General features: G+C 72.6%; 189 protein-coding genes and 4 pseudogenes (1 of these 193 cut by a window edge). 95 read left to right on the forward strand and 98 right to left on the reverse strand.

Annotated features, from left to right (window positions below):
• The 24 genes from ACFYYF_RS18295 to ACFYYF_RS18410 form a co-directional block, all read right to left on the reverse strand.
• On the reverse strand, positions 1–554 hold a 554-nt coding region (locus ACFYYF_RS18295), incomplete at its 3' end, for a carboxyl transferase domain-containing protein (RefSeq protein WP_388777565.1).
• Positions 555–559: 5 nt separating this feature from the next.
• Positions 560–1,363 (reverse strand): 4'-phosphopantetheinyl transferase family protein, encoded by an 804-nt coding sequence (locus tag ACFYYF_RS18300; RefSeq protein WP_388776795.1) that lies wholly within the window; start codon positions 1,361–1,363, stop codon positions 560–562.
• A 41-nt stretch (positions 1,364–1,404) separates the two neighbouring features.
• The gene (locus ACFYYF_RS18305; RefSeq protein ID WP_388776797.1) at positions 1,405–2,364 is read right to left on the reverse strand and encodes a Gfo/Idh/MocA family protein; all 960 of its coding nucleotides are present in this window, start codon (positions 2,362–2,364) and stop codon (positions 1,405–1,407) included.
• Positions 2,361–3,761, reverse strand: coding sequence for an NDP-hexose 2,3-dehydratase family protein (locus tag ACFYYF_RS18310; protein WP_388776800.1), 1,401 nt, complete (start codon positions 3,759–3,761; stop codon positions 2,361–2,363). The genes ACFYYF_RS18305 and ACFYYF_RS18310 overlap by 4 nt, the downstream gene beginning before the upstream one ends.
• Before the next feature lie 94 nt (positions 3,762–3,855).
• Entirely contained in the window at positions 3,856–4,602 is a 747-nt protein-coding gene (locus ACFYYF_RS18315) for an NAD-dependent epimerase/dehydratase family protein (RefSeq protein WP_388776802.1), read from the reverse strand.
• Positions 4,603–4,643: 41 nt separating this feature from the next.
• Entirely contained in the window at positions 4,644–5,948 is a 1,305-nt protein-coding gene (gene rfbH / locus ACFYYF_RS18320; RefSeq protein ID WP_361693991.1) for a lipopolysaccharide biosynthesis protein RfbH, read from the reverse strand.
• Complete coding sequence (locus ACFYYF_RS18325) at positions 5,945–6,985, reverse strand: NAD-dependent epimerase/dehydratase family protein (RefSeq protein ID WP_388776806.1); 1,041 nt, start codon at positions 6,983–6,985, stop codon at positions 5,945–5,947. Before ACFYYF_RS18325 ends, rfbH begins: the two co-directional genes overlap by 4 nt.
• A gap of 10 nt (positions 6,986–6,995) precedes the next feature.
• Positions 6,996–7,979 carry a dTDP-glucose 4,6-dehydratase gene (gene rfbB, locus ACFYYF_RS18330; RefSeq protein ID WP_388776809.1) on the reverse strand — a complete coding sequence of 328 codons (984 nt, stop codon included), beginning with the start codon at positions 7,977–7,979 and terminating at the stop codon, positions 6,996–6,998.
• On the reverse strand, positions 7,976–9,043 hold the full coding sequence (locus tag ACFYYF_RS18335; protein ID WP_388776811.1) for a glucose-1-phosphate thymidylyltransferase: 1,068 nt from the start codon (positions 9,041–9,043) through the stop codon (positions 7,976–7,978). Before ACFYYF_RS18335 ends, rfbB begins: the two co-directional genes overlap by 4 nt.
• 25 nt (positions 9,044–9,068) lie before the next feature.
• Positions 9,069–10,196 carry a nucleotide disphospho-sugar-binding domain-containing protein gene (locus ACFYYF_RS18340; protein WP_388776813.1) on the reverse strand — a complete coding sequence of 376 codons (1,128 nt, stop codon included), beginning with the start codon at positions 10,194–10,196 and terminating at the stop codon, positions 9,069–9,071.
• A gap of 2 nt (positions 10,197–10,198) precedes the next feature.
• Positions 10,199–10,780, reverse strand: coding sequence for a dTDP-4-dehydrorhamnose 3,5-epimerase family protein (locus ACFYYF_RS18345; RefSeq protein ID WP_388776816.1), 582 nt, complete (start codon positions 10,778–10,780; stop codon positions 10,199–10,201).
• Complete coding sequence (locus ACFYYF_RS18350; protein ID WP_388776818.1) at positions 10,762–12,012, reverse strand: nucleotide disphospho-sugar-binding domain-containing protein; 1,251 nt, start codon at positions 12,010–12,012, stop codon at positions 10,762–10,764. The genes ACFYYF_RS18345 and ACFYYF_RS18350 overlap by 19 nt, the downstream gene beginning before the upstream one ends.
• A 52-nt stretch (positions 12,013–12,064) precedes the next feature.
• A complete protein-coding gene (locus tag ACFYYF_RS18355; RefSeq protein ID WP_388776821.1) occupies positions 12,065–13,357 on the reverse strand; it encodes an activator-dependent family glycosyltransferase in 1,293 nt (430 codons plus the stop codon).
• A 78-nt stretch (positions 13,358–13,435) separates the two neighbouring features.
• Positions 13,436–14,647 (reverse strand): MFS transporter, encoded by a 1,212-nt coding sequence (locus ACFYYF_RS18360; protein ID WP_388776824.1) that lies wholly within the window; start codon positions 14,645–14,647, stop codon positions 13,436–13,438.
• 20 nt (positions 14,648–14,667) lie between these two features.
• Positions 14,668–16,701, reverse strand: a complete 2,034-nt coding sequence (locus ACFYYF_RS18365) for an SDR family oxidoreductase (RefSeq protein WP_388776827.1) — start codon at positions 16,699–16,701, stop codon at positions 14,668–14,670.
• A 2-nt stretch (positions 16,702–16,703) separates the two neighbouring features.
• Complete coding sequence (locus ACFYYF_RS18370; RefSeq protein ID WP_388776830.1) at positions 16,704–17,639, reverse strand: aromatase/cyclase; 936 nt, start codon at positions 17,637–17,639, stop codon at positions 16,704–16,706.
• A gap of 20 nt (positions 17,640–17,659) precedes the next feature.
• Positions 17,660–18,445, reverse strand: a complete 786-nt coding sequence (locus tag ACFYYF_RS18375) for a 3-oxoacyl-ACP reductase (protein WP_388776833.1) — start codon at positions 18,443–18,445, stop codon at positions 17,660–17,662.
• A 129-nt stretch (positions 18,446–18,574) separates the two neighbouring features.
• Positions 18,575–18,844, reverse strand: a complete 270-nt coding sequence (locus ACFYYF_RS18380; protein WP_361693969.1) for an acyl carrier protein — start codon at positions 18,842–18,844, stop codon at positions 18,575–18,577.
• Between the two features lie 174 nt (positions 18,845–19,018).
• Positions 19,019–20,242 carry a ketosynthase chain-length factor gene (locus ACFYYF_RS18385; protein WP_388776836.1) on the reverse strand — a complete coding sequence of 408 codons (1,224 nt, stop codon included), beginning with the start codon at positions 20,240–20,242 and terminating at the stop codon, positions 19,019–19,021.
• On the reverse strand, positions 20,239–21,519 hold the full coding sequence (locus tag ACFYYF_RS18390; protein ID WP_361693965.1) for a beta-ketoacyl-[acyl-carrier-protein] synthase family protein: 1,281 nt from the start codon (positions 21,517–21,519) through the stop codon (positions 20,239–20,241). The genes ACFYYF_RS18385 and ACFYYF_RS18390 overlap by 4 nt, the downstream gene beginning before the upstream one ends.
• Positions 21,516–21,842, reverse strand: coding sequence for a TcmI family type II polyketide cyclase (locus ACFYYF_RS18395; protein ID WP_388776839.1), 327 nt, complete (start codon positions 21,840–21,842; stop codon positions 21,516–21,518). Before ACFYYF_RS18395 ends, ACFYYF_RS18390 begins: the two co-directional genes overlap by 4 nt.
• A gap of 13 nt (positions 21,843–21,855) precedes the next feature.
• Positions 21,856–23,343 carry an FAD-dependent monooxygenase gene (locus ACFYYF_RS18400; RefSeq protein ID WP_388776842.1) on the reverse strand — a complete coding sequence of 496 codons (1,488 nt, stop codon included), beginning with the start codon at positions 23,341–23,343 and terminating at the stop codon, positions 21,856–21,858.
• A 337-nt stretch (positions 23,344–23,680) separates the two neighbouring features.
• Positions 23,681–24,541, reverse strand: a complete 861-nt coding sequence (locus ACFYYF_RS18405; RefSeq protein WP_388776845.1) for a hypothetical protein — start codon at positions 24,539–24,541, stop codon at positions 23,681–23,683.
• Positions 24,542–24,671: 130 nt separating this feature from the next.
• Positions 24,672–25,409, reverse strand: coding sequence for a TetR/AcrR family transcriptional regulator (locus ACFYYF_RS18410; protein ID WP_388776847.1), 738 nt, complete (start codon positions 25,407–25,409; stop codon positions 24,672–24,674).
• 121 nt (positions 25,410–25,530) lie between these two features.
• Here ACFYYF_RS18410 and ACFYYF_RS18415 point away from each other — a divergent pair, with 121 nt between their 5' ends.
• The 3 genes from ACFYYF_RS18415 (at position 25,531) to ACFYYF_RS18425 (ending at position 28,959) form a co-directional block, all read left to right on the forward strand.
• Positions 25,531–26,130, forward strand: a complete 600-nt coding sequence (locus ACFYYF_RS18415) for an NADPH-dependent FMN reductase (protein WP_388776850.1) — start codon at positions 25,531–25,533, stop codon at positions 26,128–26,130.
• A gap of 31 nt (positions 26,131–26,161) precedes the next feature.
• Positions 26,162–27,736, forward strand: a complete 1,575-nt coding sequence (locus tag ACFYYF_RS18420) for an MDR family MFS transporter (RefSeq protein ID WP_388776852.1) — start codon at positions 26,162–26,164, stop codon at positions 27,734–27,736.
• A 104-nt stretch (positions 27,737–27,840) separates the two neighbouring features.
• Positions 27,841–28,959: an NADH:flavin oxidoreductase gene (locus tag ACFYYF_RS18425; protein ID WP_388776854.1), complete on the forward strand. Its 1,119-nt coding sequence runs from the start codon at positions 27,841–27,843 to the stop codon at positions 28,957–28,959.
• A gap of 26 nt (positions 28,960–28,985) precedes the next feature.
• On the opposite strand, the gene ACFYYF_RS18430 is transcribed toward ACFYYF_RS18425, so the two are convergent.
• Positions 28,986–30,524, reverse strand: a complete 1,539-nt coding sequence (locus tag ACFYYF_RS18430) for an IucA/IucC family protein (RefSeq protein WP_388777567.1) — start codon at positions 30,522–30,524, stop codon at positions 28,986–28,988.
• An 84-nt stretch (positions 30,525–30,608) separates the two neighbouring features.
• Between ACFYYF_RS18430 and ACFYYF_RS18435 the strand changes: the two genes are divergently transcribed.
• The 3 genes from ACFYYF_RS18435 to ACFYYF_RS18445 are packed head-to-tail and all read left to right on the forward strand — an operon-like array spanning position 30,609 to position 34,279.
• Positions 30,609–32,120 carry an IucA/IucC family protein gene (locus tag ACFYYF_RS18435; protein ID WP_388776857.1) on the forward strand — a complete coding sequence of 504 codons (1,512 nt, stop codon included), beginning with the start codon at positions 30,609–30,611 and terminating at the stop codon, positions 32,118–32,120.
• A gap of 54 nt (positions 32,121–32,174) precedes the next feature.
• Positions 32,175–33,437, forward strand: a complete 1,263-nt coding sequence (locus ACFYYF_RS18440) for a VWA domain-containing protein (protein ID WP_361693947.1) — start codon at positions 32,175–32,177, stop codon at positions 33,435–33,437.
• On the forward strand, positions 33,437–34,279 hold the full coding sequence (locus ACFYYF_RS18445) for a hypothetical protein (RefSeq protein WP_388776860.1): 843 nt from the start codon (positions 33,437–33,439) through the stop codon (positions 34,277–34,279). Before ACFYYF_RS18440 ends, ACFYYF_RS18445 begins: the two co-directional genes overlap by 1 nt.
• Before the next feature lie 84 nt (positions 34,280–34,363).
• Here ACFYYF_RS18445 and ACFYYF_RS18450 read toward each other — a convergent pair whose 3' ends face one another.
• Positions 34,364–35,002 carry a winged helix-turn-helix transcriptional regulator gene (locus ACFYYF_RS18450; protein WP_388776862.1) on the reverse strand — a complete coding sequence of 213 codons (639 nt, stop codon included), beginning with the start codon at positions 35,000–35,002 and terminating at the stop codon, positions 34,364–34,366.
• 84 nt (positions 35,003–35,086) lie between these two features.
• Between ACFYYF_RS18450 and ACFYYF_RS18455 the strand changes: the two genes are divergently transcribed.
• The 4 genes from ACFYYF_RS18455 (at position 35,087) to ACFYYF_RS18470 (ending at position 38,360) form a co-directional block, all read left to right on the forward strand.
• Positions 35,087–36,304: a pyridoxal phosphate-dependent aminotransferase gene (locus ACFYYF_RS18455; RefSeq protein ID WP_388776865.1), complete on the forward strand. Its 1,218-nt coding sequence runs from the start codon at positions 35,087–35,089 to the stop codon at positions 36,302–36,304.
• A gap of 139 nt (positions 36,305–36,443) precedes the next feature.
• Positions 36,444–37,103 carry a histidine phosphatase family protein gene (locus tag ACFYYF_RS18460; RefSeq protein ID WP_361689570.1) on the forward strand — a complete coding sequence of 220 codons (660 nt, stop codon included), beginning with the start codon at positions 36,444–36,446 and terminating at the stop codon, positions 37,101–37,103.
• A gap of 54 nt (positions 37,104–37,157) precedes the next feature.
• Positions 37,158–37,793: a hypothetical protein gene (locus ACFYYF_RS18465; RefSeq protein WP_388776868.1), complete on the forward strand. Its 636-nt coding sequence runs from the start codon at positions 37,158–37,160 to the stop codon at positions 37,791–37,793.
• Positions 37,794–37,937: 144 nt separating this feature from the next.
• A complete protein-coding gene (locus ACFYYF_RS18470) occupies positions 37,938–38,360 on the forward strand; it encodes an acyl-CoA thioesterase (protein WP_361689563.1) in 423 nt (140 codons plus the stop codon).
• 52 nt (positions 38,361–38,412) lie between these two features.
• Here ACFYYF_RS18470 and ACFYYF_RS18475 read toward each other — a convergent pair whose 3' ends face one another.
• Positions 38,413–38,814 carry a helix-turn-helix domain-containing protein gene (locus ACFYYF_RS18475; RefSeq protein WP_361689585.1) on the reverse strand — a complete coding sequence of 134 codons (402 nt, stop codon included), beginning with the start codon at positions 38,812–38,814 and terminating at the stop codon, positions 38,413–38,415.
• A 122-nt stretch (positions 38,815–38,936) separates the two neighbouring features.
• On the opposite strand from ACFYYF_RS18475, the gene ACFYYF_RS18480 reads away from it, so the two are divergent.
• Both ACFYYF_RS18480 and ACFYYF_RS18485 read left to right on the forward strand, forming a co-directional pair.
• Entirely contained in the window at positions 38,937–40,466 is a 1,530-nt protein-coding gene (locus ACFYYF_RS18480) for an MFS transporter (RefSeq protein WP_388777570.1), read from the forward strand.
• Positions 40,467–40,504: 38 nt separating this feature from the next.
• A complete protein-coding gene (locus tag ACFYYF_RS18485) occupies positions 40,505–41,320 on the forward strand; it encodes a chitosanase (RefSeq protein ID WP_388776871.1) in 816 nt (271 codons plus the stop codon).
• A 143-nt stretch (positions 41,321–41,463) separates the two neighbouring features.
• Here the strand turns inward: ACFYYF_RS18485 and ACFYYF_RS18490 are convergent, their stop codons facing one another.
• The 7 genes from ACFYYF_RS18490 to ACFYYF_RS18520 form a co-directional block, all read right to left on the reverse strand.
• A complete protein-coding gene (locus ACFYYF_RS18490; RefSeq protein WP_388776873.1) occupies positions 41,464–42,891 on the reverse strand; it encodes a nucleobase:cation symporter-2 family protein in 1,428 nt (475 codons plus the stop codon).
• A 229-nt stretch (positions 42,892–43,120) separates the two neighbouring features.
• Positions 43,121–44,497, reverse strand: coding sequence for an 8-oxoguanine deaminase (locus tag ACFYYF_RS18495; protein WP_388776877.1), 1,377 nt, complete (start codon positions 44,495–44,497; stop codon positions 43,121–43,123).
• 77 nt (positions 44,498–44,574) lie between these two features.
• A complete protein-coding gene (gene pucL, locus ACFYYF_RS18500; RefSeq protein WP_388776879.1) occupies positions 44,575–45,522 on the reverse strand; it encodes a factor-independent urate hydroxylase in 948 nt (315 codons plus the stop codon).
• A 5-nt stretch (positions 45,523–45,527) separates the two neighbouring features.
• A complete protein-coding gene (gene uraH, locus ACFYYF_RS18505) occupies positions 45,528–45,935 on the reverse strand; it encodes a hydroxyisourate hydrolase (RefSeq protein ID WP_388776881.1) in 408 nt (135 codons plus the stop codon).
• 66 nt (positions 45,936–46,001) lie between these two features.
• Positions 46,002–46,532: a 2-oxo-4-hydroxy-4-carboxy-5-ureidoimidazoline decarboxylase gene (uraD, locus tag ACFYYF_RS18510; protein ID WP_388776883.1), complete on the reverse strand. Its 531-nt coding sequence runs from the start codon at positions 46,530–46,532 to the stop codon at positions 46,002–46,004.
• Positions 46,533–46,715: 183 nt separating this feature from the next.
• Positions 46,716–47,084: a helix-turn-helix domain-containing protein gene (locus ACFYYF_RS18515; RefSeq protein ID WP_361689542.1), complete on the reverse strand. Its 369-nt coding sequence runs from the start codon at positions 47,082–47,084 to the stop codon at positions 46,716–46,718.
• Complete coding sequence (locus tag ACFYYF_RS18520) at positions 47,081–47,341, reverse strand: hypothetical protein (protein ID WP_361689539.1); 261 nt, start codon at positions 47,339–47,341, stop codon at positions 47,081–47,083. The genes ACFYYF_RS18515 and ACFYYF_RS18520 overlap by 4 nt, the downstream gene beginning before the upstream one ends.
• A gap of 170 nt (positions 47,342–47,511) precedes the next feature.
• Here ACFYYF_RS18520 and ACFYYF_RS18525 point away from each other — a divergent pair, with 170 nt between their 5' ends.
• From ACFYYF_RS18525 to ACFYYF_RS18540, 4 genes are all read left to right on the forward strand, one after another.
• The gene (locus ACFYYF_RS18525) at positions 47,512–48,351 is read left to right on the forward strand and encodes a TIM barrel protein (RefSeq protein WP_388777572.1); all 840 of its coding nucleotides are present in this window, start codon (positions 47,512–47,514) and stop codon (positions 48,349–48,351) included.
• A 110-nt stretch (positions 48,352–48,461) separates the two neighbouring features.
• The gene (locus ACFYYF_RS18530) at positions 48,462–49,355 is read left to right on the forward strand and encodes a 2-hydroxy-3-oxopropionate reductase (protein WP_361689533.1); all 894 of its coding nucleotides are present in this window, start codon (positions 48,462–48,464) and stop codon (positions 49,353–49,355) included.
• Positions 49,356–49,854: 499 nt separating this feature from the next.
• On the forward strand, positions 49,855–50,100 hold the full coding sequence (locus ACFYYF_RS18535) for a hypothetical protein (protein ID WP_355773867.1): 246 nt from the start codon (positions 49,855–49,857) through the stop codon (positions 50,098–50,100).
• Positions 50,101–50,340: 240 nt separating this feature from the next.
• Positions 50,341–50,928: a TIGR04222 domain-containing membrane protein gene (locus tag ACFYYF_RS18540; protein ID WP_388776887.1), complete on the forward strand. Its 588-nt coding sequence runs from the start codon at positions 50,341–50,343 to the stop codon at positions 50,926–50,928.
• Here the strand turns inward: ACFYYF_RS18540 and ACFYYF_RS18545 are convergent.
• Together ACFYYF_RS18545 and gcl are read right to left on the reverse strand one after the other, a co-directional pair.
• Positions 50,897–51,805, reverse strand: a complete 909-nt coding sequence (locus tag ACFYYF_RS18545) for an alpha/beta fold hydrolase (RefSeq protein WP_388776889.1) — start codon at positions 51,803–51,805, stop codon at positions 50,897–50,899. The genes ACFYYF_RS18540 and ACFYYF_RS18545 overlap by 32 nt on opposite strands.
• A gap of 269 nt (positions 51,806–52,074) precedes the next feature.
• Positions 52,075–53,859, reverse strand: a complete 1,785-nt coding sequence (gene gcl, locus ACFYYF_RS18550) for a glyoxylate carboligase (RefSeq protein WP_388776891.1) — start codon at positions 53,857–53,859, stop codon at positions 52,075–52,077.
• A gap of 967 nt (positions 53,860–54,826) precedes the next feature.
• Here gcl and ACFYYF_RS18555 point away from each other — a divergent pair.
• Positions 54,827–55,204: pseudogene (locus tag ACFYYF_RS18555) on the forward strand (hypothetical protein); the annotation flags it as partial.
• Between the two features lie 66 nt (positions 55,205–55,270).
• On the opposite strand, the gene ACFYYF_RS18560 reads toward ACFYYF_RS18555, so the two are convergent.
• Both ACFYYF_RS18560 and ACFYYF_RS18565 read right to left on the reverse strand, forming a co-directional pair.
• Entirely contained in the window at positions 55,271–56,878 is a 1,608-nt protein-coding gene (locus tag ACFYYF_RS18560; RefSeq protein ID WP_388776894.1) for an AMP-binding protein, read from the reverse strand.
• Complete coding sequence (locus tag ACFYYF_RS18565; RefSeq protein WP_388776896.1) at positions 56,875–58,554, reverse strand: AMP-binding protein; 1,680 nt, start codon at positions 58,552–58,554, stop codon at positions 56,875–56,877. The genes ACFYYF_RS18560 and ACFYYF_RS18565 overlap by 4 nt, the downstream gene beginning before the upstream one ends.
• A gap of 101 nt (positions 58,555–58,655) precedes the next feature.
• On the opposite strand from ACFYYF_RS18565, the gene ACFYYF_RS18570 reads away from it, so the two are divergent.
• From ACFYYF_RS18570 to ACFYYF_RS18580, 3 genes are all read left to right on the forward strand, one after another.
• Positions 58,656–59,507, forward strand: a complete 852-nt coding sequence (locus ACFYYF_RS18570) for a helix-turn-helix transcriptional regulator (RefSeq protein WP_361689512.1) — start codon at positions 58,656–58,658, stop codon at positions 59,505–59,507.
• A gap of 151 nt (positions 59,508–59,658) precedes the next feature.
• Entirely contained in the window at positions 59,659–62,508 is a 2,850-nt protein-coding gene (locus ACFYYF_RS18575) for an AAA family ATPase (RefSeq protein WP_388776899.1), read from the forward strand.
• A gap of 485 nt (positions 62,509–62,993) precedes the next feature.
• Entirely contained in the window at positions 62,994–63,785 is a 792-nt protein-coding gene (locus tag ACFYYF_RS18580; protein ID WP_388776901.1) for a S1 family peptidase, read from the forward strand.
• Positions 63,786–63,934: 149 nt separating this feature from the next.
• Here ACFYYF_RS18580 and ACFYYF_RS18585 read toward each other — a convergent pair whose 3' ends face one another.
• The gene (locus ACFYYF_RS18585; RefSeq protein WP_388776904.1) at positions 63,935–65,041 is read right to left on the reverse strand and encodes a winged helix DNA-binding domain-containing protein; all 1,107 of its coding nucleotides are present in this window, start codon (positions 65,039–65,041) and stop codon (positions 63,935–63,937) included.
• Positions 65,042–65,212: 171 nt separating this feature from the next.
• On the opposite strand from ACFYYF_RS18585, the gene ACFYYF_RS18590 reads away from it, so the two are divergent.
• The 22 genes and pseudogenes from ACFYYF_RS18590 (at position 65,213) to ACFYYF_RS18695 (ending at position 94,493) form a co-directional block, all read left to right on the forward strand.
• Complete coding sequence (locus ACFYYF_RS18590; protein ID WP_388776906.1) at positions 65,213–66,454, forward strand: magnesium and cobalt transport protein CorA; 1,242 nt, start codon at positions 65,213–65,215, stop codon at positions 66,452–66,454.
• A gap of 530 nt (positions 66,455–66,984) precedes the next feature.
• The gene (locus ACFYYF_RS18595) at positions 66,985–68,463 is read left to right on the forward strand and encodes a sugar transferase (protein WP_361689497.1); all 1,479 of its coding nucleotides are present in this window, start codon (positions 66,985–66,987) and stop codon (positions 68,461–68,463) included.
• Positions 68,464–68,536: 73 nt separating this feature from the next.
• Positions 68,537–69,853 (forward strand): nucleotide sugar dehydrogenase, encoded by a 1,317-nt coding sequence (locus ACFYYF_RS18600; RefSeq protein WP_388776909.1) that lies wholly within the window; start codon positions 68,537–68,539, stop codon positions 69,851–69,853.
• Positions 69,843–71,104 (forward strand): annotated as a pseudogene (locus tag ACFYYF_RS18605) (glycosyltransferase family 4 protein). The gene ACFYYF_RS18600 and the pseudogene ACFYYF_RS18605 overlap by 11 nt, the downstream one beginning before the upstream one ends.
• Positions 71,101–72,468: a Wzz/FepE/Etk N-terminal domain-containing protein gene (locus ACFYYF_RS18610; protein ID WP_388776912.1), complete on the forward strand. Its 1,368-nt coding sequence runs from the start codon at positions 71,101–71,103 to the stop codon at positions 72,466–72,468. The pseudogene ACFYYF_RS18605 and the gene ACFYYF_RS18610 overlap by 4 nt, the downstream one beginning before the upstream one ends.
• Positions 72,465–73,982, forward strand: a complete 1,518-nt coding sequence (locus ACFYYF_RS18615) for a Wzz/FepE/Etk N-terminal domain-containing protein (protein ID WP_388776915.1) — start codon at positions 72,465–72,467, stop codon at positions 73,980–73,982. Before ACFYYF_RS18610 ends, ACFYYF_RS18615 begins: the two co-directional genes overlap by 4 nt.
• Positions 73,983–73,985: 3 nt before the next feature.
• On the forward strand, positions 73,986–75,920 hold the full coding sequence (gene asnB / locus ACFYYF_RS18620) for an asparagine synthase (glutamine-hydrolyzing) (RefSeq protein ID WP_388776918.1): 1,935 nt from the start codon (positions 73,986–73,988) through the stop codon (positions 75,918–75,920).
• Positions 75,921–75,945: 25 nt separating this feature from the next.
• A complete protein-coding gene (locus ACFYYF_RS18625; RefSeq protein WP_388776920.1) occupies positions 75,946–78,150 on the forward strand; it encodes a bi-domain-containing oxidoreductase in 2,205 nt (734 codons plus the stop codon).
• Positions 78,147–80,114 (forward strand): alginate lyase family protein, encoded by a 1,968-nt coding sequence (locus ACFYYF_RS18630; protein WP_388776923.1) that lies wholly within the window; start codon positions 78,147–78,149, stop codon positions 80,112–80,114. The genes ACFYYF_RS18625 and ACFYYF_RS18630 overlap by 4 nt, the downstream gene beginning before the upstream one ends.
• Before the next feature lie 13 nt (positions 80,115–80,127).
• Positions 80,128–81,648, forward strand: a complete 1,521-nt coding sequence (locus ACFYYF_RS18635) for a right-handed parallel beta-helix repeat-containing protein (protein ID WP_388776926.1) — start codon at positions 80,128–80,130, stop codon at positions 81,646–81,648.
• A gap of 1 nt (position 81,649) precedes the next feature.
• Positions 81,650–82,882, forward strand: coding sequence for an O-antigen ligase domain-containing protein (locus ACFYYF_RS18640; protein ID WP_388776929.1), 1,233 nt, complete (start codon positions 81,650–81,652; stop codon positions 82,880–82,882).
• A gap of 2 nt (positions 82,883–82,884) precedes the next feature.
• A complete protein-coding gene (locus ACFYYF_RS18645) occupies positions 82,885–84,126 on the forward strand; it encodes a glycosyltransferase (RefSeq protein ID WP_388777575.1) in 1,242 nt (413 codons plus the stop codon).
• Positions 84,123–85,358 (forward strand): class I SAM-dependent methyltransferase, encoded by a 1,236-nt coding sequence (locus ACFYYF_RS18650; protein WP_361689467.1) that lies wholly within the window; start codon positions 84,123–84,125, stop codon positions 85,356–85,358. Before ACFYYF_RS18645 ends, ACFYYF_RS18650 begins: the two co-directional genes overlap by 4 nt.
• Positions 85,355–86,185 carry a sugar phosphate nucleotidyltransferase gene (locus ACFYYF_RS18655; RefSeq protein ID WP_388776931.1) on the forward strand — a complete coding sequence of 277 codons (831 nt, stop codon included), beginning with the start codon at positions 85,355–85,357 and terminating at the stop codon, positions 86,183–86,185. Before ACFYYF_RS18650 ends, ACFYYF_RS18655 begins: the two co-directional genes overlap by 4 nt.
• Complete coding sequence (locus ACFYYF_RS18660) at positions 86,182–86,829, forward strand: PIG-L family deacetylase (protein ID WP_361689461.1); 648 nt, start codon at positions 86,182–86,184, stop codon at positions 86,827–86,829. The genes ACFYYF_RS18655 and ACFYYF_RS18660 overlap by 4 nt, the downstream gene beginning before the upstream one ends.
• A gap of 3 nt (positions 86,830–86,832) precedes the next feature.
• Positions 86,833–87,858: an NAD-dependent epimerase/dehydratase family protein gene (locus tag ACFYYF_RS18665; RefSeq protein WP_388776935.1), complete on the forward strand. Its 1,026-nt coding sequence runs from the start codon at positions 86,833–86,835 to the stop codon at positions 87,856–87,858.
• Positions 87,855–89,129, forward strand: a complete 1,275-nt coding sequence (locus ACFYYF_RS18670) for a DUF4910 domain-containing protein (RefSeq protein ID WP_388776937.1) — start codon at positions 87,855–87,857, stop codon at positions 89,127–89,129. Before ACFYYF_RS18665 ends, ACFYYF_RS18670 begins: the two co-directional genes overlap by 4 nt.
• A 5-nt stretch (positions 89,130–89,134) precedes the next feature.
• Positions 89,135–90,433: a hypothetical protein gene (locus ACFYYF_RS18675; RefSeq protein ID WP_388776939.1), complete on the forward strand. Its 1,299-nt coding sequence runs from the start codon at positions 89,135–89,137 to the stop codon at positions 90,431–90,433.
• Positions 90,430–91,377: a glycosyltransferase family 2 protein gene (locus tag ACFYYF_RS18680; protein ID WP_388776942.1), complete on the forward strand. Its 948-nt coding sequence runs from the start codon at positions 90,430–90,432 to the stop codon at positions 91,375–91,377. The genes ACFYYF_RS18675 and ACFYYF_RS18680 overlap by 4 nt, the downstream gene beginning before the upstream one ends.
• Positions 91,374–92,603: a polysaccharide pyruvyl transferase family protein gene (locus ACFYYF_RS18685; protein WP_388776944.1), complete on the forward strand. Its 1,230-nt coding sequence runs from the start codon at positions 91,374–91,376 to the stop codon at positions 92,601–92,603. The genes ACFYYF_RS18680 and ACFYYF_RS18685 overlap by 4 nt, the downstream gene beginning before the upstream one ends.
• Positions 92,600–93,151: a dTDP-4-dehydrorhamnose 3,5-epimerase gene (gene rfbC, locus ACFYYF_RS18690; protein WP_388776947.1), complete on the forward strand. Its 552-nt coding sequence runs from the start codon at positions 92,600–92,602 to the stop codon at positions 93,149–93,151. Before ACFYYF_RS18685 ends, rfbC begins: the two co-directional genes overlap by 4 nt.
• Positions 93,152–93,158: 7 nt before the next feature.
• The gene (locus ACFYYF_RS18695; RefSeq protein ID WP_388776950.1) at positions 93,159–94,493 is read left to right on the forward strand and encodes a glutamate-1-semialdehyde 2,1-aminomutase; all 1,335 of its coding nucleotides are present in this window, start codon (positions 93,159–93,161) and stop codon (positions 94,491–94,493) included.
• A 220-nt stretch (positions 94,494–94,713) separates the two neighbouring features.
• Here ACFYYF_RS18695 and ACFYYF_RS18700 read toward each other — a convergent pair.
• The 3 genes and pseudogenes from ACFYYF_RS18700 to ACFYYF_RS18710 all read right to left on the reverse strand — a co-directional run.
• Positions 94,714–95,373: pseudogene (locus ACFYYF_RS18700) on the reverse strand (phosphatase PAP2 family protein); the annotation flags it as partial.
• 99 nt (positions 95,374–95,472) lie between these two features.
• Positions 95,473–97,803, reverse strand: coding sequence for an FdhF/YdeP family oxidoreductase (locus tag ACFYYF_RS18705; protein WP_388776952.1), 2,331 nt, complete (start codon positions 97,801–97,803; stop codon positions 95,473–95,475).
• Between the two features lie 13 nt (positions 97,804–97,816).
• Positions 97,817–97,894: a 50S ribosomal protein bL37 gene (locus ACFYYF_RS18710; RefSeq protein WP_382788762.1), complete on the reverse strand. Its 78-nt coding sequence runs from the start codon at positions 97,892–97,894 to the stop codon at positions 97,817–97,819.
• A gap of 206 nt (positions 97,895–98,100) precedes the next feature.
• Between ACFYYF_RS18710 and ACFYYF_RS18715 the strand changes: the two genes are divergently transcribed.
• Positions 98,101–98,565: a GreA/GreB family elongation factor gene (locus tag ACFYYF_RS18715; protein ID WP_388776954.1), complete on the forward strand. Its 465-nt coding sequence runs from the start codon at positions 98,101–98,103 to the stop codon at positions 98,563–98,565.
• Between the two features lie 69 nt (positions 98,566–98,634).
• Here ACFYYF_RS18715 and ACFYYF_RS18720 read toward each other — a convergent pair whose 3' ends face one another.
• The 6 genes from ACFYYF_RS18720 to ACFYYF_RS18745 form a co-directional block, all read right to left on the reverse strand.
• A complete protein-coding gene (locus tag ACFYYF_RS18720) occupies positions 98,635–98,913 on the reverse strand; it encodes a hypothetical protein (RefSeq protein WP_361689431.1) in 279 nt (92 codons plus the stop codon).
• A gap of 113 nt (positions 98,914–99,026) precedes the next feature.
• Complete coding sequence (locus ACFYYF_RS18725) at positions 99,027–101,540, reverse strand: ATP-dependent Clp protease ATP-binding subunit (RefSeq protein WP_388776956.1); 2,514 nt, start codon at positions 101,538–101,540, stop codon at positions 99,027–99,029.
• A gap of 235 nt (positions 101,541–101,775) precedes the next feature.
• The gene (locus ACFYYF_RS18730; RefSeq protein ID WP_388776959.1) at positions 101,776–102,672 is read right to left on the reverse strand and encodes a family 1 encapsulin nanocompartment shell protein; all 897 of its coding nucleotides are present in this window, start codon (positions 102,670–102,672) and stop codon (positions 101,776–101,778) included.
• Positions 102,669–103,739, reverse strand: a complete 1,071-nt coding sequence (locus ACFYYF_RS18735) for a Dyp-type peroxidase (RefSeq protein WP_388776962.1) — start codon at positions 103,737–103,739, stop codon at positions 102,669–102,671. Before ACFYYF_RS18735 ends, ACFYYF_RS18730 begins: the two co-directional genes overlap by 4 nt.
• 119 nt (positions 103,740–103,858) lie before the next feature.
• On the reverse strand, positions 103,859–104,503 hold the full coding sequence (locus tag ACFYYF_RS18740) for a DUF1345 domain-containing protein (protein WP_365482092.1): 645 nt from the start codon (positions 104,501–104,503) through the stop codon (positions 103,859–103,861).
• A 77-nt stretch (positions 104,504–104,580) separates the two neighbouring features.
• The gene (locus ACFYYF_RS18745; RefSeq protein WP_388776965.1) at positions 104,581–105,066 is read right to left on the reverse strand and encodes a PaaI family thioesterase; all 486 of its coding nucleotides are present in this window, start codon (positions 105,064–105,066) and stop codon (positions 104,581–104,583) included.
• Between the two features lie 121 nt (positions 105,067–105,187).
• Here ACFYYF_RS18745 and ACFYYF_RS18750 point away from each other — a divergent pair, with 121 nt between their 5' ends.
• From ACFYYF_RS18750 to ACFYYF_RS18760, 3 genes are all read left to right on the forward strand, one after another.
• On the forward strand, positions 105,188–105,685 hold the full coding sequence (locus tag ACFYYF_RS18750; RefSeq protein WP_388776968.1) for a winged helix-turn-helix transcriptional regulator: 498 nt from the start codon (positions 105,188–105,190) through the stop codon (positions 105,683–105,685).
• Between the two features lie 257 nt (positions 105,686–105,942).
• The gene (locus tag ACFYYF_RS18755) at positions 105,943–107,310 is read left to right on the forward strand and encodes a diacylglycerol kinase family protein (RefSeq protein ID WP_361689411.1); all 1,368 of its coding nucleotides are present in this window, start codon (positions 105,943–105,945) and stop codon (positions 107,308–107,310) included.
• Positions 107,311–107,379: 69 nt separating this feature from the next.
• Positions 107,380–107,820 (forward strand): SRPBCC family protein, encoded by a 441-nt coding sequence (locus ACFYYF_RS18760; RefSeq protein WP_388776971.1) that lies wholly within the window; start codon positions 107,380–107,382, stop codon positions 107,818–107,820.
• 60 nt (positions 107,821–107,880) lie between these two features.
• Here ACFYYF_RS18760 and ACFYYF_RS18765 read toward each other — a convergent pair whose 3' ends face one another.
• From ACFYYF_RS18765 to ACFYYF_RS18790, 6 genes are all read right to left on the reverse strand, one after another.
• Positions 107,881–109,056: a glycoside hydrolase family 6 protein gene (locus ACFYYF_RS18765; protein WP_388776974.1), complete on the reverse strand. Its 1,176-nt coding sequence runs from the start codon at positions 109,054–109,056 to the stop codon at positions 107,881–107,883.
• A gap of 379 nt (positions 109,057–109,435) precedes the next feature.
• Positions 109,436–110,590 carry an XdhC family protein gene (locus ACFYYF_RS18770; protein ID WP_388776976.1) on the reverse strand — a complete coding sequence of 385 codons (1,155 nt, stop codon included), beginning with the start codon at positions 110,588–110,590 and terminating at the stop codon, positions 109,436–109,438.
• Positions 110,591–110,633: 43 nt separating this feature from the next.
• Entirely contained in the window at positions 110,634–112,091 is a 1,458-nt protein-coding gene (locus ACFYYF_RS18775) for an NCS2 family permease (protein WP_388776978.1), read from the reverse strand.
• Positions 112,092–112,332: 241 nt separating this feature from the next.
• The gene (locus tag ACFYYF_RS18780) at positions 112,333–114,720 is read right to left on the reverse strand and encodes a xanthine dehydrogenase family protein molybdopterin-binding subunit (RefSeq protein ID WP_388776980.1); all 2,388 of its coding nucleotides are present in this window, start codon (positions 114,718–114,720) and stop codon (positions 112,333–112,335) included.
• 2 nt (positions 114,721–114,722) lie between these two features.
• Entirely contained in the window at positions 114,723–115,325 is a 603-nt protein-coding gene (locus tag ACFYYF_RS18785; protein WP_388776983.1) for a (2Fe-2S)-binding protein, read from the reverse strand.
• On the reverse strand, positions 115,325–116,215 hold the full coding sequence (locus tag ACFYYF_RS18790) for an FAD binding domain-containing protein (RefSeq protein ID WP_388776986.1): 891 nt from the start codon (positions 116,213–116,215) through the stop codon (positions 115,325–115,327). Before ACFYYF_RS18790 ends, ACFYYF_RS18785 begins: the two co-directional genes overlap by 1 nt.
• Before the next feature lie 422 nt (positions 116,216–116,637).
• Here ACFYYF_RS18790 and ACFYYF_RS18795 point away from each other — a divergent pair, with 422 nt between their 5' ends.
• Together ACFYYF_RS18795 and ACFYYF_RS18800 are read left to right on the forward strand one after the other, a co-directional pair.
• Positions 116,638–118,311, forward strand: a complete 1,674-nt coding sequence (locus tag ACFYYF_RS18795) for a PucR family transcriptional regulator ligand-binding domain-containing protein (RefSeq protein ID WP_361689387.1) — start codon at positions 116,638–116,640, stop codon at positions 118,309–118,311.
• A 136-nt stretch (positions 118,312–118,447) separates the two neighbouring features.
• Complete coding sequence (locus ACFYYF_RS18800) at positions 118,448–119,227, forward strand: hypothetical protein (protein WP_388776989.1); 780 nt, start codon at positions 118,448–118,450, stop codon at positions 119,225–119,227.
• 141 nt (positions 119,228–119,368) lie between these two features.
• Here ACFYYF_RS18800 and ACFYYF_RS18805 read toward each other — a convergent pair whose 3' ends face one another.
• On the reverse strand, positions 119,369–120,187 hold the full coding sequence (locus ACFYYF_RS18805; RefSeq protein ID WP_388777579.1) for a GntR family transcriptional regulator: 819 nt from the start codon (positions 120,185–120,187) through the stop codon (positions 119,369–119,371).
• A gap of 746 nt (positions 120,188–120,933) precedes the next feature.
• On the opposite strand from ACFYYF_RS18805, the gene ACFYYF_RS18810 reads away from it, so the two are divergent.
• Together ACFYYF_RS18810 and ACFYYF_RS18815 are read left to right on the forward strand one after the other, a co-directional pair.
• Positions 120,934–121,845, forward strand: a complete 912-nt coding sequence (locus tag ACFYYF_RS18810; RefSeq protein ID WP_388776992.1) for a (2Fe-2S)-binding protein — start codon at positions 120,934–120,936, stop codon at positions 121,843–121,845.
• 333 nt (positions 121,846–122,178) lie between these two features.
• Positions 122,179–123,219 (forward strand): DUF2637 domain-containing protein, encoded by a 1,041-nt coding sequence (locus ACFYYF_RS18815; RefSeq protein ID WP_361689378.1) that lies wholly within the window; start codon positions 122,179–122,181, stop codon positions 123,217–123,219.
• A 75-nt stretch (positions 123,220–123,294) separates the two neighbouring features.
• Here ACFYYF_RS18815 and ACFYYF_RS18820 read toward each other — a convergent pair whose 3' ends face one another.
• Entirely contained in the window at positions 123,295–123,747 is a 453-nt protein-coding gene (locus tag ACFYYF_RS18820) for an ATP-binding protein (protein ID WP_388776995.1), read from the reverse strand.
• A 215-nt stretch (positions 123,748–123,962) separates the two neighbouring features.
• Here ACFYYF_RS18820 and ACFYYF_RS18825 point away from each other — a divergent pair, with 215 nt between their 5' ends.
• Together ACFYYF_RS18825 and ACFYYF_RS18830 are read left to right on the forward strand one after the other, a co-directional pair.
• Positions 123,963–126,995 (forward strand): alpha-mannosidase, encoded by a 3,033-nt coding sequence (locus ACFYYF_RS18825; RefSeq protein ID WP_388776998.1) that lies wholly within the window; start codon positions 123,963–123,965, stop codon positions 126,993–126,995.
• Positions 126,996–127,095: 100 nt separating this feature from the next.
• Positions 127,096–128,598, forward strand: coding sequence for a helix-turn-helix domain-containing protein (locus ACFYYF_RS18830; protein WP_388777001.1), 1,503 nt, complete (start codon positions 127,096–127,098; stop codon positions 128,596–128,598).
• A gap of 70 nt (positions 128,599–128,668) precedes the next feature.
• Here ACFYYF_RS18830 and ACFYYF_RS18835 read toward each other — a convergent pair whose 3' ends face one another.
• Positions 128,669–130,411: a pyruvate dehydrogenase gene (locus ACFYYF_RS18835; RefSeq protein WP_388777004.1), complete on the reverse strand. Its 1,743-nt coding sequence runs from the start codon at positions 130,409–130,411 to the stop codon at positions 128,669–128,671.
• A 99-nt stretch (positions 130,412–130,510) separates the two neighbouring features.
• On the reverse strand, positions 130,511–131,656 hold the full coding sequence (locus ACFYYF_RS18840; protein WP_388777007.1) for a protein phosphatase 2C domain-containing protein: 1,146 nt from the start codon (positions 131,654–131,656) through the stop codon (positions 130,511–130,513).
• Between the two features lie 1,646 nt (positions 131,657–133,302).
• Between ACFYYF_RS18840 and ACFYYF_RS18845 the strand changes: the two genes are divergently transcribed.
• Positions 133,303–134,283, forward strand: coding sequence for a helix-turn-helix domain-containing protein (locus ACFYYF_RS18845; RefSeq protein ID WP_388777011.1), 981 nt, complete (start codon positions 133,303–133,305; stop codon positions 134,281–134,283).
• A 36-nt stretch (positions 134,284–134,319) separates the two neighbouring features.
• Positions 134,320–134,802, forward strand: a complete 483-nt coding sequence (locus ACFYYF_RS18850) for a DUF456 domain-containing protein (RefSeq protein WP_361682255.1) — start codon at positions 134,320–134,322, stop codon at positions 134,800–134,802.
• Here ACFYYF_RS18850 and ACFYYF_RS18855 read toward each other — a convergent pair.
• Positions 134,789–136,069, reverse strand: coding sequence for an SGNH/GDSL hydrolase family protein (locus tag ACFYYF_RS18855; RefSeq protein ID WP_388777014.1), 1,281 nt, complete (start codon positions 136,067–136,069; stop codon positions 134,789–134,791). The genes ACFYYF_RS18850 and ACFYYF_RS18855 overlap by 14 nt on opposite strands.
• A 141-nt stretch (positions 136,070–136,210) precedes the next feature.
• Between ACFYYF_RS18855 and ACFYYF_RS18860 the strand changes: the two genes are divergently transcribed.
• Positions 136,211–136,579, forward strand: coding sequence for a PPOX class F420-dependent oxidoreductase (locus tag ACFYYF_RS18860; RefSeq protein ID WP_388777017.1), 369 nt, complete (start codon positions 136,211–136,213; stop codon positions 136,577–136,579).
• On the opposite strand, the gene ACFYYF_RS18865 is transcribed toward ACFYYF_RS18860, so the two are convergent.
• The 4 genes from ACFYYF_RS18865 to ACFYYF_RS18880 all read right to left on the reverse strand — a co-directional run bounded on the left by ACFYYF_RS18865 (position 136,518) and on the right by ACFYYF_RS18880 (position 143,241).
• On the reverse strand, positions 136,518–138,074 hold the full coding sequence (locus ACFYYF_RS18865; RefSeq protein ID WP_388777019.1) for a DNA-3-methyladenine glycosylase 2 family protein: 1,557 nt from the start codon (positions 138,072–138,074) through the stop codon (positions 136,518–136,520). The two genes, ACFYYF_RS18860 and ACFYYF_RS18865, sit on opposite strands and share 62 nt — an antisense overlap.
• A 433-nt stretch (positions 138,075–138,507) precedes the next feature.
• Positions 138,508–139,623 carry a ribosome small subunit-dependent GTPase A gene (gene rsgA / locus ACFYYF_RS18870; protein WP_388777022.1) on the reverse strand — a complete coding sequence of 372 codons (1,116 nt, stop codon included), beginning with the start codon at positions 139,621–139,623 and terminating at the stop codon, positions 138,508–138,510.
• A gap of 290 nt (positions 139,624–139,913) precedes the next feature.
• Complete coding sequence (locus tag ACFYYF_RS18875) at positions 139,914–141,428, reverse strand: cellulose binding domain-containing protein (RefSeq protein WP_388777024.1); 1,515 nt, start codon at positions 141,426–141,428, stop codon at positions 139,914–139,916.
• Positions 141,429–141,915: 487 nt separating this feature from the next.
• Positions 141,916–143,241 (reverse strand): radical SAM protein, encoded by a 1,326-nt coding sequence (locus ACFYYF_RS18880; protein WP_388777027.1) that lies wholly within the window; start codon positions 143,239–143,241, stop codon positions 141,916–141,918.
• Between the two features lie 163 nt (positions 143,242–143,404).
• Here ACFYYF_RS18880 and ACFYYF_RS18885 point away from each other — a divergent pair, with 163 nt between their 5' ends.
• Positions 143,405–144,253: an alpha/beta fold hydrolase gene (locus tag ACFYYF_RS18885; RefSeq protein ID WP_388777029.1), complete on the forward strand. Its 849-nt coding sequence runs from the start codon at positions 143,405–143,407 to the stop codon at positions 144,251–144,253.
• Between the two features lie 29 nt (positions 144,254–144,282).
• Here ACFYYF_RS18885 and ACFYYF_RS18890 read toward each other — a convergent pair whose 3' ends face one another.
• Positions 144,283–145,296, reverse strand: coding sequence for a hydroxyacid dehydrogenase (locus tag ACFYYF_RS18890; RefSeq protein WP_388777582.1), 1,014 nt, complete (start codon positions 145,294–145,296; stop codon positions 144,283–144,285).
• Positions 145,297–145,494: 198 nt separating this feature from the next.
• Between ACFYYF_RS18890 and ACFYYF_RS18895 the strand changes: the two genes are divergently transcribed.
• From ACFYYF_RS18895 to ACFYYF_RS18920, 6 genes are all read left to right on the forward strand, one after another.
• Complete coding sequence (locus ACFYYF_RS18895; RefSeq protein ID WP_388777031.1) at positions 145,495–146,745, forward strand: FAD-binding protein; 1,251 nt, start codon at positions 145,495–145,497, stop codon at positions 146,743–146,745.
• A gap of 117 nt (positions 146,746–146,862) precedes the next feature.
• The gene (locus tag ACFYYF_RS18900; RefSeq protein ID WP_388777034.1) at positions 146,863–148,110 is read left to right on the forward strand and encodes an ROK family transcriptional regulator; all 1,248 of its coding nucleotides are present in this window, start codon (positions 146,863–146,865) and stop codon (positions 148,108–148,110) included.
• 270 nt (positions 148,111–148,380) lie between these two features.
• Entirely contained in the window at positions 148,381–149,643 is a 1,263-nt protein-coding gene (locus ACFYYF_RS18905; protein ID WP_388777037.1) for an ABC transporter substrate-binding protein, read from the forward strand.
• Positions 149,644–149,664: 21 nt separating this feature from the next.
• Positions 149,665–150,630 (forward strand): carbohydrate ABC transporter permease, encoded by a 966-nt coding sequence (locus ACFYYF_RS18910; RefSeq protein ID WP_388777040.1) that lies wholly within the window; start codon positions 149,665–149,667, stop codon positions 150,628–150,630.
• On the forward strand, positions 150,627–151,520 hold the full coding sequence (locus ACFYYF_RS18915) for a carbohydrate ABC transporter permease (protein WP_388777042.1): 894 nt from the start codon (positions 150,627–150,629) through the stop codon (positions 151,518–151,520). The genes ACFYYF_RS18910 and ACFYYF_RS18915 overlap by 4 nt, the downstream gene beginning before the upstream one ends.
• A gap of 12 nt (positions 151,521–151,532) precedes the next feature.
• A complete protein-coding gene (locus ACFYYF_RS18920; RefSeq protein WP_388777044.1) occupies positions 151,533–154,466 on the forward strand; it encodes a glycoside hydrolase family 2 TIM barrel-domain containing protein in 2,934 nt (977 codons plus the stop codon).
• Between the two features lie 54 nt (positions 154,467–154,520).
• Here the strand turns inward: ACFYYF_RS18920 and ACFYYF_RS18925 are convergent, their stop codons facing one another.
• Positions 154,521–155,123 (reverse strand): hypothetical protein, encoded by a 603-nt coding sequence (locus ACFYYF_RS18925; RefSeq protein ID WP_388777047.1) that lies wholly within the window; start codon positions 155,121–155,123, stop codon positions 154,521–154,523.
• Entirely contained in the window at positions 155,120–156,829 is a 1,710-nt protein-coding gene (locus ACFYYF_RS18930; RefSeq protein ID WP_388777049.1) for a PHP domain-containing protein, read from the reverse strand. The genes ACFYYF_RS18925 and ACFYYF_RS18930 overlap by 4 nt, the downstream gene beginning before the upstream one ends.
• Positions 156,830–157,075: 246 nt before the next feature.
• Here ACFYYF_RS18930 and ACFYYF_RS18935 point away from each other — a divergent pair, with 246 nt between their 5' ends.
• On the forward strand, positions 157,076–157,681 hold the full coding sequence (locus ACFYYF_RS18935; RefSeq protein WP_388777051.1) for a TetR/AcrR family transcriptional regulator: 606 nt from the start codon (positions 157,076–157,078) through the stop codon (positions 157,679–157,681).
• 19 nt (positions 157,682–157,700) lie between these two features.
• On the opposite strand, the gene ACFYYF_RS18940 is transcribed toward ACFYYF_RS18935, so the two are convergent.
• Both ACFYYF_RS18940 and ACFYYF_RS18945 read right to left on the reverse strand, forming a co-directional pair.
• Complete coding sequence (locus ACFYYF_RS18940) at positions 157,701–158,438, reverse strand: rhomboid family intramembrane serine protease (protein WP_388777054.1); 738 nt, start codon at positions 158,436–158,438, stop codon at positions 157,701–157,703.
• A 48-nt stretch (positions 158,439–158,486) separates the two neighbouring features.
• Entirely contained in the window at positions 158,487–160,223 is a 1,737-nt protein-coding gene (locus tag ACFYYF_RS18945; RefSeq protein ID WP_388777056.1) for a DUF2264 domain-containing protein, read from the reverse strand.
• 369 nt (positions 160,224–160,592) lie between these two features.
• Here ACFYYF_RS18945 and ACFYYF_RS18950 point away from each other — a divergent pair, with 369 nt between their 5' ends.
• Positions 160,593–160,991 carry a hypothetical protein gene (locus ACFYYF_RS18950; RefSeq protein WP_388777059.1) on the forward strand — a complete coding sequence of 133 codons (399 nt, stop codon included), beginning with the start codon at positions 160,593–160,595 and terminating at the stop codon, positions 160,989–160,991.
• Positions 160,984–163,530, forward strand: coding sequence for an Hsp70 family protein (locus tag ACFYYF_RS18955; protein WP_388777061.1), 2,547 nt, complete (start codon positions 160,984–160,986; stop codon positions 163,528–163,530). Before ACFYYF_RS18950 ends, ACFYYF_RS18955 begins: the two co-directional genes overlap by 8 nt.
• Positions 163,531–163,549: 19 nt before the next feature.
• On the opposite strand, the gene ACFYYF_RS18960 is transcribed toward ACFYYF_RS18955, so the two are convergent.
• Together ACFYYF_RS18960 and ACFYYF_RS18965 are read right to left on the reverse strand one after the other, a co-directional pair.
• Positions 163,550–165,055: an RICIN domain-containing protein gene (locus ACFYYF_RS18960; RefSeq protein ID WP_388777063.1), complete on the reverse strand. Its 1,506-nt coding sequence runs from the start codon at positions 165,053–165,055 to the stop codon at positions 163,550–163,552.
• A 200-nt stretch (positions 165,056–165,255) separates the two neighbouring features.
• Positions 165,256–165,858: a nitroreductase family protein gene (locus ACFYYF_RS18965; protein WP_388777065.1), complete on the reverse strand. Its 603-nt coding sequence runs from the start codon at positions 165,856–165,858 to the stop codon at positions 165,256–165,258.
• Positions 165,859–166,014: 156 nt separating this feature from the next.
• On the opposite strand from ACFYYF_RS18965, the gene mmuM reads away from it, so the two are divergent.
• Complete coding sequence (mmuM, locus tag ACFYYF_RS18970; RefSeq protein WP_388777068.1) at positions 166,015–166,941, forward strand: homocysteine S-methyltransferase; 927 nt, start codon at positions 166,015–166,017, stop codon at positions 166,939–166,941.
• A gap of 616 nt (positions 166,942–167,557) precedes the next feature.
• Here the strand turns inward: mmuM and ACFYYF_RS18975 are convergent.
• Both ACFYYF_RS18975 and ACFYYF_RS18980 read right to left on the reverse strand, forming a co-directional pair.
• Positions 167,558–169,129: pseudogene (locus ACFYYF_RS18975) on the reverse strand (carboxylesterase/lipase family protein); the annotation flags it as partial.
• A gap of 488 nt (positions 169,130–169,617) precedes the next feature.
• Positions 169,618–170,307 (reverse strand): ThuA domain-containing protein, encoded by a 690-nt coding sequence (locus tag ACFYYF_RS18980; protein ID WP_388777069.1) that lies wholly within the window; start codon positions 170,305–170,307, stop codon positions 169,618–169,620.
• Between the two features lie 82 nt (positions 170,308–170,389).
• On the opposite strand from ACFYYF_RS18980, the gene ACFYYF_RS18985 reads away from it, so the two are divergent.
• A complete protein-coding gene (locus ACFYYF_RS18985) occupies positions 170,390–170,803 on the forward strand; it encodes a VOC family protein (RefSeq protein WP_388777071.1) in 414 nt (137 codons plus the stop codon).
• A 9-nt stretch (positions 170,804–170,812) separates the two neighbouring features.
• Here ACFYYF_RS18985 and ACFYYF_RS18990 read toward each other — a convergent pair whose 3' ends face one another.
• A complete protein-coding gene (locus tag ACFYYF_RS18990; protein ID WP_388777073.1) occupies positions 170,813–171,640 on the reverse strand; it encodes a helix-turn-helix domain-containing protein in 828 nt (275 codons plus the stop codon).
• A gap of 10 nt (positions 171,641–171,650) precedes the next feature.
• Positions 171,651–172,622: an AraC family transcriptional regulator gene (locus ACFYYF_RS18995; RefSeq protein ID WP_388777075.1), complete on the reverse strand. Its 972-nt coding sequence runs from the start codon at positions 172,620–172,622 to the stop codon at positions 171,651–171,653.
• Positions 172,623–172,735: 113 nt separating this feature from the next.
• Here ACFYYF_RS18995 and ACFYYF_RS19000 point away from each other — a divergent pair, with 113 nt between their 5' ends.
• Positions 172,736–173,569 (forward strand): NAD(P)H-binding protein, encoded by an 834-nt coding sequence (locus tag ACFYYF_RS19000; RefSeq protein ID WP_388777078.1) that lies wholly within the window; start codon positions 172,736–172,738, stop codon positions 173,567–173,569.
• Between the two features lie 217 nt (positions 173,570–173,786).
• Here the strand turns inward: ACFYYF_RS19000 and ACFYYF_RS19005 are convergent, their stop codons facing one another.
• Positions 173,787–174,956 (reverse strand): YihY/virulence factor BrkB family protein, encoded by a 1,170-nt coding sequence (locus tag ACFYYF_RS19005; RefSeq protein WP_361682169.1) that lies wholly within the window; start codon positions 174,954–174,956, stop codon positions 173,787–173,789.
• 17 nt (positions 174,957–174,973) lie between these two features.
• Here ACFYYF_RS19005 and ACFYYF_RS19010 point away from each other — a divergent pair, with 17 nt between their 5' ends.
• The 15 genes from ACFYYF_RS19010 to ACFYYF_RS19080 all read left to right on the forward strand — a co-directional run bounded on the left by ACFYYF_RS19010 (position 174,974) and on the right by ACFYYF_RS19080 (position 189,988).
• Positions 174,974–176,608, forward strand: coding sequence for an acyl-CoA dehydrogenase family protein (locus tag ACFYYF_RS19010; protein WP_388777081.1), 1,635 nt, complete (start codon positions 174,974–174,976; stop codon positions 176,606–176,608).
• A 259-nt stretch (positions 176,609–176,867) separates the two neighbouring features.
• Positions 176,868–178,163 carry a GAF domain-containing protein gene (locus tag ACFYYF_RS19015; protein ID WP_388777083.1) on the forward strand — a complete coding sequence of 432 codons (1,296 nt, stop codon included), beginning with the start codon at positions 176,868–176,870 and terminating at the stop codon, positions 178,161–178,163.
• Positions 178,164–178,323: 160 nt separating this feature from the next.
• A complete protein-coding gene (locus tag ACFYYF_RS19020; protein ID WP_388777085.1) occupies positions 178,324–179,670 on the forward strand; it encodes a hypothetical protein in 1,347 nt (448 codons plus the stop codon).
• A gap of 78 nt (positions 179,671–179,748) precedes the next feature.
• Positions 179,749–180,321: a GNAT family N-acetyltransferase gene (locus ACFYYF_RS19025; protein WP_388777088.1), complete on the forward strand. Its 573-nt coding sequence runs from the start codon at positions 179,749–179,751 to the stop codon at positions 180,319–180,321.
• A 163-nt stretch (positions 180,322–180,484) separates the two neighbouring features.
• Positions 180,485–180,568, forward strand: a complete 84-nt coding sequence (locus ACFYYF_RS19030; protein WP_309486338.1) for a putative leader peptide — start codon at positions 180,485–180,487, stop codon at positions 180,566–180,568.
• A gap of 135 nt (positions 180,569–180,703) precedes the next feature.
• The gene (locus ACFYYF_RS19035) at positions 180,704–182,398 is read left to right on the forward strand and encodes a nitrite/sulfite reductase (protein ID WP_388777091.1); all 1,695 of its coding nucleotides are present in this window, start codon (positions 180,704–180,706) and stop codon (positions 182,396–182,398) included.
• Entirely contained in the window at positions 182,395–182,574 is a 180-nt protein-coding gene (locus ACFYYF_RS19040; RefSeq protein WP_261704338.1) for a hypothetical protein, read from the forward strand. Before ACFYYF_RS19035 ends, ACFYYF_RS19040 begins: the two co-directional genes overlap by 4 nt.
• Positions 182,571–183,278 (forward strand): phosphoadenylyl-sulfate reductase, encoded by a 708-nt coding sequence (locus ACFYYF_RS19045; protein WP_365481982.1) that lies wholly within the window; start codon positions 182,571–182,573, stop codon positions 183,276–183,278. The genes ACFYYF_RS19040 and ACFYYF_RS19045 overlap by 4 nt, the downstream gene beginning before the upstream one ends.
• A complete protein-coding gene (gene cysC / locus ACFYYF_RS19050) occupies positions 183,278–183,874 on the forward strand; it encodes an adenylyl-sulfate kinase (protein WP_388777095.1) in 597 nt (198 codons plus the stop codon). Before ACFYYF_RS19045 ends, cysC begins: the two co-directional genes overlap by 1 nt.
• Complete coding sequence (gene cysD / locus ACFYYF_RS19055; protein WP_388777097.1) at positions 183,871–184,809, forward strand: sulfate adenylyltransferase subunit CysD; 939 nt, start codon at positions 183,871–183,873, stop codon at positions 184,807–184,809. The genes cysC and cysD overlap by 4 nt, the downstream gene beginning before the upstream one ends.
• Positions 184,810–184,811: 2 nt before the next feature.
• On the forward strand, positions 184,812–186,167 hold the full coding sequence (locus tag ACFYYF_RS19060) for a sulfate adenylyltransferase subunit 1 (RefSeq protein WP_388777100.1): 1,356 nt from the start codon (positions 184,812–184,814) through the stop codon (positions 186,165–186,167).
• Between the two features lie 231 nt (positions 186,168–186,398).
• Positions 186,399–187,520 (forward strand): aliphatic sulfonate ABC transporter substrate-binding protein, encoded by a 1,122-nt coding sequence (locus ACFYYF_RS19065; RefSeq protein WP_388777102.1) that lies wholly within the window; start codon positions 186,399–186,401, stop codon positions 187,518–187,520.
• Positions 187,521–187,556: 36 nt separating this feature from the next.
• Positions 187,557–188,345: an ABC transporter ATP-binding protein gene (locus ACFYYF_RS19070; RefSeq protein WP_388777105.1), complete on the forward strand. Its 789-nt coding sequence runs from the start codon at positions 187,557–187,559 to the stop codon at positions 188,343–188,345.
• Entirely contained in the window at positions 188,332–189,234 is a 903-nt protein-coding gene (locus ACFYYF_RS19075; RefSeq protein WP_361682134.1) for an ABC transporter permease, read from the forward strand. The genes ACFYYF_RS19070 and ACFYYF_RS19075 overlap by 14 nt, the downstream gene beginning before the upstream one ends.
• A gap of 7 nt (positions 189,235–189,241) precedes the next feature.
• On the forward strand, positions 189,242–189,988 hold the full coding sequence (locus ACFYYF_RS19080; protein ID WP_388777108.1) for a sirohydrochlorin chelatase: 747 nt from the start codon (positions 189,242–189,244) through the stop codon (positions 189,986–189,988).
• A 41-nt stretch (positions 189,989–190,029) separates the two neighbouring features.
• Here ACFYYF_RS19080 and ACFYYF_RS19085 read toward each other — a convergent pair whose 3' ends face one another.
• The 3 genes from ACFYYF_RS19085 to ACFYYF_RS19095 form a co-directional block, all read right to left on the reverse strand.
• The gene (locus ACFYYF_RS19085; RefSeq protein ID WP_388777111.1) at positions 190,030–190,647 is read right to left on the reverse strand and encodes a DsbA family protein; all 618 of its coding nucleotides are present in this window, start codon (positions 190,645–190,647) and stop codon (positions 190,030–190,032) included.
• Positions 190,648–190,723: 76 nt separating this feature from the next.
• Entirely contained in the window at positions 190,724–191,119 is a 396-nt protein-coding gene (locus ACFYYF_RS19090; RefSeq protein ID WP_388777113.1) for a DUF4440 domain-containing protein, read from the reverse strand.
• Positions 191,112–191,660 (reverse strand): DUF1697 domain-containing protein, encoded by a 549-nt coding sequence (locus tag ACFYYF_RS19095; protein WP_388777116.1) that lies wholly within the window; start codon positions 191,658–191,660, stop codon positions 191,112–191,114. Before ACFYYF_RS19095 ends, ACFYYF_RS19090 begins: the two co-directional genes overlap by 8 nt.
• A gap of 236 nt (positions 191,661–191,896) precedes the next feature.
• On the opposite strand from ACFYYF_RS19095, the gene ACFYYF_RS19100 reads away from it, so the two are divergent.
• The gene (locus ACFYYF_RS19100; RefSeq protein WP_388777118.1) at positions 191,897–194,152 is read left to right on the forward strand and encodes an MMPL family transporter; all 2,256 of its coding nucleotides are present in this window, start codon (positions 191,897–191,899) and stop codon (positions 194,150–194,152) included.
• A gap of 181 nt (positions 194,153–194,333) precedes the next feature.
• Complete coding sequence (locus ACFYYF_RS19105) at positions 194,334–195,197, forward strand: phosphotransferase enzyme family protein (protein WP_388777120.1); 864 nt, start codon at positions 194,334–194,336, stop codon at positions 195,195–195,197.
• 18 nt (positions 195,198–195,215) lie between these two features.
• Here ACFYYF_RS19105 and ACFYYF_RS19110 read toward each other — a convergent pair whose 3' ends face one another.
• From ACFYYF_RS19110 to ACFYYF_RS19125, 4 genes are all read right to left on the reverse strand, one after another.
• Complete coding sequence (locus ACFYYF_RS19110) at positions 195,216–195,938, reverse strand: 3'-5' exonuclease (protein ID WP_388777123.1); 723 nt, start codon at positions 195,936–195,938, stop codon at positions 195,216–195,218.
• A 171-nt stretch (positions 195,939–196,109) separates the two neighbouring features.
• Positions 196,110–197,348, reverse strand: a complete 1,239-nt coding sequence (locus ACFYYF_RS19115; protein ID WP_388777126.1) for an SAV2148 family HEPN domain-containing protein — start codon at positions 197,346–197,348, stop codon at positions 196,110–196,112.
• 118 nt (positions 197,349–197,466) lie between these two features.
• The gene (locus ACFYYF_RS19120; RefSeq protein WP_361682103.1) at positions 197,467–198,783 is read right to left on the reverse strand and encodes a copper amine oxidase; all 1,317 of its coding nucleotides are present in this window, start codon (positions 198,781–198,783) and stop codon (positions 197,467–197,469) included.
• Positions 198,784–198,839: 56 nt separating this feature from the next.
• Positions 198,840–199,661: a Tat pathway signal sequence domain protein gene (locus ACFYYF_RS19125; protein ID WP_388777129.1), complete on the reverse strand. Its 822-nt coding sequence runs from the start codon at positions 199,659–199,661 to the stop codon at positions 198,840–198,842.
• Between the two features lie 178 nt (positions 199,662–199,839).
• Between ACFYYF_RS19125 and glgX the strand changes: the two genes are divergently transcribed.
• Entirely contained in the window at positions 199,840–201,948 is a 2,109-nt protein-coding gene (gene glgX / locus ACFYYF_RS19130) for a glycogen debranching protein GlgX (RefSeq protein ID WP_388777131.1), read from the forward strand.
• A gap of 139 nt (positions 201,949–202,087) precedes the next feature.
• Positions 202,088–204,535 (forward strand): malto-oligosyltrehalose synthase, encoded by a 2,448-nt coding sequence (gene treY, locus ACFYYF_RS19135; protein WP_388777134.1) that lies wholly within the window; start codon positions 202,088–202,090, stop codon positions 204,533–204,535.
• Here the strand turns inward: treY and ACFYYF_RS19140 are convergent.
• Entirely contained in the window at positions 204,495–205,763 is a 1,269-nt protein-coding gene (locus tag ACFYYF_RS19140; protein WP_388777136.1) for a cytochrome P450, read from the reverse strand. The genes treY and ACFYYF_RS19140 overlap by 41 nt on opposite strands.
• Positions 205,764–206,136: 373 nt before the next feature.
• Here ACFYYF_RS19140 and ACFYYF_RS19145 point away from each other — a divergent pair, with 373 nt between their 5' ends.
• Entirely contained in the window at positions 206,137–207,387 is a 1,251-nt protein-coding gene (locus ACFYYF_RS19145) for a M14 family zinc carboxypeptidase (protein WP_388777139.1), read from the forward strand.
• 1 nt (position 207,388) lies between these two features.
• Here ACFYYF_RS19145 and ACFYYF_RS19150 read toward each other — a convergent pair whose 3' ends face one another.
• The 3 genes from ACFYYF_RS19150 to ACFYYF_RS19160 all read right to left on the reverse strand — a co-directional run bounded on the left by ACFYYF_RS19150 (position 207,389) and on the right by ACFYYF_RS19160 (position 209,885).
• On the reverse strand, positions 207,389–207,808 hold the full coding sequence (locus tag ACFYYF_RS19150) for a subtilase-type protease inhibitor (RefSeq protein WP_388777141.1): 420 nt from the start codon (positions 207,806–207,808) through the stop codon (positions 207,389–207,391).
• On the reverse strand, positions 207,805–209,157 hold the full coding sequence (locus ACFYYF_RS19155; RefSeq protein WP_388777585.1) for a M14 family zinc carboxypeptidase: 1,353 nt from the start codon (positions 209,155–209,157) through the stop codon (positions 207,805–207,807). Before ACFYYF_RS19155 ends, ACFYYF_RS19150 begins: the two co-directional genes overlap by 4 nt.
• A 161-nt stretch (positions 209,158–209,318) precedes the next feature.
• Positions 209,319–209,885, reverse strand: coding sequence for an FHA domain-containing protein (locus ACFYYF_RS19160; RefSeq protein WP_361682081.1), 567 nt, complete (start codon positions 209,883–209,885; stop codon positions 209,319–209,321).
• Between the two features lie 194 nt (positions 209,886–210,079).
• Here ACFYYF_RS19160 and treZ point away from each other — a divergent pair, with 194 nt between their 5' ends.
• On the forward strand, positions 210,080–211,825 hold the full coding sequence (treZ, locus tag ACFYYF_RS19165) for a malto-oligosyltrehalose trehalohydrolase (RefSeq protein WP_388777143.1): 1,746 nt from the start codon (positions 210,080–210,082) through the stop codon (positions 211,823–211,825).
• A gap of 22 nt (positions 211,826–211,847) precedes the next feature.
• Here treZ and ACFYYF_RS19170 read toward each other — a convergent pair whose 3' ends face one another.
• From ACFYYF_RS19170 to ACFYYF_RS19195, 6 genes are all read right to left on the reverse strand, one after another.
• Positions 211,848–212,810, reverse strand: coding sequence for an aminoglycoside phosphotransferase family protein (locus ACFYYF_RS19170; protein ID WP_388777145.1), 963 nt, complete (start codon positions 212,808–212,810; stop codon positions 211,848–211,850).
• 63 nt (positions 212,811–212,873) lie between these two features.
• Complete coding sequence (locus ACFYYF_RS19175) at positions 212,874–213,998, reverse strand: aminopeptidase P family protein (RefSeq protein WP_388777147.1); 1,125 nt, start codon at positions 213,996–213,998, stop codon at positions 212,874–212,876.
• A gap of 95 nt (positions 213,999–214,093) precedes the next feature.
• Entirely contained in the window at positions 214,094–214,714 is a 621-nt protein-coding gene (locus ACFYYF_RS19180) for a LysE family translocator (protein WP_388777150.1), read from the reverse strand.
• A gap of 232 nt (positions 214,715–214,946) precedes the next feature.
• On the reverse strand, positions 214,947–215,438 hold the full coding sequence (locus tag ACFYYF_RS19185; protein WP_388777152.1) for a PDZ domain-containing protein: 492 nt from the start codon (positions 215,436–215,438) through the stop codon (positions 214,947–214,949).
• A 295-nt stretch (positions 215,439–215,733) separates the two neighbouring features.
• Positions 215,734–217,911: a germacradienol/geosmin synthase Cyc2 gene (gene cyc2 / locus ACFYYF_RS19190; protein ID WP_388777154.1), complete on the reverse strand. Its 2,178-nt coding sequence runs from the start codon at positions 217,909–217,911 to the stop codon at positions 215,734–215,736.
• Between the two features lie 176 nt (positions 217,912–218,087).
• Positions 218,088–219,287 (reverse strand): damage-control phosphatase ARMT1 family protein, encoded by a 1,200-nt coding sequence (locus tag ACFYYF_RS19195; RefSeq protein ID WP_388777156.1) that lies wholly within the window; start codon positions 219,285–219,287, stop codon positions 218,088–218,090.
• 367 nt (positions 219,288–219,654) lie between these two features.
• On the opposite strand from ACFYYF_RS19195, the gene ACFYYF_RS19200 reads away from it, so the two are divergent.
• Complete coding sequence (locus tag ACFYYF_RS19200; RefSeq protein WP_388777159.1) at positions 219,655–220,611, forward strand: lytic polysaccharide monooxygenase; 957 nt, start codon at positions 219,655–219,657, stop codon at positions 220,609–220,611.
• An 18-nt stretch (positions 220,612–220,629) separates the two neighbouring features.
• Here ACFYYF_RS19200 and ACFYYF_RS19205 read toward each other — a convergent pair whose 3' ends face one another.
• Positions 220,630–221,295, reverse strand: a complete 666-nt coding sequence (locus tag ACFYYF_RS19205) for a Tat pathway signal sequence domain protein (RefSeq protein WP_388777164.1) — start codon at positions 221,293–221,295, stop codon at positions 220,630–220,632.
• Between the two features lie 718 nt (positions 221,296–222,013).
• Between ACFYYF_RS19205 and ACFYYF_RS19210 the strand changes: the two genes are divergently transcribed.
• From ACFYYF_RS19210 to ACFYYF_RS19220, 3 genes are all read left to right on the forward strand, one after another.
• A complete protein-coding gene (locus ACFYYF_RS19210; RefSeq protein ID WP_388777166.1) occupies positions 222,014–222,685 on the forward strand; it encodes a DUF6230 family protein in 672 nt (223 codons plus the stop codon).
• Positions 222,685–223,098, forward strand: coding sequence for a DUF6114 domain-containing protein (locus ACFYYF_RS19215; protein ID WP_388777168.1), 414 nt, complete (start codon positions 222,685–222,687; stop codon positions 223,096–223,098). The genes ACFYYF_RS19210 and ACFYYF_RS19215 overlap by 1 nt, the downstream gene beginning before the upstream one ends.
• Positions 223,099–223,288: 190 nt before the next feature.
• On the forward strand, positions 223,289–224,533 hold the full coding sequence (locus tag ACFYYF_RS19220; protein ID WP_388777171.1) for a cytochrome P450: 1,245 nt from the start codon (positions 223,289–223,291) through the stop codon (positions 224,531–224,533).
• Positions 224,534–224,647: 114 nt separating this feature from the next.
• Here the strand turns inward: ACFYYF_RS19220 and ACFYYF_RS19225 are convergent, their stop codons facing one another.
• From ACFYYF_RS19225 to ACFYYF_RS19245, 5 genes are read right to left on the reverse strand one after another with little or no spacing between them, the layout of a single operon-like run.
• Entirely contained in the window at positions 224,648–225,988 is a 1,341-nt protein-coding gene (locus ACFYYF_RS19225; protein WP_388777174.1) for a cytochrome P450, read from the reverse strand.
• Positions 225,985–226,587 (reverse strand): ATP/GTP-binding protein, encoded by a 603-nt coding sequence (locus tag ACFYYF_RS19230; protein WP_388777177.1) that lies wholly within the window; start codon positions 226,585–226,587, stop codon positions 225,985–225,987. The genes ACFYYF_RS19225 and ACFYYF_RS19230 overlap by 4 nt, the downstream gene beginning before the upstream one ends.
• Positions 226,565–226,894, reverse strand: a complete 330-nt coding sequence (locus ACFYYF_RS19235) for a DUF742 domain-containing protein (protein WP_388777179.1) — start codon at positions 226,892–226,894, stop codon at positions 226,565–226,567. The genes ACFYYF_RS19230 and ACFYYF_RS19235 overlap by 23 nt, the downstream gene beginning before the upstream one ends.
• Positions 226,895–226,926: 32 nt before the next feature.
• Positions 226,927–227,340, reverse strand: a complete 414-nt coding sequence (locus ACFYYF_RS19240; RefSeq protein ID WP_361682033.1) for a roadblock/LC7 domain-containing protein — start codon at positions 227,338–227,340, stop codon at positions 226,927–226,929.
• Positions 227,337–229,025, reverse strand: a complete 1,689-nt coding sequence (locus ACFYYF_RS19245; protein WP_388777183.1) for an ATP-binding protein — start codon at positions 229,023–229,025, stop codon at positions 227,337–227,339. Before ACFYYF_RS19245 ends, ACFYYF_RS19240 begins: the two co-directional genes overlap by 4 nt.
• A gap of 214 nt (positions 229,026–229,239) precedes the next feature.
• Between ACFYYF_RS19245 and ACFYYF_RS19250 the strand changes: the two genes are divergently transcribed.
• Entirely contained in the window at positions 229,240–230,202 is a 963-nt protein-coding gene (locus tag ACFYYF_RS19250; protein WP_388777185.1) for a helix-turn-helix domain-containing protein, read from the forward strand.
• A 101-nt stretch (positions 230,203–230,303) separates the two neighbouring features.
• On the forward strand, positions 230,304–230,686 hold the beginning of the coding sequence (locus ACFYYF_RS19255) for a LysR family transcriptional regulator (protein WP_388777188.1). The gene runs 487 nt beyond the window's last position; the window shows 383 of its 870 coding nt (coding positions 1–383); it begins with the start codon at positions 230,304–230,306; its stop codon lies off the right edge, out of view.

Below are 230,686 nucleotides of genomic sequence, written 5' to 3' on the forward strand. Positions count from 1 at the left end.
GCCGCACCGCCCGCACACGGACCCAGCATCACCGAGATCTGCGGGATGACACCCGAAGCCTTCGTGTTGCGCTGGAAGATGCCGCCGTAACCGGCGAGCGCGGAAACGCCCTCCTGGATACGGGCGCCCGCGCCGTCGTTCAGGGAGACCAGCGGCGCACCGGCCGCGATGGCCATGTCCATGATCTTGTGGATCTTCGTCGCGTGGGCCTCACCCAGCGCACCGCCGAAGATCCGGAAATCGTGCGCGTACACGAACACCGTGCGGCCCTCGACCGTGCCCCAACCGGTGATCACACCATCCGTGTACGGCTTCTTGGCCTCCAGGCCGAACCCGGTCGCCCGGTGCCGCCGCAGCTGCTCGACCTCCTGGAACGAACCCGCGTCCAGCAGCAGCCCGATCCGCTCCCGGGCGGTCAGCTTGCCCTTCGCGTGCTGCGCCTCGGTCGCCGCCGCACTCGGCCCGCGCAGCGCCTCCGCACGGATCGCGTGCAGCTCGGCCACCCGGCCACGCGCGTCCGTCGGCTCGATCACCGTCAGGGACCTGTCGTCCACCTCGGTCAAGGGAGTTCCTCCTCGCGTGCGTCGGGAACGTCACGCGCGTCGAGGTCGTCGCGCGCGTGATCGGCGTCGGGGTCATGACGGACTTCCACCGGCCGCGGCCGGTGGAAGCCGGGGACGCGGCCGCCGACGAGCACCGCCTCGGGCGGGAGCCGGCGCACCCTGGCGCGCGCCGCCGGTCCCCTCGTCGCCACGGCCGCGGCGTGGCCCGGACCGCAGGGCACGTCCAGGACGCTCCAGCCCTCCGGTGGCGGCGGGGCTCCCGGACTCCGCTCGCCGAGATACACCTGGGACGTCCAGCCGCCGACGCCCACGCCCGTCCCCTTCAGGAAGGCCTCCTTGCGGGCCCAGAGCCGGGCGAATCGAGCGGGCTGGTCCGGGGCCCGCAGTGCGGCCAACTCCCGCTGTTCCAAGGGGTGGAGAGCCGACCTGCAGACGTCGACCCGTTCCGGGCGCGGCACCCGTTCCACGTCGACGCCCACCGGAGCGTGCGCCACGCCGACGAGGACCGCGCCCCGGCTGTGCGACAGCGAGAAGTGCGGGGTGCCCGGCCCGGCTCCCCGCAGGACCGGGCGGCCGTGCGGACCGCCGCAGCGGGGACAGGCGGCCCGGGCGAACTCCAGCTCCCGCGCCGAGGCGCGCAGGTACCCGGCCAGCAGCCGGCGCAGCGCGATGTGCGCGGCCACGTACAGAGCACGGTCGCGCGGCAGCCGGAAGGCGTCCGCACGGCGCCGTTCGGCCGCGTCGAGTTCCCCGTACGCGAGCGGCGCGTCCTCGGGCGGTGTCAGGAGCCAGACCGCCACGTCACCCTTCTCCGGGGACGGTCCGAACCGCTGGGCGGGCTTCACGCGGAGCCGCGCCGCACGTCGTCCAGCAAAGCGGCCTGCCGCAGGGTGTCCGCGCGCGGGGCACTGCCCTCGTGGACCGCGTCGACGAAGGCGGCGACCGTGGCCGCGACCTGGTCGGCGGGCTCCAGCCGGATCTCCCGCGTCCCGTCCCCCCGGTGCAGACCGATCACCGGCACGAGGTCCGCCGGCGGCGTGAAGGCCCGGTCGACGGTGATCCGGCCCTCGCTGCCCCAGAGTTCGTAGCGCGAGGCGTAGGCGTGCTCCATGCCGAAGGTGAGGTGCGCGGTGACCCCGTCGGGGGTGGCCAGCAGCGCGGCCCCCGCGGTCTCGACCTCTCGACCACCGCGTCGGACGAGACGTGCGCCGACCACGTCGAGTTCGTGCCCGAGGAAGTGCAGGGCCGCCCGCAGCGGGTACAGGCCGACGTCCGCGAGCGCGCCACCGCCGAGTTCGGCTGAGTAGCGGATGTCGTCACCGGCGAGCGGAGGGATGGCGAACTCCGCCCGGAACGAGCGGAGTTCACCGATCCGCCCCTCGGCGACCAGGCGCCGCACCGCCTCGTGCCGAGGGTGATGGACGAACATGACGTTCTCCATGAGGGCCAGTCCCCGCTTCGCCGCGAGGTCCAGCAGCCGCTCGGTGCTCTCCGGATCCGTGGTCAGGGGCTTCTCGGCCAGCACGTGCTTGCCCGCGTCGAGCGCCGCCTCCACCCATGGGGCGTGCAGCGCGGCCGGCAACGGCACGTACACGGCCTGGACGTCGTCGGCCCGGAGCAGTTCGGCGTACCCCTGGACCGGACGGCAGCCGAAGCGCCGGGCGGCCTGTTCGGCCCTCGCCGGGTCGCGGCTGGCGACCGCGGCGAGTTCCAGGTCCGGGGAGGCGCCGAACGCGGGCAGCATCCGCCGCAGGGCGATGTCGGCGCAGCCGAGCACCCCGATCCGCACCGGCCCGCTCATCGGGCGAACGCCGCGTCGGCGTTCAGGCAGGCCAGGAGCGTACGGGCCTGGACGTTGAGGTAGTGGCCGTGGCGCACCAGCCAGGTGAGCTGGTCCGGGGTGACCCAGGCGTAGCCGGCGGGAGGATCCGACGGCACGTCCGCCTCGTCCGCGTCGACGAGGAGATACCGGCTCTCGGCGTTGAGGAACCGGCCGCCCTCCTCGGAGTGCACGGCCTCGTACCGGACGCGCTCCCGCGAGGCGCCCAGCACGGTGTCGAGGTACAACGGGCGCTCCTCGTCGGGCAGATGGGCGTAGTTCCCCGGGGTGTACTGCACCGTGGGACCCAGTTCGACGGTGTCCAGGAACCCGCCCTCGACCCGGGCGTGCACCAGGACGTGGGTGATGCCCTCGAACGCGCGGGTGAGGAAGGCGGTGACGCCGAGGCCCACCGGCTCGAACAGCGGCTGGGTCCAGCCGGTGACCTCGCGGTTGCCGGCCTGCACGTCGACCGCCACCACCTTGAAGTAGCGGCCCTCCTCGTGCTCGACGGTCATCTCGTCGCGCCGCCAGCCGGGCAGTCCGGCCAGGGGGACGCGTTCGGCGTGCACGTCGTGCCGGGAGCGCTCACCGGTGATCCAGGACAGCAGCTGGACGTCGGACAGCAGCGCGTCGGGGGTCGCCTCCGGGACGGGCAGGCAGGACAGGACGGTGCGGGAGTCCATGTTGACGACATTGTCCTGGTGCAGGAGCTCCGCGATCTGCCCGAGGGTGAGCCAGCAGAAGTCGTCGAGGAGCGGTACGTCGTCGTCCGTCAGCACGATCATGTTGCGGTTCGACTTGCGGAGGAACCACGAGCCGTGTTCGGACTGCAGGACGTCCGCGACGACGCGGCCGCGGCCCGGACCGACGAAGTGCTCGATGTACTTCACGTCCGCGCCCTGGTGGACCTTGGTGTAGTTGCTGCGCGTGGCCTGCACGGTCGGGGACAGCTGGAGCAGGTTCGGGTTGCCGGGCTCCATCTTCGCCTGCATCAGGAAGTGCAGGACCCCGTCGAACTCCTTGCCCAGGATGCCGAGGATGCCGACCTCGGGCTGTTTGATGACGGGCTGGTGCCATTCGGCGTACGGCCCGTCGCCGTAGGGGCCGCCCCGCTCGGTGACGTGCAGGCCCTCGACGGTGAAGAACCGGCCGCTGCGGTGCACGAGGTTGCCGGTGGTGTCGTGGAACGACCAGCCGTTCAGCCGGGCGAAGGGGATGCGGTCCACGCGGAAGGCGTTGGCACGGCCCCGCTCGGCGAGCCAGTCGGCGAAGCCGGCGGTCGTCACGTGCGCGCCCCCGGTGGTGGCGGCCGAGAGCGCGAGCCGGTCCGCCAGCAGCTTCGCGTCGTTGCGCGGTTGAGGGACGAGAGGCAGCATCAGGGGACTCCCCGTGTTCGATGTGTTCGATGGGTCCGATGGATCCGAGCGTGTGATGTGCGGCTCCCGCGGCGGGGCTTTCGGCCTTCGCTCGTCAGACGTACACGGATGCCGTGAAGTCGGCGAGGATCCGCTGGTGGTAGCCGTCGCCGAAGCCCATCTCCGCGACCTGCGGGACCAGGGCACGCAGCTTCTCGGTCGAGATCACGTGCTGACGGGCGCCCGTGTCGAGGTACTCCCTGCGTGCCTGAAGGCCGAGGCCCTTTTCGAGCAGGTCGACGATGCCCTCCACCGGTACCGCGAAGCCCGATGCCACGTTCACCGTCTCGGCCCGGGGGTCCGCGGCGAGCAGACGGTCGACGACGGTGACGACGTCGCCCACGTCGATGAGGTCGCGGGCCGCGCCGCGGTGCACGCGGACCACGCCCTCGCTCAACTGCCGTACCAGCGTGGGCAGCAGCTGGTGCTCCGGCTGGTCGGGGCCGACCAGATGGGCCAGCCGGAGGATGAGGTGATCGGCGCCGGTGCCGCGCAGCCGTTCCTCCAGGGCGAGTTTGTGCTCGCCGTAGGGGGTGCAGGGCGTCACCGGGACGTCCTCCCGGCCGGGTCCCTCGGCGAGTCCGTACATCCCGGTCGCCGCGGTGGAGAAGAAGAGCACCCGCCGTCCCTCGGCCGCGCACCGCGCGGCGACCTCGTCCAGCAGCGCGGCCTCGCGGGCGAAGTCGGCGTCCGAGGTGCCGCTCGCCCAGGACACCCCCGCCGCCAGGGCCACGGTGTCCGGATGCCGGCCGGCCAGCGGACGCAGGTTCCGCGCCAGGAAACCGTTTCCCACAATGTCCATACGTCGTCGTCCCGATCTGTAGGGGTGAGGGGCCGTCCGGCTCAGCCGCGCGCGGCCACGAACTCCTTGATCGAGGCGGTGACGTAGTCCAGCATCTCGTCGGTGAGCGCCGGGTAGACCCCGATCCAGAAGGTGTGCTCGGTGATGAGGTCGCTGTTGGTCAGCTCGCCCACGATCCGGTGCGGCTGGTCGGTGTAGGCCGGGTGGCGGGTCAGGTTGCCCGCGAACAGCCGGCGGGTGCCGATCTTGCGGTCCTCCAGGAAGTCCACCAGTTCGGCGCGGCTGAACGGCGCCTCGGGGTCCACGGTGATCACGAAGCCGAACCAGCTGGGCTCGGAGCGCGGGGTGGGCTCGGGCAGCAGCAGCCCCGGGACCCCGTCCAGACCCTCGCGCAGCCGCCGCCAGTTGCGCTGCCGCGCCTCGATGAAGGAGTCCAGCTTGGCCAGTTGGGTGAGGCCGAGCGCGGCCTGGATGTCGGTGGCCTTCAGGTTGTAACCGACGTGCGAGAAGATGTACTTGTGGTCGTATCCGGCCGGCAGCGTGCCCATCTGGTACTTGAACCGCTTCAGGCACCGGTCGTTCTCGCCCGGCTCGCACCAGCAGTCCCGGCCCCAGTCCCGCAGCGACTCCACGATCCGGGCCAGGGCGAGGTTGGCGGTCAGGACGCAGCCGCCCTCGCCCATGGTGAGGTGGTGCGCCGGGTAGAAGCTGACGGTCGTCAGGTCGCCGAAGGTACCGGTGAGTTTCCCGTCGTACAGCGAGCCGACCGCGTCGCAGTTGTCCTCGATGAGGAACAGGTCGTGCTGTTCGGCGAGTTGGGCGATCTCGGTGACCGGGAAGGGGTTGCCGAGTGCGTGGGCGATGATGATGGCCCGGGTCCTTGGGCCGATCGCCGCCGCGACCCGGTCGGCGGTGGCGTTGCAGGTGGTGAGGTCCACGTCCACGAACACCGGGACGAGGCCGTTCTGCAGGATCGGGTTGACCGTGGTCGGGAAGCCCGCCGCGACGGTGATGACCTCGTCGCCCGGCTTCAGCCGCCGGTCCTCCAGTGTGTGGGAGGTGAGGGCCGAGACGGCCAGCAGATTGGCCGACGAACCGGAGTTCGTGAGGTGGGCCTTGCGGCGCTTGAGGCGTCGGGCGAAGGCCGACTCGAACTTGCGGGAGCTGGGTCCGGCGGCGATGCGCATGTCCAGCGCGGCCTCCACCAGGGCCGCCCGGTCGTTCTCGTCCAGGACGGCGCCCGACGGCCAGATCTCGGTGGTGCCGGGGATGAACTCCCGGGCCGGGGACGCCTCCCGGTGGTACTCGCGGACGCCGTCGAGCAGCAGGTCCTTGCGGTCGCTCATGGTCGTTTCCCTTCTTCGGCCGGTGCGCCGGCCGTGATGCCGAGTGGTGTGCCGGGCCGGGGATGCTCCGGCGGCAGTACGGAGGCGAGCAGTTCGCGCAGGGAGTCGTCGAGGCCGCGCAGCGGGCGCCAGCCGAGCAGGCGCCGCGCCCGGGAGACGTCCAGGCACTGCCACGCGACGTCGGTGCGCGAGCCCGGTCCCCCGGCCGCCTCGGTCACCGGGACCTCCAGCCCGCTGAGCGCGATCATCCGGTCGACCAGGTCGCGCATCGGGACCGCCGTGCCGCGGCCCACGTTGATCACCTGACCGGCGACGTCCGCCGTCGGCGCGGTGGCCGCGGCCAGCACCGCCTTGACGACGTCCTCGGCGTCCACCAGGTCACGGGCCGCGCGCAGTGGCGGAAGGCTCAGTGCGGCGGGCTTCTCGCCGCGCGCGTCGGCACGGGCGGCGGCGCCGAGGTGCGCCGCGACCCGGCCGAAGAGGCTGCCCTCGGGGACCCCGGCGCCGACCACGTTGGCGAGCCGCAGCACCACGCCGTCCACCCCCTGCTCGCGGCCGGCGCGCAGCACGGCCCGGGTGCCCCGGAGCTTGGTGCGTCCGTACGGGGTGACCGGGGCGGGCTCGTGGTCCTCGCCGGTGGCGGCGTCCGGGGCGCCCGCGCCGTACTCGTGGACGGTGCCGAGCTGGACCAGCCGTACCGGAGGACCGGGCAGTGCCGTGAGCGCCGCCACGACCCGCTCGACGAGTGCGGCGTTGCCCGCGGCCATCTGCGCCTCGTCGGCCTGCCAGGCCCGGCCGGCCGCGTTGACCACGACGTCGGCGCCGGCCGCCCCGAGGACGTCGGCGATCTCCCGCGGCGAGGCGGTCACCAGGTCCAGGCCGACGGCCCGCGCACCGGGCCCGGCGGCCGGGGCCCCGGCCGCCGGGGCGCCGCGGGAGACCAGGTGCACCCGGGCGCCCTCGGCGGCGCACGCCGCGCCGATTCGGCGGCCGAGGAAACCGGTGCCGCCGAGGACCAGGACGGAGAGCCCGGTCACGGGCCGGCGGTCAGGCCGCACGGCTCGTTCCGTGCTTGACGGCCTTCCACCAGTCAGGGTTGTCCCGGTACCAGGCGACCGTGTCGGCCAGGCCCTGCTCGAAGCCGGTCAGCGGCGCGTAGCCGAGCTCCTCGCGGATCTTCGACTCGTCGATCGAGTAACGCAGGTCGTGCGCCTTGCGGTCCGCGACGCGGCGGATCATCTCCTCGCCCGCGCCGGTCAGTTCCAGCAGCCGCTCGGTCAGCGCGAGGTTGCTGTACTCGTTGCCGCCGCCGATGTTGTAGATCTCGCCCGCCCGGCCGCCGCCCAGCACAAGGTGGATGCCTCGGCAGTGGTCGTCGACGTGCAGCCACTCGCGGACGTTGCGCCCATCGCCGTACAGCGGGACCTGGCGGCCCTCCAGCAGGTTGGTGACGAACAGCGGGATGACCTTCTCGGGGTGCTGGTAGGGCCCGTAGTTGTTGGAGCAGCGGGTGATCGAGAGGTCCAGGCCGTGGGTGCGCCAGTAGGCCCGGGCGACCAGGTCCGAGCCCGCCTTCGAGGCGGCGTAGGGGGAGTTGGGCGCGAGCGGCCACTCCTCCGTCCAGGAGCCCTGGTCGATCGAGCCGTACACCTCGTCCGTGGAGACGTGCACGACCCGCTCGACCCCGCTCGCCAGCACGGCGTCGAGCAGGGTCTGGGTGCCCAGGACGTTCGTACGGAAGAACTCGCCGGCGCCCTCCAGGGAGCGGTCGACGTGCGACTCGGCGGCGAAGTGGACGACGGCGTCGTGGCCGGGCACCAGTTCGCGCAGCAGGCTCCGGTCGCACACGTCGCCGCGGACGAACACCAGCCGCTCGTGCGAGGCGGGCAGGTTCTCGCGGTTGCCCGCGTAGGTCAGCTTGTCCAGGGCGGTGATCTGGGCGCCCTCCCAGCCGGCGTACCGGTCGGCCAGCAGGCTGCGCACGAAGTGCGAGCCGATGAATCCGGCCGCCCCGGTGACGAGGATCCTCATGCCGCGACCTCCACTCGGGTGTGGTCTCCGACGACCAGGCAGTGATGGCCCGTGCCCGGGCCGGTGGTGGCGACGGACGCGGCGCGTCCGATCAGCGAGTCGCGCAGCCCCTGCACACCGGTGACGGACGCCTCGTCCAGGGCGATGGAGCCCTCCAGCCGGCTGTGTGTCACCGTGCAGTCCCGGCCTATGGAGGTGTGCGGGCCCACATGGCTGTCCTGCAGGACCGTGCCGGCCCCGATGATCGCCGGTCCCTCGATCCGGGACCGCACGACGGTGGCCCCCGCCTCGACGACGACCCGGCCGACGAGCACGCTGTCGGCGTCGACCAGTCCGTCGACGCGCCGGCTCAGCCCGTCCAGGAGGTGGCTGTTGCACTCCAGGACGTCCTCGACCTTCCCGGTGTCCTTCCAGTAGCCGTCGTAGATCCTGGCGCGCACGTCCGCTCCGGAGGAGACGAGCCACTGGATGGCGTCGGTGATCTCCAGTTCGCCGCGGGCGCTGGGCCCGATCGCGGCGACGGCCTCGTGGATGGCGGCGGTGAAGAAGTACACGCCGATCAGAGCCATGTCGCTGCGCGGATGGTGCGGCTTCTCCACCAGGCGCAGCACCTCCCCGTCGGGGCCGAGTTCGGCGACGCCGAAGGAGCGCGGGTCGGCGACCTTGTACACGACGACCTGGGCGGCCGGCCGCTGCCGGGTGAAGTCCTCGGCGATCCCGACGACCCCGTCGGGCAGCATGTTGTCGCCGAGGTACATCACGAAGTCGTCGTCGCCGAGGAATCCGCGGGCGATGGACACGGTGTGGGCCAGTCCGCGCGGCGCGTCCTGGGGGATGTAGACGATCCGCAGGCCGAACCGTGCGCCGTCGCCGAGCACGGCCTCGATCTCGGGGCCGCGGTTGCCGACGATGACGCCGACCTCGGTCACTCCGAGATCCCGCACGGTGTTCAGCACATGCACCAGCACGGGCGTGTTGGCGATGGGGATGAGTTGTTTGGGCATCGAATAGCTGAAAGGCCGCAGGCGGGTTCCAGATCCGCCGGCGAGCACCAGAGCCTTCATCGAGAGGTCCTCTCGGTTCGTGTATTCATGCCGGTTCGAGCGTGTCGAGCACGCTCGCGGGCGAGGGCATGGCGGCGATCTCCCGGGAGAGTCCGCGGGCCCGTTCGCCGTATGTGTCCTCGGACAGGAGTTCCTGGCAGGCGTCCGCGATCGCGTCGGCCGAGTCCTCGCCGGGCAGCAGCGTGACCGCGGCCCCGAGGTCGGCGACGCGGCGGGCCGGCTTCTCCAGCACGGCGCCCTTGGGAATGAGCAGTTGGGGCACGCCGGCGTTCAGCCCGGTCAGGGTGCTGACACCGCCCCCGTGGTGCACGAGCAGATCGCAGGTGGGCGCCACCACGTCGAGCGGCGTCCAGCCGGCCCGGACGCCGGGCAGTTCGTCCCGCAGGGCGTCGGCGACAGCGTCGGGCGCGGCCACGATCAGCTCGACGTCCCAGGCGGCGACGTCCTTGGCGAGGCCGCGCAGGAATTCGAAGTTCTTGTCGTAGCTCTCCCTGGCGACCCGGCTGCCGGACGTCACCAGGACGCGGCGGCGCTCGCCGCGGCGGTACATCCACGGCTCCAGGCGCCGCTGGCCGTTCGCCGGGACGTAGCGCATGGGCCTGGCCGGGGCGGCGTCCGGCGGCCGCAGACTGGGCGGGCAGATGTCGACGAACACGTCGGGCGGGGGCAGCCGGTCCAGGCCGAACCGTGCCAGTTCAGGGGCGAGTTCGGCGTCCGCGCCGGGGTGGATGCCGTCGGCCTCGATGGCGTCCCAGGTCTGGCGCACATGCGGGACGCCCAGATGCAGGGCGAGCAGCGGGGCGACGTAGCTCATCGTGCCGCCGACGATCAGGTCGGGCCGCCAGGACCGGCCGAACTCCAGCATCCGCGGCAGGCTGGAGGCGGCCATCCGCGCGAACCAGCGCCCGGTGAAGCGGGCCTGCTCGACCGGATCGACGGGGATCTCCTCGGGTTCGCCCGCGCGGTCCCTGGTGATGAAGTGGCGGATGGGCAGATCGGTCGTCGCGATGCCCGGCAGGCCCGAGGAGGTGATGACCGGCACCATGTCGTCGTTCGCGGCCATGACCACCTGGTGGCCCGCGTTGCGGGCGGCGGTGGCGAGCGGGGCCAGGGCGAAGACCGTCGCCGGGCTGCCCGCGGCCACGAAGAGCATCCTCACGGTGTCCCTGCCTTGCTGAATTGGGGCAGGAGACCTGCCCGTACGGCCTCGGCCACGGTCGGCGCCTTCGCGTCCTTGTCCGAGATGAGGGGGGTCCGGGGGCAGTTCCAGGGCAGATCGAGGTCCGGATCGAGCGGGTTGACGTCGATCTGGGTGCCCGGAACGTACGTGGTGGAGACGACGTAGCAGATGCAGGCGTCGTCGCTGAGCGCGAGGAACCCGTGGCCCACGCCCTCCGGGACGTAGACGGATCTCCCGGAGTCCGCGGTCAGTTCGTTGACGTGGTGCTCGCCGAAGGACGGGGAGCCGATGCGCAGGTCCACGACGATGTCGCGCAGCGCGCCGCGGACGCAGGTGACGACCTTGGCCTGGCCGGGCGGGATGAGCACGCTGTGGATGCCCCGCAGCGTGTGCCGCTTCGACACGGAGTAGTTGATCTGCCGGGGCCGGAAGACGACGCCGGCGGCGCTCTCCAGCACGTCGCTGCGCAGGGACTCGTAGAACGTCCCGCGTTCGTCCGGGATCTGGTCGGGCGTGATCAGGAAGGTCCCGGGCAGGGTCAGTTCCTCGATGTGCACGGCAGGCTCGCCTCTCTCGGTTCCGTGTGGGCTCCCGCGAGCCGTTCCAGACCGCCGGCCACGGCGGCCGGGGACGGCATCGCGGCCATCTCCGCGGCCAGGCGGCGGGCCGAGCGGGCGTGGCGCGGGTCGGACAGCAGTTGGTCCAGGGCGTGGCCGACGATCCGCGGGTCGTCCTGCTCTGCCGCCGTGTCGAAGGACAGTCCCGCCCCGGTCGCGGTGAGCCGGTCGGCCAGCGGGAAGTGGTCGGCCAGCTGGGGCAGCACCAGTTGGGGCAGCCCGAAGGCGGTGGCGGTCATCGCCGTGCCCGCGCCGCCGTGGTGGACCATCGCGTCGCAGGTCCGCAGGAAAAGGTGCAGGGGCAGCGGGTCGACCGCGGTCACGTTCCCGGGCAGCGGCCCGACCGCCGAACGGTACGGTTCGGGCAGCGTGACCAGGATCTCGGTGTCGGACCGGGCCGCGAGAGCGTGCAGCAGCCCGCGGACGAACCCCTCGCCGTGCAGGGCCGGTGTGTTGCCCAGCGAGACGGCGACCCGTCGCCGTCCGGCGCCCGGGCCGGGATCCGTCCGCACCCAGGCCGGTGTCACCGCTCCCCCGCTGTAGGGCACGTACCTGATCGGCACGCCCGCTTCGCCGTCCGGCAGCCGCAGCGACGGCGGGCACGGGTCGAGCAGCACGGTCGGGTCCGGCAGCCCGGCCGCCGCGGCACGGCCGTCCGTCCCGGGTCGCCCGGGCGGATCGGGTGGCCCGGCCGGATCGGGGACGTCGGCGCGTACGAAGCGCCGGGCGGGGCCGGAGATGGCGTCCACCGTCCACCGGTGGTGCGCCACCGGCACGCCCAGCCGGGCGCCGATGATCAGGGAGCAGTACTCCAGCGGGTCGGCCAGGATCAGCCCGGGTGCGTACTCCTCGGCCAGGGCGGTGTAGCGGTCGAGCAGCGCGGAGGCATGGGCCCACCACAACCTGCCGTATCCGCCGAGCAGTTCGGGTGCCGGTCGGGGCCGGGCCTGGAGGGGCCGTTGTTCCCGGGGCAGATTCCTCAGCAGCATGGTGTCGACGTCGAACGGCTCGCCCACCCCGATGCCGGTGAGTCCGCCGGCCCGGACCGCGCCCAGCACATCGGGCTGGCCGAGGACCGTCACCTCGTGGCCCGCCGAACGCAGCGCCCACAACAGGGGCACCAGCGGCAGGAAATGGCTCGGTACGGGGGTGGCGATCACCAGTACGCGCATCTGGCGGGCAGTCCTCTCCGGTCTCGCCGGCCTCGCCGGTCTCTTCGGGCGGTCAGCGGCGCTCGGCGGTCAGGCGCTCCAGCAGCGGGACGATGTCCTTCGGCGCGGGCGCGGCGAGCATCTCGTCGTACAGGCGGCGCGCGCCGAGGGCGAACGACGGGTCCTCCAGGAGCCGCACGAGCTGTTTGTGCAAGCCCTGGACGTCCAGGGCCTCGGGGTCGGCGATCAGTCCCGCGCCCATGTCCGCGACGTACCGGGCCGTGACCATCTCGTCCCACATCGGCAGCGGCACCACGAGCTGGGGCACCTGGTAGGCGACCGCGGCGGAGAAGGTCCCGCCCCCGCCGTGGTGGATGACCGCCGAACTGGTCGGCAGGAGCTGGTTGAGCGGCACGTACTCGACCGTGCGGACGTTGTCGGGCAGGGCGCCGACCGCGGCGAGCTGCTCGCCGTTGAGGGTGGCGACGACGTCGATGTCCAGGGCCGACACCGAGTCGAAGAACTCGCGCAGGGGGAACCCGCTGTACTTGCCGAAGATCTTGCGGCGGCTCACCCCCAGGGTCAGCACCACGCGCGGGCGTTCGGGCCGGCCGTGCAGCCAGGCCGGGAGCGGGGCCGCGCCGTTGTAGGGGACCCGCCGCATCGGGACGTGCGTCAGGTCGGTCGGCAGGCGCATCCTGGACTGGGTCAGGTCGACGGTCCACTGGCCGAGCAGCATCTCGTCGCCGAACTCCAGCCCGTACCGCTCCAGTATCGGGCCGTACCAGCCCAGCCAGGGGTGCTCGGTCAGCTCCGTGTCCGGGTCGGCCAGTTCCCGCTTGGTCCGTTCGTGGATCACCGCGATGTTGTCCATGCCCCAGACCAGGCGGGCGTGCGCGGCGCCGCTGACGCGCGCGGCGATGGGCGCGGGGAACATCAGCGGGTCCCACAGCACGAGATCGGGCCGCCAGGCGCGGGCGAAGTCGACCAGGTTGTCCAGCACGGGCCTGCGGCCGCCCGGCTCCGCGGGCTCGGGGTAGTGCATCCTGAACATGCCGGCGAGGACCGAGCGGGCCGTGCGCCAGCCCTGCGACTCCTCCGGTTCGCACGCGTCGAAGGCGAGCGTCGGGCGGTCCGGCTTGGCGTCCCCCGTGTTCTTGCTCAGGGCTTCCGGCAGTTCCTCCGGCGTTCCGAGCGGTACGGCCGTGAGCCCGGCCGCGCCGATGTTCGCGACGACCCCCGGATCCACGACGCCCGCGTGGCTGGCCACGACGACCTCGTGCCCGGCGCTCTGCAGCGCCCAGGCCAGCGGCACGATGGGATACAGGTGCGCCGTCGCCGGAAAGACGGTGAACAGGACACGCATCGTTGGACTCCGTTCGTGTTCGGGAGGGGACGTGACGGGCGAGGGGCCCGCAAGGACGTACGCGACGGACCGGGAGTGTCAGCGCGCGGCGCCGGCCCCGGGGGTGCGGACGGCGCAGGCGACGAGCGCGCCCGTCGCCGACAGAGCGGTGAGGAACGCGAGCGCGCCGCGCGGGCCGGCGTCGAGGGCCACGGCCGTGACGGGCAGCGCGAGTACCGCGCCCAGCTGGACGGCGGTCTGGTAGACCGGCACGGCGAAGGCTCGGTGCCCGGCCGGGACGCCGGCCGTGGCCTGGAGGTTGAGGGCGGCGAAGGACAGGACGAATCCCGCCTCGACGAGCAGCAGCGCGGGCAGCACTCCGGTGGCGTACGTCCCGGGCCTTCCGGTCAGCAGCGCGGTCGCGCAGCCGAGCGCCGCGGCGCAGCTCCCGGCCCTGATCAGCCGTTCGGTGCCGAAGCGCGCCACCATCCGGCCGGCGAGGGGCAGCGCGAGCGCCAGGGGCAGACAGGCGGGCAGGAGCGCGAGCGCGGTGCGCCGGGAGTCCCACCCCCACTGGTCGTGCAGGAGGTGGACGAACAGCATCATCAGGCCCAGGTACGTGCCGTTGAGGGTGGCCGCGCACACCGCCGAGCGCCGGAACGGACCGTTGCGCACGAGTCGCGCCACGGTGGCTGCGAGGGGTGCGGCGGGCGTGGGCGCGGTGTCGCGGGGGATGAGCCGGAACCCGGCGGCCAGCAGCAGCAGGGCGACCGGAGCGGGGAAGACCGGGATCCAGCGCCAGCTCAGTTCGGTGAGCGCCCCCGAGCAGAGGAGTCCCGCGGTGAACCCGGCCGCCCCGAACAGCGAGTACACCGACACCGCCCGGCGCTGCTCGGCTCCCGGGCGGTACGCGGTGCTGATGATGGCGAGCCCGGTGGGCGCGGTCAGCGCGGCGCACATGCCCTTCACGACCCGGGTGGCGATCAGCACGCCGGCCTGGTCGGTGAGACCGCCGGCCACCGAGGCGGCGACGAACACCGGCAGCGCGGCCAGGTACACCGTCCGCCTGCCCCACCGGGCGACGAGCCGGGGACCGAGCAGCAGCAGCGCCGCGAAGCCGGCGGCGAAGCCGCTCATCACCCACTGGCCGCCCTGCGTCGACAGACCGAGGTCCCGCTCCATGGCCGGCAGGGCGACCAGGACGACGGACACCTCCAGGGCGTCGATGAGCATGTTGCCGGCGAGGACGAGGAGCAGGGCGCGGCGTCCGGCGCCGGTGCGGGGCGCGGGGTGCGAGGAGAGCGTCGTCATGTGCTCGGCCGTCCGCCCGCTCAGCCGAGCAGTGTGCCGCCGCTGGCGTCCAGATAGGAGCCGGTGATCCAGCGGGAGTCGTCGCTCGCCAGGAAGGCCACCACGTCGGCGACGTCCCGGGTGTCGCCGACCCGGCCGAACACCGAGAAGCTCGCCATGGCCGCCACCGCGTCCTTGTCGTCGAAGACCGGTGTGCCGTTGTCGGTGATGCCCGGACCCACGCTGTTCACGGTGATGCCGCGGGGGCCGAGGTGTTTGGCGAAGTGCAGGGTGAGCTGGTCGATCGCGCCCTTGGTCATCGCGTACGCGACCTCCTGCGGGTTGGCGACCCGGGTCAGCCCCGAGGAGATGTTGATGACCCGGCCGCCGTCGGGGAGGTTCCGCAGGGCGCGCTGGAGGAGGAAGTACGGCGCCTTGGCGTTGACGGCGAAGAGCCGGTCGAACGCCTCGGGCGTGAGGTCCTCGGGGGCCACGCCGCCCATGACGCCGGCGTTGTTCACCAGGATGTCGACCGTGGTGGCGCCGGTGCGTTCCTTCAGTTCGCGCTCCAGCTTCAGGAACAGCTCGTGCACGTCGCCGGGGACGCCGAGCTCGGCCACCAGCGGGAAGGCCCGGCCGCCCTCCTTCTCGATGGCCGCGACGGTCTCGTCGGCGGCCGCGCCGTTGCTCGCGCAGTGCACCGCGACGAGCGCCCCCTCGCGGGCCAGCCGGATCGCCGTGGCCCGGCCGATGCCACGGCTGGAGCCGGTGACGAGCGCGGTCTTTCCGGTCAGCTTGCCCATGGTGTTCCTCCTGTGCGTGGTGTGCCGACGATTCGTTCCGGGAGCTCCGTGCACGTCCGTGCCGCCGGGCGGCGTCATGGCCGGCGCTCCCGGCCCGGTCACGGCCGGGACGCCGGGCCGTGTCGGGGCGGGGCCGCCGCCGTCCAGGCCGCTGATCATCGCGGCGAGGTGGCGGCGCGCCGCGGCGATCCCCAGCAGTTCGCGGAAGACCGTCCGGACGCCGTCCACTTCGGGCCCTCCGAACAGCAGTTGGGCCTGCGCCTCGATGTTGCCGAGCACGCGCGAGCCCACCGGGTGGCGGACGGCGTGGTAGGTGTCGAGCAGTTCCTCGCCGGCCCGCCCGGCGAGGTGCGCGGCGAGTCTGCCCCCGAGGTCCGCCGCGTCCTGCAGCCCGAGGTTGAGTGCCTGGCCGCCGACCGGCAGCTGGACATGGGCGGCGTCCCCGGCGAGGAACACCCGGCCGCTGCGGTAACACGCCGCCTGCCGACGGGCGTTGTGGAACGCATTGAGCCAGAGAGGCTCGGCGCCGCCGAGGTCCTCGCCGGTGACGTGGGCCCACACCGCGCGCACCTCCTCGAAGGAGGGGGTCTTCGGCCCGCCGGGGACGCGGTCGAAGGCGTGCACCATGACGCGGGTGACGCCGTCGGGTCCGCGGCGGGCGTTGGCCACGCCGTCCGGGTGCCGCTCGAAGCGCCGGTCCCGCAGGTCGACGCCCCTCAGGTCGGCGCGCAGCAGTTCCCTGGTGGGCCCGGTCCCGGGGAACGCGAAGCCGGCCAGCCGCCGTACGGTGCTCTCCTCGCCGTCGCAGCCGACGACGTACGCGGCGCTCAGCCGCACCCGCTCCCCCGTCGGACCGACCGCGAGGACGTTCACCCGGCCGGGCTCCTGGGTCAGCCCGGTCACCGTGTGGCCGCGCCGCACCTCCGCCCCGAGTCCGGTCGCCCAGTCCGCGAGAACGGCCTCCACGAGGGTCTGCAGCGCCTTCCACTGGCCGGCGTACGGGCTGTCGCCGGCCTCGGTCAGATCGAGGGGGATCCCGCCGAAGTGGCCGGGCGCGGCGTCGGGCGGCGGCCCGAGCCGCCCCACCAGGCCCCGCGCGTGCAGCAGTTCCATGGTCCGGGCGTGCAGGATCGACGCCCGCGATTCCGTGGTGGGCTCGGTCAGCCGCTCCAGCACGGTCACCCGTGCCCCGCCGCCGCGCAGGTCACCGGCGAGCAGCAGGCCGACCGGTCCGGCGCCGACGACGACCACATCGGTGTCCAGGGCGGCCATGGTCAGCGCTTGTTCTCGGCGTGGTCCTTGGCGTGGCCCAGGGTGGCGCGGCTGTTGGCGCTGAGCGCGCCGCGGACGTACTCCCGGGCGTCGGCGGCGCTCGCGTCGGGGCCCAGGACCGCGGTGATGTTCGCCGTGTTGAGGACCACCGTGTGCTGCGAGGTCACGGCGACTCCGCCGTCGTTCTCGGTGAACGTCCAGCGGCCGGTGTGCAGGGTCATCAGCGCGGGCAGGGTGACCTGCTTGTAGGCGATCGTGTGGTGGGGGAAGACCACCCGGTACGACTTCGTGGTGTGCGTCGAGCCGTCCTTGGCGCGCGTGTCCATCTCCAGCACCTGCAGTCCCGGGGTGTCCTCGGAGAAGCGGACGGAGGCCACGTGGGGCAGCCGCTCCGCCCACAGCCCGGCCTCGTTCACGAAGTCGTAGGCGTCCTTGGCGGCGCCGGCGATCTGCACGGTGTCCTCGAAGGAGAAGGTGATCTCCTCGGAGGCGTGGGCCAGTTCGACGTTGGTCTTCAAAGCGGCCAGCTCAGAGCGGGAGTTGCGGTCGACGGCTTCGTCGATCCACTTCAGGCCCTCGGGATCGTCGTCGACGGCCCGGTAGTCGTGCAGCAGCCGCACGCGTGAGGACGTCCCGGACAGCGGCTCGATGATCCAGGTGCCGCCCATGGCGGCGACCGGCGGGGTGGAGACCTCCTGGCGGAACGTGATCCGCAGGTTGTCGGGGTCCAGGGTGCGGCGCGAGGTCCAGTTCTTCGCCTCGCCGTTGGCGGTGGCCCAGATGCGGATGCGCTCCTCGCCCGCGCCGCGCTCTACGTGGTCCACGTAGAGGGTGGGCGGGAAGATCCTCGGCCAGTTCTCCACCTCGGCGATCAGCCGGTAGACGGCGGCGGCCGGGGCGTCGACGGTGATGGCGTGCTCGACCTGACGGGTCGTCATCGTGTGCTCTCCTCCGAGTCTCAGAAGTTGCCCAGGCCGCCGCAGACGTTCAGCGCCTGGGAGGTGATGGAGGCGGCGGTGTCGGAGGCCAGATAGCCGACCAGGCCCGCCACCTCGTCGGGCGTCGAGTAGCGGCCGAGCGGGATCTTCGCCGTGAACCTCTGGAGAATGGCGTCCTCGCTGGTGTCGTACGCGTCGGCGTAGCCCTGGCGCACCCGCTGCGCCATCGGCGTCTCGACGTAGCCGGGGCAGACCGCGTTGACGGTGATGCCGGTGGGTGCCAGCTCGTTGCCGAGCGCCTTGGTGAAGCCGACCACGCCGTGCTTGGAGGCCGAGTAGGGGGCGCCGAGCACCACGCCCTGCTTGCCCGCGGTGGAGGCGATGTTGATGATCCGGCCGCGGTCCTTGTCGCGCATGCCGCCCGTGGTCAGCACCTCGCGCGTCATCCGGAAAACACTGTTGAGGTTGGTGTCGACGACGTCGTACCAGAGGTCGTCGGTGATGTCGGCGGTGACTCCGCCGCCGGAGCGGCCCGCGTTGTTGACGAGTACGTCGATCGTGCCGAAGCGCTCGACCGCCTGGCGCACGAAGCGCCCGACGTCGTCCGACGAGCGGACGTCGCACGGGACACCGTCGACCTCCAGACCCTCGTCGAGGAGTTCCTTGACCGTACGGGTCACGCCGTCCTCGGTGCGGGCGCAGAGGAACACCCGGTGGCCTTGTCCGGCCAGCAGCCTGGTCACCGCCAGGCCTATGCCGCTGGTCGCGCCCGTCACGAGGGCGACCTTCGGGTTCTGCTGCGTCATGTCTGTCTCCTGGAGAGGGAAGGGGAAGGCGCAAGAGGGCCGAGCGGGTGGGGGAAAGCGCGCCGCCGGTTCCCGTCGGAGGCATCGACGGGAACCGGCGGGAACCGGCGGCGCGGTCCTGTGCCGGGCTCAGCCGATCTCGGCGGGCACCAGCAGGGCGTTGACGGCCTCGATCAGCTCGCGCGGGGTCCTGGCCTCGGTCAGCGCGTCGTCGTCCAGCGTGATGCCGAACTCGCGCTCGATGCGCCCGCCGGTCTCCAGCATCGCCAGGGACTCGTAGCCCAGTGACTCGAAGTCGGTGTCGGCGATGTCCCCGTCGAGGTCGGCGGCTTCGTCGGCGCCGGCTCCGTCGCGCAGGATGCGCCTGAGGTCGTCGAGGGTGAACTCGTGGGAGGGCATGGGTGAGTGTCCTTTCGTCGCTGGGGTGGGGATGCGGGGCCACGCCGGTCCTCCGCGAGCCGGGTGACCTTGTCGGGGTGGGGATGTGGGCCACGCCGGTCCCCCGCGGACCGGCCTGCGCCTGCCGTTCGCCGGCAGTCCCGGGCCGCGGACACGGCCTGGGGTGGATGCGCCCTAGACGGCGCGCACCACGACGGCGGAGTTGAAGCCGCCGTGACCGCGGGCGATCACCAGGGCGGAGCGCACCGTCGCGGTCCGTTCCCGGCCGACGACCAGGTCGAGCTCGTGCTCCGGGGAAGGGGTGACACCGATGGACGGCGGGATCACCCCGTCCCGCATGGCGAGGAACGCGGCGGCCAGATCCAGGGGCGCCGCTCCCGAGTAGAGCCGTCCGGTCATCGTCTTGGGCGCCGTGACCGGCACCGCCCGCGCCCCGAACACCTCGGTGATCGCCGTCGCCTCGATCCGGTCCAGCTCGGGGATCGCGGCCGCGTCGGCGAACACCACGTCGATGTCGCCGGGCGCTGTCCCGGCGTCGGCCAGGGCCAGCTCGACGGCCTTGCGCAGCCCGGCGGGCCGCCCGCTGCCCGGCCGGGGGTCGAGTGTGGAGCCGTACCCGGCGATCTCTCCGTAGATCCGTCGCGCGCCCCTGGCCCTGGCCTGCTCCAGCTCCTCCAGGACCAGCAGGGCGCCGCCCTCGCCGGCCACGTGGCCGGCGGCCGTGGCGTCGAACGGCAGGTACGCCCGCCGCGGGTCGCCGCTCGTGCTGAGCCGGTTGCTCGTCATCTGGGCGACCCAGCCCCAGGGGCAGATGGAGGCGTCGACGGCACCCGACATCACGAGCCGGGTGCCCTTGCGGATCTGCCGCCGCGCCTGGGCGACCGCGTCGAGCCCGCCCGCCTGGTCGCTGACGACCACACCGCTCGGACCGCGCATGCCGTTGCGGATCGATATCTGGCCGCTGTTGACGGCGTAGAACCAGGCGAACGACTGGTAGGCGCTGACGTACCGGCTGCCCTTGCTCCACAGGGCCTGCAACTCCCGCTGGCCGAACTCGAAGCCGCCCGACGAGCTGGCCGTGATCACACCCATCTCGAACTCGGGCAGTTCCCCGGGGCGCACCTCGGCGTCCTCGAACGCCCAGTCGGCCGCCACCAGGGCGAGCTGGGTCATCCGGTCGGTCTGCGGCAGCAGCCGGCCCGGCAGATGCTCCGCCGCGTCGAATTCCTTTATCTCACCGGCGAGTCGGCTCGGGTACCGGTCGGGCACGAAACGCGAGATCCGGGCGATGCCGCTGCTTCCCTCCCGGGTCGCGGCCCAATAGGCCTCGGCACCCAGGCCGTTGGGCGCGACCACGCCCAGCCCGGTGACGGCGACCCGGACGCCGGACGCGCTCATGCCGCCCTCCGATCGGGGCGGGCGAGCACCATGGCGCTCTGGAACCCGCCGAAGCCGCTGCCCACGGACAGCACGGTGTCGGTCCTCCAGTCCCGGGCCGTGAGCGGCACGTAGTCGAGATCGCACTCGGGGTCGGGGGTGTGCAGGTTGGCGGTGGGCGGCACGACGTCGTTCTCCATCGCCAGGACGCTCGCCGCGATCTCGATCGACCCGATCGCGCCCAGCGAGTGCCCCACCATCGACTTGATGGAACTGACGGGCACGGCGTAGGCGTGCTCGCCGAGGCTGCGCTTGAACGCGGCCGTCTCGTGCCGGTCGTTCTGCTTGGTGCCCGAACCGTGCGCGTTGATGTAGTCGACCGCCTGCGGGGCGAGCCTCGCCTCGTCCAGGGCGATCCGGATCGCCTCCGCCATCTCGCGTCCGTCGGGGCGCAGACCCGTCATGTGGAAGGCGTTGCTGCGCGTGGCGTACCCGGCTATCTCCGCGTACACATGGGCGCCGCGCCGCCGCGCGCTGTCCAGTTCCTCCAGGACGAACACGGCCGAACCCTCGCCGAGGACGAAGCCGTTGCGGGTCCCGTCGAACGGGCGGGAGGCGTGCTGGGGGTCGTCGTTGCGCGAGGTGGTGGCCTTGATCGCGTCGAAGCAGGCCACGGTGATGGGCGAGATCGGGGCGTCCGCCGCACCGGCCACCATGACGTCGGCCGATCCCTCGCGGATCAGCTCGGCGGCGTAGCCCACGGCGTCGAGACCGGAGGTGCAGCCCGTGGAGACCACGGTGGCCGGGCCCTCGGCGCCCACCGCCCAGGCCACCTCGGCGGCGAAGGAGCTGGGCACCAGGTAGTTGTACAGGTGCGGCACCGCGTACTCGTGGTCGACCAGATCGAGCCGTCCGCTGTCGCTGACGGTCCGGTACTCCTCGTCGAGCCCCATGGTCGCGCCGACCGCGCTGCCGATGGTCACGCCGGTGCGGTGGGGGTCGAGGGAGCCGAACTCGAGTCCGCTGTCCGCCACCGCCTCCCGTGCGGTGACCACCGCGAACTGCGCCGCGCGGTCCATCCGCCGTACCTCCTGGGCACCGAGGCCCAGCAGTTCGCTGTCGAAGTCGACCTCGGCGGCGACCTGCGAGCGGAACGGGGACGGGTCGAAGAAGCTGATGCGCCGGGTCGCGGTGCGCCCGTCGGACAGCAGGCTCCAGAAGTTCTTGGCCCCCACACCGCCGGGCGCGGTGACGCCGATGCCGGTGATCACGACCCGTCGGCCGTACGGGCCACTCACAGCGCGGTCCAGTGGTAGAAGCGCCGCGCCATGGCGTCGGCGGGTGAGCGCCAGGTGGCGGGGTCGTAGGCGGTGATGAACGGCTTGAGGTCCTGGCTGATGCCGACGAACCGCGGGTCCTCCTTCGCCGCCTCGATCCGTTCGCCGCCGTCCTCGGAGTCGAAGTCCTGGAGGTGGAAGTAGAGGCCCCGGTACGTGAAGAGCTGCCGGCGCCGGGTGCCCATTCTGTCCGGCATGTTCGTGCCGTCGAACTCGCCGAAGAGGCGGGCGACGTCCTCGGCCGAACGGGGTTCCATCCGGGCCACGATCAACGTGCTGTGCATGAGTCTCTCCTTGTCAGGACTGCTGGATGCGGGACGGGCCGAACCAGCGCTCCAGGGCCATGGGCAGGTCGTGGTGGCTGCCTGGCGCGGCCCAGGCCACATGCCCGTCGGGGCGCACCAGCACCGCCGAGGTGCCGGCGAGCGGAGCGTCCGCCGGAACGCCGTGCGGCTCCGCGGTCACGAGGTCCACCCGGTCCGACCATCCGGCGGCGCGGTCGCGGAGCACGGCGTTGTCCGCCAGGTCGAGCAGCAGACCCCGCCCGGCGCGCAGCAGTTCGGTGCTGCTGGTCTTGCGCCGGTCGCCGACCAGTTCCAGGTGCGGCATCCGCAGCCCCAGCAGCGGGTGGCCGCCCCGGCCGACGTCGTAGCGGATCTCCAGCCCGCTCACCATGCCGGCGAGATGGCGGCTGACCTCCTCGTACCGGATCAGTTCCGCCAGCACGTCGCGCAACGGCTGGACCTCCTCGCCGCTGAGGAAGAGCAGCCCCTGGGCCTTGGTGTTCATCATCAGCCGCTCGCCGACCGCGTGCCGTTCGCCGTGGTAGGTGTCCAGCAGTTCCTCGGGAGCGGTGCCGCGGACCACGGCGGCCAGCTTCCAGCCGAGGTTCACGGCGTCCTGGATGCCGGTGTTCATGCCCTGGCCGCCGGCCGGGAGGTGGATGTGCGCGGCGTCCCCGGCGAGCAGCACCCGGCCCCGCCGGTACTCGGTGGCGAGCCGGGTGGCGTCGCCGAACGCGCTGACCCACTCGTGTTCGGCGTGCGAGATGTCGATGCCGGTGATCCGCTGCCAGGCCGCGGCCACCTCGGCGTACGCGGGCGGCTCGGTGCGCCGCCGGGGCGGCGTGCCGCGCTCGCACACGATGATGCGGGTGACGCCGCGGTCGCCGAGCGGGCCGCACATGACCATGCCGCCGGCGAACGTCTCACCGATCAGACGCGGCGCCAGGTCCACGCCCTTGATGTCGGCCAGGTACATCTCCATGGTCGCCGCCGTGCCCGGGAAGTCGAACCCGGCGGCCTTGCGGACGGTGCTGCGGCCGCCGTCGCACCCCACCAGGTAGGACGCCGTCAGCCGGCTCTCCTCGCCCCCGGGGCCGCGCACCTCGACCTCGACGTGGTCGCCGCGGTCGTGCAGGGCGGCCAGTTCGTGGCCGCGCCGCAGGTCGGTGCCCAGTTCGCGCACCCAGGCCTCGAGCATCGTCTCGGTGTCCGACTGGGGCACGGTCTTGGCCGCCTGGTGGATGCTGTCGAGGATGCCGAAGTCGACCGGCAGACCGCCGAAGTGGCCCGCGTTGCTGGTGCCCATGTCGCCGAGGCGGTGCAGCAGTCCGCGCTGGTCGAAGACCTCCATCGTCCGGGTCGTGAAGCCCAGCCCGCGGGATTCGCCGGTGCGCTCCCGAAGCCGGTCCAGCACGATGACATCGACTCCCGCAAGCCGTAGTTCACCGGCGAGCATGAGTCCGGTGGGACCCGCGCCGGCGACGATGACGGAAGCGTCCATGGGTGTGTCCTCCGGGGCGTCGGAATGGCCGATACGACGAAGCGGCGCACCGGAATGGGACATCGGTGCGCCGCTTGATGCTTTTCCGCGCCGACTGTGTCCGGCGAGTGCGTGCGACGAGTGCGTTTTCGCCGGATCGACACAGTGCCGCGGAAGCTAATAAAGAGCTTCTTCGGAATCCCCGCGGATGTCAACACCGTTTTTCCAGTGCAACGACACGTTTGAGTCAGGGATTTGTCAAGCGCGCTTTTCCGGGCGCGTGCGGACACGACGAGAAAGGCTCCACCGGGGGTGGTTCACCCCGGTGGAGCCTTCGGCGGCGGCCGGCGCCGCCTCGTCAGGCGCGGGCGCCGAGCGAGGCGTGCACGTCGTGCTCGTGGTAGTAGGTACGGCCCTTGACGGCGCGGCGGCGCCACCGGGCCTCGCTGGCGTGGCGGTAGACGCTGCCCGGCGCGGTGCCCCACAGCGCGGCGATGTCCCGGGCCGTCATCCAGCGCACGGCCGGCTCGGTGCGCCGCGTGCCCGTCCGGCCGTGCCGCCGCACCCAGTCCTGCCCGCTCCAGCGGTGGGCCGGCTCGGCGTCGCAGCCGACCTCGACGGCCTGGCCGGCGCCGCCGTGGCGGACCGCCGCGGTCAGGGCTCCCCCGCAGTCCGGGACCACGCACTCGCCGACCGGGACCCGGCGCCGCGGCGTCGGGTCGATGACCCGGCCGGCCCGGCGCACACACCGTGCCACCTCGTCGGACAGTTCACCGGCGGCCTCGTGCCCGGCGAGCCAGGCCGAGTGCAGGAGCAGGAAGTCGGTGATCCCGGCCGGGGTGTCGGGCGGGGCGCCGAGGCCGCGCTCCTGGACCACGAGCGCACCCCAGGACCGCAGGGTGCCCACGATCCCCGAACGGGCTTCGGCGGCGGCAGTGTTGAACGGCAGACCGGTTGCGGAACCGCCGCCGGAGGTGCGGTCGCGCGGCCGGTCGGCGCCCGTGAGCAGTTGTCCGCACGCGTCGTGCAGGCGCGGGAGCCGCTCGAGGTCGTGGGTGAGCCGGAGCCGGCAGTCCGGGCAGAGCCGGCTGCCGGAGGCGGCCCGCTGCCGGGCGTGCCCGCCTCTTTCGAGGCGCCGGCACGCGGCGCCGTCGCACTGCCCGGGTTCCGAGGTCGTCGTACGGGTGGTCCCTGTCGTGTCCGTGAATCCGTAAGTCATTTCCCCCACCGCTCAGATGTGGGGCGAATCTATTTCCGCAATTCCCGGAGAGACAAGCGAAGGCCCGCTCCATGTAATTTCTCTGTAGCGGGCCTACGGTTTTCCGTACCGACCTGTCCTGGCAATGTCCTCAGATCGACAGGCGCGCCGCGATGCCGTCGAGGACGGAGTCCAGACCGGCCTCGAACTGCCACTGCTGGTCGTCCTTGCGCCGGGCCTCGGAGATGTAGCGCGCGTACATCGGGAAGCGGCCGGTGCTCATGAGCCAGGCCATCTGCGAGGCCAGTCCCGCGCGGGCCTCCTCCCGGGTGGACCAGCCCCGGACGCGCAGCATCTGCGTCAGCCCGACCTCCGAGTCCACCGCGCCGTGCACATAGGCGGTGAGGGTGCTGTAGACCGCCATGGCGGTGTCCGTGTCGAGCCCGAGGCCGTCGAGCACGGCGAGGACGGCCTCGGGCACGGCCAGTTGGTTGGGGGTCGGCGCGCACCACGTCGCCCGGGTCACCCAGGAGTGCCGCAGCAGGACCTCCCGCGTCCGCAGGGCGACGGACCGCATGGACGCGCGCCAGCCCTCCGTGCCGTCGGGGAGCTCCAGCTCCGCGTACACGAAGTCGACCATCAGCTCGAGGAGTTCGTCCTTGCCGGTGACATAGCGGTACGCGGCCATGGGCGCGACGCCGAGTTCGCCTGCGAGACGGCGCATGGTGACCGCGTCGAGCCCCTCCGCGTCGGCGATGCCGACGGCGGCCCTGGCGATCCGCTGGGGGGTGAGGGTGGTACGCGGGGCGGGCGCCGGCCGTTCGAGGCGCTCCCACACCGAGACGTGGTCCTTGTCCTCGTTCGCTGCCTGTCTCTCCTGGGCGGCCATGACTTCGGTTCCCTTCCGACGAACGCTGCTGTGTACACCGTATCAGGAGTAGACAACGTACACTCGGCTGTGTACGTTGTATCTGAACGATACGCCGTACACAGCAGCGAGGAGTCCTCCCATGACCGACGTGACTGACGACACCCTGAGGACCGCGGTGATCATCGGCAGCACACGGGACGGACGGTTCGGCCCGGTCGTCGCCGACTGGATCGCCGGACACATCGCCCAGCGCGAGGACACGGAGGCCGACCTGATCGACCTTGTCGAGACGCCCGTGCCCACCGTCTTCCCGGCGTTCGGGCAGGCCCCCTCCGACGAGGCCGTGGCCCAGCTGGGCGCGGTGACGCCACGGCTGGCCCGGGCCGACGCCTTCGTGATCGTCACCCCCGAGTACAACCACAGCTTCCCGGCACCGCTGAAGAACGCGGTCGACTGGCACAACGAGCAGTGGCACGCCAAGCCGGTCGGATTCGTCTCCTACGGCGGCCTCTCGGGCGGCCTGCGGGCGGTCGAACAGCTCCGGGTCGTGCTCGCGGAGCTGCACGCGGTCACGATCCGCAACACCGTCAGCTTCCACAACTACGCCGAGGTCTTCGGCTCCGACGGCAGGCCGTCCGACCCCGGGTGCGACGTCGCGGCCAAGGCGATGCTCGATCAGCTCACCTGGTGGGGACAGTCGCTGCGCGCGGCCCGGGACGTCCGCCCGTACACCGTCTGACGTCCCGCCACCTGCGCCCCGGGAGGCAGCGATGAACGACCACCCGACCGACACTTCCGCTCCCGACCGGCCCGGTCTGCCCCGCCTGGGGGTCTTCGGGCTGATGCTCGGCATCCTGCTGGCGACGCTCGACGGACAGATCGTCAGCACCGCGCTCCCCACCATCGTGGGCGACCTCGGCGGCCTCGACCTCTTCGCGTGGTCGGTGACGGCGTATCTGCTCACCATGGCCGCCTCCACGCCCATCTGGGGCAAGCTGGGGGACCTCTACGGCCGCAAGGGCGCCTTCATGAACTCGGTGGCGCTCTTCCTGGCCGGGACGGTGCTGTGCGGCCTGGCGCAGGACATGGGCCAGCTCATCGCCTTCCGCGGTCTCCAGGGCCTCGGCGCGGGCGGTCTGATGGTCGGCGCGCTCTCGATCATCGGCGTGCTGGTGCCCGCGCAGGACCGCGGCCGCATCCAGTCGACGGTGGGCGTCATGATGCCCCTCGCCTTCGTCGGAGGCCCCCTGCTCGGCGGGTTCATCACCGACAGCATGAACTGGCGCTGGGCGTTCTACGTGAACGTGCCCGTCGGCCTCGTCGCGCTGCTGGCGGTGGCCAGGGGCGTACGGCTGCCGGCCGGCCGCGTCCCGGGACGGATCGACTACCTCGGCACGGCCCTGCTGACCACCGGCATCCTGGCCCTCACCCTGCTGGCCGGCTGGGCGGGCACGACGTACGCCTGGACGTCCTGGCAGATCACCGGGCTCGCCGTGGTCGTCGTGCTGAGCCTCGTCTGGTTCGTCCGGGCGGAACTGCGCGCGGCCGATCCGATCACACCGCCCCGGCTCTTCGCCGACCGGGACTTCACCCTCGCCCAGATCCTCAGTTTCCTGGTCGGCGCCGTCCTCTTCTCCGTCGTCAACTACCTTCCGCAGTACATGCAGTTCGTCCAGGGCGCCTCGTCCACGGCGAGCGGCCTGCTCATCCTGCCGCTGATGCTCGGCATGCTGGCGGCCCAGCTGGTCACCGGCCGGCTGATGGACGGCGGCGGTCTCGGCCGCCTCGTGCCGCTCGCGGGCGGCGCCGCCACCTTCGCCGGGACGCTGCTGCTCCTCCTGCTCGGCACGGACACCCCGCTCGTCGCCGCCTCCGCGCTCACCCTGGTCACCGGGCTGGGAGTCGGGGCCCTCCTGCAGAGCACCCTGCTGACCACCATGAGCAGCGCCGCCCCGCGGGACATGGGCGCGGCCACGGGCACCGTCACGCTGGTGCGCACCATCGGCGGCTCCCTCGGGGTCGCCGTGCTCGGCGCCGTGCAGAGCAGCCGCATGAACGAGGTGCTGGCCGACCGGCTCGGCTCCGGCACGCAGGAGCGGCTGACCGCCGGCGGCGGACTGACCCCGGCGCTGCTGAAGGACATGCCGGGCGCGATGCGCGACGCCGTCCGGGACGCCGTCAGCAGCGGTCTGCACGGGGTCGTGACCGGCGCGGCCGTGCTGTCCGCGATCGCGTTCGGCACCGCCTGGTTCGTCCGCGCGGACCCGGCCCCGCAGACCGCCGTGAAACCGACCGCGGGGGCCGGGGCCGGGAAGGGCTCCGGCCGCACCGTTCTCGAGGACTGAGCGCGCCCCCGGGCCGCCCCGTCCCCACACCCACCCGAGCTGCCGGCCGCACGGTCGAATCCCCCGTCGCCGTGCGGTCGGCTCCCCATCGAAAGCGAACGCCCATGCCCACGCATTCCGTCGAACGAGTCAGGGACATCCTGGTCCGCCCCTTCTCCCTGGGAGGTCTCACCCTGCCCAACCGCGTCGTGATGGCCCCGATGACGCGCGAGTTCTCCCCCGGCGGCGTGCCGGGCGAGGACGTGGCGCGCTACTACGCCCGGCGGGCGGCGGCCGGTGTCGGCCTGATCATCACCGAAGGCACCTACGTCGGCCACCCGTCGGCGGGCGGCAGCGCCCGGGTCCCGCACTTCCACGGCACCGAAGCGCTCGCCGGCTGGTCGGCCGTGGCCGAGGCGGTCCACGGGGCGGGCGGCCGGATCATGCCGCAGCTGTGGCACGTCGGCATGGAGCGTGCCGCCGGCAGTCCGCCGGTCCCCGACGCGCCCCGGATCGGCCCCTCGGGCATCGCCCTGGACGGCACGAAGTCGGGCGAGGAGATGACCTTGGCCGACATCGACGACGTCGTCGCCTCCTACGCGACCGCAGCGGCGTCGGCCGAGGAGCTGGGCTTCGACGGCGTCGAGATCCACGGCGGCCACGGCTATCTGATCGACCAGTTCCTGTGGGCCCACACCAACCGGCGCACCGACGAGTACGGCGGCGACATCACCGGCCGCACCCGCTTCGCCGCCCGGATCGTGGCCGCCTGCAGGGCGAACGTCTCCGCCGGCTTCCCGATCTCCTTCCGTTTCTCCCAGTGGAAGCTGAACCACTACGGGGCGCGGGTCGCCGAGACGCCGCAGGAACTGCAGACGATGCTCGGCCTGCTGGCGGACGCGGGCGCCGACGCCTTCCACTGCTCCACCCGGCGCTTCCACCTCCCCGAGTTCGAGGGTTCCGACCTCAATCTGGCGGGCTGGGCCAAGAAGCTCTCCGGCAAACCCGCCGTCAGCGTCGGCTCGGTGGGCCTCAGCAACGAGTTCCTCGAGGTGTTCCAGGGCGAGCAGGCCACGGTCACCGGCATCGGCGAGCTGCTCGACCGCATGGAACGCGAGGAGTTCGACCTCGTGGCGGTCGGCCGGGCCCTGCTCGGAGACCCCGAGTGGCTGGAGAAGATCCTCGCCGGACGCGTCGGCGAACTGACCCCCTTCCACGCGGGCCTCGTCCGCACCCTCGACTGAGCCGTACGCCGCCCGCCCGAAGGTCGTCAGATCCCGGCCGCCGGGTTCGGCAGCGGCACATAGCGTGCGTCGGCGCCGTCCGCCGACGTCCAGCGGAGCAGCAGGTTGGTCTTGCCCGGGAGCGTGGGTGAGGAGAGGAGGGCGGCGATCTCGGGAAGGCCGAGGTCGCCGCCGCAGCGGCGGAGTTCGCGTCGTACCGCCGGCCAGGGATCGGTGCCGGGGAAGCGTTCGGTGAGGAGATCGGCCAGCTCGGCCAGGTGGTTGACGACCAGACAGTAGACGAGCCGTTCCCAGCCGGCCTCGCGGGTCACGCCCGGCAGCAGTTTCACGCCTTCCGCGTCCCGGAACAGGACCTGGACGGGCATGCCGTCGGCGTCCACGGCCACCAGCGTGTTCTGCAGATGGGCCTCGACGACGACGCCGTGGCGGGCGAACGCCTCCAGCACCGGGGGCACGGTGAGGCGGAGGTAGGCGGCCCACCAGTCGGCGGGGTCGGTGAGCCGGTCGAGCGGGCTGCCGTCGAAGCCCTCCACGAGGGCGGCGGCGAGGAGCGGGGTGGCGCCGGGCAGGAGGTGCGGGCGCAGTCCGTCGCGGACCAGGACGGCCAGTTCCTCGAAGGCGAAGTCGGCGGTGCGGTAGCCGCGGTCGCTCAGCCAGGCGGCGGAAGCGTCCTGCGCGGCGAACGCGGCGGCGCAGGCCGCGTCGGTGGCCCGCAGTTTCAGCAGGTCGTGCCTCCACAGCCGGCGGATGTCGTTGGTGATGCGGACGTCGAGGCTGAACTTGAGGAACAGGTCGTCCCCGGGGGCGTAGAGGGTGCGGACGGCGGCCGTCGGCCGGAGCGGGCGGCCGGTCGGCCCGAGGCGCAGGAGACGGCCGTCGTCGAGGGCGTCCTGGATCGCCGGGACGGCCGCGGTCAGCGTCAGCTGCCAGGGGTGGGCGGGCAGCAGCCGGTATCCGGCGGGGGCCCGGCCCAGGGTGTCGAGTGCCCTCGTGTCGCCCTCCTCGACGACCGAGTCCTCCCGCACGGCGAGCAGTTCCAGCGGGAAGCGGGTGTACGCCTCGGGCGCGTACGGCAGCCAGCCCGGGACGGGGCCGCCGCCGCGCGTCTTGGGTGCCGGGTGGTGCGGGTGCCCCATGACCAGTGACTGCTCGGAGCGCAGATAGGGATCCTCCGGGGGGGCCGTGCAGGCGCGGGCGTGCAGGAGGGCCGCGACCACGTCCCGGCTGTCGGTCATCTCCGCGGGCAGGGCGGTGTTGTCCACGCCGGTGACGAGGCGCAGTTCCCCGGCGGCGAGGGCGACCAGGTCCGGGTGGCCGAGGCGCCGCCAGGCCCCGTCGGCGCGCAGTTCGGGTGCGAAGGGGCGTCGCGTGCCCCGTACGCGCAGCTCGCGGCCGCTCGCGCGCAGCCGGTGGACACCCGGCCGCCCCGTGGGCTCCGCCAGTTCGCGAAGGAGACAATTGAGCAACGGCGCGGCGGCGTACGCGTCGGCGACCTCGCCCATGCCACCCGCGGTGAGCTGGGGGAACACGGTCGGCTTGAAGTCCACGCGATCCACCCGGTCCATTCGATTCATGCGGTGCACTGGTGATCAGTATGTCCGCCGCGGCGGACGCCGACGACACAGTCCCCGTACGCAAGGAGCCCGCCTGTGCCCCGTCCCTCCACGCCCGACACCGAGGCCGCGTTCGCCGAGGAGCTGAGCGTCGTACGTCCCGGGCTGTCGGCCCCGTACGCGGAGGCTCTGCCCGGTGCCCGGGCCGCCGTGCTGACCCGGCTGTGGCGTGCCCTGGCCCACGAGCCGCTGCCGTGGATCGCCCGCCGTGACAGGGACGGTGAGGGCCTGACCCTGTCCCTGACGGACGGCCGCCGGCTGCGCGGACCCCTCTCCGACCCGTACGCCACCGCCGCCCGCGTGAGCGAAGTGCGGCTCGACGGGCAGGCGTACGACCGTCCGGACGCGCTCGTCGGCGCCCTGGACGTGCCGCACGGTGGGGCCTTCTCGGCCGAACTCGGCGACAGCGTGGCCTCCTTGGCCCTGTCGCGGGCCGGCCGGGAGCCGGCCGGGGCGCCGGGGCCGTCCGAGGAGAGCTGGGCGTGGGAGCAGCGGATCGTCGACGGGCATCCGTATCACCCCAACTGCCGTACGCGGCCGGGGTTCTCGGTGGCCGAGCAGCTGGCGTACGGGCCCGAGCACCGGACGACGGTGCGGCTGGGGCTGGTTGCCGTGGAGGACGCCCTCGTCACGGGCGAGTGGCCGAAGTGGCTTCGCGACGGGGAGCGCGTGCTGATCCCGGTGCACCCCTGGCAGGTCGCCCATGTGCTGGACGCACCGGTCCAGGAGGGCTTCGCCGGGCGCCCGTTGATGTCCCTGCGCACGCTCGCCGTACCGGACGGGCCGCATGTGAAGACGGCGCTGAGCGCCCGGCTGACCTCGTCGGTGCGGGACATCTCGGTGTACTCGGTGCGGACGGCGGACACCGTCTCGGCGTTCATGGAGGAGATGACGGCCCGCCTCGGCGCGCCGCTGCACATCACCCGCACCCTCGGAGCGGCCACCGCCGGCTCCCCCGAACTCGCCGCGGTGGTGCGGGAGTCGCCGGATCAGTACGCGGGCGAGGGCGAGCGGTGCGTCCCGGTGGCCGCGCTTCCACTGACCCGGCTGCCCGAGAAGCCGTCCTGGCTGGCCGACTTCACCCGTCTCGTCCTCACGGTGGGACTGCGGCTGCTGGAACTCGGAGTGGCCCTGGAGGCGCACGGCCAGAACCTGCTGGTGATCCTCGACCCCGCGGGCTCCCCCGTGCGGCTCGTGTACCGCGACCTGGCCGACATCCGGGTGAGCCCGGCCCGGCTGGGCCGGCACGGCATCCCGGTCCCGCCGCTGTCCGGGCGCCTCGTGACCGACGACGAGAGCGCCCTGCGCCGCAAGCTCTTCGGGTCCCTCGTCGGGGGCGCGCTGGGCGCGACGGCGGGTTCGACGGCCGCGCTGCGCACGGCGCTCGAAAGCGTGGCGGCGGATCTCCCGCGCACCGCGGACCTCCCGGCGCTCCTCGGCGAGCCGCTCCCCGCCAAGGCGCTGACACTGATGCGGCTCTCCCCCGAGACCCCCGGTGACCTGTGGACACGGCTCCCCAACCCGCTCCGCGGGCCCGCCTCGTCCTGACGCGGGACACCTCTCGTTTTTACGAGCGGCACCTTTGATCAATAGGATCCGCCGATGATCACAAGACAACGGCTGGCGGCGGGCGTCTGCGCCCTGCTCGCCTTCCTGGCCGCCGGGATCGCCTACCCGGCCGGGGCGGTCGCCGACGAGACGACGGCGACCGCGCCCAAGGTCGAACTCCTGCTGGACGTCAGCGGTTCGATGCGGGCCCGGGACATCGACGGCGAGTCGCGGATGTCCGCGGCGAAGCAGGCGTTCAACGAAGTGCTCGACGCGACGCCGGAGGAGGTACAGCTCGGCATCCGCACCCTCGGCGCCAACTACCCCGGCGACGACCGCAAGACCGGCTGCAAGGACACCGCGCAGCTCTACCCGGTCGGGACCCTGGACCGCACCGAGGCCAAGACCGCGGTCGCGACCCTCAGTCCGACCGGCTGGACCCCGATAGGCCCGGCCCTGCTCAAGGCGGCCGACGACCTCCAGGGCGGTGAGGGCACCCGTCGCATCGTGCTGATCAGCGACGGTGAGGACACCTGCCAGCCGCTCGACCCGTGCCAGGTGGCCCGCGAGATCGCGGCCAAGGGCATCGACCTGACCATCGACACCCTGGGCCTGGTCCCCAACCTCAAGGTGAGCAGGCAGCTGAGCTGCATCGCCGAGGCCACCGGAGGCACGTACACCTCGGTGGAGCACAAGGAGCAGCTCAGCGACCGCGTCAACCAGTTGGTGGACCGCGCCGCCGATCCGGTGGTGAAGCCGGTGGCCGTGAAGGGTGCCGACTCGTGCACCGCGGCGCCCGCCGTCAAGTCGGGCATCTACACCGACCGCGAGGAGTTCGCCCAGCACCGCTGGTACCGCGTGGAGGTCGCGCCCGGCAAGGAGCTGCGCGCCTCGGTGAGCATCGCGGCCGACCGCCGGGTCAACCCCGACTACGGGGTGCTGCTGCGTGCCGTCACCGTGCACGGCCGGGAGATCGTGCGAGGCGAGTCGGCCGGGAACGGCCGCACGGACGTCGTCTCGACCGGTCTGCGCTATCCCAAGGCGGAGAGCGACGACGAGAACGCGCCCGCCGAGGTCGTGTGTCTTCAGATCTCCAACTCCTTCTCGGCCGCCGCCGGTGTGAAGACCACCCCGGGCCTGCCGCTGGAACTCACGGTCGACGTCGTCGACGGCCCGGACCAGGCGAGCGACGTGGCCTCCTTCGGCCTCGGCCGCGGCTGGTGGCTGCTCGGCGCCCTCGTGCTCACCGGCTTCCTCGCCGGTCTGTTGTGGGGCTGGATCTCCCGCTGGCGGTTCTCGGTCTGGAGGACCAACTGATGCGTATCCGACGTGTACTGAGCACCACCGCCCTCCTCGCGGGGATCGCCGCGGCGCCCGTGCTGCTCGGCGCGGCCACCCCGGCGCTCGCCGACTCCTCACCGTCCGCGAGCCCTTCGGGCGACGATGCCGCGCCCACCGAGGCCGGTACGTCCTTCCGCACGGCGACCGAGGTCGAGCAGGGCCGGCAGGCCACCGCCGGCGCCTCCACGGGCGACTACCTGTACTGGCAGTTCCCCGCGGACGCCGGGCAGCGGCCCACCGTGAAGGCGACGGTGAAGCTGCCCGAGGCGTCCAGGCGCGGCGCCTCGGAGACCTGGCAGATCGACGTGTACGACGGTCTGCGGCGCCGTCAGGCCTGCCAGTACGGGGCGCAGACGCGGACGGCGGGGGCGGACGCCGGCTCCGTCGAGCTGTCCTGCACCCTGCGCACCGTGCGCGCCTGGTCGGAGACCTGGGCCAACGACCCGCTGCCGGGCACCTATTACGTCCGGCTCACCGCCACGGGACTCGGCACCGCCGATCTGGGTCTGCCGATGAACGCGGAACTCCGGGTGGACTCCAAGGACATCGGGGGTTCCGCGGCGGTCGACGGCTCGCTGTCCAAGCCGTTGGTCCCGGGTATCGCCGTGACGTCGGAGCAGTCCGACGACGGCTCGGACGAGGGTTCGGACTCGAAGACGGCGACGCTGTCCTCGCTGCGGCCCGACACCTCCGGCTGGTGGTCGGACCGCTGGGTGTGGACCGGCATCGGCGGGGTCCTCGCGGCCCTCGCCGGCATCTGGGGATACTCGCTGACGCGGGGCAGGGGACGCCCGTCCCGGATTCCGCCGGGCGCCTGATCCCGAGGCCGTGAACCGGGGCCCGCGCCGCTCTCCGTCAGGGAGCGGCGCGGGCCCCTTCGCCGTGGTGCACCCCGGGACGCGTCACGCCTCGCGGAGGGCCTTGGCGAGGGGACCGTCGCCCGTCACGGTGACGCTCCGCTCGCGCAGCGCGTCGAGCAGCGTCAAGGTCCCGCGGCTCATGGCCTCGCCGGCGCGCGCGTCCGGCGTCAGGCGGGCGTCCGGCTCGCGCGGGGCGGGCCCGTCGCCGTAGAGCGGCCCCTCCACGGAGCCGAGCCACACATGGAACAGGCCCTCCTCCAGGCGGACTTCGACCAGTCCCTCGCCCGCCCCGGCGGCGCCCAGACCGCGCAGCAGCGGCAGCGCGAACCAGTGGGCCCGTACGGCGTCGGTCGGCAGGCGCTCACCCAGGGCCGGTCCGCCCCACTCCCCGAGTGCCTGCAGGACGGGCAGCAACTCCCTTCCACGGGAAGTGAGTTCGTACACGTGAGCCGCGCCCGGGGGCGGCAGGCGGCGCCTGGTGGTCAGTCCGTCGCGTTCCATGTCCTTGAGCCGGGAGGCGAGGACGTCGGTGCTGACTCCCGGCAGATCCGCGTGCAGATCGGTGTACCGGCGCGGTCCGCCGAGCAGTTCGCGGACGATCAGGAGGGTCCACCGGTCCCCGACGGCGTCGAGGGCACGGGCGGCGGAACAGTACTGGTCGTAGCTTCGGCGCGGTGACATGCGACGCAGTCTAGCTATTCTGTTGGACTTTCCAAGCTGCTACTTGGTAAAACCAAGCAACACCACAACCGGAGGGCGCAGCGCATGGAGTTCCGGCAGTCGAGCAAGCTCAGCGAGGTCTGTTACGAGATCCGCGGCCCGGTGATCGAGCAGGCCGACGCACTGGAGGCGGCGGGCCACAGCGTACTGCGGCTGAACACCGGCAACCCCGCCCTCTTCGGCTTCGAGGCGCCGGAGGAGATCCTCCAGGACATGATCCGGATGCTGCCCCGGGCGCACGGCTACACCGACTCGCGCGGCGTCCTGTCCGCCCGGCGGGCCGTCGCCCAGCGCTACCAGGACCGCGGGCTCGACGTCGGCGTGGACGACGTCTTCCTCGGCAACGGCGTCTCGGAGCTGGTCTCCATGGCCGTACAGGCGCTGGTCGAGGACGGCGACGAAGTCCTCATCCCCGCGCCGGACTTCCCGCTCTGGACGGCGGTCACCACCCTCGCCGGAGGCAAGGCGGTGCACTACCTCTGCGACGAACAGTCCGACTGGTACCCGGACCTGGACGACATGGCGGCGAAGATCACCGACCGGACCCGCGCGGTCGTCATCATCAACCCCAACAACCCGACGGGCGCGGTCTATCCGAAGGAGATCGTCGAGGGCATCCTCGATCTCGCCCGCCGGCACGGCCTCATGGTGTTCGCCGACGAGATCTACGACCAGATCCTCTACGACGACGCCGTGCACCACTCGGCCGCCGCCCTCGCCCCCGACCTGGTGGTCCTCACCTTCTGCGGGCTGTCCAAGACCTACCGCGTCGCCGGTTTCCGGTCCGGCTGGCTGGTCGTCACGGGCCCCCGGCAGCACGCGCGCAACTACCTGGAGGGGCTGACGATGCTGGCCTCGATGCGGCTGTGCGCCAACGCCCCCGCGCAGTACGCCATCCAGGCCGCGCTCGGCGGACGTCAGTCGATCCACGAACTGACCGGTCCCGGCGGGCGGCTCCGGGAGCAGCGCGACCGGGCCTGGGAGAAGCTCAACGAGATCCCCGGCATCTCCTGCGTCAAGCCCAAGGGCGCGTTGTACGCGTTCCCGCGCATCGACCCCGCCGTGCATCCGATCCACGACGACGAGCGGTTCGTCCTGGACCTGCTGCTGCGCGAGAAGATCCAGGTCGTCCAGGGGACCGGCTTCAACTGGCCGCGCCCCGACCACTTCCGCATCCTCACCCTCCCGCACGCCGACGACCTCGACGCGGCGATCAGCCGGATCGGACGGTTCCTGAGCGGCTACCGGCAGGAGAAGGGCTGAGACCCGGGGCGGGCCCGCCGGAGGGCCCGGAGCCGGGGGCCCCGGTGGGCCGACCGGAGGATCCGGGGCTGCGGCCGGGCCCGGCCGGTGTCACCGTACGAGGGACGGCAGCGGAAGCGGGGACGGAAAGGGCGCGGCGATGGGTGACCTGCTCCTCGTACGGCACGGTGAGACCGAATGGTCGATGTCCGGGCGGCACACGGGCTCGACCGACGTTCCGCTGACCGACAACGGCCGCGAGCAGGCGCGGCGGCTCGGTCCGCTGATCGCCCGGCACCACATCGCGGCCGCGTTCGTCAGTCCGCTGCGCCGGGCACAGGAGACGGCCGAGCTGGCCGGGATCGGACGGGCCCGGGTCGACGCGGACCTGCGCGAGTGGGACTACGGCGGGTACGAGGGGGTCACGACCGTCGAGATCCACCGGGAGCGGCCCGACTGGTTCCTGTTCACCGACGGCGTCACCCCCGGGCCGCCCGAGCATCCGGGGGAGAGCCCGGAGGAGGTCGGGGTGCGCGCCGAGCGGGTGCTGGCCCGGATCGACGCGGCGCTCGCCGAGTCGGAGGGCAGCGTCGTCGTCGTCTCGCACGGCCACTTCCTGCGGGTGCTGACCGCGCGGCGGCTCGGTCTGCCGGCCCGGTCCGGCGCGTTGTTCCAGCTCGCCACCGGGACGATGAGCCGGCTCAGCACGGAGCACCGCCGTCACGTGGTGGCGGGCTGGAATGTCAGACCCGACGCGTACTGTTCCCATGACTCCTTCTCCTCGTCGCCCTCGGCGGGAGAGGGGACGGAGGAACACTGAGCCGCGGCCGTGCCGGAGCGCCGTGGCACCACCGGACGGTGGAGGGAGCGCGCCGTGACACGACCGCCGACCGCCGCGCAGCGGCGCCTCGTCGACGCGGCCGACCCCGTGACCGGGCGGCTGAAGGGCACGGAGGCCCAGCTCGCCGCCCTGGTGAAGCACGGGCTCGCCTTCCGCCACCCCCGTCCCCCGCGGGACCATTTCCTGACGCCCGCAGGGCACCGGCTGCGCGAGACCCCCGAGGACCCCGGGCCGGCCGCAGCCGCCGAGGCGCCCGCTCCGGCGGCGTCCGGGGTGTTCGCGGCACGGACCGGCGGCGAGGAGGGCGCCAAGGACGGTCCCGCACGGCTGCGCGAGGTGCGCGGTGCCTGGCAGGGGCTCCTGGAGCTGCGCCGGATGACCCGTCCGGACGGGGCGACGGACCTTCCGTGCGCCTGGGAGCGTACGCATCTGGTGCAGGCCGCGGCGCTCGCGCTGGAGGCGGCGGGGCACCGGCCCGCGCGGGCCGAGGGCGGCGGGTACCGCATACGGGCGACACCGCAGCCGGAGGCGGTCGCCGTGCACGAGCCGGACCCCGAGGCGCTGCGGGCCTGCGCGGCCACCCTGGAGGAGGCCGGCTGGCAGGCCGGCGAGCACACCGAGCCGCGCACGGGCACCCGGTACGTTCTGGCCTCGCCCCGGCGGGCGTGAACCACGGGCGTGAACCGCAGGCGTGAACCGCGGGCGCCGAGGGACCGGGCGGCCGCACGGCCGAGGCACTCCGCGCCGCGATGCCGGGGCGCCCGGGGCGGGCAGGAAACAGCAGTCGCAGTGGCAGTCGTCGAAGGGAAAGCCGTGGCAGAGCCGTTCTTCGTCCCCGTGACCGTGCGCGGGTACGAGACCGATGTACAGGGGCACCTCAACCAGAGCGTGTACCTGCAGTACGCCGAGCACGCCCGCTGGTCGGTGCTCCAGGCGGCCGGGATCGGCCAGGCCGAACTGCTGGCCCGCGGTGTGGGCCCGGTCGCGCTGGAGACGACGATCCGCTACCGCCGCGAACTGCGGGCCGGAGACGAGGTCGAGGTGACGTGCGTCTTCCTCTGGGGTGAGGGCAAGACGTTCCGCATCGAGCAGACCATCAGGAAGACCGACGGCACGGTGGCCGCCGAGATCACGGCGGTCGGCGGACTGATGGACCTCACCGAGCGGCGCCTGGTGGCCGGCGCCCGGGACGCCTTCACCTCACTGGCCAAGGACCCGGGCCCGCTGGGCCTCTGACGCCGCGGGCCGCCGGGACGTCGGGCGGGGCGCCGCCGCGACGCCGGGCGGTCTACGCGTCGACCAACTCCGGCCGGTGCACGGCGTCGTAGGCCGCCCGGGACTCGGCGATCGTGACGCGGTGGCGTTCGGCCCAGTCGGTCAGGGAGAGCAGCGTCGCGTGCAACTCCCGGGCCACGGGCGTCAGTTCGTACTCGACCTTCGGCGGGACCGTCGGGTGCACGGTCCGGGTGACGAGGCCGTCGCGCTCCAGATTGCGCAGGGTCAGCGTCAGCATGCGCCGGCTGATCCCCTCGATGCTGCGCTCCAGTTCGGTGAAGCGGATCGGGCCGTGCGCCGCGGCCACGATGATCAGCACGCTCCATTTCCCGGCGACCCTGTCAAGAACCTCGCGGACCGGGCACGCCTGCGCGAGCACGGCCTGCGCGGTAACACCGGTGTTCCCCTGGGACATCGAAGTTCCTCCTTATGCCGGTCTCCCATGGTCACTCACGATGTCCCCCGTTACAAGTCGTGCACCAAGGGAGAACACCCGTGGATCCGGAGCGGTCCGCGGAGAACGCGGAGGTCACCGTCATGCCGTCCCGGACCCAACCGGCCAGGCCGTCGACGCCACGAACGTACTCGCGGTGGGCCTCGCTCGTCGTCCTGTGCGCGGGCACCCTGATGACCGTCCTGGACGGGAACATCGTCACCGTCGCGCTGCCCGCCGTCCAGAGCGACCTCGGCTTCTCCGCGCCCGGACTCGCCTGGGTCGTGAACGCCTATCTGATCCCGTTCGGCGGACTGCTGCTGCTCGCCGGCAGGCTCGGTGATCTGCTGGGCCGCAAGCGGATGTTCACCGCCGGGCTCGCCGTGTTCACCGTCGCCTCCGTGCTGTGCGGGGTCGCCGACGGCCCGGGCGTGCTGGTCGCGGCCCGCGCCCTCCAGGGGGTCGGCGGGGCGATGACCTCGGCCGTGGTCCTCGGCATGCTGGTGGCGCTCTTCCCGGAACCGCGTGAACAGGGCCGCGCCATCGCGGTGTTCAGCGCGGTCGGCGCCGCGGGCGGGGCCCTCGGCACGTTCCTCGGCGGCGCGCTGACGCAGGCCCTGAACTGGCACTGGATCTTCCTGATCAACCTCCCGATCGGCGCGGCGGCCCTGATCGCCGCCCTGCGGATCCTCACCCCGGACAGGGGATCGGGCCTCGGCGGCGGCGCGGACTATCCCGGCGCCGCCCTGGTCACCGGCGCGCTGATGCTGACGGTGTACACGATCGTCGGCACCGGGGAGCGGGGCCTCGGCTCCACCCTCGCGCTCGGCGCCCTCGCCCTCGCCCTCTTCGCCGGCTTCACCCTCCGCCAGGCACGGGCCGCCCGCCCCCTGCTGCGGCTGCGGCTGTTCCGCTCACGGACCCTGACGAGCGCGAACGGGGTACAGATCCTGATGATCGCCGGGATGTTCGGCTTCCAGTACCTCGGCGCCCTCTACCTCCAACGCGTGCTCGGCTACGGCGAGTTGCTCACCGGAGCGGCGTTCCTGCCGGCACCCGTCACCATCGGCGCGCTGATGCTGACCCTGTCGGCTCCGGCGATCGCCCGCTACGGCCCGTACAGGGTCCTGCTCGCCGGACTCGCGCTCATCACGGCGGGCCTGGCCCTGCTCGGCCGGGTCCCGGCCGAGGGCGCGTACGTCACCCACGTGCTGCCCCCGCTGCTGCTGCTCTCCGTCGGGTTCGCGGCCGCGATGCCCGCGGTGACGGGACTCGCCATGGCGGACACCGGCGCGCAGGACGCCGGCCTGGCCTCCGGGCTCTTCAACACCACGCAGGTGGTGGGCGGTTCACTGGGGCTGGCGGTACTGACCACGCTGGCGGCGAGCCGCACCGGACGGCTGACCGGCGCGGGCGAGCCCGCCGTCGCCGCGACGGCGGACGGCTACCGGCTGGCCTTCACGGTCGCCGCGGCCGTCACGGCCACCGCCCTGGCCCTGACCGCCGCCCTGCTGCGCCCCCGCCGCGATCCCTCGACGCACCCGCACGGCTCGGCGCCGGACCACCGAAACGTCAACTCGCCTTCCCCTGAAGGGTGTACGCCGCCCCCCAACTCTGGTAGGAAACTTTCCTAACAGTACGCGGCCACACCACTCCCCCCTTCGGAGGTACCGTGCACACCCCCCACCCCCGCACTTCGCGTCGCACCCTGCTCGCCCTGATCGGAGCCTCACTGGTGGCAGGCCCCCTGATCGCCGGCGAGAGCGCGACCGCGGCGCCGGCAGGTCTCGACGACCCGGCGAAGAAGGAGATAGCCATGAAGCTGGTCTCCAGCGCGGAGAACTCCTCGCTGGACTGGAAGGCGCAGTACAAGTACATCGAGGACATCGGCGACGGACGCGGCTACACCGCCGGGATCATCGGCTTCTGTTCGGGCACCCACGACATGCTCGACCTCGTCGAGCTGTACACGCGCCGCAAGCCCGGCAACGTCCTGGCCAAGTACCTGCCCGCGCTGCGCGAGGTCGACGGCAGCGACTCGCACGACGGCCTGGACCCCGGCTTCCCGGCCGACTGGCGCCGGGCGGCCCAGGACTCCGCCTTCCAGCAAGCCCAGAACGACGAACGGGACCGCGTCTACTTCAACCCCGCCGTCCAGCAGGGCAAGACCGACGGCATCGGCACCCTGGGCCAGTTCACGTACTACGACGCCATCGTGATGCACGGCAACGGTGACGACAGCACCAGCTTCGGCAGCATCCGGCGGCGCGCGCTCGGCAGGGCCAGGCCGCCGGCCCAGGGCGGTGACGAGGTGACGTACCTGAACGCCTTCCTCGACGCCCGGGTGTGGGCCATGAAGCAGGAGGAGGCCCACTCCGACACCAGCCGCGTCGACACCGCGCAGCGGGTCTTCGTACGCAACCGGAACCTGAACCTGAACACGCCGCTGGACTGGAAGGTCTACGGCGACAGTTATCACATCGGCTGACGCGGGCGACCGGGCGCGGGGCGCCGCACGAGACATCGTGCGGCGCCCCGCGTGTTCCCCTCCGGCTCCGCGGGTGCGCGGCTCCCTGTGCCCGCCCGGCGGGCGGGCGCCGCAGCCGGCGGGCGGCCGCCGCGGCCGGTCCCTCAGCGGGCCGGCAGCGCCGTGAGGTCCTCGCCCGCCTCCATCGGGTGGGTGACCTCGCCCGCGTTCCGCCGTCCGCCGCCGAGGTGGTTGAAGACGAGGTTGAGGACGACGGCCGTGACACAGCCCGTCGAGATGCCGGAGTCGAGGACGATCCGGGCCGTCTCGGGGAACGCGTGGTAGAACCCGGGCGCGGCGATCGGGATGATGCCGACCGCGAGGGACACGGCCACGATCAGCACGTTGTTGTCCTTCTCCAGGCCCGCCCTGGCCAGCGTCTGGATGCCGCTGGCCGCGACCGACCCGAAGAGGACGACACCCGCCCCGCCGAGCACCGGTCGCGGTACGACGGCGATCAGCGACGCGGCCACCGGGCACAGCCCCATCAGCACGAGGAAGCCGCCGCCGGTGGCGACGACGTACCGGCTGCGGATCCTCGTCATCGCGACGAGCCCGATGTTCTGGGCGAAGGCGCTGCACATGAAGCCGTTGAACAGCGGGCTCAGTGCCGAGCCGAGGGTGTCGGCGCGCAGTCCGGCCGCGATGGTCCTCTCGTCGGCCGGACGCTCGACGATCTCCCCCAACGCCAGCATGTCCGCGGTCGATTCGGTCATCGAGACGACCATGACCACGCACAGGGAGAGGATCGCGGCGAGGTGGAACTGCGGAGCGCCGAAGTGGAACGGTGTGGGGAAGCCGACCACGTCGGCGGTGGCCACCGGCCCGAAGTCCGTGACGCCGAAGGGGATCGCCACGAGCGTGCCGACGACCAGGCCGAGCAGGACCGCGATCTGCTTGACGAATCCCCGGGTGAAGCGGCGCAGCAGGAGGACGACGACGAGCGTCGTCGCCGCGAGTCCGAGGAAGGTGCGCGAGCCGTAGTCGCCCGCCGAGGGGTCCGGGCCCTGGGCCCAGCCGAAGGCGACCGGCAGCAGGGAGACACCGATGAGGGTGATGACGCTGCCGGTGACCACGGGCGGGAAGAAGCGGACGGCCCTGCTGAAGTAGGGGGCCGCGAAAAATCCGAGGACGCCGGCGACGACGACCGCGCCGTAGATGACGGGCAGTGCGTCGCTCTTGTCCTCGACGGAGGCGGCGACCGCGGTCATGGGGGCGACACCGGCGAAGGTGACGCCGTTGACGAAGGGCAGCCGGGCTCCGATCTTCCAGAAGCCGATGGTCTGCAGGAAGGTGGCGAGACCGGCGGTGAACAGGCAGGCGCAGGTGAGGAAGGTGAGCTCTCCGGCGGAGAGACCGACCGCGGCGCCGACGATCAGGGGCGGGGCCACGACTCCCGCGTACATGGCGGCGACGTGCTGCAGGCCGGCGGCCGCCGTCTTGAGGGCGGGCAGTCTCTCGTCGACCGGATGGACCGGTCGGCCGGCGGAGCGGGCGGGTCGTGCATCGGTGCTGGGCTCGGACTGGGCCACGGCGGCTCCTCCGGTCGGGTACACGTCGCGTCGACGTGGGTGTCAGGGAGGTGATGCGCGGTCGTGCGGGACCGGGACGACGGCCGTCGCGCGGCCGTCGCGTCGTGCGACGGGGACCGCTCCGGGGCGCGCACGTCCATGCGCGCCCCGGGGGCGGCCGCCGTGGACCCGAGCCGGGTCCACGGCCACCGGCCGAGGGCCGTCCCCCTCGACCGGAGTTCTGCGGCGGTCAGTCCTGTCCGGCGATCCGCGCGAGGCGCCGTGCCTCGTCCCGGGTGGAACGGGCCACGGCGTCCTCGTCGACGTGCAGCAGGTGGCTGTCCTCGACGACCGGGCGGCCGTTCACGAGCGAGAGGGTGACCGGCGCGGCGGCGCCGAAGACGAGCGCCGTCACCGGGTCGGCGATCGAGGCGTGTGCCAGGGTGTCCAGTCTCCACAGCACGAGGTCGGCGAGCTTGCCTGCCTCCAGGGAGCCGATCTGGCTTGCCCGGCCCAGGACTTGAGCCCCTCCGTAGGTGCCGAGCCGCAGTGCCTGACGGGCGTTCAGGGCCGCCTCTCGGTGGGCGCCCAGCCGGTTGACCAGCAGGGCGTTGCGCAGTTCGGTGTGGAGTTCGCCGGACTCGTTCGACGCGGTGCCGTCGACGCCGAGGCCGACCGGGACGCCGGCCGCGAGCATGTCGGGGACCCGGGCGATGCCCGCGGCCAGCCGGGCGTTGGAGGAGGGGCAGTGGGCCACGCCCGTCCGCGTCCGGGCGAAGGCGGCGATGTCGGAGTCGTTCATGTGGACGCAGTGCGCCATCCACACGTCCTCGCCGAGCCAGCCGGTCGACTCGAAGTACTCGGTCGGGCCCATGCCGAACAGTTCCTTGCAGAACTGCTCCTCCTCCACCGTCTCCGAGCCGTGCGTGTGCAGCCGCACCCCCTTGCGGCGGGCCAACTCGGCGCCCTGTTTCATGAGTTCGGTGGAGACGGAGAAGGGCGAGCAGGGCGCGACGGCGATCTGGGTCATGCTGTCGAAGGAGTCGTCGTGGTGCTCGTCGACGGTCGCCTCGGTGGCGGCGAGCGCCCCGTCGAGGGTCTCGACGGCGAAGTCCGGCGGCAGTCCGCCGTCCTTGCGGCTGCGGTCCATGGAGCCGCGGGCGAGGGTGAAGCGGACGCCGGTCTCGCGGGCGGCCCGGATGATCGCGCCGGACAGGTCCCCGGTGCCCTTCGGGAACACGTAGTGGTGGTCCATGGCGGTGGTGACACCGCCGCGGGCCATCATGGCGAGGGAGCCCTGGGCGGCCGCGTAGACCATCGGCTCGTCGATGCGCGCCCAGGTCGGGTAGAGCGCGACGAGCCAGTCGAAGAGGTTGTGGTCGGTGGCGAGACCGCGGGTGATCCACTGGTAGAAGTGGTGATGGGTGTTGACCAGGCCCGGGGTGGCCAGATGCCCGGTGCCGTCGATGCGGCGGACCACGTTCTCCAGGTTCGCGGGGGCCTTTCCGGCGCCCACGGACTCGATCCTGTTGTCGGCGACGACGATGTGCCCCGAGGCGTACTCGGTGTCGCCCGCGTCCACGGTCGCGATGGCGCAGTTCTCGATGACGATGCGCTGGACTGGCACTGCGGTTCCTCGTTCTTCCGGGTCGGCGGACGGACCCGGTGGCCGAGCGGGGCGACGACCGGGTCCGTGAGGCGGTTCTAGAGGTTGGTGAGGTCCACCGGGATGCGCGGCTCGCGGCCCTCGCGCAGGACGGTGGCCTCGATGAGCCCGTACGGGCGGTCGGCCGCGAAGTAGACCTCGTTGTCGTTCTCCAGGCCGAACGGCGCGAGGTCGACCAGGAAGTGGTGCTTGTTCGGGAGCGAGAAGCGGACCTCGTCGATCTCGTCGCGGTGGTCGATGATCCGCGCGCCCATCTCGTACAGGGTCTGCTGGAGCGAGAGGGAGTAGGTGTCCGCGAAGGCCTGGAGCAGGTGCTTCCTGACCTCGTCGTAGGACTTGTCCCAGTCGGGCATCCGCTGTTCGTCGCCGGTCCAGCCGAAGCGCCAGCGGCTGGAGACCTGGGTGGCGAGGATGCGGTCGTGGGCCTCCGGGAGCGTCGTGTACCGGTCCTTGACGAAGCCCCAGAACTCGGAGTTCGTCGAGTTCATCACGACGAGGTCCTTCAGTCCGGAGACGACCTCCCACGCCTCGCCGTCGTAGGTGATCTGGGTGACGCGCGTCTCCTGGCCCTTGCGGACGAAGGAGTGCCTCGGCCCGTCCGCGCCGGCGGCCCGGGAGGCGGCGTCCGGGGCCTCGATGCGCTCCCAGGTGTACTCCTCGATCCGGATGCGCGCCCGCTCGATCGGCTCCTGGCTGGTCACGAAGTGCCGGGCGAGGTGGATGCCGAACTGCTCGGCGGACTCGATGCCGTGCTCCTTGGCGAAGGCGTACACGGTGTTCTTGGTGGTGTCCGTCGGCAGGACGTTGGCGTTGGAGCCGGAGAGGTGGACCTCGTCCATGTCGCCGCTCAGCGCGACGGACACGTTCAGGTCCTTGATGTGGTGCGTGGCGCCGTCGCGGGTGATCCGCACGACGCGGTTCTCGGCCTTGCCGTACTGGTTCTGGCCCAGGAGCACCGGGCGGCCCTGGCGGGAAGGTTCGGTCATGTCTGCTAGCTCCCTCGGTAAACGGAGTAGCCGAACGGGTTGAGCAGCAGCGGTACGTGGTAGTGCTCGCCCGGCCTGACGGCGAAGGTGATCGTCACCTCGGGGAAGAACGTCTCGCTGTCCCGATTCGCGGGGGCGTCCTGCTGCGCATCGGCTCGCTGTGTCGTTGTCGCCGGATCCTGCTCGAAGTAGCGCTCGACCTCGAAGTCGAGCCGTACGTGGGTCGTGCCCTCCGGCAGCGCCGGAAGGTCCCTGCACCGGCCGTCCGCGTCGGTCGCGGAACCGCCGAGCGCCCGCCAGTCGCCCTCGCGTCCCGCACGGGCCGCGAGCCGGACCGCGACACCGCGGGCGGGCCGGCCCACGCTGGTGTCCAGGATGTGGGTGGACACGGAAGCCGTGGTGTCGGTGCTCATGCCTCTTCTTCCTGTACGGGCTGTACGTCCTCCGGGGGGCCGGCGGGCGTGTCCTTCGGGTGGGCGTCAGCCTCCCGCCGTGCCGGGCGGTTCGTCTGCCACGAGACGGCCGAGCCGGATGCGGTTGATCTTTCCCAGTTCGGTGCGGACGATCTCGCGCTCCCGCTCGGCCGGGTTGCCGATCCGCTCCCTGACCGCGTCACGCATCTGCTCCCCGGTCCGGCCGGTGGCGCAGACGAGGAAGACATGGCCGAACTTCTCCTGGTAGGCCAGGTTCAGTTCGAGCATCTCCGCCCTGAGTTCCGCGGAGGCCCCGGCCATCCCGCGCTGTTCGCGCGAGGAGGTCGCGTCTCCGGGCTTCGGCCGTCCGATGGGCGGGTGCCCCGCCATCGCCTCCGTCAGGTCGGCGGTGGTGAGGGCCGCGGTGGCGGCGTCGCTCTCGGCGTACAGGTCACCGTCCCCGGCGTAGGGGCGGGCGGCGACCAGCCGTTCGGCCCACGCCCGGGAGGCGCACACCTCGTGGAGGACGGCGAGGGCCGCCGACTCGTCGAGGGTGTTGAAGCGGGCGAGGCCGCCGGATGCCGTACTCGACTCCATGGGAAGCCTCCGTGGCCGTGTGCTGGACGGGCTGCGGACAGCTAACGCCCTCGGCGAACCGACGTCAACACTTTGTTGAAAACTTCGGGTTACGGAAGGTTACGGAAACCGCCGCCCGGTCGTCCGGGCGGCGGCGAGGTGACGGCCGGTGAAACCTGCCGCCCAGAGGCGCGTTCGCGCCGGTCAGGCACCCTTCTCGCGGTTCAGGTAGTTGTAGACGGTGAACCGGCTCACGCCGAGCGCGCTCGCCACGGTCTCCACTCCGTGCCGCACGGAGAAGGCCCCGCGGGCTTCCAGTATGCGCACGATCTCCTGCTTGGCCTTGCGGTCGAGCTCGGCGAGCGGCATGCCCCGCTTGCGCTCCAGGGCGGCGAGGATGTGGTCGAGCGAGTCGGCCAGCTGCGGCAGGCGCACGGCGACGACGTCCGCGCCCTCCCAGGACAGGACGACGTCGTCGACGCCGGCCTCCGAGGGCGGCAGCATCTCCCCGCCCATGGCGTCGACCAGCGGTTTGACCGCCGCGACGAAGGGGTCGTCCGCGATTCCGGTCACTTATCGCCCTCCCCCGCCGCCCCGAGGACGTTGACCTGGAGCGAGACCCGGGTGGCGCCCGCGTCCAGGACCTGGCGCAGCAGCGCCTCGACGGCGGTGAGCACGGCGTCCGCGCCGCCTTCCGCGGTGTTGCCGAACGGGCCGACGTCCACGGCGTCCAGGTCGGCCGCCTCGATGACCTCGCGGGCGACCAGGGCGTGCCGGGGGGCCTCGTCGAGATCGAAGGGCTCGGTCGTGAACTCCACTCTCAATCGCACGGGCTCAACCTACTGCCCGGCGCGGACGCCGCGGCAAGCCCCCTGCGGCCGGAGCGGGCCGCACCCCGCGGGCTTTCCGCCGGCACCCCCTTGACAACGCTCGCAGCCCGACGGCAATCTTCCATTGAGCAGAAACAAGTTTCCACGATACGGAAGTGAGTGTCGGCCCCATGGGATTCGCGGACCAGCGCTTCACCGTCAATCTGTCGATCCTCTTCACGGAACTCCCGCTCCTGGAGCGCCCGGCGGCCGCCGCGGCGGCCGGCTTCACCGCGGTCGAGCTGTGGTGGCCCTGGGTCGACTCACCCACCCCCGAGCGGTCCGAGCTCGACGCCCTGAGGACGGCGATCGAGGCCGCCGGTGTCCAACTGACCGGGCTGAACCTCTACGCCGGACAGCTCCCCGGCCCGGACCGGGGCGCCCTGTCCCTGCCCGGGGAGGAGTCGGCGCGGTTCCGGGCCAACATCGACGTGGCCGCCGGCTTCGCCGGCTCGCTGGGCTGCACGGCGCTCAACGCCCTGTACGGCAACCGCGTCGCCGGTGTGGACCCGGACGAGCAGGACGCGCTGGCATTGGAGAACCTGGTCCTCGCGGCACGGGCCGCGGACCGGATCGGCGCGATCCTCCTCGTCGAGGCCCTCAACGAGCGGGAGTCACCGCACTATCCGCTGGTGAGCGCCCCGGCGGCCGTCGCCGTCGTCGACAAGGTCAACGCGGCGACCGGCCTCGGCAACACCAGGTTCCTCATGGACCTCTACCACCTCGCCATGAACGGCGAGGACCTGCCGCGGGTGATCGCCTCCCGCGCCGACCGGACCGGCCATGTGCAGATCGCCGACAGCCCCGGCCGCGGCGCCCCGGGCACGGGCACGCTCCCCCTCGAAGCGCTGCTCGACCAGCTTTCCGGGGCCGGATACGCGGGCCGGGTCGGCCTGGAGTACAAGCCGGGCGACCTGCCGAGCGCGGGGGCCTTCGACTGGCTGCCCGCCGCGGCCCGCGCCGCCCGCTGAGCGGCACCCCGATGAGCGGCACCCCGATGACGCGGCACCCCGATGACGCGGCACGGACCGGGTCGACACGGATCGCCAAGACGCAGCACGGATCGCAGAGAGGCACCCTCATGAGCGACAACCTCCCCAAGGTGGCATGGATCGGTCTCGGCATCATGGGCTCCCCCATGTCGGAGAACCTGATCAAGGCCGGGTACGACGTCACGGGCCACACGCTGGAACGGGACAAGCTGGAGCGCCTGGCCGCGGCGGGCGGCACCGCCGCCGATTCGATCGCCGAGGCCGTGCGGGACGCCGACGTGGTGATCACGATGGTGCCCGCCTCCCCGCAGGTCGAGGCCGTCGCGTACGGCCCCGGGGGCGTCCTGGAGAACGTGCGGCCCGGCGCGCTGCTGATCGACATGTCCTCGATCACCCCGCAGACCTCGGTGGACCTCGCGAAGGCCGGCGCCGAGAAGGGCGTCCGCGTCCTGGACGCCCCGGTGTCCGGAGGCGAGGCCGGAGCGATCGAGGCGGTGCTGTCGATCATGGTCGGCGGTGACCGGGCGGACTTCGACGAGGCGGAGCCCCTGTTCGAGGCGCTGGGCAGGACCATCGTGCTGTGCGGTCCGCACGGCTCGGGCCAGACCGTGAAGGCGGCCAACCAGCTGATCGTCGCCGTGAACATCCAGGCGTGCGCCGAGGCGGTGGTCTTCCTGGAACGCTCCGGCGTGGACCTGCGGGCCGCGCTCGACGTCCTCGGCGGCGGTCTCGCGGGCTCCACGGTGCTGGCCCGCAAGAAGGACAACTTCCTGAACCGCGACTTCAAGCCGGGCTTCCGCGTCGACCTGCACCACAAGGACATGGGCATCGTCACGGACGCCGCCCGCACCGTGGGCGCCGCGCTGCCGGTGGGAGCCGTGGTCGCCCAGCTCGTCGCCAGCCTGCGCGCGCAGGGCGACGGCGGCCTGGACCACTCCGCGCTGCTGCGCGCGGTGGAACGCCTCTCCGGCGCCCGGGTCTGACCGGGCACCTCGAACGTCCGGGCCGCGGCGGTGCCGACATCTGTCATGTCGCGCCCAGGCACCGCCGCGACCCGGATCCACGTCCGGAGCCACGAGCTCCCGGACCGCGTCACGAACGGCCCGGATGAGGGGTGGCCGTCGCGGACGCGGTCCGGGCGGACGAGGACCGCGGCGGCCCGCGAGCCGGTGCGGTGGTCAAGGACCGGTTCCCCTTCTCGACGTGAGGGAAGGGAGACTCCGGTCCGTCGCGGCCGCCGCGGTCCCGTCCACACATCGGCTCCGGCCACTGCTCCCCGGCTTCGGCCACTCTCTTGCTTCGGCCACTCCCTTGCCTCGGCCACTCCCCGGCTTCGGCCGTACCGCACAGACCCCGTCCGGCGGCGCGAACGTACCGTCGCGCCCGGCCTCGCGCCGTCGGACGGCAACGACTCCATGGCAGCCGGGGAGCCCGCGCCGGGCTCCGGGTGCGGATTGCGGCCGCGAGCAGCAGCCTTGGACCATGGACGCTGACGGCAAGGAACTCCCCAGGATCGTGGTGCACACACCGGGTCTGGACGGGTCGCGGCGGGTCACCGAGGGCGACCGGGTGCTCGGCATCGCGTACCACCTCGACGACGTGGTCGAGATCCTGCGCCAGGCGGACGTCGACCTCGACGTGATCGAGGTCGAGGAGAGCGACATCATCGACTGGCAGGGCGGCGGGCCGGACGACTGGCCCGGCCTCTCCGAGCACACGGAGGTCTGAGGACCGTACGGCCGTGCGCGCCGGACCACGCGCCGCGCCCCTTGATCCACGAGCCGAAACGGGCGCCGTACGGACTCCTTCCGTACGCAAGCGGGCGTAGGACGCCTACGGAACCCTCAAATCAACCTCTGAACACCGCCCCAGGGACTTCTCCTGCCGCCGGATAAGGCACATCCTCGGCACACGGGGCCCGCCGGCACGGGGGCGGCGGGTCCCGAACGGGGGCACGGGGGAAGCACCATGAGCGGAAGCGCGGCGGTCGGGCCTGGGCCCTTGACCGTCGCGCTGCTGCGTGGCGGGCCCCGCGCGGCCGTGAAGGTCGCCGTGGTCGCCCTGCATCTGCGCGGCGCGGTGGCCCCGGGCCCGCCGGGCACGATACGGACCTCGAACCCGTCCCCGGGGACGTCCTTCGCCCCGGGGCTCGCCCTGGAGAAGGCCGTACGCGGATCGCTCTACCTCCCAGCGGGAATGCGGGAGCTGATGGACCGGCCGCGCGTACGACGGGCGCTGGCGGAGCTGCGGAGCGAGGCCGTCGCGGCCGGGCTGCTGCGCCGCCTTCCTCCGCGGCGGACACGCGCCGCCCGGCGTGTCCTGCGGGAGCTGCGCACCGCGGTCCCGCGTCCCGCCGGGCCGGAGGGCCTGGCCCCGGCCGATGTCCTGCTGGCCGTCGCCCTGTACGGCGATGCCGCCCTGACCGTCCTGGTGCCCCGCTTCACCGAGGCGGCGGGCCTGACCGGCCGGGGCGGCCGGCCCGAGAGCGGACCGTCCTGGAGCAGCGGAGGGGACGGCGGCGGATTCAGCGGCTGCGCGGGCGGCTGGGGGGCCTGAGGCGGCGCGCGGCGACCGCCCGCGGATTCTCCAGGAACGGCAGGACGTGCCGCAGGAAGAGGCCCGGGCGTTCGTTGTACGGCTCGTGGGCCGTGGGCAGCCGCACGCTCAGCGTCCCCGCGGGCAGGATGCGCCGGGCGCGGCGGCCGTCGAGGAACGCGGGGACGACGGGATCGCGGCTCCCCCACAGCAGCAGGATCGGCGGCCGGAGGGCGCCGGGGGCCGTGAGGCCGAAGTCGGGGGCGGCGAGGCCGCGCCAGAGCGCGCAGTGCACCGCGAGTCTTCGCTCGTCGCGCGGCAGCCGGCGCACCCGCGCGTACGTCTCGCGCGCGCTCGGGGTGCCCAGCCGGCCCAGATAGGCGCGGGCCAGCGGGACGACAAGCCTTCGCGCACGGGCGGGACGGCCCATCACCTCGCGGCAGAACCAGCGGGTGAGCGCGGTGTGGCGGGTGAAGCCCGCCGGGTCGACCAGGACGAGCGCGCTGATCGACGCGGCACGGGGGCCCTCCGCGAGACGGCAGGCCACGTAGCCGCCGACGCTGTTGCCGAGCACGGCGACCTCCCGGACGCCGTGCCCGTCGGCGAGCGCGTCGATCACCCGCTCCGCGACCCGCACCAGCCCCTCGGGCGTGACCAGCCCGGGTTCCGGGGCGGTCGAGTCGCCGTAGCCCGGCCAGTCCACGACGAACGTGCGGTACCGGTCGGCGAGGGCGGGCAGCACGGCGTCGAAGTCGCGCCCGTCTCCCGGATTGGCGTGCAGGAGCAGGAGGGCGGGTGTCTCGGACGGGGCCGGGGCTCCCTCCGGCCGGGCGCCGGGGAGGGGGTCGAGGCAGCGCACGGCGATGTCGCCGAGGGGGGTGGGGACGGTCATCCGCATGGGGCGAGCATGCCGGACCGGCCCGCTCCTGGGAACAACGCACCTGGACGGCAGGTCACTTGGGGCGGGCCGCCTGGTGACAACACGCCCGGTCGGCCCGCCACTCGGAGCAGGCCGCCCCTGGCGACAACGCGCCCGGGCGGCCCGCTACTTGAGGCGGGCCACCCGGGCACGGGAAGGAGGTCCCGACGGGGGCAAGGGACGTCCCGGCCGGTGGAGGGCATCGACCGGCGACGGGGAGGTCCCGGCCGGCGAGGGGAAGGTCCGGGTCAGACCTTCAGTGTCCTGATCGCGGTGGGCGCGTGGCCCGGCTCGGTGGCGATCTCCTCGAACTCGGTCACGTTCCCGATGTCGTTCGTCCTGCTCATGGCGATGTTGGTGACGCGCTCCAGGATCGCCTCGACGACGACGGGGACCTGGAACTCGGCGGCGAGCTTCTTGGCCCGTTCGAAGGCAGCGCCGAGCTCGCCCGGGTCGGTGACCCGGATCGCCTTGCAGCCGAGGCCCTCGACGACCTTGACGTGGTCGACGCCGTAGACGCCGAGCTCCGGGGAGTTGATGTTCTCGAACTCCAGGTTGACCTGGAAGTCGATGTCGAGGCCGAGCTGCGCCTGCCGGATCAGGCCCAGGTAGGCGTTGTTCACGAGGACATGGACGTACGGGATCCGGTGCTGGGCCCCGACGGCCAGTTCCTCGATCATGAACTGGAAGTCGTAGTCGCCGGAGAGGGCGACGACCTGCGCGCCGGGGTCGGCCTTGGCGACGCCGAGCGCGGCCGGGACGGTCCAGCCGAGCGGGCCCGCCTGACCGCAGTTGATCCAGTGGCGCGGCCGGTAGACGTGCAGCATCTGGGCGCCCGCGATCTGCGAGAGGCCGATGGTGGAGACGTACCGGGTCTCCGGGCCGAAGGCCTTGTTCATCTCCTCGTAGACGCGCTGCGGTTTGATCGGGATGTCGTCGAAGTGCGTCCGGCGCTGGAGGGTGGCCCGCTTCTCCTGTGCCGATGCGGCCCACGCGGAGCGGTCGGGCAGCCTCCCCGCCGCCTTCAGCTCCCTTGCCACCTCGACGAAGAGTTCCAGGGCGGCCCGGGCGTCGGAGGCGACACCGAAGTCCGGGGCGAAGATCCGTCCGAGCTGGGTGGGTTCGATGTCGACGTGCACGAACGTCCGGCCGGCCGTGTAGACGCCGAGGTCTCCGGTGTGGCGGTTGGCCCAGCGGTTGCCGATGCCGAGGACGAAGTCGGACTCCAGGAAGGTGGCGTTGCCGTAGCGGTGCGAGGTCTGCAGGCCCACCATGCCCGCGTTGAGCTCGTGGTCGTCGGGCAGGACGCCCCAGCCCATGAGCGTCGGGACGACCGGGGTGCCCGTCAACTCGGCGAACTCGACGAGGAGTTCGGCGGCGTCCGCGTTGATGACCCCGCCGCCGGCCACGATCAGCGGGCGCTCGGAGGCGTTCAGCAGCCCGAGCGCCTTCTCGACCTGGGCTCGGGTCGCGGCGGGCTTGTACGTCCGCAGGGGCTCGTACGTCTCGGGGTCGAACTCGATCTCGGTGAGCTGGACGTCGATGGGCAGGTCGACCAGGACGGGCCCGGGGCGCCCGGAGCGCATGAGGTGGAAGGCCTGCTGGAGGACGCCGGGAACCTGTGCCGCCTCCAGGACGGTGACGGCCATCTTGGTCACCGGGCGCGCGATCGAGGCGATGTCGACGGCCTGGAAGTCCTCCTTGTGGATCACCGCGGTCGGGGCCTGGCCGGTGATGCACAGGATCGGGATCGAGTCGCCGCTCGCGGAGTACAGGCCGGTGATCATGTCGGTTCCCGCCGGGCCCGAAGTGCCCACGCAGACACCGATGTTGCCCGGGTGAGTGCGGGTGTAGCCCTCCGCCATGTGTGAAGCGCCCTCGACGTGCCGGGCGAGGGTGTGGCTGATTCCGCCGGACGCCTTGAGCGCCGCGTAGAAGGGGTTGATCGCCGCGCCCGGAACGCCGAACGCGTCGGTGACGCCCTCGCGCTTGAGGATCTCGACTGCCGCGCGGGCAGCGGTCATACGAGCCATGGAGTACTCCTGCTTCGGCTGTCGGACTCGCGCTCCCGTCGCGCCCCGCGGAGAGCCGCCGATCCCGTTGCTTATTCCGCATTACGGAAACTAACTTCTACTATCTGGAAGCAATCTAGGTGCCGGGGCGGGGAGCGTCAAGAGTGGGCCGTGCGCGGACCGGGTCGTGCGCGTCGCGGCGTTTCGCTGCCGGGCGCCGTCCGGCAGGAGGACGATGGACGCGCTGTCCCGACGTGAGTTCCTGGAGTGGGCCATGGCCGAGAGCGTGCCGGTGCGGTGCCCGGCCTGCCGCCGCGAGCATCTGTACGCGGCTCCGTCCTACCCCTGCGTGTGCGGATCGCCCGTGACGGCGCCGCTCGACCGCCTCGCGCAGGCGACGCCCGTCACCCATCGCGCGTGGGACGACGAATGGACGACGGTCCGGTGCGGGGCCTGCGGCCGCGAAAGCCAGTGGCCGCAGCCCGAGCTGGGCTGCCCCTGCGGAACGACCCTGCGGATCCCGCTGCGAACGGCCCCGGTCCGGAAGGCCGGCCCGGTCACGCACCGGCCGGACGACGGGCAGGCCGGGTCCGGCACCCACCGGAACGAAACCCGCGAAGCCGAAGTCGACACCACCGAGGACAGCGCTCCGGAGGCCGGCGCCGCCGAGAGCGGAGCCCTGAAGAACAGCTCCGCCGGAGACAGCGCCCCGGAGGCCAGTACCACCGAGGACAGCGCCCCAAAGAACCGAGCCTCCAAGGAAAGCTCCCCGGAGGGCGATACCCCCGAGGCCCACACCCTTGAGGGCGAAGCCCCCATGAGCGGCACTCCTGAGGACAGCTCCCCCGGGGCCCACACCTTCGAGGGCAAGGCCCCCGAGGACGGCGCCCCTTCGCGGGACCCGGACGGTGCACCCGCAGGGGACACGGACGGCGTCCCCTCTGCGCGGCTCGGGGCGTCCGGGCATGGCCTCGGGGCCGGGCGGAGGCCCGCGTTCCGGCCGGTTGCCATTCGGACCGCCCGCGACGCCGTCACCGCCGCCGCGCTGTATCTGGGCTGGCTCGGCTACCGCGACATCCGGCGGGCCGACCAGCGGCCCACGTCCGGGATCGGACTCGCCGCGCGAGGCATCCTGGCCCAGGTGGACCCCACCGTGCGGCCGGCCTCGCTGCGCGACGTGGAGTGTCTGTGGCTGACCGCCATGACGGAGTCGGCGACCTGTGTGTTCTTCTCCCTGGCCGGCTACGACGAGGACGCCCGCGCCCGCGCCGACACCCTCGGCGTCCCCCTCTTCGTCCTGGACCTCACGGGCTCGCCCCGGCCGGTGAACAGCCCGGCCGACGACCTCATCGCCGTCTCGGGCTGAACACCGGGCACGGCGAGCGGCGTCGGCTCGGGCCGTGGAGGCGCGGGCACCGGCACCCCGGGAGCCCTACTCGGCGAACGTCTCCCGCAGTTCGATCTTCCGCACCTTCCCCGAGACCGTCATCGGGAAGGTCTGAAGGATGCTCAGCCGGCTGGGGATCTTGTAGTGCGCCAGCCGCCCCTCGCAGAAGGCGCGCAGCTCCTCCAGCGTGAGCGGGTCGGCCGGATCGCGCGGGATGACGCAGGCGAGCACCTCCTCGCCGTAGCGCTCGTGGGGAACGCCGACCACCTGGACGTCGGCGATCTTCGGGTGGGCGTACAGGAACTCCTCGATCTCACGCGGGTAGATGTTCTCGCCACCCCGGATGATCATGTCCTTGATGCGCCCGACGATCTCGACGTACCCGTCCTCGCGCATCACGGCGAGGTCCCCGGTGTGCATCCAGCGCCCCGCGTCGACGGCCTCGGCGGTCTTCTCCGGCTCGTTCCAGTAGCCGAGCATCACGCTGTAGCCGCGGGTGCACAGCTCCCCGGCGGTGCCGCGCGGCCGGGTCACCCCGTCCACCGGGTCGACGACCTTCACCTCCAGGTGCGGAAGGACCCGGCCGACCGTTCCCGTGCGGTGCTCCAGGTCGTCGTCCCGGCGCGTCTGGAGCGAGACGGGCGAGGTCTCCGTCATGCCGTAGCAGATGGACACCTCCTCCATGTGCATCTCCGCGACCACCCGTTTCATCACCTCGACCGGGCAGGGCGAGCCCGCCATGATGCCGGTGCGCAGGGTGGACAGGTCGTACGTCGCGAAGTCGGGGAGGTTCAACTCCGCGATGAACATGGTGGGTACGCCGTACAGCGAGGTGCACCGCTCCTGCTGCACGGCCCTCAGCGTGGCCGCCGGGTCGAACGAGGGGGCCGGGATCACCATGCACGCGCCGTGCGAGGTGGCGGCCAGGTTTCCCATCACCATGCCGAAGCAGTGGTAGAAGGGAACCGGGATGCAGACCCGGTCCTGTTCGGAGTAGGCGATCAACTCCCCCACGAAATAGCCGTTGTTCAGGATGTTGTGGTGGGAGAGCGTGGCTCCCTTGGGGAAGCCCGTCGTTCCCGAGGTGTACTGGATGTTGATGGGGTCGTCGCAGGACAGCTCACCGGCCCTGACGTTCAGCTCCTCGCGCAGGGCCGGGGTTCCACGCCGCACCAGCGCGTCCCAGCTCGGGTCGCCGATGTAGACGGCCTCCCGCAACCGCGGGCATCTGCCGCGCACTTGCTCGACCATCGCGCGGTAGTCGCTGCCCTTGTGGCTGAGCGAGGCGAACAGCAGCGAGATCCCGGCCTGATCGAGGACGTACTCCACCTCGTGGGTGCGGTAGGCCGGGTTGATGTTCACCATGATCGCGCCGATGCGGGCGGTGGCGTACTGGACGAGCACCCACTCCGGGCAGTTGACCGCCCAGATGCCCACCCGGTCGCCCTTGGCCACTCCGGACGCGAGCAGCGCGTACGCCAACTCCTCGACGTCGGAGCCGAATTGCGCGTAGGTCCAGCGCCGGCCCGAGGGCACGTCGACCAGCGCCTCCCTCGTCGGCCAGGCGGCGACGGCCCGGTCGAGGTTCGCCCCGATGGTGTCGCCGAGCAGCGCCGTGCCGCCCGTCCCGTGTGCGTACGACAGTTCACTCACCGGAAGTCCTCCTCGCGGTACTCGGCGTCCGAGCCGGCGGCCGTGGCCTCGCGCAGCTCGATCCGGCGGATCTTGCCGGAGACGGTCTTGGGCAGCTCGCCGAACTCCAGGCGGCGGATGCGCTTGTACGGCGAGAGCACCGTGCGCGCGTGCTCGAAGAGGACCTTGGCGGTGTCGGGGCCGGGTTCGTACCCCGCCGCGAGGACGATGTACGCCTTCGGGACGGCCAGGCGCAGTTCGTCGGGCGCCGGGACCACGGCGGCCTCGGCGACCGCCTCGTGCTCCAGGAGCGCGCTCTCCAGCTCGAAGGGCGAGATCTTGTAGTCGGAGGCCTTGAACACGTCGTCGGCGCGGCCGACATAGGTGATGTAGCCGTCGGCGTCGCGCGAGCCGATGTCCCCGGTGCGGTAGTAGCCGCCGGCCATCGCCTCCGCCGTACGGTCGGGGTCGCCGTGGTAGCCGGTCATCAGGCCCACGGGACGCTCGGACAGGTCGAGGGAGATCTCGCCCTCCGACGCGCCGGGCGCGCCGGTCACCGGGTCGAGCAGTTCGACGCGGAAGCCGGGGCTCGGCCGGCCCATGGAGCCGGTCTTGAGCGGCTGGCCGGGGCTGTTGGACACCTGGACGGCGGTCTCGGTCTGGCCGAAGCCGTCCCGGATGGTCACGCCCCAGGCACGCCTGACCTGTTCGATGACCTCGGGGTTCAGCGGCTCGCCGGCGGCGACGACCTCGCGCGGCGGGGTCCGCAGCAGGCCGAGGTCGGCCTGGATGAGCATGCGCCACACGGTGGGCGGGGCGCAGAAGGTGGTGACGCCGGCCCGGTCCATCTCGGCCATCAGCCGGCCCGCGTCGAACCGCGTGTAGTTGTAGAGGAAGACGGTCGCCTCGGCGTTCCACGGAGCGAAGAGGTTCGACCAGGCGTGCTTGGCCCAGCCGGGTGAGGAGATGTTCAGATGGACGTCCCCGGGCTTGAGCCCGATCCAGTACATGGTGGCCAGGTGGCCGATGGGGTACGAGACGTGGGTGTGCTCCACGAGCTTGGGCTGAGCGGTGGTGCCCGAGGTGAAGTAGAGCATCAGGGGGTCGTCCGCGTGGGTGGGGCCGTCGGGCTCGAAGGCGGGATCGGCGGCGGCGCTCTCCTCGTACGCGTGCCAGCCGGGGCGCGTGCCGCCGACCGCGATCCTGGTGTAGTCGCCGGGGACCGCGTCGAACTTCGCGGTGTCCTCGGAGCGCACGACGACGTGCCGCACCCGGCCGCGTTCGATCCGGTCGGCCAGGTCGGCGGCGCCGAGCAGCGGGGTGGCCGGGATGACGACGGCGCGCAGCTTCATCGCGGCGAGGGCTGTCTCCCACAGCTCGACCTGGTTGCCGAGCATGACGAGGACGCGGTCCTCCGCGCCCACGCCCCGCGAGCGCAGCCAGTTGGCGACCCGGTCGGAGCGCTCGGACATCGCGGCGAAGGAGACCTCGACACGTCCGCCGTCCTCCTCCACGATGTGCAGGGCGGTGCGGTCGTTGTCCCGCGCGATGACGTCGAACCAGTCGAGGGCCCAGTTGAAGTGCTCCGGGCGGGGCCAGCTGAAGCCCTCGTACGCCGTGGAGTAGTCCGAACGGTGCTTCAGCAGGAAGTCCCGTGCGGCACGGAACCCGTCCGCCCTGCCCGTTGTCGCCGTCATGTGTCCTCCTCGTTGCCGGACCGCCGCCTACCATCGTGTATTCCGTGATGCAGGTCTCACCACCCCCGAACGGGGGTGCCCCGCGATGAAGGGACGAGCAGGTGGCAGCGGACACGGCCGAGTCGGTGGAAGTACGCGCCGCGCTGGTGCGGCTGCGGCGTGCCACGGGACTGCCGGTGGCCTTCGGGGGTCTCGTCGACTCCGGCGGGCGGCTGGTGCGCATCAGTGAGCTGAGCGGCACGGCGACGCCCGCGCTGAGTTCGCTCGCGGTCTCCTCGGGCAACGGGCTGGGCGGCAAGGCGGTGGCCCTGGCCCGGCCGTGCGCGGTGAGCGACTATCCGGCCTCGCGGCAGATCAGCCACGAGTACGACACGGCGGTGGCGACGGAGGGGCTGTGTTCCGTCCTCGCGGTACCCGTCGTCGTACGCCGCCGGGTGCGCGGTGTCCTGTACGGCGCTCTGCGGACGGCCCAGCCGCTGGGCGACCGCACGCTGGGAGCGGCCGTCGCCGCGGCCCGGGACGTGGAACAGGCGCTGGTCGTCCGGGACGCGGCCCACGACCTGCTGGGCGTCGTCCGCGAGCCCGGCCCGGTGCCGGGAGCGACGGGGGACGCGGCCTGGGAGGAGGTGCGTGAGGCCCACGGGACGCTGCGGGCGCTGGCGCCGCGGATCGCCGACCCGAAGCTGCGGGCCGAACTGCTCTCCGTGTGCGGCCGGCTGGCCGACGCGGCGGCTCCGTCCGCGGGCGTGGCGCACGACGTCGTCCTGGCTCCGCGCGAGGTGGACGTCCTCGCCTGCGTCGCGGCGGGGGCGACGAACGCGGCCGCCGCCGAGCGGCTCGGGCTCCGTCCGGAGACCGTGAAGGGGTATCTGCGTTCGGCGATGCGCCGGCTCGGCGCGCACACCCGGCTGGAGGCCGTCGTCGCCGCGCGCCGGGCGGGGGTGCTGCCCTAGCGGACCGCCCGCGGCGGGACCCTTCATTCAATCGTCCGGACCGTGAAATGACGTATGCGTACCATCTGTTATTTCCCTCACCACCCGGACTGTCCGAAATTCAAAGAGACGTTGCCTAATATTGGCCAGGACACGACACACGAGGGGAGCGGTGACCGTGCGAGGGGACTTCAGGGAACCTGCGAGACCGCGCCCCGACCTGGTCATCGGCCGGGAGGAACTCTTCGCCGCGGCACGCGAGCAGCTCTCCGACGGCGGCAGTGTGCTCGTCCACGGGCCCGCGGGAATAGGAAAGTCGACCGTTCTGCGGGCGCTGGCCGCCGAATGCGCCGAATCGGCGCGCACCGTCTTGCGTTGCTCGGCCACCGAGTCCGAATCCCATCTCCCCTTCCTCGCGCTGGCCGACCTCCTCGGTCTGGTCGTCGACGAGATCGCCGACCGGCTGCCCGCCCCGCAGCGCACCGCCCTGGAATCGGCGCTCACCGGCCGCGGTGAGTCGACGCTCCAGCGCGACGGTCTGGCGCTGCGGCTCGCGGTGCTGTCGGCGTTCCGCGCCCTCGCCGCGCGCGGGCCGGTGCTGATCGTCGCCGACGACCTCCAGTGGCTCGACCCGGCCAGTGCCGAACTCCTCGGCTTCGCCGCCCGCAGGCTGGGCGGCACCCCGGTCCGCATGCTCACCGCGGTGCGTACGGAGACCGAGCCCCAGGCACAGGACCACGACCGCTTTCTCCGCGCGTCCGTCCCGGAGACCCTCGCCCTGCGGGTCGCGCCGCTGGCCCGCGCCAAGGTGGCCGAACTCCTGGCACAGCGCGGCTACACCGGTCTGCCCCGCTCCACCGTGCGCGACATCCACCGCACCAGCGGCGGCAATCCGCTCTTCGCGCTGGAGCTGGGCCGCGCCCTCGCCGAGTCCCCGACCCGGCCGAGCCCGGGCGAACCGCTCCCCGTACCGACGTCACTGCGGGCGCTCGTCCTCAGCCGGCTGGACATGTTGTCCGCCGAGGCCCGCCGCACCCTGCTCGTGGCGAGCGCCGGAGCCCGCCCGACCCTGGCCCTGCTGCACGCCGCGGGCCGGGAGAACGCGGAGGCGGAGACGGCGTCGGCCGCCGCGCTCGGCCTTCTCGCCACCGAACGCGAGACACCGGGCATCCGATTCGCGCACCCGCTGGTCTCGGCCGCCCTGTACGCGGAGGCCGACGCGCAGGAACGGCGCGCCGCGCACTCGGCCCTGTCCCGCGCGGCCTCCGATCCCATCGAGCGGGCCCGGCACCTCGCGCTGGCCACCACCGGAACGGACCCCTCGGTCGCCGCCCGGCTCGGCGAGGCCGCGGCCGCCGCCCGTGACCGCGGCGCCCCCTCCGTCGCCGTCGGGCTCGGACTGCTCGCCGCCCGGCACACCCCGGCCGGCGCCCGGCCGGGCCCGGACGAACGGCGCCTCCAGGCGGCCGAGGACGCGCTGACGGCCGGGGAGACGGACCTCGCCCGGGACATCGCCCGCCAGGTGCTGTCACGAGCAACCGCCCCCGCCGAACGGGTCCGGGCCTGGATGGTCGTCGTCGACTCCGCCGGGCAGGCCATGGCCGAGATCGACGCCGTCTTCCCGCAGGCGCTCGCCGACGCGGGCGACGACCCCGGCCTGGTCGCCCTCGTCCGCTACCAGCTCGCCTGGCGGGCCCTGCTGATGGACGGCGAGATGACCAAGGCCCGCGAGGAGGCCGCCCGGGCCGCGCGGCTCGCGGCGCGCGCCGGTGACCGGCGCACCGAACTCCTCGCGCTCGGTTTCCAGGCGCAGATGGAGACCCTGATGGGGCACGCGGACGCGCCCTCGACCATCCAGCGGGCGATGCGCGAGCCGCAGGACCCCCGGGTCGCCTGCGACCACAACGGGGCCGGTGCCGCCCGATTCCGCTGGCTCATCATGGGCGACCGGCTCGCCGAGGCCCGTACGGCCATCACCGCGCTGCTGCGCGAGGTGCAGCGGCGCGGCATGGTCGAGAGCGAACTGCACTTCCTGCGCGGCCTCGCCGAGACCGAACTGCGCTCCGGTCACTGCGGCCGCGCCCTCGACCTGGCCAGGGAGAGCCTGCGGCTGGCCCGCGACACCGGCATCGGCGAGGCGGCCACCGCCATGTTCACCTCGCTCGCCGAGGCGGCCGGCGGTGACGTGGACCGGGCGCTCGCACTCGCCCACGAGGCCGTGGACCGCGCCGAGGAGGACGGCGACATGGTCTACATCTCGCGCGCCCTGGGCGCCCTCGGGCACGCCCAGCTCGTCGCCGGGGACGCCGCGTCCGCGGTCCGCTCGCTGCGCCGGGTCCGCGAGCTGGAGGAGGCGCTCGGCGTCATCGACCCCGCCCGGGGCCGCTGGCACGGGGACCTCGCGGAGGCCCTGGTCAGCATCGGCGAGACCGCGGAGGCCCAGGACGTCATTGACGTGACCCGCCGGCGCGCGCTCAGGCTGGAGCGCGAGAGCGTGCTCGCCGTGCTCGACCGCGCCGAGGCACTGGTACGGGCCGCGCGCGGCGAACAGGGACCCGCGGAACGCCAGTTGGCCTCCGCACAGGACCGTCTCGGCAAGCTGGGCTACGGACTGGAGGAGGCCCGTGCCGCGTACGCCCTCGCCGGGCTGCGCACCGTTCCGCACGCTCCCGGACCCGCCCGGGCGGGGGGCGCGTCCGGGCCGGGGCCCATCTCCTACGACGAGGCGGCCCGGCTGTTCCGGCGGTGCCGCGCGCTGCCCTGGCTCCGTCAGGTCGAGGCGGCGGCCGCGCATCCTCCGGCCGCGCCGCCGCTGGCCCCCGCCGCCCTCGACACCCTCGCCGCCACCGAGCGCCAGGTCGCCGCGCTGGTCATGGAGGGGGCCACCAACCGCGAGATCGCCGGGCGGCTGTTCATCAGCGTCAAGACCGTGGAGGCCACGCTCACCCGGGTGTACCGGAAGCTGGGGATCCGGTCGCGGGTCGACATCGTGCGGCTGGCCGCGGAGCGCAGGCCCGACTGACGCTCCGCCGGCCCGGCCCGACTGACGCTCCGGCGGCCCGACCCGACCCGGCCCCGCCCGGGCCAGGGCGCGGGCGCGCGGGCCGGGACTCCGTGCGGGCAGAAAAGGCGGCACGGGGCGCGCGGGAAGCGGCCGGACCGGTGAGACTGCGGGCCGGAACGGTGACGCTCCGGCCGACACCGGTAGAGCCCCCGGCCAGGGCGGTATGGCTGCTGGGTGACTCCTTCGGGTGAACGTGCGCCGGACGGGCGGGGCCCCCTGGCCGGGACCGACCGGACGGCGCCCGCGTCAAACACGACCCGCGCCCTACAAGGGTTTTCCCTCCCCCGTCTCCACTAGGGGGTTCCCTCATTGGGAGAGAGCGGTCACACCCCCTAGCGTGTGGGCGTGCCGCTCGCTCGGGCCCCGCGACACCCCATCCAGAGGCGTCGTGACTCCCCCCACACACCCGCGCGTCCCCCCACCGGCAACTTTCAAGGAGACCGATGTTCGGGCTCATCCGCCTCAAGAACAGCGCAGCCCTCTGTGCGGCGACCGCCGCGGCAGCCACGACCACACTGCTGGGCGCCCCGTCCGCCGCGGCCGCTCCCCAGCCCATCGTCGGCGGCACGACGACCACGACGACCGCGTACCCGTTCATGATGCAGATCACCGACGCCAGGCAGAACCAGTTCTGCGGCGGCACCCTCGTCGCCGCCGACAAGGTCGTGACCGCGGCCCACTGCATGTCGGGCGAGACGACGAGCAGTGTCCGTGTGGTGGGCGGACGGACGTTCCTCAACGGCACGGACGGCACCGTCGGCACGGTCAGCAAGATCTGGATCAACCCCGACTACACCGACGCCACCGACGGCGACGACGTGGCCGTCCTGACGCTGTCCACGCCGATGCCGTACACCCCGGCACCGTACGTGTCGGGCTCCGACACCGGCCTGTACGCGGCCGGCACCGAATCCCGCATCGTCGGCTGGGGTACCACCTCGGAGAACGGCACCTCCTCGAACCAGCTCCGCACCGCGACCGTCCCGATCGTGTCGGACGCCAGTTGCACGGCCTCGTACGGCTCCAACTACGTGGCCTCCGACATGGTTTGCGCCGGTTTCGACGCGGGGGGCGTCGACACCTGCCAGGGCGACAGCGGCGGCCCGCTGCTCATCAACGGAGTACTGGCCGGCATCACCTCCTGGGGCGAGGGCTGCGCGGAGGCCGGCTACCCGGGGGTCTACACCCGACTGACCACGTTCTCCAGCCTGGTGACCGAGCAGGTCGACTCGTAGGGGAAGAAGATCTCCTGAGTACCCCTCAGGTAAAAGCCGAGGGGCGTTGCGAGCCTCCACGAGCGGCCCGCAACGCCCCTCATCCAAGAAACACAGCCCGGTACCTGCCGGCGGACGGCTTCCCCGCGGCGCCCCCGTCCGCCGGCATCTCAGGGCCGGGCGACCGTGCCGAACCGGATGTCGTACTCCTCGCCGGGGTGCATCGCCGTGAGCATCCGCTCCGCCTCCGCGACGACCTCGTCCCGCCGCGTCCCGGTCAGCGCGCCGAAGGGCTCGACGACCAGCGCGCCCTCCTTCAGCTTCCACAGGCCGGACACGAAGCCGTCGACGAGCAGGGTGCGGTAGGCCTGATTCCCCTGCCAGGTACGCCCCTTGAGGTCCGCGGGGACGACCCGGGACCGGTCGGCGTGGGACAGCAGCAGATTGTCGAACTCGGGCAGGAAGCGGGGCGGCGCGGGCGTGTCCGGGTCGGGCCGGGGCGCGTCGGGCAGGTCGAAGAGTTCCCCTCCCTTCTCGTCGCGGAACACCGTCAGGGAGGGCCTGAGCCGGTCGAAGACCTCGCGGAGCCGGGTGAGGCCGGCCCAGGTCTGCATGTCCTTGACCGAGGCGGGGCCGAAGGCTGCGAGATAGCGCAGCACGGTCGCGTCGGGCGCGGGTGCGGGTTCGGCGGGGCGGCCCAGCCAGTGCTCGGCGGTGGTGAGGGCGACCTGGCCGCTGCGGCCCCACAGTCCGCGCGGGGTGACCTGGACGAGGGGCAGGGTGCAGCGGGCCGCGACGGAGAGGGCGAAGGGGTCGGCTTCCGGCCACCGGAGGAGCAGTGCCTCGCGGAGCTGCTTCATGGTGCGCGGCTCGGCCTCCACCAGCTCACGGCTGATCGCCGCGAGCCGGTCCAGGTCGACGCCGGTGAGCCCCTTGCGGAACTGGCCCAGTTCCCTGTCCCGGGCGGCCTGGACCAGCGGCCGCAGGGTGAGGGCGTCGTCGGCGGTGTGCGTGTGGATGGTGGAGCGCATGGTGACGATCCGCACGACGTCCCGCGCGTCCATGGCCGCCGACAGGTGCTCGGGCCCGAAGCCCTCCAGCCGGGCCGCGAGGGCGTAGTACGGCGGCTTCACGTTCTGCGCCTGGAGGCCGAGCAGATGCCCGACGGCGGCCGTGGCGGACATCGGGGAGCGGCGCAGCAGGAGCTGACGGTCGAGGGTCGCGCGGTTGAGGGCGCGGGTGCCGAGCACGGGGGCCGTCGCGGTCGTCTTCGTCATGCCCGCACGCTAACCCCGCTCGCGGACACCTTCTGTCCGCGACTCCCGTCCGGTCCCGGTCCGGCACCCCTCCCGGCCGGGTACCGTCCGGTGTCGCCGCACGGACCGTTTGCCCCGTATATCCTGCTCGGAGATCGCGCAGACGTACGTTCGACCCTGGAGGCAGCCGCGATGTCCGAGCGACGCGCCCGCTCAGCCTCGGACGACCGGCGGGGCTCCGGTGACCCGGACGGCGCCGGGGAGGCGAAGGGCGCCCAGGACCCCGGCGGCCCCAGAGGCACGAGGGCCGGGCGGAGGTCGCTCTGGCGGCGTGCCCTGACGCCGCCGTCCGCGCCGCCCCCGCGGCAGACCCCGCCGCGGGAGGCGCCTGCGGCGCCGGAGCCCGCCGAGGTCGTCAGCGTCGTCCAGTCGGCCCTGTACCGCGACGGGGTACGGGTGTCGACGCCCGCCTCGCTGGCCGAGACCTTCCGCGAGCTGCGCGAGCAGCCGGACGGCATGGCGTGGATCGGCCTGGCCCGCCCGACGGCGGCCGAACTCCACTCGCTGGCGGCCGAGTTCGACCTGCATCCGCTGGCCGTCGAGGACGCGATGGAGGCGCATCAGCGCCCGAAGCTGGAGCGGTACGGAGAGACGCTCTTCGTCGTCCTGAGCGCCGCCCGCTATCTGGACGCGGCCGAGGAGGTCGACTTCGGCGAGCTGCACGTGTTCGTGGGACCGGACTTCGTGATCACGGTCCGGCACGGCGCGGCACCGGACCTCTCGGCGGTGCGCCGCCGCATGGAGGGCAGTCCGGAATTGCTGCGGCTCGGTCCGGAGGCCGTGCTGTACGCGATCCTCGACTCCGTCGTCGACGGTTACGTGCCGGTGGTCTCCGGCGTCCAGAACGACATCGACGAGATCGAGACCGAGGTGTTCCGCGGCGACCCCGCGGTGTCCCGCCGCATCTACGAACTCTCCCGCGAGATGGTCGAGTTCCAGCGTGCCACCCGCCCGCTGGTGGGCATGCTGCACAGTCTGATGGCCGGCTTCGCCAAGTACCGCACGGACGAGGAACTGCAGCGCTACCTCCGCGACGTCGCCGACCACGTCACGCACACCAGTGAGCGGGTGGACGGATTCCGCCAGGCCCTCACCGACATCCTCACCGTCAACGCGACGCTCGTGACCCAGCAACAGAACGCCGAGATGCGGGCGTTGGCGGAAGCGGGCTTCGAGCAGAACGAGGAGATCAAGAAGATCTCCTCCTGGGCCGCCATCCTGTTCGCGCCCACCCTGGTCGGGACGATCTACGGCATGAACTTCCGTCACATGCCCGAGTTGCACTGGGTGTTGGGCTACCCCTTCGCGATCGTTCTGATGGCGGTGGTGTGTACGAGCCTGTACATCGTCTTCAAACGCCGCGACTGGCTCTGAGCGCGCCGGGGAGGACGGTTCCGCATCGGCCGGTTTGCCGAACTGCGTGCCGTGGAAGGCCTGTTGAGGCTCGTAGATCGCGATCGCGCGCCCGTCGCGGAAGCGCTGCTCAAGCGCGTGGTGGGGTCAAAGCGCCCGGAGGGGGACAACCGTCGGCGGAACCGGCACCAAATCTTGAACACAAATTCCACACATCCCCCTCTTCATAGCGGCCTCGATGGTCTAGATTGACCGTGCTTCAGATGTTCGGACACGAGGCGACCAATAATGATCTATAGGTCCGGCGTCAGGAATGCCAGCATTGGCCTTCCTCGACACCGGGCACGGGGGTGGTCGGTCCTCGGAACCCCGAAGGTTCGGGTGCGGGGAGCACCCGGGACCTCGAAGGGTTTCCGGACACGGCGCGGCGCGGGAGGCGGGGGCCTCCCGGGGGGAGGAACAGCGCGGCGCAGCACGGGGGGCGGGGGTGCCTCGCGTGGCGAGAACAGTGTTAGGCGAACACGTCGAACCACTGGAACCTGGGGGGTTCTGTGCGGCAAGGGGGACTAGTACGTCCGTTTCCGTCTGCGCGCGAGCGTCTGACGGACGGGGCGATGCGTCAGCCTGCGACCGACTGGGAGCAGCGCTACCGCCGTACCGTGATCACAAGCGACATGGTTGCCACGGCCGTCGTGGTGGCGTCCATCGGCAACTTCTTCGGGGCCCGGGACGCGGCCAACTGGCATGAGAAATGGGGCATCCTGGCGTTCGGCACCGAGCTGCTGGTGCTGGGGGCACTGGCGGTGGGCCGGGCGTGGGCTCCGGCCGTCTTAGGCCAGGGCGCGGAGGAATTCCGCCGGCTGGGACGGTCGCTGTTCGCGGCGACCGTGGTCCTGGCGCTCGGCGGGATCGCCCTCACCTCGCGCAACATCAAACTCTGGATCTTCGTCGCGATCCCCGCGATCGCGATCGTGACCATGACCGTGCGCTACCTGCTGCGGCTGTGGCTGCACAAGCAGCGGAAGGAAGGCCGGTGTCTGCGACCGGTGCTCGCCGCCGGCAGCCCGGCCACCGTGCGCGATCTGGTCACCCGGACCCGCAAGTTCCCGCACCTCGGCTGGCGGGTGGAGGCGGTCTGCACGACGGACGGTCACGGGCTCGACGGTGACCAGCTCGACGGGGTGCCGGTCGTCGGCCGGCTGGCGGACGTCGCGAACCACGTGCACCGCGACGGGTACCGCGTCGTCGCCGTCACCCCGGACCCGCACTGGTCGCCCGACCGGTTGCAGCGGCTGGCCTGGAACCTCGAGGGCAGCGACGCGGAGATGGTCGTGGCGCCCGTGCTGATGGAGGTGGCCGGTCCGCGGCTGCACGTCGACGCGGTGCTCGGGATCCCGCTGCTGCGGGTCAGCATGCCGACCTTCACCGGCGGCCGCCGTGCGGTCAAGGTGGTCGTCGACCGGCTGGGCGCGGCCGTCCTGCTGCTGCTGTTCGCGCCGCTGATGGTGCTCGTCGGCCTGCTCGTGCTGCTGGACAGCCGGGGCGGGGCGTTCTACCGCCAGCGCAGGGTCGGCAAGAACGGCCGCGAGTTCACGATTCTCAAGTTCCGCACCATGGTCTCCGGGGCCCACAGCGCACGTGCGGAGCTGGCCGGTCTCGACGAGGGCGCCGGCCTGTTGTTCAAGGTCCGCCGCGATCCGCGGGTGACCCGGGTCGGAGCGGTGCTGCGCCGGTACTCGATCGACGAACTCCCGCAGTTGTTCAACGTGTTGGCCGGATCGATGTCGCTGGTCGGTCCGCGGCCTCCGTTACCGGAGGAGTCCGCCGCGTACGGCCCGGACATCCGTCGGCGGCTGCTGGTCAAGCCCGGGCTCACCGGCCTGTGGCAGATCAGCGGACGCAGCGACCTGTCGTGGGAGGAGGCGGTGCGGCTGGACCTCCGGTACGTGGAGGACTGGTCGCTCGCCCTGGACACCGTGATCTTGTGGAAGACGCTGCGTGCGGTGCTCTACGGGCAGGGGGCCTATTGATGCGCGGAGGGTGTCGTCCGGCAGGCGCGTGTACGGCAGGCCGCAAGGGTCTGCCCTGGGGGAGGAACGGGTCATGAAGGTCAGCGTTTTCGGGCTCGGTTACGTGGGCTGCGTGTCGGCCGCGTGCCTGGCCGGCCAGGGCCACGACGTCGTCGGCGTGGACGTCAACCAGGTGAAGGTCGACCTGGTCAACGACGGCAAGGCCCCGGTGGTCGAGGAGGGGATCGGCGAGCTGGTCGCCGACGTCGTGGGGAGCGGCGCCTTACGCGCCACCACCGACGTGCGTGACGCGATCGCGAACAGCGAGGTGTCGCTGATCTGCGTGGGCACGCCCTCGGAGTCCAACGGCAGCCTGTGCACCACCTACTTGGAGCGGGTCACCGAGGAGATCGGTGCCGCGCTGGCCGAGCGCGGCGGCCGGCACACCGTCGTGTTCCGCAGCACCATGCTCCCGGGCACCTGCCTGGACCTGCTGGTGCCGATCCTGGAGAAGTCCTTCGGCGGTACGGCCGGGGTGGACGTCGGGGTGGCAGTCAACCCGGAGTTCCTGCGCGAGGGCACGAGCGTGCGGGACTTCTTCGACCCGCCGAAGACCGTGATCGGCCAACTCGACGCGGCGAGCGGCGATGTGGTGGCTGCTCTGTACGAGGGCCTGCCCGGCGAGGTGTTCCGGGTGCCGGTCCCGGTGGCCGAGGCGATCAAGTACGCGGACAACGCGTTCCACGGCCTCAAGATCGGCTTCGCGAACGAGCTGGGCGCGGTGTGCCAGGCGCTCGGGGTGGACTCGCACCAGGTGATGGACGTGTTCCTCGCCGACCGCAAGCTGAACATCAGCCCCGCCTACCTGCGGCCCGGCTTCGCCTTCGGCGGCTCGTGCCTGCCCAAGGACCTGCGCAGCCTGGTCCACGCGGCGAACCGGGCCGACGTCTCGGTGCCCATCCTGTCGCACGTGCTGCCCTCCAACGCCGACCACCTGCAGCGCGCGGTGGAGATGGTCGAGCGCACCGGCAAGCGCCGGGTGGGACTGTTCGGGCTGTCCTTCAAGCCCGGCACCGACGACCTGCGCGAGAGCCCGCTCGTCGAACTGGCGGAGAGGCTCTTCGGCAAGGGGTACGACCTGCGCATCCACGACGCCAACGTGAGCCTCTCCCGGCTCCTCGGCGCCAACCGTGAGTACATCGAGACCCGCCTGCCGCACCTCGCGCAGCTGCTCGCGGACTCCGTCGACGACGTACTCGAACACGCCGAGGTACTCCTGGTCGGGACGAAGGACCCGGCCGTCCTCTCGGCGCTGCCCCACGGCGACGGTCCCGTGATCGTCGACCTCGTCCGCCTTCCCGACGCCGACGCGCGCCGGACCGAACCGGGATACATGGGCCTTGCTTGGTGATTCGACCAGCGGCGACCGGAAGAACCGGCGCGCGCTGATCCTGGTGGAGAACCTGTCGGTGCCGTTCGACCGACGGGTGTGGCAGGAATGCACGACCCTGCGCGACGCGGGCTGGACCGTGCACGTCATCTGCCCGCAGGGCAGCAAGCGGGACACGGAGCCGGAGGCGGTGATCGACGGGGTGCGGATCCACCGCTACCCGTTGCGCGCCGCCACCGGCGGACCGGCCGGCTATGTGCGGGAGTACGGATCGGCGTTGTGGCACACGATGCGGCTGGCCCGGAAGATCGGGCCGGTCGACGTCGTGCACGCCTGCAATCCGCCCGACCTCCTGTTCCTGCCCGCGCGGTGGCTGAAGCGGCGCGGAGCGCGGTTCGTCTTCGACCAGCACGACCTGGTGCCCGAGCTGTACCTCTCCCGGTTCGACCGCGGCGAGGACCTGCTCTACCGCGGTGTGTGCGCGCTGGAGCGGATGACGTACCGGGCCGCGGACGTCGTGCTGGCCACGAACGAGAGCTACAAGGACACCGCGGTGCGCCGCGGTGGCAAGCGGCCCGAGGACGTCTTCGTGGTGCGCAGCGCGCCCGACATCGACCGCTTCCACCCCGTGCCGGCGGAGCCGGAGCTGAAGCGCGGCAAGCCCCATCTGCTGTGCTACCTCGGCGTGATGGGCCCGCAGGACGGTGTCGACTACGCGCTGCGGGCCCTCGCGAAGCTGCGCGACGAGGTCGGACGGACCGACTGGCACGCGGTGTTCGTCGGCGGGGGCGACACCTTCGACGCGATGGTGGAGCTGTCCGGGCAGCTGGGGCTCTCGGACCAGGTGCAGTTCACCGGACGCATCCCCGACGCGGATCTGGTGCGCTACCTGTCCACCGCGGACGTGTGCCTCTCCCCCGACCCGCACAACCCGCTCAACGACGTGTCGACCATGAACAAGGTCCTGGAGTACATGGTGATGGGCCGCCCGCTCGTCTCCTTCGACCTCCGGGAGGCCCGCGTCTCCGCCGGTGACGCCGCCGTCTACGCGCCCGCCAACGACGAGTCCGAGTTCGCGCGGCTCATCGCGCTGCTGCTGGACGATCCCGAGAAGCGGGCCCTGATGGGCAAGATCGGCCAGGAACGGATCAGCGGCCCGCTCTCGTGGCGGAACTCGCAGGCGTCGCTGCTCGCCGCCTACGCCGCCGCCTGCGGCGACGACGCTCCGGCGGGCGGCCCGGAAAGTGCACAGGGCGGAGGCCGCACCGTTGAACGATGACACGATACGCCTGGTCACGATCGGCCGGATCGTCCGCCGGCGCTGGCGGCTCCTCGCCGCGCTCGCGCTCGTGGGCGCGCTCCTCGGCTACGGCGCCTCGCTGCTCTTCCCGCCGCGCTACACGGCATCGGCGTCGGTGCTGCTGCCCGGCGCCTGGGAGGAACGCGAGCTGCTGACCCAGCAGGAGATCGCGACCAGTTCGGTGGTGGTCGACGCGGCGGCCGACGCGCTCCACTGGAACGACGTCCCCACCAGCGAGCTGCGGGACCAGGTGAGCGCGAAGACCGCCGACGGGAACATCATCAAGATCTCGGGCACGGCGGACACCCCGGAGCGCGCGCAGCGGCTCGCCGACCAGGTGGCACGGCAGTTCGTCACGTTCGCCGCGCGGATCGCGGACAACAACAGCGACCCCGACACGGCGGCGCAGCGCGAGGCGCTGCAGAAGACGGTGACGCAGACCAGCCGGCGCATCACCGAGCTGGCCGACTCCGCCGATCCCGGGCAGACCGTGGAGAGCGTGCAGGCCCGCACCGAGCTCGAGAAGCTGCGGACCACGCTCCAGGAGGCCATCAACAAGCTGGACCAGGCCGACCCGGCCGCCGCCAAGGCCAACATGGTCGTCATGGGCTCGGCCCCGCGGCCGACCGGCGAGGCACCGCCCACCCGGATCCAGCTCATCGTGGCCGGGGCACTGCTGTTCTTCCTGATCGGTGTCGTCGGTCATCTCACCGCGGCCCGCATGAGCCGCCGGCTGCGCACGCAGCCGGAGATCGCCGCGGCGCTGAACGCGGAGCTGCTGGGTACCGTCGACGTTCCCGGCGAGCGGCCCGGACACCGGCCGCAGGGCCATGGCTCGCGGTCCGGGATCCGCCGGCTGCTGGGCGTCGACGTCCGCTGGGACGTCCCGGCCCCGCAGACCTCGGGCGACGAGGCCAGCAGACAGATCCGCTACCGGCGGGTGTGCGCCCGCCTCCGGGACACGCTGCCCGCCCCCCGGCGGCTGCTGCTCCTCGTCCCCCAGGGCGACGAGGTCGCCCTCGTGGCCGCCGGCCGGCTCGTGGCCGAGGCCGAGGGCGATCCGCTGCTGCGGGTGGTCGAGGTCCCGGTGTCCCAGCCGCTCGTGCCGGACCGCGGCAGCGAGTCCGGCGCCCTGGTGGTGCTCAGCCCGGGGAACTGGACCGCGGCGGAGCTCGCCGGAATCGCCGAGGCCTGCGCGGACGCCAGGCACGAGGTCGTCGGCATCGTCCTCGCCGATCTGGTCCGTGCCCTCCCGGCACGGTCGGCCGGTACTCCCCGGAACGCGGCCACGCCGGTGCTCGCGGTCGGCCACGACGTGAAGGGAAGTTCAGGGTGACGACGCGTACGACTTCGGAGTCGTCGGCCGCCGCTCCGCTGGTGGACCTGCAGGCGCTGGTGGTCGCGGTGCGCAGGCGGCGCCGCTTCTGGTGCGCCGCGGGTCTGCTGGGGCTGCTCGTCGGCGCGGCGGTGGCGGTCCTGCTGCCGGCGCCGCCGACCGCGGTGACCAAGGTGCTGGTCGCGCACCAGGAGGACCAGCCGAACGATCCCGGAACGCTGATCCGCACCGACGTGGCGCTGCTGCAGACCACGCGGATCGCCGGCGAGGCCCTCAAGTCCCTCCACTCCACGGAGAAGCCCGAGGACTTCATGCGGGACTACTCGGGGCTCGGCCTGACCAACAACCTGCTGCAGATCACGGTGACGGGTGACAGCGACGCGGAGGCGGAGGCCCGCGCCAAGGCGCTGGCGGACGCGTTCGTCGCGGACCACGTGAAGCGGATCCGGGCGGCCGCGGACGCCGAGGCCAAGGCCCTGCTCGACCAGCGTGACCGTCTCCAGGGCGAACTCACCAAGGTCAACAAGGCGATCGGGGACGGGTCGGCGCAGAGCGGGCCGACGGCGTCGGCGGACCTGGAGTCGCTCTTCGCCCGCCGCGCCGAACTCACCTCGCGCATCACCGACTTCGGGCAGCGCGCCGCGGAGGCGCGTATCGGCACGCCGCAGCTCGTCGCCGGCACGCAGATCGTGGACGCCCCGAGTGCGGTGCGTACGTCCCTGCCCAGGACGGCCGCCACCGACGGTGTCATCGGCCTCGTCCTCGGACTGGTCCTCGGCCTCGCGGTGGCCGCGGTCGGTTCGGTGGTGGCCGACCGCCCCGTGCTGCGCAGGGAGATCGCGTCGAACCTCGGCGCCTCGGTCATCGCGGAACTGCCCCGCGGCAAGGGCAGGCTGGGGCGGCGGCGCCGGACCCGGACGGCACGCGAACGGCTCACCACGTCCCTGGCGCGCACCGCCCGCGGCTCCGCGGAACCGGTGTCGCTGCTCGAACTGGGCTGCGCGCGCAGCACCGGAGCGATCGCCCTGGACCTCGCCAGGGCCCTGTCGGCGGACGGACCGGTGGTCGTCGTCGACGGCCTGCCCGGCACGCAGCTCGCCAGGCGCCGCCCGAAGCAGGGAGACCCCGCCGTGATCGGCGGCGAACGTGCCGCGGACCTGCCGCACCAGGACCGCCGGGTCGGGGTCGGTTCGGTGGCGCCCGGCACGGCGTGGACCGACCTGCAGTACCTCGGCACCCGGACCGTGCTCGTCGTCCGTGCAGGGCAAGGGAGTTCGGCATGGCTGCACACCGTGGCACGGCAGCTCGCGGACCAGCGGATCGCGGTCATCGGTGTCGTGCTGATCGACCCCGATCCGCGTGACCGGACCGACGGCACGCTGTGGGACGGACTGAACACCGCACTGCGCGGCCAGGACGAACGGTCGGCCCGGCAGAGCGGGCTGGGCCGGCGGGCCGAGCGCCTGCCGATGTGGACGGCCCGCGTCCCGGACAGCGACCAGGAGGCACGGTAGGACATGTGTGGCATCGCGGGTACTTACCGATGGCCCGACGGGAAGGCGGTGGCCGACCGGCTCACCGAGACGCTCGCCCACCGCGGCCCGGACGGGGCGGGTCACTACAGCCATCCCGCCGGTGACGGCGAGGTGCACCTCGGGCACCGCCGGCTGGCCATCATCGACCTGTCCGAGACGGGCGCCCAGCCGATGGTCTCGGGCGGCCTCGTCCTGACGTACAACGGCGAGCTGTACAACGCGCCCGAACTGCGTGCCGAGCTGGAGGCGTCGGGGGTGCGTTTCCGCGGCACCTCCGACACCGAAGTGCTGCTGGAGGCGTGGCGGCGCTGGGGCACGGACTGTCTGCCCCGGCTGCGCGGCATGTTCGCGTTCGGGATCTTCGACGAGCGGACGGGTGAACTGACGCTCGCCCGCGACCAGCTCGGCATCAAGCCGCTGTTCCTGCTCCGGCGCGGCGGGGGCCTCGTGTTCGCCTCCGAGCTCAAGGCGCTGGCCGCCGTGACCGGCGGGTCGCTCGAGGTGGACCACGCGGCGCTGGTGGCGTCGCTGCTGTACTACTGGGTGCCGGACTCGCGGTGCGCGTTCCGCGAGGCCGAGAAGCTGCCGCCGGGGAGCTGGATCCGGTTCCGGCCCGACGGCGGGGTGGCGCGAGGGCAGTACTGGAGCCTGCGGGAGGTCGCTGCCGAGGGCCAGGAGCGTGCCCGCGCCGGCGATCTGCCGGACATCGCCGCCGTCGTCGAGGAGTCGACCCGGCGCCACCTGCTCTCCGACGTGCCCGTGGCGACCTTCCTGTCCGGGGGGCTCGACTCCAGCTACCTGACCGCGCTGGCGGCCCGCGACCGGCCGGGGATCTCCGCCTACACGATCGGATTCCGGGCCGAGGACGCCAAGTTCGAGGCGATGCCGGACGACCTGCGCTACGCCCGGCAGGTGGCCGAGCGGTTCGGCGTCGACCTGCACGAGATCGAGATCGCCCCGGACGTGCTGGACCTGCTGCCGCGGATGACGCACCATCTGGACGAGCCGATCGGCGACCCCGCCGCGATCAACACGTTCCTGATCTGCTCGGCCGCCCGGGAGGCCGGGGTCAAGGTGATGCTCTCGGGGATGGGCGCCGACGAGCTGTTCGCCGGCTACCGCAAGCACCTCGCCAACCTGATCGCGCTGCGCTACCAGCGGGTCCCGGGGCCGCTGCGGCGCGGTGTGTCCGCGGCCGTGGACCGGCTGCCGGTCGCCTCGGCCCGCCGGGGGTACCGCTCGGTGCGGTTCGCCAAGCGGTTCCTGTCCTTCGCGGACCTGCCGGAGGAGACCGCGTTCCGGCGCAGCTACACCATGTACGACCGGGACGAGCTGCTCGCCCTGATCGATCCGGACCTGGCGGGGACGGTCGAGGACGTGCTGACCGAGCACGCGGACGTCTACGAGGACAACGACCTCGACGACTTCGTCAACCGCATGTGCCTGGGCGACGCCCGGATGTTCCTGCCGGGCCTGAACCTCGCCTACACGGACCGGTCGAGCATGGCCGCCTCGACCGAGGTGCGGGTGCCGTACGTGGATGTCGAGGTGGTCAGGGCGGCGTTCGCGGTGCCCGGCGACCGCAAGATCGTCAAACGGCAGAGCAAGGCCGTCCTCAAGGAGGCGGCCACCTCGGTGCTGCCGCGGGAGATCGTGTACCGGCCCAAGGGCCTGTTCAGCGCCCCGCTGCGGGCCTGGATGAGCCGGGACCTCGCCCCGCTGGTGCGCGAGGTGGTGAACGACGGCGAGCTGGTCCGTTCCGGGCTCCTGCGCCGCGACGCGCTGGCGCGCATGGTCGCCGAGGACGCCGCCGGGCAGCGGGACTTCTCCAAGCATCTGTGGCATGTGCTGACGCTCGAGTACTGGTATCGCGGCGCGACCTCAGGGGCCGGCCGGCAGTCTCCCGTGACGGCCTAGAGACAGTAGAGACAAGAGGACTTCGGTGAAACAGGTCGTACAGAACTACAAGAGCGGCGAGCTGGCACTGCTCGACGTGCCGGTGCCGGGGTGCAAGCCGGGCGGTGTGCTGGTCCGGAGCGCCTACTCGCTGATCTCCACCGGGACCGAGCTCATGAAGGTGTCCGAGGCCGGCATGTCGATGGTGGGCAAGGCCCGCTCCCGGCCGGACCAGGTGGCCAAGGTCATGCAGAGCGTGGCCACCAACGGGCTGCCCGCCACGTACCGCAAGGTGATGGGCAAGCTCGACTCCTACACGCCGCTGGGCTACTCGCTGTGCGGGGTGGTCGAGCAGGTCGGCGCCGGGATCGACGACGTGAAGGCCGGCGACCTGGTGGCCTGCGCCGGCAACGAGCACGCGCTGCACGCCGAGTTGAACTGGGTGCCGAAGAACCTCTACGCCCCGGTGCCGGACGGTCTCGCGCCGCGGCACGCGGCCTTCGGCACCGTGGGGTCGATCGCGATGCAGGGCGTCCGCCAGGGCGAGCCGCAGCTCGGGGAGGTGGCGCTGGTCATCGGCCTCGGGCTGATCGGGCAGCTGGTGGTGCAGCTGCTCACCGCCTCGGGGGTCCGCGTGGTCGGAGCCGACCCCGACCCGGCGCGCTGCGAACTCGCCGAGCGCCTGGGCGCCGCGGCCTGCGGCGATCCCTCCTCCGCGGCCGTGGAGAACTCCGTCGCCGAACTCACCGGCGGCCACGGCGTGGACCAGGTGTACCTGGCGGCCGGCGGCGGCAGCAACCAGCCCGTCGAGCTGGCCGCCCGGCTCTGCCGCGACCGCGGGCGGGTCGTCGACATCGGCAAGTGCCGTCTCGACCTGCCGTGGAACGCGTACTACGAGAAGGAGCTCGACGTCCGGTTCTCGCGCAGCTACGGCCCGGGTCGCTACGACCCGTCGTACGAGCTGGAGGGACGCGACTACCCGATCGGTTACGTGCGCTGGACCGAGCGCCGCAACCTGGCCTGCTTCCTCGACCTCGCCGCCCGCGGCCGCGTGGACGTGGAGCCGCTGATCTCCCACATCGCCGGCTTCGACGACGCCGTCGAGACCTACCGGAGCCTGAAGGACGGCGAGTTGAAGGCCGTGGCCGTGCTGTTCCGGTACCCGGAGCAGGCGGCGGAGACGGAGACCCCGGAAACCCCGGTGGAGGCACCGGAGTTGGCCGTGCCCGCCGTGAAGCGGGGCGGCGGCGAGGGACCGGCGCCGGTCCGGGCCGCGAAGACGCCGGTGCGCCTCGCGTTCGTCGGCGCGGGCAACTACGCGACGTCGATGCTGCTGCCGCACCTGGCGCGGCGCGAGGGCGTCGAGCTGTCGACGGTCGTCACCACGACGGCGCTGTCCGCGGCCAACGCGCAGCGGAAGTTCGGCTTCGCCGAGGCGACCACCGATCTCGACGCCGTGCTCGGCGACAAGTCCATCGACGCGGTGTTCGTGGTCACCCGGCACAGCTCGCACGCCGAACTGACCCGGCAGGCCCTGCTCGCCGGCAAGACCGTGTTCGTGGAGAAGCCGCTGGCCCTCACCGAGGACGAACTGGCCGGGGTGCTCGCGGCGGTGGAGGAGTCCGGCAACGACCGGCTGCAGGTGGGCTTCAACCGCCGCTTCTCGCCGCTGCTCCAGGAGGCCAGGAACCGGTTCGGCGCCCGGACCGGTCCGGCGAGCCTGCGCTATCTCGTCAACGCGGGCCGGCTGACGCAGGGGAGCTGGTACCTCCAGCAGGGCACCGAGGGCTCGCGGTTCGCCGGCGAGGGCGGACACTTCATCGACACCGCGAGCTGGCTGCTCGACGCCGATCCGGTCTCGGTGTACGCGGTCGCCTCCTCCGGCAACGAGGACCTCCAGGTCGTCCTGCGCTACGCGGACGAGTCCACCGCGACCATCAGCTACGTCACCACGGGCGCGTCCGGCTTCCCCAAGGAGACGCTGGACCTGATCGCGGACGGCAGGGTGCTGCGGCTCGACGACTTCGTCCGTGCCTCCGTCCACAGCCGCAAGCGGTGGGTCAGTTCGCGGCTGCCGAAGGCCCGGGACAAGGGTCAGTCGGCCGAACTGGCCGCGTTCGTCAAGGCTGTTCGGACCGGCGGTCCGATGCCGGTGCCGCTGGAGTCCCTGGTCGCCACCACGGCGGCCACCCTCGCCGTGCAGAGCGCTCTGGCCGCCGGCGCGCCGGTGACGTTGGCGAGGACCCGATGACCATGAGCGCGGGCTGGTACCTGCGCCGCCTGTCCCGGATGGGGCCGAGGGAGATCGGCGGCCGGGCGGGCGACGCGGTGCGCAGGCGGCGGTGGCGTTCGGCACCGCCGGACTGCCCGGACGTGACCGGCGCCCGGTTCACCGCGGTGCTGCCGGCGGGGACCCTCGCCGCGGTGCCGCCGGACGCCGCGAAGCGTCTGACCGCCGAGGCGGACCGGCTGATGGACGGGCACGCCGAGTTCTTCGGGGTGGCGCGCGAGGACCTGGCCGACCCGGACTGGTCGTACGACCCGAAGACGGGGCGCCGCGCCCCGCAGGTGTACGCCTTCGACGTGCCGTACCGCGACGAGGACGCGGTCGGGGACATCAAGCAGATCTGGGAGCCGTCCCGGCACCAGTACCTCACCGTGCTCGCCGCCGCCTACGCGGTCACCGGGGACGAGCGGTACGCCGAGCGGGTGGCCGCGCATCTGCGGTCCTGGTGGGAGGCCAACCCGCCGCTGCGCGGGGTGCACTGGACCAGCGGCATCGAGCTGGGCATCCGGCTGCTGTCCTGGGTGTGGGTGCGCCGGCTGCTCGACGGCTGGCAGGGCGCGGCCGCCCTCTTCGAGGACAACCCGGTGGCACGGAACCAGATCTGGCACCACCAGCGCTGGCTCGCCGCCTTCCCCAGCCGTGGGTCCTCGGCGAACAACCACGTCATCGCCGAGACCGCCGGGCAGTTCGCCGCGGCCTGCGCGTTCGGGTGGTTCCCCTCCTCGGCGCGCTGGCGGGCCGACGCGCTGCGGTCGCTGGAGCGGGAGCTGCGGAGCAACACGTTCCTCTCCGGCCTCAACCGCGAGCTGGCCACCGAGTACCACGGCCTGGTGCTGGAGCTCGGCCTGGCCGCGGTGGCCGAGGCGGACGCCGCGGGCGTCCCGGTCCCCCCGACGGTCCGGCTCGTGCTGCTGCGGATGACCGACGCGCTCGCGGCCGTCGTGGACAACCGGCTGCGGCCGCCGCGCCAGGGCGACGCGGACGACGGGCACGGTCTGATCGTGGACGGCGCCGGAACCGACCGCTGGGCCTCGCTGCTCTCCACCGGGGAAGCCGTGTTCGGCCGGCTCGACTGGTGGCCGACGGTGACCGGCACCGATGTGCGCACCCCGCTGCTGGCCGCGTTCGTCCAGCCGTACGCGAGGAAGGACACCTCGCCGGCCGTGTCCCGGCCCGCGGAACGGCCCGCCCATTTCGCGGACGCGGGCATGACCATTCTGCGCGGGCCGGAGGAGATCTGGGTCCGCTGCGACGGGGGTCCGCACGGATTCCTGTCCATCGCCGCGCACGCCCACGCCGACGCGCTGTCGGTGGAGGTCCGGCACGACGGGGTCGACGTGCTCGCCGACCCGGGCACGTTCTGCTACCACGGGCAGCCCGAGTGGCGGCGGTACTTCCGCTCCACCCTCGGCCACAACACCCTTGAACTCGACGGCGGCGACCAGTCCGTCTCGGGCGGTCCCTTCCTGTGGACCCGGCACGCCCGCAGCCGCGTCCTGGTCGCGGAGGCCGCCGGCGCCGCCGCCGGGGGGACGGCCCGCTGGTGCGCGGAGCACGACGGCTACCAGGACTCCGTACACCGCCGCCGGGTGGAACTGGCGACCGTGAGCCGGGAGTTGACCGTCGTCGACGAGGTGCGCGGGCCGCGCGGGGACGTACGCCTGGCCTTCCACCTCGGACCGGCGGTCACCGCGGAACTGGAGGGGAACCGGGCACGGCTCACCTGGAGCCGGGACGGCGAGGACCGCTCCGCCGAGCTCGACCTGCCCGCCTCGCTGAACTGGCGGGCGCACCGCGGCGAGAGCGAACCGCCGCTGGGCTGGTACTCCGCCGGCTTCGGGCGCAAGGAGCCCGCCACGACGCTGGTCGGCTCGGGCGTCGCCGACGGCACGACGGAGTTCACCACCGTACTCAGGTTCCAGGGCTAGGGAGGAAGGACGCTTGGGGATCAAGTGGCGGCACTGGGCGCTGCCGGCCGCGCTGCTGGCGCTCGCCCTGCCGGCGGCGACCGGTTGCGACAGCTCGCACGACGCGCGGCTGAAGCCGACCGCCGGCCCCTCCACATCCGTGGCCCGGGTGTGCGCCAAACCCGCGTCGGGGCCGGCGAAGGCGCCGGCCGGCGCGGTCACGGTCGACCCCTCGAAGGCCGGTGACCTGGCCAGGAAGACCAAGAACAGCCCCCCGCACACCACGTTCTGGCTCAAGCCGGGCAAGCACCGCCTCGAGGCGGACCGCTACGCCCAGGTCCTCCCCAAGAAGGGGGACGTCTATCTGGGTGCGCCGGGCGCCGTGCTCGACGGCCGCGGGAAGAACCAGTACGCGTTCGCCGGAACCGCCCCCGACGTCACCATCCGCTATCTGACCGTGCAGGGTTTCGTCGCCCCGCGCGACGAGGGCGTGGTCAACCACGACTCCGCCGACGGCTGGGTGATCGAGCACGCGACGATCCAGCGCAACTCCGGGGCGGGTCTGATGGCCGGGGCCCGTCAGCAGGTCCGCGCCAACTGCCTGCGCGACAACGGTCAGTACGGCGTGAACGCGTACAAGGGCAGCGGCCGTATCACCGGCCTGGTGCTGGAGGGCAACGAGATCACCGGCAACAACACGGACGACTGGGAGCGCAAGCGGCCGGGCTGCGGCTGCACCGGCGGCGTCAAGTTCTGGGCCGTCGACGGCGCGGACGTGCGCGGCAACTGGGTGCACGACAACCGCGGAACCGGGCTGTGGGCGGACACCAACAACAACGACTTCCTCATCGAGGACAACCTGCTGGAGGCCAACGACGGCGCCGCGCTGATCTACGAGACCAGCTACAACGCGGTCGTCCGGGACAACACGATCCGGCGGAACAACTGGGTCGAGGGCCGCAAGTACGCGGACCGCGGGGACAACTTCCCGTTCGCGACCATCTACGTGTCCGAGTCCGGCGGTGAACCACGGGTGCACGCCCGCACGGACCGGATCGAGATCTACCGGAACCGGCTGGAGAACAACTGGTCCGGGATCACCCTGTGGGAGAACGCCGACCGGTTCTGCAACAGCCCGGCCAACACCTCCTCGGGGGACTGCACGTTGCTCGTGAAGGACATGGACCGCTGTGCCCGGCCGGGCATCGCCAGTGAACCGCTCTACGCCGACTGCCGGTGGAGGACCCAGCGGGTGGACATCCACAACAACCGCTTCGTGCTGGACAAGTCCGTCGTCGACTGCACCGTGAAGTGCGACCGCATGGCGGTGCTGGCCAACTACGGCACCTATCCGGACTGGTCGCCCTACCAGGGCGACCGGGTGGCGGAGGCGATCACCGGCAAGCAGCACAACCGCTGGCACGACAACACCTACGTCGGAGCGTGGCGGTTCGTCGCCCACGACCCGAGCCGGGTGCTCGACTCCGGCCAGTGGCAGGGGGCGCCGTACCGGCAGGACACGGGCAGCTCCTTCCGTTCCCAGGACGGTGGTTGAGATGACCGTGGACCGCACACCGAAGATCATCGGGACCGTGTGGGGGCTGCTCGTCCTCAACACGCTCGGGTCCGCCGGGGCGAAGACCATCGTGCCGCTCCCCCGCTCCCTCATCCAGATGGTCACCATGGGCGCGCTGGTCACCGCGTTCGCGCTGGCCCTCGCGGTCAATCTGCGGCTGCGCATCCGGGCGAGCGCCTTCCTGTTCCTGCTCACCCTGCTCCTGGTGATGAGCGTGATCTCCAGCGTCCATCTGGAGTCCGGGTTCGGCGCCCTGTTCCGCTGCTTCCGGCTGGCCCTGTTCGTCGGCACCCTGTGGCTGGTCAGCCGCTGGTGGGACGGCGGCGAGACCTTCGTCCGGCACCACATACGGATGTACCTGGCGGTGCTCGGGACGGTGGCCGCCGGCCTGATCGCCTCACCGGGCGCGGCCCTGCCCGACCTCTACGGCGGGCGGCTGGTCGGCGCGCTGTGGCCGCTCACCCCGCCGCAGATCGGACAGTACGCCGCGGTGATCATCGGGCTGACGGTGCTGCTCCTGCTGGGCCGCAGGACCGACCGGACCAGCGCGGCCGTGGTCATCGTGCCCTCCCTCGTCCTGCTCGCGCTGACCCATACCCGCACGGCCACGCTCGGTCTGCTCATCGGGCTGGCGCTGGCGATCGGCTCGCTCGTCCTCACCAGCGGGGCCGCCCGCCGGTTCTTCACCTGGGCGGTGACGATCGGCACGGTGGCCGCGGTCGGGTTCGCCTCCGCGCTGCAGACCTGGTTCCTGCGCGGGCAGAGCCAGGAGAACTTCTCCAGCCTCACCGGCCGGGCCAAGGTCTGGCACGCTCTGCTGACGGCGCCCCGCACGACCACGGAGTACCTCTTCGGCGCCGGTCTGGGCGACAAGTCCTTCGACGGACTGCCCATCGACAACAGCTGGCTGGCCGTCTACAACGAGCAGGGAGTGATCGGGGTCGGGCTGGTGGCCGCGGTCATCATCGTGCTCGGCGGTGTCGCGCTGCTGCGGCCGCCGTCGCTGTCGAGGGCCTGCGCGATCTTCCTGATCAGCTACTGCGCGATCGCCTCGTACACCGAGGCGGGACTCGGCGACGCCTCGCCGTACCTGCTGCACCTGGCCGTGGCCGCCTCGCTGCTGGCGACGCCCGCCCCGGCGGCTCCCCTGCCGGAACCCCGGCTTCCCCGACGGCACGTCCCACGATGGGCCCAGCGATCGGAGGTGACGTGAGCATGCACGTCCTCGTGGTGCACAACCGCTACGCCTCGGCGCAGCCGAGCGGGGAGAACAAGGTCGTCGACCAGGAGGTGGCGCTGCTGCGCGAGGCCGGCCACCGGGTCGAGACGTTCGAGCGGCGCAGCGACGACATCGCCGCCCGGTCCCTGCCGGGCAAGGCCGCGATACCGCTGCTGGTGCCGTGGAACCCGGCGGTCCGCTCGGAACTCGCCGACAGGCTGCGCGCGCAGAAGCCGGACGTGGTGCACGTGCACAACGTCTTCCCGCTGCTGTCCCCCGCCGTGCTGGCCGCCTGCGCCGACGCGGGCGTGCCCGCGGTGGCCACGCTGCACAACTACACCCAGATCTGCCCGCCCGGCACGCTCCAGCGGGACGGCCGGCCCTGCACCGAATGCGTCGGGTCCACGCCGCTGCCCGCCGTCCGGCACGGCTGCTACCGGGGCTCCCGGCTGGCGACGGTGCCGCTCGCGGTCAGCATGTCGGTCAACCGGCGGCGGTGGTGGACCGGTGTGGAGCGGTTCCTCTGCATCTCGGCGGCGCAGCGCGACGTCCTGGTGAAGGCGGGCATGCCGGCCGAACGGCTCGCGGTGAAGCACAACTTCGTGCCCGAGCCGGGCGAGCTGCGTGAGGGCGCGGGCGAGCACGTGCTCTATCTGGGCCGGCTCGCGGAGGCCAAGGGTGTACGGCTGCTCATGGCCGCCTGGGACGAGATCGCCGCCGGCGGCGGTGTGGGCGTACCGCTCGTGATCGCCGGAACGGGGCCGCTGGAGCCGGAGGTGACCGCCTGGGCCGCGGGCCGGGACGACGTCCGTTACGTCGGCCTGTACGACCAGGAACAGTGCCGGCGGGCCATCTCGCGGTCGGTCGCCGTGGTGGCTCCCTCCACCTGGCTGGAGGCGTTCGGCCTCGTGGTCGTGGAGGCGATGGCGGCGGGGGTCCCGACGGTGGCCGCCGGCCACGGCGCCTTCGTCGAACTCGTCGAGGACGGGGTGACCGGGCTGCTGCACGAGCCGGGTGAGACCGCCTCGCTCGCGTCCTGTCTGCGCCGGATCACGGCGGCGCCGGACGACAACCGGGAGATGGGGAGGGCGGCCCGGCGCCGTTACGAACAGGGCTTCAGCCCGGCCGTCGGGCTGGAGCGCCTGGTGGAGGAGTACCGGACCGCGATCGCGGGACGGTCGGTACATGCTCGCGCCGGGGACACCCGCGCGATCAAGGGGGATGGGGACAGTACATGACACGATGCCGACTCTGCGGCTCGCACGCGACGGCGAGCGTCGTCGATCTGGGGGCGACACCGCCGTGCGAGAGCTTCCTCGCCGCTGACCAACTGGACCAGCCGGAGCCCGCGTACCCGCTGCACCTGCGGGTCTGCACCGACTGCTGGCTCGCGCAGATCCCGCCGCTGATCAAGCCGGAGGAGACGTTCACGGAGTACGCGTACTTCTCCTCCTACTCGACGTCCTGGGTGGAGCACGCGCGCACGTTCGTCGACGGCGCCGTCCAGCGGGTGGGGCTGGGCTCCGACGCCTTCGTGGTCGAGGTCGCCAGCAACGACGGTTACCTGCTCAAGCACGTGGTGGAGCGCGGCATCCGCTGCCTGGGCGTCGAGCCCTCGGTGAACGTCGGCGCCGCGGCCCGCGAGGCGGGTGTGCCCACGCTCACGGCGTTCCTCGACCCGGACACCGGTGCCGCCGTGCGCGCCGAGAACGGCCCGGCGGACCTGGTCGTGGCCAACAACGTGTACGCGCACATACCGGACGTGGTCGGGTTCACCCAGGGGCTGCGCGCCCTGGTCGCCGACGACGGCTGGGTCTCCATCGAGGTGCAGCACCTGCTGACCCTGATCGAGGAGAACCAGTACGACACGATCTACCACGAGCACTTCCAGTACTACACCGTCGCTTCCGCGATCCGAGCCCTTGCGAGCGGCGGGCTCACGCTCGTGGACGTCGAGCTGCTGCCCACGCACGGCGGCTCCATCCGGCTGTGGGCCCGCCCGGCGGAGGTGGCCGGCGAGCCGTCCGACGCCGTGACCGAGGTGCTCGACCGGGAGAAGGCGGCCGGGCTCCAGGAGCTGTCCGGGTACACCGAGTTCTCCGCCCGGGTGGCCAAGGTGCGCCGGGACCTGCTGCGGTTCCTGATCGACGCGGCCGAACGCGGCGAGACGGTCGTCGGCTACGGCGCCCCGGGCAAGGGCAACACCCTGCTCAACCACTGCGGCATCCGGCCCGACCTGCTCGCGTACACGGTCGACCGCAACCCCTACAAGCACGGCCGGTTCACCCCGGGCACCCGCATCCCGATCCTGGCACCCGAGCAGATCGCCGCCGACAAGCCGGACTACGTCCTGGTCCTTCCGTGGAACCTGCGGACCGAGCTGACCGAGCAGTTGTCCTTCGTGCACGACTGGGGCGGCCGCCTCGTGTTTCCCATTCCGGAACTGAGCATTGTCGAGGTCAAGCGATGAAGGTCGTCCTGTTCTGCGGCGGTTACGGGATGCGGATGCGCAACGGAACCTCCGACGACGTGCCCAAGCCGATGGCGATGGTCGGCCCGCGCCCGCTGATCTGGCACGTCATGCGCTACTACGCGCACTTCGGGCACAAGGAGTTCATCCTGTGCCTCGGGTACGGGGCCCACCACATCAAGGACTTCTTCCTCAACTACGAGGAGACGACGTCCAACGACTTCGTGCTGCGCGGCGGGAAGACCGAACTGCTGTCGACCGACATCGCCGACTGGACGATCACCTTCGCGCAGACCGGCATCGAGTCGCCGATCGGGGAGCGGCTGCGCCGGGTACGGCAGCACCTGGACGGCGACGAGATGTTCCTCGCCAACTACGCCGACGTGCTCACCGACGCCCCGCTGCCGCAGATGATCGACAACTTCACCCGGCGCGACGCCGGCGCGTCGATGATGGTGGTCCCGCCGCAGTCCTCCTTCCACTGCGTCGAGTTGGGCGAGGACGGCCTGGTGGGCGGCATCACCGCGGTCAGCGACATGCCGCTGTGGGAGAACGGCGGCTACTTCGTGCTCCGCCAGGAGGTCTTCGACCACATCCCGGAGAACGGGGACCTGGTCGCCGACGGCTGCGCCCAACTGGCCAAGCAGGGACGGCTGGTGGCGCACCAGCACCGCGGCTTCTGGAAGCCGACCGACACCGTGAAGGAGCGGGCCGCGCTCGACGAGGCCTACACCCGGGGCGATCGCCCGTGGGCCGTGTGGGAGCGCGGCGGCACCCCCGCACGGGTGCCCGCGAGCCGGGTCGGCGCCACGGCGGGCACCGCGTGATCCGGCTGGGGGCCGGGCGCCTGAACGGGATCGTCGCGGTGGGCGCGCACTGCGACGACATCGCCATCGGCGCCGGCGGCACGCTGCTGACGCTGTGCCACGCGCATCCCGGCATCCGCGTCGACGCGCTGGTGCTCAGCGGCGGGGGCGGTGAACGGGAACAGGAGGAACGGGCCGCGCTGGCCGCCTTCTGCCCGGGCGCCGACCTCAGGCTGACCGTGCACAAGCTGCCGGACGGCCGGCTGCCCGCGCACTGGGACGAGGCCAAGGGCGCGGTCGAGGAACTGCGCGCGGGCACGGAGCCGGATCTGGTCCTCGCCCCGCGCACCGACGACGCGCACCAGGACCACCGGGGTCTGGCCAAGCTCATGACCACCGCGTTCCGCGACCACCTCGTGCTCGGCTACGAGATCGTCAAGTGGGACGGCGATCTCGGCCGTCCCACGGCGTACCAGCCGCTGTCGCCGGAGACAGCCGAGGAGAAGGTGCGGCTGCTGCAGGAGCACTACCCCTCGCAGCAGCACCGGCCCTGGTACGACCGGGAGGCCTTCCTCGGGCTGGCCCGGATCCGCGGCATCGAAAGCAACGCGCGCTACGCCGAGGCGTTCGCCGTCACCAAACTCACTCTCGACCTGGGGGAATGAACCTTGCGCGTACTGCTGACCGGGCACCAGGGCTACCTGGGCACCGTCATGGCCCCGGTCCTCACGGCCGCCGGACACGAGGTCGTCGGCCTCGACGCCGGCCTGTTCGCCGACTGCGTCCTCGGCCCGGTGCCCGCCGACCCTCCGACGCGGCAGGTGGACCTGCGCGACGTCACGGCCGAACACGTGGCCGACGTCGACGCCGTGATCCACCTGGCCGCGCTGTCCAACGACCCGCTGGGCGCGCTCGCGCCCGACCTCACCTACGACATCAACCACCACGCGTCCGTGAAGCTGGCCCGGCTCGCCCGCGAGGCAGGGGTGCGGCGCTTCCTGTACGCGTCGACGTGCTCGGTCTACGGCGCGGCCGGAGGCGACGAACTGGTCGCCGAGGACGCCCCGCTGCGGCCGGTGACGCCGTACGCGGAGTCCAAGGTGCGGGTCGAGGACGACCTGCACGAGCTCGCCGACGGCGACTTCACCCCGGTGTACATGCGCAACGCCACCGCCTTCGGCTTCTCGCCCCGGCTGCGCGCCGACATCGTGCTGAACAACCTGGTGGGGCACGCCCTGCTGTCCGGCGAGGTCCTGGTGCTCTCCGACGGCACGCCCTGGCGTCCGCTCGTGCACGCCGCCGACATCGCGCGGGCCTTCACGGCCGCGCTGGACGCGCCCCGGGAGGCCGTGCACGACCGGGCGTTCAACATCGGCAGCGAGGTCAACAACGTCACGGTCGCCGAGATCGCCGAGCAGGTCGCCGAGGCGGTGTCCGGCGCCAAGGTGGTGATCACCGGCGAGAACGGCGCCGATCCGCGGTCCTACCGGGTGGACTTCTCCCGGTTCCGCGCCGCGATCCCCGGCTTCGACTGCGAGTGGACGGTCAAGCAGGGCGCGCTCGAACTCGCCGACGCCTACCGCGAGCACGGGCTGACCCGGGAGAGCTTCGAGCAGCGCTTCACCCGGCTCGCCGTGCTGCGCGCGGCGTCCGACGCGGGCACCGTCGACGAAACCCTGCGGTGGCGCCGATGAACACCGCCGGGGAGGAGATGTACGCGCTGGTGGAGCGGTTGTACCCGCTGTGCCGGAGCATCACCGGCGACGGGGTGCGCGCCACCCTGGACATCGTCGGGGAGTACATCCCGCTCCAAGTGCACGAGGTGCCGACCGGGACCCAGGTGCTCGACTGGACGGTGCCGCAGGAGTGGAACATCCGCGACGCCTACATAGCCGACGCCACGGGCAGGCGGGTGGTCGACTTCGCCGCCTCCAGCCTGCACGTGCTCGGCTACAGCGTGCCGGTGTCGGCGACCATGCCGCTGTCCGAGCTGCGCGGACATCTGCACACGCTGCCGGACCAGCCGGCCCTGGTGCCGTACCGCACCAGCTACTACAAGCCCGAGTGGGGGTTCTGCCTGGCCCAGGAGACCCTGGACGCACTGCCCGAGGGCGACTACGAGGTGCGTGTCGACTCCACGCTCGCCGACGGCCACCTCACCTACGCGGAGCACGTGGTCCCCGGGCAGGTCACCGACGAGGTGATCGTCTCCTGCCACGTGTGCCACCCGTCGCTGGCCAACGACAACCTGGCCGGTGTCGCCGTGGCGGTGTACCTGGCGCGGGCGCTGGCGGAGCAGAACCCGTACTACACCTACCGGTTCATCTTCGCGCCCGGCACCGTCGGGGCGATCACCTGGCTGGCCCGCAACGCGGAACGGGTGGACCGGGTCAAGCACGGGCTGGTGCTGGCCTGCGCGGGCGACTCGGGGAACCTGACGTACAAGCGGAGCAGGCGCGGCGACGCGGAGATCGACCGCGTGCTGGAGCATGTGCTCCGCTCCTCCGAACGCCCGCACCTGGTCAAGGAGTTCACGCCGTACGGCTACGACGAGCGGCAGTACTGCTCGCCGGGGTTCGATCTCGGCGTGGGCTCGCTCAGCCGGACCCCGTACGCCGGGTACCCCGAGTACCACACCTCGGCGGACGACCTGGACTTCGTCTCCCCGGAGGCGATGGAGGACACGCTCGCCGTCTGCCGCGAGGCGTTCGCCGTCCTGGACCGCAACCGGCGGTACGTCAACCTCAGTCCCTACGGCGAGCCGCAGCTCGGGCGGCGCGGGCTGTACGACTCGCTCGGCGGCCGCAGCGACGCCAAGCAGGCCCAGATGGCCATGCTCTGGGTGCTCAGCCTCTCCGACGGCGAGCACAGTCTGCTGGACGTCGCGGAGCGGGCCGGTCTGCCGTTCGGCACCGTCGCCGTCGCGGCCGACGCCCTGCGCGACGCCGAACTGATCAAGGTGTGACGCCGATGAACGCCGAGGAGCAGAATCCGCCGGTGACGGCGCCACCGGCCGGGTCCGCCAAGCGGGCCCTGGTGGGCCGGCTGTCCTGGGGGCTGGCCGACCAGGCGGCCTCCAGCGTGAGCAACTTCGCGGTGGGCATCTACGTGGCCCGCTCGCTGGGGGTGACCGCGTTCGGCGTGTTCAGTCTCGCCTGGGTGACGTACGGCGTGGTGCTGAACGTCTCCCGGGGGCTCGCCACCGATCCGCTCACGGTGCGTTTCAGCGGCCCGCCCGGTGCGGCCTGGCGCGGGGCGGTGGGCCGCTCGACGGGTACCGCGCTCGGCGTCGGCGCCGTCCTCGGCGTGGTGTGCCTGCTGGCCGGACTCGGCATGGGCGGCCGGGTCGGGCCGGCATTCGCCGCCCTCGGTGTCCTGCTTCCGGGGCTGCTGCTCCAGGACGCCTGGCGGTACTCGTTCTTCGCCGCGGGCAGCGGACGGAAGGCGTTCCTCAACGACGTCGTGTGGGGTGTCGCGCTCGTCCCGGCCATGGTGGTGGCCGCCCGAGTCGGCACCGTGGCCGCCTTCGTGCTCGCCTGGGGAGCGTCCGCCACGGTGGCCGCGGGGTACGGCTACGTCCAGTCCGGCATCCGGCCGCGGCTGACCGAGGCCCGCGGGTGGCTGCGCGAGCAGCGCGATCTCGGCTACCGGTACCTGGTCGAGAACGTCAGCCTCAGCGGCGCGAGCCAGCTGCGGGCGTACGGGCTCGGCGTCATCGTCGGGGTCGGAGCGGTGGGCGCGGTGCGCGGCGCCGAGCTGCTGCTCGGCCCGTTCCTGGCCGTGCTCATGGGGCTGTCCCTGGTCACCGTCCCGGAGGCGGCACGGGTGCTGCGGCAGGCCCCGCATCAACTGGGCAGGTTCTGCCTGCTCCTCGGCGGGGGCCAGGCCGCCGGCGCGCTGCTCTGGGGCGCGGCGCTGCTGCTGGTGCCCGGCCGGCTCGGCGAGCTGGTGCTCGGCGACGTCTGGCACTCCGCCTCCCAGCTCATCGTGCCGATCAGCCTCGGCGTCGCCGGCGCGGGCCTCGGCACCGGCGCGGCGGCCGGGCTGCGCGCGCTCGGCGCGGCCCGGCGCAGCCTGCGCTGCCAGCTGTTCGCCTCCGTCTGCTACGTGGGCGGCGGACTCGGCGGCGCGGCCGCCGCCGGTGCGGTCGGCTCGGCCTGGGGTGTCGCCGCGGCGACCGTCAGCGGCTCGGCGGTGTGGTGGCTGCAACTGCGGTCCGCCCTGCGCGAGCACGCTCAAGAACCGATTCGCGAAGTGAGGACGTCATGACCGCGCAACCCAGGCTGAGCATCGGCCTGCCCGTGTACAACGGCGAGGAGTACCTGGCCGAGTCGCTCGACGCCCTGCTCGGCCAGACCTACGAGGACTTCGAGCTGGTCATCTCCGACAACGCCTCGGCCGACGGGACCGAGGACATCTGCCGCAGGTACGCCGCGAAGGACTCGCGCATCCGGTACATCCGGCTGCCCCGCAACATCGGCGCGACACCGAACCACAACCATGTGCTCGCCGAGTCCGGCGGCGAGCTGTTCAAGTGGGCCTCGCACGACGACCTGTACGGCCGGGACCTGCTGAGGCGCTGTGTGGAGGCACTGGACGAGCGGCCGGAGGTGATCCTGGCGCACACCGACCAGGCGGTCATCGACGGCGACGGCAAGGTGAAGGTCCCCTACGACTACACGCTCGCCACCGACTCGCCGAGCGCTCCGGAGCGCTTCCGCAGCCTGCTGTTCGAGCCGGGCGGCGACGACTTCTACGGGGTCATGCGGACCGACGTGCTGCGCCGGGTGAAGGCGATGGACAGCTACCACCACGCGGACCGCACGTACGTCGCCGAGATCACCCTGCACGGGCCCTTCCACCAGGTGCCGGAACTGCTGTACTTCCGCCGCGACCACCCCAACCGCGCCGAGCGGGCGAACCCGTCCAAGCGTTCCCGGTGCGTCAACCTGGACCCGCGCCGGGCCGGCCCGCTGCACCCGACACCCCGGCTGCTCGCCGAGTACGTGTGGGGCTTCGCCTCGGCGATCCGGCGGGCTCCGCTGTCCCCGGCGGACCGGCGGGCCTGTTACCGCCACATGGCCGCGTGGATGACCAGCCGGGTCCGGCCCGGGGCCGGCGAGCGGGTAGAGGACCGCGCCCCGGTCGACCCGGACCGGCTCACCGTCTCCGTCGACGACCTCGTCGCCGGCCGTGAGGGGAGGCGGGCGTGACGGCGGCGCAAACGCCGGTGCGTGTCGGGGTGTTCGGCCTGCTCGGCTCCGGCAACCTCGGCAACGACGGGTCGCTGGAGGCCGTGCTCGGCTATCTGGGGCGGCGGCACCCGGAGGCGGCCGTGGACGCGCTGTGCGGCGGGCCCGAGGCCGTCACGGCCCGGTTCGGGATCCCCGCGACACGGCTGCACTGGTACCGCGGGGAGTACCGGACCGCGTCACGTGCGGGCGCGGTCGTGGGCAAGGGGCTCGGCAAACTCGTCGACGTCTTCCGCACCGCCGCCTGGGTGCGCCGGCACGACGTGGTGATCGTCCCCGGCATGGGCGTCCTGGAGGCCACGCTGCCGCTGCGGCCGTGGGGCTTCCCGTACGCGCTGTTCCTGCTCTGCGCGAGCGGCCGGCTGCTGCGCACCCGGGTCGCGCTCGTCAGCGTCGGGGCCGCCGAGATCCGCAACCGGCCGACCCGGGCCCTGGTGCGCTGGTCGGGGCGGCTCGCCGCGTACCGGTCCTACCGGGACGAGCAGTCCCGTGACGCGATGCGGGCGATGGGCGTGGACACCGCGCGCGACAAGGTCTACCCGGACCTCGCGTTCTCGCTGCCCGCACCCCGTGCGGGCGAGCCCTCGGGCGCGCCGGGCCCGGTCTGCGTCGGCGTCATGGACTTCCACGGGGGCAACGACGACCGCGCCCGTGCCGACGAGATCCACGGGCGCTACCTCGACGGCACGATCCGGTTCGTGCGCACGCTGGCCGAGGAGGGCAGGCCGGTCCGGCTGCTCACCGGCGACACCTGCGACGCGACGGTGGTCTCCGCGATCCTCGACGCGGTGGACTCGCCGCTCGTCACGGCCGCAGATCCGGCCTCGCTGGCCGACCTGATGAACGAGATGGCCGCCGCCGACACCGTGGTGGCGGTCCGGTACCACAACCTGATCTGCGCGCTGAAGACCGGGACACCGGCGCTCGCGCTCAGCTACGCGGCGAAGAGCGACGCGCTCATGGACCGGATGGGGCTCGGCGCGTACTGCCACCCGGCGCGCGAGGTGGACGCCGACCGGCTGCTCGAACAGTTCCGGGCGCTGGAGAAGGCGTCGGAACAACTGCGCCGCACCCTCGCCGAGCGCAACCAGGACGCCGCCCGGCAACTGGAAGACCAGTTCGACGAGTTGACCTCGACCCTGTTCCCGGCGACCGACCACGCCCACGCCCAGCGGGAGACCCGATGAGAGCGACCGAAGTACCGGCGATCGCCGGCGCCTACCTGTTCGAGCCGACTCCGTTCGCCGACGAACGCGGCTTCTTCTGCCGCACCTTCGACGCCGACGTGGTCCGCTCGGTGGGGCTGGACCCGGACGCCTTCATCCAGGACAGCGTGTCCCGCTCGGTCCGCGGCGTGCTGCGCGGCCTGCACCTGCGCTCCGGCGCGGGCGAGGCCAAGCTCGTCCGGTGCTCGTACGGGAAGATCTTCGACGTCGTCGTGGATCTGCGGCCCGCGTCGCCGACCTACCGCAACGTGGCCACCTTCGAGCTGTCCGGCGAGACGCAGCGGACCGTGTACATCCCCGCCGGGTGCGCGCACGGCTTCCAGGCGCTGACCGAGACGGCCGACACCTCGTACCGGATCGACCGCCCGCACGATCCGGCCGAGGACGTGACCATCGCCTTCGACGACCCGGAGCTCGCCATCGCCTGGCCGCTGCCGGTCACATCGATGTCCCAACGGGACCGGGAGGCGCCATGCCTCGCCAAGGTCCTGCAGCACCAGGAAAGTTGAGGCCGGCGTGCCAACCGAAGACACTCGAGAACTCCTCCTGCCCCGCTCGCGAACGGCGAACGAACGGCTGCACGCCATGATTCCCGGGGGCGCGCACACCTACGCCAAGGGCGACGACCAGTACCCCGACGACCTGGCCCCGGTCATCAGCCACGGCCGCGGCGCCCACGTGTGGGACGTCGACGGGAACCGCTACATCGAGTACGGCTCCGGCCTGCGCTCGGTCAGCCTCGGTCACGCGCACCCGCGGGTGACCGAGGCGGTGCGGCGGGAACTCGACCGGGGCAGCAACTTCGTCCGGCCGTCCATCATGGAGGTCGAGGCGGCGGAACGCTTCCTGGCCACGGTGCCGACCGCCGAGATGGTGAAGTTCGCGAAGAACGGCTCCGACGCGACCACCGCCGCGGTGCGCCTCGCCCGGGCCGCCACCGGGCGAACGCGGGTGGCGATCTGCGCCGACCATCCGTTCTTCTCCGTCGACGACTGGTTCATCGGCACCACGCCGATGTCCGCCGGCATCCCGGCGGAGACCAACCGGCTCACGGTGACGTTCCCCTACGGCGACCTGGCCGCCACGGAGGAACTGCTCACCCGGTACGAGGGCGAGGTCGCCTGCATCGTCCTCGAACCCGCCACCCACACCGAGCCGCCGCCCGGGTACCTCGCCGGTCTGCGCGAGCTGGCCGACCGGCACGGCTGCGTCCTGGTCTTCGACGAGATGATCACCGGCTTCCGCTGGTCCGAGGCAGGCGCCCAGGGCCTGTACGGCGTCGTCCCCGACCTCTCCACGTTCGGCAAGGCGCTGGGCAACGGGTTCGCCGTCTCCGCGCTCGCCGGACGCCGTGAACTGATGGAGCTGGGCGGGCTGCGCCACTCGGGCGACCGGGTGTTCCTGCTGTCCACCACGCACGGCGCGGAGACCCACTCGCTCGCGGCCGCGATGGCGGTGCAGACCACCTATGCCGAGGAGGGCGTCACGGCGCGGCTGCACGCGCTGGGCGAGCGGCTGGCCGCCGGTGTCCGCGAAGCCGCCGCCGGCATGGGGGTCGGCGAGCACATCGTCGTCCGGGGCCGGGCCAGCAACCTGGTGTTCGCCACCCTCGACGAGAACGGGCAGCCCTCGCAGGAGTACCGCACGCTGTTCCTGCGCCGGCTCCTCGCCGGCGGGGTGCTGGCGCCGTCGTTCGTGGTGAGCAGCGCACTGGAGGACGCCGACATCGATCACACCGTCGACGTGGTCGCCCAGGCGTGCGCGGTGTACCGCAAGGCACTTGACGCCGCCGATCCCACCCCCTGGCTCGCCGGACGGCCGGTGAAGCCCGTGTTCCGCCGTCTGGTGTGACCCGAGGTGGGATGACATGACGTCAGCGTCCCTCCCGGTGACCGGCACCGGCCGTCCGACCGGCTGTCCGGTCCGCTGACCGCTCGGCTGTCCGGTCCGCCGTCCGGTAGGCCGTCCGGTCCGCTGACCGCTCGGCTCTCCGGTCCGTCGTGCGCCCGGCCGGCCGGTCCGACGTCCCGTCGGTCCGTCGGTCCGTCGTCCGGCGGGCGGGCCGGGCGGTCAGCCGGTCCGGCATCCGGCCGGCCGTCCTGTCGACCAGCCACGCCGTCGCCGGGACCACCGCCAGGGCGGTGCACCAGCCGCCCAGCGCGTCGGTCGGGTAGTGCGCGCCGAGGGCGACCTGCGCCCAGCCCATGGCCGCGCCGGCGGTCAGCCCCGCGCCCAGCACGAGTGCGGTGCCGGCCGCCCCGCGCAGGCCGGCCCGGCCGGTCGCGGTCAGCGCCACCGCGAGGGCGAGCGCGGTGGCGAAGGCGGTGTGCCCGCTCGGGTACGACAGGTTCCCGTCGCCGTGGATGGTGCGTCCCACCAGGGGTTTGAGGAGCGTCGCCGTCACCACGGCGACGGTGGGGCCGGCGACGACGAGCACGGCCGCGCGGGGCCGCCCGTAGAGCAGACAGCCCGCCACGAGGGTCACGACCAGAGGAGCCGATCCCGCGGGCTCCCCCAGGAAGTCCAGGGCCAGAGCCACGTGCCGCCACGGCGACCCCACGTCGTACGCGGCCGTCCCGATCCGTGTGTCCAGCGGTCCGGGCTCACCGGTACCGGCGTACAGGACCCCGAGCACGAGGACCACCGACGCGGCGAGAACCGCGGCCGGCCACAACCGTAATCGCGGCGCCGACGGCACCACGGCGGCTTCCGCCCGACGCCAACTCCCCACCAGATGACCCCCGTTGAGTGCGAGTCGGCCCGTAAGCGAGCCTTTGTCACCCTAACCAACAACCCCGTCGGGCAACACCGCCGCCGGGTACGGTGCGGGTCAACTCTTGGCGAAGTCTCCACCGGACGGTGCGATGGTGACCTTGACGTGTTTCATCAAGGGCTGGTCGCTCTGGAGGCTGTAGTCGCCGATCGCGCAGAGGACGTTCATCTCCGGCATGTACCCGGCCGCGCAGCCCCGCGGGATGTCGTACGGGATGGCCAGATAGCCGTCGAGACCGCGGTGGCTGCCGTCCTTGGCGGTGCTGACGATGTCGACCGGGGTGAACTCGGAGATGCCCCGTTCACGCATGTCGTCCTCGTTCATGAAGACCAGCGTGCGCAGGTTCTTGACGCCCCGGTAGCGGTCGTTGTCCGAGTAGATCGTGGTGTTCCACTGGTCGTGGGACCGCATGGTGCCGAGCGCCAGCGTGCCGGGCTCGGGGATCACGTCGGGCAGCGGGGCAGCGGAGAACTCGGCGAGGCCCGAGGGGGTGAGGAAGACCAGTTCGCGGGCGGGCTGCTTGATCCGGAAACCGAGCGGCAGACGCACCCGCCGGTTGCAGTCCTCGAACCCGTCGAGGACCCGGGCCATGGTGTCGCGGATGCGGTCGTAGTCCTCGATGTACCACTCCCAGGGGGTGTCGCTGTCCGGGAGCGCGGCACGCGCGATGCCGGCGATGATCGCGGGCTCGGACAGCAGGTCCTTCGAGGCGGGGCGCTTCATGCCGATGGACAGGTGGACCATGCTCATCGAGTCCTCGACCGAGGTGCTCTGGATCCCGGCGCGCTGGTGGTCCTTCTCGGTCCGGCCCAGGCACGGGAGGATGAGCGCCCGGCGGCCGTGCACGAGGTGGCTGCGGTTGAGCTTGGTGCTCACCTGCACCGTGAGGTCGCAGTTGCGCAGGGCCGCGTAGGTGTACGGGGTGTCGGGGGCGGCGAGGGCGAAGTTGCCGCCCATGCCGACGAACACCTTCACGTCGCCGCGGTGCATGGCCCGGATGGTGGCCACGGTGTCCATGCCGTGCTCACGCGGCGGGTCGATCCCGCAGACCTCGCCGAGCCGGTCCAGGAACTCCGCGGACGGCCGGTGGTCGATGCCGCACGTGCGGTTGCCCTGGACGTTGCTGTGCCCGCGCACCGGTGAGGGACCGGCGCCCTCGCGGCCCAGATTGCCGCGCAGCAGAAGGAGGTTGACGATCTCCCGTACGGTGTCGACGCCGTGTTCGTGCTGGGTGACACCGAGGCACCAGCTGATGATGGAGCGGTCGGCGTCGCGGTACACCCGGGCCGCCTTGAGGATGCCGTCCCGGCCGACCCCGGACTGCGACTCGATGGCTTCCCAGGAGGTGGCCTCGCACACCGCGCGGTACTTGTCGAAGTAGGCCGTGTGACGGTCGATGAACTCCTGGTCCAGGGCCTTCGGATCCGTCGCGGACTGCTCCAGGATCGCCTTCGCCATTCCGCGGATCAGCGCCATGTCGCCGCCGATGCGCGGCTGGAGGTTCAGGGTGCTGGTCCGGGTGGTCTTGAAGACGGCCATGTCCGTGAAGTCGTGCGGAACGATGGTCCGGGTGGCGGCCGCCTCGACCAGGGGGTTGATGTGCACGATCTGGGCGCCGCGGTGGTAGGCCTCGGCCAGGGCGGTGAGCATCCTGGGCGCGTTGGACGCGGCGTTGACGCCCATGATGAACAGGGCGTCGGTGGTCTCCCAGTCCTTGAGGTCGGCGGTGCCCTTGCCGGTGCCGAGCGACGCCGTCAGGGCCCGGCCGCTGGCCTCGTGGCACATGTTCGAGCAGTCGGGCAGGTTGTTCGTGCCCAGTTCGCGGGCCAGGAGCTGGTAGAGGAACGTGGCCTCGTTGCCCAGGCGTCCCGAGGTGTAGAAGGAAGCCTGGCCGGGGTCGTCGAGTTCGCGCAGGGCGCGTCCCGCGAGTTCGAACGCGTCGCGCCAGGTGACCGGAACGTAGTGGTCGGAATCCGGGTCGTAGACCATCGGTTCGGTCAGCCGGCCCTGGTCCTCCAGGTCGTAGTCGCTCCACCCGGACAGTTCGGTCACCGAGTGCGCGGCGAAGAACTCGCGGCCGACCCGCTTGTTCGTCATCTCCCACGTGACGTGCTTGATGCCGTTCTCGCAGATGTCCAGGTGCAGGCCCTTGGTGTCGTCGGGCCACGCGCATCCGGGGCAGTCGAAGCCCGTTCTCTCGTGGTTCATGCGCATGATCGCGCGGGGACCGTCCACGAGAGCGCGTTCGCGCACGAGGAACTGGGTCACGCTCTTGGCCGCACCCCAGCCGGCGGCCGGGTGGTGGTAGGGATGGAACTCCGGTTCCCCCCGCGGGTCGGGCCCCACGTGGGGTTCCCGGCCGTCCTGCCCGTTCTGGGATGCGTTCATGGCCCTCACCGAACTAGCACTGGGGTCGCTTTCCGTGGTTCGCGGCGTGCTTGCGGCGGCTCTTCTTCTTCCGGCGTCGCTTCGAGGACATGGGGACCTCCCTCACTCGCTCGCAGGACAGCGCGAAGCGTCCTGAACTCCGGTGACCCACGATTCCACAGATGACATACCACCGCGATCCGACCAAGAAGAGCAAAAAGAGCATGTATATGCTGAAAACACTCCGCTACGACCCGGGAAACGACCCGGAATACGACTCGGACATCCGACCCAGACCGCGCACACCGAGGAGCAGGCATGGCCAGCGAACCGGCACCGATCAGCGAGGCCGCCCGGCAGGCACTGGAGCAGGAACGCGCCGACCTGCGCACCGAACGCGCGAAGGTCGCGGCGACCCTCCAGGACTCGGACGCTCAGGTGGGCGACCACGCCGACGCGGCCGACGAGTTGCAGCGCGCGGACGACCTGCAGCACCTCGACGACCGGATCGCGCAGATCACGACACGGCTCACGCAGGCCGACCTGGCGGGTCCCCCGCCCACGGACGAGGTCGGGGTGGGCAGCACGGTCACCGTCCGGTTCTCGGACGGCTCGACGGACACCGTCCAGATCGGCGAGGGGGCCGCGGTGCTGGACCGGACACTGGTCACGGCCGACAGCCCGCTCGGGCGCGCGCTCCTCGGCCACCGGGCGGGCGACACCGTGGACTTCCAGGCACCCGAAGGACCCCGCAGCGCCGTCGTGGTCTCCCTGGGCGGCTAGCGCCCGAGGCGGACCGGAGGACCCGCGGTCCCGGGTCCTCCGGTCTGTGTGCGTGTCCTCGCCGTGGATTCAGTCCCCGTAGCTGGAGGGCGGATAGGGATCCCGGGTCCGCCGGGTGACATGTCCCGTCGGGATCCGCCCGGAACTCACCTCCAGGTCGATCTCCACGCGTTCCCGCCGGTAGGCGGCCTCGGGATCCTCCATGGGCCCGCCGGACAGCCCGGCCTCCCTCCGCTCGCGGACCGTGCGTGCGTAGAGCTCGTCGTCGTCGCACCGCAGGGGCATTCCCCTGTTGTGGGCATGCTCCGGATCGCCTTCGACAACCCGGTTGGGCTTGTGGTGCGTCATGCGCAGCCTCCTCAAACGACTACCCGGCGTCTCGCGAGCCCGGGTACGTCCTCGGTGTCAGGAGTCCTCCGTCCCGTCCTTCGTCGTACGTCGGTCACTTCGTCGTACGTCGGTCACTTCGCCGTGTCGTCCGCGGGCTCCGCGCTCCCGGCACCCTTGCGCACGGTGCAGCGCACGGAGCCGTCCCGGTCCTCGGCGACGATCGTGTCGCCGGGTTCGGCCTCGCCGCCGAGCAGCAGCTCCGCGATGCCGTTGTCCAGCTCCGTCTGGATCGTGCGCCGGAGCGGGCGGGCGCCGAACTCCGGTTGGTGGCCGTGGGCGATCAGCAGCTTCTTGGCCGCCTCGGTCACCTCCAGTTTCATGCCCTGCGCGTGCACCCGGCGTTCGCTGCGGCCGAGGAGATGCTCGACGATCTGCGCCAGATCGTCCTCCTTCAGACCGTGGAAGATGATGATGTCGTCGATGCGGTTCAGGAACTCGGGCAGGAACCTGGTCCGCAGTTCGTCCATCAACGCGTCCTTGAGGTCGGACACATCGCCCTTGTGGTCCAGGATGCGGTGCGCGCCGATGTTGGACGTCATGATCACGACGCAGTGCCGGAAGTCGACCGTGCGGCCCTGACCGTCCGTCAGGCGCCCGTCGTCGAGGATCTGGAGCAGCGTGTTGAAGACGTCGGGGTGCGCCTTCTCCACCTCGTCGAACAGGACGACGCTGTACGGCTGTCTGCGGACCTTCTCGGTCAACTGCCCCGCCTCGTCGTACCCGACGTATCCGGGGGGCGCCCCGACGAGACGGGCCACCGTGTGCTTCTCCTGGAACTCGCTCATGTCGAAGCGGACCATGCGGGTCTCGTCGCCGAACAGCTGCTCGGCGAGCGTCTTGGCCAGCTCCGTCTTGCCCACGCCGGTGGGGCCGAGGAAGAGGAAGGAGCCCACGGGGCGGTTCGGATCACCCATGCCGGCCCGGTTGCGGCGTACCGCCTGCGAGACGGCGGTGACGGCCTCGTCCTGGCCGACGATCCGGGCGTGCATCTCCTCCTCCAGCTTCAGGAGCTTCTCCTTCTCGCTGGCGGTGAGCTGGGACACCGGGATGCCGGTGCGCCGGGAGACGATGTCCGCGATGTCACGGGCGGTCACGGAGACCACACCGGCGCGCCGCTCCTCGATGCCCGCGAGTTCGCCCTCCGCCTCGGCGATCCGCCCCTTGAGCTGTCCCGCGCGCTCGAAGTCCTCGGCGGCCACGGCCTGATCGCGTTCCCGGCGCAGTTTCGCGATGCGGTCCTCGCGTTCGGAGACCTCGGTCGAGCGGACGGCGCTGCGCAGCCGCACCCGGGCGCCCGCCTGGTCCATCACGTCGATGGCCTTGTCGGGCAGGAACCGGTCGCTGATGTAGCGGTCGGACAGCTCCGCGGCGGCGGCCAGGGCGCCGTCGGCGAAGCGGACCTGGTGGTGCGCCTCGTACGCGTCGCGCAGCCCCTCCAGGATCTGCACGGTCTCCTCGACGGACGGCTCCGGCACCATCACCGGCTGGAAGCGGCGTTCGAGCGCGGCGTCCTTCTCGACGTACTTGCGGTACTCGTCGATGGTCGTCGCGCCCACCACGTGCAGTTCACCGCGGGCCAGAGCGGGTTTGAGCATGTTGCCCGCGTCCATGGAGCCCTCGCCCGTCGCGCCCGCGCCGACGACCGTGTGGAGTTCGTCGATGAAGAGGATGATCTCCCCCTCGGACGCCTGGACGTCCTCGATGACCTTCTTCAGCCGCTCCTCGAACTGTCCGCGGTACTGGGCTCCCGCCACCATGCCGGACAGGTCGAGCGAGACGACGCGCTTGCCCTTGAGGGTGTCCGGGACGTCGCCGGAGACGATGCGCTGCGCGAGCCCCTCGACGATCGCGGTCTTGCCGACGCCCGGCTCGCCGATGAGCACGGGGTTGTTCTTGGAGCGCCGCGACAGGATCTCGATGGTCTGCTCGATCTGCTCGGCGCGTCCGACGACCGGGTCGAGCCTGCCGGCCTTCGCCTCCTCCGTCAGGTCCCGTCCGAACTCGTCCAGGGTGGTGGCGGGCTTGTCGGGCTCGGGCTGGCGGTTTTCGGGGCGGGCCGTCCGTTCCGTGAGGCCCGCCAGCTTCTGCGCGTCCTGTCCGTCCGCGCGCAGCAACTGGGCGGCGCCGGTGTCCGCGTCGCCGAGCAGGGCGGCGAGGATGTGCTCGGGGCCGATGTAGGACACTCCGGCCGCCTGCGAGCGGGCGTACGCGGCGGCGAGCGTGCGTTTGGCCGCCGGGGTCAGACCCGGCTCCGAGGAGGGTTCGCTGCTCTCCCGGGGCAGGACCTCGGCGAGCTGGGCCGCGAGGGCGTCGGGGTCCAGCTCCGCCCGGGCCAGCAGCGAGCGGGCGGGTTCGACCTTCGTCGCGGCCCACAGCAGGTGCTCCGTGTCGAGATCGGAGGTCCCGTCCTGCTGGGCGCGCTGTGCCGCCAGGTTCAGGAGTTCCTGCGAGGACTCCGTCAGCAGCCGTCCGATGGGTACGCGCTGCACCGCCGGCGGGGACGAGGCGGGCGACATCCCGAAGAAGCGGTTGAGCAGTTCACCGAAGGGGTCGGACGAGCCGAAACCGTAGGACGACATCGACATGGACAGCTCCCGGTGCGGCAACGATTCCTTCCACCATTTCGCGGCGCCTATTGCTCCGCAACCGGAGCGGCCATCCGTGCCGCGAGGGTGCCGGCCTGCGGCTTTTCCTCGGCGGGGGCGGAACTCACCGAGGCCGAGGGGGCGTTGGCGAGCGCCGGAAATCCGGAGACGGACCGGCCCGCGAACCCGCGCGGGAGCCCGCCCCGGCCCGGTGTCCCTCGCGCACCCGGCGCCTTCAGACGGCGCCCTCGCCGGTGTCCCCGCCCCCGTCCGTGTCCTCGCCCGGGGCGGCCCACGGATCGAGTGCCACCACGGCCTCGTCGGTGTGGACGAGGAACGTCAGGGTCTGCCGGAAGTACAGGTCGACGCCCTCGGCGTCGTGGGCGGTGTAGCCGATGGCGAGATCCTCGCCGAGGCGCAGTTCGTAGTCGCCGCCCCGGGTGGTGAGCAGGAAGGCCCCCTCCACGGCGGGTGCCCAGATCAGCCGTCCGTCGAGCAGCCTGCCGAGGTGGGCGGCGACGGGGTAGCCGTGGTCGGAGGTCTCGCTGACCGCCGTGTAGGCCTCCGCGCCCAGGAGCAGCGCGTACGGGCCCTGCACGCCGGCCAGCCGGAGGGTGCTCAGGGCGTGGCTGACGGCGTCGGGGAAGTCGCGGGGCTCCGCGGGAAGACGGAGCACGGGGTTGGACGTACGGGCGCGAAGACCGTCGACACGGGCCGCGGCGTACCCGTCGAACACGGTCCGGTCCTCGGCGAACGCCATCGTGCGGGCCGCGTCCTTGACCGGCTGCCAGTCGGAGTCCTTGGCGCCCCGGTCCACGTCGTCGACGGCGTCACGGCCGACCCGGAACGGCACGGTGAGCTCGACCAGGGGCTGAACCTGGCGCAGCCGGGCCGCGACACCGGGTGACGGCCCGTCGATGCGGGACAGATGGCCGGTCCCGACGGCGGCGAGGACGGGCCCGTCGGGGCCCGTGACGTCCACGACGCGCCGGCCCGCGAGGTTGCGCCGGAAGGTGCGGCGCGCCTCGTCCTCGATCTCGTTCCACGCGGCGGGCGTGACGGGTGCGAGTTCGCGGTGCAGGTTGCCGGTTCCGGCGGCGACGGCGGCGGTGGCGTCGGGTGCGGTCGTCATGTGCGGGCTCCTTTGAGGCTGCCGATCCCCAGTGAGCCGTCCGCGGCTCCGCGCTCCCCGTTGGCGGCGGCGGAGCCGGGCGCGGCCTCGCCGGGCGCGGCGGCCGGGTCCGCCGCGTCCTCGTCCGTCTCCCGCTCGCCGGGGGCGGCGGGGAGGTCGTCGAGGAAGCCGGCGGGCGGCACGTGGAAGAGACATCCGGTGATCGCGGTCGAGAAGTCGAGGATGCGGTCGTGCGAGGCCCGGTCGTCGCCGAGGAACATGTTCCGCAGCATCTGCTCGGTCACCTCGGGGGTGCGCGCGTAGCCGATGAAGAAGGTGCCGAACTCGCCCTCGCCCAGGGTGCCGAAGGGCATGTTCTCCCGCACGATCTTGAGTTCCTCGCCGTCCGCGTCGGTGATGGTGTTGCGGGCGACGTGCGAGTCGGCCGGTTTGAGCTCGTCGGGGAATTCGGTGTTGTCCAGCTTCGTGCGCCCGATGACCCTCTCCTGCTCGTCCGACGGCAGCGCGTTCCAGGTCCGCAGGTCGTGCAGGTACTTCTGGACGATCACGTAACTGCCGCCCGCGAAGGCGGGATCCTCGTCGCCGACGACGACGGCGTCGACGGCCGCCGGACCCTCGGGGTTCTCGCTACCGTCGACGAAGCCGAGCAGGTCGCGCTCGTCGAAGTACTTGAACCCATGGACCTCGTCGACCACCGTGACCGCGCCGTCCAGGCGTTCCAGGATCAGCCGGGCCAGTTCGAAGCAGAGGTCCTGGCGGCGGGCCCTGAGGTGGAAGAGGAGGTCTCCCGGGGTGGCCGGGGCCCGGTGGCGTCTGCCCGTCAACTCCACGAACGGGTGCAGCTCCCGGGGGCGGGGCCCGCCGAACAGCCGGTCCCAGACGGCCGATCCGATGCCGACGACACAGCCCAGGTCGTCGTCCGGGGCCCGGAAGGAGACGGAGCGGCGCAGTCCGGAGACGTCCTCCAGCAGGCCGCGGACCGTGTCCTCGTGCCCCGGCGTGACGGTGGCCACGAGGAACACCGTGGCCCTGGCCGGTCGGGAGATCACAGCCTGTGGCTCGGCCAAGGGTCGGCCTCCTCGGGGGACGCGGAGGTGTCCGTCGCGCACGGACCGGACGGTTCTCCTCCCATCCTGCGGCGTCCCGGGGCAAACCGCACCAGAACGGTTCGCTCCCCCCGCGGGTGTCAGCCGCTCACGAGTCCGACGACGACGTTGATGGCCGTGGCGAGAATGCTGGTGCCGAACACGTACGACAGGAGGCAGTGCCTCAGCACGATCGAGCGGAGCCGCGCGCTCGAGACGCTGGTGTCGGACACCTGGTAGGTCATCCCGAGGTTGTAGCTGAAGTAGAAGAAGTCGCGGTACGCAGGCGGGTCGTCCGTGTTGAAGTCGATGCCGCCGTTCGCCTCGTAGTACACGTAGGCGTAGCGGGTGGCGTACATCAGGTGCAGGGCGGCCCAGGCCAGGAACACCCCGCACAGGGCGGTCACGGCCGTCGCGTGGCCGTGGTCGGACCTGTTGCCCCGCAGGAGCAGCAGCACGATGGCGCACAGCCCGCACAGGGCGACCGCGACCACGACGAGTTCGTCGGTCAGCGGGCGGAAGTCCTCGCGGCGCGCGTTGTCGCGGGTCGCGGCGGCCGTCATCGGCCACAGCACCGCCCAGCCCGTCAGGACGAAGAAGAGTTCCGTGGCGGCGATCCCGGCCAGCGGGCCCAGAAACGCGTCGTTCCCGAGTCCGACGGCCAGCCCGACCACGGCACCGAGGATCACCGAGATGATCAGCCGCGGCACGGCGTCCAGGGGCAGTCGCGGCAAGCTGGTCCTCATACGCCGTCACGGTATCCGCGGAACCGCCGGACGGCCCGGCGGGCACGGCGAACGGCGGGCGGCGGTCCGGGCGCCGGTCAGACGGAGAACAGCAGGCAGCTGCTGGTGGTGTGGGCGAGCAGCCGGTCCGAGGCGTCGAAGAGCTCCGCCTGGGCGAGCGCCGTACGGCGGCCGCTGTTGAGGACGGTGCCGACCGCGCGCACCGCCCCGGTGTCCACGGTGACCGGCCGCAGGAACTTCACGTTCAGGTCGAGCGAGGTGTAGCCGCTGCCCCGGGGCAGCACGGACTGCACCGCGCAGCCAGCCGCGGAGTCCAGCAGGGTGGCGTAGACGCCTCCGTGGACGCTTCCGATCGGGTTGTAGTGCTCCTCCCCCGGGACCAGGGAGAACACCACCCGGCCGTGCTCGACCTCGTCGAGGACCATGCCGAGGGTCGCGGCGATCGGCGGCGCGGGGAGCCGTCCGGCCTGTATCTCGCGGAGGAAGTCGAGACCGCTGTACCGGGCGACGGCGTCCGCGGAGACGGCAGGGTCCTCCCAGTCGTACGTACGAGACCTGCCCATGGCTCTTCCACACTCCCCGCTCCGACGGCCTGGCTCTGTTTTCCGAAGCCAGCTGGTACGACAGAAGCTAGCCAGCGCCACACCTGGCTGTCAATCCCACAGTCAGCCTACGATGGGGCGCATGACGTGGCTCGACACCAGTACGGAGAACTGCACGGTCCGGCGGACGCTCGACCTGATCGGCGAGAAGTGGTCGATGCTGGTCCTGCGGGACGCGATGAACGGGGTGCGGCGTTTCGAGGACTTCCGGCGCCATGTCGGGCTCTCCGAGAGCGTGCTGGCGGACCGGCTGCGGAAGCTGGTCGCCGCCGGGATCCTGGACACCGTGCCGTACAGCGAGCCCGGCAGCCGCACCCGGAACGAGTACCGGCTCACCCGCAAGGGCTGGGACCTGTGGCCCGCCATGATCGCCCTGAAGCAGTGGGGCGACCGCTACACGGCGGATCCCGAGGGGCCGCCGCTGGAGGTCGTGCACGCGGACTGCGGCGAGCAGGTGCGCGCGGCGGTCGTGTGCGGGGCAGGACACGGCACGCTGATCCCGCCGGAGGCCCGCACCCGCCCCGGCCCGTCGGCCCACCGGACGGATCCCGGCCCCCGGCCCCCCGGCCCCGTCCGCTGAAGACACCCGGGGCCGGCTCCCGCGGTCCTGGCCGAGGGGAGTCGGAAGGGGCTCGCGCCACGAAACGGGGCGGGACACAGGCCGCCTCGTGGTGCCGGAGCCCGGCTCGTGACAGCGTGACCCCGTGAGGGCCGTCCCGGCACGTCCGTCGGACATGGACCGCCGCCGCGCGGGCATCCGGTTCCGCGTGACCGGCACGGACACGCCCTCCCGGACGGGCGGCCGCGGTGCCGGACGGAGCGACCGGTGGAGGAACGATGAGCACGGAGACGGGGCCACCGGCCCGCGAACGGTGGGCGGCGAGAGCCTCGCTCGCGGCGGCGGCGCTCGCCGTGGCACTGCCGCTCGCCTTCGGAGGCGTACGCGGCTTCCTGCTCCTGCTCGCCGCCCTCGCCGCAATGGCCGTCGCGGCGGCGGCGCTGTGGTGGGCGCTGACCCGGCGCGGCCCGGTGCGCTGGATCGCCGGCCTGCTCGCCGTGGCCCTCCCGCTGGCCGTCGTCGTGGTCCTCGCGATCACCCTGCTGTGGACCCTGCTGCTGTCCCCCGTGCTGTGGATCGTCGCCGTGTGGTCCGGCCGTTACGCCCTGCGCAGCGCCCGCGGCCGGGTCCGGGCCATGAAGGAGCACCGCACTCCGCCGCCGCGACGGCCGTTCGTCATCATGAATCCGCGCTCCGGGGGCGGCAAGGTGGAACGGTTCGGTCTCGTGGAGAAGGCCGAACGGCTCGGCGCCCGGGTCGTGCTCCTCGACCCGGAGCAGCACCAGGACGTCACCGAACTGGCCCGGCGGGCGGTCGCGGAGGGGGCGGATCTGCTGGGTGTCGCGGGCGGCGACGGGACGCAGGCACTCGTCGCGGCGGTGGCCGCCGAGCACGGCCTGCCGTTCCTCGTCGTCTCGGCCGGCACGCGCAACCACTTCGCCATGGACCTCGGTCTCGACCGCGACGACCCCTCCACCTGCCTGGACGCGCTGAAGGACGGGGTCGAACTGCGGGTGGACCTCGGCTTCGCCGGAGAGCACCCGTTCGTCAACAACGCCTCGTTCGGGGCCTACGCGGCGGTCGTCCAGGACCCCGCCTACCGGGACGACAAGATCGGCACGATCCTGGAGCTCCTGCCGGACCTCCTCACCCGTCAGCGCGGACCCGAGCTGACGGCCCACGCGGCCGGCTCGACGCTGGAGGCACCGCAGGCCGTACTGGTGAGCAACAACCCCTACCGCACGAACGACCCGGCGGGTCTGGGCCGGCGCGAACGCCTGGACGCGGGACTGCTCGGAGTTCTCGGCGTCAAGGTGGACAGCGCGGTCGAGGCCGCCGCCCTGCTGCTCGCCCCCGCCCCGCACGGCCTGTCGGTCCTCACCGCGCGCGAGGTGGTCGTGACCGCCGACAGCGACGAGCTGGAGGCCGGCATCGACGGCGAGGCCATGGTCCTGCCCACCCCGGTCCGCTGCCGCGTCGAACCGGGCGCGCTGCGCGTACGCGTCCCGCGGAAGCGCCCGGGCGTCCCCACGGTCCAGCCCACCCTGGACTGGCGCCGGCTGATGGCCATGGCCCTGCTGGTGGGCCGCACGGCCGGGGTGCACCGCCCCGGGCACGGACCGGGACGGGCGGACCGGGAGCGCTGACGGCGTCCGCCCCGCACACCGGAGAGTCCCCCCGCGGTCCACGGACCCTTAGGCGCCTACGATCGTGCCGTGGTCCTCTTCGTCCTGGAACGCGTGTCCCGGCACCCCGTCGCCGAGAGCTGGCGGCGGCTGACCGACTGGCCCCGGCACGCGGACGTCGTCCCGCTGACCCGGGTCACCGTGCGCACTGCGCCGCCGACGCGGGTGGGCACGGTCTTCGTGGCGCGGTCGGGACTCGGGCCGCTCGCGTTCGACGACCCGATGGAGGTCGTCGCGTGGAACCCGCCGCACGACGGGACTCCGGGGACCTGCCGGCTGGTCAAGCGCGGCACGCTCGTCACGGGCTGGGCCGAGTTCGAGGTGCACCCGGCGGACGGCGGCGGTTCACGGGTGATCTGGCGGGAGGACGTGAGGGTGCGCGGCCTGCCCGGCTTCACCGACCGGCCGCTCGGCGGATCGGCACGGTGGATGTTCGGGCGGGCGGTGGACGGGTTGCTGGGGCGGGGGTGAGCCCCGGCCGTACGCCCGAGCGGCGACGACCGGGGCAGGCACCCTCCGCGTCCCGTGAGGTCAGGCTCCCGGCAGCAGCGGCGGTTGCGCCAACCGGACCAGTTCCAGGGCCTGCTGGGGGAACCAGTCGCCCGCCTTCGGGTCGGCCGTGCCGCGTTCGGGGTCCTCGGGGCCCGCGGTTCCGCGCAGGCAGAGGCCGTCCGACTCGCCGGGCGTCTTGATCCACAGGCGGGCGTCCTGGAGCGGGTCGCCGGTGTGCAGCGTGGGGCGGGCGCCGAGGCCGCGGTCGGGCGGGTTGCACCAGTCCTGCGCGTCCGTGTACTTGCCGGCCGGCGGGGTCCAGGTGCCCCGGCCGTTGCGGCTGGAGTCCGTGACGAAGTGCTTCATCCGGGACGGCGGGGTCGTCACGTGCGCGTCGATCCACGTCTGGGCGTCGGCGCGCGGCCACCACTGGTTGGGGCACTCGGCGACGTCACCACCGCCGTCGGCGTAGGCCAGACAGGACGAGATGAGCTTGCCGTACCAGGAGTTGGCGTCGTCGGTGTGATAGTTCGAGGCGTTGGTGTAGAAGCCGGAGGCCCGGGCCACCCCGCCCTGGATCAGTCGCGGGACGATGGAGTTGACGGAGTGCCAGCCCGGATGTCCGGTGTCGAGATACACCTTCGTGCCGCGCAGGGGTTCCAGGGCGTCGACCGCGTAGTTGACCTCGGTGTAGCGCGCGGCCGTCTTCGTGCCCTGCGCGTCGTCCTGGCCGCAGTCCGAGGGCAGCAGGGCGAGGGCGTCGGGTTCGAGGGTGACGATCGCGTCGCCGCGCCCGATCCCCCGGGCCACCGCGTCGATCCACGCCTGGTACTCGGCGGTGTTCGCGGCGCCGCCCGCCGAGTAGTTGGAGCAGTCACGGCCGGGGATGTCGTAGAGGGCGAACGCGGGGATCGCGCCGTCACGGCCCGCGTCGCGCACCACCGCGCGGACCTCCTTCTCCACCTCGGCCGGTGTCTGGTCGCCGAACCACACGGCCTGCGGGGTGTTCACCATCGCCACGATGCCCGCCGCGTCACGCAGCCGGCCGGCCCGGGCGAGGTCGAGTGCCTGCCGGTAGGCCGCCGGGTTGGCGTCGGGGACGTACAGCGACGGTCCTCGGCCCGCGGACTGAGCGGCCTGGGCCGGGGGCGCGGCGAAGAGGGCGGCGAGCCCTACGGACAGAGCGGCGAGCCAGATGGGGGTGCGTCGTCTCATACGGGTTCACTCCGGGGTCGCAACGGTCACGAGGGACTTGCGGGAGCGCTCCCACAGGAGGTTCGCCGAGAGGCGGGCGTGCGTCAATACGAGGCACGCAAGAACGTCGGTACGGGACACGAAGGAGCATCGGATCGAGGCGCGCTGGAGCGTCGACGCGGGGCGCGGAGGAACGGCGGTGCGGGGTGCGCTGGAGCGTCGACGCGGGGCCATCAACGCGGGGCGCGGGGAAACGTCGGCACGAGGCGCGCGGGAGCGTCGGCACGAGGCAACGTCGACGAGGGGCACGGGGAAACGTCTACCCGAGGCGCGCGGCAGCGTCGGTGCGAGGCGCGGGGGAATCAGCCCGAAAGCAGCGGAACGGCCCGGGGGCGGGTGCTCAGGCCACCGACCCGATCCGCCGCACCGGGGCCGCGGGCGCGTCGTGATGGATGGGGGTGTGCGCCCCGGTCAGGGAGACGCCGCTCCCTCCGCGCCGGTCGGCCACGATCTCCGCGGCGATCGACAGGGCCGTCTCCTCGGGGGTCCGCGCGCCGAGGTCGAGGCCGATCGGCGACCTGAGGCGGGCCAGTTCCATCTCGGTGACGCCCACCTCGCGCAGCCGTTCGTTGCGCTCCAGGTGGGTGCGGCGCGAGCCCATGGCGCCGACGTACGCCACGGGAAGCCGCAGCGCGAGCCTCAGCAGCGGGACGTCGAACTTGGCGTCGTGGGTGAGGACGCACAGGACGGTGCGGGAGTCGACCTCCGTGCGCTCCAGGTAGCGGTGGGGCCAGTCCACGACGATCTCGTCCGCCTCGGGGAAGCGGGCCGCCGTCGCGAAGACCGGGCGGGCGTCGCACACCGTCACCCGGTGTCCGAGGAACTTGCCCACCCGGACCAGCGCCGAGGCGAAGTCGATGGCACCGAAGACGATCATGCGCGGGGGCGGGACCGAGGACTCCACCAGGACCGTGAGCGGCGCTCCGCAACGAGAGCCCTGCTCTCCGATCTCGACGGTGGCGGTGCGCCCGGCGTCCAGCAGGGCCGCCGCCTCGCCCGCCACCGTACGGTCGAGCCCTGGGTGGGCGCCGAAGCCGCCCTCGTGGGAGCCGTCGGGACGCACCACGAGGGCGCGGCCCATCAGCTCGGCGGGCCCGCTCACGACACGGGCGAGCGCCGCCGTCCGTCCGCCCGCAGCGGCGGCCAGGGCCGTCGCGAGAACCGTCCGGCGTGCGGTGTCCCGCGAGCGGACCGGGGTGACCAGGATGTCGATGACGCCGCCGCAGGTCAGGCCGACCGCGAAGGCGTCGTCGTCGCTGTAGCCGAAGCGTTCGAGGACGGTCTCGCCGTCCTCCAGCGCCTGAACGCACAGATCGTAGACCGCCCCTTCCACGCAGCCGCCCGAGACCGAGCCGATCGCCGTGCCCTCGGCGTCGACGGCGAGCGCGGCGCCGGGCCGGCGGGGCGCGCTGCCGCCGACCGCCACCACGGTGGCGACGGCGAAGTCGCGGCCCTGCTCGACCCACCGGTGCAGTTCTTCGGCGATGTCCAGCATGTCTCGGTCTCCTTGACGGCGGTTGCGTGGAAGGGGCTCGGCGTCAGCGGACGCCCAGCCAGCCCTCGATCGGGTGGAGCGCGAAGTAGACGAAGAAGACCGCCGTCAGACCCCACATGAAGGCCCCGATGTCCCGGGCCCTGCCCTGGGCGGTCCTGATGGCGACGTAACTGATCACACCGGCCGCCACGCCCGCGGTGATCGAGTAGGTGAACGGCATGATCACGACCGTCAGGAAGACGGGGACGGCAGCGGCGCGGTCGGCCCAGTCGACGTGGCGCGCGTTCGTCATCATCATGGCGCCGATGACGACCAGGGCCGCCGCCGCGATCTCGCCCGGGACGATCGCCGTGAGCGGGGTGAAGAACAGGCAGGCCGCGAAGAGGAGGCCGGTGACGACGGAGGACAGGCCGGTACGGGCGCCCTCGCCGACGCCGGTCGCGGACTCGACGAAGACGGTCTGGCCGGAGGCTCCGGCCACACCGCCGACCGCCCCGCCCGCGCCGTCGATGAACAGCGCCTTCGACAGACCGGGCATCCGGCCCCGGTCGTCGGCGAGCCCGGCCTCGGTGCCGACGCCGATGATGGTGGCCATCGCGTCGAAGAACCCGGCGAGCACCAGCGTGAAGACGATCATGCCGACCGTCATGGCACCGACGTCCCCCCAGCCGCCGAACTCGACCTTGCCGAAGAGCGAGAAGTCGGGCATCGAGACGGCGCTGCCGTGCAGTTCGGGGGCGCCCCCGGCCCACTGCCCGGGGGCGACGGCGCCGGTCACGTCGAGGACGACGGACAGAGCCGTGCCGGAGACGATGCCGATGAGGATCGCGCCGGGAACCCCGCGCGCCTGGAGCGCGAAGATCAGCAGCAGGGTCGCGGCGAAGAGCAGGACCGGCCAGCCGGCGAGTTCACCGGCCGGGCCGAGGGTGAGCGGGGTCGCCTTGCCCTGGTGCACGAAGCCGGCCTTGACCAGCCCGATCAGCGCGATGAACAGGCCGATGCCCATGGTGATGGCGTGCTTGAGCGCCAGCGGGATCGCGTTCATGATCATCTCGCGCAGCCCGGTGACGACCAGGAGCATGATGACCACGCCGTACATCACGCACATGCCCATGGCCTGCGGCCAGGTCATCTGCGGGACGACCTGCGAGGAGAGCACTCCGGACACCGAGAGCCCGGCGGCCAGCGCGAGCGGCACCTTGCCGACGAAGCCCATGAGAAGGGTGGTGAAGGCCGCCGCGAACGCGGTCGCGGTGATCAGGGCCTTCTGCCCGAGCACGTCCCCCGCCACGTCCTTGCCGGACAGGATCAGGGGGTTGAGCAGCAGGATGTACGCCATCGCCATGAAGGTGGTGACGCCGCCGCGCACCTCGCGCGCGATCGAGCTCTCCCGCCGGGAGATGTGGAAGTACCGGTCGAGCCAAGACCGTCCCGCCGGGACGCGGCTGCCCGCGCCCGCGTCCTGCGCGGTGGTCTTCGGCTCCAGTGACTGCTGGGTCATGTGGGCCTGCTCCCAAGGTTCAAAGGGGCACCCGCACAGCCGTCCTGACGGCTGGTCAACCGCATGTGCGGTCGCGGGATTTGGGAAGGTGCTTCGGCCGCACGACCCGGGGGACGGCCCGAGACGAACGTGAGAAACGAGAGGAACTCAACCGATGAGGAACTCGGTTGCCGTACTCGCCTCCGGGCGGCGCGGCGGGCTGTGACGTTCCCGCTGCCGCCCGGAGGGTCCTGCCCGGCGCCTACGCGGTCCCGGTGAGGTGTTCGGGGCGTACCGGCGTCCGGTCGAGCCGCAGACCCGTCGCGTTCCGGATCGCCGCGAGGACGGCCGGGGTGGACGACAGGGTCGGGGCCTCGCCGATGCCACGGAGCCCGTAGGGGGCGTGGTCGTCGGCGAGTTCGAGCACATCGACGGGGATGGTCGGTGTGTCGAGGATGGTGGGGATCAGATAGTCCGTGAAGGAGGGGTTGCGCACCTTCGCGGTCTTCGGGTCGACGATGATCTCCTCCATGACCGCGACGCCCAGGCCCTGGGTGGTGCCACCCTGGATCTGGCCGACGACGGACAGCGGGTTGAGCGCCTTGCCGACGTCCTGGGCGCAGGCCAGCTCGACGACCTTCACCAGCCCGAGTTCGGTGTCCACCTCGACGACGGCGCGGTGCGCGGCGAAGGAGTACTGGACGTGGCCGTCGCCCTGCCCGGTGCGCAGGTCGAAGGGTTCGGTGGGGCGGTGGCGCCACTCGGCCTCGATCTCGACGGCCTCCTGTTCGAGGACGTCCGCGAGATCGGCCAGCACCTCGCCGCCGTCGGTGACGACCTTGCCGCCCTCCAGGAGGAGTTCGGCCGTGGCCCACGCGGGGTGGTACGTACCGAACTTGCGGCGGCCGATCTCCAGGACCTTCTCGCGGACCAGCTCGCAGGAGTTCTTGACCGCGCCGCCGGTGACGTACGTCTGACGGGAGGCCGACGTCGAACCGGCGCTGCCCACGCGGGTGTCGGCCGGCTGGATGGTCACCTGGGCGACACCCAGTTCGGTGCGGGCGATCTGCGCGTGGACGGTGACGCCGCCCTGGCCGACCTCCGCCATCGCGGTGTGCACGGTGGCGACCGGCACGCCGCCGACGACCTCCATGCGGACCCGCGCGGTCGAGTAGTCGTCGAAGCCCTCGGAGAAGCCGACGTTCTTGATGCCGACGGCGTAGCCGATCCCGCGGACGACGCTCTCGCCGTGCGTGGTGTTGGACAGGCCGCCGGGCAGCTGCCGTACGTCCGCGTCCTCGCCCGCGGACAGCCACTGGCGCTCGGGCGGCAGGGGCATCGCCTTGACGCGGCGCAGGAGTTCGGCGACCGGGGCCGGCGAGTCGACCCGCTGCCCGGTCGGCAGGAGCGAGCCCTGCTCCATCGCGTTGAGCTGACGGAACGCGACCCGGTCCATGCCCACCTCGTCGGCGAGCTTGTCCATCTGGGCCTCGTACGCGAAGCACGCCTGAACCGCGCCGAAGCCGCGCATGGCGCCGCAGGGCGGGTTGTTGGTGTAGAGGGCGATGGCCTCGATGTCGACGTCGTCGACCACGTACGGGCCGATGCCGAGCGAGGAGGCGTTGCCGACGACCGCCGGGGAGGCCGAGGCGTACGCGCCGCCGTCGAGGACGATCCGCGCCTTCACGTGGGTCAGCTTGCCGTCCTTGGTCGCCCCGTGCTCGTAGGTGAGCTTGGCGGGGTGGCGGTGGACGTGCCCGAAGAAGGACTCGAAACGGTTGTAGACGATCTTGACGGGCTTGCCGGTGCGCAGGGCCAGCAGACAGGCGTGGATCTGCATCGACAGGTCCTCGCGGCCGCCGAAGGCACCGCCGACGCCGGACAGGGTCATCCGGACCTTGTCCTCGGGCAGGCCGAGCACCGGGGCGATCTGGCGCAGGTCGGAGTGCAGCCACTGGGTGGCGATGTACAGCTCGACCCCGCCGTCCTCCGACGGCACGGCGAGGCCGGACTCGGGCCCGAGGAAGGCCTGGTCCTGCATGCCGAAGGTGTACTCGCCCCGGACCGTGAAGTCCGCCTTCCGCGCGGCCTGTTCGGCGTCTCCGCGGACGATCGGCTGGCGGTGCACGATGTTCGGGTGCGGGACGTGGCCGATGTGGTGGTCGGTGCGGCCCTCGTGGACGAGGATCGCGCCGGGCGCGGTCGCGGACGCCTCGTCCGTGATCACCGGCAGCTCGCGGTACTCCACCTTGATCTTGGCGGCGGCGCGGCGGGCGGTCTCGGGGTGGTCGGCGGCCACGATGGCGACCGGCTCGCCGTGGTGGCGCACCTTGCCGTGCGCGAGCACCGGGGTGTCCTGGATCTCCAGGCCGTAGTGGCGCACGTCGGTGGGCAGGTCGTCGTACGTCATGACGGCGTACACACCGGGGGTGGCGAGGGCCTCGCCGGTGTCGATGGACACGATCTCGGCGTGGGCGACCGTGGAGCGCAGGATCTGGCCCCACAGCATGTCCTCGTGCCACATGTCGGAGGAGTAGGCGAACTCGCCGGTGACCTTGAGGGTGCCGTCGGGACGGAGGGTGGACTCGCCGATGCCGCCCTTGGTGCGCGAGCCCTGGGTGATGTTCGTGGGTGTGCCGGTGGTTCCCATGGTCAGACCGCCTCGGACTGCCGGGCGGCCGCGAGGCGGACCGCGTCCATGATCTTCTCGTAGCCGGTGCAGCGGCACAGGTTGCCCGAGAGCGCCTCGCGGATGTCCGCGTCGGACGGGTTCGGGGTGCGCTCCAGCATCTCGTCCGCCGCGATCAGCAGACCCGGGGTGCAGAAGCCGCACTGGACGGCTCCGGCGTCGATGAACGCCTGCTGCACGGGCGAGAGTTCGGCGCCTTCGCCGGTCTGCGAGTCGTGGCCCTTGGCGGCCCAGCCCTTGGCCTCGTCGAGCGAGACGCCCGCCGTCCCGGCCGTGCCGCACGCCCCTGCCGCGCAACCGGCGTGCTCGGCGCGCTGCTTGGCGAAGTCGGCCAGCCCCTCGACGGTGACGACCTCGCGGCCCTCGGCCTGGCCGGCCGCGACCAGACAGGAACACACCGGCACGCCGTCGAGGCGGACGGTGCAGGAGCCGCACTCGCCCTGCTCGCAGGCGTTCTTGGAGCCGGGCAGGCCCAGGCGCTCGCGCAGGACGTACAGAAGGCTCTCGCCCTCCCAGACGTCGTCGGCCTCCTGCCGGCGGCCGTTGACCGTGAAGCTGACACGCATTACGCGACTCCCTCCGTAGGGGCGGCGGTGCCGCGGTAGGACTCCCAGGTCCAGGTGAGCGTGCGCCGGGCCATGACGCCGACCGCGTGGCGGCGGTAGCTCGCCGTGCCGCGGACGTCGTCGATCGGGTTGCAGGCGGCGGAGCACAGCGCGGCGAACTGCTTGGCCACCGAGGGGGTGATGATCTTTCCGTTGTCCCAGAAGCCGCCCTCCTCGAGCGCCGCGTTCAGGAACTCCTCGGCGGTCCTCGCGCGGACCGGGGTCGGCGCGGCCGAGCCGATGCCGGTGCGGACCGTACGGGTCTCGGGGTGCAGGGCCAGGCCGAAGGCGCACACCGCGATCACCATGGCGTTGCGGGTGCCGACCTTGGAGTACTGCTGCGGTCCGTCCGCCTTCTTGATGTGAACGGCGCGGATCAGCTCGTCGGGCGCGAGCGCGTTGTGCTTCACGCCGGTGTAGAAGTCGTCGATCGGGATCAGCCGCGAACCGCGCACCGACTCGGCCTCGACCTCGGCACCGGCCGCGAGGAGGGCGGGGTGGGCGTCGCCGGCCGGGGAGGCGGTGCCGAGGTTGCCGCCGACGCCGCCGCGGTTGCGGATCTGCGGGGAGGCCACCGTGTGGGAGGCGAGCGCCAGCCCGGGAAGCTCACGGCGCAGCTGCTCCATGATCCGGGTGTACGGGACGGAGGCGCCGAGGCGCACGGTGTCGCCGCCGGCCTCCCACTCGCTCAGCTCGCCGATGCGGTTCAGGTCGAGCAGGTACTCGGGCCTGCGGTGATCGAAGTTGATCTCGACCATCACATCGGTGCCACCCGCAATCGGCACAGCGGTGGGGTGCTCGGCCTTCGCGGCGAGCGCCTCCTCCCAGCTGGCGGGGCGAAGGAAGTCCATGAGTGGCTCTCTTCATTCGTGTCGTGGGCGTTCTGATCAAGCCAGATCGGGTGCGGCGTCCTCGGCTCGTTCAAGAGGTCTCAACAGCGGAGTGGGGTCAGTACACAGCGGGCTCCACCGCCATGGTCAGTCACCGAAACCATGAAGGAGTTCGCTGGCCAGCGCGTGCATCTTGTAGATTCGTATGAACCGAGGCCATCAGCAACCTCTTCGTTTTCCTCCGGAAACAGAAGGCGGGTCCTCTGGAAACAGGGACCACGTCCCCCGTGGAAACGGGGACGCGGCCCGAGGGAGACCTGGGGCCCCGGGGCCGGTACCGCCGGTGGCCGGAACCCACGGACCGCTCCGCGGAGCCCGGGACGCCGACGGGCCTCACCACTGATCCATCGTAGATTTCGAGACAAAGAACGGCGGCGACGAGAATGCGGCTGCGCGCACTGCTCGACACGGACGCGCTGGGCCTGCGGCTGCTCGGCGGCGAGGACGAGCTCGACCGCACCGTGCGCGGTGTGATGACCACCGACCTCAAGGACCCGAGCCGCTATCTCTCGGGCGGCGAGCTGGTCCTCACCGGGCTGGCCTGGCGGCACGACGCCGAGGACTCCGAGCCGTTCGTCCGCATCCTCGCGGGCACCGGGGTCGCGGCGCTGGCGGCGGGCGAGGCGGAGCTCGGCGACATCCCCGACGACCTCATCGTGGCCTGCGCCCGGCACCGGCTGCCGCTGTTCGCCGTGAACGAGTCGGTCGCCTTCGCCACGATCACCGAGCACGTCGTGCGCCAGGTCTCGGGCGAGCGCGCCGGGGATCTGGCCGCAGTCGTCGAGCGGCACCGGCGGATGATGACCTCGGGCCCGGCGGGCGGTGGCCCCGACGTGGTCCTCGACCTCCTCGGCACCGACCTCGACCTGCGGGCCTGGGTCCTCTCCCCCGCCGGACGGCCCATCGCGGGCTCGAAGCTGGCGGGCGGCGCGCTGCCCGCGGGCACCCGCGCGGAGCTGGCCGCGGCGCATCTCGCGGCGGTCCGCACCGGGCGCCGGGGACCGCACCGGGTGACCGTGGGCCCGGCGATGTACTCGCTCTTCCCGGTCCGCTCCTCCGGGCGGGCCACGGGCGCCTTCCGGGACGTCCGCGAGACGGTGCTCTCCGACTGGCTGCTCGCCGTCGAGGCGGACGCCGGGGACTGGCCCGACGAGCGGCTCGACCTGCTCCAGGGCGTCACCCAGCTCATCGCGGTGGAGCGGGACCGGCGGGACGCGGCGCGCACGGTGCGCCGGCGGCTCGCGCAGGAGGTCCTGGAACTGGTCCAGACGGGGGCCGCGCCCGCCGAGATCGCGGCCCGCCTGCGGGTCGCGGCGCCGGTGCTGCTGCCGGGCCTCGGCGCGGCCCCGCACTGGCAGGTCGTGGTGGCGCGCGTCGAGTGGGACGGCGGCGAGATCGAGGGCGGCCCGGTCGCCCAGGCGCTGCTGGAGGAGATCCTCGTCGACCCGCTGTCGCCGGGACCGGAGCACTCCGACCGGATCGCCGTCGCCCACACGGGGGACGAGGCGGTCGCGCTCGTGCCCCTTGTGGCCGTCACCTCCGACGAGGACGGCTCCGAGCCGGGTCTGCACGCGGACACCCTGCTGACGGCCGTACGGGAGCCGCTGTCGGCCGGTCTGAACGACGACGGGCGCCTCACCATCGGCGTCAGCGCGGCCGTCCACTCCGCCGAGGGGCTGCGCGGCGCCCTGGAGGAGGCACGGCACGCCCGCCGGGTCGCCGCGGCCCGCCCGGGACGGGTCTGCGCCGCCGGCCACCAGGAGCTGGCCTCGCACGTCCTGCTGCTGCCGTTCGTCCCGGACGACGTGCGCCGCGCCTTCACCGCCCGGCTGCTGGACCCGCTGCGCGAGTACGACAGCCGGCACCGCGCGGAGCTGATCCCGACCCTGGAGGCGTTCCTGGACTGCGACGGGTCCTGGACGCGCTGCGCGGCCCGTCTGCACCTCCACGTCAACACGCTGCGCTACCGCGTCGGACGTATCGAGCAGTTGACGAGTCGTGATCTGTCGAGGCTGGAAGACAAGTTGGACTTCTTCCTGGCACTGCGGATGAGCTGACTCCGGGAGCCCCGGGCGGCCCCGCCCGGGACCCACGACTTTGTGAAATCCTTCACCCACCCTCTTGGCCGGGCCCCGTGATCCATGCTGAGATGCCACCACTCAACAGCTCAATGGTGTGCTCGGGGAGGGCAACGTGGCGCATACCGCCATGTCTGGTACCGGAACGACTGCAGGGGACGATCCACTCCAGACCGCGGTATGGCGGCTGCGCTCGCGCGCCTGCTGGGCCGACGCGGCCGCGCTGATCCAGCCGCACGCGGCGGGGCCGGCGCTCCAGAGAGCGTCGCTCCTGGTGGAGCGGTGTCTCTACACCGAGCAGGGCTGGGCCGAGGCGGAGGACGCGCTGCGCACCGCCGAGGCGCTGGCGCAGAGCGACGACGAGCGGGGCGCGGCCGCCTGCGAGCGGGGCCAACTCGCCTACGCGGCAACCCTGCTGGGCGTGCGCGACCGGGCCGACGAGGCGCGCGCCGCGCTCGGCCGGGCCGCGGCACTGCTCGCGCCGGGTGCGCCGGGCCGCGCGCTGCTGGACTTCCGGCGCGGGCTGCTCGCCGAGAACCTCGCGCACGCGCCGCAGGCGGCCCGCGCCGCGTACCGGCGGGCGCACGCGGGCGCGACCGCGCAGGGCGACGCGCTGCTGCTGTCCTTCACCTGGCGGCATCTGGCCGGGATCGCCCTGCGCGAAGGGGAGTTGGCGGAGGCCCGGCACGGGTTCGCCGAATCCCTGCGGATCCGCGAGGAGCTCGGCTATCTCGTCGGTACGGCACCGGCGCTGGCGTCCCTCGCCGACGCCGAGGCGGAACCGGAGGCGTCACGGCTGCGGGCCGAGGCGGGCCGCCTGTTCCGCCTGCTGGGAGGCGTCCCCCTGTGGCTGGCGGACCAACTGACCCCGGCACCACCGGCGGCCACGGCCTGACCGAGTACGCCGGGACGCGCGCGTCGCTGACGAAGAGGCGCGCGTCCCGGGCCAGAAGGCGACACCCTTCGCGGAGGCCCGGGCACACGCGCCGCGTACGAAAGGGCGCGCGTCCAGAGCCGGGAAACGGGGCCGGGCCGGTCAGGTCGCGCCGGTGAAGTGTTCCCGTACCAGCACCTGGACGACCGTCAGGTCCTCCGCGATCAACGCGTCCAGCAGCGCGGTGTGTTCGGCCGCGTCGGCCACCAGGTCGGCACGGCCCCGGGAGACGGGACCGCCGACGAGCGGCCACTGGGCACGGCGGTGCAGATCGTCGGCGATGCGCACCAACTGCGCGTTGCCCGCGAGGGCGAGGACCGCGCGGTGGAAGGACCGGTCGGACTCCGCGTAGGTCGCGCGGCAGCCCGACGAGGCGGCCCGCACGGTGGCCTCGGCGAGCGGGCGCAGCTCGGCCCAGCGGGCGGCGGGCACGGTGCGCGCGAGCCGGAGCATCACCGGGACCTCGATCAGGCCCCGGATCTCGGCGAGTTCGGCCAGTTCCCGGGTGCCGCGCTCGATGACGCGGAAGCCCCGGTTGGGGACGACCTCGACGGCGCCTTCGAGGGCGAGTTGCTGCATCGCCTCCCGGACGGGCGTCGCCGACACCCCGAAGCGCTCGCCGAGCGCGGGCGCCGAGTACACCTCGCCGGGGGCGAGTTCACCCGCGACGAGCGCGGTACGCAGGGCGTCGAGGATCTGCCCGCGCACGGAGGAACGCTGCACGACGGGACGGACGGCTTCGACGCGGGCACCGTCCACGCGAGCGTCAGGGCGGACGGCCTCCCCGCCGACGACGGGGCGGACGGCCTCCGCGCGCACGGCGGGGCGGGCCTCCTCAGCGCGTACGGGGCAGGTGCCGGCCTCCCGCGCGGCCGGACGGGTCTCCCCGGCGTATGCGCGGCGGACGTCCGGCTCGCGCACCGGCGGACGGGCCTCCTCGGTCCGCTCGGTGCGGGCGGCCGGACGGGTCTCCCCAACATGTTCGGGGCGGGCGCGCCGGGTGGCCGCCACCGGGTGGGATTCGTCCGCGGCCGGGGTCCCGGCCCTCTCCGGGCGGCCGGCAGGACGGGTCTCCCCCGCGTGTTCGGGGCGGGTGCGTCGGGTGGGCGCTTCCGGGTGGGATTCGTCCGCGGGCGGGGTGCCGGTCCCGTCGGGGCGGGCGGCCGGACGTGTCTCGTCGTCGCGTACGGGCCCGCCGCCCCCGGTGGTGACCGCCGGGTCCGTGCCGTCCGTACGGGCGCCCTCGGTGCGCGGGTGCGGGATCGGCGCCTCGCTGTGGGTGTGCTCACCGCGGGCCGAGGCCAGGACGACAGGACGATCGCCCCCCGGCCCCGCGGCGGGGCCGGCAGCGGGCCCGGCACCCGGCCCGTCGCCCGCGACTGCCGCGGGCACGCCCCTGACCCGCCCCGCGTCCACGGGCCCCGGCTGCTGCGGCACCCGGAAGGCACCCCCGGAGACGTCCGGGGCCCACGCCCCGGCGGAGCCGTACGCGCCGCGCGGACCGGCCTGCTCCACGGTTCCTCCTCCGGGTCGGCGGTACTGGGGTCATCCCATCGGTTGTCACTAATCCGTCAAGCACGATAGGCGCACACGGGCCTGGTTCAAACACCCGGACGACGGGGTAAGGTAAGGCTTACCTGCCAACGATCGTGAAGCGATGGTTCCGCATGCCCACTCCCACGCTGTCGGCCGACGCCGCCACGACCGCCCCGGCGACCACACCCGCCACGGCCGGTCCCGGTGCGCCCGCCGTCGGCGTGTCGCCCGTCGCCGAGGCCTACGCGCGGCTGACCGAGGTCTTCCCGGACCTGAGCGTCACCGAGCTGGGAGCGGGCGAAACGGCCCCGCGGGGCGCGGGTTGGGCCGCCGCCGCCCGCCTCGCCGAGGGCGGCCCCGGCCTCGACGCGTTCCTCGCATGGGACGAGGCCCAGGTGCTCCGGGACTACGGCACACGGGCCAGGCCCGACGTCGTGGCCGGCTTCGGACTGCACCGGTACGCCTGGCCGGCCTGCCTGCTGATCACCGTGCCGTGGTTCCTTCAGCGCCGGGTGCCCCGCCTGCCTGTGGAGGACGTCACATTCCAGCGCGAGCTCGGCCGGATGGCCGTGCGGATCACCACGTTCGCCTGCCTGCCGGACGACCCGGCGGCCGCATTGCCGGGCGCCCGGGTCGTCCCGGACGAGGAGGCGCTGCGCGCGGAGGTGCGGTCCGCGGTGGCCGAGCACCTGGAACCGCTCCTCGGCGGATTCGGGCCGCGGATGCGGCGGCGCGGCCGGGCCCTGTGGGGCATGGCCACGGACGAGGTGGTCGAGGGCCTCTGGTACGTCGCCGATCTGCTCGGCGAGGAGCGGCGCGCGATGCGCGAACTCGAACTGCTGCTCCCGGGCTCGGCCCGGCCGTACGTCGGCGCGCCGGCCTTCCGCGAGCTGACCGGCCCCGACGGGGAGTCTCTGGCCACCCGCGACCGGGTGAGCTGCTGCCTGTTCTACACCGTGCGCCCCGACGACACCTGCGCCACCTGCCCGCGCACCTGTGACGCGGACCGGATCACCAAGTCGGCCGTCGCACAGGCGAGTTGACACGACCGGGGCGGGAGCGCGACGGTACGCACGCCAGGACCGCAGCCGGTCCGGGCGCCCTCGCGAACCCGTGAAGCACGCCACGCCCGTCCACGGATCACAGGCACTTCACACTTTCCTCACTTGTCACGGGAACTTTCCGCGGAACCATCCGTATGGGTAGTCTTATTCGTACTCAACTCCCGTCCCTCGCGCGGCAGTTCGAGCAGAAAGTCGCCCTGCGCACCTTCTTGCACTTCCTTGGCGGCCTCTTGCCCCGAAACCCCCTGAGGGCCGATGTGATTGGGCCACTATGGCGGGCGTTACGCCCTCTCCCCATGCAAGGGACCCCCGATGAGACTGACCGACATATCGCTGAACTGGCTGCTTCCAGGCGCCGTTCTGCTCCTGGGCCTGCTGGCGGCGGTGGCGGTGCTGGCACGCGGCAAGCGGTCCGGGGACAGCACGAGCAGCGACGACTCGTGGGAGCGCACCGAGGAACGCCGCAGGCGTAAGGAGGCCGTCTACGGCACGGCCTCGTACGTCCTGCTCTTCTGCTGTGCCGCCGTCGCGGCGGCACTCTCCTTCCACGGCCTGGTCGGCTTCGGCCAGCAGAACCTCGGCCTCTCCGACGGCTGGGAGTACCTCGTCCCGTTCGGTCTGGACGGGGCGGCGATGTTCTGTTCCGTCCTCGCGGTGCGCGAGGCCAGCCATGGCGACGCGGCGCTCGGCTCCCGCATACTCGTGTGGACCTTCGCCGGTGCCGCGGCCTGGTTCAACTGGGTGCACGCGCCCAGGGGCGTGGACCACGCGGGCGCCCCGCAGTTCTTCGCGGGCATGTCCCTGTCGGCCGCCGTCCTGTTCGACCGGGCCCTCAAGCAGACCCGCCGGGCCGCCCTGCGCGAGCAGGGCCTGGTGCCGCGCCCGCTGCCGCAGATCCGTATAGTCCGCTGGCTGCGCGCACCCCGCGAGACGTACAGCGCGTGGTCGCTGATGCTCCTGGAGAACGTCCGGTCCCTGGACGAGGCCGTGGACGAGGTGCGCGAGGACCGGCGCCAGAAGGAGCAGAACCGGCTGCGCCGCCGCAACGAGGAGCGGGTGGAGCGGGCGCACCTCAAGGCGCTCAGCCGCGGTCACCGCGGTTTCCCCGGGCGCGGCGCCGCGCGGGAACTGGAGACCACGACCGTGGAGCGGGCTCCCGCCGGAGCCTCCACGGAGCCTGCCATATCCACCGCGGAGCAGCTGCCCGTACGGTCGCGGCCCTCCCTCACCCCCGTCCGCAAGAGCACCGAGCCGATCACGGTCGACCTCACCACGGAGGACGACACGATGGCCCTGCCCCGGCTCGACTCCCTGGAGCGCAAGCTCAAGGACCTGGAGCAGCAGTTCGGCTGAGCAGTCGTACGCAGCCCTGAGGGCCCGTCCGGAGTTCCGGACGGGCCCGGGCACGACAACGGCGGCGCGGTGTTCCTACGCCGCGTCGCCGTTCAGTTCGAACCACACCGCCTTGCCCACCCCGTGCGACCGGACGCCCCACGCGTCGGCCAGGGACTGGACGAGGACGAGACCCCTGCCGTGCGTACCGTCGTCGGCGTTCGGTACGCACAGTCTGGGCCTGCGTCCCACGAAGTCCCGGACCTCCACGCGCAGTGCGCGCGGTCCGATCGTCGCGGTCAGGACGGCGGCGTCGTCCGTATGGATCAACGCGTTGGTGACGAGCTCGCTGGTCAAGAGCTCCGCCGTCTCGGCCCTGCCCGGTTTCCCCCAGTGCCGTAAGTGCTCCCTCAGCGCCTTACGCACCTCGGGCACCGCCCGCAGATCCGCCTTGCCCAGCCGGCGCCTGAGCTGCGCGCCGTCCGGTCCGACCGTCGCCCCCTCGGACGCTTCCTCCACTGCTTCGGTGGAGAAGGTCCCTCTGGTCATGGGACCACCTCCTGGTGCCTGCCGCTTCATGACCCCCGCCTGCGTGCCGATGTCGGGTCCCCTCTGCTCGAACACGTTCACGGGATCCATGCCCTCTTCGGGAACGTGACAGTCATGCCGGATCGTCGGCCGGCCGCCGTACGGTCACGGGTGCGCGACGCCCGCACGGGGAAGTGAACGCTTCGACAGAGCCGTCCGAGCACCGAGGAGCCGCCGTGCACGACGACCGTTCGCTGGTGGAGGCCCGTCTGGAGCGCGCGCTGCGGCAGTTCCTGCGCCCCGCCCAGTACGCGGACCGGGTGCCGCTCACGCTCTCCGCCTGGCACGTGCCGGGCGAGCCGGTGCCCGTCGGGCAGGCGCTCCAGGCCTCCTACGAGCCGTTCACGACCGGCACACTCTGGGGAAAGCCCTGGTCGACGAGCTGGTTCCGCATCGAGGGCCGGGTGCCCGGGGAATGGGCGGGCCGTCGCGTGGAGGTGGTGATCGATCCCGGGTTCACCGGGGACGGGCCCGGATTCCAGGCGGAGGGACTGCTCCACGACGGCGCGGGCGTCCCCCTCAAGGGCATCCACCCGCGCAACCGCCACCTGACGGTCGGGGCACCGGCGGACGGCGGCGAGGCGGTGCGCCTGCTGCTGGAGGCGGCCGCGAACCCCGCCGTCCTGCACGGCTTCGAGCCCACGCGTCTGGGAGACGTGCTGACCGCCGGGGATGGGCCGATCTACCGATTCGCGGCTGCCGATCTCGCCGTACTGGACGAAGAGGTGTGGCATCTGGTCCTCGACACCGAGGTCCTGTCGGAGCTGATGTACGAGCTGGATCCGCAGCGGCCGCGCCGGCACGAGATCCTGCGCGCCCTGGAGAACATGCTCGACGCCCTCGATCTGCACGACGTGTCCGGCACGGCCGCCGCGGCCCGGGCCGAACTGGCGCAGGCGCTGGCGCGGCCCGCGTCGGCCAGCGCGCACCGCGTCTCGGCGACCGGACACGCGCACATCGACTCGGCGTGGCTGTGGCCGCTGCGCGAGACGGTCCGCAAGGCCTCCCGGACCTTCGCCAACGTCACCGCCCTCGCCCACGACTACCCGGAGCTGGTCTTCGCCTGCTCACAGGCCCAGCAGTACGCCTGGGTCCAGGAGCACCAGCCGCACATCTGGGAGCGCATCAAGAAGGCCGTGGAACAGGGCAACTGGGCTCCGGTGGGTTCCATGTGGGTGGAGTCCGACGCCAACATGCCCGGCGGCGAGGCGCTGGCCCGCCAGATCGTGCACGGCAAGAGGTTCTTCCTGGAGGAACTGGGCGTCGAGACCGAGGAGATCTGGCTGCCGGACTCCTTCGGCTACACGGCCGCCTTCCCGCAGCTCGCCAAGCTCGCCGGTGTCCGCTGGTTCCTCACCCAGAAGCTGAGCTGGAACCAGACCAACAAGATGCCCCACCACACCTTCTGGTGGGAGGGCATCGACGGCACCCGGGTCTTCACGCACTTCCCGCCCATCGACACCTACAACTCGCAGTTCCACGGCGGTGAACTCGCCCACGCGGAACGCAACTTCGCCGAGAAGGGGCTGGCCACCCGCTCGCTGGCCCCGTTCGGCTGGGGGGACGGCGGAGGCGGCCCGACCCGCGAGATGCTGGAGAAAGCCCGCCGGCTGCGGTCCCTTGAGGGCTCGCCCACGGTCCGGATCGAGAAGCCGGAGGCGTTCTTCGCCGCCGCCGAGGAGGAGTACGGGGCGCACGCGCCGGTGTGGTCGGGCGAGCTGTACCTGGAACTGCACCGGGCCACCTACACCACCCAGGCCAAGACCAAGCAGGGCAACCGCCGCTCGGAACACGCCCTGCGCGAAGCCGAGTTGTGGTGCGCCACCGCCGCGGTGCGCGATCCGTCGTACAGCTACCCGTACGACGCGCTGGACCGGCTCTGGAAGACCGTGCTGCTCCACCAGTTCCACGACATCCTGCCCGGCTCCTCCATCGCCTGGGTGCACCGGGAGGCGCGTGAGACGTACACACGGGTGCTCGCGGAACTGGAGGAGATCACCGCGGAGGCGGTACGGGCTCTGGGGCCCGGCTCGCCGTCGGTGCTGAACGCCTCGCCGTACGAACGGACCGAGGTGGCCGGGGACGCGGTGGTGACCGTGCCCGGGCTCGGCGCCGCCGTCGTACCGGCCGGTCCGGGACCCGTCGTGCGGGCCGAACGGGACGACGGCGCCCTCGTGCTGGAGAACGACCGGCTGCGGGTACGGATCGACGCCGCCGGACTGCTGACCTCCGTACGGGACCTCGTGCACGACCGGGAGGTGCTGTGCGGACCCGGGAACCTGCTCCAGCTCCACCCCGACCACCCCAACGCCTGGGACGCCTGGGACATCGACCGGCACTACCGGCGCATTGGAACGGACCTGACCGCCGCCGAGTCGGTGGAGCTGGTGGAGAGCGGGCCCCTGCGCGCCACCGTGCGCGTCACCCGGGCCTTCGGCTCCTCCCGCGTCACCCAGGAGATCCGGCTGACGGCCGCGAGCCGCCGGGTGGACATCGTGACCGACGTCGACTGGCGGGAGTCGGAGAAGGTCCTCAAGGCCGCGTTCCCGCTCGACGTCCAGGCCGAACGGTCGTCCGCCGAGATCCAGTTCGGGCATGTCCACCGGCCCACCCACGCCAACACCGGCTGGGATGCGGCCCGTTTCGAGATCTGCGCCCACCGCTGGCTGCGGGTCGCGGAGGAGGCGTACGGCGTCGCGGTGCTCAACGACTCGACGTACGGCCACGACGTGACCCGTACACCGCACGCGGACGGCCTCGGCACCACCGTACGGCTGACCCTGCTGCGCGCCCCGCACAGCCCGGATCCCGAGACCGATCTCGGCACGCACCGGTTCACGTACGCGCTGCTGCCGGGGGCCGGTGTCGGGGACGCGGTGGCGGAGGGACTGGCGCTCAATCTGCCGCTGCGCCGGGCCGCGGTGCCACGGCTCGAACCGCTGGTGAGCGTCGACGACCCGGCCGTCACCGTAGAGTCGGTCAAACTCGCGGAGGACCGCAGCGGCGATGTGGTGGTGCGGCTGTACGAGTCGCGGGGCGGGCGGGCCCGGGCGAAGGTGACCACCGGTTTCCCGGTGGCCCGGGCCGAGGTGACCGACCTGCTCGAACGGCCGCTGCGCGAGGCCCCGTCGGAGATCGGACTGAGGCCGTTCCAGATCCTCACCCTGCGGCTGCGGCCCGCCCGTGAGGACCGCGGCGCGCAAGTGTGACAAGACGGGGTCCGCGAAGGTGGAACCATCCCAGGCCCCCCGGACTCTCTTTCCCGGGAGTGCCTGGGATGCCGTCCTGGCACGAGAAGCGGGGGAAACGATGTCATCCCGGGACGATGTCGAGGAATTCGCGGCGCTGCTGCGGCGCCTGAAGGCGGGCTCCGACCGCAGCTACGCCGCGCTCGCCCGTCACCTGAACATGAACGCCTCGACGCTGCACCGGTATTGCGCCGGGGAAGCGGTGCCGCTCGGGTTCGCCTCCGTGGAGCGGTTCGCCGCGCTGTGCGGAGCGGATCCGGCCGAACGGGTCGAACTCCACCGCCTGTGGATCCTCGCCGTGGCGGCCCGTCAGCGCTCCCGGGCGGCGGGGGCCGCGGCCGGCCCGTCCGGTCCGCCGGCCCCGGAGCCGGACTCGTCGGGCTCGTCGGGCTCGTCGGGCTCGGAACCAGCCTCAGCCGGGACGCCGTCGTCCGCGGAGGCCGCCGGGACGGCCGACGGAGCGGGCGCGGCCCTGACACCGGGTTCCGGGCCGGCTCCGGCGGGAGCCTCGGCGCCGGAGAGCGGGCCGGATGCCGCCGGGGCTCCTGCGCCGACCGGCGAGCCGGAGGCCGACGGAACCCTGCCGCCGGTCACGGACCTCGGATCCGCTCCCGGGGAACGCTCCGCGCGAGCGTCCCTCGCGCGGCCGGGGGCGCCGCGGACCCGCCGCTTCAAGCGCCGCGTCGCGGTCACCGCGGCGGTGGTGACCGCGCTGGTCGCCACCCTGGGCAGCCTGTCCGCCCTGCCCTCCGGGCACTCCTCGAAGGACGCCGGCGACCGGGTGGTCGGCGCGCCGACCTCGAAGGCCGCGCGGAAGGATTCGGCGACACCGTCCACGTCCCCCTCGGCCACACGCGGCCGGCCGTCGGGCTCCCCGTCCCCGAGCCCGTCGGACGGTCGCACCGGCTCACCGAGCGCGTCCGCGAGCCCCTCCCCCGCCGGTGTCTCCGCCGGGCCCCCGCTCACCTGGAGCGTGAACTCCCATCGCTGGGCGGTCGGCTGCGGTCACGTCTACGTCATCGACAAGGGGCCCGAGCAGGTACCGCCGCCCCCGGCGCCGCAGGACGCCTCCCCGTGGGCGCGTACGCAGAACGCGGTGCACGGCGGCGAGACGCTCGTGGACATCACCGTGCAGGGGCGGACGGACGCGGCCGTCGTCCTGGAAGCGCTGCGGGTCAAGGTCGTCGGACGCTCGGCCCCGATGAAGGGGACGGCCTACTCCACGGGCGGGGGCTGCGGCGGCGACGTGGGCCTCGGCGCCTTCAGCGTCGATCTGGACGAGGACCGGCCCGTCGCCCGCCCGGTCCCGGTGGACGACGGAACGGGCACCCGGACCCTGGAGCCGCCCTTCCGGGTGTCGGTGAAGGAACCCCAGTTCCTGATGGTCGACGCCCTGACCGAGGGCTGCGACTGCCGCTGGTACCTGGAGCTCGACTGGTCCTCACGGGGCCGGAGGGGCACGGTGCGGATCGACGACCAGGGTGCCCCGTTCCGGACCAGCGGCATCAAGGGTCTGCCGTTCTACTGGTACCGGGAGAACGGCTGGACCCGGGAGTCCCTCTGAGCGAGAGTCGCGGCACACCCGGCCGGCGCCGGCGCGCTCGGGGCCGGCACGGGCGCGCATCCGGCCGGCGCTACGGGCGGGGCACGTTGCGCAGGTTCGAGCGGGCCATCTGAACCATCCGGCCCACTCCGCCGTCCAGCACGATCTTCGACGCCGAGAGCGCGAAGCCCGTCACCATGTCCGCGCTGATCTTCGGCGGGATGGAGAGCGCGTTCGGATCGGTGACGACGTCGACCAGCGCGGGGCCCTTGTGACGGAAGGCGTCCTTGAGGGCGCCGGCGAGGTGCTTGGGCTTCTCGACCCTGATGCCGAACGCCCCGCAGGCGCGGGCCACCGCCGCGAAGTCGGGGTTCTTGTTGGTGGTGCCGTAGGAGGGCAGCCCGGCGACCAGCATCTCCAACTCGACCATGCTGAGGGCGGAGTTGTTGAAGAGGACCACCTTCACCGGCAGGTCGTACTGCACGAGGGTGAGGAAGTCGCCCATCAGCATGGAGAATCCGCCGTCGCCGGACATCGACACGACCTGGCGTCCGGGATCCGTGAACTGGGCGCCGATCGCCATGGGGAGCGCGTTCGCCATCGACCCGTGCGAGAACGAACCGATCACCCGGCGGCTGCCGTTGGGCGAGATGTAACGGGCCGCCCAGACGTTGCACATTCCGGTGTCGACCGTGAACACCGCGTCCTGATCTGCTAGTTGGTCCAGCACCGAGGCGACGTACTCGGGGTGGATCGGGAGGTGCCGGTCGACCTTGCGGGTGTACGCCTTGACGACCCCTTCGAGCGCGTCCGCGTGTTTCTTCAGCATTTTGTCGAGAAAGCGCCTGTTCCCCTTGGGCCGCACCCGCGGGATCAGACAGCGCAGCGTCTCCCGCACGTCACCCCACACCGCCAGGTCCAGCTTCGACCGGCGCCCCAGGTTCTCCGGCCGCACGTCGACCTGGACGATCTTGACGTCGTCGGGGAGGAAGGCGTTGTACGGGAAGTCGGTGCCCAGCAGGATCAGGAGGTCGCACTCGTGGGTCGCCTCGTAGGCCGCGCCGTAGCCGAGGAGCCCGCTCATGCCGACGTCGAACGGATTGTCGTACTGGATCCATTCCTTGCCGCGCAGCGCGTGCCCGATCGGCGACTTGATCTTCCCGGCGAACTCCATGACCTCGGCGTGCGCGCCCGCCGTTCCGCTGCCGCAGAACAGGGTGACCTTCTCCGCCTCGTCGATCATCGCGACGAGCTTCTCGATCTCGGCGTCGCCCGGCCGGACGGTGGGCCGTGAGGTCACGAGGGCGGTCTCGACGGTCTTGTCCGGCGCGGGCTCGGAGGCGATGTCGCCCGGCAGCGACACCACGCTGACACCGGAGCGGCCCACCGCGTGCTGGATGGCGGTCTGGAGGAGCCTCGGCATCTGCTGCGGACTGGAGATGAGTTCGCTGTAGTGACTGCACTCGCGGAAGAGCTGGTCGGGATGGGTCTCCTGGAAGTAGCCGAGGCCGATCTCGCTGGAGGGGATCTGCGAGGCGAGGGCGAGGACCGGTGCCATGGAGCGGTGCGCGTCGTACAGGCCGTTGATGAGGTGGAGGTTGCCCGGTCCGCAGGAGCCCGCGCAGGCCGCGAGCCTGCCCGTGATCTGGGCCTCGGCGCCCGCGGCGAACGCGGCGGTCTCCTCGTGGCGGACCTGGATCCAGTCGACGGCCGCGTTGCGCCGGATCGCGTCCACGACCGGGTTGAGGCTGTCGCCGACGACTCCGTACAGCCGCTCGACGCCCGCGCGGACGAGGATGTCGACGAACTGCTCGGCGACGTTCTGCTTGGCCATGCCGCACCCACCTCTTCGTGATCCTCGGACCCTCGGGTCTGCCGGGTACCCCTCGATCCCGGACCGTCCCTCGGATCCATGAATTCACACCGGGCGCCGTTACGCCTCCCACACGGCGGCGGCCGTCCGGTCGTCGGCGTACCCCTTGACCCGCACCGACGCGTCCGCGAGGAACGCGGCCAGGCCGGGTGGACCGCCCGCCGCCCACCGTCCCGTCAGGTACTCGGCCAGCTCGGGTTCGCCGCGCAGCGGCTCCGCGAGGCCGCCCGTGCACAGCAGGAGCGTGTCACCCGGGCGGGCTACGGAGGCCCGGAACCGGAAGGCGGCGCCCGGGGGCCTGGGGGCGGGTTCGTACGGGCTCGGCGGCGTCGTGATGCCGAGGTCCATGGTGAGCCGGTCGCCCTCGGGGGTCTCGTGGGGCGGTGATCCGAAACCGACGACCGCCTCCCCGGTCGTGTCGGCGACGCGCGGTTCGATGTCCTGCCACTCGCCGTCCCGCAGCCGGAACAGACCGCCCGCGCCGACGCCGAAGAAGACCCGGGTACGGCACTGGGGATCGGCGGGCAGCAGCAGGCAGCGCAGGCCCGCGGTGTACTCCTCCGGTTCGACGCCCTGCTCCGCCGCGCTGGCCCGCAGCTTGCCGAGGCTGCGGTCGGTGAGCCGGTGCAGCCCCGACTTCAGTTCGCCGCGCCGGGCGGCGACGATGTCGTCGGCGAGCCGTTCGTGGCTGCGCCCGACGGCCTGCCCGATCCACCGGCAGGCCTCCGCCGCGGCGCGGTGCGCCCCCGACGTGGCCCGCGCGCCGGTCGCCATCGCGACCAGGACGAGGGCCCGCTCCCCCGTTCCGAACCGGGCGGTGAGCAGCGCGTCCCGGCGTGGTTCGCCGCGGTAGCGCGCGGAGTCCCCGCGGAGGGAGACGGCCCGCAGGGTGCTCGTCCCGTACCGTGCGCCGTCCAGCACGGTGTCGGCGACCAGGTCACCGAGTTCGTCGGGCTCGACGGCCGGCAGCGCGGTCGGCTCGGGGTCGTAGGTGGGCGGGCCGGAGCCGACGTGTGCGGCGGGCGGCGGGGGCTCGACGACGGAGAGGACCGTCTCCCGGGGCCCGTCCTCCGGCGTGCCCTCGGGGGCCGACTCGGGCGGCGGGGTCCGGAAGCCCCCGGTGGTGCTGGGCAGCGCGTCGGCCGCGGGCCCGGGAGCCGGGGCACTGCGGGGTACGGAGGGAGCGGACCCGGGTTTCGGCGGCACGTCCGACGGCGCTCTCGACGCGGGCACGCGGTCCCGCTCGGCGGGAGGCACCGGGGGCGTGTCGCCCCCGGCGCCGCGAGGGGCGTGCGGGGCATGCGGGGCGTCCGAGGCGGGTTCCTGCGCGGTGAACCCCGCCGGCTTCGGCCCGGGCGGCAGGGCCGAGGGAGCGGCGGGCGCCGGACCGGAAGGAGCGGCTGGCGCCGGGCTCGGAGGGGCGGTCGGTGCCGGACCCGACGGAGCAGTCGGTGCCGGGCTTGGAGGGGCGGCCGGTGCCGGACCTGCGGAACCGGCCGGTGCCGGACCCGACGGAGCGGCCGGTGCCTGGCTTGGAGGCGGGGTCGGTGCCGGACCTGCGGAACCGGTCGGTGCCGGACCCGACGGAGCGGCCGGCGCCTGGCTCGGAAGGGCGGCCGGCGCCGGACCTGCGGGCGGGAGTTCCCAGGACGGGGGTTCCCAGGGGGTCGGCTCCCAGGGGGTGGGTTCCCAGGAGGCGGTTTCCGACCGGGGCGTGCCACGGCCGGGCGGGCCGGTGTCCGCGCCCGGCCCCGGTACCGGGCCCCGCTCCCAGCGTCCCGGCCGGGAGGCCGGCTCGTCGGAGGGCGCCTCCTCGGGCGGCCCGCCGCCCGCCGGGGCCGCGGAGGCCGAGGTTCCGGCTGCCGGGCCCGGCGGCCGGGGCGAGGTCGGCTCGGCCGCGCCCGCGAGTCGCGCCGATCCGGCGGGAGGCTGTTTCGGCAGCGGGGGCGGCCGCTTCCCGGCCCCGGGTGACGGGGGCTCCGGCACGGCGGGGGGCCGTTCGGGGCGCGGCGGACCGTCGAGTCCCCGGGCGCCGGGCCGCCGGACGGACCCGCGGCCCGGGAAGGACCCGGCGTCCGCCGCGGACCTCGGATCGGGGACGGACCTCGCGTCGGCCGATTCCGGTCCCGTGTCGAGTCCGTCCCCGAGGGTTCCCGACGCCGACGCGAACCGGTCGTCGAGGGAATCGGCCACGGTCGCGGGTCCCGTGTCCTCGGTGGAGTCGTCGTACAACTGCCGCCACCAGTCGTCCTCGTGACCGGTGGGCTTCTCCCCCTGCTGGCTCATGCTCCCGATTGTCCACCGAGAGGGCCGGTTGAAAACGGGGCATCCGGAAAAACCGGCCACGGCGCGAACTGCCGTACGGCGGGCCGCGCGAACGATCGAACGGGAGTCCGCACCGTATGGCGCGAACGTCCGACCGCCGGGCGGCCCCACCCCCCACGGGAGAACCGCCCGGCGGCGTCTGGGCGACCGAGGCCCCGCGCACGCCGCGGACCTGCCGGGTCACGGTCCGGACGGCCGACCGGCCGCCGACTCGCCGCCGGCTTCGGCCGGTTCGGCACCGGCTTCGTCCCGGGACCCGTACGGATTCCCCGACCCCCCGCTCTCCGGGGCCGGTTCACTCCGCCCGCGATCCGGAACGGCGTCCGGGCCACGAGCCGGCACGCCACGTCCCGCGGTCCGGACACGACCGGAGGATCACGGACACCGGTCGGCGCCTCGGTGACGTGAGCTTGTCAGAGGGGCGGGGGGTACGGCGATGATGTGCCGGGGCGGGTTTACGCCGTGGCCGATTTCCGCCACGACGCTGCCGGCCGGCCGGAACGCAACCACGGGAGGGACATCGCCGCATGCTGGGAGCGATAGGTCTGGACGAGACCCACGAGACGGCGTACCGCGCGCTGGTGTCCGTGGGCGCCGCCGAGGTGCCCGATCTCGCGCGCAGGCTCACGCTCGGCGAGCACGAGACGGAGCGCGCGCTGCGCCGGCTGGAGCTGCGCGGCCTGGCCGCGCAGTCCTCGGCGCGGCCCGGACGCTGGGTCGCCGCACCGCCGGGAGTCGCCCTCGGCGCGCTGCTCACCCAGCAGCGCCACGAGCTGGAGAAGGCGGAGCTGGCGGCCGCGCTGCTGGCCGAGGAGTACCGGGGCACGGCGGGCGAACCGGCCGTGCACGACCTGGTCGAGGTGGTGATCGGCGCCGCGGCGGTCTCCCAGCGCTTCCTCCAGCTCCAGCTCGGCGCCGCCGAGGAGGTGTGCGCGCTGGTCACCGGCACCCCGATGGTGGTCTCCGGCACGGACAACGACGCCGAGGAGCAGGCCGCGGGCCGGGGTGTCCGCTACCGCGTGGTCGTCGAGCGGTCCGTTCTCGACCAGCCGGCCGGAATCACCGAGCTGTCCGCCGCGCTCGGCCGCGACGAGCAGGTGCGGGTCGTGGACCGGGTGCCGACCAAGCTGGTGATCGCCGACCGGGCGCTCGCGATGGTGCCGCTCACCTCGCACACCGCCGAGCCGGCCGCGCTGGTCGTGCACGCGAGCGGCCTCCTGGAACTGCTGGCGGGGCTGTTCCAGTCGGTGTGGCGGGACGCGCTGCCGCTGCGGCTGGGCAGCCGGGGCGTGCTGGAGCAGGAACCGGACGGCCCCGACACCACCGATCTGGAGATCCTTTCCCTCCTCCTCGCGGGGCTGACCGACGCGAGCGTCGCCAAACAGCTCGATCTGGGCCTCAGGACCGTGCAGCGCCGGGTCAAGCGCCTCATGGAGCTGACCGGCGTGACGACCCGGCTGCAGCTCGGCTGGCACGCGTACGAGCGCGGCTGGGTCGCCCGGGGCTGACCTGCGCTCTCCCGTCCGCTCGGGCAGTCTGGGCAGATGGGAGTGTGGGAACTCCTGATGGTCGGCGTGGTGATTCTGCTCGGCCTGGTCGGAGTACTGGTGCCCGGTCTGCCGGGGTCGTGGCTCGTCTGGGCCGCCGTTCTGTGGTGGGCCCTGAGCTACCCGCAGACCCTGTCCTGGGCCGTCCTGGTGGCCTCGACGGCCGTCCTGCTGCTCTCGCAGGCCGTCCGCTGGATGCTGCCGCCGCGACGGCTGCGCGAGAGCGGCGCCACCACCCGGATGGCGGTGTACGCGGGTGGCGGGTCGTTCCTCGGCTTCTTCCTGGTCCCGGTCGTCGGCGCCGTGGCCGGTTTCATCGGCGGGATCTACCTCAGCGAGCGGCTGCGCCTGGGCGGACACGGCCCGGCGAAGGCCTCGGTGCGGACGGCGATGCGGGCGGGAGGCTGGAGCGTGCTGACGGAACTCCTCGCCTGTCTGCTGATCCTGGGTGCCTGGCTGGGAGCCGTCATCTGGGGCTGAGCCGGGGCGGCCGGTGCCCGTGCGGCCTCGCCGTCAGGGTCCGCAGGTCGATCGCGTCGGCCAGCGCGCGCATGCCGGCGTCGTTGAAGTGCAGGTGGTCCCCGGGGTCGTAGGCCGGGAGGATCCGGTTCGGGCGGGCCGGATCGCGGACGGCGGCGTCGAGGTCCACGACCGCGTCGAAGATCCGGTGGGTGCGGATGGCGGTGTTGACGGCCTGCCGCACGCTTTCCCGGGCCGGGGTGTACGCGCCGTGACCGCCGTACGGGGTGATGGTGGCGCCGACGACCCTGACGCCGCGGGCGTGGGCGCGGCGCACGACGAGCCGGTAGGCGTCCTCCAGGGCCCGCGGGTCCGTCTGCTCCGGGGTTCCCTTGATGTCGTTGACGCCCTCCAGCACGATCACCGTGCGGACACCCGCGCGGGAGAGCACGTCGCTGTCCAGGCGGGCCAGGGCGCTCGGGCCCCGGCCGTCGAGCAGGAGGCGGTTCCCCGAGATCCCCGCGTTGAGGACGCCGGGCCTGCGGTGGGCGGGGAGCCCGCGCAGCCGGGCGGCGAGCCGGTCGGGCCAGCGGCGGTCGGCGCCGAACGAGGAGCCGGTGCCGTCGGTGATCGAGTCGCCGAGCGCGACGACACTGCCCGCGGCGGAGGCGCCGAGCACGTCGACGCCGGTCACGTAGTACCAGCTGCCGACCCTGGTGGTGTAGGCGGCACCGCTCTCCTGGGCGGTGCGGTCGCCCCCGGGCGCGACGAAGTTGGTCCGGAGCGCGGAGCGGTGGTAGGTCGCCGGGCCCGAATCGACGGGGGTGTGCACCGAGACCAGCAGGCCGGCGTCGGCGGGGACGCGCAGGGCGACGGGGTCGCTGACGAGGTCCGTGCCCGCGGGGACGGTGACGGACCGGGCCCCGGCGAAGGTGACCGCGCGCACGGAGCCCGCGACGGCCCGGGGGCTCCCCGGTTCGCCGGGAAGCTGCAGGGCCAGGGTCACGGACCCGAGTCGCAGCGGTCGTGTGCCGAGCCGGTTGGACAGCCGGACGCGCGCGGCACCGCCGCCGACGCTGGTGCGGACGACACTGCGGATCGAGGCGCCGGGCAGCGCGGGCGCGGTACCGGAGGCCGCGGCCTCCCAGGTTCCCGTCCAGGTCCGGGCGGGTCTCGGGGCGCTCCGGCCGGGCGCGGACCGCGCTTCGGCGATCACTCCGGTGGAGGCGAGGACCAGGGCGGTCGCCAGGGGGACGAGACGACGCCGGAGCATGATCGCGCGGGACATGGGCGATCGATTCCCCACCGGGGCGCCATCGCATCACACCGTCACACCGCCGGCCGCGCCCGAACGGGTCCCGTCCTCCGCCTCCGGTCCTAGGACCGCAACCCGATGCGCCGCGGGGCGGGTGCGTGTTTGGCTGCTGTCATGACCGAATTCAGTGAGGCCGAGCGCGCGTATCTGAGGTCGCAGCGGCTGGGACGGCTGGCCACCGTCGACCCGCTCGGGCAGCCCCAGGCCAACCCCGTCGGCTTCTTCCCCCAGGAGGACGGGACGATCCTGATCGGCGGCTACTCGATGGGCACCACGAAGAAGTGGCGCAATCTCCTGAAGAACCCGAAGGTCGCGCTCGTCGTCGACGACATCGTCAGCCTCAAGCCGTGGAAGGTGCGGGGCATCGACATCCGTGGAGAGGCGGAACTCCTCACTGGTACCCATGATTTGGGCCCGCACTTCAGCGAGGAGCTGATCCGGATCCATCCCCGGCGGATCCACAGCTGGGGTCTGGAGGACTGAACTCCCCCTCCGCCGCCCTCAGATGGCGGACGGCGTACGAGCGCCAGGGCCGCCAGGTGTCGGGTGCGTCGGTACCGGGCGGCGCCACGTCCGGGTCGCCGAGGGCCCGGGTGCGGATGACGGCGGCGGTGGCCTCGTCCATGCCGGGCAGCGCGAGCAGCGCCGCCCGTGCCTCTTCGCGGTCGGCGCCCGGGTCGAGCCGCAGGGTGCCGTCGGCGAGGGCCGCGGTGAGCACGCCGAGCGGGCCTTCGGGTTCCGCCTCGGCGAGGACGGCGGCCTCGGGGAAGAGGTGGGTGAGCGTCTCGCACTCGGCGTCCAGCCTCTTGCCGTACCGCAGCACCAGCCGCTCGGCCTCCGCCGCCCCGACCAGCGCCCGTACCGCCAGTTCGTCCGGATCGGCGGCGCCCGGCGACCGCAGGCCCGGCCGCGCGGCGACCAGCGGACCCACCCGCGCGTCCGCTCCGAGCCTCTCGTCGACGGCGTACGGATCGGCGTCGAGGTCGAAGAGCCTGCGCAGCCGCTGCACGGCGGTGGTGAGGTCCCGGAGATCGGTGAGGTGCAGCCGGGCGTCGAGCCAGCCTCCGGGGTGGGCGGTGTCGTCGGGGTGGGTGGTGCCGCCGGGGTGGGCGGTGCCGTGGGGGCCCGGTGTTCCGGCGGCCCGGTCCGTCGTGCCGGCCCGGGGGCGGCGGCCCGCCGCGACGCCGGTTCGCTCCTCGACGGCCACGATTCCGGTGCCGTACGGCAGCCGCAGCGTCCGGCGGTAGGTGCGGCGGCCGCGGGTTCCGCCGACGGCCTCGACACCCGGGACGGCCTCGGCGGCCAGCAGGTCGAAGACGGCCGTGGACTGGTAGGGGCCCCGGTGGGCGAGCCGGAGCGGGACGCCGGCGGCGGGGGTGGCCGCGCCGCGGGCGACGGGAACACCGCGCGGCGCCGCGGCACGCAACTGGCTCGGCGTCGACGCGTAGACCGTGCGGATCGTGTCGTTGAACTGGCGGACACTGGCGAACCCCGCCGCGAACGCGATCTGTGTGACCGGGAGTTCGGTGGTCTGGAGGAGGATCCGCGCGGTGTGCGCCCGCTGCGCCCTGGCCAGCGCGACCGGGCCCGCGCCGACCTCCGCCGTGAGCTGCCGCTGGACCTGGCGGGTGCTGTACCCGAGCCGTGCGGCGAGGCCGCCGACGCCCTCGCGGTCCACCACGCCGTCGCCGATCAGGCGCATGGCACGGCCGACGACATCGGCCCGTACGTTCCAGGCCGCGGAGCCCGGCACCGCGTCCGGGCGGCATCGGCGGCAGGCCCGGAATCCCGAGCCCTGCGCGGCGGCGGCCGTGGCGTAGAACCGCACGTTGCGCCGCTTCGGCGTCACGGCGGGGCAGCTCGGCCGGCAGTAGATCCCGGTGGTCCGCACGGCGAAGAAGAACTCCCCGTCGAACCGGGCGTCCCGGCTCCGCACGGCCTCGTACCTGGTGTCCTCGTACCCGGTGTCCTCGTTCACCCTTCCAGTGTGACCCCGCCGGAACCCCGGGTCTGGCGGAATTCGGACACGGCACCCACGCCGGACGCGGCCCCGGCGGACCGGGACGAGGAACCTTCGAGGCCGGACGGCGGGCCGCCGGCCCGGCGAAGGACCGGGAGACCGACGAGCCCGGGTGGCGGACCGACGAAGACCGGCGGACCGGGGTGAAAGGCCGAAAGACCAGCGCGGAGGACCGGCGAACCGAGGGAAGACCCGGCGGCATGGGCTGAGGACCAGCGGACCGGACGAAAACGGGCCGAGCGGACCGAGCAGGCCGAGCAGGCCGAGCAGGCCGAGGACCAACGAACCGGGGTGGAGCACCGGCGGAGCGAGGCGGGCCCCGCCTGCCGGGGTGTAGGACCGGCGGGACGGGGGTGGGGTCGGTCGATGGTGGCCCCACCCCCGTTTCCGGCTACCAGCGGCCGCGCTTGGCCTCCATGGCGGCGCGGCCCTCCGCCCCCTTGCGCTTCCAGTCGCGGCGGATCTCGGCACGCACCCGCGCGTCCGTCTTGGCGACGATCCGCTGGTTCTCGCGGAGCAGCTTGCGGTAGCTCTCCAGCCGTCGGTCCGGCAGGTCGCCGGAGTCGACGGCCGCGAGCACCGCGCACCCGGGCTCGGCGACATGGGCGCAGTCCTGGAAGCGGCAGTCGGCGGCGAACTCCTCGATCTCGGAGAACACCTGCCCGACCCCGTTCCCGGCGTCCCACAGCCCCACTCCGCGCAGCCCCGGGGTGTCGATGAGGACACCGCCGCCGGGCAGCACGAGGAGGTTGCGGGTCGTCGTGGTGTGCCGGCCCTTGCCGTCCATGTCGCGGGTCGCCTGGACGTCCATGACGTCCTCGCCGACCAGCACGTTGGCCAGGGTGGACTTGCCCGCGCCGGACTGGCCGAGCAGCACGGTCGTACCTCCCGCGAGCACGGCCTCCAGGACGTCGAGACCGGCCCCCGTCGAGGAGCTGACGGCGAGGACCGTGACCCCGGGCGCGGAGGTCTCCACGTCCTGGACGAGGTGGGCGAGGGTCGCCGCCGCCGGGACCAGGTCGGCCTTGGTGAGGACGACCACGGGCTGCGCGCCGGACTCCCAGGCCAGCGCGAGGAAGCGCTCGATACGGCCCAGGTCGAGTTCGACGGCGAGGGAGACGGCCACGACCGCGTAGTCGACGTTGGCCGCGAGGATCTGCCCCTCGGACCGCTTGGAGGAGGTGGAGCGCACGAAGGCCGTACGGCGGGGCAGATACGCCCGTACGTAGCGCGGGTTGCCGGCCGGTTCGACGGCGACCCAGTCACCGGTGCACACGACGCGCAGCGGGTCGTGCGGGGTCACGAAGGCGGTGTCGGCGCGGACGACGCCGTCGGCGGTGGCCACGTCGCACTGGCCGCGGTCGACGCGGATCACCCGTCCGGCGACGAGTCCTTCGGAGTCGTAGGAAGCGAACTCGTCCGCCCAGGCGTCGTCCCAGCCGTACGGAACGAGCGGGGAAAGCCCAAGGGAGGCGGACGGGGTCGGGAAAGCGGAGCTGGAAGTCAAGGGAGACCCTTCACAAGGGCGGCCCCGGCGACGCGCACTGCGGCGCGAAGGAAAGAGGAAGGTCAGCCGGCGGCCACGTAGGTGGACTTGATGAACTTCTGGATGCGGGCAGCGCCCATCGCAAAGACAGCCATCGGTCACACCTCCTGAACTCGCTCGAGACCCACGCCTCGATGCCGACGCGTGAACTGTATCCGGGGCCCCCTCGGGCCCGTCAATCGAATTAAATCCCGCCCCCCCACCGGGCTCCGGCGGAGCCGGCGGCCGGGGACTCGTCGTGCATCTCCGGCTCAGCCGGCCGTCGTGCAGCGGCCGCCGTTGAGGGTGAACGTGTCCGGGGCCGTGTTCCCGCCGTACCAGGTGCCGTTGAAGCCGACCGCGAAGGAACCGCCCGCGGCGACTGACTTGTTGTAGTCCTTGGCGGAGGCGGTCACCCGGGAGCCGTTCTGGGCGGCCGTGCCGTCCCACATCTGCGTGACCCGCTGGCCGTCGTCGAAGGTCCAGCCGATCTGCCAGGAGTCGAGGGGTTCGGCGGACGTGACGGTGACGCTGGCCTGGAAGCCGTCCGGCCACTGGTCGACGATGTCGTACTTCACCCGGCAGGACGCGGGGCCCTTCGTCGCCTCGGAGGGTTTCGCGGAGTCCTTGGATCCCGGTCCCGGGGTACCGGCGGTGCGGGTCGGCGACGACGAGGCGGTGCCCTGGGGCTCGGGGTCGGACTTCGAGCCCGTGCCGGCACTGGCGTCCACCGGCTCGGGCGAGACGAGGGAGCCCTCGCCGCGGCTGGTCGCCGACGGGGACGGCACACCCGGGTCGGCCACCGGCCGACGGTCGCCCGCGTCGCCGCGCGCGACGGCGGCCCCGCCGTTCCCGGCGTCGAAGGGCATCAGGGAGACGGTGAGGGCGAGGCCGGAGACGATGACGGCGGCGACCAGCAGCCCGGTGCGGCCGATCCGGGGCGCGGCCTCCTTCATCTCGGCGAGACCGGTGTCCGCGGCCGCGTCCGTCCGACCGCCGGTCAGCCCCGCCTCGGCGGCGCGGCGCCTGCGTTCCAGGTAGGCGAGGCCGCCCCAGCCGATCACCCCGCCCGCGAGCGCGGCGGGCAGTCCGCCGCCGTGCAGCCGCAGACAGGCGGCGGCCTCCGCGCACTCCACGCACCGGGCGAGGTGCTGCGAAAGGTCATCGGGTGTCTCGGCGCCCGGCGAGCGGGTCACCGCGTCGAGGAGCCGGGCGTAGCTGCGGCAGTCCGCGTCCATCGGGGTGTCGAGGTGGTTGCGGTGACACCGGTCCCTGAACAGCCCCCGCACCTGGCCGAGTTCCTCGGCGGCAGCCACCGGGTCGAGACCGAGCCTCCTGGCCACCGCGGGCAGCGGGAGCGCCTCGACCTCGACCAGCCACAACAGGGCCGCGTCCGGTTCCTGAAGGTCCTTCAGACCGCGCAGTGCGACCGGGCGGTGCAGCGGCGGACCCGTGTAGCGGGCGGCCTTCTCGGAGTTGAGCCACAGCCTGAGGTCGGGGTCGAGCCGGTGTCCCTGGCCGTGCGCCTCCCAGGCGGCGGCCGTGGTCCGAACGGAGTTCAGCAGCAGGGGAATCCGGGGCAGCCCGGCGGTTCTGCGGCCGGTGGTCTTCGTGCGGGCCGCGGCCGAGCGCGCCTCGTGGATGCCGTGGGTGAACGCCTCGGTGGCGAGCTGTGCGGCCGCGGCGGAACCGGACGTGCACAGATCGGCGTACGACAGGACGGCGTCCCAGCATTCCGAGAACAGGGCGGCCTCGGCGGCGTCCTGGGGGGTCGGCAGGTCTGGCATGGGGGGCTCCTGCATCCACGGCTTCCGCGTGCAACGTCACACACAACGCCCAACTCGCCTGATTTGAGCGGGAGTTGGGGGCGACTCAACGACGGGCCAGAGCTTTTCACGGTTCCGACACAACTGACAAGCCGCGCCGTCACATCATGCGGTCGTGCGATCACAGTACGGCCCGTCGGACGCCGGTGGCCTCGGCCGGCAAGTGGACCCCGGCGCCCCGGGCCCGGACTCCGGCCGCCCGAGCGGAGCTCAGGTCGCCCGAGTGTCGTACGGAACACCCGCCCGGCGGGCCCGAACGCTTCAACTTTCACAGAACCCCCCACCGACCCACCGTCCCCTCGCTCCCCGTCCCCTCGCTCCCCTGCTCCTCGTTTCCCGGCCCGACGCACGCCGGCCCGACGCACGCCGGCCCGGACGTCGGGACGACGTCCGGGCCGTGCGGGTGCGCTTCGGGTGCGCTTCGGGTGCGCTTCGGGAACGCGGCCGGTCACGCCTGGGCGGCCGCCGCCTCCTGCGCGGGGAGGCTGTCCATGAAGGAGCTGACGGAGAAGACCGCGCGGCCCGGACCGGGCTCTCCGTAGCCGGGCGGCGACTTGAGTCCGAAGTCGTCCATCGTGGCGCGGTATGCCTCCAGCAGACGGATGTGGTACTCCAGCGGCGCGCCCTGCGGGTTGGCCTTGCCCAGCGGGGTGGTCGGCTCCGGGCACCAGGTGGTGAAGCGGGGCGTGATGCCGTGCGACATGAAGAACCGCAGTCCCTCGGTCGTCGAGGCGATGGCCTCGTCCACGCTGGTGAAGCCGAAGGGTTCGGCCATCTCCACGCCCGCGACGAAGTTCGGGATCACATTGCGGGCGCCGAAGATCTCGGCGGAGTCGAGGATGCGCTTGTGCCACTCGTCGCGGCCGACGTAACGCTCCTTGCCGGGGCAGTACATCTTGAACAGATACTCGTCCCACACCTCGTAGTTGGGGTGGTAGATCTGCACGCCGTAGTCCTTGAACCGCTGCACGTCGTCACGCGGCAGCGCCTGGGCCACCACCTTGCCGATCCAGCGCCCGGGGAACCGCTCCTCGATGGCCTTGGCGTAGTGGCCGTAGAAGTCGGCCTCGTCACGGCCGGAGACCGTCTTGGTGATCGCGCCGCCGGTGAGCGTGTACGCCGTCGACGCCTTCGCGGTGTCGTACCGGTCGATGATCTCCAGGGCCTCCAGGACCTCCTCGACGTCCTTCACCCCGGTGTAGGGGCGGCCCGCCGCCTTGTGCTGGCGCCAGTTGTGGTTGATGTCGCAGTACTGGCACTCCTCCTTGGCGCCGAAGTACTGGCAGACCCGGAAGACGGTGAGGTAGATCAGATAGCCCCACTGGATCGTCGGGGCCACCTCCATCACGGACTTCCCGTTGGAGAGCTTGTGCCGGTAGTACTCGGGCATCGGCGGCACCCCGACGTCGGAGATCCGCTTCCCGTCGAGGTACAGCCCGAGGACGCCCTCGTCGTCGGCGGCGACCCGGTAGGGCGAGGACGGTTTCACGCGCACGGACACCACGGTCCGGCGCAGGTCGTACGGGCCGCCGGTGAGGATGATCTCCTCGGGCGGGCGCCTGAGCGCGGCCTCGCCCAGCTCGGGCAGGGTGCCGTGGTCGAAGGAGAAGATGAAGTACGACTTCGGCTTGACCTCACCGCCCTCGTTGTCGCTGAGCGCGGACGCGTCGAAGGCCACGCCCCCGCGGAGCAGGTCCTCCTTGATGACGGCTTCCCGCGGCACGTGCGGGAACCGCTCCATCAGATCCTCGACCAGCGCGGTGCGGCTGCCCATCCCGTTCTCCTCGCTCCCGACCTGCTTCGTCTGTCGTGTTCGACTCCTCACGGTATGCCCCCGCCCGGACATCGGCCGTGCCGGGTCCCCCCGCGCCGCGGGAGGCCGTGCTCGCGCCGGATCTCGTTTGCTCCGTACGGGCGCCGCTGCGAGAGTCGTCGCCATGCCTGCCTTCACCTCGTACGACGGGACCGAGCTGACCTTCGACGCCTCCGGGGACGGCCCGCCGGTGGTGTGTCTGCCCGGCGGGCCGATGCAGGACTGCGCGTACCTCGGTGACCTGGGCGGACTGTCCGCGCACCGGAGGCTGATCATGGCGGACCCGCGTGGCACGGGCGGGTCCGCGATCCCGGCCGACCCCGCCTCGTACCGCTGCGACCGGCTCGTCGACGACGTCGAGGCCCTGCGCGAGCACCTCGGCCTCGACCGGATGGACCTGCTCGCGCACTCCGCCGGGACGAATCTGGCCGTCCTGTACGCACAGCGTCATCCGGAGCGGGTCGGGCGGCTCGCGCTGATCACGCCGAGCGTCTTCGCCCTCGGGATCGAGATCGCTCCTGAGGTCAGACGGGCGACGGCGCTGCTCCGCGAGGACGAGCCGTGGTTCCCGGAGGCGTTCGCGGCCCTTGAGGCGATCGTCGCGGGGAAGGGCGACGCCGACGCCTTCCGGGCCATCGCCCCCTTCTGGTACGGGCGTTGGGACGAGGCCGCGCGGGCGCACCGGGAGGCGGAGGACGCGCACAGGAACCACGAGGCCGCGGCCCGCTTCTCCGACGGCGCCTTCGCGCCGGACGCCACCCGGGCGGCCCTCGCCGGCCTGGCCTCCCCGGTGCTCGTGCTCGCCGGGGAGCTCGACCTGAACTCCCCGGCCCCCGCGATGGCGGAGGTCGCAGCCCTGTTCCCGCACGCCGAGCTGGTCGTGCAGGACGGCGCCGGACACTTCCCGTGGCTCGACGATCCGAAACGGTTCGCGGCGGCGACGGAGGCCTTCCTGACCCGGCCCGCCCGCTGACGGCCAGGTGGGTCGTCGGCGGCGGCGAGTCAGGCGCTCCGCTCCAGTTCCGTCACCTCGATCCCGAATTCCGGCGCCCTCCCGGACAGCAGGCGTTCGGTCTCCGCCAGCACGGTCAGACCGAGCCGGGCGACCTCGTTGCCCTGCGAACCGGCGAGGTGCGGGGTGACGAAGGCGTTCGGGAGGTCGTACAGCGGGGAGTCGGCGGGCAGCGGCTCGGGGTCGGTGACGTCGAGGATCGCGCGGACGTGCCGGGCGCGCAGCGCCTCGATCAGGGCGTCGTGGTCGACCAGGGAGCCGCGCGCGGTGTTGACGAGCACCGATCCGGCGGGCATCAGGGCGAGTTCGCGGCGGCCGATCAGGTGCCGGGTCTCGGGTGTCTGGGGTGCGTGGACGGTGACGATGTCGCTGCTCGCGAGCAGTTCGTCGAGCGGCAGCAGGGGAACGCCGAGGGCGGCCGCCCCGGCCCCGTCGACGTAGGGATCGGCGAGGCTCACCGACAGGTCGAAGGGGCGGAGCAGTTCGATGAGGCGTCTGCCGATGCGGGAGGCGCCGACGACGCCGACACGGCGGCCGAAGTTGCCGATGCCCGGCAGGATCTCGCCGTGGAGGAAGGCCGCCCGTTCGGCGCGCAGGCGTTCCCGGTGGGCGAAGACGTCCTTGCCCGCGAGCAGGATCATGGCGAGCGTGTACTCGGCGACGGGCAGCGCGTTCGCGGCGGCGGCCGAGGAGACGACGATGCCGCGCTCCCACACCTCCGGTGTCGCGAAGCCCTTGACGGAGCCGGCGGCGTGCAGGACGGCCCTGAGCTTCGGGGCCGCGTCGAGCGCGTCCGCGTCGAGCACGGGGGCTCCCCAGCCGGTGATCAGGATCTCGGTCTCCGCGAGCCGGTCCCGTACCCGTGGATCGCCGAAGTCGCCCGCCACGAGCGACGGATCGACGTCCACCCGCTCACGCAGCCGGGCGAGGATGTCCGCAGGGAAGATCCGCGGCACGTTCTCGGGGGTCATGGCGAACATCGCCACGGGACGCCCGGAGGGCATCTCCACTGGACGCACGGGCAAGGTGGTGGCCTTCCGCTTCGGTGACACCGACGACAGCAAGCGCTCTCTACGGTAGATCGCGCCACGCGAGAGGGTCAACGGACCGCTCTGCCACCGCGGCGGAGCGAGGAGGTAGGTTCCCTCCGGGGTGGTTCATGCATGGGCCACGCACCACGACCTCCGGGAGGGACGACAGGGATGACTCGGACCCTGACCAACTGGGCCGGCAACATCACGTACACGGCCGAGGAACTGCACCGGCCCTCCTCGCTCGACGCGCTGCGCGCCCTCGTCGCGGACAGCTCCCGTGTCCGGGTGCTGGGCAGCGGGCACTCGTTCAACGAGATCGCCGAGCCCGGCGCGGACGGCGTCCTGCTGTCCCTGGCCGCCCTGCCGCCCGCGGTGGACGTCGACACGAGGGCCCGTACGGTACGGGTCTCGGGCGGCGTCCGGTACGCCGAACTCGCCCGCCGGGTCCACGGGCAGGGACTCGCGCTGCACAACATGGCCTCCCTCCCGCACATCTCGGTGGCGGGCTCGGTCGCCACCGGCACCCATGGGTCCGGGGTCGCGAACGGGTCGCTCGCCGCCGCCGTGCGCGAGGTCGAGCTGATCACGGCGGACGGCTCCTCCCTGGTGATCGGCCGGGGCGAGGAGCGGTTCGGCGGCGCCGTGACCTCGCTGGGAGCGCTCGGCGTGGTCACCGCGCTCACCCTCGACCTGGAACCGGACTTCGAGGTGAGCCAGCACGTGTTCACCGAACTCCCCCTGGAGGGACTGGACTTCGAGGCCGTCGCAGGATCCGCCTACAGCGTCAGCCTGTTCACCGACTTCAGGCGTCCCGGCTTCCGGCAGGTCTGGCTCAAACGGCGTACGGACCGGCCCTCGCCGGACTTCCCGTGGGCGGCGCCCGCGACCGAGGCCCTGCACCCGGTGCCGGGCATGCCCGCCCGCAACTGCACCGAGCAGCTCGGGGTCCCCGGCCCCTGGCACGAGCGACTGCCGCATTTCCGGGCCGAGTTCACGCCGAGCAGCGGGGCCGAGCTCCAGTCGGAGTACCTGCTGGCGCGCTCGGACGCCCTGGCGGCGCTGCACGCGCTGGACGCGATCCGCGGGACGATCGCGCCGGTGCTGCAGATCAGCGAGGTGCGGACCGTGGCCGCCGACGAGCAGTGGCTGAGTCCCGCGTACGGCCGGGACACCGTGGCCCTGCACTTCACCTGGGTCGAGGACACCGAGGCCGTGCTGCCGGTGGTCCGTCTGGTCGAGCGGGCGCTGGAGCCGTTCGGGCCGCGGCCGCACTGGGGCAAGGTGTTCACCGTGCCGTCCGCGGTGCTGCGCGAACGGTCCCCGCGGCTGGACGGGTTCAGGGAACTGGCCGGCGAGCTCGACCCGTCGGGGACCTTCGCCAACGCCTTCGTACGGGACTTTCTCGGCCCCCGCTCCTGACCTTCCTCCACCCCATTTCCTAACCCCTTGTCGAATGTCCCCGGCGGGCCATAGCCTGGCGCGGCGCGCAGGGGCCGACGCGCCCGCCGACCGGTGCGCGGGAGCGAGGGGAGCCCCATGAAGCGCGGCACGTCACGCGACATCCGCACCGCGAACCGCTACGAGGTGCTGCGCCAGATCATCGCCGAATCCCCCACCTCGCGGCAGGAGCTGGCGGCGGCGACCGGGCTCAGCCTGGCGACGGTCGCCACCCTCGTCGGTGAACTGCTCGACCTCCGGATGCTGACGGAGGTCGGGTTCGAGGACTCCGCGGGCGGGCGGCCGCGCGGGCTGGTGGCGGTGAACGCGGCCGGGGGCGCGCTCATCGGCGTCGACATCGCGGAGACGTACGTCCGTGTCGAGCTGTTCGACCTGGCCCTGAACGTGCTCGCCCGCGCCGACGAGGACATGCGCCCCGGCGAGAGCCGCCCGGAGCAGGTGGTCGGCCATGTCGCGGCCGCCGTCGGCTCGGTGGTCGCGCAGGCCGGGGTGGAAGGCGCACGGGTCCTGGGCGTGGGCGTCAGCGTCCCCGGGCAGGTCGACCGCGACACCGGGATCGCGGAGTACGCGCCCAACTGGGACTGGCACGAGGTGCCGCTGCTCGATCTGCTCGCCGAGCACATCGCCTACCCGCTGTACCTGGACAACCCGCTGCGCGCCTGCGCGGTCGCCGAGTTGTGGTTCGGCGCGGCCAGGGGGCGCGGTGACGCGGTCGTGGTCAATCTGGGCACGGGCGTGGGAGCCGGTCTCGCGCTCGGCGGCGGACTGCACCGCGGTGTCAGCAACAGCGCGGGCGAGTGGGGCCACACCACGCTCGTGCTGGACGGCCGGCCGTGCCACTGCGGGAACCACGGCTGTGTGGAGACGTACGTCGGGGCGCCCGGGATCATGCTGAACCTGCGGGAGCTGAGCCCCGGGAGCGCGCTGCTGCACCCGGAGGACCAGACCGCCACCATCGACGCCCTCGCGGCGGGTGTCGCCGCCGGGGACCCGGTGGCCCTGGAGGTCGTGCGCGGCACGGCCCGTTATCTCGGCGCCGGGATCTCCGACCTGGTCAACCTGCTCAACCCCGAAGTGGTCGTGCTGAGCAGCTGGGTCGCGGCGGCGCTCGGGGAACCGCTGCTGCGCGAGGTGCGCGAGGCCGTCGCCCGGCACGCGCTGCGGCGTCCGCTCGCGGCCACGGAGATCGTCCTGTCCCCCATTCCGACGGACCCGGTCTGTCTGGGCGCCGCCACGTTCGCCCTCGAAGGCGCGCTCCAGTCGGTCGGACAGCGGCAGAGCAGGCGCACCGCCTCCGCAGGAAGCCGTACCGCGCCTCCGGCGTGAGCGCCGATACGTCCGCGAAGGCGGACCCCGCGTCAAGTACCACCATTTGCAGCTGAGTTGCCCGACCGTGCGCCGCCACCGCGATGGAACGGGAGCCGCGGCGTCCGGTATCCCGAACTCCGGGCAACGCTTCGCGCCGACTTCGTCCAACCCCTTGCCGAAGCCTTAGCGGAAGGTTAACGTCCCGCACCGCACGGCGCATTCGAGCCACGACCGCACCCGACCACCGGCACAGCGCACTCAAACCGCCCACAAGACAAGGACGTCACCATGTCGGCATTGAGCAGCAACTGGGACCGTCGATCCGTACTGCGAGCCGCCGCCGGCCTGGCCGCCCTCGGGCCGCTGGCGGCCTGCGGCAGCAACAACGGGCGCTCCGGGGGCGGGAGTTCGGGCAAGGAGCTGGTCCAGTACTTCCACGCCTACGGGGAGGCGGGCACCGAGCAGGCCGTCAAGCGGTACGCGAAGGCCTACGACAAGGCGCAGGTGACCACGCAGTGGATCACCGGCAGCGACTTCGAGAGCAAGCTGTTCGCGAGCCTGCTCACCAAGAACGCGCCCGACGTCTTCGAGTTCCACCCGCAGATCCAGCTCGTCAGGAGCGGCCAGGTGGCGGACCTCAGCGACATCGTCGCTCCGGTCAAGGACGACTTCAACCCGGCCGACATCGCCTCGCACACCGTCGACGGGAAGATCTACGGCGTCCGCATGATCGACGATCCGCAGTTCTTCTTCTACCGGCCCTCCCTGCTGGAGAAGGCGGGACTCAAGGTGCCGACCACCCTGGACGAACTCGTCGAGGCCGCCGCGAAGTTGACCACGGACAAGGTCAAGGGGCTGTTCATCGGCAACGACCTGCACGCCGTCATCAACCCGATGATCTGGTCCGCCGGCGCCGACACCCTCGACGACAAGAACCAGATCGCCTACCACACCGAGGGGGTCACGGAGGGGCTGAGGAAGATGCGGGGCCTGTTCACCAGCGGCCATCTGCTCCTCGACGCCCCGGCCGACTACTGGGACCCGTCGGCGATCAACCAGGGCCTGTGCGCGATCCAGTTCTGCGGGATGTGGGCGATGCCGCAGATGCAGAAGGTCCTCGGCGACGACATCGGGATCTTCCCCTTCCCGAAGGTCACCGACGCGGGCAAGGCGTCCGTCTACAACGGCGGCTGGTCGATGTTCGTCAACGCCAAGGGGAGGAACGTCGACCTGGCCAAGGAGTACGTGAAGTGGCTCTGGATCGACCAGAAGAAGTACCAGGAGGACTGGTCGCTCTCGTACGGCTTCCACATCCCGCCGCGCTCCTCGCTCGCCGCGTCCGCCACCAAGCTGAAGTCGGGACTTCCGGCGGAGGGCGTCGAACTCTTCGGCCGTTACGGCCACTTCGACAACATCGGCTGGACCCAGTCCATGATCACCGCACTCGAGGACGTCTTCGCCAACTGCGTCCGCAAGAACGGCGACCCGGAGGCCGCGCTCGACAAGGCGGACGTGACCGTGAACCGCGAGCTCAAGAAGCTCTTCGGATAGACCGGCGGACGGACCCCCGACATGTCGACCACCACGTCGCACGGTGTCTCGCGCTCCGCCCCGGCCAGGGCCGCGACGGCCCGGCCGCGGCGGTTCCGGCCGGGCCGGAGCACGCTCGCCTTCTGGCTCTTCACCGGCCCCTTCCTCATCGGCCTGACCGTCTTCGTCTACGTGCCGATCGGCTGGAGCCTGTGGCTGAGCTTCTTCGAGGCACGCTTCACCGTCACCCCCGACACGTTCGTCGGCCTCGACAACTACCGGCAGATGCTGGAGAACGGCAACTTCACCGGCTCGCTGCTCACGTTCACCGTCTTCGCCGCCTTCATCGTGCCGCTGACCTGGGCACTCTCCCTGGGCCTCGCGCTGCTGGTGAACCGGCTGCGGTTCATGCGGGCGTTCTTCCGGTCGGTGTTCTTCCTGCCGACGGCGTGCAGTTACGTCGCCGCCTCGCTGATCTGGAAGATGTCCATCTTCAGCGGGGTGCGCTTCGGACTGATGAACACCGTCCTCGGCTGGTTCGGGGTCGAGAACATCGCCTGGCTGGCCGACCCCGATCCGCCCTGGTACTGGCTGGTCATCGTGACCGCGCGGCTCTGGCTCCAGGCCGGCTTCTACATGATCCTCTTCCTGGCCGCCCTGCAGAACATCCCTCCGGAGCTCTACGAGGCGGCGGCGATCGACGGTGCCGGTCCCGGCTGGCAGTCCTTCCGGCACATCACCCTGCCGCAACTGCGGGCCACGTCCACGGCGGTGATCCTGCTGCTCCTGGTGGCCGCCTACCAGGCCTTCGACGAGTTCTTCAACCTGCTCTCGAAGACCACCTGGGGCCGCCCGCCGCTGGTCGAGCTGTACTACACGGCGCTCGGCCAGGCGCAGGACTACGGCGCGGGCAGCGCGGGCGCGGTCATCCTCACGCTGCTCATCTGCATGGTGACCCTGCTCCAGGGCAGGTTCATGGGATTCGGACGCGGGGAGGAGGCCGGATGACCACCGTCCCGCAGGGCCGCAAGGCGCACGCCACGGCGCCGAGGAGGCGCAGGCGGAGCCGCCCGGGAGGTGTCCTCGGCAGCACCGGCCTGTACGTCGCCACCGGGGTCGCCGGTCTGCTGTTCCTCGTCCCCTTCTATCTGCTCGTGCGCAACGCGCTGTCCACGGACGCCGCGATCACCGGCGAGAACTGGCAGTTCTTCCCCACCGACCTGAAGTGGGGCAACATCCGCGAGCTGTTCGACGACTCCACCGTCCCCTTCGCCCGCTCCCTGTGGAACTCCGCCGTCGTCGGCGTGCTGCACACCCTCGGCACCCTGCTGGTGTGCTCGCTCGCCGGCTACGGCCTCGCGCGGATCCCCTACCGCCACGCCGACAAGGTCTTCTACGCGGTGCTGGTCACCCTGATGGTGCCCTCCGCCGTGACCTTCGTGCCGAGCTTCGTGCTCGTGTCCTCGCTCGGCTGGGTGGACAGTCTTCGCGGCCTCATCATCCCGGGGCTCTTCAGCGGTTTCACGTGCTTCCTCTTCCGGCAGTACTTCTTGGGGTTCCCGAAGGAACTGGAGGAGGCGGCGCGTATGGACGGGCTCGGCCACTGGGGCGCCTACTGGCGCATCGTGGTGCCCAACTCCCTCAACTTCTTCGCCGCGATCGCGACCATCACCTTCATCAGCGGCTGGAACGCCTTCCTCTGGCCGCTGGTCATCGGCCAGGATCCCGACGCCTGGACCGTCCAGGTCGCACTGTCCTCGTACATGACGAACCAGACCGTCAACTTCCATCTGATCTTCATGGCCACGGCCATTTCCATCCTGCCCCTGGTGTTCGTGTTCCTCTTCCTCCAGCGCTGGCTGGTCCAGGGAATCGCGCAGACCGGCATCAAGGGCTGAACGAGGAGACGCATGTCCTTCCGCACCTCTCCCCGACCACCGGCCACTCCCCCGTCCGGCACCGACTACACCGAGGACGTCTCCCCCGGCAGCGGAGCCCTCCCGCCCCGCGCCTGGTACGCGGCCTCGGACGCCCGGTCCCTGTCCCTGAACGGCCGCTGGGACTTCCGGCTCTCACCCACCGCCGACACCGAGGACGACTCCTTCGCGGCCAGGGGATACGAGCCCGGCGGCTGGTCAGGGGTGGAGGTACCCGGCCACTGGGTGCTGCAGGGTCATGGATCGCCGATCTACACCAACCACCTCTACCCGTTCCCCGTCGACCCGCCGCGGGTACCGACCGAGAACCCGACCGGCGACCATCTGCGCCGCTTCGACCTGCCGCCGGACTGGCCCGCGGACGGCGGTACGGTCCTGCGCTTCGACGGGGTCGAGTCCTGTGCCCGGGTCTGGCTGAACGGCACGGACCTCGGCACGTTCCAGGGCTCGCGGCTGCCCCACGAGTTCGCCGTCGGCCATCTGCTGGAGCCGGGCTCCAACGTGCTCGCGGTCCGGGTGCACCAGTGGTCGGCGGGCTCCTACCTGGAGGACCAGGACCAGTGGTGGCTGCCGGGCATCTTCCGCGACGTCACCCTGCTGCACCGGCCGCCGGGCAGCGCGCTCGACTTCTTCGTGCACGCCTCCTACGACCACCACGAGGGCCTGGGAACCCTGCGCGTCGACTCCGACGTCGACGGACGGGTCCTCGTGCCCGGCCTCGACATCGATGTCGAGGCCGGGACCCCGGTCACCGTCCCCGTGCTGCCCTGGACGGCCGAGACCCCCCGGCTGTACGACGGCGAACTGGTCACCGAGGGCGAACGCGTCCCCCTGCGCATCGGCTTCCGCACGGTCGAACTCGCGGACGGCCTGATCAAGGTGAACGGCACCGCCGTCCTCTTCAAGGGCGTCAACCGGCACGAATGGCATCCGGAGAAGGGCCGCGCGCTCGACCCGGAGACCATGCTCACGGACGTGCTGCTGATGAAACGGCACAACATCAACGCGGTGCGCACCTCGCACTACCCGCCGCACCCCGCCTTCCTCGACCTGTGCGACACCTACGGCCTGTGGGTCGTCGACGAATGCGACCTGGAGACCCACGGCTTCACCGAACAGGGCTGGCACGACAACCCCGTCGACGACCCGCGCTGGACACCGGCGCTGCTGGACCGGGCCGCGCGCATGGTCGAACGCGACAAGAACCACCCCTCGGTCGTCCTCTGGTCGCTCGGCAACGAGGCCGGCACCGGGCGCGGTCTCACCGCGATGGCCGAGTGGATCCGCGGCCGCGACGGCTCCCGGCTCCTCCACTACGAGGGCGACCACGACTGCCGTGACACGGACGTCTATTCACGCATGTACGCCGATCACGCCGAGGTCGAAAGGATCGCCCGGCACCAGGACGACGGCGGACCGGGACGGCGCCGACTGCCCTTCATTCTGTGCGAGTACGGGCACGCCATGGGCAACGGCCCCGGCGGCATCGCCGACTACCAGCGGCTGTTCACCTCGTACGACCGTCTCCAGGGCGGCTTCGTCTGGGAGTGGATCGACCACGGCATCCGGGACGAGCGCCACGGGTTCGCGTACGGAGGGGACTTCGGCGAGGAACTGCACGACGGGAACTTCGTGTGCGACGGGCTGCTCTTCCCGGACCGGACACCGTCCCCCGGGCTCGTCGAGTACAAGAAGGTGATCGAGCCCGTCCGCATCGAGGGCGGGGACTTCCCCTCCCCGTCGGGCTCGGACCGGGAGACCGGCGCGGGCCGGGGCGGCACGGTACGCGTCGCCAACGGGTACGACTTCGCGGACCTCTCCGGTCTCGCCTTCGAGTGGTCCTACCAAGTGGACGGCGAGAGCGTCGCGTCGGGCCCGCTCGCGGTGCCCGCACTGGCGCCGGGGCAGTCGGCCGACGTCGAACTCCCGCCACCGCCCCCCGAACCGCGAGGTGGCGCAGCGCAGTGGACGGTCCGTGCGACGCTGGCCGGGGAGACGGCGTGGGGACCGCGCGGCCATGTCGTCGCCTGGGCCCAGATCGCGGTGACCGAACCCGCGTCGCCCGCCTTCACGCCCGCCGCCCGTCCGGCCCCCGGCGACGGAGTGATCACCCTCGGGCCGGGCGCCTTCGACGCCCGCACCGGCGCCCTGCTGGCCCTCGGCGGGATCGAGGTCACCGGCCCCCGCCTCGACGTGTGGCGCGCCCCGACCGACAACGACAACGGCGCGCACTGGCAGACCGACGCCCGCCACGGCCCGCTCTGGCGGGCGCTGGGGCTGCACCGGATGCGCCACCGCGTGGACGCGGTGGAGGTGCACGACGACTCCCTGACCGTACGCACCCGGGTGGCCCCCGCGGCCCGGGACGTGGGCCTGCGCACGGTGTACCGCTGGACCTCCGACGGCACCCGGCTGCGGCTGACCGTGTCCGTCGCACCGGAGGGCCGGTGGACACTGCCGTTGCCGCGCCTGGGCGTCCGGCTCGGACTTCCGGGCTCCGCGGACCGGGTGACCTGGCTCGGCGGCGGCCCCGGGGAGGGCTACCCGGACACCAGGACCGCCTGCATGGACGGGCGTTGGGAGTCGACGGTCGACGCGATGCAGACGCCGTACGTGCGCCCGCAGGAGAACGGCGCGCGGCCCGGCGTCCGATGGGCCGAGATCGGCGGACTGCGCGTCGAGGGCGACCCGGCGTTCTGGTTCACCGCGCGCCGCTGGACGACCGAGCAGCTGGACGCGGCGGACCATGTGACGGATCTGCGCCCCGGCGGCACGGTCTGGGTCAACCTCGACCACGGCCAGCAGGGCATCGGCTCGCAGTCGTGCGGCCCCGGCGCCCTTCCGCAGTACCAACTGTGGGCCGCACCGGCGGAGTTCTCGTTTCTGTTCTCCGGGCTCCGGGACTGAGGCCCGCTTCCCGAGCGCGGCCGGACGGCTCTCCCCGGCCGTCCGGCCGCCCCGTCAGTGGTCGGCGCAGCAGGGTGTCGGGTCCGGCACCTCGAAGGGCACCAGGGTGCCGCCCGCGGCCGGCATAGCCGCGAGGACGAGACGGCCGTCGCGCCACTCCGGGCGCACATGGTCGCGGGTGAGCAGCTCTGCCTCCATGGCGGGCCCCTCGGGGGAGCCGAGCACGGTGACCCGCTCCACCGCGGAGGCCTCCAGGAGCCGTGCGACGGTCAGGACTCCGGTGACCGCGTCGCTCCCCGGGTACAGGACGGCACGGCCGCCCGCGCGCGCCCTGTGTTCGGCGGCCGCGTGGGCGGCTCCGGCCGCGAGCTCGCCGGGCCCGTGCCGGTGGTCGCCGAAGGCGACACCGACGAGGGAGCCGGGCTCTTCGGACGGGTTCTCCGTGAGCCGGCGCCAGGCCGCCTGGGCGTCCTTCCGCGACGCCACGGCGAAGGACAGCGCCGTGTGCGGCCGCCGCCCGTCACGTACGTGGTGCGTGCAGCCCAGCACGTCCGCGGGCAGGCCGAGTTCCGCGGCGAGCGAGCGCAGCAGATGGTCGGCCTCCCGCAGGGCGCCCGTGTGACCGGTGTCGACCCCGACGACGTACGGCTCGCTCACGAGGGGAGGACCCACACCGGGTTGGAGTAGAACCACAGGTCCTTCCACGGATCGGCGTCGCCGAGGACGTCCACGGCCGGACCCGCCGGGTCGACCGACGCGCCCCCGAGGCCCACGGCGGAGCGGTTGCCGTCGGTGCCGCGCAGCCGGACGTACACCGGGCGGTCGACGGCCCCGAGGTCGTAGGTGAGGCGGACCGTGCCGGACGACTTGTTCACCTCGTAGGACTTGGCGACCCGCGCGGTCGGGGCGGTGAAGGTGTCCCGTTCGGCGGCCGCGCCCGTCACATCGCCCTGGATGACGTCGACGCGCGCCAGCTCGGGCACGAAGCCGGCCCAGTTGGGGCCGCCGGCCAGTCCGAGGTCCATGGTGAGCGTGACCCGGGTGCCCTTGCGCACGTGCAGCGCGCCGCCGAGGGTGGCCCAGCGGCCGCCGCCGGCGACCCGTGCGTCGAGACCGCTGATGAGCTGCCCGTGGTCGACCCAGATCCGGCCGGCGCGGATGCCGTCCATCACGGCCGCGTAGGAGAACCCGTCGGAGCCGACGTGCGTACGGCTGTACTGGCCGGGCCAGTAGTCGCCCTGGGTGGTGTCGATCCTGCCCCCGTAGACGGGGTCGGTGTGCCGGCCGTTCGCGGTGAAGTCGCTGTCCGGTCCGCCGCGCACGGCGGTGTCCGTGTAGACCTGGTGGGAGTCGGAGTTGGCGGTGATCCACCAGGGCTTGCCCTCGGCGAGGAGGCTGTCCCACAGGCCGCCGACGGTGGCGGTCATCCAGTCGAAGCCGCCCCAGGTGCGGTAGCTCTCCAGCGGGTAGCCGGCGAAGGAGTTGGCGCTCGGACTGCTGTCGTACAGACCGCGCGCGAAACCCATGCCGTACGCCTTCGGGATGCCGCCGGCCTGGTGTCCGGGGGCGCCCTCGAAACCGACGGCGATCCGGTGGGACGCCGGTGTCGCGTCGCGCCAGGCACGGATCTCGTGCGGGGAGTCGAGGCCCTTGCGGGCGGGGTGGTTGGCCAGCATCAAGGCGTCCTGGACGCGGCGGCGCCGGACCTGCTCCGAGAGGAAGCCGAGGCCCGCGACGGCCAGCGCCTCGTTGGCGGGCGTCGAGTCGGTGGCGCCCTTCACCCCGCCGTCGTAGTCCGTCTCGAACTGCTTGAGGACCGCGACCTCGTTGCGGCCGGGGTGGACGAAGACGGTGCCGTGCTCGGCGGCCGGGATGTTCCATTCGAGGCCCTGGAAGACGAGGGTGTCCCCGTGGATGTCCCGGGCCTCCCGGATGTCGGGGTTGACCTTGTCCACACCGATCCTGGCGTGCGTCTCGCTGCCGTGGTCGGTGATCACCATCCAGTCCAGGCCGTGCGCGGCGCCCTGGCGGACCTGGTCACGGACGCGGTACTTGCCGTCGCTGCTGTACTGGGTGTGGATGTGGTGGTCTCCGGCGAGCCACAGGAAGCCCTTCTTTCCGCGGCCGCCCGTCGAGGCGTACGCGGGGGCGGCGGCGCCCTCCGCGAGGACACCTCCGGCGGCGAGGCCGGCGCCCAGCAGTCCCGCGCGGCGCAGGAGCGAGCGGCGCGACTGCTGCTCGGGGCTGAGGGCCTCGTCGGGGACGGTGGTGTCGAAGGCGGCCGGCAGCGTGGCGCCCGTGCCGTCGCTCTCGTGCGGGTGGTGATGGTGATGCCCGTGCTCGTGTCCGTGCGTGTGCCCCATGACCGCCTCCTGAGTCCCGCCGCGCCCCTGCGGGCGCGTCATGAGGAGATTCGGGGCGGAGCATGAACGGCGGACGGCCCCCTCGTGTTCGCCGGGCGACCTGAATCGGTCAACTGGCCTTACTCATAAGCCTGTTGTTCCTCAGCGTGTCCGTTGCGTCATGAATTCCACGGAGTCGGCGATCATGTCGGACTAGGCTTCCGCCCGGGTTCCGAGGAAGTGTTCTGTGGCGAAAAGGTGGTCCTCATGCCTCGTGCCGGGCTCACGACCGAGCGGGTCGTGCTGGCGGCGGCCGATCTCGCGGACGAGATCGGCTTCGAGAACGTCAGCGTGGCCGCGCTGGCCCGGCGGTTCGGGGTGAAGGACGCCAGCATGTACGCGCACGTGCGCAACGTCCGGGAGCTGCGCGAGCGGGTCGCGCTGCTCGCGTCCGGCGAGATGATCGACAGGATCGCCACCGCCGTGGCGGGACGGGCCGGCAAGGACGCGCTGGTCGCCTTCGCCGACGCCTACCGGGCCTACGCGCTGGAGCGGCCCGGCCGCTACCGGGCCACGCACACGCAGCTCGACCCGGACCTGGTCGCGGAGCGGGCGGAGTACCGGCGCACGGCCGAGGTCACCGCCGAGGTCACCTTCGGCATGCTCCGGGCCTACGGGCTGTCCGAGCCCGATCTGACCGACGCCGTACGCCTGTTGCGCAGTACGTTCCACGGCTACTGCGCCCTTGAGGCCATCGGCGGATTCGGCGCCCCGCGTCCCGTGGAGACGTCCTGGAGACACGCGCTGGACGCGCTGCACGTGACCCTGGAGAACTGGCCGCGCGCCGAGGAGGCGCCGCCCGGACGGCCCTGACCCGCTCCGGCGGTCCCGGCTAGAGCAGCCCCAGATCGCCCAGTTCCTTGTGCAGGTCCGCGCGGGGGTTGGCGGGGTTCTGGGGCAGGGCGGGGGTTCCCGTTCCGGTGCCGGTGCCGCTGCCGGAGCGGGCGGCCGGGCGGGGGCGGCGGTCGCGGAAGATCCAGGCGCCGGCCAGACCGCCGATCAGCCCGCCGAGGTGGCCGAGCCAGCTCACCCCCGGTGTCCCGGGCACGGCCACGGTGAGCATGTAGGCGAAGGACGCCGCCATGACGACACCGATCAGCGTGTCGATCAGGTGCCGGTCGAAGATCCCGCGGACCACGACATAGCCGAAGTACCCGAAGATCAGCCCGCTCGCGCCGACCGTGTCCGCGTCGCCCCGTTCGAAGAACCAGACCACGAGCCCGCTGGTCAGCGCCACCAGCAGGCTCAGGCCGAGGAAGCGGACCACACCGCGGTAGGCGGCGAGGAACCCGAAGACGAACAGCGGGCCGGAGTTGCTCTCGATGTGCGCCCAGCTCCAGTGCAGGAAGGGTGCGCTGAGGATGCCGGGCAGCGAGGTCACGTCCCCGGCCACGACACCGTAGTCCCGCGAGAACGCGTAGTCGTCGGCGTAGTTGGCCAGTTGCAGCAGCCAGAGAACCGCCAGGAAGGCGAACATCACGAAGAACGCCTTCCGCGCCTCCGCGATCATCTGCTCCGCGTCCACCGGACCGCGGGACCAGCCGCCCCGGTCCATGTCCGAACCACTCATGACACACCCCCCTGCCCCGGCGGATCCGTTTCCGCCCACTGTCGAACTCTAGGGACCCCCGGGGAGGTCGCCTCCGCCCAGGGGGACGATTCCGTCGGCGCCCTCCAACCGGAAGGCCGCCGTTCCCCCCGCGGCCCAGGTCACCGTCAGGTCGTACGCCCCGGGCTCCGTGCCCGCGGGCGCCGTCACCCGTACGGACACCAGGTCCGCGAGCGGGAGGGGGTCCGGGTCCCCGGTGAGGCGGACCAGGGCCACGAACAGGGACGGAACGTCCCCGGTCACGCCCTCCCCCGTGGCCGACAGACCGTGCACGGGCCGGAGTTCGGAGCGGGTGCCGTCCTGCGCGGCCCAGCCCGTGACCCGTACCGGCGTCCCGGGCCGCGCGCCCGACACCAGGTGCGCCCGCACCTCCACGGCGCCCCGGGCGACGACCAGGCAGAGCGCTCCGACGCCGTCGGCGACCGTGTGCCGGGACGCCGCCCAGTCGTCCCCGGCTCCCAGCGGCACGATGCCCGTACGGCTCGCCTCGCCGCCGACGATCACGCTGTTGTCGTACGAGGGCGAGGGCCTCGTCACCGTCGAGTAGGCGAGCCGCGTGTAGTAGGGGTCGTAGCGGACGTCCTCGCTGCCGTGGTTGTGGAGGCGGACCAGACCGTCCGAACGCGTCGACTGGAGCAGCCAGTTGGGCGGTCCGATCCGGGTGACGGCGTCCGCGCGCTCCGCCGGGCCCGGTTCCTCCGTGGCCGTCCAGACCTCGTGCTCCGGGGGCAGCAGCAGCGCGACGAAGGCCTTGCTCGCCCAGTACGGCGAGGCGGGGCCGGAGTAGTGCTGCACGAACGCCTCGTCGGGGCCGTGCCAGCCGAGGGTGAGCAGGCCCTCGCCGTCCATCGCGCCCCGGTCGAGGAAGTACCGCAGGGCGCCGGAGGCGAGGCGCCGGGTCTCGCCCGGGGACAAGGGGGTCCGGCCGGTGAGCGCGCCGAGCCACAGCGGAGCGGTGGCCGCGAAGCGGTAGGTGAGCGAGCGGCCCTGGAGCATCGGGGCCCCGTCTCCGCCGAACAGCCGTGCGTAGTCGGCGAGATGGGCCTCCAGGCGGCCGGCGTACAGGTCGAGGAGCCGGGCGTCGTCCGCGAGCCAGGCGTGCAGCACCGGATAGAGGTGCATCGCCCAGCCGTTGTAGTAGTCGAACTTGCGCCCGTGCCCGTCGGTGTACCAGCCGTCGCCGAGGTACCACTGCTCGATGCGCCCCAGGCCGCGGTCGATCGCGGCACGCGACGCCTCGGGCTCGTATCCCACCTCCTGGAGGAAGCCGCCGACCGTCACCGGGAACAACTCCCAGTTGCAGGGCCAGGGTTCGGCCTTCAGCGCGTCGCCGAGCCATGCGGCCGCCCGCTGCCGCACGCCGTCGTCCAGGCGGTCCCACAGCAGCGGTCGGGTCAGCCGCAGCGCGAGCGCGATCGATGCGGTTTCGACGAGCGGCTGACCGCGGTCCTCGACCCGGGGCCAGACGCCCGCCGTTCCGGCGTCCAGCCCCCGCGCGTACCGCTCCAGGACCTTCTCGTCGCGGCGGAAGCCCGCCAGCAGCAGCGTACGGGCGTAGCCCTCCAGGCCGTCGGAGAGCCGGCCGGCGCTGCCCGTGTGCCTTCCGGGCAGGTGGTAGAGGGCCTGGTCGCCGGTGGCGTACGGGGCGACCGCGGCGAGCAGGGAATCGGCGGCCGCCTCCCAATGGGCGCGCGTGCGGCCGGTGTACGGGCTCAGGGACCTGTCCTCGGCGGGCTCCGCGGGCATCACTGGCCTTCCTGTTCCGTGCCGGGCCCGGTGTCCCGGACACCGGGTGTCCTGAGCGGCCGGGCTGGATACCTGGGGCGCTCCGGTTCCGGTCGGAACGCCCCAGGGGCTCTTCCCGCCCCCGACCCGGCGGCAGGACGATACCGCTGATCGGCAAGCGCTTTCTAGGGGGCGGTCGCTTATGGGTGTCCACCGCGCGACCAGCACCGCGCCTTCCCGGGCGCGGCCCGCTCCGCGGCTCGGGCCGGCACCCAGCACATCCGGTCGAGCGAGGGATCACATTTCCCCCAGACCGCCCGAAGAACGACTCCGGGGTGCCACACTGGCCTCTCCCGGGTGGGGGCCCGGGTGACCCACGGGGAGGGAACCTTGAGCGATTCACGGTACGAAGCGGCGTTGGCGTTCGCCGACGAGGCGGACCCCGAGGGCGCGGCGGAGGCCGTGTCCCTCCTGGCCGAGGAGCTGTCCCTGCTGGACGCGGTCTCCGTGCGGCACGCGACGGGCGGTCCGGCTCCCGACGGCACACGGGCCGGAGACACGGTGGTCTGGACGACGCTCCTCGTCGGCGCGACGAGCGCGGCGACGCTGAGGGCGCTCATCGCGCTGGCCCGGGACTGGCTCGCACGCCGCAACTCGGGCTCGATCGACATCACGATCGGCGGTGACGAACTCCGTCTGACCTCCGTCTCCCGCGCGGACCAGCGGCGGGCCGTCGAACTGTTCGTGGCCAAGCACGCTCCGGAAGAGACCGGCACGCCCGATGCGTAAGGCCGCGCTCCTCGTCGTCAACCAGCACTACGCGGACGGACGCTTCGGCGAGTTACCGGGGGCCGCCGCCGACGCCGAACACCTTGCCGCCGTGCTCGGCGACCCGGCCATCGGCGAGTTCGACGTCGGCGTCGTCGAGAACGGCACGGCGCTGGAGATCCGCAAGGCGATCCAGTCCTTCTTCGCCCGAGCCCAGAGCCAGGATCTCCTCCTGCTCCACCTCTCGTGCCACGGCCGCAAGGACGCGCGGGGCCGGTTGCACTTCATCGCCTCGGACACGGAATGGGACTTCCTGGACGCGACCGCGGTCTCCTCCGAGTTCGTCGCGGACCAGCTGGAGCAGAGTCCCTGCCGCCGGGCCGTCGTCCTCCTGGACTGCTGCTACAGCGGGGCGTTCGCCAAGGGGATGCGGACCCGCGCGGCCGCGCCCGCGGTCGACGTGAAGGAGCCGTTCTCCGGGCGGGGCCGGGTCGTGATCACCTCCTCGACCGCGCTGCAGTACAGCCACGAGAGCGAGATGAGCAGCAGGGAGCGGGCCGAGCCGTCCATCTTCACCGCCGCCGTGGTGGAGGGGCTGCGGGACGGCACCGCCGACCTCGACGGGGACGGCTACGTGTCGGTCGAGGAGCTGTACGCCTTCGTCCATGACCGCGTACGCAGCCGGCTGCCCAGCCAGACGCCGACCCGCAGCGTCAACAACTCCGAGGGCACGCTCTATCTGACACGCAATCCCGGCGTCCTGTACGTGACCGCGCCCGAGGGCCCGGCGCTCCCCGACTCCCTCCGCGCCGCGATCCTCACCGGGGCCCCCTGGCAGCGGCTGGGCGCCCTGCACGAGGTGGAGCGGCTGCTCGGGAGCTGGCGCGGCCCGGTCCGCGAGGCCGCGCTGGAAGCCCTGACCCTGCTGGTGCACGACCGTGACCCGCAGGTCGGCGCCGGGGCCGAGAGGCTCTGGCACAGCCGTGGCCTCGGTGACCTGCCCGTGGGGACACCGGACACCGCCTCGCGGGTCAACCGGCCGGTCGCGGAGGGGTCGAGGATCGTCGGCATCGATTTCGGGACGACCAATTCCGCGGTGGCCGTCTTCCTGGACGGTGAGGTGCAGGTCGTTCCGAACCGCCACGGGGACGTCACGACTCCGAGCGTCGTGGCGTTCGCCGAGGACGGGACCCTGCTGGTCGGGAAGGCCGCCAAGGAACAGGCTTCCCGTGTCCCGGGCGGCGGCATCCACCGGGTCAAACTGGAACTCGGCACCGGGTGGACCTACCGGCACGGGGTCCGCCGCTTCTCCGCCGAGGAGGTCGCCTCCTGGATCCTGGCCGACCTGCGGTACAGCGCGGAGGCGCATCTGGGCGAGACGGTGACCCGGGCGATCCTCACCGTGCCCGCGTACTTCAACCACGTCCAGCGCGCGGCCCTGGCGGACGCGGCGGCTCTCGCGGGCATCGAAGCGGTCAGGATGCTGAACGAGCCTACGGCGGCGGCGCTTTCGTACGGCTTCGGCCGGGACGAAGAGGACATCATGGTGTTCGATCTGGGCGGGGGCACCCTGGACGTGTCCCTGCTCGGCATCAGCGACGGGGTCGTCGAGACGCTGGCCACCGGCGGTGACAGCAGTCTGGGAGGCAGCGACTGGGACCGTCGCATCGTCGATCATCTCGTGCGTGACCTCGCCCTCCGTCAGGGTGTCCGGCTGACCGACCGGGCGGCACTCCAGCGGGTGGCCGAGGCAGCCGAAGCCGCGAAGATCGAGCTGTCCCAGGCCACGGCCACCACCGTCAGCCTGCCGTACATCGCGACCTCCCCGTCCGGGCCGGTGCACATGGACGTCACGCTGACGCGCGCCGAGCTGGAGGGGCTGACGAAGGATCTGCTCGAGCGCTGCGCGCAACCGGTGCAGCGGGCCTTGAAGTCGGCCTGGAACATCGAGGGGATCGAGGACGTCGACCACTTCATCCTGGTCGGCGGCGCCACCCGCATGCCGGCGATCGCCAAGCTCGTCAAGGAGCTGGCGGGTGGCCGGGAACCGATCCGGGCCATCATCCCCGAGGGGGTGGTCATCGGTGCCACGCTGCTGAGCGCCGTACTGACCGGCCAATTGCGCGACGAACTGCTCCTGGACGTGACCTCGTTGGCCCTGGGAGTCGAGACGAAGGACGGCGTCATGACCAAGCTCGTCGAAGGGGACACGACGATCCCGACGAAGCGCAGCGACATCTTCACCACCGTCGCCGACGGTCAGTCCCACGCCCAGATCGGCGTCTACCAGGGCGAACGTGAGATCGCCGCCTTCAACACGAAGATCGGTGTGCTCGAACTGCCCCTGCGACCGGCGCCGCGCGGCGTCCCGCAGATCGAGGTGACCTTCGACATCGACGCCAACCACGTGGTGCACGTCATGGCCAAGGACCTCGGCACCGGCAACGAGACGTCCGTCCTGCTGGACCGGCACAGCGCCGCCCACGCCCAGGCTCAGGAATCCGACCCCCGGAAGGCACTGGCCCAAGTGCCCTACGCCGAGCCGAAGGCCGGTTCCTGACCTCGAAACGATCGCCAGATCAAGTCCCCCTTGTCCACTGCTGGTTGGTGCCACCGTTGCAGGTGTACGTGATGAGCGGGGCGGAGTTGGCGGTGGAGGCGCCGGACACGTCCAGGCACTCGCCGGACGCGCTGGACCTGAGGAGCACATAGCCGCCGGAGGCCGTCACGGACCACTGCTGGGTGGCGGCGCCGGTGCAGTCCTCCTGGCTGACGCCGGCGGCGTTCTCCGTCAGACACAGGGAACTCCCCCGGCCCATCAGCTCGTAGGAGCCGCCGCCGAGGGGCTTGAACCAGAACTTCTGGTTCGCTCCCCCGTTGCAGGTGTACTGGGTGAGCGCGATCCCCTGCCACAGCGACTGGTCCGGAACGTCCGCGCACTTGCCGGAGTGACGGGCCGTCAGGGTCTCGTAGGCGGCACTCGTCGTGCCGACGGTCCCGGCGGCCGCGTCGAGACCGATCTCCGGGTACCAGGACAGGGACATCGTGGTGGCCGTCGGGAAGGCGACCGGCAGCCAGACGTACCGCGAGTCGTCGACCGTGCCGCCGAAGGCGTTGCCCCAGCGGTCGCCCATGTAGAGGTAGGAGGTGCCCGAAGTACCCTGCACGGGAAGGACGTACGCGGTCTGCGAGCCGTACGCCGTGGAGTCGCCGACGTTCGTCATCGCGGTCCAGGGCCCGGCGAGCGAGGTGGCGGTGGCGTACTGCTGCTGGTTGGGACTCCAGCCGGTGGCGCCCGAGGTGAGCATGAAGTAGACGCCACCCCGCTTGAACAGCGCGGGGGCCTCACGGTGTCCGCCGTGCCAGGGGTCGGCGACCAGGGCCGCGATGCCGGTGTAGTCGGCGGTGAGCCGGTAGATCTGGAGGTCGTAGTTCTCGCGGGCGGCGGAGACCATGTAGCCGGTTCCGTCGGTGTCGACGAACGTCGTGATGTCGCGGGACATGTACTGGCCGAGCGGCTGGAAGCTGCCCCGATAGGTGTAGGCGCCGTCCACGGTGTCCGAGACGGCGACGGCGGCTCGCGCCTCGCTGTAGTCGACACCGTTCTCCTTGTGCATCCACATGACGAACGTGCCGGTGGAGGCGTTGTACATGACCTTGGGCCGCTCGATGTAGGCCGTGCCCAGTTCGGCGGCGCTCGACCGGGTCAGGACGTGGTTGCGGAACTCCCAGTTCTTCAGGTCGGTGGAGCGGTAGGCGTCGACGTATCTGAACGTGTTGTCGGCGTCGCGGTTCTCGCCGAACCAGTAGTAGTAGCTCCCGACTTTGAGCACCCCGCCGCCGTGCGCGTGCACCGCGGCACCCGAAGTGTCCTTGAACTGGGTGCCGTTGGTGATGGTCTGGGTCGCCGCACGGGCGGGCGCGGCGGAGAAGAATCCCCCGGCGAGGGCCAGACAGAGGACGAGGAGGAGGGCGTACACGCGTCTCGGCGGATGCCGTTCGGCGGGGAAGGCTCGCGTGGCGGGGATGGGGCGACTCGTGCGACTCGTGCGGCTCATGCAGCTCATGCGGCTCATGCGGCTCATGCGGTGACCGTCCGTCCGGTATGTCGAACATCATCTGCGATGACGAACATCTCCGCCGAAAAGTAAGCGCGTACTACGACGGGGTCAACGGGGTGGACGGAGCCGGTCCGCCGCGCTCACCGCGCTCACCGCCGCGGCGCCGATGCGCCGCGGCTTCGGACGCCGGGCGCTGGACGCCGGGCCGGGTGCCGGACGGTCGTTCAGTTGTGCAGCCCCCAGTGCCCGCGGTGCACGACCTCGTCCAGCCCGCGTCGTCGTTCCGCGATACGGGCGCTCTGCGGGGGAACCTCGTCCGAGCGGTAGCCCACCGTGATGCCGCCGATCGGCGCATAGTCACCGGGCACCCCGAACTCGGCCCGGAAGGGATCGAGTTGCTCGGGCATGATGCCGAAGAAGCAGGCGTCGAGCCCTTCGTCGACCGCGCCGAGCAGCATCATGAGGGCCGCCATCCCGGTGTCGATGTACCAGTACGGGGCCGGCCAGCGGGCCTCGGCGCGGTCCTCCCAGCCCTTGTCCGGTTCGGCGTAGCGCTCCAGATAGGCCGCCTTGTGAGCGAGGGGCACCACGACCAGCGGGGCGTCCTGCATGGTCGGCGTCTGCTCGGTGCGGGTGGGGACGAACGGCCAGAACCGGGCGCGGTCGGCGGCGTCGGTGAGTGCCAGGAACGCCCAGCCCTGGGAGAACCCCGCCGACGGGGCCCGTAGCGCGGTGGCGAGGATTCTCTCCACCGCCTCGGGGGCCAGCGGCTTGTCGGAGTAGTGGCGGATCATGCGACGGCGGCGGACCACTTCGGAGAACTCCATGTCACCCGATCCTGCCAGGAGCCGGGCCGGCGGTGCGGGGCGGTCCGTCGGGATCGAGCCTCGCACCGGAGCTCCCGTTTCCCAGTCGGTGAGACGGCCGCCCGGTGGGCGGACCACCCCGGAGGCGGCGGGCCGGACACGCACTAGCGTCGTGGCATGACCGCCGACAACACCCGCACCCTCGCCGCCGCGCTGTCCTCCGGCGCGGTCGTGCTCGACGGAGGCATGTCCAATCAGCTCGAAGCGGCCGGCCACGACCTGAGTGACGCACTGTGGTCGGCTCGGCTGCTCGCGGACCGGCCCGAAGCGGTCGTCGAGGCGCATCTCGCCTACTACGAGGCGGGCGCGGACGTGGCGATCACCTCCAGCTACCAGGCGACCTTCGAGGGATTCGCCCGCCGCGGCATCCCGCGCGAACGGGTCACCGGACTGCTCGGGCTGAGCGTCGGGCTGGCACGCGAGGCCGCTCGGCGCGCGCACGCCAAGGGCACCGCCCGGCCCCTGTGGGTCGCCGCCTCGGTGGGGCCGTACGGGGCGATGCTCGCGGACGGTTCGGAGTACCGGGGGCGGTACGGGCTGAGCGTCGCGGAGCTGGAGCGGTTCCATCGGCCGCGCCTTGAGGTTCTGGCCGCCGCCGGACCCGACGTGCTGGCCCTGGAGACGGTCCCGGACACGGACGAGGCGGTGGCGCTGCTCAGGGGGGTGCGCGGCCTGGGCGTACCGGCGTGGCTGTCGTACAGCGTGGCCGGTGACCGGACGCGGGCCGGACAGCCGCTGGAGGAGGCCTTCGCCCTGGCGGCCGGGGCGGACGAGGTCGTCGCGGTCGGGGTCAACTGCTGCGCTCCCGGAGATGTCGACGCGGCCGTCGCCACGGCCTCGCGCGTGACCGGAAAGCCGGTCGTGGTCTACCCGAACAGCGGCGAGACCTGGGACGCGACGGCCCGCGCCTGGACCGGCCGCTCCACGCTCACGCCGGCCCGGGTCACCGCGTGGGAGCGGGCCGGGGCCCGGCTGATCGGCGGCTGCTGCCGGGTGGGCCCGGAGACGATCGCGGGGATCGCGGCGGCGCTGCACGGGGCGTGATCCGGGCCCCCGGGCTCTCGGCAGGACGCTCCGGTTCCGGCGCCCCGCCCCGCTTCGGGCGCGGGCTCCGCCTGCGGTGCCGCTACAGGCCTCGCTCCCCGCACACGGTGCGGCGTCCGGTCACGCCAGCCACGGCACCGGAGGCGGGCCCGCGTCCACCGCCGACGGGCGCGTCGCCGCGGGCCAGGGCCTCGCGGCCGCGGCACAGCTCACCGGCCCGCGGTCGGGGCCGGGTTCACGGACGGTCCGCGCCGCCCGAGCGGCGGAAGCGGCGTACCGCCGACAGCGGTGTCGCGATGCGCGCGAACACGTCGACCGGAGCGACCGGCCGGGGCGGGCCCTCCACCAGGTCCGGCGAGTCGTCCGCACCCTCGGGCGAGTTGCCCGCACCCTCGGGCAGGTTGTCCGCGGACTGATCCCGGGACGGATGCGCGGTCCGGGTCGGAGGCCGCCCGCTGGACCGGTCGGCGGGCGTGTCCACCGGCTGGTCCGGGTGTTCGTCCACTCGCCCGGTGGCGGGGTCGTCGGTGGTCCTGGTCGTGGATCTGGCGGCGGCGACGATCGTGGAGCGGCCGACCGTCCAGACCGTGGCCCGCTCCGGGCGCCCGCCCGTGGAACCGGTGTCGGGCTTGACCGGCGGCTTGGCCGCGGCCCTGGCCGACTCGGCTTCCCACAGGGCGAGTTCACGGTCGCGCGGCCCCAGCGCGGTGTGCGGGTCACCGGCGCCGAAGACCCGGACCGGGTGCGAGGCGTCCCAGGCGGCCCACCCCGGGTCGCCGTCGACCGCGAACCGCACCCACGCGCCGTGCATGGCGTCCGCGAGTTCCTGCGGGGCGCCCTCGCCCGCGAGCTTCGCCGACTCCGGGACGCCGGCCGTGTCGAAGACGAAGCCCAGTTCCAGGGCGTGGCAGGCACCGAGGCCGGGCACGTTGGACGGCCAGGCGAACTCGTAGACGTGGGCCGGTGCTCTGCCTCCGGCGGGGACGTCCGCGTCGAGGGAGGCGGTGGGCGTGCCGCTCCGCGCGTCCGCGAGGCGGTGCAGCGGCACTCGCAGGAGATGGTCGGTGATCATCTGGCCGACGAGATCGGCGGTGCCCGCTTCCGGGTGCAGGGCACGGTAGCCGCGGGGCACCTCGTGACCGCAGTGGCAACGGGCCATCGCCCCGGCCAGGGCGACCGCGCCGAGCCGGTCGACCCGCTCCACGAGCCCGCCCGGCACGAGCCACAGCCGGTACTCGTCCCGGGTCCAGCCGAGCAGCAGTCCGACGTCCGCCGCGGCGCCCTCGACCAGGGCCTCCATCGGGTCGCGCGGCACGAGGTCGCCGTCCACGACGATCCCGAAGGCGGGACCGCCGAGCACCGGGCTGCTGAGCCTGCCCACGTCGGCCTGGGTGCGCAGGAGCAGGTCGCGGTCGACGGCGGCGAACGCCTCCGCCGTCGCGGGGATCTTCAGCCGGGTGGCCATCCTGCGCACCATGCGGCGCACCTTGTCGCGGTCGCTCGCCTCGGGCGGCCCGCTCTGCAGGACCGCCCGGTGGAACAGGCCCCGGGCGCGCGGGCTCGCGAGCAGCGCGCCGATGCTGATGGCGCCGGCGGACTCGCCGAAGACGGTCACCCGGCCGGGATCGCCGCCGAACCGGGCGACGGACTCCTGCACCCACTCCAGTGCGGCGAGCTGGTCACGCAGCCCGGGGTTGGCGGGCGCGTCCGGGAAGAGGCCGTAACCTTCCACGCCCAGGCGGTAGTTGATGGACACGAGGACGACGCCGTCGCGGGCGAAGGCGTGCCCGTCGTACACGGGAACGGCCGAGGAGCCGCGGGTCAGTGCTCCGCCGTGGATCCACACCATGACGGGGAGGCGTGCGGCGGGGTCCGGCGCCGGGGTCCACACGTTGAGACCGAGGCAGTCGTCGCCGGGCACGACGGGGTCGGCGAGGAGGCGGGCGAAGGCCTCGGAGTACGGCGGCTTCGGCGGCGTCGGCCCGAACGCGCCGGCGTCCCGGATCCCGTCCCAGGGCTCGGGCGGCACGGGCGGGCGGAAGCGGAGGGCGCCGAAGGGCGGGGCGGCGTAGGGGACGCCCCGGAAGACCGCGATCCCGCTCTCGTACCGGCCGCGCACCGCTCCGTAAGGGGTGGAGACCACCGGGTCCCCCGTCCCCGCCACCGGATCCACCGTGTCCACCGCCATGCCGGACCAGCTCCTCACCGTCGCGCGCTGCAGACGCCGGAGCATCACCGCGCTGGTAGAGATCAGAGCACCACAGGGCGCCCCGGTATTCCTGCGGAGGCCCCCCGTCCGGCCGACACCGCACTCCGCTAGGACCCGGCCGACCGGGTCCTAGCGGGGCCCTGCCGGGCCGGAGCCGCCCTCTTCCCGGGCCGAAGTCAGACCCTGTCCGGGCCGGAGCCGGGCCGGGGCTGCCGATTCCGGCGCCGAGCCGGGCTGGAGGCGGATCGGGCCCTGCCGGTTCCCGGACCGAGCCGGGCTGGAGCCGGGCCGTAGGCCCCAGGCTGAACCCAGCTCAGGCCCTGCCGGGGCCGAGACAGGCAGGGCCCGGTTCCGGCACCGGATCAGGGGCTGCTGCTTCCGGCGCCGGGCCGGGCTCTGCCGGTTCCCGCATCTGGTCGGGGGCTGCCGGTTTACCCCGGATCAGGGGCTGCCGGTTCCGGGGTCGGTCAGGCTCGCTGGGTCCGGGTCGCCGCGGAGCGGGACCGGGTCGTCCACAGGATGCCGCCGAGCAGGTGGCCGAGGAAGTCCGGGTCCTCGTACGCCTCCGCGGTGTGGCCGAGGGCCGTGTAGAAGACCCGGCCCGCGCCCTGTTCCCGGCACCACACCAGCGGGTGGTCGGCGCCCATTCCGCCGCCCTCGTAGGAGGTTTCGTCGGCGGAGGCGAGCACTCGCACACCTTCCGCCTCGCGCGGGTTCGTCCGGAAGTCGTACCATTCGTCCGTGAACGCCCAGACCGGCGGCAGCAGCCGGGTCGCGGGATGCACGCGGTCCGTGACGAGGACCCTGCCCGGCTGGAGGGCCGGGTGCCGGGCGAAGCGCGCGCCGAGCAGCTCGCCGTAGTGGGGCCAGTCGTACTCGGTGCAGGCGGCGGCGTGCACCCCGACGAAGCCGGCGCCGCCCTGGATGTGGGCCGCCAGCCGGTCGCGGCCCGGCGGTGTCAGCACCTCGCCGCTGGTCGACAGGAAGAGAACGGCCGCGTACGGGTCCAGGGGGGCCTCGAAGGCCCCTGGGTCCTCGGTGGCGTCGGCCTCGAAACCGTGCGTGCGGCCGAGCGAGCGCACGGCGTCGACGGCGGCCGGGATCGAGTCGTGCCGGTAGCCGGTCGTACGGGTGTACACGAGAACGCGGAAGACCATGTCCGGAGCCTAGGCGGACGCTCCCCGGAGGGTGTCCGTTTCGTTCAAGACCGGCGGCAGGGGGCCCGCCTACGGTGGCGGTATGACTCCACGATTCGATGTGATCGGGCTGGCGGTCTCCGACATGGCCGCCTCCATCGCCTTCTACAGCCGTCTCGGGCTCGTCTTCCCCGACGGCGCGGAGAACGAGCCGCATGTCGAGGCCGAACTGCCCGGCGGGCTGCGCCTCGCGCTGGACACGGAGGACACCATCCGGTCGTTCCACACCGGGTGGCGGCCCCCGAGCGGCGGCGGCAGGGCGTCGCTCGCCTTCCGCTGCGACAGCCCCGCCGAGGTCGACTCCGTCTACGAGGGGCTCGTCGGCGCGGGCCACCACGGCGAGCTCAAACCGTGGGACGCCTTCTGGGGCATGAGGTACGCCGTCGTGCACGACCCGGACGGCAACGGCGTCGACCTGTTCGCCCCGCTGCCGGGAGGGCCGGCGCCCGCGCAGTAGCCGGGCCCGTCAACGCCGGCCGACCAGCTCGCCGAGCGTCGCCCCCGTCAACTCCCGCACGTCTCGCGCCAGATGGGCCTGGTCGGCGAACCCGGCACGCAGCGCGGTCTGTGCGAAGGGAACGCCGCCACGGGCGAGGGCGAGGGCCCGCTGGAGGCGCAGGATCCGGGCCAGCGTCTTGGGTCCGTACCCGAAGGCGGCGAGCGAGCGGCGGTGCAACTGCCGTGCTCCGAGGCCCAGTCGGTCGGCCGTCTCGGCGACCGGGCGCCCCGCGTCCAGGGCGGCCACCACGTCCCCGAGGAGCGGATCGGGGGGCTCGGCCTCGGCCGCCCGGAGCAGCGCGACTTCTTCGAGCGCGTCCACCGGGTCGGCCGCCGCGTCGATCCGCGCGGTGAGGCGGCGCACCTCGGCGGCGGGCCACAGGTCGGCCAAATCAACGCGCCGGTCGCGCAGTTCACTGGCGGGTACGCCCAGGTAGGCGGGTGCCGTGCCGGGGTGGAAGCGGACGCCCGCCCAGCCGCCGGGCACCCCGTCCGGCACATGGGGCCGCGTGTCGGGGCCGGCGACGAGCAACCGCCCCTCGGTCCACAGCAGGTCCATGCAGCCGTCGGGCAGCACGGCGTCCCGGGCGGTCCCGAAATCGCCGCGGACCGGGCCCTCGTCCCCGGTCCCGCGTACGGAGGCGGCCGCGGCCTCCGTGTCCGGCGTCGGACGCGCGGCCCCCGTCGCGTCCCCCGCCTCGGTCCCGCCGCCGGGCGCGGGGCCGGGCGCCGGGCCGGTCAGGACGCGGCTCCAGAGGACCGCGCCCGGCAGCCGGGACGCCCGTTCCGCGTACATGCCCGCCACGCTACGCCGGGCGGGCCCGGTGCTCCTGCGGACTGACGCCGTAGACCCGCTTGAAGGCGCTGGAGAGCGCGAAGGCGCTGCCGTAGCCGACGTGGCGGGCGATCGTCTCCAGAGTGTCGTCGCTCTCGCGGAGCCGGTCGGCGGCCGAGGCGAGACGCCAGCCGGTCAGGTACGTCATCGGGGGTTCCCCCACGAGTTCCCCGAAGCGCCGGGCCAGCGCCGCCCGCGAGACGCCGGTCTCGGCGGCGAGGGCGGCGACCGTCCAGGGGCGGGCGGGGTCGTCCTGGAGGAGCCGCAGCGCGCGGCCCACGACCGGGTCCGCGAGAGCCTGGTACCAGGCGGGCGCGGCGGCCTCGGGGCGGGAGAACCAGGCCCGCAGGGCGGTGATCGTCAGCAGGTCGAGGAGCCGGTCCAGGACGACCTCCTGGCCGGGCTCGTCGCGCACCATCTCCGCGGCGAGGATCGGGGTCAGCGGGCACTCCCACACGTCGGAGGGGAGCGCGAGCAGCGGCGGCAGGGCGTCGAGCAGCCGGCGGTTGACCTCGCCCCGCATCATGTACGTCCCGATCAGCAGCACCGTGGAGCCGTCGAGCCGGTCGCCCCAGCTGCGGACGCCGAGGTCCCAGTGGCCCTGCAGCGAGCGCCCGTCCGGGTAGGAGCACGCGCCGCCCGGAAGGATCACGGCCTGGGGCGGGGTGCCGGGGTCGTCGGCGCAGCGGTACGGGTCGGGGCCGCGGGCGATGGCGAGGTCACCGGCCCGCAGCCGCAGCCGTTCGCCCGTGTCCGGAACGACCCAGGCGTCGCCCCGGACGACCAGCATGACCGACAGGGGTGCGCCGTCCTCGACGCGTACGCACCAGGGCGGGTCGAAGCACGCGCGGATCATGAAGGCGCCCCGCGCGCGCGGACCCTCCAGCAGGCTTGCGAGCGGGTCTCCCAGCATGAGCGTGTCCGAGCGTGGCGGAGCGTCCATGCCGTCAGCGTAGACGGCGGCCCCGACGGCCGTGGGCGCCTGTGGACGACCGCTTATGGGAATGAGCCGATCGCCGATGGTTCCGCGCCGGGGGCGGCAGTTGACTGGGACGCATGGCAGAGAACACGCGGGACATGACAGTGCTGGTGACAGGGGCCACGGGCCGGACCGGGAGCCGGGTCGCGCAGGCCGCGCGGGCGGCGGGCCTGACGGTCCGGGCCGCCTCGCGCGCCACGGGCTTCGACTGGGAGGACGCCTCGACGTGGGCCGGGGCGCTGCGCGGCGCCGACGCGGCCTATCTGGCGCATCCCACGGACGTCGGCTCGCCGGCCGCCACGAAGTCGGTCGGGGCGCTGGCCCGGGAGGCGGTGGAGCTCGGCGCGCGGCGGCTGGTGCTCCTGTCGTCGCGGGGCGAGGACGCGGCCGGGCCGACCGAGGAGGCGCTGCGGTCGTCCGGTGCGGACTGGACGATCGTACGAGCGTCGTGGTTCTCGCAGAACTTCAGCGAGGGCCCGCTGGTCGAGGGGCTGCGTCAGGGGGAGCTGGTCTTCCCGGCGGGTGAGGTGCGCGAGCCGTTCATCGACGTCCGGGACATCGCGGACGTCGTGGTGGCCGTGCTGACCGGGGGCGAGCGGTACTCCGGCCGAGAGCTCGCGATCACCGGGCCCCGGCTGCTGACCTTCCGGGAGGCGGTCGCGGAGATCTCGCGGGCCACCGGGGAGGCGCTGGCGTACACGCCGGTGACGGCTCGGGAGTACGGCGACACGCTGACCGGGTTCGGCGTGCCGGCCGAGGAGGCGGACTTCCTCGTCGACCTCTTCGACAGCCTTCTCGACGGCCGCAACGCCCATCTCTCGGACGGCGTCCGGAGCATCCTCGGCCGTGCGCCGCGGGACTTCAGGGACTTCGCGCGTGAGGCCGCGGCGGCGGGGGCGTGGAAGGGCTGACCAGGGGCCGCCGGGCCCGCCCGGGAAAACGTTCGGGCCCACCCGGACATCCTGCGGACCCTCCGGACGCCGTCCGGACCCACCCGGACACAGTTCGGACCCACCCGGACACAGTTCGGACCCGCCCGGACACAGTTCGGACCCGCTCGGACACGGTTCGGACCTGCCCGGATGGCGTCCGGACCCGTCCCGCACGCGGTCGGAAGCGGCCGCGGGCTCACTCCCCCGCCGAGTGCTCCTCGCCGTTCTTCGGCGCGTGGTGGGTGTGGTGGGTGTTCTTGGCGTGGGTGCGCAGGCGGGACGTCACGTCCTCCGGAGGCAGGAAGCGCGACCAGCGTTCCGGGAACTCGGAGGGCATGTCGGGGTCGTCGGGATCGGCGTCGTACGAGCGGTGCGCCGCGACGCGCGCGACGTACTCGGCGGCCTGGGCCTCGCGCAGCCGCTCGTTGGCGGCGCGGGCCGCGGCGGTGGCCGCGGCCGGCCAGACCCGGTCGATGGCGGCGTTGACGGCCGCGCCGACGAGGACGGCGAACGCGGCGACGCCGATCCACAGCAGGACGGCCACCGGGGCGGCCAGCGAGCCGTAGATGGTGGGACCCTCGATGGTGTTGGTCAGGTAGATGCGCAGCAGGAAGCTGCCGAGGACCCACATCGCGAGGGCGACCAGGGCGCCCGGCACGTCCTCGACCCAGGGCGAGCGGACCGGGACGGACACGTGGTAGAGGGTCGTCAGGAAGGCGACCGACAGGACGATGACGACCGGCCAGTACAGGATCTGGACGACGGTCGTCGACCACGGCACGACGTTCACCACGGCGTCCGGGCCCGCCACCATCAGCGGGAGCGCCACGGAGCCGATCAGCAGGGCCACGATGAACAGCAGGAAGGACATCATCCGGGTCTTCACGATGCCCCGGGTGCCGTCGAGTCCGTACATCACCGTGATGGTGTCGACGAAGACGTTCACCGCGCGCGAGCCCGACCACAGGGCGAACAGGAATCCGAGGGAGATGATGTCGGGCCGGCCGCCCTTCATCACGTCGTGCAGGATCGGCTCGGCGATCTGGTGCACGCCCTTCTGGGTCAGCACCGTGCGGGAGGCGTCCAGGATGTTGGACTCCAGGCTGGCGATGGTGTCGGCGCCGGTCCACGCGTCCACGTATCCGAGCAGCCCGATCATGCTGAGCAGCAGCGGGGGCACGGACAGCAGCGTGAAGAAGGCGGCCTCGGCCGCCAGTCCGAGGATCCGGTACTCCATGCACGAGTTGACGGTGTCCTTGAGCAGCAGCCAGGCGGTCCTGCGCTTGGAGACGTTCCGGTAGAGCGCGCGAGCGCGGTGGAAGCGGCCCGGGCGAGGCCGTTCAGGTGTTTCTTTTGCCTGGTGCACGTCCTTACGGTAGCGGTATGGCAGCCAGCACCCACACCGTGACCAACCAGGCTCCGCCCCTGGTGGGATATGACGTATTCGCCGCCGACCGGGCCCTCGGCGAGGCGGTCGTCCGGCACCTCGATCCGGAGCTCCTCCCGGAGGCGCGCGAGGAGCTGTCGGCGCTCGGCCGGACGACGGGTTCCGCCCAGGTCCAGGAGTGGGGCGCGCTGGCCAACGAGAACCCGCCGAAGCTGCGCAGCCACGACCGGTACGGCAACCGGATCGACGAGGTCGACTTCCACCCGTCCTGGCACCGCCTCCTGGGCAAGGGAGTGTCGGCGGGACTGACGTCGGCCTGGACCCGTCCCGGCGGGCACGTCAGGCGGGCGGCGGGCTTCGTGGTCTGGACGCAGGCCGAGGCGGGCAACGGCTGTCCGCTGTCGATGACCCACGCGGCGGTGCCGGCGCTGCGCACCGACCCGGCGCTCGCCGCGGAGTGGGTGCCGCGGCTGACGTCCGCGGTGTACGACCAGGAACTGCGCCCGGCGTCGCGGAAGGCCGGCGTGCTCTTCGGTATGGGCATGACGGAGAAGCAGGGCGGCAGCGACGTCCGCGCCAACACCACCGGGGCACGGCCGCTGGCCGAGGACGGGACGTACGCGCTGACCGGGCACAAGTGGTTCTGTTCGGCGCCGATGTCGGACGGCTTCCTCGTACTGGCACAGGCGCCCGGCGGGCTGACCTGCTTCCTGGTGCCGCGCGTCCTGGAGGACGGCACCCGCAACGTCTTCCGTATCCAGCGGCTCAAGGACAAGCTCGGCAACCGGTCCAACGCGTCCGGCGAGGTCGAGTTCGACGGGACGTGGGCGCGCCGGGTGGGCGAGGAGGGGCGCGGGGTGCGCACCATCATCGAGATGGTCGCGGCGACCCGGCTGGACTGTGTGCTCGGCTCGGCCGCGCTGATGCGGCAGGCGGTCGCGCAGGCGATCCACCACTGCGCCCACCGCGAGGCGTTCGGCGGCCGGCTCGTCGACAAGCCGCTCATGCGCAACGTGCTCGCCGATCTGGCGCTGGAGTCGGAGGCGGCGACGACCCTGGGGATGCGGCTGGCGGCGGCGTACGACGACGGGAGCGAGCAGGAGCGGGCGTTCCTGCGGCTCGCGGTGCCCGCCGCCAAGTACTGGGTGACCAAGCGGTGTACGCCGGTCGCGGTGGAGGCACTGGAGTGTCTGGGCGGCAACGGCTACGTCGAGGAGTCGGGCATGCCACGCCTGTTGCGGGAGTCCCCTCTCAACTCCATCTGGGAGGGCGCCGGCAATGTGCAGGCACTGGACGTCCTGCGCGCTCTCCAGCGGGAGCCGGGTGCCTTCGACGCGTATCTGCGGGAGGTGGGCCGGGCCCGCGGCGCCGATCACCGGCTGGACGGGGCCATCAAGGACCTGCTGACGGAGCTCGCCGACCTCGACGGCATCGAGGCCCGGGCCCGACGGCTGGTCGAGCGGGTCGCGCTGGTGCTCCAGGGTTCGCTGCTCGTCCGGTACGCGCCCCCGGAGGTCGCCGACGCGTTCTGCGCCTCGCGGCTGGGCGGTGACTGGGGCGCGGGGTTCGGGACGCTGCCGCACAGTCTGGATCTGGCCACGGTGGTGGAGCGGGCCCGGCCGGTGGTCTGAAGGAGGCGCTGACGCGGGGGTGGTGCTGCGCCGACACGGCACCACCCCCGCCGCTCGCCCCGTTCAGGAGCTCGGACACCGCACGGGCGGCGTCGCTGTCAGTTTCGAGGAACCCCGTGACCGTTGGCGAGAGTTGCAGACCGTTGCATTCCTTCGTGCACCTTGTGCGAAGGTCCGGCGAACCCGGCCGAGAGCAGGCACGATGTGGGGTGACGGCGGTGTCACGGCCCGTACGAGGTCCTGGTTTCGGGAGTGTTCTGTGAAGACCACATCGTTCAACCCAGCCCGTTTCGCACCGTCCGACGCGGCCGAGTCGGCGGGGCAGCTCCAGGATGCCTGGGCGGCGTCGGTCAAGGGCGAGCGCGGCACGTTCGCACCGCGTCCGGTGATCGGGCGGTCCTGGCAAAGAGCGAAACGTTTCGGCGTCAATCCCGAACAGGGAACGGACAGTGTGCTGCTCCATCCCGAAGAACTCGAACACCGACGGACATCCACCGCGCTCGCCGATGTGATGCCGACCCTGCGCGGCGGCCTCGGGGCGGTCGCCGACGCCTCCCTCCAGATCATGGTGGTCACCGATCCCGAGGGCCGGGTGCTGTGGCGCGAGGGGAACACGAGCGTGCTGCGCCGGGCCGACACCATCTGCCTGGAGGAAGGCGCCGCCTGGAGCGAGGACACCACCGGCACCAACGCCATCGGCACCGCCCTGTCGGCCGACTCCCCGGTCCAGGTGCACTCCGCCGAGCACTTCGTGCGCACGCTGCACGACTGGACGTGCGCCGCCGCGCCCGTCCACGACCCGCGTGACGGACGGCTGCTCGGCATCATCGACGTGAGCGGCCCGGACAGCACCTTCCACCCCGCCACCCTCGCGCTGGTCGACACGGTGTCCCGACTGGCCGAAAGCGAACTGCGCACCGCGCATCTGAGGGCGATCGAGCGGCTGCGCGCGGTGGCCGCGCCCCTGCTGTGCCGACTGGACGGCCCCGCCCTCGTGGTGGACTCCCACGGCTGGCTCGCCGCCGTCACCGGCATGCCGCCGGTGGACCGGGTCCCGCTGCCCGACTCCTTCGGCGCCGGACCCGTCTGGCTGCCCTCCCTCGGCACCTGCGCCGCCGAGCCCATGCCCGGCGGCTGGCTGCTGCGCGTCACCGGCGCGGGCGACCTCGGGAGCGCCGGGCGGGTGGTCCTCGACCTCGGCGAACCCCGGCGCCCGCACATCACCGTCTCGGGCACGGCGGGCAGTTGGGCCCAGGACCTCAGCCCGCGCCACGCGGAACTCCTCTACGTCCTCGCCGTGCGCCGGCAGGGACGCAGCGCCGCCCAGCTCGCGGTCGACCTCTTCGGCGATCCCACCCGCACGGTCACGGTCCGCGCCGAACTGTCCCGCGTACGCCGCCGGCTCATCGGGCTCCTCGACCACCGGCCCTACCGCTTCCGCGAGGAGGTGGAGGTCGAGGTCCTGCTGCCGGACGACCCCCGGGACCTGCTGCCGCACTCGACCGCGCCCGCGGTGCTCGGAGCACGCGCGACGGCCGGTCCGGCGCCCTCATGAGGGCGGGAAAGGGTGAAGCGGGCGTATTTCGTGGGCGTCTTCGGCGGTCTTTGTCCTGGCCGGGGGGTCACTGCCGTAGCATCCACTCCACGGGCCACCCCACGCGTCTCTCCGTCAACGCCCTCGGCGGGGGAGGCAGTTGGCCTATCCGGGAGGACGCATGAAGCAGCGCGGCAGGCACCGTCGTCGAAGAAGAGGACAGGCGCTGCGCGCCACCCTTGCCGGAACCGCGCTCGCGCTCACCGCGGCCGCCACCCTGATCAGCACCTCACAGGCCACCGGAGCCAACAGCCCGGGCGGCCTCACGGCACTACGCACCGGCTCCGCCACCCAGCTCCGCCTCCACGAGAACCTCACCTCCCGGGAATCACTCGACACGCTCAGCGGGAACATGGGCGGCAACGTCGGCGTCGACGGAGTCCTGCGCGACGCCGACCACGCGATGCGCAACACCGCCGACTGCACGGCCGGCGAGCGGGCCGCGCTCCCCGTGGAGCCGACGGCCACCCGCGCGTACTGCTGGGACGACGCCGACGCACGGACCTCGCAGTGGCGGCCGCGTTCCGTGACCACCTCCGGTGACGCCGACGACGACGGCGCGTGGGGCACCCGCCAGGTGATCCTGGCCGGCTGGACCCACCGCGACGGAAGGGCGGCCGCGCCGGACAGGGACGAGGGGCTGGCCCGGATCGCCGTCGTCGACGCGACGGACCCGGACGCCCTGCGCTACCGCTGGGTCCTGCTCGTCGCCCCGCGGGCCGGCGGTAAGGACTTCACGGCGCTGCGCACCGGCCTCGGTGGGATGGTCTGGTACCAGGACAAGCTGATCGTCACCGCGGACCACGGCGACGGCCTGCTCGTCTTCGACCTGCACCGACTGCTGCGCGCCGACGTGGACAGCGGCGCGGTGGGCCGGGTGGGCCACGGCTACTCCGCCGCCGGCTACCGCTACGTTCTTCCCGCCATCGGCTCGTACGACCTGGAGGGCGGCTCGTGCACGCGCGGCCGTGACCACGCCGTCCCCTGTATCGGCTCGCTCTCCCTGGACCGTACGACCGCTCCCGACAGCCTCGTCGCGACGGAGGCCCCAGGCGACCACCCGGAGCGCACCCGTCTGTGGCGGTACGCGTTCAGCACCGCCGCCTACCGCACCGGACTGCTCGCGGACACCCAGGGCCACGTGAAGGCGGCCGAGGCCTGGACGACCAAGGGCTCCGGGATCTCCGGCGCCCTCTCGCACCGAGCCCGTGGCGCCCACGAGACCGAGTGGTACGTCGGACGGCCCTCCGACGGCCGCGCCGGGCACGCGTCCCTGTGGCGCCAGAGCGGACGGGGCGCAGAGGCGGCCACGTGCACCGCGGACCAGTCGCACGCCTGCTGGGGCCTCGGCACCGGGTCGCTCTCCTACTGGCAGCGCACCGGCGAACTGTGGAGCCTGTCCGACACGGTGGACCGACGGGTGCTCTACGCGATGCCGCTGTCGTCGGTGGACGGCTCGCTCGACTAGTGGACGGCTCGCCCGACCGGCGGGCCGGTTCGTGGACGCCTTTGGAGAGGCGGCGGCCTCCGTGATTCCCTGGCGGTCATGAGCGACATCAGTGTGACCACCTGGTCCCTGGAGCAGACGGCCCCGGCCGACCTGCTCCCCGCGAGCGCGCCGGACGGGGATCTGCGGATCGTCCGCGCCGAGGTCCCCTCGCCCGAGTTCAGCCGCTTCCTGTACGCCTCGGTGGGCGGGGACATCCTGTGGACGGACCGTCTCGCGTGGACGTACGCGCGGTGGCGGGAGGTCCTCGACCGGCCGGGCACCGAGACCTGGGTCGCCTACGACCGGGGGACCCCCGCGGGCTACGTCGAGCTGGAGGCCCAGGACGACGGTGTCGTGGAGATCGTCTACTTCGGGCTCGTCCCCGCGTTCCGCGGCCGCCGGATCGGGGGCCATCTCCTCTCGTACGGGACCGCGCGCGCCTGGGACCTGGCCGGCCGCTGGCCGGGGCGGGCCGAGACGAAGCGCGTCTGGCTGCACACGTGCAGCAAGGACGGCGAGCACGCGATGGACAACTATCTGCGCCGCGGCTTCCGGCTCTTCGACACCAAGGTCGAGCAGGAGGCTGAGGCCCTCACCCCGGGTCCGTGGCCGGGCGCGTACACCGTCTGACCCGCTTTGTGCCGTGGTGACCACGGCTCCGGCCCCTCCACGCGGCACCCCGGGAGCGCCGCTCATGTGATCGACACCACCCTTGTCTCAATCTTCGGGACAAGGGTGTCCACATAATGGATGACGGTGGACTGCCCCGAGATCCCCGTGACACGCTTCCGTCATGTCTGGAACTGGAATTGCCTTGGTGAGTCGGCGGCACGTCGACCTCGGCCGCATGTCCAGCGCCATCTGTCCGGCGAGCTGATCAGCCCAGCAGCGCCGAGTCCCCCTCTTTTTGCGACCCTCGCGCAGTGCTGCGCCCATTCTTCCGTATGCACCCGTATGCGCAGGTCACAGCCGCAGTCAGCCCTGCCCCGCAGTCTCGAAGGACGTAACAGCCATGGCCGCCACCCCGCAGGATCCCGCCGTCGCGCCCCGCCGCAAGGTGAGCCGTCACCGCGGTGAGGGCCAGTGGGCCGTAGGCCACTTCACCCCGCTCAACGGCAACGAGCAGTTCAAGAAGGACGACGACGGTCTCAATGTGCGGACACGCATTGAGACGATCTACTCGAAGCGCGGCTTCGACTCCATCGACCCCAACGACCTGCGCGGCCGGATGCGCTGGTGGGGTCTCTACACCCAGCGCAAGCCCGGGATCGACGGCGGCAAGACCGCGATCCTGGAGCCGGAGGAGCTGGACGACGAGTTCTTCATGCTGCGGGTGCGGATCGACGGTGGCCGGCTGACCACCGACCAGCTCCGTGTGATCGGCGAGATCTCGCAGGAGTTCGCGCGCGGCACCGCCGACCTCACCGACCGTCAGAACGTCCAGTACCACTGGATCCGCATCGAGGACGTTCCGGAGATCTGGAACCGTCTGGAGGCCGTCGGCCTGTCCACGACCGAGGCCTGCGGTGACACCCCCCGCGTCATCCTCGGCTCGCCCGTCGCCGGGATCGCCGAGGACGAGATCATCGACGGCACCCCGGCCATCGAGGAGATCCACCGCCGGATCATCGGCAACAAGGACTTCTCGAACCTGCCCCGCAAGTTCAAGTCGGCGATCTCCGGCTCGCCGCTGCTGGACGTGGCGCACGAGATCAACGACATCGCCTTCGTCGGCGTGAACCACCCCGAGCACGGGCCCGGCTTCGACCTCTGGGTCGGCGGCGGTCTGTCCACCAACCCGAAGATCGGCCAGCGCCTCGACGCCTGGGTCCCGCTCGACGAGGTCGCGGACGTCTACGAGGGTGTCATCTCGATCTTCCGTGACTACGGCTACCGGCGGCTGCGCAACCGCGCCCGCCTGAAGTTCCTGGTCGCCGACTGGGGCGTGGAGAAGTTCCGCCAGGTCCTTGAGGACGAGTACCTGAAGCGCAAGCTGGTCGACGGCCCGGCCCCCGACCAGCCCGTCGCCCGCTGGCGCGACCACGTCGGCGTGCACCGGCAGCAGGACGGCCTCTACTACGTCGGCTTCGCCCCGCGCGTCGGCCGCATCGACGGCGCCACCCTGACGAAGATCGCCGAACTCGCCGAGGCGCACGGCTCGGGCCGGCTGCGCACCACCGTCGAGCAGAAGATGATCGTGCTCGACGTGGACGAGACGCGCATCGACTCGCTCGTCGAGGGCCTGGAGGCGCTCGACCTGACGGTGAAGCCCTCGCCGTTCCGGCGCGGCACGATGGCCTGCACCGGCATCGAGTTCTGCAAGCTCGCGATCGTCGAGACCAAGGCGCGCGGCGCCTCCCTGATCGACGAACTCGAGCGCCGCATCCCCGAGTTCGAGGAACCCATCACCATCAACATCAACGGCTGCCCCAACGCCTGCGCCCGCATCCAGGTCGCGGACATCGGTCTCAAGGGCCAGCTGGTCCTGGACGGGAACGGTGAGCAGGTCGAGGGGTACCAGGTGCACCTGGGCGGCGCGCTCGGCCTGGAGGCCGGGTTCGGCCGCAAGGTCCGCGGCCTGAAGGTCACCTCGGACGAACTGCCCGACTACATCGAGCGTGTCCTCAAGCGTTTCCAGGCGGAGCGCGAGGACGGCGAGCGCTTCGCCACCTGGGCCGCGCGTGCCTCCGAGGAGGCGCTGTCATGAGCGAGCGTGCCGCGCCGTTCTACTGCCCCTACTGCGGAGACGAAGACCTGCGACCCAGCGAAGAGGGCCACGGCGCGTGGGAGTGCGCGGCGTGCAACCGAGCCTTCCAGCTGAAGTTCCTGGGACTGCTGTCCCGGGGCGTCCAGCGGGAAGAGCGTGGAGGGGCGGAGATATGACGGCCGTTCAGGAAGAGCGCACGGACGAGGACTTGAGGAAGCTGGCCGAGCGGGCGGGCCACGACCTGGAGGACGCGTCCGCCCTGGAGATCCTGCGCTGGGCCGTGGACACCTTCGGTGCGCGGTTCTGCGTGACGTCCTCGATGGAGGACGCGGTGGTCGCTCATCTGGCGTCGCGGGTCCGGCCGGGTGTGGACGTGGTGTTCCTCGACACCGGCTATCACTTCCCGGAGACGATCGGCACGCGGGACGCGGTCGAGGCGGTGATGGACGTGCGTGTCCTCACGCTGACCCCGCGTCAGAGCGTCGCCGAGCAGGACGCCGAGTACGGACCGAGGCTGCACGACCGGGACCCGGATCTGTGCTGCGCGCTGCGCAAGGTCCGGCCGCTGGAGGAGGGTCTGGCCGGGTACGACGCCTGGGCGACCGGGCTGCGCCGCGACGAGTCCCCGACCAGGGCGAACACCCCGGTCGTGGGCTGGGACGAGAAGCGCCGCAAGGTGAAGGTCTCGCCGATCGCCCGCTGGACGCAGGACGACGTGGACGCGTACGTCGCCGAACACGGCGTGCTGACCAACCCGTTGCTGATGGACGGCTACCCCTCCGTCGGCTGCGCCCCCTGCACCCGCCGGGTGCTGGAGGGCGAGGACGCGCGCGCCGGCCGCTGGGCGGGCAGCGCGAAGACCGAGTGCGGACTGCACTGATGACGACCACGACGAACACCGCGCCCGACGCGGGTCCCACGATTTCTCAGGAGCGGGAAGTGACGAGCGGAGCCACCGTCTGGCTCACGGGTCTGCCGAGTGCCGGCAAGACCACCATCGCCTACGAGCTGGCCGGCCGGCTGCGCGAGGAGGGCCGCCGCGTCGAGGTGCTCGACGGCGACGAGATCCGCGAGTTCATCTCGGCGGGCCTCGGCTTCAGCCGCGAGGACCGGCACACCAACGTGCAGCGGATCGGCTTCCTGGCCGAACTGCTCGCCCGCAACGGCGTCACGGCGCTCGTCCCGGTCATCGCGCCCTACGCCGACAGCCGTGACGCGGTGCGGGGACGTCACCAGGAGAACGGGACGACGTACCTGGAGGTGCACGTGGCGACCCCGGTCGAGGTGTGCTCCGTACGCGACGTGAAGGGTCTGTACGCCAAGCAGGCCGCGGGGGAGCTGACGGGGCTCACCGGGGTCGACGACCCGTACGAGGCGCCCGAGTCGCCCGACCTGCGCATCGAGTCGCACACCCAGACCGTGCAGGAGTCCGCCGCCGCGCTGCATGCGCTGCTCACCGAGAAGGGTCTCGCATGACGACCGTCGCCAGTGTCTCCGAGGAGACCGGGAGCAGCCCGTACGCGCTGTCGCACCTGGACGCGCTGGAGTCGGAGGCCGTCCACATCTTCCGTGAGGTGGCGGGCGAGTTCGAGCGGCCGGTGATCCTCTTCTCCGGCGGCAAGGACTCCATCGTCATGCTGCACCTGGCGCTGAAGGCGTTCGCCCCCGCGGCGATCCCCTTCTCACTGCTGCACGTCGACACCGGCCACAACTTCCCCGAGGTCCTCGACTACCGCGACCGCACGGTCGCCGAGCACGGCCTGCGGCTGCACGTGGCCTCGGTGCAGGACTACATCGACCGCGGTGTGCTGCGCGAGCGCCCCGACGGCGTCCGCAACCCGCTGCAGACCCTGCCGCTGACCGAGAAGATCCAGTCCGAGCGCTTCGACGCCGTCTTCGGCGGCGGGCGGCGCGACGAGGAGAAGGCCCGCGCCAAGGAGCGGGTGTTCTCGCTGCGCGACGAGTTCTCCCAGTGGGACCCGCGCCGCCAGCGCCCCGAGCTGTGGAACCTGTACAACGGCCGTCACGCGCCCGGCGAGCACGTCCGCGTCTTCCCGCTCTCCAACTGGACCGAGCTGGACGTCTGGCAGTACATCGCCCGCGAGGGCATCGACCTGCCCGAGATCTACTTCGCCCACGAACGCGAGGTCTTCCAGCGGTCCAACATGTGGCTGACCGCGGGCGAGTGGGGCGGCCCGAAGGACGGCGAGACGGTGGAGAAGCGGCTCGTCCGCTACCGGACCGTGGGTGACATGTCCTGCACCGGCGCCGTCGACTCCGACGCGACCACCCTGGGCGCCGTCATCAACGAGATCGCCGCCTCCCGGCTCACCGAGCGGGGCGCGACCCGCGCCGACGACAAGCTGTCCGAGGCCGCGATGGAAGACCGCAAGCGCGAGGGGTACTTCTAGACATGACCAGCACCACCGAACCCACCGAGCCCCTGTCGGTCGGACAGCTCTCGGCGACCACCCTGCTGCGCTTCGCGACCGCGGGCTCCGTCGACGACGGCAAGTCCACCCTCGTCGGACGGCTGCTGCACGACTCGAAGTCGATCCTGACCGACCAGCTGGAGGCCGTCGAGCACGCCTCCCGCAACCGCGGCCAGGACACCCCCGACCTCGCGCTGCTCACCGACGGCCTGCGCGCCGAACGCGAGCAGGGCATCACCATCGACGTCGCCTACCGCTACTTCGCCACCGCCCGGCGCCGGTTCATCCTCGCCGACACCCCCGGCCACGTGCAGTACACCCGCAACATGGTCACCGGCGCCTCCACCGCCGACCTCGCCGTCGTGCTCGTCGACGCCCGCAACGGCGTCATCGAGCAGACCCGCCGGCACGCCGCCGTCGCGGCCCTGCTGCGCGTGCCGCACGTGGTGCTCGCCGTGAACAAGATGGACCTCGTCGGCTACGAGGAGGCCGTCTTCGCGGCCATCGCCGAGGAGTTCACGGCGTACGCGACGGAGCTGGGCGTCCCCGAGATCACCGCGATCCCGATCTCCGCGCTGGCCGGCGACAACGTCGTCGAGCCCTCCGCGCACATGGACTGGTACGGCGGCCCCACCGTCCTCGAACACCTGGAGACGGTCCCGGTCAGCCACGACCTGGCGCACTGCCACGCGCGGCTGCCCGTGCAGTACGTGATCCGGCCGCAGACCGCCGAGCACCCCGACTACCGGGGCTACGCGGGCCAGATCGCCGCCGGAACCTTCCGCGTCGGCGAGAGCGTCACCGTCCTGCCGTCCGGACGGACGACGACGATCTCCGGCATCGACCTGCTCGGCAAGCCGGTCGACGCGGCATGGACGACCCAGTCGGTGACCGTCCTGCTGGCCGACGACATCGACGTCTCCCGCGGAGACCTGCTCGTGCCGAGCAAGGACGCGCCCCCGACCACCCAGGACGTCGAGGCGACCGTCTGCCACGTCGCCGACGAACCGCTCACCGTCGGCCACCGGGTCCTGCTCAAGCACACCACCCGCACGGTCAAGGCGATCGTCAAGGACATCCCCTCCCGTCTCACCCTGGACGACCTCTCGCTGCACCCGCATCCCGGGCAGCTGGTCGCCAACGACATCGGCCGCGTGAAGATCCGCACCGCCGAACCGCTCCCGGTCGACTCCTACGCCGACTCCCGCCGCACCGGCGCCTTCATCCTGATCGACCCCGCCGACGGGACCACCCTGACCGCGGGCATGGTCGGCGAGTCCTTCGCCGCGCCGCAGCCGGTCAAGGACGAGTCCGACGACGACGGCTGGGACTTCTGACATGAACCCCATCGACATCTACTCCACGTTCGCGAAGGAGGGCGGCCGCGTCGGCAGCGGCGCCCTCGGCAGCGGGCAGGGCGGGGTGGCGCGATGTGCGCGATGACGTACGCGCACTGCCTGCGCGCCCCGTCCCCCCACCGGACGTCCCGGTTACGACGAAGACCTGCCGACCTCCCGGCCACGACCTGAGAAGGCGTGACCGCCGGGCCACCGAGAGGAACACCTCCCGTGTCTGCCATCCGCTCCACGCGCACCAAGCTGCTCGGCCGCGGTATAGCCCTCGTCACCGCTCTGCCCCTCCTCGCCCTCGCCGCGTGCAGCTACGGCTCCGACGCGAAGGACGACAACGCCGCGGCCAAGGTCGCCGCCGGCTCGAAGAAGATCGACGGACTCGACTCCGTGAAGATCGGCTACTTCGGCAACCTGACGCACGCCACCGCGCTGGTCGGCAACCAGAAGGGCATCTTCCAGAAGGAGCTCGGCGCCACCCAGGCGAAGTACCAGATCTTCAACGCCGGCCCCTCCGAGATCGAGGCGCTCAACTCGGGCTCCATCGACATCGGCTGGATCGGCCCGTCGCCGTCCATCAACGGCTTCACCAAGTCCGAGGGCAAGAGCCTCAGGATCATCGGCGGTTCGGCCTCGGGCGGCGTCAAGCTCGTGGTGAACCCCAAGAAGATCAAGTCCCTGAAGGACGTCAAGGGCAAGAAGATCGCGACGCCTCAGCTCGGCAACACGCAGGACGTCGCGTTCCTCAACTGGGCCGCGGAGCAGGGCTGGAAGGTCGACGCCCAGAGCGGCAAGGGTGACGTGTCGGTCGTCCGCACCGACAACAAGATCACCCCGGACGCCTACAAGTCCGGTTCCATCGACGGCGCCTGGGTGCCGGAGCCGACCGCGTCAAAGCTGGTCGCCGAGGGCGGCAAGGTGCTGCTCGACGAGTCGGACCTGTGGCCGGACAAGAAGTTCGTGATCACGAACATCATCGTGTCGCAGAAGTTCCTCAAGGAGCACCCGAAGGTCGTCGAGGCGGTCCTGAAGGGCTCCGTCGAGACCAACAAGTGGATCAACGCCAACCCGGACGACGCCAAGGCCGCCGCGAACAAGCAGCTCGAGGCCGACTCGGGCAAGGCGCTGCCGGCCGACGTCCTCGACCCGGCCTGGAAGTCCATCCAGATCACCAACGACCCGCTGGCCTCCACGCTGAACACCGAGGCGGACCACGCGGTCAAGGCAGGTCTCCTGGAGAAGCCGAACCTGTCCGGCATCTATGACCTGACGCTCCTGAACAAGGTCCTCGCCGCGGCGGGCGAGAGCAAGGTCGACGACGCCGGTCTCGGCGTCAAGTAAGTCCGGATCCCGATGAGTTCCCAGGAGGTGACGACCATGGCAACGACGCTCGCCAAGGCCGCCGACGGCGCCGACACGACGGAGTACGCCGCCCGCATCGAGCACGTCTCGAAGTCCTTCGCCGGACCCGCGGGTCCCCAGCTCGTCCTCGACGACATCACCCTCGATGTCGCGCCGGGCGAGTTCGTCACCCTCCTGGGGGCCTCGGGGTGCGGCAAGTCCACGCTGCTGAACCTGGTCGCGGGGCTGGACAAGCCCTCGGCCGGCACGATCACGACCCACGGGCGTCCCGCTCTGATGTTCCAGGAGCACGCCCTCTTCCCGTGGCTGACCGCGGGCAAGAACATCGAACTCGCCCTGCGGCTCAGGGGAGTTCCGAAGGCCGATCGGCGCGAGCGGGCCGAGGAACTGCTCGGACTCGTCCGGCTGAAGGGCGCGTACGGCAAGCGGGTGCACGAACTGTCCGGCGGCATGCGCCAGCGCGTGGCGCTGGCCCGGGCGCTCGCGCAGGACAGCCAGATCCTGCTGATGGACGAGCCGTTCGCGGCGCTCGACGCCATCACGCGGGACGTGCTGCACGACGAACTCACCCGGATCTGGCGGGAGACGGGACTGTCCGTCCTCTTCGTCACGCACAACGTCCGTGAGGCGGTGCGGCTCGCCCAGCGCGTGGTCCTGCTGTCCTCCCGTCCGGGCCGCGTCGCCCGCGAATGGACCGTGGACATCCCGCAGCCGCGCCGCATCGAGGACGCGCCCGTGGCGGAACTGTCCATCGAGATCACCGAAGAACTGCGTGGGGAGATCCGCCGTCATGGCCAGCACTGAGACGAAGTCCGACGCGGCCGTCAGGGACAACGACGGCCTGGGCGGGCTGGAGGCGGGCCTCGACGCGCTGGAGTCCTCCGTGGCCGGCCACCGTTCCTTCGGCACCACGTTCCGGCAGAAGGTGCTGCCGCCGCTGATCGCGGCCGTGATCGTTCTGGCGGCCTGGCAGGCGCTGATCACCTTCAAGATCGTCGACGACCCGACCAAGCTGCCCTCGCCGTCCGACGTCTGGGGCGAGGTCGAGAACGCCTGGCTCCAGGGCACGCTGCTCGACTACATCTGGACCAGCGTCTCGCGCGGTCTGCTCGGGTTCCTGCTCGCCCTGGTGATCGGGACCCCGCTGGGGCTGCTGGTGGCCCGGGTGAGGTTCGTGCGCGCCGCGATCGGCCCGATCCTGTCGGGCCTGCAGTCCCTGCCCTCGGTGGCCTGGGTGCCGCCGGCCGTGATCTGGCTGGGCCTGAACAACTCGATGATGTACGCGGTGATCCTGCTCGGCGCGGTCCCCTCGATCGCCAACGGACTGGTGTCCGGCGTGGACCAGGTGCCGCCGCTGTTCCTGCGGGCGGGCCGCACGATGGGCGCGACGGGCCTGCGCGGGACCTGGCACATCGTGATGCCGGCCGCGCTGCCCGGCTACCTGGCCGGACTAAAGCAGGGCTGGGCGTTCTCCTGGCGCTCCCTGATGGCCGCGGAGATCATCGCCTCCTCCCCGGACCTCGGCGTGGGCCTCGGCCAGCTGCTGGAGAACGGCCGCAACGCCAGCTCCATGCCGATGGTCTTCCTCGCCATCTTCCTCATCCTGTTCGTCGGCATCGCCATCGACCTCATCGTCTTCAGCCCGGTGGAGCGGTGGGTGCTGCGCAGCCGCGGACTCCTGGTGAAGGGCTGACCCCGTCATGAGCAGGCCCGAGCGTCCCGTCCTCGTCGTCATCGCCCACGGCAGCCGCGATCCGCGGCACGCCGCGACGGTGCACGCCCTGGTGCGAAGGGTGCGCGCACAGCGCCCGGGCCTGCGGGTGGAGACCGGGTTCCTCGACTTCAACGTCCCCTCCGTGCAGGGGGTGCTGAACTCCCTGGCGGCCGAGGGCGTACGCGACGTGGTGGCCCTGCCGCTGCTGCTGACCCGCGCCTTCCACGCCAAGTCCGACATCCCGGCGGTGCTGCGGCAGGCACCCTCGCGGCTGCGGATCCGGCAGGCGGAGGTGCTGGGCCCGTCCCCGCTGCTGACGGCCGCGCTCGAACGACGGCTGTACGAGGCCGGGCTGACGCCCGCCGACAAGTCCCGGACCGCGGTCGTCCTGGCCTCGGCGGGATCCACCGACCCGGAGGCGATCGCGGTGATCGCAGACATCGCGCGGGAGTGGCGGCACACCGGTTGGTGCGCCGTGCGGCCCGCGTTCGCCTCCGCATCCCTTCCCCGCACCGAGGACGCCGTCCGTGAGCTGCGCGCCCTCGGCTGCGAACGCGTCGCCGTCGCGCCGTACGTCCTGGCGCCCGGCTTCCTGCCGGACCGCATCGCCCGGGGCGCCGAAGGGGCGGACGTTCTCGCCGACGTGCTCGGTCCCGCGCCCGAGGTCGCGCGGGTCCTGCTGGAGCGCTACGACGAGGCGCGCACGCCGTCGCTGGCGGCGGTCGGCGCCTGAGGCGCTCCGGGCCTGGCCCGGCCCGGACTCCGGGGTGCCGGTCAGTCGAAGGAGAGCCCGCCGGTCCGGGTCCGCTTGAGCTCGAAGAAGTCCGGGTGGGCGGCGAGGACGCGGAAGCTGTCGAAGAGTTCGGCGGCCTTCTCCCCGCGCGGGACGGCCCGCAGGACGGGACCGAACCACACCGTTCCGTCGACATGGAGGGTGGGGGTTCCCACATAGGCGCCGGTGTCCGTCTCGGTTCCGGCGTCGTGGCTGCGGCGCACCGCCTCGTCGTACGAGGGGTCGTGGGCCGCGTCGGCGAGCGTGGCCGGGAGTCCGAGCTCGGCGAGCGCCTCGGCGGTCACCGCGTCGAAGTCCTTCATGCCGCGCTGGTGGATGCGGGTGCCGAGGGCGGTGTAGAGATCGCGGAGCACCTTCTCGCCGTGCAGCTCGGCCGCGGCCACCGCCACCCGTACCGGACCGATGGACCTGTCCACCAGATCCCGGTACCAGTCGGGCAGTTCGTTGCCGATGTTGTGCAGGTAGAGGCTCATGGCGTGGAAGCGGAGGTCGAGCGGGCGGCTCCGTTCGACCTCCAGGATCCAGCGCGAGGTGATCCAGGCGAAGGGGCAGGCGGGGTCGAACCAGAAGTCGACCCGGGTGGGCGATGTGGTCGTCATACCGTCGAGGCTAGTCACCCGGTGGCATGGAATCCCGGCCCAATCCCGTACGGAAATCTTGGGCCAATTCTCTGACTCAGCCCGTTTCCCGGGCGAACGCGCCGGCCTCGCCGGGGCCGTACGGAGTGCCCTGGTGGAAGTAGAGGAGCCAGTCGTTCCCGAACAGTCGCCACAGCGAACTCCGGTGGGCCCGGCGGCCGTTGTCGTCGGTGTCGAAGGTCAGGTGGACCAGGTCGGAGGCGAGCTGCACCCCCTTGACCCGTGAGGTCGTGGTGCGGCCGCCGTCCTGCGTCCCGGCGGCCAGCAGCGCGACGATCGAGGCACGGTCCCAGATGCGGCCGGACGCGCCGAACTCGTAGAAGTCGGGGTGCAGCAGCGCGGCGACGAGGTCGGCCGAGCGGCGGACCGCCGGGTCGAGCAGGCGCAGTTCGCCCTCGATGGCGGCCTCGACGGCGGGATTGCGCTCAAGCACCGGTCAGCTCCTCCAGTTTGACGACCGTGTTCCAGTTCCGCGTGGTGGCGAGAACGCCCTTGAGCAGTCGGGGCTTCGCCAGGGCCTCCGCCAGCTTGGAGCGGCCGAGGCCGTCGGGTGCGTAGAGGTAGAGGACGCGGTCGCCGAGACGGAACTCCTCGGGGAGGAAGGCCGCGGGCTCGACGGAGGCGAAGCGCTCGGCGTCGACGGAGTGCGAGAAATAAGTGACGTGGAGCTGCTTGGCCTCCAGTTCGGCGGCCGGGAACGGGCAGGCCTCCCTGACGGCCCGCAGATAGGCGTGCTCGCGGACGAGGACGCCGACGCCGAAACCGAAGTGCTTCTCGATGGCCCCGGAGAGTTCCCCGGCGAGGGAGTCCTCGTCCCCGCCGTCGCTGCTGAACACGGCGTTCCCGCTCTGGAGATAGGTGCGGACGTCGCCGTACCCGAGTCCCTCCATCAGGGTGCGCAGCTCGGCCATCGGCACCTTCTTCGCGCCGCCCACGTTGATGCCGCGCAACAGCGCCGCGTACGTCGTCGTCATCCGCACACCATAGGCCGGGCAGCGGGGCCGATCCCTGAGCGGCACCCCCGAGAAGTGCCGTTAGGTGTAGGGGGCTTCCGTCCTCCCCAGTGCGGAGGGACCGGGGTCCGCGGGGAGGAGCGGGAGGTCCGGCGGTTCACCGGTGAGCACGAGGAGAGACGCTTATCGGGCCCATACCTTCGATACGGAAGGTGGCGGCAGGGGGCTGTCACCGTGCACAAGGGGGCAGGCCCGTCATGGGTAACGCAGACACACGGGTGCGCGGCATCGCCGCGCGAGCAGGCGGCTGGAGCGCCCGCCATCGATGGGCGGCCGTCGGAATCTGGGTGCTGTTCGTCGTCCTGGCGATGGGCCTCGGCTCCGCGGCGGGCCGCGTCGACGTCAAGGAGAGCGACCAGCTCAAGGGCGAGACGCACACCGCCGCGAAGATCGTCGAGGACGCCGGGATCGAGGAGCCCGCGAGCGAGACGGTCCTCGTCCAGTCGAGGGACGGCGGTCTCAAGGCCACGGACGGCGAGTTCAAGGCGGCCGTCACCGCGGTCGTCGAAGCCGTCGAGGGGACCGGCAAGGTCACGGACGTGACGTCCCCGTACGACACGAAGACGATCTCGAAGGACGGTCGCAGCGCGCTGGTGCAGTTCGACATGCGCGGCGATTCCGACACCGCGGGCGAGCGGGTGGAGCCCGTCCTGAAGGCCGTCGAGGGGGTGCAGAAGGATCACGGCTCGCTGCGGATCGAGGAGATCGGCGGCGCCAGCATGATGAAGACGTTCGACGACGCCTTCGGGGACGACTTCCAGAAGGCCGAGCTCTCCGCGGTGCCGGTGGCCCTCGGCATTCTGCTGATCGCCTTCGGTGCGCTGGTGGCCGCGCTGCTGCCGGTGGCGCTGGCGGTCACCGCGATCATGGCGACGATGGGCCTGATGGGCGTCGTCAGCCATGTGATGCCGATGAGCGACACCGCCAACTCCGTGATGTTGCTGGTGGGTCTGGCCGTCGGCGTCGACTACTGCCTGTTCTATCTGCGCCGTGAGCGCGAGGAGCGCGCGGCCGGACGGGACGCGCAGACGGCCCTGCGGATCGCCGCCGCCACCAGCGGCCGCGCGATCATCGTCTCCGGCGTCACGGTGTGCGTGGCGATGGCGGGCATGCTCTTCACCGGGCTCGCCGAGTTCGAGGCGATGGGCCTCGCCTCGCTGATGGTCGTGGCGGTCGCCATGGTCGGGTCCGTGACGGTGCTTCCCGCGCTGCTCTCGCTGCTGGGCGAGCGGGTCGAGAAGGGCCGCATCCCGTTCCTGCGCAAGGCCATGGAGCGCCGTGCCGCCCGCACGGGCGGGGAGAGCCGGTTCTGGACCGCCGTCCTGCGCGGAGTGCTCGCCAAGCCCCTCATCTCGGTACTCGTGGCGGCCGGCGTGCTGCTCGCCGTCGCGGCTCCCGCGGTCGGCATGAAGACCCAGAACCTCACGCTGGACCAGGAGTTCGGGAACTCGCTGCCCATCGTGCAGACGTACAACCGCGTCAACGACGCCTTCCCGGGCGGTTCCGAGCCGGCCGAGGTGGTCGTCAGGGCGAAGGACATCAACGCCCCCGAGGTGAGGTCCGCGCTCGCCGACTTCAAGGAGCGGGCGATCAGTTCGGGCGCCTCACGCGGCCCGATCGAGATCAAGCTCCACGACGCGCAGAACATCGCCTACGTATACGTCCCGTTGGTCGGCGGCTCCGACCTGGACAAGGCGGGCGCGAGCCTGGAGAAGCTGCGCGACGAGGTACGGCCGGCCACGCTCGGCAAGATCGACGGCGTCCAGGCACCGATCACCGGACAGGTCGCCGGCTCGCACGACTTCAACGACCAGCTCGGCGGCGCGGTGATCCCGGTCTTCGCCTTCGTCGTGGTCTTCGCCTTCCTGCTGATGCTGCTGTCGTTCCGCTCCCTGACAGTCGCGATCACCTCGATCGTGCTGAACCTCCTGTCGGTAGGCGCGGCCTACGGCATCCTCGTCGCCGTCTTCCAGCACGGCTGGGGCGCGTCCCTGGTGGGCGCGGAGGGTGTGGGCGCCATCATCACCTGGCTGCCGCTGTTCCTCTTCGTCATCCTGTTCGGCCTGTCGATGGACTACCACGTGTTCGTGGTCTCGCGCATCCGCGAGGCGCGCCTGCGGGGCCGTACGACGAAGGACGCGATCCAGCACGGAGTGGTCACCACGGCCGGTGTCGTCACCAGCGCCGCCGTCATCATGGTCGCCGTCTTCGCGATCTTCGGAACGCTGTCCATGCAGTCCATGAAGCAGATGGGTGTGGGCCTGGCGGCCGCGGTGCTCATCGACGCGACGATCATCCGGGGTGTCCTGCTCCCCGCGGTGATGGCGCTGCTCGGCGAGCGCAACTGGTACCTGCCGAAGTGGCTCGACCGGATGCCCGACCTGACCCACGACGAGGCCCCCGAGGCCGTCGCGGCACCGGTGGTGCCCGAGGGCGAGCGGGCCGGGGTCTAGCCTCCCGGCGCCCGGCCGCGGGCCGGTGCCGGAAACGGACTCGCGCGGCGAAGGGCCCGTCGGTCTCCTCCTCCCGGAGGGACCGACGGGCCCTTCGCCGTTCCGGCCTGCGGCAATGGGAGACTGACCGACGGACGGCACGCACCGGGCGCCGTCGCGGGCGAGGGCACGGAGGCGAGCGATGGACGAGGCACGGGCGCGGGACGTACTGGCCGCGGCGAAGGTGCTGCCGGGGCCCACTTCGGACGCCTCGCTCCTCGCCCTCGGCGAGAACGCGGTGTTCGGCGCCGGTGACCTGGTCGTCAAGGTGGGGCGCGACGCCGAACTCCACGAGCGGGCGCGCCGGGAACTGGCGGTCGCCGCGTGGCTCGCCGACTCGGGGGTCCCCGCGGTCCGGGCCGCCGAGCCGGAGGCGCTGCTGGTCGACGGGCACCCCGTGACGGTGTGGCACCGGCTGCCCGACGCCGTCCGCCCCGCCGAGCCGCGCGATCTGGCTCAGCTGCTGCGGGTGGTCCACGCCCTGCCCTCCCCCTCCTTCGCGCTGCCGCCCCGCGAACTCCTCGGCGGGGTGGAGCGCTGGCTGCGGCTGGCCGGCGAGGCGATCGACCCCGCGGACGCGGCGTATCTGCGGGAGCGGCGGGACGGCTTCGCCGCGGCCGCCGCCGCGCTCGTCCCGCACCTTTCGCCGGGCCCGATCCACGGCGACGCGCTGCCCCGCAACGTCCACGTCGGCCCGGACGGCCCGGTCCTCGTCGACCTGGAGACGTTCTCCGCGGATCTGCGGGAGCACGATCTGGTGGTGATGGCCCTGTCCCGCGACCGCTACGGGCTGCCCGCCGATGCCTACGACTCCTTCACCGAGGCGTACGGCTGGGACGTCCGGGCGTGGGAGGGCTGTTCGGTGCTCCGGGGTGCCCGCGAGACCGCGAGCTGCGCCTGGGTCGCCCAGCACGCGCCGGTGAACCCCAAGGCGCTGGCCGAGTTCGAACGCCGGGTGGCGTCCCTGCGGGACGGCGACGAGACGGTGCGCTGGTACCCGTTCTGATCCGGCCTTCCGGGCGGGTCAGACGCGTTCGTCGGCCAGGTCCCGCAGGGGCCAGGTGCCGTCCACCACCGCGTCCGTCTCGCCCTTGCGGCGCAGGAAGGACTGGAAGTCGGCCGCCCAGTTTGCGTACCACTCGATCTGGCGGCGGTGCAGCTCGACCGGGCCGAGGGCCGCGACCTTGGGGTGCCGGCCGGCTATCGCGCAGGCGAGCCGCCCGGCGGCGAGGGCGTCGGCCGAGGCGTCGTGGGCGGAGTCCAGGACCACGCCGTACTCGGTGCAGACCGCTTCCAGGTTGCGCTTGCCCCGGCGGTAGCGGTCCACGGAGCGGTCGATCGTGTACGGGTCGATCACCGGGGCGGGGTCGATGCCGCCGAGCCGCTCGCGCAGCGACGGCAGTCCGTGGCGCCGCAGCTCGGCGGAGAGCAGCGTGAGGTCGAAGGCCGCGTTGTACGCGACGACCGGGACGCCGGTACGCCAGTACCCGACGAGGACGTCCGCGATGGCGTCGGCGACCTCGTCCGCCGGGCGGCCCTCGGCGGTCGCGCGTTCGTTGGTGATCCCGTGGACCGCCACCGCGTCGACCGGGATCTCCACGCCCGGGTCGGCCAGCCATTCGCGGCGGCCCAGCGGCTCACCGTCCTTGACCTCTATCACGGCGCCCGTGACGATGCGCGACGTGCGTGGATCGGTCCCGGTGGTCTCCAGGTCGAAGCCGATCAGCAGCTCCCGGTGCCAGCCCATGGGCGGCCCCCCTTCTTCGTGGTGCTTTCCCCCAGTGGTCCCCACGATCGCATGAGCCACTGACAATCCGGGGACCGCCTTCCACCCGGCCGAAAGGGACGACCGGAAGGAACGGCTGGAAGGAACGGCTGGAAGGAACGGCTGGAAGGAACAGCCGGGAGGAACGGCCTTTCAGGACACGGGCCGCGAATCCACCCAGGCCGCCTCGAACTCCTCACGATAGGTGGGGAAAAGTCCCTCTTCGCCGATCTGGTCCGGTTTGAGCAGCCGGCTTCCGCCGCGCAGCACCAGGACCGGCGCCTCCATGCCCCGGGTCCGGCGCAGATAGGACTGCACCACCGCGATGCCGTCCGAGCCGTCCCCGTCGACGAGGTACGCGGTGAAGCGGGGCGTCTCGTCGTAGACCTGGATCTCGAAGGCGTCCGGGTCGCGCAGCCTGGAGCGCACCCGCCGCATGTGCAGGATGTTCATCTCGACCGACCGGCTCAGCTCGCCGCGCTTGATGCCGAGTTCCCGCTCGCGCCGCTTGACCGCGCTGGACGCGGGGTTCAGGAACAGCAGCCGCGTCCGGCAGCCGGACTCCGCGAGCCGGACCAGCCGGCGCCCGGAGAAGTTCTGCACGAGCAGGTTCAGTCCGATGCCGACCGCGTCGAGCCGGCGGGCCCCGCCGAACAGGTCCTCGGCGGGGAACTGGCGCAGCAGGCGCACCCGGTCGGAGTGCACCCCGACCACGTCCGCGTACCGGTCGCCCACGAGGTCCTCGACGGCGTCCACGGGCAGCCGGCGCGCCGAGGGCACGTCGCTCCCGGCGCCGAGGATCTCCAGGAGTCTCGCCGCGGCCCGCTCGGCCTGGTTCAGGACGGCCTCGGACAGGGCGCGGTTGCGTGAGACGACGTTCCGGGTCACTTCCAGCTCGTCCAGGGCGAGTTCGACGTCCCGGCGTTCGTCGAAGTAGGGCTCGAAGCACGGCCAGTGCTGCACCATCAGCTCACGCAGCTGGGGCAGCGTGAGGAAGCTGAGCACGTTGTCGTCGGCCGGGTCGAGCAAGTACCCCTTGCGGCGGCTGACTTCGCGCACGGCGACGGCGCGCTGCACCCACTCCTGGCCGGCCGGTCCCGCCGCGGCGACGACCCAGTCGTCACCGTGGACGGGCTCGTAGATGGGCCGGAGAACAGCGGCCACGACCGCGCGCAGCCGCTGTTCGACCAGGTTCAGCCAGATGTAGGCGCGCCCGGCCCGTTGGGCGCGCGTACGCACCTCGCGCCAGGCGTCGGCGCCCCAGTCCAGTTCCGGTCCGATGGATCCCATCTCCATCGGCCGTGCCAGGGACACCGCGCCGGGTGGGACATCTGTGGAGTTTCCCTCGTGACCCTCGTCACCAGGAGGCAGCTCCAGCCCTCCCGAGCCCACCCACGCACCGCCTTCCGCTCCCCCGAGCACTCCCCAGGGCCAGGCCCCAATCAACGATCAAGGAAGGGTACTCCGGGAGCGGCGAGCGGTGCAGCCCGATGCACAGGTCGTTGCCCAACTACCTAGGTTCGACATGCCCGTTCTGGTCGGCGAGCTCCGCCGGAGTGAGCGGATTCATAGCGGTGACGTCTCGCGGGGCGATGGAGAATCCCTGCCAGTGGACCGGCATCGGCTGCTGGTCCTCGTCGCGGGCGATGTGGTGGAAGCCCACGTTGACCCAGACCACGGGGTGGGTGAGCGTCTGCCCGTCGATCCACTTGTCGACGGATTTGCCGTGCCCGGCACCGCAGTTGCGCAGGTTGTCGCTCGCGAACTGCTCGCACTTGTTGTACTCGGTGAAGTAGACGTCGTGCTTGGTGAAGGCACGGCCGAGGTACTTGGTGGTCGCGCCCGGGACGAGCTCGTAGGAGCGGGCGTGATTGTCCTTGTTCTTGCCGGAGTTGCTGACGAGGCGCCACCAGCGCATGTTCTTGGCGTCGCCGGCGAGTTCCTTGCCGACCTTGGTGACGGTCGTCTTGTTGCTGGGGGCCTCCTGGCCGGCGGCCGGCGGGCTGACCACCGAGTCGTACTGCTCGACCTTCGCCTTGGACGAGCCGTCCAGGCTGAAGTTGAGCCGCCAGAAGATGTTGTGGCTGTGGCTCGTCGCGTAGTCCTTGGCGCCCTTGCCGAGCGGCCAGCCCCGGCCGTCGCCCGCGTCGTAGTCACCGGGCGAGAGGCTGCCGGTGGCGCCGACGTTCATGTTGAGGGTGCCGTCGTCCTGGAAGCGCCACTCGGTGATGTACTCGTACCAGCCGACCTTGTTGACCGTGTAGATCAGCAGGTCCTTGCCCTGCTTCTGGAAGACCTTGTTCCCGGTGTCGGCCTCCATGCGGTAGGCGTGGCCGCGCGAACGGGTCGTGGTGCACAGGCCCTTGACGTTGGCGTGCGCAGGGTCCCAGGCCTCGGGGACCTTGACCGTCTTGATGGCGCCGCCGGGGCACTCGGCGGGGTCCATGTCGACCAGGCCCTGGCCGAAGCCGGCGCCGGTGAGGTCGCTGTACTCGACCGAGCCGTCGTCGTAGGGGACGTCGATCTGGGCGAGCTTGGCGGTGTCCAGGACCTTGATCGGCGCGGCCTCGCCGGGCGGCTGGTAGGAGATGTCCTCCAGGACGAGGCCGGCCTCGCTCTCGTAGTGCCAGCACATCCGCCAGGTGGTGCCGGTGGCGAGCTTCTGTTCGATCCGGAACGCGGCGCTGCAGTCGGGCGCCGGCGCGGGCGCGGACCTGGGCTGGGCGACGGCCGGTCCCGCGGCCGTCGTCGCGCCGGCGGCCAGGGCGAGCACCGAGAGACCCACGGCCGCCCGGCTGCGGGCACGGCTGTTTCTGTTGACGCGCATGAAGAGATGACTCCTTGCGGAAGACTGTGAAGGTGGGAAGGACAGACGGGCGGCGCTCAGCCGAGCTTGCCGACCTTGCGGGTGCTCAGGTCGATCACCAGATCACGGCTGTCGATCCAGGGCCCGTTCTTGACCTTCGGGAAGAGCCGGACGCACCGGTGCTCGCCGCAGGCGCCGAGGGCGGCCGGCCGGACACCGGGGGTCGCGCGGTAGACCATGCTGTTGAGCATGAGCTGGTCGGGCGAGGTGAGTTCCTTGCCCGTCGCGTCCTTGAAGTCGGCCTTCAGGCCGGCGCCGAGCGGATCGGCGATCAGCAGCCCGGCGGCCTCGGTCATCTCGTCACGGCTGATCGGCGGCTGCACACCGTGCTGGACGCCCGTCTCCACGACCTTCCCGGTGTCGAGGTCGACGGTCTTGGTGACGAGCGTGTCGTCCTTGTAGTCGTAGAACGTGAGGTCGGCCCGGCGCGGCGCGTCCGGGTTGTCGAGATCGGCGGTCTCCGGCGCGGCGAGGTCCACCCCGATGCGCTGCGGTCCGCGTTCTCCCTCGACGTTCTCGCTGGAGTTGAAGAGCTGCCGGTTCACCGCGATCCGCTCGGCGCGCCGCATCTCGTCGTCGGTGAGCGGGTCGCGGCCCTTGCCCTTCTCGCCCTCGTCCGGCGCCCGCTCGACGACACCGGGCCGCACGGCGCCGCTCTGTCCGCCCTGTCCGTCCTGTGCCGCCTGCTGCGCGGACCCGCCGGCCTGAAGGCCGCCGCCGGATTCCTCGGCCCCCGCCGACCCCGGAAGGGTGACACCGATCATCACGGCCGTCCCGGCCACCGCGATGGCCGCACCCGCCACCACCTTGCCCAGATGGCGGTGCACTATCTTGCGCACATTTCCCCCTACTCCCCCTACATCCCCAGGAGTCGTTTGAGTCCCACTGGTTCGGCATACGAGATATGCCTGGTCGCGGGGTAAGAGGGATGTAAGGCATGTGAGGTTCCATCACTTTCGGGAAGACTCGGATCGGACTCGCCCCCAGGGGCACGGAACTACTGGAAGAGTCGTATCCATGCAGGTCTGGCCTGGCGAGGCGTATCCCCTCGGTGCCACGTACGACGGCGCCGGTACCAATTTCGCGGTCTTCTCGGAGGCCGCCGACCGTATTGAGCTGTGTCTTCTGCACGACGACGGCTCGGAGACGGCCGTCGAACTGCGGGAGACCGACGCGTTCGTGCGCCACGCGTACCTGCCCGGGGTCATGCCCGGGCAGCGGTACGGCTTCCGGGTGCACGGGCGGTACGCGCCCGAGCGCGGGCAGCGCGCCAACTCCGCGAAACTGCTGCTCGACCCGTACGCGCGTGCGATCGCGGGCGCCGTGGACTGGGGCGAGGAGGTGTACGGCTATCCCTTCGGGTCACCCGACAAGCGCAACGACCTCGACTCGGCGCCGCACACGATGTCGTCGGTCGTGGTCAACCCGTACTTCGACTGGGGCGACGACCGGCGCCCCCGGACGGAGTACCACCACACGGTGATCTACGAGGCCCATGTGAAGGGCCTCACGATGCTGCATCCGGCGCTCCCGGACGAGCTGCGCGGCACGTACGCGGCCCTCGCCCATCCGGCGATCATCGAACACCTGACGGAACTGGGCGTCACGGCGCTGGAACTGATGCCCGTGCACCAGTTCGTCAACGACCACCGGCTGGCCGACATGGGCCTTGGCAACTACTGGGGCTACAACACGATCGGCTTCTTCGCCCCGCACAACGCGTACGCCTCCTGGGGCGACCGGGGCCAGCAGGTGCTGGAGTTCAAGTCGGCCGTCCGGGCGCTGCACGAGGCCGGCATCGAGGTCATCCTGGACGTGGTCTACAACCACACGGCCGAGGGCAACCACCTGGGCCCGACGCTCTCCTTCAGGGGCCTCGACAACGCCTCGTACTACCGTCTGGCGGACGATCCCCGCTACTACATGGACACCACCGGCACGGGCAACTCCCTGCTCATGCGCTCGCCCCACGTGCTGCAACTGATCATGGACTCGCTGCGCTACTGGGTCACCGACATGCACGTGGACGGCTTCCGCTTCGACCTCGCGGCCACACTGGCCCGCCAGTTCCACGAGGTGGACCGGCTGTCGTCGTTCTTCGACCTCGTCCAGCAGGACCCGGTGGTCTCCCAGGTGAAGCTGATCGCCGAGCCCTGGGACGTCGGCGAGGGCGGCTATCAGGTGGGCAACTTCCCGCCCCTGTGGACGGAGTGGAACGGCAAGTACCGCGACACCGTACGGGACCTGTGGCGCGGTGAGCCGCGCACGCTGGCCGAGTTCGCGTCCCGGCTGACCGGCTCGTCCGACCTGTACCAGGACGACGGGCGCCGTCCGCTGGCCTCCATCAACTTCGTGACCTGCCACGACGGCTTCACCCTGAACGACCTCGTGTCGTACAACAACAAGCACAACCAGGCCAACGGCGAGGACAACCGGGACGGCGAGAGCCACAACCGCTCCTGGAACTGCGGCGTCGAGGGCGAGACGGACGACCCGGACGTGCTGGCGCTGCGGGCCCGGCAGCGGCGCAACTTCATCGCCACCCTGATGCTCTCCCAGGGCGTGCCGATGCTCAGCCACGGCGACGAGTTCGCGCGCTCCCAGGGCGGCAACAACAACGCGTACTGCCAGGACAGCGAGCTGGCCTGGGTGCCGTGGCCGGAGGAGGACTGCGAGCTGCTGGCCTTCACGCGCGCGATGGTGTGGCTGCGCCGGGACCATCCCGTCTTCCGGCGGCGGCGCTTCTTCCACGGCCGGCCCGTCCAGGGCACCCACGACGAGCTCTCCGACATCGCGTGGTTCACCCCGGAGGGCCAGGAGATGACCCAGCGCGACTGGGGTTCCGCGCAGGCCCGGGCCCTGTCCGTGTTCCTCAACGGCAACGCGATCTCCGAGCCGGGCTCGCGCGGGCAGCGCATCGCCGACGACTCCTTCCTGTTGATGTTCAACGCCTCCCCCAAGCCGCTGGAATTCACCGTCCCCGCCGACCACGGACGCCAGTGGCAGGTCGTCGTCGACACCTCCCTGCCGGAGGGAGTGGCCCCGGGCACGGGCGCGAAGGTCACGGCCGGAGACCGGCTGACCCTGGTCGACCGGAGCATGACGGTGCTTCAGCGGCCCGCCTAGGGACGCCCCCTTCCGCGGGAGCACGCGCGCGTGGACCGGCTTCCGGGAACACGCGCGCGTGGCCGTCGGCTGGGGTCCGTGCGTGCCCTTCTGCGGGCGCCGGTGACAGAAGTGCGGCCGGACGGGTACGTAGATTCGCATGACACCTGAGCGCCCCGAACCGGCGATCGCGCACTCGGTCGTCCCCCGTCCCGTCCTCCCCGTCGTGCCGACCGCCACCTACCGGCTCCAGCTCCAGCCGGAGTTCCCCTTCCGCCGCGCCGAGGCGGCCGTCCCCCATCTGGCCTCGCTCGGCGTCTCCCACCTGCACCTGTCCCCCGTCCTGGAGGCCGTCCCCGGCTCGACGCACGGCTACGACGTGGTGGACCACGCGCGCGTACGGGCCGAACTCGGCGGTGAGGAGGGGCTGCGCTCGCTGGCGCGTACCGCGCGGGAGCACGGCCTCGGGCTGGTCGTGGACATCGTGCCGAACCACATGGCGATGGCCCCGCGCCACAACCACGCCCTGTGGGAGGTCCTGCGCGAGGGCCCCGCGTCGCCCTACGCCCGCTGGTTCGACATCGACTGGGACGCCCAGGACGGCCGGCTGCTGCTGCCCGTGCTCGGGGACCGCCTCGGCGCCGAGATCGGCCAGCTCAAGGTCGACGGCGACATACTGCGCTACTACGACCACGTGTTCCCGCTGCGCGAGGGCACCGCGGGACTGCCGATGCCCCGGCTCCTGGATGCCCAGTGGTACCGGCCCGCGTGGTGGCGGCTGGCCCGCACCGAGCTCAACTACCGGCGCTTCTTCAGCATCTCGGAGCTCATCGGGGTGCGCGTCGAGGACCCCGAGGTGTTCGCGGCGACCCACGCGAAGATCCTGGAGCTCGTCGCCGACGGGGTGATCGACGGTCTGCGCGTCGACCACCCGGACGGGCTGGCGGACCCGGACGCCTATCTGCGCCGCCTGCACGAGGCGACCGGCGGCCGCTGGACGGTGGTCGAGAAGATCCTCGCGGACGGCGAGACGCTTCCGCCCGCGTGGCCCGTGGCCGGCACCACCGGCTACGACGCGCTGCGGCACGTCGACGGGCTGTTCACGGACGAGGCGGGCGCGAGCCGGCTCCTCGGCCGCTACCGGCGCTTCGCGGGCCCGCAGGCCGACCGGGGCGGCCACTGGGAGAGCACCGTGCGCCGGGCGGCGTACAAGGTGATCACGCACGAACTGGCCGCGGAGGTCGAGCGCCTCACCCGGGAGGTGAGCGCGCTGTGCGCCGCCTCCCCCGACCCCGCCGCCCGCGACCACGCGCCCTGGGCCCTGGGCACCGCGCTGCGGGAGCTCCTGGTCCGGCTCGAGGTGTACCGGCCCTACCCGTCCACGGACGCCTCCCTGGTGATCACCGCGGGGGCCGCCGCCGAGGCCAGGTCGGCGTTCCGGGTGCCCGAGGAGGCGCACGCCGTGGACGTCGTACGGGATCTGCTGCTCGGCGACGGCGACGCGCCCGGGGAGGCCGCCTTCCGGGCCCGGTTCGCGCAGACCTCGTCGGCGCTGCGGGCCAAGTCGGTGGAGGACACGGCGTTCTACCGCTACGTTCCGCTGCTGTCGGCGAACGAGGTGGGCGGCGACCCGGGCCGCCCCGCGGTGTCCCCGGACGACTTCCACGCCTACTGCGCGCGCGTGCAGCGCGACTGGCCCGCCACCGGGACCGTCCTGTCGACCCACGACACGAAACGCAGCGCGGACGTGCGCGCCGCGGTCGCGGTCCTCACCCAGTGTCCGGGGGCCTGGTCGGAGGTCCTGGCGCAGGTGACCGAGGAGGGGCCGTGCAGCCCCGACCCGCAGGTGGCGTGGGCCGCGTGGCAGACCGTGTTCGGGCTCGGCCCGGCCACTGGCGAGGACGGGGCCCGGATCCACGCCGAGCGGGTCCGGGGCGCCCTGCTGAAGCACATCAGGGAGGCCGGGACGCGCACCGCCTGGACCGAGCGCGATCCCGCGTACGAGGACGCGGTGACGGCGTTCGTCACCGACGGGCCGTGCGGGCCCCCTGGACGGCACGTGGCCGCCCTGCGGGCCTCGCTGGGCCCGCATGTGCGGGCGAACGTCCTGGGGGCCGCCCTGGTCCATCTGACGATGCCCGGGGTGCCGGACGTGTACCAGGGCACCGAGGACGAGTACCTGGCGCTGGTGGACCCGGACAACCGGGAGGCGTTCGCGCCCCGCGACCCGTCCGCGGAGAAACCGGCGCTCACGGCCGCGGCCCTGCGGCTTCGCGCCCGGCGCCCCGACGTCTTCGGCGACGCGGCGACGTACGCGCCGCTGCCCGCCGAGGGTCCGGCGGCCGAGCACTGCGTGGCGTTCGTGCGGTCGGGAGAGGTGATCACCGCCGTCACCCGGCTGTCGCTGGGGCTCGCCGAGGCCGGCGGCTGGCGGGACACCCATCTCGCACTCCCCGCGGGACGGTGGGCCGATGTGCTCCCCTCCGGCTCCGCGGAACGGGAGTTCACGGGGCACGTACGCGTGGCGGACCTCTTCGGGCAGGCACCCGTGGCCCTGCTGGAACGCGTCAGCGCGGACACACCGGAAGGGTCCGCGGAGAACGGCTGACCAGGCCCTCGGCGCGCGGCCGGGGCCCGGGGGCCCGGCGCAGGCCCGGCAGCACGGCCAACAGGGCGCGCAGCCCCGCCTCCGCCGTCAGCCGGGCCAGCGGGGCGCCGAGGCAGTGGTGCGGCCCCGCGCCGTACGCGAGGTCGCCCGGGTCGGCACGGAAGACGTCGTAGCGGTCCGGGTCGGCGAACCGTGCCGGGTCGCGGCCCGCGGCGCCGAGCAGACACGCCACGGTGGCGCCCTCGGGTATCGGGCCGATCGGTTCGAGCGCCCGGCGGGGCACGATCTGCAGCGGCGGGTCGCGGCGCAGCGACTCGGTCCAGGCGGCGCCCGCCAGCCCGGGGCGGGCGCGGATCAGGTCGAGCTGTCCCGGGTGGTCGAGCAGGTTGGCGAGGAACGAGGCGAGGGCGCGCGCGGTCGTCCCGCCGGCGGCGCCCAGCACGGTCACGGCGAGCTCGGTCACCGTCTCGTCCGGCAGCGGCCGCCCGCCGGGGCGGGCCGCGCACAGCGCGGAGAGCAGATCGTCACCGGGGCGGGCGCGGCGGCGGTCCAGGTGGGGGCGCAGGTAGGCGTCGATTCCGGGGCGGTGGCCGCCAAGGTGGTCGAGTCCCGTGCGGCACCAGGCGTGCACGCGCGCGGTGTCCTCGTAGGGCAGTCCGAGCGCGGTGACGGCGGCGGCGACGGGCAGCCACTGGCAGAACTCGGCGACGAGGTCGGCCTCCTGGCGGCCGGCCAGCCGGCTGGCGAGGACGTGGGCGGTGCGCTCGACGCCCGCCCGGAGAGAGGCCGGCATCCGGTCGCCCAGCGCCGCGGAGACGGCGGCCCGGTGCGCGCCGGGCGGGCCGCCCTCCCCGTGAGCCGCCACGGGACCGGGTGCGGCGAGCCGCGGGTCCGCGAGGGCGGCGCGCACGTCGGCGTACCGGCTGATCAGCCAGGCGCCGAAGGGCTCGTCGTGGACCAGGGGGAAGTCTCCGCGCAGCGCGCGGTAGAGCGGGTGCGGGTCCCGCTCGGTCCCCGGGTCGAGCAGGCTCGCGGGGGCGGCGACGCGCGCGGACGGCCCGTACGGCGGGGTGTACGGGCCGCGGGGCCCGTCCGGCGAAGGACGGCAGGGGGCCGGGCGGGACGGGACCGTGGTGGACGCGATCACCGGCACCCGGGCGGGGGCCGGTGGGCCCGCGGGGGTCGCGGTCGGGGCGCCTTCGCCGGGAAGGCCGTGTGGACACAGCACCGCGGGCCACCACCTCGGGTCTGCGCGCCGGACCCGCGCGCGGTTGTTCCGAGTCGACCACCGCCCGCCCGGGACCGCAGGTTCCGTACACCCGGACGAGTGAATCGTGTACGTCGAACCGAGTCGTCCGCCGGTGGCACGCGCGTACGCCGGTCGCCCTCCCCCGCGCGCCCGTCCCCGGGCGGCCGCCCCGGTTCTCCGCAGGCCTGCGGGACGCGGTCCGCCCCGGCCGGGGATGACCGCGCACCTTCCGCTGCCCGTTGCCAGCGGAAAATGCCACCCGGGTTCCCCCGTGGCCGCGCGGAGGCGTCCTTGACAGTTCTCCGAGACCGTGGAGTACTGCCAAAAGCGACGCAGGGCGGACAAGTCGGGGGTGAGTCACCTGCCGGAGCTGCGCTACCCCAGTGTGACCGAAATCGTGTCGTCCGCCCGCGCGCTGACGGCCCACCGGCCCGACCTGTGCGTCCTCAGACAAGTGGGCACCTCCCGCGCGGGCAGGCCCCTCCACCTGCTGTCCGTCGGCCGTGCCCGGCACGCGGTGCTCGTCGTGGCGGGGGCCCACGCCAATGAACCCACGGGCGGTTCGACCCTGCTGTCGCTGGCCGAACGTGTGCTGTACCGGCGGGAGTTGCGGCGGGACACCTCCTGGCACTTCCTGCTCTGCGCGGACCCGGACGGGGCGAGTCTCCACGTGACCCCCGCGCCCCGGACCCTCCTCGACTACCACCTGGGCTTCTTCCGTCCGGCCGGACCCGAGCAGCCCGAGTGGTCGCCCTCCGTCCTGCCGCCCGACCGGCTGCCGCCGGAGACGCGGGCGCTGATCCGGGTCATCGACGAGGTGCGGCCCTACCTCCAGGTGACGCTGCACGGCACCGATCTGGGCGGCAGCTGGGTGCAGTTGACCAAGGACATCCCGGGCCTCGCGGAGCCGTTCGCCAAGTCGGCGGCGGAGCTGCGCATCCCGGTGGAGACGGCCGCCTCGGACGCGGCGGGCTGGCCCGCCTCCGGTCCGGGGGTGCACGTGATGCCGGCGCCCGGCTCGGACACGGCGTACCCGAGCATGCCGGACGACGCCCGGCACAGCACCTGGTACCACGCCCACCGCTATGGCGGTCTGACGGCGGTCGTGGAGGTGCCGATGTGGGCCGGCGACATGGTGGACGACCCGGCGCCGCACCCCGCGCCCGCGGCGGCGATGCGGCGCCTGGCCCACCGGCTGGTGACGGACGCGGAGCAGGTGGAGGCGGTGCTCGGGCGGGCCCTGCCCCGGCTGCGGGGACCCGACGGCCCCCTGCTGCGGGCCGCGAAGTGGGCGCTGGAACTGGTGCCGGGGCTCGCCGCGGACTGGTCGCAGCCGCTCCCCGCGGACACGACGATGGCGTACGTGGGCAGTGTGGACGCGTTCGGGCGGCGGATCCCGCTGCGGGCCGCGGCGATGCTGCTGCGCGTCCTCCGGGAGGCCGGCGATCACGAGGCCCCCCACCTCGAAGGGCTGGTGGCCGGCTGGAGCGACGCGTTCGCCGAACGTTTCCGCGCGCGCTGGGTGCCGCTGGAGAACCAGGTCGAGCACCAGGCCCGTACGGTGCTGGCGGCCGCCCGCCACGCACGCGAGGGCGCCGCCTGACTCAGACCGGCAGGTCGAACACCGCGCCCGTCTCGGCCCCCATCACACAGGAGTTGGAGAACGCGTGCCGGTAGTCGACCCGGCGGCCCTCCCACACTCCCTGCGCGGACGCCGTCACCGGCGCGTAGAGCATCGGGCACAGGGAACCGGCCCGGCGCGGGATGCGGCCGATGTCGCCCCCGGCCGCGCGGAGTTGGCGGCAGGCCCGGGCCGCGTGGGCGTGGCCCTGGGGCGGGTCGCAGAGGAGCAGGACGCCGCGGGTGTCGCTGGAGCGGGCGTCGCCGCGCGTGACGGCGAGGCGGAGCCAGTTGCCGGGCAGGCCGTGCCCCGGGGTCGCGTGGGCCGCGGGGGCCGCGCCCGCGAGGAGGAGCGCGAGCGGGACCAGCAGGCCGGCGCGGATCGCTCGAAGGGTTGTCGTCATTCCCGGTGCATCGGCACGGTGGCCTGCGCGGTCCAGCCGGAGTCACCCGAACGGGAACGCGCGCCGACGGGACGCCCGGCGAGCTCGAACGCGGCGAGCACGACACGCGCCTGGTACTCGACCTGGCGCGCGACCGGGATCCAGTGCGCTCCGCAGCCGTCGCGGTAGTCGGCGCACCACGCGTCGATCAGCCGGTCGAGCTCCGGCAGCGCCCCGCCCGGGTCCTGCCCGGAGGCGGTGACCGACTGGTGCAGGAGCCCGGCCGTGCGCAGCGCGACCCGGCGCCCGGCCAGCCGCAGGGCGGTCAGCCGGGCGGTGTCGAGCGAGGGCAGGGCGCGCCCCCCGGCGTCGGGCACGTCGGGGTCCCAGGAGTCGGCGAGTCCGGGGCCGACCAGTAAATAGTCGTCGACGGGCGCGAGCAGACGGGGAGCGTCGGGGCAGCCGCCGAGGCCGGGCCGCACCCGGGCCAGGATGCCCTCCAGGACCTCGGTGTCGTGCCGCAGTGTGCGGCTGACGGAGCGGAGCACCGCGTCGGGATCGGCGGGGCGGGTCCGGTCCTCCACGGCCCCGACGCCCCACATGGGTGCCTCGACGATCGCGGTGACCGTGCCGTGCGGCTGGGGGTGGAACCAGGTGGAGTCGACCGCGGCCTCCGTGATGGCGGCGGCCAGGTCTCCCCGGCGCGGCGGCGGGACGCGGTAGACGGCGGGGCCCAGGGCCGGCCAGTACAGGGTGTCGTACGGGCACAGTTCGCGCGGGATGCCGAGGCGGGCCGCGCTGTGCGCGACGCGCTGGGCGAGTCCGGGCAGGTCGCGGGTGAGTTCGACGAAGGCGCCGCCGACGTCGACGCCGTGCAGGGAGCACTGGAGGAACGGCCTGAGCTCGTCCTGGAGGGCGAGCAGGACGCGGGTCTCCGGCAGGGCGGCGCCGTCCGGGCCGTCGGGCAGCCACTCGGGCTGTTCGAGGAAGCCGGGCCGGAAGAAGTGCCTGAAGTAATGGCCGAGCGTGTAAGGCCCCCGGAGCCAGGCCTCGTTGCGGCGGGAGCCGTCGGGGTCGAGACAGAGCAGCAGGTTCCAGGTGGCGTCCGCGCCCTCGGTGAGGCGGGGGTCGGCGAGGGCCCGTTCGGCCAGTCTGAGGACGGTCGCGCCGCCGACGGGTTCGTTGGCGTGCGGTCCGGCGACGACGAGGACCTGGCGGCTGCCGTGCCCCACGGACAGGAGCAGCATCGGTGCGCCGGCCCGGGAGGTTCCCACGCGGCGCAGCCGGGCGCCGTCGGGGCGCCGGGCGACGAGCGTCGCGGCGCGGACGCCGAGTTCGTCGACGGTGGGGTAGCGGCGGAGTGGCGGCAGAGCACACCTCCACTTGTAGGTGCCGTCGTTTCACCAGATGTACATGAAGTACGCACAGTCAGTCACGACTCGGGGGGTACGTCAACACCGCGGTAACGGAAGGATGTTGCGGGCGCGGGGGGGTACTTGCCTCCCCCGGGCGCTCCGCGCGGCTGCGGGATTCAGGCCGAGGCGAGGCGGAACAGCATCCGGCCGAAGCCGATCTGGTCGCCGTCCTTCACGACGGACGCGCCGATGACCCGCCGTCCGTTGACGGTCGTGCCGTTGGTGGAGCCGAGGTCGCGCAGCACCCACACACCGTCCTGGCGGCGCAGTTCGGCGTGCACCCGGGACACCGTCTCGTGGTTGAGGCGCAGTCCGCTGGCGGGGTCGCGGCCGATGCGGAGCGGGTAGGCGTCGCCCGGGTCGGGCAGCTGCAGCTTGGGCAGCCGCTCGGCCTGCCAGGCGCGGCGCAGCCGGACCGTGAAGCCGGAGACGGCCTCCACGGTGCCGAAGACCGCCTTGGACCAGCGCCTCCCGGCGGGCTCGTCGCCGGCGGGCAGGTCGGCGGTGAGCACGGCGAGCTCTTCGGACCGGCGGGCGGACAGGACCAGCTCCATGCGGCGGATGAACGTGTCGTGCGAGAGGCGGCCGAGCGCGACGCCGTCACGGAGGGACTTGAGCGCCCGGTCGCGCTCCGCGTCGGACAGCCGCGCGGGGTACGGATGGAACTCGAAGGACGACGTCACGTTCGTGATTGTCGGCCAGTAACGACAGGGTGTCCAGAAGACCCGGAAACGGCTGGTGGGGCCGGGTGCGGCCGTTCGCGCGACCGAAGGGCGACGAACACGCGGCAAAAGGGTGGATCCGAAAGCGAATTGATCTCCTGTGGAGCACCATGGACGGGCTGGGTCACTGCGAGCCGACAAGGGGGAAAGCGTCCATGCGATTCGAGGTGTGGGCACCACGGGCCGACCGGATGACGCTCCATTGCGCCGGTGTACCGCGCGCGTTGGACCGTGATCCCGTGCGTGCCGGATGGTGGACGGGCGAGGCGGAGGCGGAGGCGGGGACCCGTTACGGGTTCGCGGTGGACGACGGTCCCGTCCTGCCCGATCCCCGCTCGCGCCGTCAGCCGGACGGGCCCGACGGACTGAGCGCGGTGGTCGACCAGGGTGCGTACGCGTGGCGTGCCGACTGGCCCGGACGGGCGCTGCCGGGCGCGGTCCTGTACGAACTGCACGTGGGGACGTACACCCCCGAGGGCACCCTGGACGCGGCGGCGGACCGGCTCGGGCATCTCGCGGAACTGGGCGTCACGCACGTCGAGTTGATGCCGCTGTGCCCGTTCCCCGGCCGGCACGGCTGGGGGTACGAGGGTGTCTCCCTGTGGGCCGTGCACGAGCCGTACGGCGGACCCGAGGCGCTGAAGCGGTTCGTCGACCGGGCGCACGAAATGGGTCTGGGAGTCGTCCTGGACGTGGTGCACAACCATCTCGGCCCCTCCGGCAACCATCTGCCCGCCTTCGGGCCCTACTTCACGGACACCCACCAGACTCCCTGGGGTTCCGCGGTGAACCTCGACGCGCCCGGCTCGGACGAGGTGCGCGCCTACCTCGTGGGGAGCGCGCTGGCCTGGCTGCGCGACTACCGGCTCGACGGGCTGCGTCTGGACGCGGTGCACGCGCTGCGGGACACCCGGGCGGTGCACTTCCTGGAGGAGCTGTCGGCGGCCGTGGACGCGCTGGCCGGCGACCTGGGCCGGCCGCTGTTCCTGATCGCCGAGTCGGATCTCAACGACCCGCGGCTCATCACCTCCCGCGAGGAGGGCGGCCTCGGCTTGCACGCCCAGTGGAACGACGACTTCCACCACGCGCTGCACACCACGCTGACCGGCGAGGCGCAGGGCTACTACGCGGACTTCGCGCACCCCCCGCTCACCGCGCTGTGCAAGACGCTGACGTCGGGCTTCTTCCACAACGGCACCTATTCCAGCTTCCGCGGGCGCCATCACGGCCGTCCGCTGGACCGGGCGCGGGTCTCGGCGCAGCGGCTGCTCGGCTACACGCAGACCCACGACCAGGTCGGCAACCGCGCCCAGGGGGACCGGCTGTCGGCCGCCCTCTCCCCCGGGCTGCTGGCCTGCGCCGCCGCGCTGACGCTCACCGCGGCGTTCACGCCGATGCTCTTCATGGGCGAGGAGTGGGGCGCCACGACTCCCTGGCAGTTCTTCACCGACCACACCGACCCCGAGCTCGCCGACGCCGTACGGCGGGGCAGGCGGCGGGAGTTCGCGGCGCACGGCTGGGCCGAGGAGGACGTGCCGGACCCGCAGGACCCGGCGACCCGGGACCGCTCGTGTCTGGACTGGTCGGAGGCCGAACGGGCCCCGCACGCACGCCTGCTGGCCTGGTACCGCGAGCTGATCGCCCTGCGCCGCGGCCAGGCCGACCTGTCGGACCCGGATCTCGCGGCGGTCAGGGTCGCGCACGATCCGGGGGCCCGCTGGATCGCCGTCCGGCGCGGGGACGTACGGATCGCCGTGAACCTCGGCAAGGATCCCGCGGCGATTCCCCTCGGCATCCGCCGCGCGCGCGTCCTCGCGGCCTGGGACCCGGTCGAGCCGCCGGGCCCGGACGGGACGCTGACCGTGCCGGGCGAGTCGTGCGTGGTGCTGACCCAGAGCTGAGCACGCCACCGGACGGGCCGCCCTACGGCGCCTCGTCCGGTGCGTCCCTCAGGTCCGTGACCCGCTCCAGCAGGATCGACTCCCAGGCGCGCGCCAACTGGGCCTCCAGGAACGGAAGTTGCCCGGGGTCGTCGCCGTGGAGGCGGTCGGCGAGCCGGATGACGGTGTCGCAGCGGGCGAGCCACAGACCGCGCAGACAGGGGCGGGCGCCGTACCCGGCGAGGGTCGCGGCGCGTACGGCCGCCGGCGCGCCGACCGCCAGGGCCAGCCCCGCGATGTCCTCGGCCGGATCCCCGGTCACCGCGCCGGTCCAGTCGAGGACGCCCCGCACCCTGCCGTCGGGGCTGACCACCAGGTGTTCGCCCAGGAGTCCGTGGTGCACGAGGACGGCGGCGCCGGGCTGCGCGCCGAGCTGGGCGGCGGCCGGCGCGGCGAGCTGGTCGAACCGGGCGGGATCGAACTCCTCGGCGGGCAGCCGCCCCGCGGCCCGTACGGCGGCGGCCCGCAGGGCCTCCAGGGAGCGCGGCGGGGTCCGCGGCACCCCCAGCGTCTCGGCCTGCCGTACGGGCACCTCGCGCAGCCCGGTCAGCAGGTCGGCCAGGTCGGCCTCGCCGAGGGCCGAGACGGCCTGCTCCTCGCCGGAGACGCCGGGCACCTTGGTGTCCAGGGTGTAGGAGAGTCCGCTCGTCCACTCGCCCTGCGCGACGCTCATGGGCACGACGCCTCCGACGAGGGGGCGGACCAGATCGCGCAGCCGCAGCTCACGCCGTTGCCGCAGGGATGCCTCACGGTCCCGGGCGAGCCGCAGCACATGGCGCCGGCCCACCCACCAGGTGTAGTGCCCGCCCCGCTCGCGCACGGGCCGCACGTCCGGTCCCGGGCCCGGTGCGGCGTCGTCGGAGAGCAGCGCGCGGACCAGCCGGCGGACCGCGTCCGGGGTCGGTTCCGGAGCGGGTGCCGGTGCGGGTGACGGTGTCCGGTTCATGATCGCGCCCTTGTCGTCCGGGTGCGGGTGCGGCGGGCCGGCCGCTCGGTCGGTGGGTGCACGTCAGTCGACGATCACCATCTCGCGGGAGGTGTTGTTGAGCCGGCGTCCGCCGTCCTCGGTCACCGTGACGATGTCCTCGATACGGACCCCGAAACGGCCCGGCAGATAGATGCCCGGCTCGACGGAGAAGCACATGCCGGGGACCAGGGGCTGTTCCTCGCCCTCGACCATGTAGGGCGGTTCGTGGGTGGTGACGCCGATGCCGTGGCCGGTGCGGTGGATGAAGTACTCGCCGTACCCGGCGGCCTCGATGACGGCACGCGCGGCACGGTCGATGTCCTGGCAGGCGGCCCCGGGCCGCACGGCGCGGAAGCCCGCCTCCTGGGCCTCGCGCACGATGTCGTGGACCTTGCGCTCCTCGTCGGTCGGTTCGCCGACGTGGACCGTGCGGGAGGTGTCGGAGCCGTAGCCGTCCTTGAGGCCGCCGAAGTCCAGCACCACCATGTCGCCGGCCTCGATCACGCGCTCGTCGGCCTCGTGGTGCGGGTTGGCGCCGTTGGGCCCCGAGGCGACGATGGTGAAGTCGACCTGGGAGTGCCCGAACCGGCGCAGCAGGTCGGCGAGGTCCTTCGACACCTCCGACTCCCTGCGGTCCGCGAAACGGACCTTGCGGATCTCCTCGAACGCCTCGTCCGCCGCGGCTCCGGCGGACGCGAGCCGCCCCAGCTCGGCCTCGTCCTTGACCGCCCTGAGCATCGGAAGGACCTCGGTGAGGGCCGCGTAGCGGGTGTCGGGGAGCCGCTTCTGAAGACCGAGCAGGTGCAGGGCCCAGCCGTTGTCGCTGATGCCGAAGCGGCCGGCGCTGTCCAGGAGGCGCGCGGCCGCCCCGTAGGGGTCCTGACCGTCGGTCCAGTCGTGCAGGGTCATCGCGGGCGCGCCGGCCGACTTGGCCGCGTCGGGCGCCTCCAGGGTGGGCACGACGAGGGCGGGGTCCGCGCCCGCGCGCAGTACCAGCAGAGTGAGCCGCTCGGTCTCCACCGGGCGGTATCCGGTCAGCCACACCAGGTCGGGCCCCGGCGCGACCAGGACGCCGTCGAGCCCCGCGGCGGCCGCGGCGTCGGCGGCGCGCCGCATGCGGGCCGCGTAGTCGTCGGCGGTGAAGGGCGCGGGTGTGGCGGCGGTCATCCATGCCTCCGTGTGTGCCGGGTTCCCCAGGGGGCTACGGCAGCATCCTGCCCCTCCCCTGGGGCGCGCGCGAGCCGGTTGCGCCCGCTCCCGGGTCAGCCCTCCAGGGCGAGGCGGGCTCCCAGGAGCAGCAGGACGCCTCCGGAGACCTGTTCCAGGCGCCGGCGCACGCCCGTCCGGGACAGCACGGACCTCATCCGGCCGACGAACCACACGTAGACGCCGTAGTACCCCACCTCGTAGACCGCCCACAGCGCGGCGAGCCCGAGCATGGCGGGCAGGTGCGGGGCGCCCTCGGGCACGAACTGCGGCAGGAACGACATCGCGAAGACGGCCGCCTTCGGGTTGGCGAGGTTGAGCAGCAGACCGCCCCGGTAGGACGCCCAGGCACTCTTCTCCGCGCCCTCCCAGCCGCCGTCGGCGGCGCCCTTGGAGCGGCGCGCCTGCCACAGCGCCTGGACGCCGAAGCCGACGAGCACGACGGCACCGACGACCCGCATGACGCCGTACGCCATCTCGGAGGCGGCGAGCAGGGCGGTGAGGCCGAACGCGGCGACGGCTCCCCACAGGAAGACGCCCGTCTCGTTGCCGAGCACGGTCATGAAGCCGGAGCGCCGGCTGCCCAGTGACCGCTTGATGATCAGGACGGTGCTGGGTCCGGGCGAGGCCGCGATGAGGGTGCAGGCGCCGAGGAAGGCGAGGAGGGTGCTCAGCATGCGGCCATGATGACGGGCCGCGGGTTCATTGACCAGGACTTTTCCCCTGCCCTCGGAGAGCGGGGGCACCACGCCCGGGAGGTGGGGCACCGCGCCGGGGGGACGGACCTGGCCTGCCCTGTCCGGGCGGGCGCGAATCTGTCCGGCTCGGACGGTCAGGGATCTGTCCGGGTCGGGTGGGCAGGGACGTGTCCGTCCGGGCGCACGTGCGGTCGGACCCGACCCCTGCGGCTCAGACGGCGGTGCCCGGGACGGTCGACAGGTACTCGTAGCCGCCGCTCGCGTGACGCACGCGCAGGGTCACCTCACCTCCCGGCCTCGCGTCCGCCACCGCGCGCGCGAGGTCGGCGGCCGAGGTGATCCCGGTCCTGTCCACGGCGAGCAGGACGTCGCCGCGCACCAGGCCCGCGGTGTAGCCGGGACCGGGCAGGTGCACGCCCACGATGAGCGCGCCCCCGCCGGGTGCGTCGACGGCCTCGACGCCGAGCGTCCCCCGTACGGACTGCCGCCCCGGCTCCCCCGGCACACCGGAACCACCGGGTCGCGGCGCCCCGGAGGCACCCGGACCCGGCGCCTCGGCGGCGGACTCCCGCGGCTGCCCGGCCGTGCCGGTCCGCCGCTGGAGGTCCGCCGGCCTGCCCATGCCGGCCATGGTCGCGCCCACCGCGCCGAGCCCCACGCCGGACAGCAGGAGGACCACGCCGGCGGACACCCCGGCCAGCACGACGGCCAGGCGCCTTCCGCCGCGCCGCACCGCCCGCGGGCGCCCGGCCGCGCCGGACGGACGGGGACCGGCCGGTGAACGGGTGCCGCCCCCCGGATCCCGGCCGGGCATAGGCTTGGGACGCAACGCGGTCTGTTCCATGGCTCGCCTCCGGCAGATGGTCTACGGGCCGCCTTCGGCTCTTGGCCTACCCCCCGCTCCGGCGCGCGACGATCCCCGAACGAGTGAGACTGACCCGCCCGCTTCCCGGACACGGGAAGCGGGGCCGCGCGGCCGGGACGTGACCATGGGTCCGTCAGAGCGGCACGGGCTGGGACAGCCTGGTCAGGGGCGGTGCCGGCAGCCGGTCCGGCACGAAGCCGTGGGCGCGCCGGGCCAGGTCCGCCGCGCCGTAACGGCGGCAGTCCTGATGCCACTTGAGGATGCCGGCGAGCCAGTTCTCCAGCTCCGCGACATAGCCCCGCATGATCTCGCGCGCTTCCTCGGACAGCTTGAAGTCGTCGTACAGAAGGGGCAGTTCGTGAGCGGCGACATGCTGGAACTGCTCCATGCGCCGGGTCATCAGATCGTGGACGATGCCGAGCCCGGTCGGATAGTCGCAGCCGAAGAAGTTCTGCACGACGAGGATGCCGTTGTGGATCTCGCCCTCGTACTCGATCTCCTTCTGGTACGAGAAGACGTCGTTCAGCAGCATCGCGTAGTCCATGGCCGCGTTCTCCAGCGACCGGACCGGACCGCTGCGGTACACCTCCGGCGGGACCGTCCGGCCGTGTCCGAGGCGGCACAGGCTCATGGTGAGCTCGGAGCCGAACGTGGCCCGGCGCATCTCCAGATAGTCGACCGGGTCGGGAACGCGGTGCTGCATCTGGTTGGACAGCTCCCACAGCCAGCTCTCGGTCATCACGTCCACCGCCGCGCGCAGGGCGGTCCGGGCCTCCGGGGCCATGTCCGCGGTGGTGCGCCGCCACAGGTCGATCAGTCCGCGCTCCATGCCGTTGACCGGGACCGGCGTCTCCTCGCCCTCGACGGGCATGCAGGCGGACAGGCGCGCGGTGGTCAGCCGCGCGGCGGCCAGGTCGCGGCGGTTGCCGAAGTACAGCGGGTAGTAGTCGTCGCCGTAGGTGCCCCAGGCCAGCCACTGCGAACTGAGGTCGAGGGCGTCGGGTGTCGCGTCGGGGTGGATACCGGCGGCGCAGAGCGGCAGGTCGTAGGCGATGAGCTTGTCCTCGTCCCAGACGCCCTCCTGGAGCATGCCCATGGCGTGCATCCAGGTGCCGAGGCGGTCGCGGGCGCCCGCGAGGTGCGGGCTGAGGGTGACCTCGAACGGCATGTGAAAGTCGGGGATCCGAGAGGGTCCGACCTTCTGGAACGGGACGTGGGTGTACGCGCGCAGCCGCTCAGCCCCGGCCGCGGAGAGCAGCGCCCCGACGTCCGCCGCGGACGTCCCGAACCCGCCCATGCCGAAGGGCCGCGCCTCATCGACGGCGCCCTTGTTCATGTACCGGCTGGAGCGCATGTGCCATTCGTGTCCGCCGGACTGCCAGTCCTGGAGGCCCTGTGTGTACGCGGCGACGGCGCCGACCTCCGCCGGGGTGAGCCCCTTCTCCGCGGCCAGGGCGGGCACTTCGGTGAGCGACGTGTGCTCGAACTGGTGGAGGCGTGAGGTGAGGACGTCGTTGACGGTCTCGGCGGCCTCCTGGGTCGTGCAGCCGAAGAACGTCTCCAGGACGAGGACGCCGTTGCTCAGCTCGCCCTCCTCCTCGACCTCCCGCTGGTAGGAGAAGAGGTCGTTGCGCAGGTGGACTCCGTCGGAGAACGTCTCCATCAGGACGCGCAGCGGCCTCGACTCCGCGACGGACGCGGGCACTTCGGAGGTCGCGTACTCCACGAGCCCCGCCGACCAGGGGGCTCCGCCCACCTTGCGGCGCATCTCGATGTACTCGACGGGGTTGGCGATCCGTCCCTCGTCGATGTTGGACAGCTCCCACATCGACTCGTTGAGCAGGTGCTCGGTGGACACGGCGAACCGGCGGCGCCAGTCCGTGGACATCGAGGGAACCGTGCGCGCCCACAGGTCGGCGAGTCCCGCCTCGACGGGATTCTCGGGTTGGGGGACGGGCGTCGACAGGTCGAGCGGCATGAAGAGGGGCAGGCGGTCCAGGTAGGCCCTGCCGCCGGCGCGGTCCTGGGTGCGTTTGAAGGTCTCCAGGAAGTGGTCGTCGAAGAAGAACACCCACACGTACCAGTCGGTGATGAGCGAGAGGGCCGGTCCGTCGCAGTCGGGGTGGGTGTAGGCGCACAACAGGCCGTAGTCGTGGGCGTCGAGGTCGGACTGCTCCCAGATGCCCGAGCCTTCGAGCATGCCCATGTCGCGGGCCCACCCGACCGAGTGCGCCCGCGCCTCGTCCAGGTGCGGGTTCAGCCGGGCGGTGTACGGCATGTAGAAGTGCGGGAGTTGGAACGGCTGCGTCATGGCCGGGCCCTACCCAGGGCTCCGCGCGCACATCCGCAGGCCAGGACATGATCACACCATCGCGTGAACCGGACCGAAAGCCGCACACGACGAGCTCACCGCCCTCTCGGAGCCGGGCCTCCGGCCGGACCCACGACTCCGCCGCGGCACCCCGGGACCAGGGGCCGGGCGGGTGGTCAGCCGCGTCTCGCCTGGATCAGGGCGTGGGTTCCGCCGGTGCGCCAGCGGTGGCCCTCGGCGGCGTCGAGGTCCGACTCGACGCCGGGGGTGAGTCCCACGACGACATCGGACTTGAGGGTCCGCAGCGCGGCCACCGGGCCGGGGAAGTAGTCGGTGACGGCGGCGAACGGGGTGGTGGCGGGGTGGAGCCGGTCGCCGATGAGCCGGCGGTAGTTCAGGTCGCCCTTGAGCAGGGTCACGTCCGCGGCCGCGAACTCCCGCCGCAGGTCGTCGGGCAGATCGGCGTACGGCAGCGGGGCGCAGGCGAACGGGTGGGTCCGGACGGTGAGCCGGCCCTCGGACAGCGCCGCCCAGAGACGGTTACCGGCCTCGCCGGCCGCTCCCTTCGCGGCGGTCAGCCGGCGCAGCGCGTCCAGCACGTCCGCGGCCGTGGCGTCGGACACGTAGTACGGGTACGGCTTCACGTGCAGGGCGGCCCGTCCGATCCGGCCGTGCCGGAGCAGATGGTCGACGAGGAGCAGGTCGGGGATCAGTTCCCGGCCCGCGTTGTCCGCGACGAGACACAGGGTGCCGCCGTCGAACAGGGACCGCAGCAGGTCCGCGTCGTCCGCCACGAGCTGGGACTCGGCCGCCGCTCCGCTCCCGGGGCCGGCCAGTCTGAACCCGAGGTCGGCGCGGTTGCCCCACAGGGAGCCGTGCAGCAGCGCCTCCTCCTGCTCCCCGGCCGGCCGGGGCGCGAGGTCGTCGAGCGCGGCGAGTTCCTCGTCGGCCTCGGGAGTGCCGAGTTCGGCGAGTTTGAAGGGGCGGAAGGGGTCGATGCCCTGCCACGGGCCCGGCACGAAGTAGCCGACGGCTTCGAGGAGCTTGCGGTAGAAGTAGCTCTCGGACCACAGGAAGGGCAGATCGAACCAGGACCGGCCGTAGTACTCCCGGCCGCCCCAGGCGTCCCACCGGCCGCGGTCCGCCGCCGGCTCGGTGAGGGGTTCGACGACCCCCTCGACGCAGCTCTCGAGCAGGGCGTCGAGGGCGCGACGCTGCTCGGGGCCGTACGGGAAGGCGTCCCGCACCTTCCGGACGAGCGCGGGATGCCGCTCGGCCAGCACGCTCCAGGGGAACGAGCCGCGCACCGAACTCACCACCACCGGGGCGGCGTCGGGACCTGCGGCGAAGGGGGCGGAGGCGGCGGGATCATGCATGCGGCTCACCGTACCGGGCGTACAGAAGGGGCCGTCCGACGCGCAGCGCGCCGAGCGGCCCCTCCCCCCGTAGAGCCCAGTGGTCGGCCCAGGCCCTGTCCTTGGTCCGGAGTGCGCGACGGCCCTCGGCGGTCGCGCTGAACGATAGGCAGGCGACGGAGAGGAGGGATAGCGGGAAAACCCTCGATCCAGGTGGTGTTCGGCCCTCGTCCGCCCCCGAAGCGGCGATGTGGTCCCGTTTCGCGCGGATTGCGGATCTGAACGGACGGCGCCTCGCGGCCGTATCCCCCTGTGCCCCGTGCGAGGACTGCGTCCCGGCCGCGCACGGGGGCACACCGCTTCGCCCCCGCATCGAGGAGACGCCCGGATGACCGCCTACCGCACCGCCACCGCGGCCGCCGTCGCCCTGGCGGCCCCGCTGCTGCTCACGACGTGGGCGGCCGGGACCGCGTCGGCGCACGGCGCGCCGACGTCCCCGGTCAGCCGGGTGTACGCGTGCTCGCCCGAGGGCGGCAGCCAGGGTACGGCGGCCTGCCGGGCGGCGATCGCGGCGAACGGCTCGCCGTTCACGGCGTGGGACAACCTGCGGGTGGCGGGAGTGGGTGGCCGGGACCGTTCGGTGATCCCGGACGGAAAGCTGTGCAGCGGTGGCCTGCCCGCCTACAAGGGGCTCGACCTGGCCCGCGCGGACTTCCCGGCGACGCGTCTGACGCCCGGCGCGGCCCTGAACATGAAGTACAGCTCGACGATCGCGCACACCGGGACCTTCAAGCTCTATCTGACCAAGCAGGGCTACAGCCCGGCGCGGCCGCTGAAGTGGTCCGACCTGCCGGAGAAGCCGTTCGCCACGGTCACCGATCCCGCGCTGGTCGGCGGCGCCTACCGGATCAGGGCGACACTGCCGTCCGACCGCACCGGCCGTCAGATGCTGTTCACGATCTGGCAGAACTCCAGCACGACGGACACCTACTACTCGTGCTCGGACGTGGTGTTCTCCGGCGCGAGCGGCGCGTCGGAGCCGGTACAGAAGACCACGGCCCCGGGGAGCGCCGGGAGCGGTTCCGCCGGGAAGAGCGCCAAGAAGTCCCCCGAGGCGACGCGTTCGGCGAGCAGGACACCCAGTCCGACGGCCGCGTCGCCTTCCGCCGACTCGCCCTCCGCCGGGGCCGGTTCGGCGGCGGTGCAGGCGGGCACCGACGATCTGGCACCCGCCGCCGAGCGCACCTCGGGCGGCGGCCCCGCCCTCCCCATGGTCGCGGGGGCGGCCGGGGCGGCCCTGCTGCTCACTGCCGGCGTCGCCGTGGTACTGCGACGCCGGCAGTGAACCGGTCTCCCGTGGGGGTCAGTTGACGAACACGGCCGGGCTGCCCGCCTGGCTGGTGTCGGTCACGGGGGCGTACTTCGCGGTGAAGTAGCCGTTCGCGAAGCACAGCGACGAGCCGGAGAACTTGGTGAACTGCTGGCTCTTGAAGGTGATGCTGTTGTCGGCGTTGTCCGCCGTGCCGGTGAGGCTCGCCGCCCGGTAGACGCAGGTCAGCGTGCCCAGCAGCGAGCGCAGCTTGACCGTGGTCTGGATGGTGGAGCCGGCGGCCGGGGTGACCGTGACGCTTCCGTCGGAACCCACCGCGGTGCTGTAGGGCAGGTTGTCGACGGTGATGCCGGTGACGCCGAGGACGCCGACGACGTTGCTGCTGCACGAACCGGCGTCGAAGGTGTGACCGGTCAGGGACTCGGTGGCCGTGCCCGGGGACGCCGGGTTGTCGGCGGCGGTCGCGGTGAAGGTGGACGCGGAACAGGAGACGCCGCTCGTACCGGTGCTGCTGGAGTAGAGCGTGGCGTTGGTGCCGCTCGCCAGCGAGGCGGTGAGGACGTCGCCGACGGCGACGGGGGTCCCGCCGGCGCTGCCGGTCGTGAGCACCGCGATGTCGTCGGCGGAGGCGGGGGCGACCGCGGACGCCGAGAGGGCGGCGACGGCGCCGGCGAGGGCGAGCAGGGATCGAGTACGCATGGGGGTGCCTCTTCTCCGATGGGGGTGTGGGGTGCCGGACCGCGCCGGGACGCGGGGTGCGGGTCGAGAAGCCGGCGCGGGTGTGCGGGTGATTCGGGCCGCGCGCGACGGCGGGCCGGAACTCCGGGCCCGCCCGCGGGAGTGGTGCGAGGAGTGACCGCCGCCGGTCCGTGACGCCTTCTCCGTGCGCCACGGGCCGACGGCGACAGCCGGGCGACCGGTACGGCCCTCGGGGGGAAGGTGACCGCGTCGGTGCCAGGAACGGGGAGCGGCTGAGGGCGCGCGCCTTTTTCGGCGTACGCGTCAGGGTCGCTCCGGAACACGCCATGACCGCCCCGCGGAGAGCGGGGTCCGGGAGGTGACGGGCGCGTCGGCCTGCGGATCCGGCGCCACGGATCCGGGAAACAGGGAGAGTTGTAGACCTGATGAAGGGTCAACGTCAAGGCGCAGCACGGAAGTTGGAGGTCGGGACAGCCCTTTGGCCGAGAGGTGTTCACACCGGAGGCACAACGGGCACGGTTTTCCCACACGCGCCTTGACCCATGACTGTAACCCCCGGTAACTTCCTCGACGGCTACTGCCGCGTAACGAGAAAGCCCTTGCATCCGCCGGGAGGCGCGAGGAGGCGTACGCGGCAGCTGCTGTCCGCGCCAGGACAACGCGCCACTGGAGCCCCACCCGCATCGACACCCGCATCGAACGTGCCCAGGGAGCAGACATGGCTTCGTCCCCGGACGCCACGGCGTCCAACGGTTCCACGCCCGAGAACCCGGAAAGCGGTTCAGCCGCCGGACAGGACCGACGCGGGCGGGTCCGGCTGCGCCGGGCCGCCGTGATGGCGATACCCGCCACCGCCGTCGCCGCGGGGCTGATGATCGCCACGGCGCAGGGGGCCCTCGGTGTCCAGTTCGCCATCTCCGGCATGCCGTTCACGGTCACCGCGACCGAGCTGAACGGCACCGGCTTCGAGCAGTTCGGCGGCCTCGACAACATGGCGGAGGACAGTCCGAACGCCGGCGACACGGGCGGCCAGGTCCTCATCGTCACCTCGGCGATCAAGAACGCGACCCTCGACCACCTGTGCCAGAGCGTCGACCTCGGGGGCACCAACCTGCTCATCACGGCCGGCAGCGGGTCGGACAAGGTCCAGGCGACCGACCTGACCACCGACTCCACGGAGCTGTCCGGCAACGCCTCCTTCAACAACATCGAGATCGGCAACGACGCCAGCACGCTCACCAAGGCCGGGGTCCAGGGCCCCAAGGGCGTGTTCAGCCAGCAGGCCGACACCGTGCGCATCGCCAACCTGCGGCAGACCAACTACGCCACGACCGCCGGGGTGTTCAAGCTGCCGGGCCTCAAGCTCCGCTTCAGCGACCAAGGATGCTGATGAAGGCCGGAGCGCGTACGGACGACACCCTGGACCTCAGGGGCACCTTCCGCCGGTGGCGGGCGGAGCGCCCCTTCTGGGGCGGGCTGCTGCTCACCCTGGCGGGCGCGGAGATCCTGCTCACCGAGAAGGCGTCGCTGAAGGTCGTCCTGCACATCGGGATGCAGGGCCTGGCGGGCTACCTGCTGCCCGCCGTGATGCTGCTGTGCGGCCTGCTGATCCTCTTCAACCCGGCCCAGCGCCTCTTCTACTCCCTGCTGGGCATCCTGCTGTCGCTCGGCACCTGGGTCACCTCCAACCTCGGCGGCTTCCTCGTCGGCCTGTTCCTCGGAGTCCTCGGAAGCTGCCTCACCTTCGGCTGGCTCCCCGACCAGGAGCCGCGCAGACGGCTGCTGCGCCGCGGGCACGCCTGAGGCGGCCCCCACGGCGGGATCCGGACCCTCGCTGGCTTGCCCCGCACGCACCAGGAGATCGTAATTGCCTGCACGCGCAGGGAAGTTGGCACCGTACGCAGTGGCACGGGGCGTAGCCCGGCGGAGCCGCTTCGCCGCGTAGCGTGACGCTGCGTAGGCGAAACGGGGTTCGACTGCCGGGAGGTTCCTGATGGGAAGTCCACGTCCTTTGGTGATCGACGCGACGGGACGCGACATTCACGGGGAGGCCGCCCGGATCCGCGAGAGAGGACCGGTGGCCCGGGTGGAACTTCCCGGGGGTGTCGAGGCCTGGGCGGTGAGCGGTCCCGAGCTGCTGAAGCGGCTGCTCACCGATCCCAGGGTGTCCAAGGACGCGAAGCGGCACTGGCCGCTGCTGGCCAACGGTGTGATCACGCCCGAGTGGCCGCTGTTCGCCTGGGTGGCCGTGGAGAACATGTTCACGGCGTACGGCGGTGAACACCGCCGCCTGCGCACGCTGGTCTCCAAGGCGTTCACGGCCAGGAGGACGGCCGCGCTCCAGCCGCGCATCGAGGAGATCACCCGACAGCTCCTGGACCGCGTGGCCGAGGCCGGGCGCGGCTCCGAGGTCGTCGATCTGCGTGAGGAGTTCTGCTATCCGCTGCCGATCCAGGTGATCAGCGAACTGTTCGGGCTGCCCGAGGAGCGGGGTCCCGAGCTGCGCAAGCTGGTGGACCGCATGTTCGACACCTCCGCCGATCCGGGTGAGATGACGGCCGCCTACGGCCGGTTGCTGGTCATCCTGGCCGAACTCGTCGCCGCCAAAAGGGAGTCGCCCGGCGACGACCTCACCTCCGGGCTCATCGCGGCCCGCGACGACGAGCAGGGCACCGCGCTCAGCGAACAGGAACTGCTGGACACCCTGATCCTCATGATCAGCGCCGGCCACGAGACGACGGTCAACCTCATCGACAACGCCGTGCACGCCCTGCTCACCCGTCCCGACCAGCTCGATCACGTCCGGGCGGGCCGCGCCGACTGGGACGACGTGATCGAGGAGACACTGCGGGCGGACGCGCCGGTCGCCAGTCTGCCGCTGCGGTACGCCGTCGAGGACATTGTCCTGTCCGAACTCGGCGGCCCCGACGGGATCGTGATCGCCGAGGGCGAGGCGATCCTCGCGGCCTACGCCGCCGCGGGGCGTGATCCCGAGCGCCACGGCAAGGACGCGGACCGGTTCGACGTCACCCGCGCCGACAAGGAGCACCTCGCCTTCGGCCACGGCGTGCACCGCTGCCTGGGGGCCCCGCTGGGCCGTCTGGAGGCCAGGGTCGCCCTTCCGGCCCTGTTCGGCCGATTCCCCGGCCTGCGGCTCGCCGCCCCGGACGAGGAGCTGCGGCCGGTCGACTCGTTCATCTCCAACGGCCACCGCTCCCTGCCGGTCCGCATCTCCTGAGCCGGCTTCGGGATCCGGCCCCTGGAGTCCGGCGCCTCCTGAGCCGCCTTCGGGGTCCGGCCCCCGGAGTCCGGCGCCCGGGGCGTCCGCGGTGTCCGGTCCCCCGGGGCCGGGTCACTCCCCGCGCCACCAGGCCGCCGTCCGCGCCCACGTGGTCCGCGGGTGGTCGGCTCCGGGAGTCCGGGGCCCGAACGCGGGAGGCGGCGGAGGCCCGGACGAACTCCGCTCCCGGCGGTCGGTCCGCCCGGCCGCCGGCACGGGCGGGAAGCTCACCGGCAGGGCGGCGAGCGCGCGGTGGAACGGTCCGGGCCGCCACCGCAACTCCTCCACGGGAACCGCCAGTTCAACGTCGGGAATCCGGTCCAGGAGCTTCTCGACCGCGACGGACGCGATGAGCCGCGCCGGACCCTGGGCGGGACAGCTGTGCGGTCCGGCGCTCCACGCCAAGTGGGCCCGGTTGCCCGTACGTCGACGAGACGTCAGTGCCGGGTCCGTGTTCGCGGCGGCGAGGCTCACCACCAGCGGCTCGCCCGCGCGCAGCGGCGTGCCCTCGTACACGACGTCGTGACGCGGGTAGTGCACGGCGTAGTTCGCGATCGGCGGGTCGGTCCACAGCACCTCGTCGAGGGCGTCCTGCACCGGCAGGGTGCCGCCGGACAGATCGCCCGCGAAGCGGTCGTCCGACAGCAGCAGACGCAGACCGTTCGCGATCAGGTTCTGCTGGGGTTCGGTGCCGGCGCCCATCAGCACGGCGAGCGTGTGGATCAGCTCCTCGTCGGTCAGCGCGGCCGGGTGCTCCATGAGCCAGGACGTCACGTCGGGGGCCGGCCGGCGCCGCTTCAGCTCGACCAGGTCGACCAGGGTGGCGATGAGCAGTTCGTGTGCGCTCTCGGCGTCCACCCCGTCGAACATCCCGGACATGCCCTCGACCAGCCGGACGCCGTGCCCGGCGGGGCAGCCGAAGAGGTGGTTGAACACGAGCAACGGCAGGACCTGGGCGTATTCGCCGAGCAGATCCGCGGTGCCGAGCGGCGCGAACCGGTCGATGAGGGTGTCGGCGCCGCGTTCGGCACAGCCGCGCAGCGCGCCGGCCTCGACGCGGGCGAGGGTGTCGGTGATGGCGCCCCGCAGCCGGCCGTGCTCCTCGCCGTCGGTGAACAGGGCGCTGGGCCGGTACGCCATCATCGGAAGGACCGGGCTGTCCGCCGGGACGGTGCCGTCGGCGAGATCCCTCCAGCGCCGGGGGTCCTTGGAGAAGGTCTCCGGGCTGCGCAGGACGTGCAGCGCGGCGTCGTAGCCGGTGACGAGGGTGGCCCGGACGCCGGGGGCGAGTTCGACGAGCGCGGCCGGTCCGGACTCCCGCAGCAGCCGGTAGACCGCCGTGGGATCGGCCGCGAACTCCGGCCCGTACAGCGGCTGATGGGCCGGGCAGCCGGGTGGCGGTACGGCGTTCACGCGGTCTCCAGTTCGCCGGTGCGGGTCAGCAGATGGGCGACGAGGGCGATCAGGGTCTCGGCGGCGGAGGCGCGGTCGCGGGCGTCGCAGCGCAGCAGCGGGGTGGAGGGCAGCAGATCGAGCGCCTCACGCACCTCGTCGATCCCGTGCTCGGGCACGCCGTCGAAGTCGTTCAGGGCGACCGCGTACGGGAGGCCCGACTCCTCCAGCAGGCCGATGACCTCGAAGGACTGGTCCAGGCGCCGGGTGTCGGCGAGGACGAGCGCGCCGAGCGCACCTCGTGTCAGGTCCTGCCAGAGTGCGGTGAAGCGCCGCTGTCCCGGGGCGCCGAACAGGTAGAGGACCAGGGTGTCGTTGAGGGTGACGCGGCCGAAGTCGAGGGCGACCGTGGTGGTGTTCTTGCCGGGCGTGCCGGTCGGGTCGTCGACGGACGAACCCGCTTGCGTCATGACCTCCTCCGTGCGCAGCGGGCGTATCTCGGACAGCGCGCCGACGAACGTGGTCTTGCCGACCGCGAAGTGGCCCACGACCAGCACCTTCACCGCGGTCTGCACGCCCTCGGGCAGATACGCGGTCTCAGAGGCGGGAGCGCAGTCCATCGAGCACCTCCTTGAGGATGCGGGTGTCGGACGACGGTCCGGCGGCGGGGATCGGAGCGCGGGTGACGAGGTGCCCGCTGTCCATCAGGTCGGCGACCAGCACTTTGGTGACGCTCACAGGCAGTTCCAGATGACCGGCCACCTCGGCCAGCGACAGGGCGCCGGGCCGGCACAGCTCCGTCAGCCGCCGCTTCTCGGGGCTCAGTCCGGTGAGCGGCGGGCCTGCGGCGGCGATCAGCAGGGTGACGAGGTCGAGGGTGTTGCGCGAGGGCTGCGAGCGGCCGTCGGTGACGACGTAGGACCGCACCAGCCGTTCCCCGGGACGACGTCCGGGCGGTCTCACGCCGGGCTGCCGGTGTCCCGCCGGGCGGGGCTGGTCAGCTCCTTGCCGAGCCGGTCGACCATCTTGTGCATGCGGTAGGTGACGGCTTCCATGTCGACGTCCTCGGTCGTGGACACCGCGAGGTGGGTGCCCTCGCCCGCGGCGACGAGGAAGACGTACCCGTGCGCGAACTCGATCAGGGTCTGCCGCCAGGGCGTGTCCGGCCGGCCGCAGAACTCGGCGGTGCTGCGGCTGATCGACTGCACACCGGACAGGCCCGCCGCCAGCCGCTCGGCGTCGTCCCGGCCGATGTCCGCGGAGTGGGCGCGGAGCATGCCGTCGGCGGACAGCAGGATGGCGTGCCGGGCTTCCGGCACCTTCAGGACCTCGTCGAGCATCCACCCCAGCTCGTTGGTCATGGGCGCGGTCATCCCTGTGTGCTCCCTTCGATCGGGCGGGGTGTTCCGTACGGCGGCACGGGGGCGCCCGTCTCCGTCGGCGGGGAGACGTCCGGCGACGCGACGGCTCCGTCGGCGGGCGGGAGGGCGGCAGACGCTTCGAGGACGTCCGGCGGGCGAGGGGCGGCCGGGGGCCGAGGAGCGGCCGGGGTCCCGCCGCCGTCCTCCTCCGCTCGGCCGAAACGGGTGCCGCGGGCGAACGCGCCCATGCGCCGGGCGTTCTCCTCGGCCGACCGCAGGCCGACGTCGTCGCCGGGCAGGGCGGACGCGGTGGGCAGGGCGGACGCGGTGGGCAGGGCGGACGCGGCGGGCTCGGCGGATGCGGCGGGCACGGCGGATGCGGTGGATGCGGTGGATGCGGCAGACGCGTTGGGCACAGCGGAAGCAGTGGGCGCGCCGGGTACGGCGGACGCGGCGGGCTCGCCGGGCACGGCGGATGCAGTGGACGCGACGGGCAGGGCGGAAGCAGTGGGCGCGGCGGATGCGGGCTGCTGGCCGGTGGCGTCGGCGTCCGGTTGCTGGGGGACGCGGCGGCGGCGCTTCGGCAGGCCGCCGGCCGTGGTCGTCCCGACGGGCTCCGCCGCCCGCCGGGTGGGCGCCACCGGCGGCGCGGACGCCGTCCGCGCGCCACCGGGCCCCCCGGCCGGGACCGGATGCGTGAGCAGCTTCGCGGGCAGGAACACCACCGCCCGGACACCGCCGTACGGGGACCGGGTGTCGACCGAGACACTGAATCCGTACCGTGCGGCGAGGACGCCGATGACGGCGAAGCCGAACTGCGGGGGGTCGTCGAGCCGGGTCACGTCCACCAGGTCGCGGCCGGTCAGCAGCCCGGCGGCCCGCTCGACCGTCCCGGCGTCCATGCCGACGCCTGCGTCGTCGACGACCACGCAGGCACCGTTGTGCGCCGGCCGGACGGTCACCTCGACGGTGGTGTCGGGCTGCGAGTGGCGTGCCGCGTTGTCGAGCAGTTCGGCGACGGCGAGGACCACCGGTTCGACGGCACGGCTCTCGACGGCGAGGTCGACCTGTCCGTTGACACGGACGCGCCGGTAGTCACGGACGCGGGAGGTCGCGCCCCGCACCACCTCGACCAGCGCGGAGGTGCTGCGCTGGCGTCCGGGCCAGGAGCCGCACAGGACGGCGATCGCCTGGGCACGCCGCCCGAACTGGGCGTTGGTGTGGTCGATCTCCAGAAGGTCGCGCAGCACGTCGGGGTCGTCGTGCCGGTCCTGCATCTCGGCGATGGACACCTGCTGCTCGTTGGCGAGGGCCTGGATCGAGCGCATCGACGCCTTGAGCGCGGACTTCGCGGACCGGTCGGCGCGCGCCTGCGCGTGTCCCACCGCTTCCGAGAAGCGTTCGAGGACGCCGTCGAGGTGCTTCGCGAAGTCCGTGCCGGCCAGTCGGACGTCGAGCAGCGGGGCGGCCGGGGCGCTCGGGACGGCGGACCGGTGCGGGACGTCCTCCAGGGCCGGCAGGCGGACCTCGGTCAGATGGCGCAGCTCCTGGTCGCGGGCCCGCAGGTCCTCGGTGAGATCCTCGGCCCGGCGGCGCTGCCGCGTGCCGATCCCGCGCTGGCGCAGCAGCAGCACGGTGACGGCGAGCAGGCCCGCGGTCAGGCACCAGGACGCCGCCTCCGGTATCCGTTCGGTCATGGTCCTCAAGTCCTTGTGTGCGGGAGCGCATTACCGGGTCAGAAGCAGGAAAAGTGAGGGAAGGTACGCGAGTTGCGGGGCGGACGACGGTAGCCGCGCACCGCACGGGGCGCTTTCCGTGACGCGCAAGGAAGTTGTCGCCATGCGCACCGGCTGTGTGCATTAGGCTGACACCGCGTAACTACCCTCACCCGTACGGGAGTCGATGGTGGCCATGCCCACGGGGAACTACCTGGTGGAAGCCCGGTCGACGGGCGCGGTGGAACCGTCGGAGCGGGCCGACTTCTGGAGCGAGCACATCGGGTCGTACCAGCCCAGGATGGGCTACCGGTACGGCCGCACCGACGACTTCCGCGGCGAGACCGTCCGTCAGCGCTCCGAGGCGTATCAGCTCGTCAGGTTCCGGTCGGACGAGATCGAGTACAGCAGGACCGCGCGGCAGATCCGCGAGGACCCCGACGGGGACTACCGGTTACTGCTGCCGCTGACCGGGGAGATCGTCCTGCGCCAGGACGGTCACGAGGCACGGCTGACGCCGGGGACGGGCACGCTCGTCTCGTTCGGGTCGCCCTTCCAGTGCCTGCAGGGCGCCTCCACCCAGGCGTTCGTCCTCACGATCCCGGCCCGGGAGCTCGACGGCCCGCTGAACCGCAAGTCGCCGCTGGCCACCGGTCTCGACCTGAGCAAGGGCCTCGGCCGTGTCGTCCGCTCGATGCTCGACGGACTGTACGCGGAGCGCGACGACCTCACCGACGCCCAGTTCAACGCCGTGTCCGACCGGGTGGTGGAGCTGCTGTGCATGCTCACCACCGGTGACGACCGCCCCGAGGGCGCCCGCCATCTGTCCGACGTGGAGACGGTGGTGCGCCGCCACGTCCGCGAGAACGCCGCCGACCCGGGCCTCACCGGTACGTCCATGGCCCGCTCCCTCGGCTGGTCGCTGCGCCAGATCCAGCTCGCCCTCCAGCACGCGGGCACCACCCCCCGCGACCTGATCCGCGAGGAGCGGCTGCGGCTGGTCCGCGAACGGCTCCGGTGCGGCGACTGCGAACACCTGACGATCACCGATCTCGCCTACGCCTCGGGGTTCTCGTCGGCGAGCACGCTGAGCACCGCCTTCCGGCAGCGTTTCGGGGTGAGCCCGCGCGAGATGCGCAACGGCCTCCGCGCGACGTGACGCCCGCCGCCGATCACGTCCTGGGACAATCGGTACAGGGCGGGATCCCGTTCCTGGGCGGGGGTCCCGGCCCGGGACGGGTGGCTGCCTCGGGAGTGGAGATGGATCTGCGGCAGATGGAGGTCGTGGTCGCGGTGGCCGAGGAGGGCGGTTTCACGGCGGCGGCCCAGCGCCTGCGCGTGGTGCAGTCCGCCGTGTCGAGCGCCGTCCTCGCGCTGGAACGCGAGCTGGGCACCCCGCTGTTCGACCGCACGTCGCACCGGGTGTCCCTGACCCCGGCGGGCGAGGTCTTCGTCCCCGCGGCGCGCGCCGCGCTGCGGGCGGCGGAACAGGCGCGGGCGACCGTCGACCTGGTCAGGGGACAGCTCCGGGGCCGGCTCACCATCGGTACGGCCCAGGGTGTCTGGGCCGATCTGCACCGGCCGCTGGCCGCGCTGCGGGCCGAGCATCCGGGCGTGCTGGTGCGCCTGCGTCAGGCGTCCCT

The sequence above is a fragment of the Streptomyces sp. NPDC001914 genome (assembly GCF_042891215.1).
Taxonomy (GTDB): domain Bacteria; phylum Actinomycetota; class Actinomycetes; order Streptomycetales; family Streptomycetaceae; genus Streptomyces.

Excerpts from the sequence above, each read along its gene's own strand:
- ACFYYF_RS18820 (WP_388776995.1), bottom strand. The coding sequence starts at position 123,747 with ATGACCAGAGGGACCTTCTCCACCGAAGCAGTGGAGGAAGCGTCCGAG.
- ACFYYF_RS18640 (WP_388776929.1), top strand. The coding sequence starts at position 81,650 with ATGACCGTGGACCGCACACCGAAGATCATCGGGACCGTGTGGGGGCTG.
- ACFYYF_RS18900 (WP_388777034.1), top strand. The coding sequence starts at position 146,863 with ATGAAGCGCGGCACGTCACGCGACATCCGCACCGCGAACCGCTACGAG.
- ACFYYF_RS18980 (WP_388777069.1), bottom strand. The coding sequence starts at position 170,307 with ATGGTCTTCCGCGTTCTCGTGTACACCCGTACGACCGGCTACCGGCAC.
- ACFYYF_RS18425 (WP_388776854.1), top strand. The coding sequence starts at position 27,841 with ATGCCCACGCATTCCGTCGAACGAGTCAGGGACATCCTGGTCCGCCCC.
- ACFYYF_RS18580 (WP_388776901.1), top strand. The coding sequence starts at position 62,994 with ATGTTCGGGCTCATCCGCCTCAAGAACAGCGCAGCCCTCTGTGCGGCG.
- ACFYYF_RS18810 (WP_388776992.1), top strand. The coding sequence starts at position 120,934 with ATGCCCACTCCCACGCTGTCGGCCGACGCCGCCACGACCGCCCCGGCG.
- ACFYYF_RS18755 (WP_361689411.1), top strand. The coding sequence starts at position 105,943 with ATGAGCACGGAGACGGGGCCACCGGCCCGCGAACGGTGGGCGGCGAGA.
- ACFYYF_RS19035 (WP_388777091.1), top strand. The coding sequence starts at position 180,704 with ATGGCCGCCACCCCGCAGGATCCCGCCGTCGCGCCCCGCCGCAAGGTG.
- ACFYYF_RS18845 (WP_388777011.1), top strand. The coding sequence starts at position 133,303 with ATGCTGGGAGCGATAGGTCTGGACGAGACCCACGAGACGGCGTACCGC.
- ACFYYF_RS18535 (WP_355773867.1), top strand. The coding sequence starts at position 49,855 with ATGGACGCTGACGGCAAGGAACTCCCCAGGATCGTGGTGCACACACCG.
- ACFYYF_RS19175 (WP_388777147.1), bottom strand. The coding sequence starts at position 213,998 with ATGACCGCCGCCACACCCGCGCCCTTCACCGCCGACGACTACGCGGCC.
- ACFYYF_RS18630 (WP_388776923.1), top strand. The coding sequence starts at position 78,147 with ATGACCATGAGCGCGGGCTGGTACCTGCGCCGCCTGTCCCGGATGGGG.
- ACFYYF_RS18340 (WP_388776813.1), bottom strand. The coding sequence starts at position 10,196 with ATGCTCTTCGTGGCCGCGGGCAGCCCGGCGACGGTCTTCGCCCTGGCC.
- ACFYYF_RS18430 (WP_388777567.1), bottom strand. The coding sequence starts at position 30,524 with ATGGACCGGGTGGATCGCGTGGACTTCAAGCCGACCGTGTTCCCCCAG.
- ACFYYF_RS18585 (WP_388776904.1), bottom strand. The coding sequence starts at position 65,041 with ATGACGAAGACGACCGCGACGGCCCCCGTGCTCGGCACCCGCGCCCTC.
- ACFYYF_RS18790 (WP_388776986.1), bottom strand. The coding sequence starts at position 116,215 with ATGGACTTCCTTCGCCCCGCCAGCTGGGAGGAGGCGCTCGCCGCGAAG.
- ACFYYF_RS18590 (WP_388776906.1), top strand. The coding sequence starts at position 65,213 with ATGTCCGAGCGACGCGCCCGCTCAGCCTCGGACGACCGGCGGGGCTCC.
- ACFYYF_RS18405 (WP_388776845.1), bottom strand. The coding sequence starts at position 24,541 with ATGACTTACGGATTCACGGACACGACAGGGACCACCCGTACGACGACC.
- ACFYYF_RS18335 (WP_388776811.1), bottom strand. The coding sequence starts at position 9,043 with ATGAAGGCTCTGGTGCTCGCCGGCGGATCTGGAACCCGCCTGCGGCCT.
- ACFYYF_RS18895 (WP_388777031.1), top strand. The coding sequence starts at position 145,495 with ATGACTCGGACCCTGACCAACTGGGCCGGCAACATCACGTACACGGCC.
- ACFYYF_RS19245 (WP_388777183.1), bottom strand. The coding sequence starts at position 229,025 with ATGACCGAACGGATACCGGAGGCGGCGTCCTGGTGCCTGACCGCGGGC.
- ACFYYF_RS18705 (WP_388776952.1), bottom strand. The coding sequence starts at position 97,803 with ATGAACGCATCCCAGAACGGGCAGGACGGCCGGGAACCCCACGTGGGG.
- ACFYYF_RS18415 (WP_388776850.1), top strand. The coding sequence starts at position 25,531 with ATGACCGACGTGACTGACGACACCCTGAGGACCGCGGTGATCATCGGC.
- uraD (WP_388776883.1), bottom strand. The coding sequence starts at position 46,532 with ATGGAGTCGAGTACGGCATCCGGCGGCCTCGCCCGCTTCAACACCCTC.
- mmuM (WP_388777068.1), top strand. The coding sequence starts at position 166,015 with ATGACCGCCGACAACACCCGCACCCTCGCCGCCGCGCTGTCCTCCGGC.
- ACFYYF_RS18815 (WP_361689378.1), top strand. The coding sequence starts at position 122,179 with ATGAGACTGACCGACATATCGCTGAACTGGCTGCTTCCAGGCGCCGTT.
- ACFYYF_RS18460 (WP_361689570.1), top strand. The coding sequence starts at position 36,444 with ATGGGTGACCTGCTCCTCGTACGGCACGGTGAGACCGAATGGTCGATG.
- treY (WP_388777134.1), top strand. The coding sequence starts at position 202,088 with ATGACACCTGAGCGCCCCGAACCGGCGATCGCGCACTCGGTCGTCCCC.
- ACFYYF_RS18600 (WP_388776909.1), top strand. The coding sequence starts at position 68,537 with ATGAAGGTCAGCGTTTTCGGGCTCGGTTACGTGGGCTGCGTGTCGGCC.
- glgX (WP_388777131.1), top strand. The coding sequence starts at position 199,840 with ATGCAGGTCTGGCCTGGCGAGGCGTATCCCCTCGGTGCCACGTACGAC.
- ACFYYF_RS18540 (WP_388776887.1), top strand. The coding sequence starts at position 50,341 with ATGAGCGGAAGCGCGGCGGTCGGGCCTGGGCCCTTGACCGTCGCGCTG.
- ACFYYF_RS18965 (WP_388777065.1), bottom strand. The coding sequence starts at position 165,858 with ATGGAGTTCTCCGAAGTGGTCCGCCGCCGTCGCATGATCCGCCACTAC.
- ACFYYF_RS18795 (WP_361689387.1), top strand. The coding sequence starts at position 116,638 with ATGCGGCTGCGCGCACTGCTCGACACGGACGCGCTGGGCCTGCGGCTG.
- ACFYYF_RS18670 (WP_388776937.1), top strand. The coding sequence starts at position 87,855 with ATGAACACCGCCGGGGAGGAGATGTACGCGCTGGTGGAGCGGTTGTAC.
- ACFYYF_RS18710 (WP_382788762.1), bottom strand. The coding sequence starts at position 97,894 with ATGTCCTCGAAGCGACGCCGGAAGAAGAAGAGCCGCCGCAAGCACGCC.
- ACFYYF_RS18985 (WP_388777071.1), top strand. The coding sequence starts at position 170,390 with ATGACTCCACGATTCGATGTGATCGGGCTGGCGGTCTCCGACATGGCC.
- ACFYYF_RS18385 (WP_388776836.1), bottom strand. The coding sequence starts at position 20,242 with ATGAGCGCGTCCGGCGTCCGGGTCGCCGTCACCGGGCTGGGCGTGGTC.
- ACFYYF_RS19240 (WP_361682033.1), bottom strand. The coding sequence starts at position 227,340 with ATGACCGCGCCCATGACCAACGAGCTGGGGTGGATGCTCGACGAGGTC.
- treZ (WP_388777143.1), top strand. The coding sequence starts at position 210,080 with ATGCGATTCGAGGTGTGGGCACCACGGGCCGACCGGATGACGCTCCAT.
- ACFYYF_RS18565 (WP_388776896.1), bottom strand. The coding sequence starts at position 58,554 with ATGACGGCGACAACGGGCAGGGCGGACGGGTTCCGTGCCGCACGGGAC.
- ACFYYF_RS19120 (WP_361682103.1), bottom strand. The coding sequence starts at position 198,783 with ATGCGCGTCAACAGAAACAGCCGTGCCCGCAGCCGGGCGGCCGTGGGT.
- ACFYYF_RS18780 (WP_388776980.1), bottom strand. The coding sequence starts at position 114,720 with ATGGGAACCACCGGCACACCCACGAACATCACCCAGGGCTCGCGCACC.
- ACFYYF_RS18680 (WP_388776942.1), top strand. The coding sequence starts at position 90,430 with ATGACCGCGCAACCCAGGCTGAGCATCGGCCTGCCCGTGTACAACGGC.
- ACFYYF_RS19080 (WP_388777108.1), top strand. The coding sequence starts at position 189,242 with ATGAGCAGGCCCGAGCGTCCCGTCCTCGTCGTCATCGCCCACGGCAGC.
- ACFYYF_RS18655 (WP_388776931.1), top strand. The coding sequence starts at position 85,355 with ATGAAGGTCGTCCTGTTCTGCGGCGGTTACGGGATGCGGATGCGCAAC.
- ACFYYF_RS18350 (WP_388776818.1), bottom strand. The coding sequence starts at position 12,012 with ATGCGCGTACTGGTGATCGCCACCCCCGTACCGAGCCATTTCCTGCCG.
- ACFYYF_RS18525 (WP_388777572.1), top strand. The coding sequence starts at position 47,512 with ATGGGATTCGCGGACCAGCGCTTCACCGTCAATCTGTCGATCCTCTTC.
- ACFYYF_RS18930 (WP_388777049.1), bottom strand. The coding sequence starts at position 156,829 with ATGGGGCACACGCACGGACACGAGCACGGGCATCACCATCACCACCCG.
- ACFYYF_RS19170 (WP_388777145.1), bottom strand. The coding sequence starts at position 212,810 with ATGAACCGGACACCGTCACCCGCACCGGCACCCGCTCCGGAACCGACC.
- rfbH (WP_361693991.1), bottom strand. The coding sequence starts at position 5,948 with ATGAGCGACCGCAAGGACCTGCTGCTCGACGGCGTCCGCGAGTACCAC.
- ACFYYF_RS18740 (WP_365482092.1), bottom strand. The coding sequence starts at position 104,503 with ATGAGGACCAGCTTGCCGCGACTGCCCCTGGACGCCGTGCCGCGGCTG.
- ACFYYF_RS18860 (WP_388777017.1), top strand. The coding sequence starts at position 136,211 with ATGACCGAATTCAGTGAGGCCGAGCGCGCGTATCTGAGGTCGCAGCGG.
- ACFYYF_RS18715 (WP_388776954.1), top strand. The coding sequence starts at position 98,101 with ATGGCCAGCGAACCGGCACCGATCAGCGAGGCCGCCCGGCAGGCACTG.
- ACFYYF_RS18955 (WP_388777061.1), top strand. The coding sequence starts at position 160,984 with ATGCGTAAGGCCGCGCTCCTCGTCGTCAACCAGCACTACGCGGACGGA.
- ACFYYF_RS18940 (WP_388777054.1), bottom strand. The coding sequence starts at position 158,438 with ATGAGTGGTTCGGACATGGACCGGGGCGGCTGGTCCCGCGGTCCGGTG.
- ACFYYF_RS19105 (WP_388777120.1), top strand. The coding sequence starts at position 194,334 with ATGGACGAGGCACGGGCGCGGGACGTACTGGCCGCGGCGAAGGTGCTG.
- ACFYYF_RS18545 (WP_388776889.1), bottom strand. The coding sequence starts at position 51,805 with ATGCGGATGACCGTCCCCACCCCCCTCGGCGACATCGCCGTGCGCTGC.
- ACFYYF_RS18995 (WP_388777075.1), bottom strand. The coding sequence starts at position 172,622 with ATGGACGCTCCGCCACGCTCGGACACGCTCATGCTGGGAGACCCGCTC.
- ACFYYF_RS18725 (WP_388776956.1), bottom strand. The coding sequence starts at position 101,540 with ATGTCGATGTCGTCCTACGGTTTCGGCTCGTCCGACCCCTTCGGTGAA.
- ACFYYF_RS19030 (WP_309486338.1), top strand. The coding sequence starts at position 180,485 with ATGTCTGGAACTGGAATTGCCTTGGTGAGTCGGCGGCACGTCGACCTC.
- ACFYYF_RS18920 (WP_388777044.1), top strand. The coding sequence starts at position 151,533 with ATGTCCTTCCGCACCTCTCCCCGACCACCGGCCACTCCCCCGTCCGGC.
- ACFYYF_RS19195 (WP_388777156.1), bottom strand. The coding sequence starts at position 219,287 with ATGCATGATCCCGCCGCCTCCGCCCCCTTCGCCGCAGGTCCCGACGCC.
- gcl (WP_388776891.1), bottom strand. The coding sequence starts at position 53,859 with ATGGCTCGTATGACCGCTGCCCGCGCGGCAGTCGAGATCCTCAAGCGC.
- ACFYYF_RS19010 (WP_388777081.1), top strand. The coding sequence starts at position 174,974 with ATGGCAGCCAGCACCCACACCGTGACCAACCAGGCTCCGCCCCTGGTG.
- ACFYYF_RS18910 (WP_388777040.1), top strand. The coding sequence starts at position 149,665 with ATGTCGACCACCACGTCGCACGGTGTCTCGCGCTCCGCCCCGGCCAGG.
- ACFYYF_RS19070 (WP_388777105.1), top strand. The coding sequence starts at position 187,557 with ATGGCAACGACGCTCGCCAAGGCCGCCGACGGCGCCGACACGACGGAG.
- ACFYYF_RS18745 (WP_388776965.1), bottom strand. The coding sequence starts at position 105,066 with ATGGGCAGGTCTCGTACGTACGACTGGGAGGACCCTGCCGTCTCCGCG.
- ACFYYF_RS18720 (WP_361689431.1), bottom strand. The coding sequence starts at position 98,913 with ATGACGCACCACAAGCCCAACCGGGTTGTCGAAGGCGATCCGGAGCAT.
- cysC (WP_388777095.1), top strand. The coding sequence starts at position 183,278 with ATGACGACCACGACGAACACCGCGCCCGACGCGGGTCCCACGATTTCT.
- ACFYYF_RS18750 (WP_388776968.1), top strand. The coding sequence starts at position 105,188 with ATGACGTGGCTCGACACCAGTACGGAGAACTGCACGGTCCGGCGGACG.
- ACFYYF_RS19200 (WP_388777159.1), top strand. The coding sequence starts at position 219,655 with ATGACCGCCTACCGCACCGCCACCGCGGCCGCCGTCGCCCTGGCGGCC.
- ACFYYF_RS18945 (WP_388777056.1), bottom strand. The coding sequence starts at position 160,223 with ATGCCCGCGGAGCCCGCCGAGGACAGGTCCCTGAGCCCGTACACCGGC.
- ACFYYF_RS19095 (WP_388777116.1), bottom strand. The coding sequence starts at position 191,660 with ATGACGACGACGTACGCGGCGCTGTTGCGCGGCATCAACGTGGGCGGC.
- ACFYYF_RS18890 (WP_388777582.1), bottom strand. The coding sequence starts at position 145,296 with ATGCCCTCCGGGCGTCCCGTGGCGATGTTCGCCATGACCCCCGAGAAC.
- ACFYYF_RS18775 (WP_388776978.1), bottom strand. The coding sequence starts at position 112,091 with ATGACCCAGCAGTCACTGGAGCCGAAGACCACCGCGCAGGACGCGGGC.
- ACFYYF_RS18960 (WP_388777063.1), bottom strand. The coding sequence starts at position 165,055 with ATGAGCCGCATGAGCCGCATGAGCTGCATGAGCCGCACGAGTCGCACG.
- ACFYYF_RS19025 (WP_388777088.1), top strand. The coding sequence starts at position 179,749 with ATGAGCGACATCAGTGTGACCACCTGGTCCCTGGAGCAGACGGCCCCG.
- rfbB (WP_388776809.1), bottom strand. The coding sequence starts at position 7,979 with ATGAGGATCCTCGTCACCGGGGCGGCCGGATTCATCGGCTCGCACTTC.
- ACFYYF_RS19045 (WP_365481982.1), top strand. The coding sequence starts at position 182,571 with ATGACGGCCGTTCAGGAAGAGCGCACGGACGAGGACTTGAGGAAGCTG.
- ACFYYF_RS18880 (WP_388777027.1), bottom strand. The coding sequence starts at position 143,241 with ATGGGCAGCCGCACCGCGCTGGTCGAGGATCTGATGGAGCGGTTCCCG.
- ACFYYF_RS19230 (WP_388777177.1), bottom strand. The coding sequence starts at position 226,587 with ATGGACTGCGCTCCCGCCTCTGAGACCGCGTATCTGCCCGAGGGCGTG.
- cysD (WP_388777097.1), top strand. The coding sequence starts at position 183,871 with ATGACGACCGTCGCCAGTGTCTCCGAGGAGACCGGGAGCAGCCCGTAC.
- rfbC (WP_388776947.1), top strand. The coding sequence starts at position 92,600 with ATGAGAGCGACCGAAGTACCGGCGATCGCCGGCGCCTACCTGTTCGAG.
- ACFYYF_RS18450 (WP_388776862.1), bottom strand. The coding sequence starts at position 35,002 with ATGTCACCGCGCCGAAGCTACGACCAGTACTGTTCCGCCGCCCGTGCC.
- ACFYYF_RS18355 (WP_388776821.1), bottom strand. The coding sequence starts at position 13,357 with ATGCGTGTCCTGTTCACCGTCTTTCCGGCGACGGCGCACCTGTATCCC.
- ACFYYF_RS18835 (WP_388777004.1), bottom strand. The coding sequence starts at position 130,411 with ATGGCCAAGCAGAACGTCGCCGAGCAGTTCGTCGACATCCTCGTCCGC.
- ACFYYF_RS18915 (WP_388777042.1), top strand. The coding sequence starts at position 150,627 with ATGACCACCGTCCCGCAGGGCCGCAAGGCGCACGCCACGGCGCCGAGG.
- ACFYYF_RS18455 (WP_388776865.1), top strand. The coding sequence starts at position 35,087 with ATGGAGTTCCGGCAGTCGAGCAAGCTCAGCGAGGTCTGTTACGAGATC.
- ACFYYF_RS18855 (WP_388777014.1), bottom strand. The coding sequence starts at position 136,069 with ATGTCCCGCGCGATCATGCTCCGGCGTCGTCTCGTCCCCCTGGCGACC.
- ACFYYF_RS19000 (WP_388777078.1), top strand. The coding sequence starts at position 172,736 with ATGGCAGAGAACACGCGGGACATGACAGTGCTGGTGACAGGGGCCACG.
- ACFYYF_RS18305 (WP_388776797.1), bottom strand. The coding sequence starts at position 2,364 with ATGAGCGGGCCGGTGCGGATCGGGGTGCTCGGCTGCGCCGACATCGCC.
- uraH (WP_388776881.1), bottom strand. The coding sequence starts at position 45,935 with ATGAGCACCGACACCACGGCTTCCGTGTCCACCCACATCCTGGACACC.
- ACFYYF_RS18785 (WP_388776983.1), bottom strand. The coding sequence starts at position 115,325 with ATGCGTGTCAGCTTCACGGTCAACGGCCGCCGGCAGGAGGCCGACGAC.
- ACFYYF_RS18905 (WP_388777037.1), top strand. The coding sequence starts at position 148,381 with ATGTCGGCATTGAGCAGCAACTGGGACCGTCGATCCGTACTGCGAGCC.
- ACFYYF_RS18990 (WP_388777073.1), bottom strand. The coding sequence starts at position 171,640 with ATGTACGCGGAACGGGCGTCCCGGCTGCCGGGCGCGGTCCTCTGGAGC.
- ACFYYF_RS18645 (WP_388777575.1), top strand. The coding sequence starts at position 82,885 with ATGCACGTCCTCGTGGTGCACAACCGCTACGCCTCGGCGCAGCCGAGC.
- ACFYYF_RS19075 (WP_361682134.1), top strand. The coding sequence starts at position 188,332 with ATGGCCAGCACTGAGACGAAGTCCGACGCGGCCGTCAGGGACAACGAC.
- ACFYYF_RS18375 (WP_388776833.1), bottom strand. The coding sequence starts at position 18,445 with ATGACGCAGCAGAACCCGAAGGTCGCCCTCGTGACGGGCGCGACCAGC.
- ACFYYF_RS18935 (WP_388777051.1), top strand. The coding sequence starts at position 157,076 with ATGCCTCGTGCCGGGCTCACGACCGAGCGGGTCGTGCTGGCGGCGGCC.
- asnB (WP_388776918.1), top strand. The coding sequence starts at position 73,986 with ATGTGTGGCATCGCGGGTACTTACCGATGGCCCGACGGGAAGGCGGTG.
- ACFYYF_RS19100 (WP_388777118.1), top strand. The coding sequence starts at position 191,897 with ATGGGTAACGCAGACACACGGGTGCGCGGCATCGCCGCGCGAGCAGGC.
- ACFYYF_RS18850 (WP_361682255.1), top strand. The coding sequence starts at position 134,320 with ATGGGAGTGTGGGAACTCCTGATGGTCGGCGTGGTGATTCTGCTCGGC.
- cyc2 (WP_388777154.1), bottom strand. The coding sequence starts at position 217,911 with ATGACGCAGCCGTTCCAACTCCCGCACTTCTACATGCCGTACACCGCC.
- ACFYYF_RS19150 (WP_388777141.1), bottom strand. The coding sequence starts at position 207,808 with ATGACGACAACCCTTCGAGCGATCCGCGCCGGCCTGCTGGTCCCGCTC.
- ACFYYF_RS19060 (WP_388777100.1), top strand. The coding sequence starts at position 184,812 with ATGACCAGCACCACCGAACCCACCGAGCCCCTGTCGGTCGGACAGCTC.
- ACFYYF_RS19250 (WP_388777185.1), top strand. The coding sequence starts at position 229,240 with ATGCCCACGGGGAACTACCTGGTGGAAGCCCGGTCGACGGGCGCGGTG.
- ACFYYF_RS18480 (WP_388777570.1), top strand. The coding sequence starts at position 38,937 with ATGCCGTCCCGGACCCAACCGGCCAGGCCGTCGACGCCACGAACGTAC.
- ACFYYF_RS18445 (WP_388776860.1), top strand. The coding sequence starts at position 33,437 with ATGCGTATCCGACGTGTACTGAGCACCACCGCCCTCCTCGCGGGGATC.
- ACFYYF_RS18420 (WP_388776852.1), top strand. The coding sequence starts at position 26,162 with ATGAACGACCACCCGACCGACACTTCCGCTCCCGACCGGCCCGGTCTG.
- ACFYYF_RS18650 (WP_361689467.1), top strand. The coding sequence starts at position 84,123 with ATGACACGATGCCGACTCTGCGGCTCGCACGCGACGGCGAGCGTCGTC.
- ACFYYF_RS18885 (WP_388777029.1), top strand. The coding sequence starts at position 143,405 with ATGCCTGCCTTCACCTCGTACGACGGGACCGAGCTGACCTTCGACGCC.
- ACFYYF_RS18400 (WP_388776842.1), bottom strand. The coding sequence starts at position 23,343 with ATGGACGCTTCCGTCATCGTCGCCGGCGCGGGTCCCACCGGACTCATG.
- ACFYYF_RS18830 (WP_388777001.1), top strand. The coding sequence starts at position 127,096 with ATGTCATCCCGGGACGATGTCGAGGAATTCGCGGCGCTGCTGCGGCGC.
- ACFYYF_RS18395 (WP_388776839.1), bottom strand. The coding sequence starts at position 21,842 with ATGCACAGCACGTTGATCGTGGCCCGGATGGAACCCCGTTCGGCCGAG.
- ACFYYF_RS19215 (WP_388777168.1), top strand. The coding sequence starts at position 222,685 with ATGAAGGCCGGAGCGCGTACGGACGACACCCTGGACCTCAGGGGCACC.
- ACFYYF_RS19040 (WP_261704338.1), top strand. The coding sequence starts at position 182,395 with ATGAGCGAGCGTGCCGCGCCGTTCTACTGCCCCTACTGCGGAGACGAA.
- ACFYYF_RS18440 (WP_361693947.1), top strand. The coding sequence starts at position 32,175 with ATGATCACAAGACAACGGCTGGCGGCGGGCGTCTGCGCCCTGCTCGCC.
- ACFYYF_RS19210 (WP_388777166.1), top strand. The coding sequence starts at position 222,014 with ATGGCTTCGTCCCCGGACGCCACGGCGTCCAACGGTTCCACGCCCGAG.
- ACFYYF_RS18370 (WP_388776830.1), bottom strand. The coding sequence starts at position 17,639 with ATGACGACCCGTCAGGTCGAGCACGCCATCACCGTCGACGCCCCGGCC.
- ACFYYF_RS19220 (WP_388777171.1), top strand. The coding sequence starts at position 223,289 with ATGGGAAGTCCACGTCCTTTGGTGATCGACGCGACGGGACGCGACATT.
- ACFYYF_RS19110 (WP_388777123.1), bottom strand. The coding sequence starts at position 195,938 with ATGGGCTGGCACCGGGAGCTGCTGATCGGCTTCGACCTGGAGACCACC.
- ACFYYF_RS18475 (WP_361689585.1), bottom strand. The coding sequence starts at position 38,814 with ATGTCCCAGGGGAACACCGGTGTTACCGCGCAGGCCGTGCTCGCGCAG.
- ACFYYF_RS19085 (WP_388777111.1), bottom strand. The coding sequence starts at position 190,647 with ATGACGACCACATCGCCCACCCGGGTCGACTTCTGGTTCGACCCCGCC.
- ACFYYF_RS18365 (WP_388776827.1), bottom strand. The coding sequence starts at position 16,701 with ATGGCCGCCCTGGACACCGATGTGGTCGTCGTCGGCGCCGGACCGGTC.
- pucL (WP_388776879.1), bottom strand. The coding sequence starts at position 45,522 with ATGACCGAACCTTCCCGCCAGGGCCGCCCGGTGCTCCTGGGCCAGAAC.
- ACFYYF_RS18315 (WP_388776802.1), bottom strand. The coding sequence starts at position 4,602 with ATGGACATTGTGGGAAACGGTTTCCTGGCGCGGAACCTGCGTCCGCTG.
- ACFYYF_RS19020 (WP_388777085.1), top strand. The coding sequence starts at position 178,324 with ATGAAGCAGCGCGGCAGGCACCGTCGTCGAAGAAGAGGACAGGCGCTG.
- ACFYYF_RS18310 (WP_388776800.1), bottom strand. The coding sequence starts at position 3,761 with ATGCTGCCTCTCGTCCCTCAACCGCGCAACGACGCGAAGCTGCTGGCG.
- ACFYYF_RS18360 (WP_388776824.1), bottom strand. The coding sequence starts at position 14,647 with ATGACGACGCTCTCCTCGCACCCCGCGCCCCGCACCGGCGCCGGACGC.
- ACFYYF_RS18530 (WP_361689533.1), top strand. The coding sequence starts at position 48,462 with ATGAGCGACAACCTCCCCAAGGTGGCATGGATCGGTCTCGGCATCATG.
- ACFYYF_RS19205 (WP_388777164.1), bottom strand. The coding sequence starts at position 221,295 with ATGCGTACTCGATCCCTGCTCGCCCTCGCCGGCGCCGTCGCCGCCCTC.
- ACFYYF_RS19180 (WP_388777150.1), bottom strand. The coding sequence starts at position 214,714 with ATGCTGAGCACCCTCCTCGCCTTCCTCGGCGCCTGCACCCTCATCGCG.
- ACFYYF_RS18765 (WP_388776974.1), bottom strand. The coding sequence starts at position 109,056 with ATGAGACGACGCACCCCCATCTGGCTCGCCGCTCTGTCCGTAGGGCTC.
- ACFYYF_RS18410 (WP_388776847.1), bottom strand. The coding sequence starts at position 25,409 with ATGGCCGCCCAGGAGAGACAGGCAGCGAACGAGGACAAGGACCACGTC.
- ACFYYF_RS18875 (WP_388777024.1), bottom strand. The coding sequence starts at position 141,428 with ATGCCAGACCTGCCGACCCCCCAGGACGCCGCCGAGGCCGCCCTGTTC.
- ACFYYF_RS18770 (WP_388776976.1), bottom strand. The coding sequence starts at position 110,590 with ATGCTGGACATCGCCGAAGAACTGCACCGGTGGGTCGAGCAGGGCCGC.
- ACFYYF_RS18675 (WP_388776939.1), top strand. The coding sequence starts at position 89,135 with ATGAACGCCGAGGAGCAGAATCCGCCGGTGACGGCGCCACCGGCCGGG.
- ACFYYF_RS18380 (WP_361693969.1), bottom strand. The coding sequence starts at position 18,844 with ATGCCCTCCCACGAGTTCACCCTCGACGACCTCAGGCGCATCCTGCGC.
- ACFYYF_RS18730 (WP_388776959.1), bottom strand. The coding sequence starts at position 102,672 with ATGACGACCGCACCCGACGCCACCGCCGCCGTCGCCGCCGGAACCGGC.